Raw genomic sequence first — 225,242 nt, forward strand, 5'->3', positions numbered from 1 at the left:
CGGACACCGCCAGCGGAAGCGTGATCAGCCGGAACGCACCGATCGGCGTAAGCCCGTCCACTTCGGCTGATTCCTCCAGCTCCAGGGGCAGCGAGTCGAAGTAGCTCATCATGATGTACACGATCAGCGGGAGGGCCACGAACATGTGGCTGAGGATCAGCACCTCGAACTTCCCCACCATGCGCAGGTTGGAGAAGACGTAGTACCAAGGCACCAGGAGCGAGACGCCGGGAATGACCCGGGCCATCAGGACCACCAGCGCCGAGCGGTGCATGGTGAACCGGCTCATGGCGTAGGCAGCCGGGACACCGAGGACGATTGACAGCGCGGTGGAGACGAAGGCAACCCAGAAGCTGTTGAAGATGAACACGAAGTAGTTGTTGCGCTGCAGCACGTTGGCGTAGTTCTCTATGGTGGGCGAGAACAGGAACGCCTTGCCGGTGTCGTAGATGTCCACGTTGGTCTTCAGCGATGCCAGCAGCATCCAGAAGAGCGGCGCAAGCAGGAACAGCACCACGAGGATGAGGGCGACGACCCGGAACACCTTGTAGGCGCGCGTGGCCAGGGGCTTGCGGCGGCGCGGGGGCCGGCGGTCCGCGGCGGTGGCGGCGGAATCTGTCATGACGGTCATTTGCTTACCGCTTTCTTGCGCATGGTGAGCAGCCACATGGAGCCGATGATGATCATGAAGAACAGGATCAGCACCGCCGAGGAAAGCCCGTACTGGTTGTAGTCGAAGCTGAGTCCGTAGGCGTAGACGTTCAGCGTCTCCACTTCGTGGAACGAGCCGCCGCCCTTGCCCTTGGTGGCGTAAAGGATGTCGAAGGTCTTCAGTGCATCGATGCCGCGCAGCAGGATGGCCACGATCACGGTGGGCATCATGAGGGGCAGCGTGATGTAGAAGAACCGCTGGAAGGCGTTGGCGCCGTCCACGCGGGCGGCCTCGTCCGGTTCGTCGGACAGCGAGGTCAGCCCGGCCAGCAGGATCAGGACCACCATGGGGGTCCACTGCCACACGTCCATGAAGATGGTGGTGCCCAGGGCGGTGTCCTGGCCGGACAGCCACGGCTGGGGCGGAATGCCCACCATGCCCAGGAGCTGGTTGACGAAGCCGATGTTGGGATCGAAGATCAGCCGCCACATCATGCCGACCGCCACGGGCGTGGCCACGAGCGGCAGCAGGATGGCCACCCGGACCCACTTTTCACCCCGGAAGGGCCGCCACAGAAGCAGCGCCACGCCCATGCCCAGCACCACTTCGAAGGCCAGTGCGACGCCGGTGAAGGAAAGGGTGCGGCCCACGGCGGGCCAGAAACGCTCGGTATCGCTGAGGACCGTGATGTAGTTCTGCAGCCCGATGAACTCCGTTGCGGCCCGCACGGATCCCTGGGAGTCGGTGAGGCTGAGGTACACGGTCCAGGCCAGCGGAAAGATGATCAGGACGCCGACGAAGATCATTGCCGGTGCCGCGAAGAGCCACTTTCGGTGCCGGTTGGCCCAGGCGGAAAAGTTCCCCCCGGCACCGGCGGGGCCACCGGGCCGGCGGGTGCGGGCGCTGCGGGGAGGGTTCAATACAGACATGGTTCACCTAAGGAGTTTGGGGGTGAAGTGGGCCGCGCCGGGACGGCCATGGGCCGTCCCGGCGGGATGTTGGTGCGCGATAGGCGCCCGGTGTCCTACTTCTTTTCGCTGTCCAGGAAGGTCTGGAAAGCAGTCTGGGCGTCGTTTGCCGCTGCGGCGGCGTCCCCGCCGGTGATGGTGGCGACAATCGGGGCACCCACGATTTCGCGTGCCTTGCCTACGGTGACAACCTCGGGCCGGTCGTGGCCCACACCGTTCTTGGCGCTGGCGGAGATCGCGTCGGCGAGGTCCTTCGGGTAGGTGGAGGTTCCGTCAGGGTTGGACCAGACGGAGGTGCGCGGGCCCGGGACGCCGGCCTTCTGGGCTGCCAGGGTGCGTTCCTTGCTGGTTGCCCACTGGATGAACTTCCAGGCGTTGTCCTGGTTGCTGGAGTTCTGGTTCACGCCCAGCGCCCAAGAGGGGATGTTGTACGGCTTGGAACCGGCGGGACCTGCAGGCAGCGCAGCGAATCCAACCTTGTCCGCAACCTTGGACTTGGCGGGGTCGGTGGCGTTCTTGTAGAGCGAATCTGCCTCCGTGTAGAAGGCGGCACCGCCCTGGGTGAAGATGGCCATCGCCTCCGGCCAGCTCATGTCCGTGCTGACGTTGGCGGGACCGTAGTTGCGGATCAGGCCGCCGTAGTAGGCGTAGGCCTTCTTGGCGGCGTCGGTGTTGACGGAGGCCTTGCCGCTGGAGTCCATGAAGTCGCCGCCAAAGCTGTACAGGAAGCTGGAGAACTGGGTCACCGCGGCGGACTTGCCGGTGCGGGCCACGAAGCCTGCGGTGTCAGGGGAGGACGCCTTGATGGCCTTGGCCGCCGCTTCCAGTTCCTCCATGGTCTTGGGGACCTGGAGGCCTGCGGCCTGCAGCAGGTCCTTGCGGTAGTACAGGACTTCGCGCTCGGTGATGATCGGAACACCAACCACCTTGCCGTCAACGGTGGTGGCCTTGACCGGGCCCTCCTGGTAATCCTTCCAGTCCCAGCCCGAGTCCGATGAGACGTTCTTGGTCAGGTCCGCAAGGTAAGCGTTCTTGGCAAAAGCCTTGCCTTCCTGCAGCGGGCGGTACATCATCACGTCGATCTCGTCGCTGCCTGCGTTGAGCTTGACGTTGTACTGGTCAGAGAGCTGGTCCTCGCCGAGCTGGGTCAGCTCCACCTTGAGCCCGCTGGACTTCTCGAATTCCGGAATCGCGGCCTTGATGCCCTCGGTCCACACGTGGTTGGCCAGGGTGACACGGACGGTGCCGGACTGCTTGGCCTGGTCGCTGCCGCCTCCGCCGCCGCTGCAGGCGGTCAGCCCCAGCGACATCGCTGCGGCAATTGCCGCGTACTTCACAATTGAATGCCGCTTCATTACGACTTCCTTTGCCTTCAGGCCCGCAGCTTCGCGGGCGGGTGACAGACGCCTCGTTACGTCTGTTGTGTTCAGCGAGCATAAACAAATAAGGCAGACATATACAAGACCTTGCCATGCCCCCATATGATTTATTCATGACCATCCCAAAGGCGGCGTTGTCCCCGGACCTGCATTCATCGCTGGTCGAGAACCTGGGGCTCGCCATTGCCGAGGGAACGCTGGCCCCGAATTCGATCCTGCGCTTGGATGAGCTGGAGGCGCAGCACAAGGTGTCCCGCTCCGTGATCCGGGAGGCCACCCGTGTCCTGTCGTCGATGGGCATGCTGGAATCGCGCCGCCGACTGGGAACGGTGGTTCAGCCGGAAGCCAGCTGGAACCTCTATGACCCCCAGGTGATCCGGTGGCGGCTGGCCTCGGCCAAGCGGCTGGAGCAGTTGCGGTCCCTGAATGAACTGCGCGGCGCCATTGAGCCGCAGGCCGCCCGGCTCGCGGCCGAGCGCGCTTCACTCGACCAGGCCAGCGACCTTGTTTCCATGGCAGCCCGGCTTTGGGCCGCCGGGCAGCGGGGAGACCAGGAAGATTTCCTGCGCCTGGACATCGAATTCCATGCCGCTGTCCTCAACGCCTCCGGCAACCTGATGTTTTCGCAGCTGCATAAACTCGTGGCGGAAGTGCTGGCGGGGCGGACCCAGCACGGCCTGATGCCCCATCTTCCGGACCATGAGGCACTGCAGATGCACGTGGATGTGGCCAGCGCCATCCAGCGGGGCCAGGCAGCCGCCGCGCATGCCGCCATGAGCCGGATTGTGGAGCAGTCCACCGAGGAGATGGGTGACATCTGGTCCAGCAGCCATGCTTCCGTCAACGACGGCGCGGCCAACCCCGGGTAAGCCAGGTGCCGGCAGCACCAGCGGACGCCGGAAGGGTTACGCCCGCCGGACTGCCAGCAGCTCACCCGCCAGGAAATCCAGGGCCGCCTGCCCTTCCGGCAGGCCGGCGGTGTGGTTGAGGTGGCCGTGGACCGCGCCCTGGGCGAGGAAGCAGGACACCGGAACCCCTGCGCGTTCCAGCTCAGCAGCAAACAGCTCGGTGGAGCCGCGGGCGTCGTCGTACTCGCAGGCGAGCAGGGCCGTGGGCGGCAGTCCGGCAGGGTCCGCGTAGCCGGGCATCGCATAGGACGATGCCATGCTGACGGGGCCGCCCACGTAGTTCTCGGCCGTCCGGATGCAGTCCTCTACGGTGAACCGCAGGTGCCGGGGCAGCCCGGCCATGACCCGCTGATCCAGTCCCCCGGCCGGCGGCGGGAGTTCCGCGTGCAGGAAGGGGTAGGCCAGCAGGAGCTTGGCGGGCAGCGGCTTTCCGGCGTCAATCAGGTAGAGCGCGGCGCCCACCGCCAGGTTGCCACCGGCACCGGCACCGCCCAGGCAGAGCAGGTCCGGATCCAGCCCCAGGGATTCGGCGTTCTTCCGGGCCCAAAACCAGCCGGCCAGGGCGTCGTCGTGCGGGATGGGGAAGGACACGCCGTCGCGGGCCAGCCGGTAGTCCACGGACAGCACCGGCGTGCCCTGGTTCGCGAGCACCCGCGCCAGGTAATCCGACTCCGGGCTATCCACGCTGCCGCTGACGAATCCGCCGCCGTGCAGCCACAGGAGGGCGGGGCTGTCCGCGCCGGCCGGTTCCCCGTAGATCCGGATGGCCACCGGCCCGTGCCGGCCGTCGGCCGTCACGTCGCGGATGGGGACGTCCGGCCCGGGTGAGCGCAGGGCGTCCGGGTTTAGGAACTGCGGTCCTTCCGGGCTGGCCAGGTACTCAGCGAATCCGGCGGCGGCCTCCCCCTGTGGGCCGGCCGGGGTGGCGTCGGGGGAAGCCACGTCTGGTTTTGTGCGGGGTTTCATGGTGTTCCCAACTTCCGTGAGAAGTAGTCAACGGCTGTGGCCAGGATGGTATCCAACTGGTCCTCGGCGCCGAAGAAGCAGTGGTCGCCGCCCGTGATGGTCATGACGTCATGTTCCACGCCGGCGCCGGCGAGCGCGGCGGCCAGAAGCTGGGTCTGCGAGTGCGGGACCAGTCCATCCGAATCGCCGTGGACCAGGAGGAACGGGGCGGCATCCGCCGATACGTAGCTGACGGGGCTGGCCGCGGCCAGCAGTTTCGGGTCGTCCGACCCGCCCACCAGCATCTGCTCGGGCTGCAGCGACATTCCCGGCGGGACAGCGGCAGTCAAGGAAGGGGGAAAGAGCCCGTCCGGGGTGACTATTGGCGGGATGTCCACCAGCGAAGACACGCCGTAGAAGTCGACGACGGCGCTGACGCTGCTTGGGTGCCCCTGCGCACCGAGACCGCCCTCCAGGTCTTCGCGCTTGCCGGTGAGTCCCAGGAGCGCTACCAGGTGGCCGCCTGCTGATTCGCCCCAGGCGCCAAACCTGTCCGGGTCGATGCTGAGGTCCCCGGCGAACTCCCGGAGGTAGCGGACCGCGGCTTTGAGGTCGTGGAGCTGTGCCGGGAACGGCGCCTCCAGCGAGTGCCGGTAGTCTGCCGTGGCGCAGGCGATGCCTGCCTCGTTGAGCAGCCGGAACACGGAATCGGGGGCGAAGGTGGGCGGCAGTTCGCGGCGGTCGCCCAGCTGGAACGCTCCGCCGTGCACCCAGAGGACCATCGGCGTGGTCCCAAAGGCCTTGCGGGGCAGCCAGATGTCCATCTTCAGCGGCCGGAATCCGATGGCCCGGGCGTAGGTGACTTCACGGTGCACGGAGGATACGTCCGAGACCTGCTCCGCCGTGCCCGGGGCATCGAAGACAGGGAACGGCGGAACCTTCCTGCCTCCGGGACGGGAGGTGTCGGGACGGGATATGTCAGAACGCGACATGTCGGAAGGGGACAGGTCGAGTACCCCGGTAGCGTCATCCACTGTCATAGTGTGCTCCTCATCAGCGCAGGTTGTGCAGTGCCCGGGCCGGTGGCGGCAGGGAAAGTGTGGTGTCCCGGCCCGACGACGGCGGCCGGCGCGCCGGGGAGCCGCACCTCCGCGGTGGTGCCGGAGGGAATCGTGGCTGTGAGCGTCAGCACGCCGCCGTCCATTGCTCCTTCCGCCGCAGTCCAGGCCACCTGGATCAGGCCCCGTGGCCCCATGTGTGAGGTGGAGGCGGATGCCAGGCCGGCGCCGGGGCGGGGCTCAATGATGATGTGCTCCCAGCCTGCGCTTCCGGGCGCCTGCCGCAGGCCGGCGGTGTAGCGGTGCAGGAAGGAGACCACGGCACCCTTGCTGTAGTGGTTGAGCGACTGGTGCGGCGTGCCGTTGGCATCGATGCCGTTCCACAACTCCCACACGGTGGTGGCGCCGCGGTCCACCATGGTCAGCCAGGACGGTTCCGAGTCCTGCATCAGGAGTTCATAGGCCAGGTCCAGTTGTCCGTTGTCCGCCAGGACCGGGAGCAGGTAGGGCGTGGCCAGGAAGCCGGTGCCCAGGTGGGTGCCGGCGTTCCGGATCAGGGCGGCCAGCTGCGAGGTGACCGTGGGGCGGTGTTCGGGGCTGACAAGGTCGAAGGCCAGGGCGCGGACGCAGTTGGCCTGCGTGGCTTGGATTACGCTGCCGGAAAAATCAAGGTATTCCGTCTCCCACGCGTCCCGGATCAGGTGTGAAAGTTCCGCGAGCTCGGCGGCCTCTGTATCCAGGCCCAGGACAGCAGCGATTCGTGCCATCACGTCCGTGGTGTGCCGGTAGTAGGCCGTGGCCACGATCCCGTGGTCGGCGCTGCGGGCGGCGAACAGGTCAGGTTCGGGGCCGTCCGGTTCCATCCATTCACCAAAGTGGAAGCCGGTGTCCCACAGGTACCGCTCGTGCGGCGCGGGCGCTGCGCTTGCGGCGGCGCCCGCGGCGTGCCGCTCCGTTTCGGCGGTAGCCTGCACAAAGTGTAGCCACCGCTGCATGGCCTCCCAGTTTTCGGCGAGGATCCTGGCGTCCCCTGACGCCAGGTAGACCTCCCAGGGCACCATCACCACCGCATCGCCCCAGCCGGCGGACCCGTTGGTGAAGCCCATGAACTCCGCCGAGGTGGCCGCGGGCCCGGGGGACGGCGAGATGTTGGTGATGACGCCGTTGTCCCATTGGTCTGCACGGACGTCGCGCAGCCACTTGCGGGAGAAGCCTGTGACGTCGAAAAGGTAGGCGGCAGTGGGGACAAACAGCTGCCAGTCCCCGGTCCAGCCGGCTTTCTCGCGCTGAGGGCAGTCGGTGGGGACCTCGCAGGAGTTGCCCAGGAAGCTCCATTCCACGATGTCATGCAGTGTGTTCAGGCGCGCATCGCTGCAGCTGAAGGTGCCAGTACGTTCCAGGTCCGTCCGCACCAGGCAGCCGGTGATGTCTCCCGGCTGGAGGCCCGCGGCGAGGCCCTGGACCGAGACGTACCGGAAGCCGTGGGTGGTGTGCCGGGGTTCGAAGACTTCCCCGGGGGCACCCGAGGCGGTGACGGTGTCCACCTGGCCTGCGTCCCGGAAGGCTCCCGGCGCCCGGAAGTTGAGGGGGCGTAGATGGTCCCGGTTGACGTCGCCGTCCGCTCCGAGCGCTTCGCCGTATTCCAGGGTGACGGTTTCGCCCGGTGCGCCGAGCCTGGTGAGCCGGACCCAGCCGTGGATGTTCTGGCCGAAGTCCACCACCTGGCTGCCGTTGGCCAGCCGCGTGGTGGACGCCGGAACAAGTTCCTGCGCCACCCGGGTGGGCGGCGCAAGGGGTCCGGCCAGTGCGGTGAAACTGCCGGGACGGACGACGGCGGAACACGGCCGGGGTGCGCGGGCAACCGGGGCGCCGTTGCCCGCCTTAGGTGCGCTGCCGCCGTCGGCCTTCCTGAAATCCACGCCCTGGCCCGCCATAAGGTCGGCGCTGAGGATCTCCGTGGCGGACACCAGCCACGAGCTGTCGGTGCCGATGACCTGCCTGCCGGCCCGTGACTCCAGTTCGAGCTGCGCCAGGAAGGCCGTGTGCGTTCCGTACATGTCGGCGTCGCGCGTGTATCCGAACGTGCCGCGGTACCAGCCGTCGGTGAGGACGGCGCGCACGGTGTTGCTGCCTTCACGGATCAGGGCGGTGACGTCGTGGGCCTGGACCTGGAGCGTGGTGTTGTAGCTGGTGGAGCCTGGGGTGAGTTGCTGGTCGCCCACGCGGTGGCCGTTGATGAAGAGCTCATAGATGCCGTGCGCGGTGGCGTAGGCGCGGGCCTTCTGCGGGGCCGCCGGCAGGAAGAAGGTTTTGGTGAGGGCGTAGCCGGGCCGGTCTCCTGGCGCCGGAACTTGGGGCTCGTCTGGCCCGATCCACTGCGCCGTCCAGTCCTCGGCATGCATCAGCCCCAGCTCCACCGGCATGGGGCTGGACCAGCCGCTTGGTGTTTCGGTGCCTTTTTCGTCCCTGTCCCAGGTGCGGACGCGCCACTCGAACCGGTCCCGCGAGCGCAGCGCCGGCCCGCCGTACGGGATGCCGCTGCAGGCGGCCGACTCGACCTTCCCCGTGTCCCAGCCGTTGCTTGCGGTGATGCGGTATGCCGCCTGGCTTGTGGTTCCGCCGGGGGGCGTCCAGCTGAGCCTGGGCTCCCGGATGGTCAGGCCCATCGCTTCCAACAGGTGCTCGGCCCGAAGCCGGGTGGGGGCGGTCATGCGGCAGGGCTCCTGGGGTGCGGGTGCTGGGAGTTCCAGCTTGGTTGGCGCGCTCCTGTCCCCCACACAGCATTTTCATTGGTCGAAATAGTATTGTGGGGCAGCTCACCAATGCATCAGCGCTAGGAACCACCGCCATGACTGTCATTCCGGACCCGGACACCCCGCCTGCCCGCGGAAAGCGGCCCAAACAGGGCGAACCCGTCATCGACCGCGCGCTGAGCTTGCTCGCCGTCTTCTCCGACCGGCGGCGGGCACTGACGCTCTCGGAACTCGCCCGGTATGCGGACATGCCCGCGCCCACCGCACTGCGGCTGATCGCCCGGTTGGTGGCATGGGGTGCGCTTGAAAGACTCGACGACGGCCGGTATGTCGTGGGGGTCCGGCTGTGGGAAGTGGCGTCGCTGTCGCCCCGCGGGCACGGGGTGCGGGAAATTGCCCTTCCCTACCTGGAGGATCTGTTCGAAGTCACCCGGCACCACGTGCTGCTGGCGGTGCGGGACAACGAGCAGGCGGTGCTGATCGAGCGGCTGTCCGCGAAGGATGCCACGGAGGTGGCGTACCGCGTGGGTGGCCGGGCGCCCCTGCGGTCCACGGCGATCGGGCTGGTGCTGCTGGCGGGCGCGGACCAGCAGTTCCAGGAGACCATCCTGAAGCGGCCGCCGGAAAACGAGCCCGGAGTGCCGGAGATGCCGGAGGGCCAGCTGCGCAGGACCCTTTCGGATGTGCGGCGCACCGGGATTGCGATGATCCGCCGTACCGTCCCGTCCCGGACGGTCTCCGTGGCGTCCCCCATCTTCGACGCCCAGGGCTCCGTGGTGGCGTCACTGTCCATCGTGGTCCCGGACGGGTCCACTCCCCCGAACGTACTGGCCCCCGCTGTCCGCGCGGCCGCCCGCGCCGTCTCCAGGAACCTGGGGCACCAGGCTGCCGTCAGCGCCGGCACCCGGACGCACTCGCAGGGGTAGCGGCCCTACGCGGCCGAGGCCGGGGTGTTCCGTGCAAAGGTGTGGGCCGCGCGTGAGCCTGCTGCCGCGCTGGCCCCGATGGTGATGAGTGCGCCGAGGATCATCGCCGAGGCTTCTCCGGGCACCAGGAGATCCAGTTGGGAGCCGATGGTGGCAGCGGCAACCGGCACGCCCAGCTGGGATGCCGAGAGCATCGCGAGCGGCAGCGGGTGGCCGAGCAGGCGCAGGCTTCCGTGGACCAGCAGGGCACCCAGTCCCAGGCAGAATCCGAGGAGAACCATCGAGGGACTGCCGGCGAGGGCGCTCAGGTCAAGTGATGCGCCCAGCCAGACGAAGAACACGGGCCCCAGGAAGCCGTCGCTCACGGCGAAAAGCTGGTGTGCCAGCCGCCTCGGTTCACCCACCGCCGCCACAACCAATCCGAAGGAGAATCCGGCGAGCATGACGGATACGTGACCTGCCACGGCAAGGCCGGAGAGCGCGAAAAGCAAGGCAAGCTGGATCCGCAGTTCCAGGGCAAACTTCCGGTCCTCGGACACGTCGTGGACGCGTTTGCGGGTGCCACTATCCTCCAGCCAGCGAAGCACGAAGAACAACACCACGGAACACGCAGCGACGCCGGCCGCCCCGATTGCTGCCCTGGGAGCATTAGGCGGGTCGACGGCGAGCGGAAGCGCCACGATGCAGGCGATGTCCGCCACGGCCACCTGCGCCGTCATCGTGAGGACCTTGGGGCCCGTCAACCGCAGGGAATCGATAATTGGCAGGACCAGGGCCGCTGAGGACGATGCGAGCAGGACGATGTAGAGCGGAGCATGGCCGGTCCCAAAGGCGAACGCTGTGACGGTTCCGACGGCGGCCGCGAGCAGTGCGGCGATGGCGGCGCTCAGCGCGCCGCCGGCCAGTGCGGGGCGGAGGGCACGGTCCCGCACTGGCACATGCGTTCCGGCGACGAACATGATGAGGGCGAACCCCACGTCGGCAACGAACGTGAACGTCGGATCTGAGGAATCCACCAGCCCCAGGCCGGTGCGTCCGATGGCGATGCCGGCCAGCAGTTGCCCGAGCACCGTGGGAAGGTGCCATGTCCGGGGGAATGCCAGCAAAGGTCCGAGGAGCGCGACGGCGGCGATCAGCGAAAGCTGGAAGAACGACATCTTCCTCCTTTTGCCGGCGCGCCCGGACCGTACCCGCCCCAGGCATCGGCGGCCGGCCGATGTGGCGGACGGATAGTGCGCCCACAGTACTCACGCCCATGCACGCGGTCAACGGCACGGGCAGTGGGCCGGTACGGGCGCCGACCGCGTGTCAAACGCTGCGGCTGATTCCCGCAGGAGCCGCGCCACGGTATCCCCTGGAGGGCACACCGGGCACATCGGTCCCTGACGCGCCGCCCGTACAACTTCCCGGTGCCGTGGCGGCTTAGCGGTCAGTCCCCGCCGCGGTAGGACAGGCGGCGGACCAGGACCTCGCCGTCCACCGCGAAGACGCCAAAAGCCCTGCCGGTGAAGGCCTTGGCAGTTTCAAAGGCCCAGTGCCGTCCGTCCAGTTCCGTGAGCAGCTCCCCTTCAGCGCTGCCGCCCGGCCGTGCGCCGCGGACCAGCAGGCGGATCCTGTCGCCGCCCACGGCGCCGGCGCGGAAGTCCGACGGCGGCGGGCTGGCCACGACTGCCAGCTCAACGTCACCGGGCGGAACAGTTGCTTCCCAGGTGCGGTCAAAGCCCGCGACGACGGCACGCGCCGTGATCCTGACGGCGTCGCCGTCCTGGCGGGCCTCGATGCCGAACCAGTTGTCCTCGGCGTTCCGCACGGCGATGCCGCCCGTACCGGAGCCGATGTCCAGCAAAGCCCTGAATTCCATCCCGAGGTGGCGCTGGCGTTGGGCGACGAAACAAGGCCTGGGCGCTCCCATGGTGTTGCCTTCGCCCCTAAGCAAAAGCCCTTTGGAGGTGGGCGCCGAGAAGTCAGCGGGCGTCCGGCGGACACCGATCCATCGCGGATCGTCCAGCCCGGCACCGTTGCTGAAGTCGTACTCAAGCTGTTCCGGCGGCGTCGCACCGAGCTGGGGCATCCGGGCGTGCGGCCAGCCGTCGATCCAGTCCACGGCGGCCAGGAACGTCTCACGGCCCAGCGGTGAGAACGACTTCGCCAGCCCCACCGGACGGACTCCCAGCAGGACCATGGCTGTTCCGCCGTCGGAAAGCTCAACGAGGTCTGCGTGCCCGGTGTTCTGGACGGGCGAACCGGTTCCCGCGGCGGTAAGGAGGGGATTGTGCGGAGCGGATTCGAACGGCCCGTCCGGCCGCCGCGACCGTGCCACGGTCACAGCGTGGCCTCTGTCCGTGCCGCCCTCGGCCGCCAGCAAGTACCACCAGTCACCGCGCCGGTAAAGGTGCGGGCCTTCGGGCGAATACAGCCCGCTGCCGGACCACAGCGGCCGCGGCTTCTCGAGCGCTTCTCCGGTTGCGAGGTCCACCCGCACCTGCTGGATCGCGTCCGGGTGGCGGGCAAAGGTCACGTACGCAGTTCCGTCGTCGTCCCAGGCGAGGTCCGGGTCGATGCCGTCCACCGCCCCGATGACCGTCCCGTCGCTCCATGGCCCGGCGGGATCGGCGGCCGTGAAAACAACGCAACCGCGCCCACCGAGGAACACGGAGACGATCAGGTAGAACACGCCGTCCCGGTAGCGGAGGGTCGGCGCCCAGACGCCGCCGGGCGTGGGGACACGGGCAATCCGGACTTGCTCCTCCCGCGTGGCCACATGGCCCACCAGCTGCCAGCTTTCCAGATCCGGGCTGTGATGGACCGGCAGGCCCGGCAGGTATTCGAAGGACGATGTGACCAGGTAACAGCCGTCCGGCGCGCGGACGATGCTCGGGTCAGGGTTGAAGCCGGCAAGGATGGGGTTGGCGTGCATCCAGCCATCCTGCCCTCCGGCGGCACCTGCAGCGGGGCCGGTTTCAATGGTTGGAACGCGTTCTTCGGCGCTCCCGCCTAGTAATGGCCCTTGATCACGAAGTACGAGCCGCGGATGGTGCCCGCCAGCTTCGACTTTTGGCGGGCGAACTTGAAGCTGGACGCCAGCTCTTCCGGAACGTCCATGCCGTCCGAGAGCTTGAATCCGACCGCCCGCTTGCCCCCTTCCTCAATGCCGTACATGACGTTGATGGACAGCCCTGACTCGTAGAACACGTAGGCCATTCGCAGCCCGTCCACTTCGAAGGAGGACACCTCAAGGGGTTTGGAGGCAATCACCAGGTTGCGCTCGGCGGACAGGATGTTGTTCACATAGTCCAGCACTTCCGGCGCTTCCCCGGCAGGGACCACCGTGAAGTCGTGGTCGTATTTATTCTTGTAGTAGCGGGCCTCGTTGGCGCGGAGCCCGGCCAACGCCTCCGCTACCGGTGACGATTCCAGACCGGCGGTGGACACGTTCTTGAAATCCACGGTGTACGGCATGAGTCCTCCCTGGGAATGATCTTTTGCCACATCGTTGCAGATCAGCGCCTCCGCTGCACCTCATCGAAGGACGCGGATGCTGTTCCCGTCGATTTCCACGCCAGTGATCCTGACCCTTTCGTTGGGTGTGTCGTTCGGCCCGTGAAAGACCAGATAGTCACGCCCGCCGGATGTGCGGAGGACCATTCCATGCCCGCCATTGCTGGACCACACAGGGTCCGCCTGCTGGATCCAGGGCCCCTTGATGGTTCCGCTTTTCGACTCGGCGATGCCCATTGCATACCCGGCCTCGCCGTGGCTTGACCACAGCATCAGCAAAGACCCTTCCGGCGAACGGACAACAAACGGTCCATCGGTGAACAGGGGATCTGCGGCAAGGTTCAGGTCCTTTGGGGGTTCCACCCCCTCCGGGAACCGCAGCGGCCGGGTCCAGGCCGCCGCGGATGCCTTGAACAGGAGAGCAGGCTCACCGAGTGCCGTGCGCAGGTCCGGCGCCAGGCGGACGGCACGCATCTCGCCGTCAGTGATCCCTGGTGCATCAGCGGTTCCCTCCGTCCCCCGGCTGTAGACGAGCCAGCGGGTGGAATCCTCGTCGATATACAGCGTCCCGTCGAGGCACGGTTCGGCCGCCGGCGTCACGGCTCCGTCACTCCAGGCCTGGTACGGGCCCGTGGCCAGATCCGAGGCAAGAACCGCGACGCCCCGGGGGCGGTTGCCCGTTGACGTCGCAAAGGTGCCGAACATGAAGAACCGTCCGTCAAGGGCGTACACCTCCGGAGCCCAGAACTGCGCGTCCGCCCAAAAATCCGCTGGCGGCCGGAAGGCCGCAAAGGGGCCTTCCCAGTGTTCAAGGTCATTGCTGGTATAGCAGTCAAAGCCGGTGGCGGGGCCACTCCACACGTTCCTGTCGCTGGTTCCGAACAGGACAAACTCCCCCGGAACCGGTTCCAGGATGAAAGGGTCCCGCATCCGGATTTCATCGAGGCGCAGGAGCTGAACCGTCTCCTGTCTGCCCATCAGCGGCTTGCCTCGTAATCGGGCATGGGGGCAACGCGCCCTTCGAAAGAGTGCGTGCCGCCCTCAACGGTGCGCCGCACACCGTCCGGAAGGACGACGTCGGCCGCCACCCCGTCGGGGACGGCCGCCTCGAGGCGGAACGCACCGCCGTCGAGCGTCCATTCAACCCGGACCTCACCGTGCGGAGTCTTCAGGTAGGTCCTGGCCCAGTCGATTCCTTGGCCCGGCTGCGGGGCGATGAGGACCCGCGCGTAGCCGGGTTCCAGCGGGCGGATGCCGCCGATGGCCTTGTGCATCCAGTCGGCAACCGCGCCCAGGGCGTAGTGGTTGAAGCTGGTCATCTGTCCGGGGTTGATGGTGCCGTCCGGCAACATGGAATCCCAGCGCTCCCAGACCGTGGTGGCTCCCATCGTCACCGGGTACAGCCAGGAGGGGCAGCCCTCCTCCAGCAGCAGCCGGTAGGCCTCATCCACATGACCGGTGTCCGTCAGCGCGTGCGTGATGAACGGGGTGCCCGCGAATCCGGTGGACACGCGGTAGCCGTTGTCCCTGACCAGTTCCGCCAGGCGGGTCCCGGCGAACTCCCGCAGCTCCGGGGTGGCCAGGATGTCGAAGGCGATAGCCAGCGCGTAGACCGTGGTGCAGTCGCTGCGGATGGTGCCGTCGGCAGCGACGTAGTTCTCGGCGAAGGCGGTACGCACCCGGGCGGCGAGCGCCTCAAAGTGGGCCTCGTCGTCGTGCCTGCCCAACAGCCCGGCAGCCTGGGCGGTTAGGCGCGCGGTGCGGTACATGCAGGCGGTGGCCACCACGCCGGTGTCCGCCTTGGCCGCCCATGGCTGGTCCGGCGCGGCGTCGGGGTCCAGCCAGTCGCCGAACTGGAAGCCGGAGTCCCACAGGCCCGTGGGCGAGAGCAGCCCCTCCACCCGGCGGGTGTGCGAGGCCATCGACTCGTACTGGTTCCGCAGCACGCTGAGGTCCCCGTAGGCCTCCCAGAGTGCCCATGGCACCCACACGGCGGCTTCACTCCACAGGGCGGACGATTCCGGAGCTGGGAATTCGGGCGGCTGCGGGCAGTATTTCAGGGCATCGGGCACGGTGATGGGCACCAGACCGTTCGCCGCCTTCTGCTCGGCGGCCAGGTCCAGCAGCCAGTCCTGCAGGAACCCTTTGACGTCGTACAGGTAGGCAGCAGTGGGGGCGAAGACCGCGATGTCGCCGGTCCAGCCCAGCCGCTCGTCGCGCTGCGGGCAGTCGGTGGGCAGGTCCAGGAAGTTGCCGCGCAGCCCCCAGACGATGTTGCGGTGCAGTTGGTTGACGAGTTCGTTGGAGCACTCAAAGGTGCCGGTTCGCTCCAGGTCGGAGTGGACCACTACGGCCTCAAGGTCTCCCTCGGTGAGGGTGCCCGGCCAGCCGGTGATTTCGGCGTAGCGGAAGCCATGGAAGGTCTTGGTTGGTTCAAAGACGTCTTCCCCGCCCGAGAGGATGAACGTGTCCGTGGCCTTGGCCGACCGCAGGGGCCGGACGCCCAGTTCGCCGTCTTCCAGGACCTCGGCGTGCCGCACGGTGATGGCCTGCCCGGCCTCACCCCGCACCGTGAAGCGGAGCCAGCCCACCAGGTTCTGGCCGAAGTCCACCAGCGTCCGGCCGGTGGGTGAGGTGCGGATTTCCACGGGATGCACGACGCCGGCACGCACCACGGGCGGGCCCACCGGCTCAGCCAGCCGGCCGCCGTCGAACCCCAGCCCACGCACGCCCGTCCAGTCGGCGCCGGGTACAAAGCCGGGCTCCGCCCAGCCCTTTTGCAGGCGGCGGGCGTCGATGGTCTGGCCGTCGTAGAGGTCGTTGAAGGTGGTGGCGGAGGGGCCTGCCTGCCAGGAGGTGTCAGAGGCGACCGACTGGACGTGTCCGTCGTCGAACTCGATGTCCAGCTGGCCGAGGAACCCCAGCTCACTGCCGTACAGGTTGGACATCCCGTGCCAGGCCAGCCGTCCGCGGTACCAGCCGTTGCCCAGTTCCACCCCCAGCACGCTGGTTGGCGCCAGCAGGGAGGTGACGTCGTAGCTGCGGTAGCGCAGCCGCCATTCGTAGGAGCTCCAGCCGGGGCTGAGGACGTCCGAACCAACCGGCGAACCGTTGATGAACGCCTCGTAGACGCCGAGGGCGGTGGCCCGGAGCATCGCCTGCACCACGCCGCCGTGGCCCGCCTCGAGCGTAAATTCCTTGCGGAGCAGCGGGGCGCCGTCGAAGTCCTGCTCGGGCGAAATCATGGCAGCGAGCCAGGGCGTGGAAGTCATGGAAGGAGGGGTCCGTTCTGTGTAGCGGGTTGCAGGTGTGCAGACAGTGACAGCCTGGCGGTGGGCTAGAGGGGTATGACGTCCAGTGCATTCGGGGCGATGATCTCTCCCTCGTAGCCGACGGCTTCGGCCGCTGGAACCGCCATCGCAAGCCAGGTGGACGGCGGTTGCGCAACAGGCGTGTAGTGGCTGAAGACCAGCTTCTTGGCTCGCGCCGCATGGGCGACAGCAGGCAGGTCGAGGACGCTGGAGTGTGCCTCGAAGAGATGCTTTTTCAGCTGCTCTCCACGGGGGTGGGGAAGCCCGGCTGCGATGCGCTCAATGGCGCTGTTGTCCTGCGTTTCATGGACGAGCACATCACACCCCTTGGCGATGGCGGCAAGATTATCGTCAGGGGCGGCCGTGTCACCCGAAAAGACCACCACCTTGCCTGTGCTCTTCACCGTAAACCGGTAGGCATAGGCGTTCGCCACTTCCGGACCGTGGAACACCCGGGTGGCATCAACACGGACGTTGGCGTCCTCCATGACAGGGACGATGCTCCCGTCCAGGGGGATCTCTACGTCATGGCCATCAGGTGCCGTGAAGGCACCGAAGCCGCCGCCGGACTCGAACAGAGCGATGTCGTCCTCAAAGCCGGCGAGGAGGTTCGTTGCTTTTTGCTTGGTCCCTGGTGGGCCCCAGATATTCACGGCGGGCAGGGGTGGCCGTGCTGTCCAGCCGTGCAGCAGGAGCCCAGGCAGTCCGGACGTGTGGTCCAGGTGGTGGTGCGTGATGAACACGTCGCGAATGCCGGCGAATCCCAAACCGGCCTTGGCGAGCTGACGCGACGTATCAAGCCCGCAGTCAACAAGGTACACGGCGTCATTGACCACCAGTGCCAAAGCAGGTTTGGCTTCGTCAGGACCCACGACGGGACCGCCGTTGACTCCCAGCATGACAATCCTGTCGCTGGATCGACCCGGCCGCTGTCGTTGCGCTGTCATCAGGGCTCCACTTCTGTATTGAAGGTTGTCTTTGCAGCGAGGGGTGGCGTCCCCTTCGGTGACTGGAGGTTCAGGCGTAGTGGCAGGCCACATCTGCCGCACCCACACGCCGCAGGGCCGGCCGTTCGGTGGCGCACAGGTCAGTGGCCAGGGGGCAGCGGAGCCGGAAGGGGCAGCCGCCGGGTGCGGGGACCGCGGCCGCCCCCGTACGGACGCCCAGCGATTCGCGGGCCTCCCGGCGCGCCGCCTGCTCCGCCGGACGCGGCACCGGGGAGGCGGCCACGAGGGCCTGGGTGAAGGGGTGCTTGGGGTTCCCGGTGACGGCAGCGGCAGGTCCGCTTTCCATGACCTGCCCGCGGTAGAGCACCACCACGCGCTGGGCCAGGAACTGGACCACGGCGATGTCATGGGCGATGAACAGGTAGCTCAGGCCGCGCTCGTCGCGGAGGTCGGCCAGGAGGTTGAGCACCTGCGCCTGGGTGGAGAGGTCAAGGGCGCTGACGGCTTCGTCGCAGACCACCAGTTGGGGATCGCAGATGAGGGCACGCGCCACTGAAATGCGCTGGCGCTGGCCGCCGGAGAACTGGCTGGGGTAGCGGTCCACGGCGTCCCGCGGCAGGCCCACGCGTTCGAGCATGTCCCCGGCCTTGGCGCGTGCCTCTGCCGCTGAAACCCCTCGCAGGCGCAGCGGTTCGGCCAGGGACGTGCCGATGGTGTTCCGCGGGTTCAGCGATGAGTTGGGGTCCTGGAAGACGGCACGCAGTTCCCCGCCCAGGGCCCGGCGCTCCTTGGCGCTGGCGGAGGTGATGTCCTTGCCCTGGTAGGTGATGGTGCCGCCGGAGACCTTTTGCAGGCCCAGGATTGCCTTGCCAATGGTGGACTTTCCGGATCCGGACTCCCCCACCAGTCCCACAGTCTCCCCGGGTGCGATGCTGAAGCTGACATGGTCGACGGCGGCCGGTGCGGCGGCTGCCTTCCGGCCCCGTCCATAGCGGACCACCAGGTCCTTGATCTCAAGCATGGGGGTGGCGGCGGAGGAAGCCGCGGAATCTTGGCGCTCGGTCACTGCGGTGCTCATGCCGGGTCCTTTTCAACGATCGGGTTTTGCTTGGGGGTGACCTCCAAAACGCGGGAGGCGGGCACGTCCGTGGCCAGCCAGTCCATGCCTTCGACGGCCAGCTGGTCCGCTTTGACACACCGCACCAGCCCTTCGCCGGCGCCGGAGCGCAGCAGCTGAACGGGTTCCATGCAGGCTGAGCCGGCGAACTGGCAGCGGGCCGCGAACCGGCAGCCGGTGGGCCAGTCCTTGGGCTGCGGCACCTGTCCGCTGATGGTGGCAAGGCGCTCCGGCATGTCGTCTGCGTGGTTGGCGTGTGGGTCGGCGGCCAGGAGCGCCAGGGTGTAAGGGTGGCGGGGGTGGTCCAGGACGGCCTGGGTTGTGCCGTTCTCCACCACCTGGCCGGCGTACATGACGGCCACCTGGTCGCAGATGTCCGCCACCACACCAAGGTCGTGGGTCACCATCACCACGGACATGCCTGTGTCCTTCACCAGGGTCCGGAGCAGGGACAGGATTTCGGCCTGCACCGTGACGTCCAGGGCCGTGGTGGGCTCGTCCGCCACCAGCAGCTTCGGCTGCCCGGCCAGTGCCAGGGCAATCGCCACGCGCTGGGCCATGCCGCCGCTGATCTGGTGCGGATAGGTCTTCAGGATCCGCGCCGCGTCCACGATGCCCACCTTTTCCAGCAGGGTCTGCGCCTCCTGGCGGGCCTCGGTCCTGCCCATGCCGCGGAGCCGGCGGATGGTCGCGGTGAGCTGGTACCCCACGGTGAACATCGGGTCCAGGGCGCGCATGGGTTCCTGGCTGATCAGCGCGATCTCCCGGCCGCGCACTGCTTCCATGTCCCTCTCCGCCACCGCTGCCAGGTTTCTTCCGTTCCAGAGGATCTGGCCGCCGGTGACACTTACGCCCGAGGGAAGCAGGCCCAACAAGGACAGCGCGGTCATGGTCTTGCCACAGCCGGACTCCCCCACCAAACCCAGGACGGTGCCGGGCTGGACGTCGAACGAGACATCGGTGACCAGGCGGACGCCGGTGCCTGTACCTGCACTGTCGACGCCGACGGACAGGTTACGGACGCTGAGCGTCCCCTTATCGGCAGAGGCGCCGTCCAATGCGGCCAAGTCCTCCGATCCGGGCGCCCCCGCCGCGATGGCGGCGACGGCCTTGGCGCGCTGCCGGCGTGCCGCGGCGGAGGGCAGGTGCGGTGCGGCCGCGTTGGGGGCCTTGCCCAGGGCATTGCCGATGGCATTGGCGGAGAGGACGGTGAGCGCCAGCACGGCACCGGTGGGCACCATCATCCAGGGGGCGTCATAGACGTGCTGTGAGGCGCCCTGGATCATGCCGCCCCAGCTGGGCTGCGGGATGGGCGGGCCGAAGCCGATGAACGCGAGGCCGGCCTGGATGAGCATGCCCACAGCGAAGATGAGCGCGGACTGGACCACGATGGTGTTCGCCAGGCCGGGCAGGACGTGCCGGAGGCTGATCCGCAGTGGGCTGACGCCGTCCACCTTGGCCGCATCCACGTAGAGCTGGGACTGCAGGGACTTGGCCTGGCCCAGGATCACGCGGTAGATGCCGGCGGACATCAGGATGCCCAGGATGGCCATAACCACTGGGATGTTGGTTCCCACCGCGCCGATGACGGCCAGGATGATCACGGTTCCCGGCAGGGACATCATGATCTCGGTAACCCTGCTGATCACGGCCTCCACGCGTTCGCCGGTGCCGGCAGCAAGCATGGCCAGGATGGTGCCGAGCCCGACGCCGACAATCACCGTGAGCATGGACGTCCCCAGGGTGCCGGCTGCGGCGGCGAAGATCCGGCTGAGGATGTCGCGGCCCAGTTCGTCCGTTCCCAGCCAGTGGGCGGCGGTGGGGCCGGAGAGGACTGAGGCGAAATCCTGGTCCTCTGTCTTGAAGGGCAGCCACAGCGGCGCTGTCAGCGACGCGGTGACAAGCGCCGCAAGCCAGGCCAGGCCGGCCACGGCGCCCGGCGAAGTGAACAGCCGGTGCCGGGATACCTTGGTGATGGCCGCCCTGCCGGCGTTGCGCGCGGGGGCTGCTGCCGGCGTCGTACTTCCTGCCTGGTCCGCGTCCGCAGGGGCCGGGGTAACTGTTGGGATCATGAGGCACGCAACTTCGGGTCGAGGAACTTGGTGGCCAGCTCCAGCACCAGGTTGACAGCGACCACCACCACGGTGGCGATCACCACCACGCCCTGGACGGCGGGGGCATCATGGGTGCTGACGGAGGTCTGGACAGCCTGGCCCAGGCCCGGCATGGCGAACAGCTGCTCGGCGATGACGGAGCCGCCGAACAGGCCGATGAACTGCAGGGCGATGCCGGCCACGATGGGCAGGCTGGCGTAGCGCAGGGCATGGACGTAGAGGATCTTCCAGGTGGGGGTGGCCGTGGCGCGCAGCGTGCGGATGTGTTCCTGCTGCAGCGCCTCGAGCATGGACGCCCGGGTCTGGCGGGCTATGAAGGCAGCGCCGCCCACGGCGAGGGTGATCACCGGCAGCGCCAGGGACAGGGCCCAGTCCTGCGGTGAGGCCTCGAACGGCACGTAGCCGGTGGCCGGGAAGATGGAGGACTGGACGGCGAACAGGTACACGAAGAGGACGCCCACCCAGAACGCCGGCAGGGCGACCAGGAGTCCAACGAAGCCGCCGATCACCTGGTCCAGGAGGCCGCCGCGGACCGCTGCGGTGACGCCCAGGGCGATGCCCAGGACCGCGCTGAGGACGGTGGCGCCGGCGGCAAGCGAGGCTGTGACGGGGAGGCGGCCGGCGAGGTCGGCGCTGACGGAGCGGCCATCGATGAGCGAGACGCCCAGGTCGCCCTGGACGGCGGAACCAAGCCACGTGAAGAACTGTGTGAACAGCGGATCGTTCCAGCCCATCCTCTGGTTGACCTCGTCGATGGCTTCCTGGGAGGCGCCTGCGCCGAGGGAGACGGCTCCCGGGCTGCCGGGCATTGCGTGCACCAGCAGGAATGCCAGCACCGCAACCACCAGCACGGTGGCCAGCGCCATCAGCAGGCGCTTAGTGATGAATAGTGCCATGGTGACCTCCATCGGTCAGGCCCTGCCCGGCCGGGCCCTCCTGTTTGGGGAGGGCCCGGCGGGAAGGTGCGGGTATTAGCTGGCCGGCGTGTAGGACGAGAGGAGCGGGTAGGCGTTGGTGCCGGCGAACTTCACCTGGGCCACCTTCTTGGTGTTGTAGCCCTGGTTGGTCAGCGCCTCATACAGCGGGATCATCCAGCCTGACTCCACCAGGCGGGTGTTCAGCTTGGTGGCGGCTGCCTTGACGGCGGCGTCGTCTTTGGCCGCGGCCAGCTCGCCGGTAGCGGCGCTGAGCTTGTCATCGGTGGCCTTTTGCACGTTGGTGAAGCCGTTCAGGATGGCTCCGTACATCACGCCGACGGGGTTGTCCCAGTTCAGGGGAGCGTAGCCAAGGGGTGTGGTGGCGACGGCGGCGAACGCTTCGTCGGTGGAGGCTGCCATCTTGACTTTCATGGTGATGCCGACGGCGGCGAGGTCCTTCTGGACGGCCTGCAGGTCCGTCTGGGTCTGCGCGCTTGCGATGATGGTGAACTCGAAGCCGTTGGGGTATCCGGCCTCGGCCAGCAGGCTCTTGGCCTTGTCCGGGTTGTACGCGAATGTGGTTTCCAGGTCCTTGGTGAAGCCGGCCGAATCCTTGGGCAGGGCGTTCCATGCAGGGATGTCGCCCTTGTGCAGGGCATCCACCAGGGCCTGGCGGTTGATGGCGTACTGAATGGCCTGGCGGACCTTCTCCTGGGCGAACGCCGGTGCGGTCTTGCCGATCTTGTCGAAGGAGATCATGGTGTTCACAGTGCCGCCGATCTGGGAAACGCCAACGCCCTTGGACTTGGCGAAGTCCACCGTGGAGGACGTCAGCATGGCAACGTCGGCCTGGCCGGAGACCAGGGCGTTGGCGCGGGCCTGCGGGTCCTGGACCACGCTGAAGACCACCTTCTTGTAGGCGTACTTGGAGGCGTCTGCGCTCTTGTCGTTCTTCACCAGGACGTACTTGTTGCCCTTCACGGTGGAGGGGTCAAGGGTGTACGGTCCGGAGCCGTCAGGGGTTGCAGCGAGGCTGGACGTGTCCGTGACGCCGTTCCTGCCCACGATCATGCCGGTGGTGGAGGCCAGGTTCTTCTCGAATCCGGGCTGCGGCTTGGCGAAGGTCAGGGCCACCTGGGTGGGGCTGACCACGTCCACGGAGGTGATTTCCTGGGCGCCGCCCTTCGCGACGGCGGAGTAGGCGCTCAGCGCGGGATCGGAGCGGCGGTCCAGGTTGGCCTTGACCAGGGCGGCATCCAGTTTGGAGCCGTCGGTGAACGTGACGTCGTCCTTGAGGTTCAGCGTCAGGACGGTGTTGTCCGCGTTGTAGCTGAAGTCCTTGGCCAGGCCCGGACCTGCGGAACCATCCGGCTGAAGGGTCATCAGGCTGTCGTAGAGGCCTTCGAAGAACTGGCGCTGGGCTGCGGAGACGCGCAGCGGGTCGAACCCGAAGGAGGCTGAGTCGCTGTCGATGGCCAGGGTGAGGCTGCTGGTATCAGCCTTCGCGGCGGCTTGGCTGGACCCGCCGCCGCAGGCGGCCAGGGAACCCATCAGCAGGGCACCGGCCAGAACGGCGGAGCTCGCACGGGCGGTGGAGTTCGGAAGTTTCATGTAGTGCGCCTTTGCATTCTGATGTGATGACGGAGGAACGGTTGTGGGGGCTGGCTGCTCGCCGGCTCCCTTCAAGAATCAGCCGGGGCCACAGGCGCCAAACATGACAATGTCATTGATTGAAAAGGTATTGTGGCGGCGGTCACGCCGGGCGGAAGGATGGAAGGCAACGAAGCCTCGGACGCCTGCACGCGTCCATCACGAAAGGAACCCCATGACCAACCCGTTCCCCCGCGACTTCCTTTGGGGCGTGGCCACCGCCGGCCACCAGGTGGAAGGCAACAACGTCAACAGCGATACCTGGTTCCTGGAGCACCTTCCCGGAACGATCTTCGCGGAGCCGTCCGGGGACGCCGTGGACCACTACCACCGCTACCGCGAGGACATCGCACTGATCGCCGGCCTCGGTTTTAACAGCTACCGGTTCTCCATGGAATGGGCCCGGATCGAACCGGAGGAAGGCCAGTTCTCGGTGGCTGCGCTGGACCACTACAAGCGGGTGCTGGAAGCCTGCCACGAACATGGACTCACCCCGGTGGTCACGTTCCACCACTTCACGTCACCGCTGTGGCTCCTCCGGATCGGCGGCTGGGAGGGCAGCCGGACGCCCGAACTCTTCGCACGCTACTGCGACCGGGTCATGGCCCACCTGGGTGACCTGATCGGCGTCGCCTGCACCCTGAACGAGCCGAACCTCCCTTGGCTGCTGGAGTCATTCGGCATCGGCGGGGAAGCCCCGGAGAACCGCGGTTCGGTGCCCATCTGGGCGGCCGCCGCCCAGCGCCTGGGCGTGGATGCCAGCACTGTTGCCCCGTTCCAGTTCTGCTCCACGGAGGCGGGGTTCCAGGTCAAGGTGGCGGCGCACCGGGCCGCCACCAAGGCCATCAAAGCCCATCGCCCGGACCTCCAGGTGGGGTGGACCCTCGCAAACTCCGATATCCAGGCGCTGCCCGGTGGCGAAGGGATTGCAGACCGGGTGCGCCGGGACGTCAACGAACGCTTCCTCAAAGCCTCCCGGGGTGACGACTTCGTGGGCATCCAGACTTACGGGCGCACCGTGTACGGCCCCGATGGCCATGCGCCCGCACCGGAGGGCGTGCCCACCAACCAGATGGGCGAGGAAATCTATCCCCAGGCACTGGAGTCCACCATCCGCGAGGCCCAGCGGATCGCCGGGATCCCCGTGATCGTCACGGAGAACGGCCTGGCCACCGAGGATGACACGCAGCGGGTGGCGTACCTGCGGACGGCCGTCGACGGGGTTGCTTCCTGCCTTGCGGACGGCATCGATGTCCGCGGGTACATCGCCTGGACCGCGTTCGACAACTTCGAGTGGATCTTCGGCCACGGGCCCAAGTTTGGCCTGATCGCCGTGGACCGCTCCACCCAGGAACGGACTCCCAAGGAGAGCGCGCGCTGGCTGGGGAACCTGGCCAGGGAGCACGCCGGGGCCGGGGCACCGCAACCCGCTTAAGCGTGGTTCATAATGGCCCGGACTTCCCATGGAAGTCCGGGCCATTCCTCTGCCGCAGGCCTTTTGCCCTTGTCTACGGCCGCCGGGCGTGCAGGTGCAGCTTCGCAAAGAAGTCCGCAAGAACCAACCGGCTGTCCACACCCGTATAAATCCGGCGGGACGGCCTCGCGGACGTTTCGGTGAACACCGAGGTGACGTCATCCAGCCCGGTGACCACCAGGGGTGCACTGTCTCCAAGGCACCACACCGGCCCGAATTTCACGAAGTCCGGCACCTCAAGACTGTTGAAGTGCTCCCACAGCCACTCGCCGGCCGGGCCGGCAACCCTGAAGGCATGATCGAGTTCCGCGACGGACGCCACCATCTGCCGGTACGTTTCGGCGGGGAACTGCCAGACTGCGAGCTCCTGGTTCGCCAGCACGAAGTCCGCAGCGGCGGGGTCCGTGAAGTAGTTGTACTCGTCGTCGTTCCGGGCGGCTCCGCCGACCCAGGCAAGCGTCAGCAACCGGGCGATGCCCGGCTCCAGCAGGAGCGCGTCCGCAACATTGGTGAGCGGACCGGCGCACACCAGAATCAAGGGCAGGTCATCCGCGGTCATTGCGGTTTCAATGATCGCGCCCGCCGCAGCGGAGCTCCGTGGTTGGCCGGTAAAAGGGCTGTCCGGTCCGGGATGCACCGCCGCCGGTTCGGGGCGCTCGAGCACCCGGAGCAGTTCCCCGGCCAGGCAGGCGCCCCGCTGGGATCTGCCCTCCGGCAGCCCGAACATCGGGTTCGTCAGGGAACTTGTGACGGCTGCGATCCTGTTTGCCGGGGACAGGGCATGGTGGGCCAGTCCAAGCAGGCCGTCGGGGTCGCCGGCCCAGTCGTTGTCGACAATCACGCGGCACCGGGGTTCAATCCGAATCATGTCCATCCTGCAAGCCTTGCAGCGCAGGCAGCATCACACGACGACACTTTCCATTCACCGAAAGGTGGAAGGTCCGTCCTAATCTGCGGCAGGCTCGCGGATGACCAGTACCGGGCAGTGCGCATGGTGGATGGTCTGGTGGGATACAGAGCCGAGCAGCATGCCGGTAAATCCGCCATGGCCCCGGGAGCCGACGACAACCAGGTCGGCATCGCGGGAGGCGTCAATGAGTGCCGCTGCCGGGTTGCCTTCCACGACCCGTCCTGTGATCGTCACGCCCTGGTCCTTGATGCGTTCAAGCTCCGCCTCCAGGATCGCTTGGGCGTCCTTCTGGAAGATCTCGTAGTCCCAGGCGGTGCCCAGGGCATCGCTGACATAAGGGAAGCTCCAGGCGGTCAACGCCTGGACCTCACCTTTGCGCAGCCTGGACTCCTCGATGGCCCAGTCCATTGCCGACCGGGACTGGTCGGAACCGTCCACGCCCACCACGATCCTGAAGCTTCCGTTACCGGCCACGGCTTCCCTTTTCCTGTTGCGGTGGTGCCGGCGGGACTAGGCCTGGCCCGCTGATGCACCGTGTGCCGGAACGGCCACCGTGGAGTGCTCAGGTTTGGCGGCCTGGTGGGGATTCCCTGCTTCCTTGGCACAGTGCAGGCAGCAGTAGATGCCTGCTTGGCTTTCCACGGGGTGGCCCAGGATCCGGCAACCGCAGTGCTCACATGCGGGAGCCATCATGTGGATGGCGCATTCGAAGCTGTCGAACGTGCCTGTCTGGTTCCCCATATTGACGGTGAACATGCGGCCCTCGCTGCTGCCGCAGACATCACATGCGCCCATGGTCTCTGCCTCCTGTTGTGCTCGCCGGGTGTACTCGCCGGCTCCGGACACTCCAGTTGACTGCTTCCGGGAGTTGCCTGCCTAGGGGCAAAGGTCCCACGGCCTGCCTGGGTCAATTCCCCTTGTGGATTTTCCTGGATCATTTCCCATCCACGGTGCCGCCGGTTCCGAATCCCAACCGTAGGAGTGCAACCAAAGGCAAGGACGTGACGATGGATGCCGTGGACCAGCAGGCCCTGACCGGCGCTCTGATAAAGGAGTACCGGCTGGATCTGGCACAGCTGTGGCTGGAGTTCGTTGGGCTGGGCGGGGACGCCTCTGAACAGCTCATCCGGGACTACTGCGCAGGCGAAGCCGCCCTTTCAACGAAGGAACGCGACGCACTGGCGCAGGCTGTCAACGAACACTGCGCTTCCGAAGGCCTGCCGCTACGGGCTCCGCTCAGCGGTTCCGCCCTTTCCACCCTGCAGCCGGAACACCGTGACCCGGAACGGAAGGATCCCTACTCGTCGAAGTAGGTGAAGGTGTCCGCGGCGCCGGCGACTGACGCGACGACGGCGGCCGCAACATCCCGGAGTTTCATGTTCCGCGTGCTGGACGCGTCCCGCAGCAGCTTGAAGGCCGCAGCCTGGCTGCACCGGTTCTGCGCCATGATGGCCCCGGTTGCCAGGTCGATCACGGTACGCGTCTGCATGGCGGCGCTCATGCCGTCCCTGGTCTCTTCCAGCTTCAGCATCCGCAGGGCAAGTGTCAGCCCCTTGGAGGCCTGCCGGACAAACGCTTCCGCGGCACCGATGCCATGGCTGCCAAAGACGAGGGGCTGTGAACAGTGGAACGTAATCACGCCCTGGGAATCGCCTTCCAGCAGCGCGGGGATACTCAATACCGAGCGGAAGCCCTGCTCCTGGACAGCGTGGACGTACTCCGGCCAGCGGTCTTCGCGCCGGAGGTCGGAAACCAGCACTGTCTTTCCTGCCCGCATGGCCGTGGCGCCGGGACCATCGCCAAGCGTGGCCTCCAGCTGGCAGAGGAGTTGTGCACTGCGGTGGCTGCTGGCACATGCCGCGGGTTTTTTGGGCCGCAGCACCACGATTTCGCAGGAGCACACGTGCCCCTCCCCGCCAAGCCGGGCCGCCGCGTAGGCTGCAAGATCCTGGAGAAATGCCTCAACTTCAGGGTTCTGCAGGAAGGACTCCTGGAGATGCAGGGCAACGTCTGCAAAATCCTCGTCTTCAGGCACGCCGGCATGGAGCACGCGTCTTACCTCCCGGACATTGGTTAAAAGCCACACCTCTGTGGCCGCCCACTGCCGAACGGTGATGCCAGCCTACCTTCGCCCGTGTCGTAACCTGTCAACCATGACGCCCCTCTCCACTCCGGACGGATCCGTCCTGGGCAATTCATTTGAGACTGACGGGACCACCGTCCACCGGTTCCTTGGCATCCCCTACGCGGAGCCGCCGTCGGGAAGCAACCGATTCCGCCCGCCGGTACCGGTATCGCCATGGAGCGGGGTGCTTGATTGCACCGCACCTGGCCCCGCCGCGCCCCAGAATCCCGAGTCCCATGCCCCTCCCGGCACTACGCCGCGCACCTGGAGCGAAGAGGCTTGCCTCAACCTGAACATCTGGACGCCGGCAACGGAAGGCCCGGCCAGGCCCGTAATGGTATGGATCCATGGCGGCGCCTACCTCATGGGCGCCAACAGTGACGCAATGTACGACGGCGCCCGGCTGGCGGCTGCGGCGGGCGTGGTGCTGGTATCCATCAACTACCGCCTGGGCGCGCTGGGTTTCCTGCACCTGGCGGACCTGCTGGGGCCCGGTTACGCCGATTCGTCCAACCTCGCCCTGCTGGACCAGCTGGAGGCCCTGCGCTGGATCCGCCGCAACATCGGCGCCTTCGGCGGCGACCCGCACAACGTGACCATCTTCGGGGAGTCCGCAGGCGCCGCAGCCATCGGCACCCTGCTGGGCATGCCGGCGTCGGAAGGGCTCTTCCGCCGGGCCATCATGCAAAGCGGCACGGCCGAGCGCTGCCGCCGGCCGGAGGACTCGGCGCGGATCAGCGCCACATTCCTTGAGTTGTGTGGTCTGGATGCCTCCTCCGCCAACCAACTGCTGACCCTCCCTGTGGAGCGGCTGCTGGAAGCGCAGGCCGCCCTGGAACAGCGTGCTGCGGCGGAGTCCTTCGCGGTTCCATTGCCATTCCAGCCCACGGTGGGCACGCCGTCGCTTCCGTTGCCACCGCTGGAAAGTATCGGCAACGGGGTCAACTTCGGGGTGGACCTGCTGATCGGCACCAACCTGAACGAGGGCTCATTCGCCGTCGAGATGCGCCCGGACACGGGGTCGGACCCGGGCTACCCGGACCGTGCGGCCGCCGTGCTGTGCGGAGCGGGGGTGCCGCCGGCGCTTGCCCCCGGCTATACGGAGGCGCTCACCAGGGTGCTGGGCAGGGAACCGTCAGGCAAGGAACTCCTGGAAGCCGCCATCGCGGATTCCCTTTACCGCCAGCCCAGCAACCGGCTGCTGGACGCGAGGCAGGCGGCTGCCGCAGGCCGGTTGGCCCACGGAGCGACCGGTGAAGGAGCCGCCGGGAAGGACTTCGCCTACCTGTTCACATGGCGCAGCCCGGCCATGGGCGGGAAACTGGGTGCCTGCCACGCCCTGGACATCCCATTCGTCTTCCGGCACCTGGACGCGCCGGAGGCCGCCTTCCTCACACGGGGCAAGGCACCGGTGTCCCTCAGCGACGCCATGAGCCGGGCCTGGGCGGCCTTCGCCGGAACCGGGACACCTGGCACGGAACGCCTTCCGTGGCCGGGAGTTGGAGGGCAGCGGCGCACCATGGTGCTCGACGGCGAGTCCCGGCTTGAAGCCGACCCCCGCCATGAGATCAGGGAGTTTTTCGAAGCCGTCAGGCTGCTGCCAGCGCGTTGAGGGTGTCCCGGATGCCGTTCAGCGCCGGATCCCGCAGCGACATGAAGGCGGGCTTCAGGAGGGGCTGGATGATCTTGGCCGGTCCCTTGATGCTGAACTCGGCCGTGTACTTCACCACCGAACCGGTCCCGTTGGGGGTAACGTCGATGGAATCGAAGGAAGTCACGGTTTTGTTCTCGCCGCGCAGCTTGATGTGGTTGTCGGTCAGCTCGATGACCTCGTAGACCAGGGTCTGGCGCTTCCCCCGGAACTCGGACTCGGCATGGTACTTGTGCCCCACGGCCACCGGCCCCGGGGTGGTTTTGTCCATGACGGGCGTGTTGGGGTCCCACTTGGGGGTGTTCTCGAACTCACTCATGAAGGCAAAGGCCTTCTCCGCGGACAGGTTGGTTTCCACACTTCCGGTGACTGTGATCATCACCCCAGTCTAGGAAGGGGGATCACGTAAGCCCAGCCCCCGCGCGGCGGGGGCTGGGGCAAAACCCCTGGGGCAAAATCCGCCGCCGCCAGCCGGCGACGCCCACGGAACAGTGCTGCAGCAGGCCGTTCACCACAGTGGCCAGCACGTGACCCTGCGCCAGCTCATCAGGGGCCGTTGACAGTGGATCAACGTCGAAAACGGTGAAATCAGCGCGCTTGCCCACCGTTACCGAGCCCGATACCGTCCGCTCCCCTGCAGCTTCGGCCGCGTGCGAGGTGTAGCCTTCCAGCGCCTGGCGTGCTGTGAGCGCCTGGCCCGGCACAATCGGCTGTTCATCCGGGTGGCCCGACCGCCGCCGAAGTTGCGCGTCTGCGAGGATCGGAAGGGGCGGAAAGGGGGCGACAGGCCAATCGGAGCCAAGCGCGAGCGTTACGCCTGCGGACCGGAGGTCAGCGGACCGCCATCCACGGTCCGCCCGTTCTTTTCCCAACCGCCTTGACCAGTTGTCCGTCTGGTCCGCGCGCGAATAGTGGGTGCAGTGGCTGGGCTGCATGCTGGCGATCAGGCCGGAACCGGCGAACCTTTGGATGAGTCCGTCCGGGACCGTTTCAAGGTGCTCGATCCGGTGCGGAGCCCGGGGCAGGTCCGCCGGAAGATCCTCGAACGCTGCCAGCACTGCCGCCACGCCGGCGTCACCGATGGCATGGGTTGCGGTGGGAATGCCCTGGCTTGCGAAGAACCTGATGGCCCGGTTGTACTCCTCCGGGCTTGGCCAAAAGGGTGCGACGGACTGGCCGTGGCTGTCGGGCTCAAAAAGCCAGGCCGTGCCGTTGTCCACCGTGCCGTCCACGAACAGCTTGATTCCGGCCACTTCCCACCGGGAGCCCCGAGCAGTCCTGACCTGCTCCACCAGCCGCCGCCAGTCGGCCTCCCCGCTTCCCGGCATGCACCATGGCGAAACCCGCACGCGCACCGGCAGGCCCCTGCCGCATCCGGCCAAATCGTTCTCAAGGGCGGCAAGGAGCTCCAGGGTTCCCTCCCCGCAGTCCATGACATGGATGCCCGTCAGGCCTGCCCGGGAGAACGAATCAAAGAGCTCACCCAGCCGGCGCTTCCGTTCCTGGAAAGTCTCCTGGGGCATATGTTTCAGGACCAGGTCCAAAGCCGCGGCTTCGAGCAGGAGACCGGTGGGGTTCCCCCTGCCGTCGCAGACCACTTCGGCTGCCTGGTCGAAGTGCCGTGGCCCGGTGATGCCGGCGGTTTCCAGCGCCGCCGTGCTCGCCAGGGCGGAATGGGCATCGAACAGCCGGATCACGGCCGGGCGGCCGGCCACGACGTCGTCGATCAGCTCCCGGTGCGGCGGCGCTGACCCGAAGGCATTTGGGTCGAGTCCCCAGCCGCGGACCCATTCGCCCGCCGGCGTTGCCGCCGCCTCTGCCCGCAGCAAGGCGCGCACGGCGGCAAGGTCCGTGATGCCGGAGAGGTCGCAGCCGCGTGTCATGTCCAGGCCCATGACGGGGTGGACGTGGCAGTCGACCAACCCCGGGGTAAGGACGGCGTCACCGAAATCGATGACCTCGGCCGGACCCCAGGACTGCGCGTCGCGCCGCGTTCCAACCGCCTGGATGTGCCCGTCCCGGACCGCTACAGCCTGGGGCGCAGGTCCGTTGGGTGTCCCGTCCATGGTGTGGACTGTGCCGGCAAGGATAATGAGGTCAGGATTCATGTCATTCATGTGCTTCGAAGCTTCCAATGCGGTCAAAGGTGGCAGGACGACGGCGGCGCAGCCACCGGGCGGCCAGCAGGCCCCCGGCGAACACCACAGGCGTAACCAGGATCAGGATGGTGTTGGTCAGGGCGTCGGCCGCGGTAAGGAGTTCGATGTTCAGTGCGATGAGGATGACGACGCCGAAGAGCAGGACCGCTGATACGAGGCTGAGCGGGGCGAGGAGTTTGTTGCGGGCAGCAGCAGGGTTCCGGCGGAGGTACAGGAATGCTGCCACGGACACCAGCCCCTGGAGGCCCACGATGCCGAAGATGCCCGGGGTGTTCACCCAGATCAGGAGCTGCTGGTACGGGTCCGCGTTCAGGATGGCGCAGACAGTGATGACCACCGCTGCCAACAGGGTCTGCAGCTGCCCGGCACGGTGCGGTGACCTGAACCGGTGGTGCGTGCGGCCGAGGAACGCCGGCAGGACCCCGTCCCTGGCCAGCATGTAGACATAGCGGTTGATGGCGTTGTGGAACGCCAGTTGTGATGCGTAGACGCTGGTGACGATCAGGACGTACATGGCAGTTTCAGCCCAGGGTCCCACATACTGCCCTATGGTCTGGAAGAACATCCCGCCGGACAGTTCGCCAGCGGCTTCCACCACCTGGTCGTCGCCAAAGGCCTGGATGACGGCCCAGACGATGAAGGCATAGAACACGGACATGAAGCCCACCGCGATGTACATGGCGCGGGGAACTGACTGATCCGGGTTGCGGGCTTCGGAGCGGTACAACACCGTGGATTCAAAGCCCATGAAGGCGGCGAAGCAGATGCCCAGGATTGCCAGGACGCCAGGTCCAAAGGCCTGCCCGGGGCTGAAGGAGCCCAGGCTGATACCGTGTGCGCCACCGCTGCTGAGGATGCCCACGCCCATCACGCCGAGAATGCCTGTTTCCGCGACCAGGAGGACGCCGAGGACTTTGGCGCCCACGTCGATCCCCCGGTATCCCAGGAACCAGACGGCCGCGACGGCGATGAGGGCAATGGCGGGCCACGGAACCTCAAGCCCAAAGAGGACCTGCAGCATGTCATGCGTCTGGACGGCGAAGAGCCCGTAGACGCCGATCTGGAGGCAGTTGTAGGAGATGATCGCAAGGATGGCGGACGCCAGCCCCACGGTCTTTCCCAAAGAAATCGAGATGTAAGTGTAGAAGCCGCCGGAGGCTTTGACGTGGCGCGTCATCGCCATGAAACCGATGGCGAAGAGGGTCAGGACGATGCCCGCCAGGAGGTAACCGGCAGGGGCGCCGATGCCCGCTACTCCGATCGCCACCGGGGCCACGCCCGCCATCACTGTCAGGGGTGCCGCAGCCGAGATCACCAGGAAGGCTATGCCTCCGGTGCCCAGGGCATTGCGCTTGAGTGCGCCATCCACGGACGGCGCAATTGGTTTTGTTTTGGTCTCGGGCACAGCTCTGTCCTTTCCTTGAAGCCCACTTAAACGAAAGGCTTTCGTTTAGTATGGGACCAAGTGGTCCAGAGCACAATAGTTTTGCCGGCACGGGCGGATATGTGTCAGCCCGCTAGGCTGGAGCCGATGTCCAAGAGCTGCAGTGAGGAGAACCGATGGGCCGCCCGCCCCTCCCATTGATTTCCGTGGAGGCCCTCACGACGGCCGCACTTGAACTGGTGGACCAGAGCGGGGATTTCAGCTTTCCCAAACTCGCCAGGAAGATCGGCGTGAGTCAGTCCTCGATCTACAACCACGTCTCGGGACGGGACCAGATCCTGGAACTGCTCAGGCACCGCATCATCACCGAGGAGCCGTATCCGCCGGTGGACCATGAGGACTGGGAAGGTGCCCTGCGGATCCTGATCCGCGCCTACCGGGACGCCTTTGCCCGCCATCCGCGGCTGGCACCCCTGATGGTGCTCCAGTCCATTACCGACCCCGAGGTCATCGGGCTTTACGAGGACCTCGCGCTTGCCTTGGAGGCTGCCGGTTTCCGTGGCCGGGACGTGGTGTCGGCGATTTCCACGATTGACAGCTTTGCGTTGGGCGCGGCCCTGGATCTGGCCGCGCCGGACGTCGTCTGGGATCCGCCGGCGGAGGGCTATCCCACGCTCAAGCGCGCCGTCAGCCATGCCGGCCCTCCGGCGGAGCGCGGCAACCATGCGTTCGACTTCGGGCTCGACGTCATCATCGGAGGGCTCCGCGCGAAGCTGGACGGGTAAGCCCGCCCAGCTTCAGCGCCAGCGCTAGCAGCCCTCAAAGTCGGTGAGGACCTTGACCTTCCCGGCGGAGGCCGACGTCGGATCGAACGTGTAGCCGATCCATTCCTTCGCAAGCCGCCGTGCGAGCTCGATGCCCACCACGCGCTGGCCCATGGTGAGCACCTGGCAGTCGTTGGACAGGATGGAGCGTTCCACGGAGAAGGAGTCGTGGGCAGCGGTGGCGCGGATGCCGTCCACTTTGTTCGCAGCGATCGCCACGCCGATTCCGGTGCCGCAGAAGAGGATGGCCCGGTCAGCGGCACCGTCCCGGATCATCTCGCCGGCTGTGATGCCCACGTAGGGGTAGGGCCTGGTGAAGTCGTCCGGGGCGTCGCTTCGGTTGACGCCGATGTCGAGGACCTCGCTGACCCGGGGGTCGGTGCGCAGGTCCGCCAGGATCTTGTCCTTGTAATCGACGCCGGCCTCGTCCGCGCCGACAATGAGCCGCAGCCCCATGGTGTTTCCTTTCGTTGCCATTACTTCGCTGACGCCTGCACAGTGGCAGCGGTTGCGCGGGTGAAGTGCGGCCCCACCACGGCGAAGACCATCGCCAGGGAGGTTGCACCGGGGTCCGGCGTGCCCAGGCTCTTCTCGGCCAGCGGGCGGGCACGGCCCTTGAGCGGAAGGAGGTCCGCGGTGGCTTCCGCCGCAGCAGCGGACTCCTGCGCGGCCTCCTGCCATGCACGGCCCGTTTCCACGCCCTCGGCCACTGCGCGGCTAAAGGCGGAAGCGAAGGGCAGCAGGGCATCCACCATGGTCTTGTCGCCTGTTTCGGCCTTGCCCAACTGGATGATCCGGTCAGCGAATGCGGTCACGGCTGCCGCAAGGGCACCGGGTTCGGGCGCCGAGGAGTTGCCCAGCGTCTCGCCAAATGCACGCAGCGCCGCTCCCCACAGGACGCCGGAGGTGCCTCCGGCCTTGTCCGCCCAGGCATCACCGGCAGCGGCAAGCACATCCCCGGCGCCGGCCCCGCCGGCCAGGGCATCCGACGCTGCGGCGGCTGCCGCATCCACGCCGCGCACCATTCCACGTCCGTGGTCGCCGTCGCCGGCAATAGCATCCATGCGGCCCAGCCGCTCTTCGGCGTCGTGCAGCGACGAACGGGCGGCGTCAATGGCCGCTACGCAGGCGGCGGCGTACTCGCGGGAGGCGTCCGTGGCGACGAACGAAGCGGCGGCCGCGCCGCCGTCGGACGTTTCCTCGACGCCACGGGTCCCGGACTCCAGGGCCGCGTTGCCACGGCGGTAGGCGGGCGTCTCCGCAGGGGCAACCCACAGCCGCTCAAGTTCCTCATCCAGCCAGGTGACCGTGAGCGAGACGCCGGCCATGTCCAGGCTGGTCACCAACTCGCCCACCTCGGGCATCACCAGCGTGTAGCCGGCCGCGCGGAGCAGCGGCGCCACGGCTCCCCAGAGGACAAAGAGCTCCTCATGCTTCGTGGAGCCGAGGCCGTTGAGGATGACGGCGATGCGCTTGCCGGCGTGAGGTGGCGTTTCAGAGAGCACCCGGGACACCAGTTCCTGCCCGAGGTCCTTCGCCGAAGGCAGGTCCGTGTCGTGCAGGCCGGGCTCGCCGTGGATGCCCAGGCCCAGGCCCATCTGCCCTTCGGGCAGCGTGAACAGCGGTGAGTCGGCGCCCGGGAAGGTGCAGCCGGCAAACGCGCTGCCGATGGTCCGCGTCAGGTCGTTGGCCTTGCGGCCCAGCCGCACCACCTCCGCGAGGTCCGCGCCGTTGTCCGCCGCCGCCCCCATTACCTTGAACACGGTGAAGTCACCGGCGATGCCACGGCGCTTAGCGGATTCCGACGGCGGGGCGCTGGCGATGTCGTCCGTCACCAGGACGTTCTCCACGGGGATGCCCTCGGCGGCCAGGCGTTCGCTGGCCATGCCGAAGTTCATCACGTCGCCGGCGTAGTTGCCGTAGGTGAAGACGACGCCGGCGCCGGACTCGGCGGCCTTGGCCACCGAGTAGGCCTGCTGGGCGGAGGGCGAGGTGAAGATGTTTCCCACCACCGCGCCGTCGGCGAAGCCGGCGCCGACCAGCCCGGCGAAGGCGGGGTAGTGCCCCGAGCCGCCGCCGGCCAGGACGGCGACTTTGGGCTGCGCCGGCCGGTACCGGCGGACAGCGCCACCGGGAACCTGCCGAACCAGGTCGGAGTGGACGTCGCAGAAGCCTGCCAGGGCCTCCTCGGCAAACTCTGAGGGGTCATTGAAGATTTTGGTCATGGGGGTTCTCCGGCATCCGGGGTGGTCTGGGAGCTGTTGCTGCTAGTGGATGTGGCTGCCGCCGTTGATGTCGATGGTGGTGCCGGTGAGGTAGGCGGAGTCCTCGGAGGACAGGAAGGTGATGACGGAGGCCACTTCTTCCGTGGTGGCGTTCCGGCCCAGCGGGATGCCCGCGTTGATGGCGGCTTCCTGCTCCTCGGTGCTGCCCACGCGGATGTTGGTGTCCACGGCACCCGGGGTGATGGCGTTGACGGTGACGCCGGTGGCGCCCAGTTCGCGGGCCAGGGCCTTGGTGAATCCCAGGATGGCTGCCTTGGCGGCGGAGTAGGGGACCTTGCCAAAGACGCCGCCGCCGCGCTGGGCGGAGACGGAGGACATGTTCACGATCCGGCCCCAGCCGTTCTCGATCATTTCCGGCAGGAACGCCTTGGTCACCAGGTAGGTGCCGGTGGCGTTGACGTCCATGACCTTGTGCCACAGCTCAAGGGTGGTCTCCAGGAACGGAACCGGGGAGGTGATGCCGGCGATGTTGGCCAAGGCACCGACGGGCGGGAGGTTGCCGGCGGCCACCTCTGCGGCGACGGCGGCCTGGGCTGCGCTGACGGAGGCTTCGTTGGCGACGTCGATCTCGTGGCCGAAGGCGGGAACGTTGAATTCATTGCCGATTTCGGCTGCGACCTTGGCGGACTTCTCGCCGTCAAGGTCCAGGATGACGATGCCCCAGCCCTCACGGGCGTAGCGGCGGGCGGTGGTGATGCCGATGCCCCGGTCCGAAGTTGCTCCGGTGAGGACGGCGGTGCGCTGGATGGCGGTCATGGTGGTGCTCCTTGGGTTGTTCAGTTCAGATGAGGTCGGTGATGAAGCTTGCAGCCTTGGCGGCGGCGGCCGGGCGTTCGTCATGGGTGACGTCCCGGGTCTCCAGTTCCAGGGAGAAGTGGCCCGTGTAGCCGTCCGCGGCCAGCCGCTTCAGGCCGCCGGCGAAGTCGGCCTCGCCGTTGCCGATGCTGAGGTTGATGTTCCCCGGCACGGCGTCGCGCAGGTGGACATGGCTGATGCGGCCGGGGTGCCGGTCAAGATACGCCTGGACGTCCTCGCCGGCGGCGGTGATGTGGCTGAAGTCCATGACGATTCCGACGCCGGATCCGGCCAGCCGGTCGGCCAGCAGTCCCGCACGTTCCAGGTTCCAGCAGAACCGCAGGAAGTGCAGGGATTCGGTCCAGAGTTCGACGCCGAACTCTGCAGCGCGCCGGCCAGCAGCAGCGAGCTGCGCGGCAATGAGGTCCAGGTCTCCCTCGACGCTCCGGACCGGGTTGTGGTCCAGGGCGCCGCAGGGCAGCACCAGGGCTTTGGCCCCGATGTTGGCCGTGAGGGTGAGCAGGGCGTCCAGGTGGCGCCGCCTGGCGTCCTGCCCATCGGCGTCGAGGACTGCGTTCAGGTCCCCGATGTCGCCATTCACTGAACGGACCCGCACACCGGAGGCGACGACTTCCTGCGACACCGCCGCCACGGCGGCCCCGTCAAGTTCGTACGGCACGTGGTCGCAGACCCCGGGCAGGGCGCCCAGATCGATCTCCTCGAAACCAAGACCCTTCATGGTGCCCAGGGCAGTGCCCAGGTCCTGGTGCCGGAAGCTGATGGATGAGCACCCAAGTCTGGAATGGAACATCATTGATCCTTTGAATCGTGCCGAGCGGTAGTGATGGACACCACAGTAGTGGCGTTAACTGTCAACAGTCAACTCTGAAAGTCGACTGTTGACAGTGTAGATGATGTGCGTCACACTGGGTCGTACCAGTTTGTTAACAGTCGACAGCGGCGGACTTCTTCAGCCGCTTTTCGAAAGGGAACCACCATGAGCAAAGATGCTCTGACCATGCGCGGCCCGGTGCACGGCACCAAGGACGCCCGCCGAGTTGCCATCGGATCCGGCGTTGGGGCCGTCATCGAGACGTATGACTTCATCGGCTTCGGCACCGCTGCCGCACTGTACTTCGGCACCGCGTTCTTCCCCGGCAGCGATCCCGTCACCGGCACGCTTGCCTCCTTCGCCACCTTGGGCGTCGGCTTTGCGGCCCGTCCGCTGGGCGGCATCATCGGCGGCCACCTTGGTGACAAGGTGGGCCGCAAGCCCGTCCTGGTTGCCTCGCTGATCCTGATGGGCCTGGCCACGTTCGCCATCGGCCTGCTCCCCACCTACGCAGCGGTGGGGCTGCTTGCCCCCGCACTGCTCGTCTTCGTCCGCATCGTCCAGGGCCTGGCCTTCGGTGCGGAGTGGGGCGGCGCCATCCTGATGAGCTACGAGCACGCCCCCTGGAAATCAAAGGGCAAGTACACCGGGATCGTCCAGGCCGGCTTCCCCGTGGGCCTGCTGCTGGCCAACCTGACCTTCCTCTTCAGCGTCCAGCTCGGCAACGAACTCGCCTGGCGCATCCCGTTCCTCGCCAGCATCCTGCTGGTGATCGTGGGCCTCATCATCCGTTCCAAGGTTCCCGAGTCCCCGGTCTTCGATGAAGTCAAGGACAGCGGCACCATCGTCAAGGCCCCGATCGTCGAGGTCATCAAGACTGACTGGCGCAACATCGTCAAGGGCATCGGCCTGCGCATCGCCGAGACCGCCGGCTACGCCGTCTCCATCACCTACATGATTTCCTACATCAACAGCCAGCACCTGGCGGACAAGAGCCAGACCCTGATCGCCCTCTGCATCGCGTCGGCCATCGGCATCTTCGCCACCCAGGCCTGGGCAGCACTGACGGACCGCATCGGGCGCCGCCCCCTGTACGTCTGGTCCACCGCCTTTGCCGCACTGTTCGCCATCCCGATGTTCCTGCTGGTCAACACCGGCCTGTTCATTGCCATCATCATCACCATCGTGATCTCGTACGCTGTCTGCCAGAACTCGCTCGCCGGTGCCCAGGGCTCGTGGTTCCCCGAGCTCTTCCAGGCCCGCACCCGCGCCTCCGGCGCCAGCCTGGCCTACCAGATCTCCGCCATGGTCTCCGGCTTCACCCCGTTCATCACCACCCTGCTGTTCGTCAGCTTCGGCTGGATGGGCCCGGCACTGCTCTTCGGCGCCTACGCCCTGATCGGCCTCTGGGCCGCCATCGCCACCCGGGAAACCTGGGGCAAGCGCGAACGGGAGCTCGCCGACGAAGCCACCAAAAGCACCCCCAACACCGTCAACGCCTGAATGACCCGCACGCACCAAACGATCACGGAGCCAGTAATGCCTACAGATACAGTCCAGGACAACGCACTGCAGACCGCAGTGACCCCGGAACGTGTGGACAGGATCAGCGCCGCCGCCTACCGGATCCGGCACCACGCCCTGAACATGGGCGAGGTGCAGGGCCAGGGGTACGTGGGCCAGGCACTGGGCGCCGCGGACATGCTCGCCGCCGTCTACGGGGACCAGCTGAAATTCCGCGCGGATGACCCGCACTGGGAGGGCCGGGACCGGTTCCTGCTCTCCACCGGGCACTACGCCATCGGCCACTACGCCGCCCTGGCGGAGGCCGGCATCGTCCCGGTCGAGGAGCTGGAAACCTACGGCTCGGACGACTCGCGGCTGCCCATGTCCGGGATGTCCACCTACACCCCCGGCATGGAAATTTCCGGCGGCTCCCTGGGGCACGGCCTGACCATCGCCGTCGGCATGGCTTTGGGCCTGCGCTACCAGGGCTCAAGCGCCCGGGTGTTCAACTTCCTCTCCGATGGCGAGCTGGACGAGGGCTCCACCTGGGAAGCGGCCATGGGCGCGCACCACCACCAGCTGGGCAACCTCACCGCCATGGTGGACATCAACGCCCTGCAGGCCGACGGCAAGACCGACACCGTGCTCCGGACTGAGCCGGTCACCGAAAAGTGGGAATCGTTCGGCTGGTACACGCAGCGGGTGGACGGGAACGACGTCGGCGCGCTGCTGGCAGCGTTCGACAACGCAGCCGCCCAGGCCGCCGCCGTCGGACGTCCCTCCGTGATCCTGTGCGACACCAAGGTGGGCCGCGGCGTCCCCCTGCTCGAGGACCGCGAAAAGGCGCACTTCATGCGCATCGAAGAAAACGAATGGCAGACCTGCCGCGAGCAGCTCACCGCCGGATATGAAGGAAAGGCTTCAGCATGAGCACCACCACCGAGGCTCCCGATACCGCAGCCGCGGCCAAGCCGAAGCTGAAGACCTCGGCGATGATCGCATCCTTCGCGGACCCGGGACAGAAGACGTCCTCCGCGCCGTTCGGTCACGCCCTGGTCAAGGCCGCGCAGGAGAACGACAGGATCGTGGGCCTGACCGCGGACCTGGGCAAGTACACGGACATGCACATCTTCGCCAAGGCCTTCCCGGAGCGGTTCTTCCAGATGGGCATGGCCGAGCAGCTGCTCTTCGGCGCCGCCGCGGGCCTGGCCGAAACCGGCCTCGTCCCGTTCGCGTCCACCTACTCGGTGTTCGCCGCCCGCCGCGCCTACGACTTCCTCTGCCTGGACGCGGCCGAACCGAACCTGAACGTCAACATCGTGGGCGGCCTGCCCGGCCTGACCACCGGTTACGGCCCAAGCCACCAGGCCACGGAGGACATGGCGATCTTCCGCGGCATGCCCAACCTGACCATCGTGGACCCCTGCGACTCGATCGACATCGAACAGGCAGTGCCGCAGCTCGCCGCCTCCGAAGGACCCACCTACCTGCGCCTGCTGCGCGGCAACGTGCCCACCGTCCTGGACGAGTACGACTACACGTTCGAACTCGGCAAGGCCAAGGTGCTGCGCGGCGGCAACGACGTCGTCTTCATCTCCTCCGGCCTGATGACCATGCGTGCGCTGCAGGCAGCCAAGGCGCTGGCGGCACACAACGTGGACGTCGCCGTCGTGCACACCCCCACCATCAAGCCGTTCGACGCCGAAACCGTCCTCAAGGAGATCAACACCGACCGGCTCGCCGTCACCCTGGAAAACCACTCCGTGGTGGGCGGACTGTTCGAAACCGTCGCCTCCGCCGTCGTCACCGCGGGCCTGGGCAAGCGGGTGGTGCCCGTGGCGCTCCCCGACCAGTTCCTGGACGCCGGCGCCCTGCCCACCCTGCACGAGCGCTACGGGCTGGCCACAGACCGCATCGTCGCCAAGGTCCTGGCCGAACTCGGCTAAAGGCCAGGCACCAGATGGAAAATGCACGGCACCGGTCCTAAGCCGGTGCCGTGCATTCTGCCGTACTATCGAAACTACTACCGACTGTAAACAGTCGACTTATGACATTGAGGACAGAAGCCATGGCCGGACTGACCGCCCCCTTGCTGGGACTGGAAAAGAAGAGCCTGCGCGAGCAGGCGCTCTCGGCGCTGAGGACCGCCATCACCAGCGGAGAACTGGAACCCGGCCGCCACCTGGTGGAAACCGAGCTGTCCGAGATGCTGCAGATCAGCCGCGGCACCCTTCGCGAAGCCCTCCGCCAACTGGAGCAGGAGGGCCTGCTGTCCGCCGGCCCCCGCGGCAGGCTGTCCGTCCGGCACCTGGACGAAAAGGAAATCCGGGACATTTACTCCGTCCGCGCCGCCCTGGAGTCCCTGGCTGCCCGGACCCTGTGCGAACTGCCGGACCGGCAGCAGGTCACCGAATCACTGCACAAGGCCATTGACGCCATGGAGGCCGCGGCCAGCGGCAGCCTTGAGGCGCGGATCGAATCCGATCTCGAATTCCACCGCACGCTGTGCCGGCTCACCGGCAACGAAACACTGCTCCACTCCTGGGAATCCCTGGAGGGCTCCATCCGGATGTCCATCATGTTCGCCGGCCTGGAAAAAGGCGTCAGCAACATGAGCGTGGACCGGCACAAGGACATCGTCGCCGCCATCGACACCGGGGATGCCACCCTGGCCCGCAAGACCATCCTGGAACACATGGACACCGCGGCAGCCAACCTGGTGGCGTAGCTTTCGGCCTCTTTACCTTCCCGATTGGGAATCCCACGGCACTCCCAGCCGTTAACCTACTGCGCGGTAAATAACCGCGGCGTTAACGAGGGATGGTATGACCGCAAAGTTTGTGTCAGTTGAGGACGACGCCGGCAAGGTCACCCGGTATGCCCGCCACGACAACGGCGGCGGCCTCATTGCACCTGGAGCCATCGTGGCCGACAGCGCCAGGATCGGCTCCATGAGCTATGTGGAACACGGGGCCAGGGTGGGTGCAGGCTGCCGGATTGGACACGGCAGCTGGATCGACCGGGACGCGACGATCGGTGACCGGACGGTGATCGGCGATGGCGTGCGCATTGGCCGGGGCACGGTGATCGGCAACCGGGTCCACATTGGCAGCCACTCAAGGATTGGTTCCAGCGTCCTGATCGAACACGGCGCCCACCTGGACAGCGACAGCACGGTGCCTGACGGCAGCGAGGTCCTCGCCGGGGCGCACTCACGCCTGGCACCGGCCCGGCACCGGCAGCACCGGAGAGTCAAGGGCGGGATAGCGGCCTAACCCGGGGCTGTAGGTTCGCGGGTTACTGGGTTAATGGGTCACGGGGCGGTGCTCCCGCGCACCACCAGTTCCGCCGGATAGATGACCGGTTCCGATGCCTCTCCGGGGTTTCCGATGGCGCTGACCAGAAGCTTTCCTGCCGCAGCAGCCATCTCCACCATGGGATGGGCCACCGTTGTCAGTCCCAGGCCGTTCGCCGCCTGGATGGAATGGTTATCGAAGCCGACAACCGCCACGTCGACGGGCACACGGCGGCCCGCACTTCGAAGAGTGTCCACGACGCCAAGCGCCATGAGGTCGGACGCAGCGAAGATCCCGTCCACCTCAGGCGCCGTGGACAGCAGGTGCTCCGTAGCCTCCGCACCTCCCGCCGTCGTGAAGTCCCCGTGGATGACGGGCCCGGGCTGGAGGCCGGCTTCCCGCAATCCCTGCAGCCAACCTTCCAGGCGGTCGACGGCGGCTGTCATGTCCGTAGGGCCGGCAACAGTTCCGAGCCTGGTGCGGCCGATGCCGGCCAGGTGCCGCGCTGCCAACCGGCCGCCCTCGAAGTTGTCCAGGTCCACGTAGGGAATCCCGGATGCCGTGTCCCACGGCCTGCCGATGAAGACGGTTGGCAGCCCGGTGGCTCCCAGGGTCTCCACCCAGTCGTCCGCCCGGTGATGGGACACCACGATCGCGCCGTCAACGTGACCGCCGCGCAGGTAGCGGATGGTCCGTGCAGAATCGTCCCCTGCCCGGGACATCAGCAGGACCAGCTGCAGGTCCGTATCGCGCAGTGCCTCGTTGACTCCCGTGATCACCGCAGCAAAATAAGGGTCCATCATGACCCTGGCATCAGGTTCAGGGATCACCAGGGCCACCGAACCCGCACGCCGGGTAACCAGGCTCCGCGCAGCACGGTTGGGCGTGTAGCCCAAAGCGAGGATCGCGGCGTCGACGGCCGCTTTGGCTTCGGGACTCACCTTCAATCCGCCGTTGATGGCACGGGAGGCAGTAGAGCGGGACACGCCGGCGGCCGACGCCAGGTCCTCCAGCGTTGGACTTGGCCGCCCCGCCCCTGCCGGGGCCGGGCGGCTGGAGTTTGCGTTCATTACACCGACAATACGACACCTTGGCCTGATGCCGGCACGAGGTTGCTGGCCGCCGTCATGGCGTTGCCGGATGCCACCGCCGCGTACCACAAACCGCTCGCTTTCGGGACACGATTCTGGGTTGGATAGTCCACCCGGACCAGGCCGAAGCGCTGATGGTATCCAAAGGACCATTCAAAGTTGTCCAGCAGGGACCATGCGAGATAGCCGCGGACATCCACGCCGTCTTCGATGGCCCCGTGGACGGCCTGGAGATGGGCTGCGAAGAACCCCAGCCGGTCCTGGTCGTCCACGAACCCCGCTTCATTGGGAACATCATTGTAGGCGGCCCCGTTTTCGGTGATGTAGATGGGGATCCCGGCGGGTCCGGTGTAGTCTCCATGCAGCCGGTTGAGCAGGCGCCGCAGCCCCTCCGGCTGGACCTCCCAGCCCATGCCCGTTCTTGGCAGGCCCCTTGGAACCGACCGCGCCCCGTCGGCCGCCACGAAAGGGGAGGACACCGGGCGCGCTGTCTGCCCGGGGACCGACGTCGTCTCCTGACCCGCCTGTTCCCCGGGGTCCGCCGGGTCCTTCGTGAGGGATTCACCGTGGTAGTAGTTGACGCCCAGCAGGTCCAGCGGCGTGGAAATAAGATCCAGGTCACCGTCATGCACCAGGTCAGCCATTCCCAGGTGTGCGACGTCTGCCAGGAGATCGTCCGGATACTCGCCGCGGAACAACGGGTCAAGGAAAATCCTGTTGAACTGCCCGTCGATCCGCCTGGCAGCGTCCCGGTCGCCGGCGCTGCCGGGGTCCCTGGGATCGGCGACCGTCAGGTTCAGGGTGATGCCCAGGGACGTTGAAGCGTCTCGGCGCCGGAGTTCCCGGACCGCCAGGCCGTGGCCCAGCAAAAGGTGGTGTGCCGCAGCAAGGGCTGAACGGGGTTCCTGACGCCCCGGGGCATGGATGCCGGCAGCGTAGCCAAGGAAAGCCGAACACCACGGCTCGTTAAGGGTCGTCCAGATGCGGACCCGGTCCCCCAGCACGCTGTGCATCAGGGCCGCGTACTCGGCGAAACGGTATGCGGTGTCCCGGTTGGCCCAGCCGCCTTTCTCTTCAAGTGCCTGTGGCAGGTCCCAGTGGTAGAGGGTCAGCCATGGCGTGATCCCGGCGGCCAGCAGTTCATCCACCAGGCGGGAGTAGAAGGCGATCCCTTCCGGGTTGGGTGTGACGCCGTCGGGCACGCAGCGCGCCCAGGACGTGGAGAACCGGTACGCCTTCATGTGCAGCTTGCCCATGAGCGCCACGTCCTGCTTGTAGAGCCGGTAGTGGTCGCAGGCCACGTCACCGTTGTGGCCGTCCGCGACGGCACCGGGCAGCCGGGCGAACACATCCCAGATGGAGTCCTCTCGGCCGCCGGTGTGTGCTGCGCCTTCGATCTGATAGGCAGCTGTTGCCGCGCCCCAGAGGAAACCCTCCGGAAATTCAGGTCGGGTGGGACTCATCCTTTGACTGCTCCTTGCATAATTCCAGATACGAGTTGCCGGCCTGCAGCGATAAAGAGGAGCAGGAGCGGGATGGTGGCCAGGACTGCGCCGGCCAGGACCACGGAGTAGTCCACGAAGTGGGCCGCCTGGAGCAGCTGCAGGGCCACCGGAAGGGTGGGGTTCGAAGGGTCAAGGACAATGAACGGCCAGAAGAAGTTCGTCCAGGTGGCCACGAAAGTGAACAACGCGAGCATGGCGGCAGCAGGCCTTGCCGCCGGGAATCCGACGTGCCAGAAGGCCTGGATCATGGAAGCACCGTCCATCCTCACAGCTTCAATCAGTTCATCCGGGAGGGCGTCGCGCAGGTACTGGGTCATCCAGAAGACGCCGAATGCGGTAACAACGCCGGGGATGATGACGGCCCAGAGGGATCCGGTCCATCCCAGTTTGGACATCAGGATAAACAGCGGGACTACGCCGAGCTGGGTGGGAACGGCCATGGTTGCGATGACAAACACCAGCAGCGCCTTGCTGCCGCGGAAGCGGAGCTTGGCGAAGGCGAATCCGGCAAGGGTGGAGAACACGACGACGGATGCCGCCGTCACGCAGGAGACCATAAGGCTGTTGCCCATTGCCTTCCAGAACGGAATGCTGGCAAAGACTTTGGCGGCGTTGGCCAGGAAGTTCCCGCCAGGCAGCAGCGGGATGCCGCGGCTCAGTGCGGTGTTGTCGTGGCTGCCCACCAGGAAGGACCAATAGAGCGGAAAGAGGGACGCCAGGAGGACAGCGCCCAGGAAGCCGTAGGTGAGGAAGCCGGGCCGGCGGTCACTTCCGTGGCCCGACCTTTGTTTCCGGGTACCTGGCCCGCGCCGCGCTGCTGCCTTGGCCGCCCCTTTCCCGGCGGACTGTTCGATCATGGGAATGGAGCTCACTTGCGGCCTCCGTTGCTTGCGATGCGTTTGGTGATGAGGAAGTTGAGCAGGGCGATCAGCACGATGATCAGGAAGAGCAGCCAGGCCACGGCAGATGCCCTGCCGAAGTTGCGCTGGCCCCAGCCGAGTTCCCAGATGTACATGGTCAGCGTCTGCCACTGCCTGTCCGCTCCGCCCAGGCCGGACTGGTCGAAAACCCGCGGTTCGTCGAAAATCTGAAGGCCACCGATGGTGGATGTGATCACCACGAAGATCACCGTTGGCCGCAGCATGGGAACGGTCACGGAAAAGAACTGCCGCAGCCTGCCCGCGCCGTCGATTGTTGCCGCCTCGAACACATCCCGGGGAATGGCCTGCATTGCTGCGAGGAAGATCAGCGCGTTGTAGCCGGTCCAGCGGAAGTTCACCATGGTGGCAATAGCCAGGTGGCTCGCAAGGGACTCTGAATGCCACCGGACCGGGTCCAGCCCTGCCGCCGTCAACATCCCGTTAACCAGCCCAAACTGGTCCGCAAAGAGATTGTTGAAGATCAGGCCTACTGCCACCGGCGCCACGACGAAGGGGACCAGGACCCCCATCCGCCAGAACGTCCTCGCCCTCAGGTTCGCGTCCAGCACCGCCGCTATCACCAGGGCGATAACAACCTGGGGAACGGAGGACAGGATGAAGATGCTGAAGGTGTTGCCCACGGCGTTCCAGAAGTAGGGCTGGGCCACGATGAAGGCGTAGTTTTCCAGGCCCGTGAACTTCCCCTGGCCGCCGATGAGGTTCCAGTTGTGCAGGGAAACCCATGCCGTGTACACCAGCGGGAACAGCCCGGTGACGGCGAACAGGATAAAGAACGGCGAGATGTAGAGGTAGGGGGACAGCTTTACGTCCCACCTGGAGACCTGCTGCGAGAAGGCCAGGCGCCGGACACTCTTCGCGCCCGCCGGACGCGGGGACTGTCCCCCGGCGCTTTGGGGCTTGACCCGGTCGGTGACAGTCATGCCTAGAGGGCTTTCACCGCGGCGGCGAACTTCTCCCAGGAGGAGGCGGCGTCGTCGGATTTGTCCACATCCACCCGGGTGAGGGCCTGCTGCATGGCGTCGTTGATGGCAAAGAACTTGGTTCCCTTGAAAGGCGTCACGTCAACGGCCTTGGCGCGTTCGGCGAAGATCCGGCCGGTGGGCGCACCGTTGAAGAACCCGTTCGTCTGGTCCAACAGTTCACTGCTTTCCAAGGCCTTCTTCTGGCTGGGGAAGGTGCCCTTGGCAGTGAATGCCTTGATCTGCTGTTCGGGTGCGGTCAGCCAGCCTGCCAGCTTCTTCGCCTCGGCCTGGTGCGCGCCCTGGGTGGGGACCGTCAGGTAGGACCCGCCCCAGTTTCCGCCGCCGCCGGGGAAGACGTTGGCCACGTCCCAGCCGGCGACCCCCGCCGCGTTGCCCTCGATGACACCGAGCATCCAGCCCGGGCAAAGGGTGGTGGCGAAGGCACCGGTCTGGAAACCGGAAGCCCAGTCATCGCTCCACTGCTTGAGATGAGCTGACAGCCCGTCCTCGGTGGAGGCTTTGAGGACCTGGTTGTAGGTGTCCCTGACCTTCTGGTTCTCCGTGGCGATGACGGTGCCGTCTTCCTCCTCGTAGACCTTGTCAAGCTGGTTGCTCATGCCCTGGTAGATAGCCCCGGCGGAGTCGAACCAGGCGGACTCCGGCCTGGCGGCCTTGAATGCCTTCCCGGCTTGGAAGTAGCTGTCCCACGTGGTGCCCAGCAGTTTGGCAACTTCCTCACGCTGGGTGGGCAGGCCGGCCTTTTTGAACTGCTCAGCGTTGTAGCAGACGGCCTCAGGGCCGGAGTCGGTCCCGTAGCCAAGAAGCTTGCCGTCGGCGGTTGTGGCGGCCTCGGCCTTCCAGTCCAGCCAGCGACCTTCAACAGCGGGGTCGCTCAGGTCCGCGAAGCGGTCCGGATACTGCAGGAGTTCCGGGAGCCAATCCACCTCTACGGCCTCGATATCGGACAAGCCTGAGCCGGCAGCCAGGCGCGTCGTGAGGTTGTCCCGTGCTTCATTCGTGGTTGCCGCCTTCTTGTGCACAATGGTCACGTTCGGATTCAGGGCTTTGTATTCCTCAAAGAGCGCCTCATAGCCGAATTCGTTGAACGTGCCGACCGTGAGCGTTACGGGCTCGGATCCCGTTGCACCGTTGACTCCTGCCTTCTCGGGCGATGAGGAACCGCACGCGGTCAACGACAGGGCAAGGCACGCGGCGGCAGCCGAAAGCACGGAGAACTTGCTGGGGTTTTTCACAGGGGAAGACTCCTTCGTCAGAAATGCCCCATTGGTCCGATGGACGGTGGGGCTGGGGAGCGGTGGGGACGGGTCGGAGGCCGATCCGTGGTGGGAGCGCTCTCACCAAATGGTGTCCCATCTCACAGATGGTTGTCAAGGCGAGGTAGGAGCGCTCCCATATGCCCTTGTCGACACCCCGTTGCGGTGTTAGGCTTCCCCGACGAGAGCGCTCCCACGGCCGCGTCTTTTCGCCGCCCACATCCGTCTCGACGAATCCCACCGACGAACAGGACCAGCAATGCCGCTAGCCCACCTACCCCAACCGCCGCGCGCCGAAAGGCCCAACGGCCCCCAACCGCGGCGCATGAAAAGCCCCCTCAGACACGTCACCGGCACGGCGGTCCTCCTGGCCGGCCTGATAGGCAGCGGAGGAGGAATGGCCGTCGCGTCGCCCGCCGCACCACAGGCATGGGCCCCGACCCAGGCAGCCGCGCCCCAGGCCCCCCTGCCGGCCGCGATCCCGGCTCCTCCACAGGCGACGCAACACCCCTTCGGACCCAATGTGTACGTCTTCGACCCCAGCATGCCGGTGGCCCGGATCCAGGCAACGGTGGACTCCATCGCGGCGCAGCAGGTGGACGACGAAATGGGGACCAAACGCTATTCCCTGTTGTTCAAACCCGGCACCTATGGAACCCCGGAGCAGCCGCTGATTGTCCAGGTGGGCTACTCCACGGAGGTTGCGGGGCTGGGTGCTGCACCCACCGACGTCACCATCAACGGGCACGTGGACGTCTACAACCGCTGCCTGTCCGCGGACAACTGCATCGCGCTGAACAACTTCTGGCGTTCGCTGTCCAACCTCACCATCAACGTCACCGGACTTGAAGGCTGCCGCAGCTCGGCGAACTTCTGGGCGGCTTCGCAGGCCTCACCCATGCGGCGGATCAACATCACCGGCGGCAACCTTTCCCTCATGGACTACTGCACGGCAGGGCCGCAGTACGCCAGTGGCGGCTTCATCGCGGATTCAAAGACGGGCGCCGTCATCAACGGCTCACAGCAGCAGTACCTGGTCCGCAACAGCAGCATCGGCAGCTGGTCCAACGGAGTGTGGAACCAGGTGTTCTCGGGCGTAAACGGGGCGCCTCCGCAGTCCTTCCCGAACCCGCCGTACACCACCCTGGCCGCCACGCCGATCAGCCGCGAGAAGCCGTACCTGACGTTGGATCAGGCCGGCCAGTACAACGTGTTCCTGCCCGCCGTCCGCCAGGACTCTGCCGGGACCACGTGGGAAAACGGTCCCACAGAGGGCCGCAGCATCCCCTTGGCCGACTTCTACGTCGCGAAGCCCGGCGATTCAGTGCAGGCCATCAACTCCCAGCTGGCCAGGGGAAAGCACCTCCTCCTGACCCCGGGGGTGTACGACGTTGACCAAAGCATCGAGGTCAAGCGGGCAGGAACCGTCGTTCTCGGGCTGGGCATGGCAACCCTCACCGCCGTCAACGGAGCGGTCCCCTTGACGGTGGCGGATGTCCCTGGTGTCGACGTCGCCGCCGTCACCATAGATGCCGGAGAGGTGGAGTCACCTGCCCTGATGCGCGTCGGTAAGGCCCGCCAGGGCGCAGGGAGCGGGCCGGCCAACTCCGCCGCCCACAGTGATACGGCCAACCCCACCACGCTCCATGACGTGTTCTTCCGCATCGGCGGCCCGCATGTTGGCAAGGCTTCGGTCAGCCTGGAAGTCAACAGCGACAACGTCCTCCTGGACCACATCTGGGCCTGGCGCGCCGACCATGGGAACGGCGTCGGCTGGACCACCAACACCGGCGCGAACGGCGTGATCGTCAACGGCAACAACGTCACCGCCACGGGCCTGTTCGTGGAGCACTACCAGCAGTACAACGTCATCTGGAACGGCGAAGGCGGCAAGACCGTCTTCTTCCAGAATGAGCTCCCCTACGACGCGCCCAATCAGGCAACGTGGCAGCACGACGGCGTCCTGGGCTGGGCAGGTTACAAGGTGGCAGATTCCGTCAAAACCCACGAGCTGTGGGGCGGCGGCAGCTACGTGTACAACAATGTGGATCCAACCATCCACGCCACCCGTGGCTTTGAGGTTCCGGTAACGCCGGGCGTGAGGCTGCACAGCCTTTTGACGGTGAACCTCGGCGCGGGAACGCTGGACCACGTGGTCAATGACACCGGCGCACCGGTGTCAACCGACGCCGTCGGAGTTCCCAGCTACGTAGCCGACTTCGGCTAAAGAACCCCCTCAGGACCACCGCAGGGCGCGGTGCGGCAGTCAAGGCCGCACCGCGCCCTGCTACGTGTTTCGAAGTGCCTTCCCTCTCAGCCCGGCCCCGCCCCACACGGCCAGGAGCAGCGCCACCAGCAGCAGGCCGGCGTAGCCCAGGTCGACGGACGCCAGCCACGCGGTCAGCGGATCCTCAGGGGCAAAGGCCGCGTGGAAGAACCCGGCCAAGGTAATCACCGAGATGAACAGCGCCGAGACCGCGGAAATGCCCGTGACCAGCGCGTTGAAGCCGAGCTTCCGCCGGGGATCATCCAACGCGGAGCGGTACATCCGCATCATGGCCATGCCGTTCAGCGAGTCGCACAGGGTCATCGCGGCAGCGAAGGCAAGCGGCAGCGCAAGCAAGGCGAAGGGCGGCACCCCGGCCAGCGAGGCCGCCGTCGCCATCATCAGCAGCCCGATGGTGGTGGCAGTATCAAAGCCCAGGCCGAACAGGAAGCCGATCACATAGATGCTCCCCGGCCGGCGCACCCGGGACAGCGGACGGGCGAGCAGCCGCGCCACCAGCCCCTGCGGCGCCAGGTCCCGGTGGCCAATGGTGGCGCCATCACGGGCGCGCCGGTAGGCAGAAAGTGAGCGGGTGAACGCGGAGCCGTTGAACAGTCCCATGGCCAGCAGGAACAGGCCGGACACACCACTGCCAATCAGGCCCAGGACCAGGTTTCCGGCCGTACCGTCCTGCATCAGTCCGCCCACCACGGACGCGCCGGCGATCACCAGCACGCCTGCCAGGGTCACCACTGAGCTGTGGCCCAGGCTGAAGGCGAAGCCCACGCTCACCGGGTCCTGCCCCTGGGCAACGAACCTGCGGGTGGAGTTGTCGATCGCTGCGAGGTGGTCCCAGTCGTAGCTGTGCTTCACGCCTGCGAGGTAAGCGGTGAGCACCAGCCCCGAGGACAGCGGCCGGCTTCCTGCGCCGAAGGTCCCGGCTAGCAAAAGGACGACGGCGGCGGCATGGAGCGCGGCTACCGCACCGAAAGTGAACAGCACCCGGGTCCGGAGCGGCAGCAGGTCCCGGTCACGGTAGAGGACGCCGATGCTGGTCATCAGTGCTTCCTCAGGTTTAGCGGGGCCTGGCCGTACCAGAGTCCGCGGAGCAGGTCCGTGCAGGAACGGAGCAGCAGGTTCAGTTCGTCGGTGCTGTGGGAGAGGCTCCGCAGCACCAGTCCGGTTGTGCCTGCCACGGTGCGGGTCAGGGAGATGCCGGTCAGCGATTCCCGGCCGGCGGTGAGGCCGTGGAGTTGGTCGGCGAGCGCCTGGTCCACCCGTGCGTCCACCACCACCAGCGACCCCAGGTGGCTGTATCCCTCCATGAAGCCGAGTCCGGTGACGTCGTGGAGTGGCGGCCGGATCAGCAGGTTGTCCAGTGCCAGCAGCTGCGGGTCACCATCAGCGGCCTCAATATGGATGTCGTTGCGCAGCCGGACTTCCTGGTACCGGAAGGCGGCTCCGTCGGGCGACCAGCCGGGGGTTACTACCTCGGCCATGACCAGGCTCGACGACGGCCGCAGGGTCACGGAGGTCCGCTGCCGGTAACTGGCCTGGCGGTAGGCGATGAGCTGGTCGGGCATGAGTTCCAGCCGCGCCCCCTCCCCCAGCCGCACAGTCATCCGCTGCTCTGCAAAGGACCCGGGAGTCCGGTAAACCTTCGTGGCGGACTGGGTGGTCAGGAGAAGGTCGGCCCCATCCTGGACCTCAACATCAACAAGGAAGAGGTCAGCGCCAAGATACGCCCCGCCAGGATTCACGACGACATAACAAACCTGCCCGGAGTCATCGAGATAGTGAGGGCGGAGTACCCGAAGGGCCCCCTCATGGAACTGATGTGAGGCAAGGGACCGGCGGCCCCGCAAAGTGACGCCCAGCTCAAGCCGCCCCATAGGTGACTGTCCGTGGCTGGATCCGGCGGCTACGTCACCTTCGGGCAAGTCCACGACTGCCATGTCTAGTGCGCCAGGTCGAGCATCAGGACGTCGTGCCGGATCCAGTCGATGACCTTGTCCAGGCCCTCGTCAGTTTTCAGGTTGGTGAAGCAGAACGGTTTGTTGCCTCGGAATTCCTTGGAATCCCGCTCCATGACGGCCAGGTCAGCCCCGACGTGCGGCGCGAGGTCGGTTTTGTTGATGATGAAGAGGTCGGACTTGATCATGCCCTGGCCGGCTTTGCGCGGGATTTTTTCGCCCTGGGCCACGTCGATGATGTAGATGGAGAAGTCCACGAGTTCGGGGCTGAAGGTAGCGGAGAGGTTGTCGCCGCCGGATTCGACGAAGATGACCTGAAGGTCGGGGTGGCGGGCTTTGAGTTCCTCGATGGCGGCGGTGTTCATGGAGGTGTCTTCGCGGATGGCGGTGTGGGGGCAGCCGCCGGTTTCGACGCCGATGATCCGGTCCACGGGGAGGATGCCGTTGGCGGCGAGGATCTTGGCGTCCTCGATGGTGTAGATGTCGTTGGTGATGGCGGCCATGGAGATCCCGCCGCTCATGTGCCGGGTGAGCCGCTCCACGAGCTGGGTCTTGCCGGCTCCCACGGGGCCGCCGATGCCGATCTTGATGGGTTCAGACATATGTCCTCCTTTGACTCAAAAGCACAGTATTTACAAGCACGGTCAGCTCATGAACATCCGGGCACGTTGGCGTTCGTGCCGCATTTGCGAGATTTCCAGCCCCGGACTGACGGCGCCGAAGTCGTCCAGCGTCAGGCGGGCGATGCTGTCGATGGCGGCAGCAACGTCGTCGTGCGCTTTCCGCAGCACCCGCTGCCCGGCGTTCTGCCCCAGGGGGATGGCGCGGACGGCATTCTGCGTCAGGGAGGTGGCGGCGGCAAAGAGGTAGGCGGCGAGCGCCTCCTGGAGCGGCACGCCCAGGGAGCGGGCGACGACGGCGAACGCCAGCGGCTGGTGCCCGGCGGCCCGGCCCGTGGTCACTAGGTCCCGGTACAGTTCCAGCGCAGGCGACGGAAGCACCTCCGCCCCGATCTCCAGCAACCGAAGCCCCATTTTGATGCCCGCCTCCCGCACCTGCCGGGGCAACAGGGACGCAGAGAGCAAAGTATCCAGCTCCCCCACATCAACACCCCCGTAGAGAAAGCGGATGGCGAGCCCGTCAGAGTATGTCAGCTGCTGCCCGATGAACGCGCCGAGCCAGATACCGAAGGACTCTTCATCAGATACGAGCTCCCGCTCGATGTATGTCTCGAACCCAAGGGAGTGCGCAAACGCCCCGGTAGGCAAAGCGGAATCGACAAGCTGCTGAAGCGCCAGCTGATAGTTAGTGGCTGTGCTCAGCATGGCGGAAAGGTACAGGCATGACGCGTTCCTGGCGGGTGTAGGGGACGGCATTGTGGCGGAGGTAGTCCTCGACGGTGTGGTCGTAGGCGCACACCATGACGTCCGCCCCGTATTCGGAAGCGGCGTCGAAGAACTGGGCCTGGAGGTGGCGGTTGCCGAGGGAGTGCGCGGTGACGCCCATTTCGGAGATGGTGCGGGGTGCGATGACCAGGACGTCGGTGGGCAGCACGGACACCACGATCATGTTGGCCTCTTCCACGTGAAGGATGTCGCCGTCGCGGAGGTCCCCGGAGCCGGAGGGGAGGCGGATGCCGATTTCCTTTCCGTGGTCGGTGGTGGCGCGCTGGATGCGTTTGACCAGCTGGGAGCTGGGAAGCACCACCTTTTCCCGGTGCAGCCCGGCGTAGGTTTCGGGGTCCGGAAGGTCGTGCAGGTTGCCGAGGACTTTGTCGATGATCACGTGGGGGCTCCGGTGGGGTCTAGAACAGGAAATAACGCTGGGCCATGGGCAGGACGTCCGCGGGTTCCCAGGTGACGTCCTCGCCGTCGACGGTTACCTGGTACGTTTCCGGGTCCACCTGGATGTCGGGGGTGGCGTCGTTGTACTTGAGGTCGGCCTTGGTGAGGGTCCGGATGCCGGAGACGGCCCGGATGACCTTTTCCAGCCCCAGTTCCTGGGGTACCCCGGCGTCGATCGCGGCCTGGGACAGGAAGGTGATGGAGGACTGCTGCATGGCTTTGCCGAACGTGGCGAACATGGGCCGCATGGTGCGGGGCTGGGGAGTGGGGATGGAGGCGTTCGCGTCCCCCATCAGTGCGTAGGCGATCTGCCCGCCCTTGAGCACCAGCTCCGGTTTGACGCCGAAGAATGCGGGATCCCAGAGGACCAGGTCCGCGAACTTGCCCACCTCCAGGGACCCCACGGAGTCGGCGATGCCCTGGGCGATGGCGGGGTTGATGGTGTATTTCGCCACGTAGCGCTTGAGCCGGAAGTTGTCGCTGCCCGCGCTGCCATGGATTCCGGCGGTGGGATCTTCCAACACCCCGCGCTGCTTCTTCATCTTGTCCGCCACCTGCCACGTGCGGGTGATCACCTCGCCCACCCGGCCCATTGCCTGGGAGTCGGAGGAGGTGATGGAGAAGATGCCCAGGTCCTGCAGGACGTCCTCGGCGGCGATTGTTTCGGCCCGGATCCGGGAATCGGCGAAGGCCACGTCCTCGGGGATGTCCGGGTTGAGGTGGTGGCACACCATGAGCATGTCCAGGTGCTCTTCGATGGTGTTCCGCGTATAGGGCAGCGTGGGGTTGGTGGAGGCCGGCAGGACATTGGGCATGCCGGCAATCTTGATGATGTCCGGGGCGTGGCCGCCGCCGGCACCCTCCGTGTGGAAGGTGTGGATGACGCGGCCGTCGATGGCGCGGATGGTGTCCTCCACGAATCCGCACTCATTCAAGGTGTCGGTGTGGATGGCCACCTGGACGTCGTACTCGTCCGCCACCTTCAGGGAGGTGTCGATGGAGGAGGTGGTGGACCCCCAGTCCTCGTGGACTTTCAGCCCGATGGCACCGGCGCGGATCTGCTCGGCCAAAGGTTCGACGGCGGACGCGTGGCCTTTCCCGAACAGCCCGATGTTGATGGGCAGCCCCTCAGCCGCCTGCAGCATCCGCTGGATGTGCCACTTTCCGGGTGTGACGGTGGTGGCCTTGGTGCCTTCGGCAGGGCCGGTGCCGCCGCCGATCATGGTGGTCACCCCGCTGGCCAGGGCCGTGGGCACCTGGTCCGGGGAGATGAAGTGGATGTGGGTGTCGATTCCGCCGGCAGTGAGGATCTTCCGTTCGCCGGCGATGATTTCGGTGCCGGCCCCGATGACGATGTCCACGCCGTCGGTGATCTGCGGGTTCCCGGCTTTGCCGATGCGGAAGATATGCCCGTCCTTGAGTGCCACGTCCGCTTTGTAGATGCCGGTGTAGTCCAGGACCACCGCGTTGGTGATGACGGTGTCGGGAATGTCCTCGTCGCGGGTGGCCTGGCCGTTCTGGCCCATGCCGTCGCGGATTACCTTGCCGCCACCGAACACTACTTCCTCACCGTAGACGGTGAGGTCCTGTTCGATCTCGAGGAACAGGTCGGTGTCCGCCAGGCGGATCCTGTCACCGGCGGTGGGCCCGTACAGGTCCGCATACTGCCGTCGCGGGATCTCGAAGCTCACTGGACGTCCCCTTCCTGGCGGGTGCCGCCGTCGAGCTTTCCGTTGACCGCGTTGCTGAGCCCGAACACCTCGCGGCGCCCGGCCAGTTCGATCAGCCGCACGCTCCGGGAGTCCCCCGGCTCAAACCGTGCAGCCGTTCCCGCGGGAATGTCCAGCCGCCGGCCGTAGGCGGCGTCCCGGTCGAAGGACAAGGCAGCGTTGGCCTCGGCGAAGTGGAAGTGGGAACCCACCTGGACAGGCCGGTCGCCGGTGTTGGTCACGGCCACCTCGATCGCGTCCCTGCCCGCGTTCGCGGTCACGGGCTCCGGCCGGAGAACGTACTCGCCTGGGATCATTGCGGCTCTCCTTAGCGGATGGGGTTGTGGACGGTGACGAGCTTGGTGCCGTCGGGGAAGGTGGCCTCGATCTGCACGTCGTGGATCATTTCCGGCACGCCCTCCATGACGTCCTCGCGGCTGAGGAGGGTGGTGCCGTAGCTCATGAGATCGGCAACGGTCCTGCCGTCCCTGGCGCCCTCGATCAGTTCATAGCTGATGATGGCCACGGCCTCCGGGTAATTAAGTTTCAGGCCGCGGGACTGCCGGCGCCGGGCCAGGTCCGCGGCCACCACGATCATGAGCTTTTCCTGCTCACGCGGCATCAGATGCATGGATTTCCCTTCGACGGCCAACGGCGTGGGCTCCAGCGTAGACCCGGCACGTTTCCGCCAGGTTTCAGCAGCATCAGGCCGGTCTATCCGGAGCCTGTTTGCTGACCGGTGGGGCCTACTTGCTGAGCCCGGAAAGGATCTCCCCGCTGGACTGGACGGGCTGGCGGTAGGTGGCGGAAAGGATGCGGAGCATGTCGGCGGCGTCCTGGTCGGCTTCGGAGGCCATGGCGTCCCTGGCATACGTCACGCGGATGTTGTGCGCGAATGCATCGGCGGCGGTCTGGGCAATGCAGTTGTGGGTTGAGACGCCCGCGAGCACCACCTGGTCGGCTCCCCAGTTCCGCAGCCGGGCCAGCAGGTTGGTGCCCACGAAGGCGCTGTCGCGGGTCTTGTTCAGCTGGGGCAGGTCTTCGGTGATGAGCCCCGGCACGGACTGGGCCTGTTCACTGCCGCGGAAGATGAACCCCTGGTCGTCGTCGAGCATGCTGAGGGTCCAGGTGGATTTGTCCCGCTCGTGTTCGGTGCCCACCAGCAGCGCCTTGTGGCCGGCGGCCTTGAACCCTTCCAGCAGCCGGTTGCACTCGCTGACCACCCGTTCCCGCTGGGCTGCCAGTTCGGGGGTTTCAAAGAATGCGTTCTGCATGTCGATGACCAGGAGGGCAATCATGGCGGCACCTTTCCGTCTCTTGAACCGGTGGCATAGGCGTACCCGCTTGCGGAGCAGGCGAAACCTGCCCGCCCGAAACCAGGGCGCCGGGACCAGAGCACCGGAACTACGGCGCGGACTCGCGGATCTTTAGCTCGAACCCGGCCTCCACGTGCACGCCCGCCCCGGATGTCTCGCGCCCGGCGATCCGGTCCAGCAGCAGGCCGATGGACCGTTCCGCGATCTCGTCCATGCCCGGCGAGACGGTGGTCAGGGACGGGGACGCGAACCGGGCTTCGTCGATGTCGTCAAAGCCTGCCACGGCCACGTCCTGGGGCACCTTAACCCCGCGGATCAGGAGTTCGTGCAATGCGCCGAGTGCCAGCACGTCGTTCAGCCCGAAGACGGCGTCGAACTCCACGCCGGATGCCAGGAGGCCGGCCACGGCGGCGGCGCCGGTGTCGCGCCGCCACTCCGCAGGCACCACCAGGGCAGGGTCGAACGCGATGCCGGCTGCCTCCAGCGCCTTCCGGTATCCGTTCAGGCGCAGGCCCCCGCTGCCGGAGGTCTCCCCGGCGTTCGCCCCGATCACGGCAATGCGGCGGCGGCCGCCGGCCAGCAGGTGCGCCGTGAGCGCCGCCGCGGCTTCCCCGTTCTTCATCGTGACCAGGTCGAAGCGGGGATCCATGATGTGCTCGCCGAGCATCACCAGCGGCTTGCTGCCGGCACGCGCGGCAATGGCCTCCGCGTCAACCATCAGCGGCGTGAACAGCAGGCCGTCGGTGAGCTGCCGGAACGTCCCCTGCAGGGCGCCCAGTTCAGCGGCCGCTTCCGCGTCGGACTGCTCCACCAGCACCCGGTAACCCCGGCGGGAAGCGGCCTTCATCAGCCTGGACGCCAGCTCGGCGTAGTACGGGGCGGAGAGGTCGGACAGGACCAGCCCCAGCATGGAAGTCTTGCCGGACCGGAGGCTGCGCGCCGTGAGGTTGGCTTCGTAGCCCAGCTCCGCAATGGCATCCTGCACCCGCTGCTTGGTGGCCGGACGGATGAACTCGTAGTCATTCAGGACGTTGGAAACGGTCTTGAGGGAAACGCCCGCCGCCCGTGCGACGTCGTTCATGGTGACTGCCATTAACGTTCTTTTCCTGCTTTCGCCGCTGCTTTGGCGGCCTGCTTGCTGGCGCGCACTTTTGCCAGGGATTCCGGGTCCACGATGTCTGCCACTGACAGGTAGCTGCCGTCCTCACCATAGTGTCCCGCGGCTTCACGCCATCCCGGCGCATTCAGGCCGCGCTGCTTGCCCAGGAGGGCCAGGAAGATTTTCGCCTTCTGCTCGCCGAATCCGGGCAGGGCCTTGAGGCGGCGCAGCACCTCGGCCCCGTCCGGTGACCCTTTGGTCCAGATGGCCGCGGCGTCCCCGTCCCACTCGCTCTGGACGGCCTCGGCCAACGCCTGCACCCGGGCGGCCATGGAACCGGGGAAGCGGTGTACGGCGGGCCGTTCCTTGAACATCTCCACAAACGCCTGGGGGTCCTGCGCGGCGATGGCCTCCGGCTTAAGCGACCCGATCCGGCTGCGGATCTTCTCGGGCCCGGCAAAGGCCGATTCCATCGTCACCTGCTGGTCCAGCAGCATGCCGGTCAGCAGGGCGAAGTCGTCCTCGCTCAACAACTTGTCCGCGGCGGGATCGCCCGTGATGTGCAGTTCCATGCCGTCCATCCTCCCACCTGCGGCCCGCCGTCGTCATAAGGGCGCCCCTGCCCTCCCGCCCCCGGGGGGTCAGCTGTCCACGGACAGCCGGATCATGGACCAGGACACGGCGGGGAGTTCGGCGGTGAGCCTCCCGCCGTCCACCTTCACGGTGCCGTTTTCCGATGGCAGGACGGAGGTGGAATCGTCGGCGCTGGCCTGCCAGTACGGGTCCTTGTTGGCGTAGGTCACCGCCTCCAGCAACCGGACATCGCCCAGCCCGGCCACGGCTGCGTCAAGCGTCAGTGCCTGGCCGGCGGACCGGTTGACGGCGAACACCACGGCTTCGCCCTTGTCCGCGTCATAAGTGGCGACGGCGGACAGGGCGGCGACGTCAGTTGTCGTGCCGCCGCTGACCAGTGGGGATTCGACGGCGAGTTGCAGGACGGTGCCGGAGGCGTGCCGTGAGGTCAGGGCAAAGGGGTGGAAGGTGGTCTGCTTCCAGGCGCGGCCGCCCGGCTCGGTCATGATGGGGGCGATGACGTTCACCAGCTGCGCCAGGCTGGCGGAGTGGACGCGGTCCGTGTTGCGGAGCAGCGTGACCAGCAGGTCCCCCACGACGACGGCGTCCGCCACCGTGTAGGTGTCCTCCAGCAGGACGGGGGCCACGGGCCAGTCCTTGCCGGTGGGCACCTTGGACTCGTCGCGGCTCATGTGCCAGACGTTCCACTCGTCGAAGGAGATGTTCACCTGCTTGGAAGATTTCTTGACCGACTTCACATGGTCGATGTGGCTGACGAGGTCGCGGATGAAGGCCTCCATCTTGTGTCCCGCGGCGAGGTGTTCCTGCAGGTCGCCGAAGTCCTCGAAGTACTGGTGCGCCGAGATCAGGTCCACCAGCTCGTAGGTCTCCGTCAAAACCACGCGTTCCCACTCACCGAAAGTCGGCATGGTGGGCCCTGAACTGCCGCAGGCCACCAACTCCACGTCCGGCTGCATCATGCGCATGGCACGGGCAGTGTCGGCGGCCAGGCGGCCGTATTCCAGCGCGTTCTTGTGGCCGATCTGCCAGGGGCCATCCATTTCGTTGCCCAGGCACCACATTCTGATGCCATAGCCGTCCCGGGCACCGTTCGCCTGGCGCTGGCCGGCCAGCGCCGTGCCGGCGTCGATGTTGCAGTACTCCAGGAGGTCCAGCGCCTCCTGGACCCCGCGGGTGCCCAGGTTCACCGCCATCATGGGTTCAACGCCGGCCCTGGCGGACCACGTGGCGAACTCGTCCACGCCCACCGTGTTGGGATCGGTGGAGTGCCAGGCCAGGTCCAGGCGCACGGGCCGCTGGTCAACCGGGCCCACCCCGTCCTCCCAGCGGTAGCCGGACACAAAGTTGCCGCCGGGGTAGCGGACGGTGGATACCCCCAGTTCGCGGGTGAGCGCGAGGACGTCCCTCCGGAACCCGTCGTCGTCGGCATCCGGGTGGTCAGGTTCAAAGATGCCGGTGTAGACGCACCGGCCAAGGTGCTCAACAAAGGCACCGAACGTACGACGGCGGACCGGCCCCACGGTGAACGACGGGTCGACGGTGATTTTTGCTGCGGCGGGTTCTGGCTGGGTCACGAAGGCATCCTCGGCTTAGTTTCTACAACGTTATAGAAACTATTGTTGGGGGGCCCGCCTCGGGAGTCAAGTGCTCCGTTGACCGGGCGGCAGCGCGGCCACACCCCTGGGCCGCCAAGCGACCCGCTTCCCACCTGCGGCAACACGCCTGAGGGGTTCCGCAGGGCGCGCCCAAGTACTCCCTAATCGGAAAAACAGGTACTGGTTACGCATCCACTGGGGGCTGGACGGCCATTAGGTTTTTCACAGAGACAAGACCTGTTCTGCTTTCCGGTACTTGGCTCACTAGGGGGTGTGAGACTGGCAATGCATGCACGACAGGTAAACCCAGGCTTCCCGGTTCATAGGACCCGGGTACTAAGCGGGGCCGGCGACGAGGAGTCCTTTGAGACCAAGGGCTCTCCCCCAGCCGTCGCCGGCCCTCTTTCCCCAGCGAACACCCGCAGGACGCGCGTGCCCCATCCGGAGCCGCGCGGCCGTGAACGCGGTGCACCCCGGAACCCCGCCCTCGTGCTGGACCTGGTCAACGACGCCCAGACCCTCTCCGATTCCCTTAGGCTGCTGGTGGCCGCCTCGGCTGACCATGTGGCCGCCACCGCCGGGATTGACGTGGGCTGCGGCCTGGTGCTGCACCAGGCCAAGCGGACTCCTGCCATAACGGGCACCACCGGTGAAGTAGTGCGGATGCTGGACTGGGAACGGGAAATGGACGAGGGGCCGGTAACTGACGTCATGTCAGGCGGGTACCCCGTCGCGGTGCTCCAGCGGAACGGGGATTTCCGGTGGCAGCACTATTCGTCGCAGTTGCAGTTATCAGGGTTCGGCAGTGCCCTTGCCGTACGGCTCCGCCTGGAAGCGGACCCCGCGGAAGATGACCAAACGATCGGCAGCAGTGGCCCCGGCAGGACCGCCGCCGCACTTGCCTTCTTCGCGCACGACTCGAAGGCTTTCCCGCTGCAGGCCATCGCCGAGGCACGCACCTTTGCCGCCCTGGCAGCCAAGAGCCTGCAGATGGCCATCAACCTGCACTCCGCCCGCTCGCTGGCCACCGACCTCCGTTCGGCCCTGGACAGCCGCACCTCCATCAACGTTGCCTGCGGCGTGATCATGGCCCAGAACAGGTGCTCGTACCAGGAGGCCTTCTCCATCCTTGCCAAGGCTTCCAGCCACCGGAACATCAAGCTGCGCAAGGTGGCGGAGGAACTGCTGGAGCGGTTGCCGGAAGGTGCCCCGCACTCACACTTCGGCGGCTGACCGCGTCAGGATGACAGGGTGCCCCTGGCGATGCTCACGCTGGAGTGCGCAGGATTGCCGTCCATCGGTTCGTCGGAAACATCCACCACCGGGTACTGGGAGAGGTCCAGGCCGGTGGGCACCTGGAACGTTCCGGATGTGGAGTTCATGACGCCCAGGCTGACCAGCCGGGAAAGGTCCGGCGCAATCAGCCACACCTCCTGGTAACCCTTGGCTTCATCCTTGTCCAGGCTGATTTCCAGGTTGCGGGAACCGTCGGGCGCCGTCACCACCTTGGCCGATCCTGCGGCGGAGTGCTGCGCCAGCGGCGCCAGCTGGGCAGAGGCCAGCTGCTGGGGCTGGGGCGGACGGGTCAAGGTCAACACCGCACCAACCACCACCAGGACGGCTGCGGCTGCAGCTGCCACCCACGTACCGGGGCGCTGCCACCAGGCACCTTTGGTCCGCCGGCGGACAGGGATGACGTTCGACGGCGGCGCGTCCGCAGGTGCGGCCGCCGGACCCGCGCTGTTTCCCTTGGCGGCGTCCGCCGCCAGCGGATCCTCCCGCACGGACCCCGAAAGGCCCAGTTCCCGGTGGATTCCAGCCCATACCTGTGGCCCGGGCACGGCCAGGCGGCTGGTGTCCGGTGCGGTCTTCACCGCGTCCACCGTGCGGCGCAGGGCGGCAAAATCGGCGGCGCACTCGGGGCAGGCAGCCAGGTGCTCCCGGGCACCCGGGTCCTCCCAGCCGTCGTAAAGTGCCAGGAGGCTCAACTGTTCCGGATCAAGATGCGGCATGGTCTACCTCCAATCTGCTTCGCAGGTGCGACAGGCTCCGGCGGATGTGGCTCTTGACCGTACCAAGGGGAAGGCCCAGTTTGCGTGAAATCTGCTCGTGGGTCAGGTCCTCGTAAAAGGCGAGCTTCATGATGGACCCCTGGGGCTCGCCCAGCCTCTCCAGTTCGCCGTCCAGGAGCAGCCTGTCCGCCAGCATTTCCGCCGCCTCTGTTCCCGTTCCGGCGTCTTCTCCCATACCGGCTCCGGCCGCGGCGAAGGCCTTGCGTGCTTCCCGGGCTGCCGCCGAATGGGCATCGGTGATGGCGTTCCGGGTGATTCCCACGATCCACGCCGGCAGCCTGGCCACTTGCGGGTTGAAGGTACTCCGCGAACGCCAGGCCCGGATGAAGACCTCCTGGGTCACGTCGTCCGCCGCTGCCCTGTCCGGCAGTGAACGCAAGGCAAGGGTGTGCACCAGGGGCGCGAACTCACGGTAGGCCGCTGCCAGGGCGTGCTCATCCCCGGCCAGGAAGGAGTCGGTCAGTGCGTCATCCCATCCGCGGAAAGCGTGCCCGGGAAGCGTCACAGGCAACTCCTTCCCGGCGTCGGCGCACGAGTTACATGGCTGGCCACCGGTGATGCAGAAACCAGGTTCATGCAGGAACTGCGGTGACAATGACATTGTCGCTGTAGTCCATCCGCTCGTCCAGCCATCGGCCGCCGCAGGTGACCAGCTTGAGTTCGTGCGGGCCGGACCGGCGGAACAGGGCGCCGCCGTCGAACTTGTCCTTTGCCATCAGTTCCACTCCCACCACCCGGTAGGCGAGCGGCGCGGCCCCATCCCGCCCACGCGGATGAGGATTCCCGGCGAGAGGGACTTCAATGCCGAGAACGGTGCCCGGTCGGACGTGGTGTCGATATGGCCGGCGATGACGGCGGTTCCCTCGGCTGCTCCCGGGGCCGGACCGAATTTGTACCAGGCCGCCCGGTCGAAGGCGTCAGGGATTTCCATCGCTCCCCCGCCGGAAACTCCCCCGGGCACCACCGGCATGTCGATGGCAGTGCCCGCCACGGTCAGTGATGTTGGTGCCGGCACCACCGCCGCGGCGGTGGGGGCCGCGGGCCGGACCGGGATGGCCCCGGTGGGAGGTACAGCGGAGCCGGCAGGGGCCGGCGCCCCCGGCGAGGGCGCCGGCTCGTGAGAGCCGGTTGCCGCGGCAACCGTGGAGGGGGCCGGCTGCCCGGCAGAACCGGTGGGACCCGCAGAACCAGTGTGACCGGGGGAACCAGTGGGACCGGCAGGACCGCAGCCGGACAAAACCAACGCGGCAGCCACCATCGCTGCCGCCGCGCCGCCTGCCGGATGGCGACGGCGGTACCCGGGTGCCGGCGTCGTGCCTGCCATCATGCCTGCCGCCTCCCTTCCATGTATGCCGGCCATTGGCGGGGCCGGTGCAGGGGCCCGTCCGTTGCCGGCCGGGCCCCTGCGGTGTGGTCCTTCAGCGGGCGTCTGGCCCGGTTACAGTTCCGCCCGCCGTGCGCGGACCGCGCGGGCTGCGCCCACCGCCCCCGCGAGGAGGGCCAGCGCTGCCAAGCCAAACCCGGCGGTGGCAACGGCAGGGCCCGCTCCACCGGCATCCGCGGACCCGTCAAGGGCACCCGGCACAGAGGCCGGTGCGGAATGCAGGCCCTCGATGGTCTGGACTGCAAGCTTCAGGTTCTGGTCGGCCAGGCTGCCCCAGGCGTAGACGATGGTGTGGGTACCTTCAGCCACCGCCACGTCGGCCGGGCCGATCACCGGGGCGGTGGTGCCTGCGGCAGCCACCGCGGCCGGGACGGTGCCGGGATCCAGGGTCAGGGTCTTTTCGTTCGGGTTGGCCAGGTTGGTGACAACGGCGGTGCCGCCTGCCAGGACATCGACGGCGGGGGCTGCGGCTGCGTGCCGGACCGTCAGTTTGCCCTTCCCGGCGGGAATTTGGGACACGTCGTTGGTGAACAGGCTGGCGGTGGGTTTGCCGTCGGCGCCGAGGTGGGCTGCGGCCGTGTAGTTTCCGTTGGCGGCAAGGGTGACGCTCACCGGACCAATGGCCGGCGCGGAGGCGTTGGCGGCATCGGCTGCCGTGATGGCGATTTCGTACGTGCCGGCCGGAAGGGCCAGTGGCCCTGCAAGGGTTCCGGGGGCAAAGTCATCCAGGGTGCGGTCACCGTTGACCCAAACGTCCACGGTCAGTCCGGGAACGCCATGCAGCACGGACAGCTGGGCATCCCCGTCTGCTGCGTGGGCGGGACCGGCCAGAGCGATTGCGGCTGCAATGGCTGCTGCACCGGCACCTGCGGTGAAGATTTTGTTGCGCATGTCCATCTCCTTGAACGGCCCGGCTGACGGGCGTTTTTTGCTGACACTCCTACTACCGGCGCAGCCCCGGATTTGGATGCAGAATCATGGAGATTTTTTTTGGCGCTTGGTGCCGTCCGCCTAGGCGCGCGCTGGAGCGGCGGTGCTGGCACGCAGGACCAGCTCCGGCGGGACCACAGTGGAGCTCACCGCGGCACCCGACTCGATTTCCTTCAGCATGATGTCCATGCAGCGGCGTCCCAGCTCCTCGAAGTCCTGGCGGACGGTGGTCAGCGGCGGCGTGAAGTACCCCGCCTCCGGCTGGTCGTCGAAGCCCACCACGGAGACGTCGTCGGGCACCCTGACCCCCGCCTCGGTGAACGCGCGCAGCAGGCCCAGTGCCATCTGGTCGTTTCCAACGAAGATGGCCGTGGCCCTGAGTCCGGAGGCCAGCTTGCGGCCGATCGCGTAACCGCTGCCAGCGCTCCAGTCCCCCTCAACCAGCAGGGAATCATCCAGACCGGCATCCCGGAGGGCAGCACGCCACCCCTCCGCGCGCTCAGCGCCGTCCGTCCAGTCAGGCGGGCCGGCGATGTGCCCGATCTGCCGGTGGCCCTCACTGATGAGATGTTCGACGGCGAGCCTGGCGCCTGCACGCTGGTCCACCATCGCGCCGCTGACGGAAGCGCTGCCGGCCGAGCCCACTGCCACCACGGGCACGGGAAGATTCATCTGCTCCAGCACTGCGAGGGTGTCCGAGTGCGGCACCAGCACGGCGATCCCGTCCACGGCCTGGTCCATGAAGTGGCCCACGGCGTTGGAGATGGCATCCCGGCTGATTTCCCGCAGGGCCGCGATACTGACAAAGTAACCGGCGTTGCGGGCGGCATGTTCAACCCCCAGCAGGGTGTTGGCCGGGCCGTACTGCGAAAGCTCGCTTGCCAGCACGCCAATGGTCTGCGAGCGCCGGGTGACCAGGCTCCGGGCCGCGGTGTTGCGCCGGTACCCCAGTTCGGCAATGGCGGCCTCCACCTTTTCCCGGGTCGCCTTGCTGACGTTGGGATGGTTGTTCACCACCCGGGAGACGGTCTGGTGGGAGACCCCCGCCACCTTGGCCACGTCTTCCAGGCGCGGCATCCGGCCCTTGCTGGTATTTGCCATGAGCCTATTGTGCCTGTTGCAGCCCCCGCGGCGGCGTCCCCGGGCGCCGGCACAGCGCGCCTGAATCCTTGCGCGGCAGCGGAGCGATGGGAAGGATGAAGCTGATCGACTTGCCAACGAAGGAGCCGTGAGAATGACCAAATACCTGATCTCGTTTCCCAGCGGCGCCATGGACATCCCGGATGGTGGCCTGCAGGCCGTAGCGGACGCCGCGCATGCCGTGGTCCAGGAGGCGAAGGACGCCGGCGTCTGGGTGTTCGGCGGCGGCATCGACGAGAGCGTTCCGCCCGTGATGGTCGACGGCGACGGTACGGTGAGCGAAGGCACCTACCCCCAGACGGCGCAGATCGAAGGCGGCTACACAGTGCTGGAACTGCCCGGCTACGAAGCCGCACTGCACTGGGCCGCGAAGATCGCCGCGGCCTGCCGCTGCGCACAGGAAGTGCGCGCCTTCCAGTACGATCCCGCCAGCTGACCCATCAAGCCCCGCCAAACCATGCCTGCGGCGACCCCTGCGGACCTGGAGTATCCGTTCACCGGCCCCTGGCTGGTGCAGAATTCTCCCGCCAACCGGATCCCCAGCCACGGGACGCGGCTTTTCGCCACGAGCCACGCCATCGACTTCACCCCGCTGGACCGGAACGGGCGGTCTGCGCCGGTCACCCTGGCGTCGCTGTTCCGGCCCGAGCCGCCGGAGCAGTTCGTGGGGTTTGGCAGGGCTGTGACAGCCCCGGCCTCCGGTATTGTCCTCGCCGCCCATGACGGGGAGCCGGACCATGCCGCCTTCCGCGGCTTTCCATCCATTCGTTACGCCGCTTCGCAGGCCAGGCGGGCGCGGGAGGGATGGCCGGGCCTTGCAGGCAACCACGTGATCATCGGGAGCGGCGCGGTGTTCATCGCCCTGTGCCATCTGCAGCGCGGGAGCGTCTGCGTCCGGCCCGGCAAGCCGGTTGAGTGCGGAGAGATGGTGGGCCGCTGCGGCAACTCCGGCAACAGCACGGAACCGCATCTGCATGTGCAGGCCATGGATTCCGCCGATCCGGCCCGGGCTTCCGGCGTTCCCCTCTCGTTCCCCGGCGGACTGCCGCGCAACGGGACCATCGTGCATGCCTGAGGCGGGAGTACCAAGGGCCGGAGCAATGGATGGGACCGGTCAGGGCCCGGCGGTGTGGGATCCCTTGCCCGCACACGTGCTACACGAGCAGGATGGACGCATCGAACGGTTGGGAAAAGGCGAGGGTCATGCGCTTGGTTCAGGTCGCTCAACACGCCAGTGATCTGCAGCGGGCAGCGGAGTTTTACAGCGCCTTGCTTTCGGCAAGATACACGGCCGTGTTCGATCCGCCCGGGCTGCTGTTCTTCGACCTTGACGGCGTACGGCTGTTGCTGGAGCAGGGCGCGCCGAGTTCGCTTCTCTATCTTGGCGTTCCCGATGTGAAGCGCACTGTGGAGCAACTCAAGGCCCGGGGAGTGGAAATAGTGGCCGAACCGCGGGTGATCTTCAGCCACGACGACGGCCTGCTGGGGCCCGCCGGCACGGAGGAGTGGATGGCATTCATCCGGGACAGCGAGGGAAACACCCTGGGGCTGGTCAGCCAGATTCCCCCGGCATCGCCATCCCGGCCGTGAGGCACCCAAACGCTTGCAGGCCGGGCCCGCGGACGCCCGCGCAATAGTTGGCCACGGCACTGAAACCACCGGCAGGCCAGAGGCTGGATGCCTCTGACCTGCCTAAATGGTGGGCCCTGTGGGGCTCGAACCCACGACCCACGGATTAAAAGTCCGATGCTCTACCAACTGAGCTAAAGGCCCCTGCCGGCCAGCCAAACACGCTGTGTCTGCCCATCCGGCCCAATCCATTTCTGGACGTTAATACTCTAACCCATGGTTCCGGCGGCTTCGCACATGGCCCAGGCGCCGTCGTCGGACGCTTTCATCCTCCTTTTGACGCCTCTTCCCGCAGGTGAAGCCGGGCGCCGCAGACGCTCGATTTCCGCCGCGGCACAGGAGTAGCGTGGGGGCATGAGCGAGCAAGCAGGAACCAGTCCTTACGGCGGCAGCAACCGGCACCACAAGCCCAAGCCTTTCGCCCCGATGGATTTCGAGCCCTTCGCCGGCGGGGCCGATCCCGCCCGCGTCTCGGAGGCCGCCCACCTCGCCGCGCAGGCCCTGGTCCGCCACGGCCGGGACAGCGATGATCCGGTGGTCACCGAACGCCTCGTGAAGCTTGCCGACGAACAGGGCCTGGAGGCCATCGCCGAGATGTGGGCCGAGAGCCCGGCCCGCTCCCTTCCCGGCGCCCTATGGCGGCTTTACGCGCTGCGCGCTGCCACGGTCCAGGATCCGGAACGCATCTCCGTGTATTTCCGCGCGGGCCGGGACACCGCGCAGGTCTCCAACGTGGTGGCCGGCGCGGCTGAACCACCCGGTGCGGAGGAAATGCGCACCATGGCCGACGCCATCCTTTCCGGCGCGTTCGACGGCGATTTCGACGTCGCGCTGGAGCGGTCCGCCGCCTTCTGCCGGGTGGTGGCGCTGGGCCAGGCCACCCTTGCCGACGGCGCCGAACACGCCAACGAGGCACACGCCAGCAAGCTGACCCGCAACTCCCACCAGTTGGTCAAGACCGCCGAGGACCTGGAGCACGCCGCCAACGCGTGGCGCCTGGGCGAACTGGACTGAGTGGCCGCCGGGACCCGGTAACCGGCCGTACAGGGCTGGTTGCTTGAGCCTGCCCGGCACCCTCTGGCCCTTATTTTCGGGACGAACAAGGGCGCCGCTGTCAAGATTGACTTGGGCCGGGTGAAGTAGAAGACTGAAACCGGTGCCGAGCCGCGAAACCCCCGGGCTTCAACAATTAGCCGCCTAGAGCGGCCTACCGCCGAGAGGCGTATCCGGCTCGGCACCATTTTTCTGCCCTCTTCAGGGTGGACAATTCAGAGGTGCTCTTTCGGGCCGGTAGAGTAGGCGACAGTTGCGCGCCGGAGTCAAGTCACACGGCAGCGACCCCCGCCTTGATAAGTCCCCGGAGACCGGTAAACACGTGAAGCTGCGCCTTTTCCCCCAGGAGCCCGCAGGGCTGAACCTGCTCTCGCAGATGGCACAACAGATCGTGCTGGCCACCGCCACCCTGGCCGAAATCCTTGGCGTACCCGCGGACGAGCACGGCAACCTCGTGGAGGACATGCACAACCTCGAGGCCAAGTCCGCCGAACTGCATTTCGCCCTGCTGACCCACATGCGCACCAGCTTCGTGAACCCGCTCCCCCGCGAGGACATGTACGCCCTCTCCCGGTACCTCAACGAGGCCATGGAGAAAATGGATGCCGCCGCGGAACTGGTGGCGCTGTACAAGCTGGACCGCCTGCCCAAGCGCGCCGCGGACCAGCTGGAGATCATCAGCCGGCAGGCCGAGCTGACGGTCGACGCCATGTGCAGGCTCAACAACCTGGATGACCTTGAGGACTACTGGATCGAGATCCTGCGCCTGGCCAAGCGTGCCGAGCGGACCCACCGGGTTTGGGTGGCGGACATGATCGCGGACATGAAATGGGCGCAGTACTCGCGCAACCGGGACATCGCCAACCAGCTGGTGGAGGTCACCAAGGACATGCGGCGGGTGGCCACCCAGGTAGGCAGCATCATCGTCAAGGAATCCTGAGGTGGCGGCAGTCATCTTCGCGGCGGTGGTCCTGCTGGCGGCGGCGTTTGCCTTCCTCAACGGCTTCCGCGATGCGTCCACCTCAGTGGCCCTTGCCGTCCGGAACCGGGCCCTCACCCCCAGCGTGGGCGTGCTCCTTGCCGCGTTCTTCAACTTTGTCGGCGCCCTGGTGAGCGCCCTGCTTGCCGTCGCCGCCAGCCAGACCTGGATCCATCTTCCCGCCGGGGCCGACGGGCTCACCATCCTGGTGGCCGGCCTGGCCAGCGCCTGCGCCTGGGGGCTGCTGATGTGGCGGCGGGGCATCCCCGCGTCCTCCACCCACGCCCTTGTTGGTGGTCTTGCCGGCGCAGGCCTTGCCAGCCTTGCCATCGGCGGCCCGGGGGTTGCCGGGGTGGACCAGTCGCTGCTGTTCCAAGTGGTGCTGCCCCTGGTGCTGTCCCCGCTTGTGGCCTACAGCGGTTCCTTCCTGCTGGTGTATCCGGCCACGTGGGTGGCCCGGTACACGCAGCCCAATGTGGTGAACCAGCGCTTTCGCAGGGGCCAGGCCGTTGCCGCCGGCGCGGTGGCCTTTGGCCACGGCCTGCAGGACGGCCAGCGCGTCAGCGCGGTACTGCTGCTGGCCCTTCTGGCGGCAGGCTATTCCGACGGCGGCATCCCCATGTGGGTGGCAGGACTCTCCGCGGTAATGATGACCGCCGGGACGCTCTTCGGAGGTTGGCGGATCTCGCACACCATCGGCTACAAGCTCACCAGGATCGACCCCCTGCGCGGATCGGTGGCCCAGACCTTCAGCGCACTGATGCTCTTTGTGGGCGCCATCGGGCTCCACTGGCCGCTCTCCACCACCCATACCGTCACCGCCGGGGCCCTGGGCGCCGGGGAGAACCAGAATTTTTCGGTAACGAACCGGAAGCTGGTGATCAGGATCCTGTGGCTCTGGGCCCTGACGCCCCTGGCCACCTGCGCCCTGGCCTTCGTGCTGGCCCTGGCCCTGTCCCCCGTTTCTGCCTAGCCCACCCCTGTCGAATCCACCCCCGGTGGGCCCTGGCAGCGGAGGGTGGAGCTCCCCTGTACAGGGGCACCCCCGTGACGTAGATTCGAAAAAAGCGCCCCGGGCCAAAGGTGCGGGGACCGGCGTCCGGGCCGCGTGCAGGGCCGCGGACGGGCAACCGCTGCAGCAACACGGCGGCTTGGATGCACAAAGCGGAAAAGAGCAGGCGTCATGTCTTCCCCGTATTTCCGGCGCCCCCTGCCACAGCCACGGCAACTTCAGTGCGAGGCCTGCGGAACCGGGCACCAGCTAACCATTCATGCCATCACGTCCATCGGCGCCGCCGGCGGGGACCTTGTCACGGTTTCCTACACCTGCAACGACTGCAACCTGTTCCAGGAACACAGTGCCTTCGCTGCCGACGTGGCGGCCGCCCTGAACCAGGTCCGCTGGATGGCGAAAGTGATCCTCTTCGGGGACGAGTACATCCACTGCGGCTACCCCATGGAGGAAGCGGAACACGAGGTTGAGCGGCTCTGCTATCGCAGCAGCAACACGGGCAGCGGCCTCAACGCGGTGTCCCTGCCCACCCGGGTCCTGCGCTGCCATTGCGGATTCCAGCTGGAAGTTCCGGAATAAGCCCGCCCGGGCCCGGGCGGGCGCCGGTCAGAGCTGGATGGCGGCCGGGCCATCGGTTTCGGCCATCAGGACGGCCGCGAGCTCCTCGGCGGTCAGGTTCGCCGCGGTGCAGAGTTCGTGGTGTGCCACTCCGGCCGCGGAGGCGTTGCGGACCGCCTGGTGCAGGGACTGCAGGGCGTTGTCCAGTTCCCACTGCATGCTTTCGAGGTGGGAGCTGGTGCGCCACACCTCCGACAGGACATCGCCCTCTTCCTCAAGGCCGGCCGCAGCCGGCCCGAGGTGTGGTTGAAGCTCAGGGGCCAGGGGGCCGGCGGCAAGGGGTCCTGCCAGGCCGGCGGCTGCGGCAAAGCCCTCCACGGGCAGCACGGCATCCCGGGCCGGTGCGCCCGGCCCGGGGACGGACACCGTAAGCTGTGGGCCCAGGGCGTTGCTGGCCGTCTGCGTCATGGCGAAACTCCTTTAGCTGACTTACTACTAGATTCAAAAGTATCTAGATGAGCGTACTAAACCGGCCAGTAGATCGCCAACGCTGGAGTGCCCTATCCGAAGCGGCCGGACACGTAGTCCTCAGTAGCCTTCTGGACGGGGTTGCTGAAGATCGTGTGGGTGTCGCCGTATTCGATCAGCTTGCCCGGCTTGCCGGTGCCCGCGATGTTGAAGAACGCCGTCCGGTCGGAAACCCGCGCGGCCTGCTGCATGTTGTGGGTAACGATCACCACCGTGTACTGGTCCTTGAGCTCATTGATGAGGTCCTCAATGGCCAGCGTGGAAATGGGGTCCAGGGCGGAGCACGGCTCGTCCATAAGGATCACCTGCGGCTCCACGGCGATGGCGCGGGCAATGCAGAGCCGCTGCTGCTGGCCGCCCGAAAGGCCGGAACCGGGCTTCTCCAGCCGGTCCTTGACCTCGTTCCAGAGGTTGGCGCCCTTGAGCGAGCGCTCCACCAGGACGTCGGCCTCACCCTTGGAGATCTTCTTGTTGTTCAGCTTGACGCCGGCCAGCACATTGTCGCGGATGGACATGGTGGGGAACGGGTTGGGGCGCTGGAAGACCATGCCGATCTGGGAGCGCACGGTGACGGGGTCCACGCCGGGGCCGTAGAGGTTGTCGCCGTCCAGCAGGACCTCACCCTCGACGCGCGCGCCGGGGATGACCTCGTGCATACGGTTCAGGGTGCGGAGGAAGGTGGACTTTCCGCAGCCGGAGGGGCCAATGAACGCGGTGACGGACTTGGCCTCGATGTTGATGCTGACGTCCTCCACGGCAAGGAAATCGCCGTAGTACACGTTCAGGTCCTTGACGTCGATGCGCTTAGACATGGAGTTCCTTCACTTACTGGGTATGGATTGAAGTCTAGGATCCGCCGCGGTATGGCGGAAGGGAGGGCCTGGTTACCGGCCGGCTTTGGGGGCGAAGATCCTGGCGATCAGGCGGGCCACCAGGTTCAGGACCATCACCAGGATGATCAGCACCAGCGCCGCGCCCCAGGCCCGCTGCGAGGACGGGTCCGGGTTGGAGGGCGAGGTGGGGTTGAGGATCTGGGTGTAGATGAACGTGGGCAGCGAAGCCATCCAGCCGCCAAAGACGTTCGAGTTGATGCTGGTGGCAAAACCGGCGGTGACCAGGATGGGCGCCGTCTCGCCGATGACCCGGGCAATCGCCAGGGTGACGCCGGACGCGATGCCTGAGATCGCCGTCGGAATAACCACCTTGAGGATGGTGCGCCACTTGCGCACGCCCAGGGCGTAGGCGGCCTCGCGGAGTTCGTTGGGGACGATCTTGAGCATTTCCTCGCTGGAGCGGACCACCACGGGGATCATCAGCACCGACAGCGCGACGGCGGCCACCGCACCGGTCTTGGTGCCCGGGCCCACCACCACGAAGAAGAACGCGGCAGCGAACAGGCCCGCCACGATGGAGGGGATGCCGGTCATGACGTCCACGAAGAACGTGATGGCCCTGGCCAGGCGGCCGTCGTGGCCGTACTCCACCAGGTAGATGGCGGTGAGCAGCCCTACCGGAACGGAAATTACGGTGGCAAGCAAGGTGATCTGCACCGTGCCCAGGAGGGCGTGGTAGATGCCGCCCATCACCGGGCCGCCGCTTTCCACGGCCTTGTTGTCATAGGCGCCCGTGACGCCGTTCATGGAGGTGGTGAGGAACCCGGGGTCCATAAGACCCGGGATGCCGTTCACCAGCACCGTCCAGATCACCGAAACCAGGGGCAGGAGGGCCACCAGGAACGAGCCCACCACCAGGCAGGTGGCCAGCTTGTCCTTGGCCTTGCGGGACCCTTCCACCACTGCGCTCCAGGACACCAGGCCGATGGCGAACAGGATCGCGGAGACCAGTCCCCAGCCGAACGCATTGAAGCCGACCAGGGCCAGGATGGCGGCGCCAACAATCAGGGCCGCAGCCAGGACGGCGTAGGGGGCATACTTGGGCAGCTGGCCCTTGGTGAGCGCCGACCGCTTGCTGCGGACGGGCGTAAGCGTGGAGGTCATTTAGTTGGCTCCCGAGAATTCTTTGTGCCGGGTGATGACCCAGCGGGCGATCATGTTCACGGCCAGGGTGATGACGAACAGGACCAGGCCGGCGGCGATCAGCGTGCTGACCCTGATGCCGCTGGCTTCCGGGAAGTTCAGGGCGATCTCGGCAGCGATGGTTTGGTTGCCGGACTGGATCAGGCTGGCCGTCAAAGCGCCGGAGGACAGGACCAGGGCAACGGCCATTGTTTCGCCCAGCGCGCGGCCCAGGCCCAGCATGACGGCGCTGATGATGCCCGGCCTGCCGAAGGGCAGCACTGCCATCTTGATCATTTCCCAGCGGGTAGCGCCCAGGGCCAACGCAGCTTCTTCATGCAGCTTGGGGGTCTGCAGGAAAATCTCGCGCGACAGCGAGGTGATGATCGGCAGGACCATGACCGCCAGGACGATGCCTGCGGTGAGGATTGTCTTGCCGGTCGTGGAGGCCGGACCCTGGAAGATGGGAAGCCAGCCCAAGTTGGCCGCCAGCCAGACGTACGCCGGAGAGATTTCCTTTGCCAGGAACGCTGCACCCCAGGCACCGTAGACCACGGACGGAATGGCGGCGAGCAGGTCAACCACATAGCCCAGTCCGGAGGCAAGGCGGCGCGGTGCGAAGTGTGAGATGAACAGCGCCACGCCAATGGCGATGGGGGTGGCGATGACCAGTGCGATGACGGCCGCGATGAGAGTGCCGATCACGATGGGCCAGATGTAGGCGAAAAAGCCCTGGCCGCCCTGGATCTTGTCGGCGGGCGCGGTCAGGGCGGGAACTGCCTGGACAACCAGGAACAGTGCGACGCCGAAGAGGACGGCAAGGATCAGGCACCCGGCTGCCAGCGTGGCGCCGGAAAAGACTTTATCCCCGGCGCGTCCGGCGCCTTGGGTACTTGTCAGGGGGGTGGCGGTCATTCGACGGCCCTTCGAGTCGTTGCTGGATTGGGAATGCAGGGTGCAAAGCCAAGTTCCCCGCACTGCCTTCCGGCAGGCGGGGAACCCGGTTTCGCAGCGATGGCTAGGACTTGGCCTTGATCGAGTCGATCGCCTTGACAGCCTTGGCTGCGAGGTCCGAGGACAGCGGAGCGGACTTGGCCGAGTCTGCTGCGGCCTTCTGGCCTTCAGCGGAAACTACGTAGTGCTCGAAGGCCTTGACCAGGTCCACAGTCTCTTGCTTGTCGTACGTGGTGCACAGGACGTGGAAGGACACCAGGACGATCGGGTAAGCGCCTTCGATGGTGGTCTTGCGGTCCAGCTTGATTGACAGGTCGTTGGCGGCGCGGCCTTCAACCGGCTTGCCGGCGTCCACTGCCTTGGCGGCAGCATCGGCGGAGATCTTGGTGAAGGACTCGCCCACCTTGATCTGGGCCACGCCCAGCTTGCCGCTCACGGCGGAGTCGTCGGCGTAGGTCACGGCACCGGGGGTGTCCGTCACGGTCTTGACCACGCCGGAGGTTCCCTTGGCGTTCTCACCCTGCAGGCTGGCAGGCCAGACGCCGGCGGCCTTGTCGGTCCAGACGTCGGACGCAGCGGCGGCCAGGTAGTCGGTGAAGTTCTGGGTGGTGCCCGAGTCGTCGGAGCGGTTCACCGGGGTGACCTTGAGGTCGGGCAGGGAGACGCCGGCGTTCAGGGCGGCGATGGCGGGGTCGTTCCACTTGGTGATCTGGCCGCGGAAGATCTTGGCCACGGTGGTGGCGTCAAGCTTCAGGTCCGTGACGCCGGGAACGTTGAAGGCCACAGCGATCGGGGAGATGTAGACCGGGACGTTGATGGCGCCGTCGGGGCCGCAGACGGACTTGGAGGAGGCGTATTCGTCATCCTTCAGGTACGCGTCGGAGCCGGCGAACTGGGCCGAGCCGTCCAGGATGGCTTTGCGGCCTGCTCCGGAGCCGTCCGGGGAGTACTGCACGGTGGCGCCGGAGTTGGCGGAGGCAAAGTTGGTCTTCCAGGCGTCCATGGCGGCGCCCTGGGCGGAGGAGCCGATGCCGGTCAGCGTGCCGGTGACCTTGGTGCCGCCGGCGGACTGGCTGCCGGCAGGAGCGGTGCCCGTGGCATTGTCTGAACCGCAGGCGCTGAGCGCGAGTGCGCCGGCTGCGATGACAGCGATAGCCGCGTGGCGGCCGAAGCGGAGTGCCTTCACTTAGATGTACCCCTTCCAGGGTTATTCAGGTGCGGGACAGGGCCGGAGAACCCTGCTGCGCGATGCGTACGGTGTGTACCTTTCAGTAAGTTATGGGCTGCAGGTAACGGGATGGGCTGTCCAAAGTGAACGGAGGATTAACGACGGCGGGATATTGGCTGACAAATGCCGGGTCACCATTGCGCGGATCACAGGTCCGGCCGTAGTGGCCTGCCCGGGTGCTCCACCGCCACTGAATAGACTTGAACCCATGGCAATCGAAGCAGGACTCTCGGCAACCCAACGGTTCCTGCGCAGCCGCGTCCGGACCGGCCTGATCCGGAGCCGCAACTCGTTCGTCCCTGCCATCCAGATGACCGTCTGCGCGGTGGGCGCCTACGCCTTCGCGCAATACGTCCTGGGCCACTCCGGCCCGCTGTTTGCCGCCACCTCCTCGCTGATCGCGCTCGGGTTTTCGCGGGAACCGCGGCTGCGGCGCGTGATGGAAGTGGGCCTGGGCTGCACCATCGGGATCGCCGTTGGCGACCTGCTCCTGCACTGGCTGGGCGGGGAAATCTGGGTGGCCGCCGTCGTTCTTCTCTTCTCCATCCTGCTGGCGCGGTTCCTTGACAGCGGGAACATCTTCACCACCCAACTGGCCCTGCAGTCGCTGTTGGTGGTGCTGCTTCCGGCGCCGTCGGGCGGACCGTTCACCCGGAGCATCGATGCGGTGGTGGGCGGCCTGTGCGCCCTGCTGGTGACCATCCTCATGCCCAAGGACCCACGGCGGGAACCACGCCGCGACGTCCAGAAACTGCTGCACGAACTGGCGGAAGTGCTGCGGGAATGCGCCTCCGCGCTGGCCAACAGCGACTCTACCCAAGCGTGGCATGCGCTGATCCGCGGCAGGAACTGCCAGCCCCTGGTCGATGCCATGCGGCAGTCGCTGCGGGCCTCCGGGGAAGTTGCCACGCTGGCGCCCGCCTACCGCCGGCACCGGGATGAACTGGACCGGCTCAAGCAGTCGCTGGACTTCATCGACCTGGCCCTGCGCAACAGCCGAGTCTTTGCGCGGCGGCTCACCAGCGCCATCAACCACGCCGCCCTCTCGGACGAGGCCACGGACAGCATCGCGGAGGTGCTGCAGGAGACCGCTGCCGCGATTGATGAGCTTTCGCTGGGCCTTGCGGAATCGCACGACGGCGTCCGCCGCGCCCATCTGCGTACGGCCCGGCGCGACCTGAGCGAAATCGCCCTTCGCCTGCACCCCAAACTCCTGGAGGTGCAGCGGCTGGAGGGCGAAACGGTGGTGATGCTGTTCCGGCCACTGATGGTGGATCTGCTGGAGGCCACGGGGATGGACGCGGACGAGGCCAGGGACGTGCTGCCCGCACTGTAGGCGGGATGGGCCCGGGCCCAGCGCGGGGTGGGCCCGATGTCGGTGCCCGCCACTAGGGTTGGACGCATGGCAACAAAGACTTCCCGGGCCTCCAAGGCGCCCGCATACAAATGCGCCGAATGCGGCTGGACCACCGTGAAGTGGGTGGGCCGCTGCGGCGAGTGCCAGGCGTGGGGCACGGTTGAGGAAACAGGCACGGCGGTGGCGCGGACCACCGCGGCCACAACAGTCGTGGAGCCGGCGCGGCGGATCGCGGACGTGGACGCCACCACCGCGGCGTTCCTGCCAACAGGGGTGGATGAACTGGACAGGGTGCTGGGCGGCGGACTGGTTCCCGGCGCCGTCATCCTGCTGGCGGGTGAGCCCGGGGTCGGCAAGTCCACCCTGCTGCTGGACGTTGCCGCCAAGTTCGCGCGGACAGCCCAGGACGTCCTGTATGTCACCGGCGAAGAGTCGGCCGCCCAGGTGAAGCTGCGGGCGGAGCGGATCGACGCCGTCGCCGAATCCCTCTACCTGTCCGCGGAGACGGACCTTGGGCAGGCGCTGGGGCAGGTGGAGAAGATCGAACCTCGGCTGCTGATCGTGGACTCGGTGCAGACGCTCAGCAGCGCGGACGTGGACGGCAGTGCCGGTGGCGTGTCCCAGGTCCGGGAAGTGGCGGCTTCCATCATTGCCGCAGCCAAGCGGCGGAACATGACCACCCTGCTGGTTGGCCACGTCACGAAGGACGGTTCCATAGCCGGACCGCGGCTGCTGGAACACCTGGTGGACGTGGTGTGCCAGTTCGAAGGTGAGCGGCACTCCCGGCTGCGGCTGCTCCGTGCCGTGAAGAACCGGTACGGGCCCACGGATGACGTGGGCTGCTTCGACCTGAATGAAAACGGCATCGAGGGCCTGGCCGATCCCAGCGGGCTGTTCGTCAGCCGCACCAAGGATCCGGTTTCCGGGACCTGCATCACCGTCACCATGGAGGGACGCCGCCCCCTGCTGGCGGAGGTGCAGTCGCTGCTGGCGGAAAGCCCCAACTCTCAGCCGCGGCGGGCCACCAGCGGGCTGGACAGTTCCCGGGTGTCCATGCTCCTGGCCGTGCTGCAGCAGCGCGCAGGGACCCAGCTGCACAAGGACGATTCGTACGTTGCCACCGTGGGCGGGGTGAAGCTCAGCGAACCGGCAACGGACCTTGCGGTGGCCCTCGCCGTGGCGTCGGCCAAGGCCCGCAAGCCCCTGCCTGTCCGGCTGATCGCCTTCGGCGAGGTGGGGCTGGCAGGTGAAGTCCGGCCAGTACCAGGCATCAACCAGCGCATCCAGGAGGCGCACCGGCTGGGATTCACCCACGCCGTGGTCCCGGCCAGCCACACCGGCCCGGGCCCTGTGCCTGCAGGGTTTTCGGTCCGGGAAGTGGAACACCTCACGGAAGCGCTCAGCCTCCTGATCGGGTAGCGGCAGGAGGTTGCCGGCGCCCACGGAACGCCCTGCCTGGTTTCTGCAGGGCTTTCGGCGGGTACTGTTGGTGCAAAACCTTCTTGCAGACGGAGGCTTTTGGTTTCTGCGCTGGGGGAAGCATGGCAATCAAGGAACAGCAGGGCACCGCCGACCGTGCGGGCCGCGCACGCATGGCGCCTGTGCAGCCGGTTGTATCGGACCGGATTGACGGACTGCTCGAAGGCCTGAGCATCCGGAAGCGCGTGGCCGCAAGCCAGCTGCCGGTCACGGCCACGGTTGCACTCGTGGTGATCGCCACTGCAATCTTCAGCCCGGAGACGTTCGACGACAACCTGTTCGTGGCGGCGCTGCTCTTCCACCTGGCAATCGCCGCGGCGTGCTTTGCAACACCGTGGGGCCGGCTCCCTGCGGGTGCGTTCGCCGTCATCCCGCTGCTCGACTGCCTGGCCATCGGGTTCACCCGTGAGGCGGGAGGCCCGCCCTTCAACGTCCTCAGCATCATGCTGGTGTTCCCCGTCATCTGGCTCTCCGTCCACGACCGGCCGTACATGCCTGCATTGGCCATGGCCGGGGCAGTCCTCAGTACCGTGGTTCCGTCCGTTGTCCAGGGCTCCCCGGTGGTGGGGGGATCGATGATCAGGACCCTGATCCTTCCCCTGGTCCTGTCAGTCATAGCGGTGACCGCGCATGTGATGGCCGCAACCATCCGGCGCCAGCGGATCAAGCTCATGGAAAACGAACTGCACCTGGGCCGAACACTCGGTGAAAGTGTCCGCCGGCAGGCCCTGCTCGACGCAGTGCTCAAGGCGGTTGGCGTGGGCGTTTGGTTGGTGGACGCCAAAGGGAACACGGTGCTGGCAAACAGGGCAATGCACGCGGACCCTGCCCTTGCCGGCGTCATCGGCCCGGCAGGGGGCCAGGCACCCCTGATGTCCGCCGACCGCTCCACTCCAGTGCCGGCAAACCTGCTTCCCGCTGCCCGCGCCGCAGCGGGAGAAGCCTTCAATGACGAGCTGTACTGGGCCGGCCCGGCGGACCGCCAGCGCGCCTATTCCGTGAGCTCGCACGGGTTTCCTCCGGCGGGCGGGCAGGAAGGCGGCGCCGTCATCACGTTTGTGGACGTCACCAGCCTGATCGGTGCGCTGGCGGCCAAGGACAACTTCGTTGCCACGGTTTCGCACGAGCTGCGGACCCCCCTGACATCCATCCTCGGCTACCTGGAACTGGTCCTGGACGAACCCGGGCATGAGGACATCCGCGACGAGCTCCTGGTGGTGCGCCGGAATGCCGAACACCTGCTGGGACTCGTCAACGACCTCATTGCGGTCGCCTCGGAACGCGTGGACCTCGCGCTGGAGCAGGCGGACCTTGCCCGGCTGGTGGCCCGGGAGGTGGACGCAGCTTCGCCCAAGGCTGCCGGCAACGGACTGCAGCTGGTGCTCGATGTGGAGCAGCCGCTTCATGCCAGGATGGATCCGGCACGGATCGGCCAAGTGATCCGGAACCTGCTTTCGAACGCCATCAAGTACTCCCCCAACGGCGGCCTGATCACCGCCCGGGCCTTCCGGACCCGGGAGGGCCTGGCCTGCTCCATCACGGACACCGGCTTGGGGATGACCGGGGAGGAGCAGGAACAGGCCTTCAGCAAGTTCTTCCGTTCGGCCCGGTCGCGTGAAACCGCCATTCCCGGCGCCGGCCTGGGCCTGCCGGTGAGCAAGACCATTGTTGAGGGCCACGGCGGATCAATCAGCCTGGAGAGTGAACCCGGCCGGGGTACCAGGGCAACATTCATCCTGCCGGAATCCTGACCCGCCATCGCAGGGAGCTCCCGTGCTGCCCCTCGGGAGGAACCGCGCCGTCGGCAGGCGACGTGGGTCAGGAACCCGTGCCGGCCAGCCAGCTGGAAACGTCGCTGCGCAGCACCAGGAGGGGGCCGCCGGTGGCGCTCACGTTGCCGTTCACCACGTAGTAGCCGCGGCCCGATCCGGCTCCCCCGGCGGCACGGTCCAGGGCATCCACCAGATGCCGCGGCAGGTGGCCCTGCGGCCCAAGGCTGCGGAGTTCATCGACTTCTTCGGGCGTAAGCCGCCCCAAAACCTCGGCAATGTTGGCCATGAGTGGTCCCGTCCCTTTCGACCAGAGTGCCCGGCAGAGTGCCTGAAGGAATAACCTAAAGCAGGGCCGTGAACTCCACGTTAACGGCGGACGGCAACTTCCTTTCCTGTTCCCAGCGGCTTTCTTGGAGGATCAATGCCCATTCGAAGCGCCGGCATCCTGCTGTACCGGCAGGACCCGGCCATGCCCGCCGGCGCCCGGGAGGGCCTGCAGGTGTGGATCGCCCACATGGGCGGCCCGTTCTGGGCCCGCAAGGACGCGCATGCCTGGTCGATTCCGAAAGGCGAATACAGCGAGGGCGAAGACCCACGCGCTGCCGCGCTGCGCGAGTTCGCCGAGGAAATGGGCACCGCGGCCCCGGACGCCGAGTACCGGCTTCTGGGCGATTTCCGGCAACCGTCCGGAAAGCTCATCACGGTCTTCGCGGCCCAGGCCGACTTCGCCCCGGCCGTGATCAGCAGCAACACGTTTCCGCTGGAATGGCCCAAGGGGTCCGGCAGGATCCAGCATTACCCCGAAATCGACGACGCCCGCTGGTTCCCCGAGCAGGAGGCGCGGCTCAAGCTCGTGAAGGGCCAGCTGCCCATCCTTAGTGCCCTGATCAGCGACGCCGCGCTGGCGTGAAGCCCCGACCCATTAAGAACGCACCCCTGCCTTCACGGCCAGCATCGGCCGGTCCGCCTGCATCAGGATCTGCTGGGCGTGGCTGCCGAGGATGAACTTGCCCACCTGGGTGCGGTGGCGGAGGCCGATCACGATCAGCGAAGCATCAACTTCCCTGGCCACGTCCAGGAACTCGTCCGCCAGGTCGTGCTCGTACGGCGGCTGGATGACGGTGGCATTGACTCCGGCGTCGGCCGCCTTTTTCGCGGCCTGGGCCAGGACGTCCTCCGAGGCCACGGACTTGTCCACCAGCGCCCCCTGGCGGGCGGAGTTCACGATGTACAGGTCCTTTTGCCGGAGCCGCGCTTCGGCGATCCCGGCGGCGAGGGCTGCCTCGCCGGCAGGCGTGGGGACGAACCCAACGATGATGCTCATACCTTCTCCTTGATGTTGTTGGTGCTGTCCGTGGCGGAGGCGACTGCCGCCGTCGTGCCCTTGCGCTTGGCCAGCATGCTGCGGAGGCCCGGCAGCACGGCCACCAGCACGAAGACCACCAGCAGTGTTGCCGAGATGGGGCGGGTGAAGAAGCCGGTGGCGTCGCCGCCGAAGACCAGCAGGGAGCGGCGCAGTGAGCTTTCCAGCAGCTCGCCGAGGACGAAGGCCAGAACCAGCGGACCGGGCTCGAAGCCGAACTTCTTCATCAGGTAGCCCAGCACGCCGAAGAACACCACCAGGGTCACGTCGAACATGCTGTTGTTGATGGTGTAGGCCCCCAGCAGGGTGATCAGGGCGGTGACCGGCGCCAGGATGGCTGCCCGGACGCGGAGGATGCGGACGAAGATCCCCACCAGGGGCAGGCTCATGATCAGCAGCAGGATGTTGCCGATGTACATGGAGTTGACCACGCCCCAGAAGAGCTCCGGGTTCTGTTCCACCAGCTGCGGGCCAGGCGTCACACCCTGGATCAGCAGCGCGCCGAACATCAGCGCCATGGTGGCGTTGGCGGGGATGCCAAGGGTCAGCAGCGGGATGAACGACGACGTTGCCGCCGCGTTGTTCGCGGTTTCCGGGCCGGCCACGCCTTCCGGTGCGCCCTTGCCGAACCGCTCCGGCTGCTTGGCCCGTTTCTTCTCCATGGCATACGAGGCCATGGAAGCGATGGTGGCGCCGCCGCCGGGCAGAATGCCCAGGAAGAAGCCCAGGACCGAGCCGCGGGTAATGGCTCCCGATGCCTGCTTGAGGTCGGACCTGGAGGGCCAGACATTCGAGACCTTCGACGGCGCCTTGGCAGCCCGGTGCCGCTCCTCGAGGTTGTAGAGGATCTCGCCCAGTCCGAAGAGGCCCATGGCGATGGGCACGAAGTCGATCCCGTCCGCGAGCTGCAGGCTGCCGAAGGTGAAGCGGCTTTCGCCGGTAAAGATATCGCGGCCGACGGTAGCGAGCAGGAGGCCGACGGCGGCCGCGATGAGTGCCTTGGCCTTGGCGCCTCCGCTGATGGTTGCCACCAGCAGGATGCCCAGCAGCGCCAGCGCGGAGTACTCCGCGGGTCCGAAGTCGAGCGCGAAGCCCGCCACCACGGGAGCCAGGAAGGTCAGGCCGATAATCGAGGCGGTTCCGCCGATGAAGGACCCAATGGCCGCCAGGCCCAGGGCCGTGCCGGCCTTGCCCTGCCTGGCCATCTGGTACCCGTCGAAGACGGTGACCACGGAGGATGCCTCACCGGGAAGCCGGAGCAGGACGGACGTGATGGTGCCACCGTACTGGGCGCCGTAGAAGATGCCGGCGAGCATGATGATGGCGGTGACCGGCTCCACGCTGTAGGTCAGCGGAAGCAGGATGGCGATGGTGGCGGCCGGGCCCAGCCCGGGCAGCACGCCGATCAGCATGCCGATCACCACGCCAATCAGGCAGTAGAGAAGGTTCATTGGTTCCAGGACGACGGAAAAACCGTTGATCACAGGATTGAGGAAATCCACGGCGGTCTCCTAGAAGAGGTGGGGGATGGAAGTGCCCAGCGCCAGCACGAAGATCCCGTAGAAGGACGCGACGACGATGGCACTGATCACGAGGGTGGAACGCCAGGTCTCGCTGCCCAGGAACTTCATCCAGATGATGCACAGGATGAGGGCGGGAATCTCGAACCCGATCAACGGCATCAGCGCCACCATGGCGGCCAGCGTGGCCAGGCCAGTGAGGGGCGCGAAGGACATCCGGGTGAACTTCTCCGCGTCCCGGTTGTGCCGGCCCCACACCAGCTGGAAGATGGCCAGGGCCACCATCACGCAGCTGGTCAGGAAGGGCCACAGCCCCGGTTCGGGCTTCTCCGGAGTGCCAAGGCCCATGGAAACTGACAGCGCCAGGGCGGCGGTTCCGACGGCGAGCACCACCAGGGATGAGGCCGCGTTGGCGAGCGGGCCTGCAGCGGGAGGCTTTTCCTCCTCCCACTGCGCAGCCAGTTCTTCGGGGGTCAGGGCCTCGGGCAGGTCTTCCGGGCCGTCACTGCCCGGCGGAAGGGCGGAGCTGCCGCCCCGCCCGGCAGCCACTGCTGGAGTAGTCCCCATGGCCGTTACTTGTTCCCGTTGAGGCTGATGCCGTACTTCTCCACCAGGGACTTGTACTTCGCGGCATAGTCCTTCCACTGCGTTACCACTTCCTCGCCGGAGATCTCCTTGGGCGTCAGGAGGTTCTTCTTGTTGAACTCCTGGTAGGCGTCGGTCTTGAACGTGTCCTTGAATGCCGCGGCGAGCTTGTCCTTGACCTCCTGGGGAGTGCCCTTGGGAGCCGCGACCGCACGGTACTGTGCCACGGGAACGTCGTAGCCGGCTTCCTTGGCGGACGGAACGTCAGGCAGGAAGCTGTTGCGCCCTTCGGAGAAGACCAGCAGAGGGGTGACTTTTCCGGCCTGGATCTGCGCCATGGCTTCGCCCAGCTGGACAGTGGCCAGCTCCACCTGGTTGCCCAGGACGGCGGTCAGTGCCGGCTTACCACTCTCGAACGGCACATCGGTGCCCTGCACGTTGGCCTGCTTGAACAGGACGGTCTGGGCCAGCTGGCTGCCCGTGCCCACGCCGGTGGTCCCGAACGTGACGTTCCGGCCGGCGGCGGTGACGTCCTTGAAGCTCCTGAACCCGGAGCCCTGGCTGGCCACCAGCACGTAGTCGTCCTGCGAAAGTCCAGTGATGATGTCCAGGTCGTCGAGGTTCACTGCCTCGTCCTTGCTCACGGCAAGGGGGGTGATGGTGACCAGGGAGGCTGTGAGGAGTACCAGCTCCTGGCCGTCGGCCGTCTTGCCGGCAACTTCCTTGGTGGCGAGGGCGCCGTTGGCGCCCGGCTTGTTCACCACGGGCATCGGGGCTCCGAGGGTCTTGGCGGCGCCGTCTGCAAGCGCCCTGGCGATCAGGTCCGTGCTGCCGCCGGCGGCCTGTCCCACGGTCATTGTTACGGGCCCGGCCGGGTACTTGGACGGGTTGCCGGCTGCGGCTCCGCCGGCAACGTTGCCGCCGCAGGCTGTCAGTGCCAGCAGGGTGAAGGCCGACGCCGTTCCGAGAACGGCGCGGCGGGACGGGAAGTGCATCATTGGGACTCCTAGGTGCAAGCGCAGGTGCGGGCTGGGACGCCCGGTACATCTGTGAAGCGGGTCACCCCCGCCTCGCTGTGTTGAGTGTAGGGAGCAGTTATGATGCCTGTCTAAGCCCATATCTGCATCATTTGATACCCGGAAGGCATCATGTTTACTTTCGACCAACTGGCCGGATTCATCGCCGTAGCGGAGGAACTCCACTTCGGCAGGGCGGCAGAACGCCTGAATATGACGCAGCCGCCACTGAGCCGGCAAATCCAGAAACTCGAAAAGGCCGTGGGCGCCGAACTGCTGGAGCGGGACAACAGAAGAGTGGAGCTGACATCTGCCGGCCGGACGTTCCTGGACGAGGCCCGCCGGCTCATGGCACTCGCGGAGCGGGCACCTGTCACCGCACGCCGCATCGCTTCCGGCAAATCCGGCGTCCTGCGGATAGGCTTCACCGCGGCCAGCGGCTTCAGCATCCTGGGTCCGCTGCTGGAGGAACTCGCGGGCATCATCCCCGATGTGGACATCGAGCTGCAGGAACTGGTGACCGGAGACCAGTTGGCCGGGCTGCTGACGGGCGAACTGGACCTGGGGCTGGCACGGCCGCCGTTCGACCGGGAGACCTTTGACTCGCATCTCCTCTACCGCGAGTCCATGATGCTGGCCGTCCCCGATGGGCACCCGCTGACGAAGCTGGAACGGAGCATTGCCGCGGACGATTTCAGCGATGAGCCCCTGATCATGCACTCGGCCACCCAGGCCCGCTACTTCTATGACCTGGTGGTGCGCATGCTCCCCATCCGCCACACCAACGTGGTGCACACGGTGAGCCAGATCCTCACCATGGTGTCGCTGGTGGCGGCCAAGCGCGGGCTGGCCTTCGTGCCCCACTCGGCCACCATGCTAGGTATCCGCGGCGTTGAATTCCTCCCGCTGGAGGGTGGCGACCACGAACAGGTGGAGCTGCATGCGCTGTGGAACCGGAGGGTCACCAATCCTGCGCTGTCGCGCCTCCTTCGGGACCTTGAGTTCGCCATGGAGTAATTGGCACTCCCGAGACGGTAATGCAGCAAAGGTATCAACGCATATAAAAATGCACTTAGACAGGCATCGAGGGCGCTCCTACTGTGGGAACGGAATCATCAGCCTGCCGCCCGCGGCGCACACACCCGGAGGACCCACACCGTGGCAAAGTACACACCCCAGGAACTGGCGGACACGCTCAAGGAAGGCCTGCTGTCCTTTCCCGTGACCCCGTTCGATGCCCAGCTCCAGGTCGATGAGGAGAACTACCGCAAGCACCTGGCGTGGCAGGCGAGCTTTCCGGTGGCGGGCCTGTTCGCGGCCGGCGGCACCGGCGAAGGGTTCTCCCTGACTCCTGCCGAGTCGGAGCACGTGGTGCGGACAGCCGTCGACGAGGTGGGCAGCCGCATCCCCGTCCTTGCCTCCGCCGGTGGCTCCACGGCGCAGGCCATCGAAAATGCGAAGGCTGCCGAGGCTGCCGGCGCAGAAGGCATCCTCCTCCTGCCCCCGTACCTCACGGAGGCAGACCAGGACGGGCTCGTGGAACACGTCAGCGCGGTCTGCCGGGCCACCTCCCTGGGCGTCATCATCTACAACCGGGCCAACGCCATCTACCGGGACACCACGGTGGCAACCCTCGCCGAGCGGCACCAGAACCTGATCGGCTTCAAGGACGGTGTGGGCGACCTGGAACACGATGCCCGCGTTTACGCCAAGCTCGGCGACCGCCTCTTCTACCTGGGCGGCCTCCCGACCGCCGAGACCTTCGCCCTTCCCCTCCTGCAGCTCGGCATGAGCACGTACTCCAGCGCCATGTACAACTTCGTCCCCCAGTTCGCACTGGACTTCTACCAGGACGTCCGCAACCAGGACCGGGCCGCGGTGAACAGGAAGCTCAACGACTTCGTCATCCCCTACCTGGACATCCGCGACCGCGTGAAGGGCTACTCTGTTTCCATCGTCAAAGCCGGCCTTGATGCCGTGGGCCGTCCCGCCGGCCCGGTGCGGCCGCCGCTGCAGAACCTCAACGATCAGGACTTCGCGGACCTCAAAGCCCTGATCGCCACCGTTTCCTAGCCGTCGTTGCAGACACAGGAGCCCCACCATGACCCTCAACGGACATTCACTCATCGCCGGCCGGCCCGTTACCGGCGAAGGCAAAACCACCAGCGGGTTCAACCCGGCCACCAACCAGGCCCTGGAGCCCGCCTACTCGCTGATCACGGAAGAACAGTTGAAAGCCGCCACGGCAGCGGCCGCCGAGGCCTTCCCGTCCTTCAGCACCCTTGACCCGGAAACCCACGCGTCCTTCCTCGAAGCGATCGCGGACAACATCGACGCCCTGGGCGAGGAACTGATCATCCGCGCCGGCCAGGAAACAGGGCTCCCGGCGGCGCGGCTCACCGGTGAGCGGGCCCGCACCACCGGCCAGCTTCGCCTCTTCGCGGACGTGGTGCGGCAAGGCGACTTCCGCGGCGTCCGCATCGACCCCGCCCTCCCGGACCGGAACCCGCTCCCCCGGGCTGACATCCGGCAGCGGCAGCTCCCCCTGGGTCCCGTCGCCGTGTTCGGCGCCAGCAACTTCCCGCTGGCATTCTCGACGGCGGGCGGAGACACCGCCTCGGCCCTCGCCGCAGGCTGCCCGGTGGTCTTCAAGGCCCACAACGCCCACCCCGGCACCAGCGAACTGGTGGGCCAGGCGGTCACCCAGGCCGTCAAGGACACAGGGCTGCACCCCGGCGTGTTCTCCCTGATCTACGGTCACGGTTCCAGCATCGGCCAGGCCCTCGTGGCGGACCCCGCCATCAAGGCGGTCGGCTTCACCGGCTCCCAGGCTGCAGGCATCGCCCTGATGAAAACCGCGGCCGCCCGCCCCGAGCCGATTCCCGTGTACGCGGAGATGTCGTCACTGAACCCGGTCTTTGTCTTCGAGGGCGCCCTCGAGGGCGACGTCGACGCCCTTGCACAGCAGTACGTCACCGCCGTCACCGGAAGTTCCGGCCAGCTCTGCACCTCCCCCGGACTCCTGTTCGCCCCCGAAGGCGAGGCAGGGGACAAACTCGCTGCCGCCGTCGGACGTGCCGTGTCCGCCTGCGCCGGTCAGACCATGCTCACCGAAGGCATTGCCAAGTCCTGGAACGCCGGGACGGAAAACCTTGGCGCGGCAGCCGGCGTCGAACTCATCGGCCAGGGCACTCCCGGCCCCACCGAGAACGCCCCGGCGCCCACCATCTTCGGCACGGGCGTCACCGAATTCACCAGCAACCACGTCCTGCATGAGGAAATCTTCGGCGCCGCGTCCCTGGTGATCCGCTACAGCTCCATCCAGGACCTCCTCCAGGCAGCCGGCCGGATGGAAGGCCAGCTCACCGCGTCCCTGCAGCTCACCGAACAGGACTATCCAACAGCGGCGCCGCTTATCCCCGTCCTGGAGCAAAAAGTGGGACGTATCATTGTCAACGGCTGGCCCACCGGCGTCGAAGTCGGCCACGCCATGGTCCACGGCGGCCCCTTCCCCGCCACCTCGAACTCGCGCACCACCTCTGTTGGAACCCTGGCGATCAACCGCTTCCTGCGTCCCGTGGCCTACCAGAACCTCCCCCAGGAACTGCTCCCGGCAGCCCTGCAGGACGCCAACCCCTGGCACCTCAACCGGCGCATCGACGGCGAAGTGGTTTCCGCCGCAGAGAAAGCAGAGAGCAACGCATGAGCAACCAGCCCACCATTGCCGCCATCGAAGTTGTACCGGTAGCCGGCTACGACAGCATGCTGATGAACCTCAGCGGCGCCCACGGCCCTTTCTTCACCCGCAATGTGGTGATCATTACCGACTCGGACGGCCGCACCGGCCTCGGTGAGGTTCCCGGCGGCGAAAAAATCCGCAGCACCATCCAGGAAGCCGGCGTCCTGATCAAGGGCAAGCCCGTGGCCCGGTACCGCTCCCTGCTGCGGGAAATCGCCGCGGGATTCGCGGACCGGGACGCCGGCGGGCGCGGGCTGCAGACGTTCGACCTGCGCACCACCGTCCACGCCGTCACCGCCGTCGAGTCCGCCCTGCTGGACCTGCACGGCCAGTTCCTCGGCGTTCCCGTCGCGGAACTGCTCGGCGACGGGCAGCAGCGGACGTCCGTGCCGATGCTCGGGTACCTGTTCTTCATCGGCGACCACACGCGAACCGACCTGCCGTACCTGGTGGAGGAGTCGCCGTCGGACCGCTGGGAAAAACTCCGGCGCCAGGAGGCCATGACTCCGGAAGCCGTCGTTGCGCTGGCCGAAGCCGCCCAGGAACGCTATGGCTTCTCCGACTTCAAGCTCAAGGGCGGCGTGCTGTCCGGCGACGACGAAGTGGACGTGGTCACGGCACTCGCCAAGCGGTTCCCGGAGGCCAGGGTCACGCTCGACCCGAACGGCGGCTGGCTGCTGGAGGAGGCAATCCGGTTGGGCAAGCGGATGCAGGGCGTGGTGGCGTATGCAGAGGACCCCTGCGGCGCCGAAGGTCGGTTCTCCGGCCGCGAAGTGATGGCCGAGTTCCGCCGGGCCACCGGACTGAAGACCGCCACCAACATGATCGCGACGGACTGGCGCGAAATGTCGCATGCCATCCGCAGCAACGCCGTGGACATCCCACTGGCCGATCCGCACTTCTGGACCATGCACGGCTCGGTCCGGGTGGCCCAGCTGTGCAACGAGTTCGGCCTCACCTGGGGCTCGCACTCCAACAACCACTTCGACATCTCGCTGGCCATGTTCACCCACACCGGAGCCGCCGCCCCCGGTGGGATCACGGCACTGGACACGCACTGGATCTGGCAGGACGGACAGGGCCTCACCAAGGAGCCGCTGCAGATCAAGGGCGGCGCCATCGAAGTCCCGGCGGCTCCCGGCCTGGGGATCGAGCTGGACCGGAACGCGCTGGACAAAGCGCACCAGCTGTACCTTGAGCACGGCCTGGATGCCCGTGACGACAGCATCGGCATGCAGTACTACATCGACGGCTGGTCCTTCGACCCCAAGCGGCCGTGCCTGGTCAGGTAATGGGCCAGGCCACGACAGCCAAGTCGCGACAGCAGGTAACGAAAGCCGGCAACCGCAAGTCCGGTAAGTTTCTCCAAGGCCCCCGCCTTGCCAACACCCCTCCCAAAGGAAACATTCAATGAAGTCTGTGGACAACGCCGTCCTGGACCTGGCATCTGCCACCAGGAAATTCTTCAAGCGCGTGCTCCCGGTCATGCTGGTCATGCTGGTCTGCAACCAGCTGAACCGCTCAAACATCGGCTACGCCCAGGACCACCTCCAGGCTGACGTGGGAATCGGCGCCGCCGCTTATGGTTTCGGTGCCGGCCTGTTCTTTATCGCCTATGCCATCTTTGAGCTCCCCAGCAACGTGATGATGGAAAAATACGGCGCCAAGGTCTGGCTGACCAGGATCATGGTCAGCTGGGGCATCGTCTCCTTCCTGATGGCGTTCGTGCAGAACGAGACCATGTTCTACGTCCTGCGGTTCCTCCTGGGCGCCGCAGAGGCCGGCTTCTTCCCGGCCGTCATCTTCTACTTCGCCCGCTGGGTTCCTGCCGGCCAGCGCGGAAAGGCAACGGCGGTCTTCATCGCCGGTTCCTCGGTTGCCGCGGCGATTTCCGGCCCCATCGCCGGCATGCTGCTGAGCCTCAACGGCGCCCTGGGAATGCGCGGCTGGCAGTGGCTCTTCGGGTTCGAGGGCATTCTGTCCGTCCTGGTGGGCGTCACTGTGTTCTTCCTGCTGGACGCGAAAATCGCCGACGCCAGGTGGCTCTCCCCCGCCGAAAAGGACGCGCTGTCCCAGGCCATCGATGCGGAGGACGCCGGGCACGCCAAGGCGGAGAGCGGAAAGGTCAACCGCTGGAAGATGCTGCTGAACCCGCAGATCCTGCTCCTGTGCGGCATCTACTTCGCCATCCAGCTGTCCATCTACGCCAACACCTTCTGGCTGCCAAGCATCATCAAGCGGATCCCCGGGACCACCGACCTCTCCGCAGGTTTCCTCTCCTCCATCCCCTGGATCTGCGCCGTGTTCGCGATGTACTTCGCGGCGAAGTGGCAGGACAAGGCCAGGTCCAGGAAGCCCCTGCTGGTGGTCGCGCTCCTGGTGGCAGCCATCGGTACCTACGCGGCGGCCGTGGCCTCGCCCGGGCTGGCGCTGGTGTTCCTGGCCGTAGCAGCCATGGGGTTCAAGAGCGCCTCACCGCTGTTCTGGACCATCCCGCAGTCCGGACTGCACCCGCTGGTGCTGGCTCCGGCCATCGCCATCATCAACTCGCTGGGCAACCTGGGCGGGTTCGTGGCACCTTTCGGTTTCGGCATCATCAAGGAGCAGACCGGCAGCGTCATCCCGGGACTATTCGCCCTGGCTGCGGCTTCGGCGGCGGCAGCCGGCCTGGTCTACTTCCTGAAGGAACGCCGCAGCGGGGCTGAGGCGTCGCCCGAGACGCCGGAACTGCCCAACACGGCGCCGCTCCCCAGCAGGGCCTAACCCGCGGTAAGCACCAGCGCCACGCTGTGGCCGCCAAAACCGAAGGCATTCACCAGCCCGGCCGGGGCATAACCCGGCGGAAGCTGGTGGGTGCCTTCGGTGAGGACGTTAAGGTCCACTTCCGGGTCCAGCGCTTCCACGTTCAGCGTCCCGGGGACCTTCCCGGTCCGCAGCGCTTCGAGAACCACGACGGCGGCCAGGGAACCGGCGCCGCCCAGCAGGTGGCCGGTATGCCCCTTGGTGGAAGTGACCGGCACGTCAGCGCCGAAGACCGCGTTGATTGCCTGGCCCTCCAGCCGGTCCCCCACAGGGGTGGAGGTGGCGTGCGCGTGGACGAATCCGATATCAGCCGGCCGCATGCCCGCCGAGTCCAGCGCCTTCTGCATGACCCGCCGCTGCATGGCGGGGTCCGCGGCCACGATGTCGTTCGCGTCGGAGGTCACGGCTCCGCCTGCCACGGCCCCAAGGACGGCGGCGCCGCGGGCACGGGCGTGCTCCTCGCTCTCCAGCACCACCACGCCGGCGCCCTCTGCCAGCACAAACCCGTCGCGGCCGCCGTCGAACGGGCGCGAGGCCAGCTTGGGGTCATCCGACCGGGTGGACAGGGCACGGATCTGGGAGAAGCCGGTGATCACAAGGTCGTTGACGGAGGCGTCCACGCCGCCGGCAATCACGACGTCGGCTGCACCGGAGCGGATCATCTCGGCTGCCTGGACAATCGCCTCAGCCCCGGAGGCGCAGGCGCTGACAGGCGTCCGGGCGCCGCCACGGGCGCCAAGGTCGATGGACACCCATGCGGCCGGACCGTTGACCATGAGGCGGGTGAGGGTATGCGGCGAAACCTTCCGGGGGCCCGATTCGGCCAGCACCCGGTCCTGCTCGATGGTGGAACCGAGCCCGCCGTAAGCGGAGCCGATCACCACGGCGAACCGCTCCGGATCCACCTCGGGGGCGCCGGCCTGCGCCCATGCCTCGCGTGCCGCGATCAGCGCCAACTGGCCGCACCGGTCCATCCGCTTCATCTCGCGGGTACTGAGGTGCTCCGAAAGGTCTGTGGTGACCTGCCCTGCGATTTTGACGGGCAACTGCCCTGCCCAGTCCTGCTCCAGCGGCCCGATCCCGGACCGGCCCTCAAGCAGGGCCTCCCAGGTTTCCTTGACGCTGGAACCCAGCGGGTTGATGGTGCCGGCGCCGGTGACCAGCGCGCGTGGTTGTACTGCCGTCATGGTTGGCTACTTTGCGGGGTTATGGGTACCGATGGGCACGAGCGTCAGGTCGGGGTGGTTCTTCTCGATCCGCCGGAGCGCCCAGACGTCGTTGAACAGGGCGAGGTATTCGCCGTCGGACCGCAGCAGCACCTCCGCGCCCGGGACGTTTGCCAGCGCGGGCATGGCATCCGCAGTCGAAATCCTGGCCAGGGAGTAGGGCAGGCGTTCCAGGCGCATGGGTGCGCTGAAGTCGTGCGCCATGCGGTCCTCCACCACTTCGAACTGCATGGGCCCGACGGCGGCAAGCACCGGCGCCTGGTCACCGCGGACGTCGGAGCGGAGCACCTGGATGACGCCCTCGTGTTCCAGCTGCTCAATGCCGCGGCGGAACTGCTTGAACTTGCTGGGGTCCTTGGACCGGGCCACCTGGAAGTGCTCGGGGGCAAACAGCGGGATGGCCGGGTATTCCACCGGGTTCTCAAGGAACAGGCTGTCGCCCACGCGCAGCGAGGACGCGTTGACCAGGCCCACCACGTCACCGGGGTAGGCCTCGTCAATGACTTCGCGTTCGCGGCCGAACACCTGCTGTGCGTACTTGGTGGCGAAGGACTTGCCGGTGCGGGTCTGGGTGACCACCATGCCGCGCTCGAAGACGCCCGAGCAGACGCGGATGAAGGCCACGTGGTCGCGGTGCGCCTTGTTCATGCCGGCCTGGACCTTGAAGACGAACCCGGAGAACGGGGATTCCACGGGACGGGGGTTTCCGTCCACGTCGGGGCGGGGCGCTGCCGGCGGGGCGAAGTCCACCAGCGCGTCCAGCAGTTCCTTGACGCCGAAGTTCAGCGCAGCGGAACTGAACAGGATGGGGGTTGCCCTGCCGGCGTGGAAGGCGTCGACGTCGAACTCCAGGTTGGACTCAATCACCAGTCCGGCCTCGTCCACCGCGTCTGACCAGTTGCTGCCCTGGTCTTCCGCCGCTTCCTCGGGAGTGAAGTACTCGGTGATGGCGATCTGCGCTCCGGCGTTGTTGCGCTGGAACCGGGCGAAGCGGTCGTTGCGGAGGTCCCAGACGCCGCGGAAGTCACCGGAGATGCCCACGGCCCAGGTCAGCGGCATGGGCTGCAGCCCGGTGCGCTCGGTGATCTCGTCCATCAATGCCAGGGCGTCCAGGCCCGGGCGGTCCCACTTGTTGATGACCGTGATGATGGGCAGGTTGCGCTGCTTGCAGACCTCGAAGAGTTTCATGGTCTGGGTTTCCAGGCCCTTGGCGGCGTCCACCAGCATCACGGCGCAATCAACGGCGGCGAGCACGCGGTAGGTGTCCTCGGAGAAGTCGGCGTGGCCGGGGGTGTCCAGAAGGTTGATGACGGTGTCCCGGTAGGAGAACTGCAGGGCCGCGGAGCTGATGGAGATGCCGCGGTCCTTTTCCATCTGCATCCAGTCCGAGACTGTTTCCTTGCGGTTGGCCTTGCCACTGGAAGCGCCCGCGGTGCCGATCACCTTTGCGTGCAGCGCCAGCGCTTCGGTGAGCGTTGACTTGCCCGCGTCAGGGTGGGAGATGACAGCGAAGGTCCTGCGGCGGCCAGCCTCTTTGTGGATCCCGGAGATCCGGGCGGGGGTCAGGACATCTTGGGACACGGTGCTACTTTCGCTGCGGTTGTGGCTGCCCAGGTGTCTTTCGGGTACTGCGCTGCGACTCAAGGGCGGGGAAGGTGATTGGCAAACGGCCAAAGTACAGTTTATCGCAGGGCTGCAAACCGGACGGGTTCCGCTTAACGCGGGCGAAACCGGACGTTCAAGGCGGCGAAATGCGGGGCAGTTAGCTTTGGGCGCATGATGCATGGCGCCACTTTCACCGGCAACCTTTTTTTCGACCCCCTGGCCACCAACCTGGGCGCCAACGCGGGTGCGGTCCTTGGCACCGCCGCGGCCCAGCCGCCGGGTTCGGTCCTTCCTACCGGCCCGTCCCGGAAACGGGGAGTGCAAACAGCGGCTGAACACAAAGCACTCCGTGCCGCTTCACTGTCGAAAGTCAGCCGGGATTTGGAGCGGATGCTCAGGGACCGGAAGCGCTGACGTCCCCGCGGCGGCAAAACCTGGCAGGCATGGGGGTGCCCGGCAACGGGTACCCGGCAACGGCATGATGGGTTCATGCGCAGCATCGAGTTGGTCTTTGACGGCCCCACCGAATCCCTGGTCAGGGCTGACTGGGCACGGCTCGCGGCCGCCGGCCTCCCCAGCCTGGCAGGGCATACCTCCCCCAGCAACAGCCCGCACATCACCCTTGCGGCAGGCACGGACCTGGTTGCCGCCCGGGAAGGTCCCTGGGAGGTGCTGCCCGTGGATGTCACCTTCTCCGGAGCGGTCGTCTTTCCCGCCGGCGCAGGAAAATATGTCCTTGCCCGCGCGGTGCTGCCGACTGCTCCCCTGCTGGACCTGCACGGAATCCTGCACCAGGGCCTGTCAGGGGCGCTGCCGCTGACGTGTCCGGGGGCGTGGACACCGCACGTCACCATCTCCCGGCGTATTCCCGGCCATCAGCTCGGAACGGCGGTGGACCTGCTGGACCTGCGCCTCGAGGGCCGCTGCACGGGAGCGCGGCTCTGGGACAGCAGCACCAGAACGGTCACACCCCTGGGAGCCTCCGCCTGAGCAACCCGCTGAAAGGCAGAGCTAAGGCCGGGCAGGGTCAAAGCCGGGGCAGGGTTGAAAATGGCGGGGGCCCAAAGCGGCGAAAGTGGCCGCCCCGCAATGCCCCCAACCAGCGTTTTTGCCGCCGTTCCGGGCACCCCCTAATGGGGCACTTTGGGGCTTGCCCGTGCGGAAGTTGGGTTTCTTACCCCTATCATTGAGCTTGCGGGAATCAGTGCACTTTTTGATCCTGCCGGCAAACTGCGGACGCCGGCATTCCTGCGGGTGGCGGTCCGCACCTTTGAAGGGAAAAACCTATGGCGCGGAGCCCCGAAGAATCGCTGAGGGCCACTCTGGGCAGGGTTGCACCCGGAACGCCCCTCCGCGACGGCCTGGAACGGATCCTCCGCGGACGCACCGGCGCACTGATCGTCCTCGGCTCCGACCGCACCATCGATTCCATCTGCTCCGGCGGATTCGATATCGGCATCGAATTCTCGCCCACCCGGCTGCGCGAACTGGCCAAGATGGACGGCGCCATCATCTGCGACAAGGATGCCGGCAACATCCTGCGTGCCGCGGTCCAGCTGGTCCCGGACTCAAGCATCGAAACGCAGGAATCGGGCACCCGCCACCGCACGGCGGAACGGGTGGCCAAGCAGACCGGGGTCCCGGTCATATCCGTGAGCCAGTCCATGCAGATCATCGCCCTGTACGTCAACGGGTTGCGGCACGTCCTGGAGGGCTCGGAAAACGTCCTTGCCCGCGCCAACCAGGCCCTGGCCACCCTGGAGCGCTATGTTGCCCGCCTGGACCAGGTCACCAGTTCGCTCTCGGCCCTGGAAATCGAGGCAATGGTGACGGTGCGCGATGTGGCCGTGACCCTGCAGCGGCAGGAGATGGTGCGCCGCATCTCGGAGGAAATCTCGCAGTACGTCCTGGAACTTGGCGAAGACGGCCGGCTCCTCTCGCTCCAGCTTGACGAGCTCACCGTGGGCCGTGGACCGGGCAGCGACGTGATCATCCGCGACTACGCCAGCCCCAACGCCTCCGCGGAGGACATCGAAAAGGCCGTCAATGAACTGGTCAGCCTGGGCCCGACAGAGCTGATCGATCTCGGCAAGATCTCCGCGATCGTGGGGTTCGCGGGCGGCGAGGCAAACCTCGATGCCGTCGTCCAGCCCCGCGGATACCGGCTCCTGTCCGGCCTGAAGGCGGTTCCCAAGGCGGTAGCGGACCGGCTGGTGGACCATTTCGGTGGCCTGCAGTTCCTCATGGCGGCCACCATTGACGACCTCATGACCGTTGACGGCATCGGCGACCAGCGCGCCCGCACCGTGCGTGAGGGGCTCAGCCGGATGGCCGAAGCAAGCCTCCTGGACCGCTTCCTGTAACCCCAAGCCCCAACCCCACGGCCCGCTCCCACCATGCCGGCGGGATGCGTCAGTTCAGCTGGAAGACGGCCTTTGGACTGGCCCGCGAGCCAAGCTTGGCGGTGAAGATGTAGTAAGCGCCACCGCCGCCGGGTGCCGCCGCCACGGCCTTGCAGCCATCGGCACTGCGGGTCCGGTTCCATGGAAAGTTCGCGGTTTCGCTGGCGCCGGGCGCGATCACCTTCACCAGGTCCTCGCTGGACGCCTGGCAGTCCTTGGACGAGAAGATCCGGTCGGAACCGCTGGTCACCAGGAATTCCATTTGCGAGGTACCGATGTTGACCTCACAGGGGACGGTGCCGCCGTTGGTCACCTTCAGGGTGAGCATCGGGTTTTCCCCCGGCCCGTAGGCGGGCTTGTCAGTGGACGCCGAAACAGTCACCAGGTTCTGGTTGCAGGAGGGGGCAGCGGGGGCAGTGGGCGACGGCGTGGCGGACGGGGTTGCCGACGCGGACGCAGAGGGACTGGCGGCAGCAGACGGGGAAGCCTGGGAGGTGGCCGGATCGGCGGAAGACGGCTGCGTGGAGGACGCCTGCTGCGAGCCGCCCTTGAAGGCACCGGCCAGGGCGAAACCACTGATCACGAGCGCAATCACCAGCAGGAGCGCGCCGCCAACAACCAGGCGGCGGCGGCGGTACACGGCGGCGCTGGGCTTCCGGACGCTGCTGGAACCGGATGCCGTGCCGCGTGCTGGTGAATCGCCTTGCCTGCCCATCCTCCTAGGCTAGGGAACGCCGCCGGATCTGCACTGCCACCACGCCGCCGCAGGCCCATCGCACTGGTCACACCCCTGTTTTTCAGCCCGCCCGAACCTATCCACTACAGTGTTGGCATCGACACTGAAACCTCCACCGCCGCCCGCGCCGCGGTCGCTCCCACCGGCCCTGCAGACCTGGAGTTGCTCCATCACCGGATCAACTCCTGGTTCGCCGGAATCGCCCGGGACCTGCCCTGGCGCGAACCTGGCTGCTCGCCGTGGGGTGTGCTGGTCAGCGAGATCATGCTGCAGCAGACCCCCGTGGTCCGGGTCCTCCCGGTCTGGCACGAGTGGCTCAAGCGGTGGCCCACGCCGGCCGGCCTGGCCGGCGAACCGGCAGGTGAAGCGGTCCGTTCGTGGGGCCGGCTGGGCTACCCCCGGCGTGCCCTTCGCCTGCACGCCGCAGCCACAGCAATCGTCGAGGACCACGGCGGCCATGTCCCCGGCACCTACACGGAACTGCTGGCTTTGCCCGGAGTGGGCAGCTACACGGCCGCCGCGGTGGCCGCCTTCGCATATGGCCGCCGCGAGACTGTGGTGGACACCAACATCCGGCGGGTGCACGCCCGCCTGGTGTCCGGCGTCGCGCTCCCCGCGCCTGCACTGACCGCTGCGGAGATGCGGTTGGCCGCCGCCCTGTTGCCGGACGACGACGAAACCTCCGTGCGCTGGAACGCTGCGGTCATGGAACTGGGGGCGCTGGTGTGCACGGCCCGGGCACCCAAGTGCGCTGCCTGCCCGGTGAAAGACTCCTGTGCGTGGCTCGCCGCGGGTGAGCCCCCGCCGTCGTACGTTCCCAAAGGCCAGGCGTGGCACGGCACTGACCGCCAGGTCCGCGGTGCGGTGCTGGCCGTGCTGCGGCTGGCGGAAACTCCCGTGCCGGCCGACATGTTCCAGCGCGAGCCCGCCGACCTTGGGTTCACCGCCGAGGGCATCGGCGTGCCCCTCGCCGCGCTGCACCGGCTCAACTCCGCCCCCGAGCAGCTGGAGCGGGCGCTGGCGGGACTGCTGGCGGACGGCCTCGCCGAGATCCACGACGGCGGCTACCGGCTACCCGCCTGACCTGCTGGACCCTCAAGGGCCAGGCCGGGATGGCATACTTCTTGGTGACCGGAACCGGGGGGAGCCATGAAAACCATTCTGTACATCGTGTGGGCATTGTTCGTTGCCGCCGCGATATTTTCGCTGGTCCGTGCGGCCCGCAGGACCAGGCGCCAGGAACAGCAGATGGCGGCCTGGCCCAAGGTACAGGCGACCGTCACCGGCAGCACCACCGGCTGGACCAGCGGCGTGGGCGGCGCCAACCGGAACCTCCGCCACTACCCCACCTACCAGTTCACCGATCCGCAGGGCACCCTCTTCATGGGCAAGTCGGAGATCTCCGGGGTGGAGCAGCCTGTGCCGGGAGCCCTCATCGAGGTGGCCTACAACCCGCAGAACCCCAACGAATCCCTGCAGGTTTCCTCGGAGCCGCGCACCGCCATGGGCTGCCTGATCGCGTTTTTCTCGGTCTTTGCCATCGCGCTGTTCTGGTTCATCGGCATCTTCCCGCTGGGTTAGGCCGTGGAGGCATAACAATGCTGCCTCCAATTGACGCCGATCCGGCCCTGCGCGGGCCCGCCCGACGTAGCCTGAAAGCATGCACAAGCCCGGACTGCTCCTGGCATTGACGACCGCGCTCATCTCCGCCCTTATCTCCGCCTGCGGGCCTGCCGGCAGCGCCTGCCCCGCGATCGCGCAGGCCACCGCCGTTTCCATCACCGTCAGCGCCCGCTACTCGCCGAAGGTGGCGGCGCTGCACGTCCGCGCCTGCCAGGACGGCAACTGCAAGGAGGCCGACGTCGAACTCCGCCCGGGCAGCACTTCCGTGGACGCGGGGTGCAGCCGCGAGGGCGCCTGTTCGGCCACTGCCTCGCCCGATGGCACCAAGACCGCTGTGCTGATGCTGGATACCCTGACCGAATCGCTCATGACGGTGACCGTGTCCGGTGCAGCGCCGGAGGGAACCGCACTGCCGGTACGCACCCTGGAATTCAGGCCGCAGGTGGCCTACCCCTTCGGTGAACAATGCGGCAAGGTCCTGTCTGCGTCCGTCGTCCTGGACGACGCCGGACTGCACCAGCAGCCTGCATCCCGGTAACTGGACCGGGCGGCACCGGACTAGAACAGCACGGGCTGGGTGAAGGTTTCGCCTTCGGCGGTTCCGGCCGCCGGACCGCCACCCACGGGCTGGGCGCTCCAATCGAAGCCGAGTTCGGCGAGCAGTTCCTCCACGGAGATTTGGCCGTCCAGCACTTCGATTTCCTGGGGGTTCTCTGCAAGCGGCCGTTCCATGCCATCGAGCTTATTCGCAGGAACCCGCCATCGGGCTTAGGGCTCGCCGAAGCCGGCCTGCACCAGGCCGCCGACGTACTCCACTGCCCGTTCCGCATCCGTCCCCCACGCTTCCACGTGCAGCACGGTGCCCTTGCCGGCGCCGAGGGTCATCAACCCCGTCATGGACGCGCCATCCACCCCGTTGATGGTGACCTCGGCATCCAGCGAGGCCAGGCCCCCTGCCACTTTCGCGGCCGGCCGGGCGTGCATCCCGGCCTGGTTCACAAGTTCAAAGTCGCCGGTGGAATCCGGTGCGGCGCTGCTGACAGGTCCCTGCCCCGCTCCCTCGGCCCGTGCGGGTTCGGGCCGGCGGGCCGGACCGCCTGCCGCTTCAGCCGCCGCCCGGACCGCCTGCACATCTGCTCCGCCCTGGGCGGCAACCGCAGCGGCCACCAGCCCTTCCACCAGCGGCGCGTCGGCGAGCAGGACGCCGGCGGCATCCTCCAGGAACTCCAGCGCCGCTTCGGCCGTCATCACCGCTGATCCAAGGTCCGTCAGGATTACCGTGCCGTTCCCGCCGGGCTGCACTCCGGGCTGTTCCGCGCCGGCCTCTTGTGCATTGCGCTGTTTATCGCCGGCCTGTTCAAGGGCTGCCAGCACCTTCTCCAGGCTGGTGCCGATCCTGCCGTCGTCGGTGCCGCCGGCGGGCAGGATCACCACGTCGGGAGCCATCTGGGCGGCAAGCTCCACGGCGCCGTCGGCGATCTTTTCGCTGTGGGACACCACCACGATGCTTACGGTCACGCAGCCGCCCCAACGGCCGCACGCAGGATCAGCGCACTGGACACAGCGCCGGGGTCCCGGTGGCCGGCGCTGCGTTCGCCAAGGTAGCTGGCCCGGCCTTTCCTTGCGATGAGGGGATCGGTGGCCACTGCCCCGGCCTCGGCGGCTTCCGCGGCTGCCACCAGGACGCCAAGGACGTCCGTGCCGTCGCCGTCAGCCGCGGCCCGGGCCGCATCAACTGCCGGCGTCCACGCATCCACCATGGTCTTGTCGCCGCTCTCCGCCTTCCCGCGCGCCACGATCCCGTCCCGGGCAGCCTCCAGGGCAGAGGCCAGCCCTGCCGGATCAATCTCGGGCGCGTCGCCGAAGGCGGTGGCGGCGCGAAGGAACGCGGTGCCGTAGAGGGGACCGGCGGCTCCGCCCACCTTGGACATCAGGGTCATGGCCGTCATCTTCAACGCCGCCCCGGGCGTCTCCGGCGTGGATTCGCCCAGCTTGGCCAGGACGGCCTGGAAGCCGCGGTCCATGTTCTCGCCGTGGTCCGAGTCCCCGATTGCACGGTCCAGTTCGATCAGTTCAACGCGGTGTTCAGCCATGGCCTGCGCGCACAGGGTCAGCCATTTCACGGCCCAATTGGCGTCCAGGACCACGGTCACACGCCCCAGCGGAGGGCGGCGGTGTGCACGGGTGCATCCCACAGTTCCGTGAGCTCGTCGTCCAGCCGGAGGACCGAAATGGAGCAGCCCTGCATCTCCAGGGCCGTGATGTAGTTGCCCACCAGCGACCGTTCCACCGTGGCACCTGCTTCGGCGAGCACCTGCACGGCCCGCCGGTACACGATGTACAGCTCGCTCAGCGGTGTGCCGCCCATGCCGTTGACGAACAGCAGCACCCTGTCCCCCGAACTGATCTTCAAATCAGCCAGGACCGGCTCCAGCAGGCGGTTGGTGATGCTGTCCGCGTTTTCCATGGGGATGCGGTGCCTGCCCGGCTCGCCGTGGATGCCAATGCCGATCTCGATCTCATCCTCTGCGAGGTCGAAACTGGGCGTGCCCGCGTGGGGCACGGTGCAGGCGGACAGGGCCACGCCCATGGTCCTGACATTGGCGTTGACCCGTTCGCCGATGGCAGCGACGGCGTCCAGGTCGTCCCCGCGCTCGGCGGCGGCTCCTGCGATCTTCTCCACCAGCACTGTGCCGCCCACCCCGCGGCGGCCGGCCGTGTACAGGGAGTCCTCCACGGCGACGTCGTCATTGACCAGGACGGTGCGGACGCTCACGCCCTCCGCCTCGGCCAGTTCGGCCGCCGTCTCAAAATTCAGGACGTCGCCGGTGTAGTTCTTGACGATGTGCACGACGCCGGCACCTGAGTCGACTGCCAGGGTGGCGGGAAGGATCTGGTCCGGCGTGGGTGAGGTGAACACCGCCCCCGGCACCGCGGCGTCGAGCATTCCCTTCCCCACGTAGCCAGCATGCAGCGGCTCGTGGCCGCTTCCGCCGCCGGAAACCAGCCCCACCTTGCCGGCCACCGGCGCGTCCTTGCGCGTGATGTAGATGGGGTCTTCGCTGACCGTCACCAGTCCGGCGTAAGCCATGCCGAAGCCCTGGACAGCTTCCTGGACAACGGATTTTGGATCGTTGATGAGTTTCTTCACGGCGTTGCTCCTGGCTGTGCTCCTGAAGGGTGTGTTTTCCGACCCTACTACCGTCATCGCAGGTGGCGGTAGGTTCTTCCTGCCCGGGTTTGCCGCCCGCTTCCCGGAACCGCCGGCCCGGGACGCAGCAAAGGGACAGCCCCCAATGACTGTCCCTTTCCTGAGGCCCCCCACATACCGGCCTGCAGTAGTTTATCCATCAATTCGAGTAAAGCCAATACGGCAGTCCCCCGTGCTCCCGCGGTTGGCTTTGAAGGGTGCGGAACAGCGTCAGAGGGTGCGGATCATCCGGGTGTTGCCCAGGGTGTTGGGCTTGACCCGGGCCAGGTCCAGGAACTCCGCCACGCCTTCGTCATGGGAGCGCAGCAGCTCGGAGTACACTTCCGGGTCCACCGCCGACTGGTCCGCCATCACTTCGAAGCCGTGGCGCTTGAAGAAGTCCACTTCGAAGGTGAGGCAGAAGACCCGGGAGACACCAAGGGCACGGGCCTCCTCCAGCAGGCTTTCCACCAGGACGTGCCCCACCCCTTTGCCGCGCCATTCGCCCGAAGCCGCGAGGGTGCGGATTTCCGCAAGGTCCTCCCACATCACGTGCAGGGCGCCACAGCCGATCATTTCGCCGTCGCTGGACTCGGCAATGCGGAACTCCTGGAGGCTCTCGTAGTACGCCACCGTCTCCTTTGCCATCAGGATGCGCTCCTCTGCCAGGGGCGCCACCAGCTTCTTGATGGCAGGGACGTCGCTGGTGCGTGCTGGGCGGATGTGGAAGGAGTCGGTCACAGAGCTATCCTACGAGGCGAAGGAGGCTGGGACATTTGCGTAGCTCGCGTCAAAGCTGGGCCCACGCTGGTGAGGGTCCCCGGCCGAGCTTGCGAGGCAGGGGGCCAGCGGGGAGGAACGAGCAGCAAGCGGCAAATGCCCCAGCCTCCGAGCCGGAGTATCCAACAGCTTAGAGGCCGAGTTCTGCCGGCAGTTCGATGTCCTTGCCCAGGACGTTCCGTGCCAGGAACCACTCCACCACCTGGTACCAGACCTTGGCGTGCTGCGGCTGGAGGACCCAGTGGTTTTCGTCCGGGAAGTACAGGAACCGGTGCGGGGTCTGCCCGTCCTGGTCCGCCGCGAGCCGGGACTTGGACAGCAGCTCGTACCAAAGCCGCAGGCCCTCGCCGATGGGCACCCTGTAGTCCTTGTCCCCATGGATCACCAGCATGGGCGTGCCGATGTTCTCCGCATGCAGGTGCGGCGAGTTCTCGAGTGCCATCTCCTCGGTCATTTCCTTCAGCCAGTACTGGGAGGCGTCCGTGGTGGGCCCGAACTGGTCCAGGGCCCACAGGCTGGCATGGGTGACAACTGCCTTGAACCGGTCCGTGTTGCCTGCAACCCAGTTGGCCATGTACCCGCCAAAGGAGCCGCCCATCGCCGCGGTCCGGGACTCATCGACATCGGGCCGTTCCACCGCCGCATCGGTCACGGCCATCAGGTCGGTGAAGGGCGCCTTCCCCCATGAGCCCCAGCCCCGCTGGATGTACGACTGCCCGTATCCCGTGGACAACGCGGGATCCGGCAGCAGCACCGCATATCCCCGGGCAGCCAGAAGCCACGGGTTCCAGCGCCACGTCCAGGCGTTCCAGGATCCCAGCGGACCGCCGTGGATCCACAGGAGCAGCGGCGCCGGCTCACCTGCGGAGGCGCCCTCCGGCAGGGCCAGGTAGGCAGGCACCCGGGACCCATCGGCCGCGGTGGCCGCGATGCGTTCCAGCCGCCCCGGGAGGCTGGGACGTTCCGCAGGAGCCGGGAGGCGGGTTGTTTCCCCTGTGGCCAGGTCGATCCGGACGGCTTCGGCCGGAAATTCGTAGGAGCTGCGCAGGGCATACGCGCTCCGCCCCTCTGGAGAAATGACGACGTCGGAATATGCCGCGGCGTCCTGCGTCACCCGGGTGACGCCAACCTCAGCGGCAGCCGACGGAATGCTGACCCGGAAAACCGGCGACGCGCCGTCATCGTCCGCTGTGACCAGGAGGGCAGAGCCATCGGGGAGCCACGCTGCAGGCTTGGGCCAACGGTCCCAGTCGTGGGCCAGGGGCTGCAGGCCCGCGGCGTTCCCGGCGGCCCCGCCGGAGACGTCCAGGAGGTGCATCTTGATGTCGGGGGCCTGCTGCGGGGTGGAGTCGCTTTCGCTGACCACCACCAGGGTCCGGCCGTCAGGGCTGACCGGACCCGGGAAGTAGCTCATTCCCTCCTGGTCCAACAGCACCTTGAGCCCGCCGGATGCCACATCCACCGCCACCAGTACGGACCTGCTGTCCGCCTTGGCCAGTGGTTTGGTGTAACTGCTGTAGATGGTCTTGCCGTCAGGGCTGACCACGGTCTCCGCTTCCCGCAGCCGGGGCCCGGCGTCCGGCGTCAGGTTACGCAGGACCAGCGGGGCGGTGGCGTCAACCGTTGCCGGTTTGCCGGGCGCCTTGTCCTCCCCCGCTTCCACCGCAAAGATCCGCGGCTGGCCCGGCCCCAGATCCGCGTCCCAGTATCGGACCGGATATTCGCTGTGCAGGATGGCAGAGACTTTCCGGTCCTTGCGCGACTTGCGCCGGTCGGCGTCGTCTTCCTCGTCCATGGACCCTGCAAGGACCTCGGCCGTCACGAACGCTGCGTCCGCGCCCCTGGCCGTCAGCACTTTGCTGATGCCGCCGGGCCGGCTGAGGGCCACCCTGGCTTCCCCGCCGTCCGCCGGAAGCACCCACAGGGCGTTCACCGGCTCCTCGTCGGGGCTGTCCGGGTCGGGACGCGCGGACGTGAAGTAGACGTCGCCGTTGGCCGAGAAAGCGGCACCGGCTTCGCCCTTGGCACTGCGCGTAATTCGCCGCGCATGCTTCTGCCCGGCCGGGTCCAGCTCCCACAGTGCAGTGGCGAACTCGGTGCCTTTGCCGTTCAGGGTGCTGACGGTGGTGACCAGCCGCGAGCCGTCCGGGCTCAGGGCCAGGCCGCTTACCCGCGGGATGGACAGGTAGTGGTCGAGGTCGTGGAAAGGGGTCAGTGGTTGCTCATCCGGGATCGCCGGTTCCAAGTTAGCCATGCCCCCGATTCAACACGTTTTGTGTCCTGGAGCACAGCCGCCACGCACTGCCCGGCTGCGCGCCCGGGTGCGTTTTCCGTGGCTGGGTTCGCTCCGGCCCCGGCGCCGGACCCAGCCAGAGATGAAAGCGCCGGACCCAGCCGGCGGAGGGGTGGTTAACAAGCGGAAGCCCCGCCGCTCCTTGCGGAGTGGCGGGGCTTTGGCTGTGGAAACTAGACGCTCGGGGCGATCTCCGGGATGCGCGGCTTGGCGTTGCCGGCGAAGGTGAACTTCGCGTCGTCGCCTTCGCCTTCGACATCCACCACGACGATGTCGCCGGGGTGGATCTCGCCGAAGAGGATCTTCTCGGAGAGCTGGTCCTCGATCTCGCGCTGGATGGTGCGGCGCAGCGGCCGGGCACCCATGGCGGGATCGTAGCCGCGGGTTGCGAGGAGCACCTTTGCGGCCTTGGTGAGCTCGATGCCCATGTCCTTGTCCTTGAGGCGCTTCTCCAGGCGGGTGACGAACAGGTCCACGATCTCGATGATCTCGTCCTGGGTCAGCTGCGGGAACACCACGACGTCGTCAACACGGTTCAGGAACTCGGGACGGAAGTGCTGCTTGAGCTCCTCCGTCACACGGGCACGCATGCGGTTGTAGCCGGTCTGCGTGTCGGTGCCGGACTGGAAGCCGGTGGCAACGCTCTTGGAGATGTCCCGGGTACCCAGGTTGGTGGTCATGATGATCACGGTGTTCTTGAAGTCCACCACGCGGCCCTGGGAGTCAGTCAGGCGGCCGTCTTCCAGGATCTGCAGCAGCGAGTTGAAGAGGTCCGCGTGGGCCTTTTCCACTTCGTCGAACAGCACCACGGAGAACGGACGGCGGCGGACCTTCTCGGTCAGCTGGCCACCCTCTTCGTAGCCGACGTAGCCCGGAGGGGCACCGAAGAGCCGCGAGACGGTGTGCTTCTCGGAGTACTCGGACATGTCCAGGGTGATGAGGGCGTCCTCTTCACCGAACAGGAACTCCGCGAGTGCCTTTGCGAGCTCGGTCTTGCCGACGCCGGTGGGGCCGGCGAAGATGAACGAGCCACCGGGGCGCTTGGGGTCCTTGAGCCCTGCACGGGTACGGCGGATGGCCTGGGACAGTGCCTTGATGGCCTCGTCCTGGCCCACCACGCGCTTGTGCAGTTCGTCTTCCATCTTGAGCAGCCGCGAGGACTCTTCCTCGGTCAGCTTGAAGACGGGGATGCCGGTGGAGTTGGCCAGCACCTCGGCGATGAGATCCTCATCCACCTCGGAGATGTCGTCCATGCCGCCGGACTTCCAGTGGCGTTCCTTCTCCGCGCGCTCGGAAATCATCTTCTGTTCCTTGTCGCGGAGCGAAGCGGCGCCTTCGAAGTCCTGCGCGTCGATGGCGGATTCCTTCTCCATCTTCAGCTTGGCGATGCGCTCGTCCATGGCCTTGAGCTCCGGCGGAGCGGTCATGCGGCGGATGCGCAGCCGGGCGCCGGCTTCGTCGATCAGGTCGATCGCCTTGTCCGGCAGGAAGCGGTCCGAGATGTAGCGCTCGGCAAGGCTTGCAGCGGAGGCCAGGGCGCCGTCGGTGATGGTGACCCGGTGGTGCGCCTCGTAGCGGTCGCGCAGGCCCTTGAGGATCTCAATGGCGTGCGCCACGGAGGGTTCCTTGACCTGGATCGGCTGGAAGCGGCGCTCCAGGGCGGCATCCTTCTCGATGTGCTTGCGGTACTCATCCAGAGTGGTGGCGCCGATGGTCTGCAGCTCGCCGCGGGCCAGCATGGGCTTCAGGATCGAGGCTGCGTCGATGGCGCCTTCGGCGGCACCGGCACCCACCAGCGTGTGGATCTCATCGATGAACAGGATGATGTCGCCGCGCGTGCGGATCTCCTTGAGGACCTTCTTGAGGCGCTCTTCAAAGTCACCGCGGTAACGGGAACCTGCCACCAGGGAACCGAGGTCCAGGGTGTACAGCTGCTTGTCCCGGATGGTCTCCGGAACGTCGCCGCGGACAATCGCCTGGGCCAGGCCTTCGACGACGGCCGTCTTGCCGACGCCGGGCTCACCGATGAGGACCGGGTTGTTCTTGGTGCGGCGGGAAAGGACCTGCATGACGCGTTCCATTTCCTGCTCGCGGCCGATGACCGGGTCCAGCTTGTTCTCGCGCGCAGCCTGGGTCAGGTTGCGGCCGAACTGGTCCAGGACCACGGAACCGGCGGGTGCGCCTTCGGGCTGTCCGCCGCCGACGCCTGCGCCGGTGGTTTCCTTGCCCTGGTAGCCGGAGAGGAGCTGGATGACCTGCTGGCGGACCCGGTTGAGGTCGGCGCCGAGCTTGACCAGCACCTGGGCGGCGACGCCTTCACCCTCGCGGATCAGGCCAAGCAGGATGTGCTCCGTGCCGATGTAGTTGTGGCCCAGCTGCAGGGCTTCGCGCAGCGAGAGCTCCAGCACCTTCTTGGCGCGGGGGGTGAAGGGGATGTGGCCGGAGGGGGCCTGCTGGCCCTGCCCGATGATCTCCTGCACCTGCTCGCGCACGCCGTCGAGCGAAATGCTCAAGGACTCAAGAGCTTTGGCGGCAACGCCCTCACCCTCATGGATCAGACCCAAGAGGATGTGTTCGGTACCGATGTAATTGTGGTTCAGCATGCGTGCCTCTTCTTGGGCAAGCACAACTACGCGACGGGCACGGTCCGTAAATCGCTCAAACATTTCGCCACACTCCTAGCTACGACGTACTTTGATGCTACGTGGCCGGTCCGAAGTTGTGGAGCGTGTTCGCCACAGGGGAAACATGGGTCTTCCGGGAATATTGCCGCGCCCCCTTCCACGGACTTCGGCCGCCGGGCAGCAGCGGGCAAAGGAGCCCTCCAAGAAGCCCTTGTCCCGCACCGGGTGATGGGCCATTCTTGGCCCTAACGGCGGCCCTGGCCGCTCCAGCGGGAGCAACATGGGCAGCGTGAATCAGCGGGGAGGGCGGGAACATGTCGCAGGTGGACCTGGAACGCGTCAGGCGCCCGGCGGGGGTTGTCCTCGCGGCCGGCGCGGTTTGGCTGGCCGGCATCAGCCCGGTGCCGGGGGTCTACCTGGAGCCCGACGCTGCGCGGCGGCTGGACATGCTCCGGAAGGGGCAGCGCTGGTGGGTTGCGGGACAGCATGTGGCGGCGGCGGGGACGGCTGCCATGCCCGCGGCGTTTGCCCGGCTGGCCCTGGCCCTCCCGCCCGGAAGGAGCAGGGCACTCGCCGGCACAGCCGCCGTCGCACTTGCCGCCGGGGCGCCGTTATTTGTGTCCGAACTTGCAATGCGTGCGTCGGACCTGGAGCGTTTCGCGGCGCGCCGCTTCCCGGCGTGGCCGTTCCACGCCTATGCGTGGCTGCATGTGCTCGCGCTCGGGTCCCTGTCCGGCACCCTGGCAACCTTGCCGCACCGGAAAAAGGAGGCGGCAGCGCTGGCCCTCGCCAGTGCCGGGTGTGGAGTGGTACTGGCGAAAACAGGCGATATTCCGCCTTTCGTGTTCTATGTCGCCGAGCAGTTTGCTGCCGGCAGCCTGCTGCGCCGTGAATCGCACAGCGGTGAATCCCCGGCTGCGGCGCGGGGGTAATTACGCCCGCGCCGCTAAATACCTGCACCCAGCCAAAAAGCCCTGCCTCCCGAAGGTGGGAAGCAGGGCTTTTTAGTCAGGCCACGCGCGTACCTAGGAATTTGCCTTTTGGTAGGCTTCCTGGATTTCAGCCTGAATTCGGCCGCGGCTGTTAACGGTGTAGCCGTTATCCCGGGCCCATTGCCGGATTTGCGCCGAATCGTGGCTGCGGCCACCGGCCGGAGCCTTCGCCCGCTGGGCGGTGCGGCCTCCGGAAGCCTTGCGTGCAGCGTTGATGAACCTCTCCAGTGAAGACCGAAGTTCAGCGGCATTGGCTGCCGACAGGTCAATCTCGTAGTTGACCCCATCGAGGCCGAACTTAACATTCTCGTCTGCGGATCCCCCATCCAGATCATCAACGAGGATGATGTTTACTTTCTGTGCCATTAAAGGTCTTCCTCTTGGGTTTTCAGAAAAGCAGGATGTTTCCCAAAAAAATTATGACTCTTATCTTGGCAACGCGTCAAAGCGCCTATTGGTTCCTTGGGGATAAAACCGGAAAGAAGGGGGTTTATCTATTTGGATTCGGGGCCCGGGCGGTCCGTGGGCTGCACCGGCAGGGAATCCGCCTCAGCCTGCGCACGGGCCTCCGCCTGGCGCTCGGCCTTGTCCGCGTTGAAGATTGCCTTCATGGCGAACCAGAACAGCAGGCCCACCACCAGGGAGGGCAGGATAACCGCTACGTATTCCATGATCAGTGCCCTTCGGGCTTCAGCAGGGGGAACAGGATGGTTTCGCGGATGCCGGCGCCCGTGAAGAGCATGACCAGCCGGTCGATGCCCAGGCCGATGCCGCCCATGGGAGGGGCGCCGTATTCCAGGGCGCGCAGGAAGTCCTCGTCCAGCTGCATTGCCTCCACGTCACCGGCGGCTGCGTGCAGGGACTGCTCGGTGAGCCGTTCGCGCTGGATGACGGGGTCGATCAGCTCGGAGAAGGCGGTGCCGCGCTCCATGCCGCCGATGATCAGGTCCCAGGCCTCGATCAGGCGGCCGTCCTCGCGGTGCGGGCGGGCCAGCGGCTGGGCGGAGGGCGGGTAGTCGTAGACGAAGGTGGGGTTCAGCAGGGTGGGCTCCACGATTTCGCCGAAGAGTTCCACCGCCAGCTTTTCGGCGTCCCACTTGGGGTCCGCCTTGACGTCGTGCTTTTCCGCGATCTCCCGAAGCACCTCAACGGGCGTCTCCGGCGTGATCTCCCGCCCCACGGCGTCGGAAAGTCCGGGGTAGACGGCCAGCCAGGCCCACTCGCCGTCGAGGTTGATCTCCCCCGCCTCGGTCTGAAGGACGCGTCCGGCACCCACAGCGTCGGCGGCGTCGAGGATGATCTCCTTGATCCGCTCTGCCATCACGAACTGGTCCGCCCAGGCCTCGTAGCACTCAAGGGTGGTGAATTCGGGGCTGTGGGTGGAGTCCACGCCCTCGTTGCGGAACACGCGGCCCATGTCATACACGCGGTCGATGCCGCCAACAACGGCGCGCTTGAGGTACAGCTCGGTGGCGATGCGCAGCGTCATCTTCTGGTCGAAGGCGTTCATGTGGGTTTCGAACGGCCGGGCCAGGGCGCCGCCGTGGACCAGGTTCAGGATGGGGGTTTCCACTTCCACGTAGCGGTGCCGGAACAGTGTTTCGCGGATGGAGCGGGTGATGGCGGCACGGGTGTAGACCATTTCGCGGGCTTCGTCGCGGACCATCAGGTCCACGTAGCGCTGGCGGACGCGGGTTTCCTCGTTCAGGTCCGCGTGCAGGACCGGAAGCGGGCGCAGGGCCTTGGAGGCCATGGACCAGGAGTCCGCCATGATCGACAGCTCGCCGCGGCGGGAGGAGATGACCTCGCCCTTGATGAACACGTGGTCGCCGAGGTCAACCAGGGCCTTCCAGTCGGCGAGCGCCTCCTCACCCACGTTGGCCAGGCTCAGCATGGCCTGCAGGCGGGTGGCTTTGCCGTCGGTGCCGCCTTCCTGCAGGGTGGCGAAGCAGAGCTTGCCGGTGTTGCGGATGAAGACAACGCGGCCGGTGACGCCCACGGTGTCGCCGGTGGTGTCGTCGGCTTCGAGGTGGGCGTACTTTTCCCGGATCTCGGCGAGCGAATGCGTCCGCTCCACCCCCACGGGGTAAGCCTCCGTGCCGCGCTCAAGAAGTTTGGCGCGCTTTTCCATGCGGATCCGCATCTGCTCGCTGGCATCAACGGGCTCCGGGGCGTTCTTGGGCGAGGGGGTGTTTTGGGAAGTCACAATCATCAAGTTTACCGGGCATTGGGTGCCAGGACTTGCAGCTGGCCCGCAGGCTCACACCCTGGGATGGGCGGGTGAAAGAACGGGTACTTCCAGCGCACGACGGCGGCAGGCTGGCTTTGTACAGCTACGGCACCGAAGACGCGCCCGGGCAAAAGCGGGTGCTGCTGATCGGCGGCGCGTTCCTCACGGCCCTGATCTACCGCCAGTTCTCCATCGCCCTGGCGAAAGGCCTGGGAGAGGGCTGGGCGGAGCGGTGGCGCTGAACGCCGTGCAGGAGTTCAGCGGAACCGTAAAGGTCCCGGACAGGCTTGCGGTGTACGACGCAGCGGTGAACATCGACGGCAACATCGACACCGCGTGGCTGGACGGGTTCGAGGACGCCGTCAACGGCGGCAAGGTGGGCCACGCCCTGGCGCACATGAAGAAGGCCACCAGCCCGGGCTACAAGGAAACGGCGGAGCGGCTGCACCAGGCAGTTCCAGGCAGCACTTACCAGCTCTCCCCCAAGTGCTTCCACGGGTCCATTCCGGCGGCCGTCAAGGAGCTTGTGACCGACATCGCAGCGTATTTCACGGGCGGGCATCCGGACGGCGGAACCCGCCCGGATGCTGCCGGCACTATCCCCGCTCGCCGCGGCTGAACCCGGCCAGGGCCGCCTCCCCCAGGTCCCGCCACACGGTCCGCGGCTTCGGTTCCACGCTCCGGTCCGGCAGCCAGTCACCCCAGGCCGTGATGTCCTTCCCGCCCGCAGCGGCAACCGCATCACAGGCGAACCCGACGGCGCTGGAACCGTCCGAAAGCTCCACGGATCCCAGGAGCATGGGTTCCGGGAGGGCGGCCAGGAACGTCCCCAGGGCCGCAGGGGACAGCAGCCACCGCTCCCCCACCAGTTCCGCGCCGTCGTCGGACCGGTAGACGCCTGGCTTTGCCGGCACCGTGTCCAGCGCCACCATGCGGTAGCGTGCGGCGGTCCGGACCGGACCATCCCACGAGGCCCCGAGTTCCTCCAGCTGCGGTGCCAGCGGCTGGCCCTTGCGGTGCGCACCCACCACCACCAGCGGCACGGCCGTTGCGCCCGCCGCCAAAGGCCAGGGCGTGGACGACGACGGGTGGGCGCCGGCGCGGCCAACCTCCGCTGCTGCGCCCGGAGCGAAGAGGGCGGGAGCGTCCGGGGTTAGCTCCAGGCGGCGGGCGATATCGGCCGCCACAGCATCGTCGAAGGTCCGGCCGACCACCGTGAGGCCGAACTGCGCGCCGTCCACTTCCCCGGCAGGGACAGCCACGGCACAGAGGTCGAACAGGTTACAGAAATTGGTGTAGGTGCCCATCAGCGAATTCACGCCTACCGGGTCCGCGGCCACCTCAGCCAGCGTGGGGTGGAAGGGCGCCGTGGGAACCAGGAGGGCATCGAAGCCGGCGATCCGGGCCAGCGCCCTGGTCCGCAGTTCCTCCAGCCGGGCGGTATCGGCAACGTACCGGGAGGCGGAAACGGTACCGGCCGCCCGGATGATGCCCGCCACGGTGGGATCGATGCCCGCCTGGCCGTCAGTGCCGGCGTCGTGCTTTGCCAGGAAGGCCCCCACCGCAGCGTGGCGTTCGGCCACCAGCGCGCCCTCGTACAGCAGCCGTGCTGCCTGCAGGAAGTCGTCGAATTCGATTGCTTCGGCATCCACCCCGCTGGACCGCAGGCGGTCAACCTGCCGCTGGAATTCCGCGGCCCACTCAGGGGGCAATGCGGGCAGGCTGGCGGGATATGCCACGCGGGGACGTGCCGGCGCGGCCAGTTTGATGTCCGCGGGCCAGGACCGGGAGTTGCCGGCCATGAAGCCCATGGCCAGCTCGGCGGTGGACAGGTGCCGGGCAAAGATGGTGACGGCGTCCCAGGACCGGCAGGCGGGCACCACCCCCTCCGTGGAGACGGCGTTCAGTGTTGCCTTGATGCCCACGATGCCCTGCAGCCCGGCGGGGACCCGGCCGGAGCCCGCCGTGTCCGTGCCGATCGCGATGTCCACCAGTCCCAGTGCCACCGCCACCGCGGAGCCGGAGCTGGAACCGCCGGAAATGTACTCCGGCCGGCGCGAATCCCGGACGGCGCCGTAGGGGCTGCGCGTCCCCACCAGCCCGGTGGCGAACTGGTCCAGGTTGGTGGCGCCCAGGACCAGGGCACCGGCGGCGCGGAGGCGGGCCACCGCTTCCGCATCCTTTTCCGGCGTATAGGCAAAGCCGGGGCAGGCTGCCGTGGTGGGGATGCCCGCCACGTCAACATTGTTCTTGACGGCCAAAAGCAGCCCGGCCAACGGCAGATCCGCGCCACCTGCCACGGCGGCGTCGATCGCTGCAGCCTCCGCCAGGAGGTCCTCGCCGCTGCGGACCGTGATCCAGATTTCAGGCCGGTTTACTGATTCCAGCGCCGCGAGTGCCGCCTTGGCGCGACTGGTGGCACTGCTGTTGGTTGCCGGGCTCATACTGCTGCCTCTTCCAGTTCCTGGGCGTCGTCTGCCGGTTCAAGGCCCAAGTCGGCGCCGAGGACCACTACCGCCTCGCCGGCCACCACCTGGGAGCCGGCGGCCGGCAGGACGCGGAGCACCACGCCCTCGCACGGCGCTTCGAGGACCGTTTCCATCTTCATTGCTTCCAGCGAGACCAGCGGCTGGCCCTTGGTGACACGGTCGCCGGGAGCCACGTCCACCTTCCAGACGCTGGCGGCGAACGGTGCGGAGATGAGCGATCCGCCGTCGGGAACCACCACATCGTCAACAGCGGGGGCCACGACGGCGGCGAGCGCGTCCGCCCGGTCGAACTCGCCGGCGTCGGCCCAGGCCTGCCGTTCCACCGCGAACGCTGCGCCCTGCTTCTCCCGGAACGCGTCGATGGACTGGCTGTTGTCGGCAAGGAACTGTTCGTGCTCGGCGAGGGAGAACGTGCCCTCCTCGATCTCCACGCCGCGGCCGCGTCCTGCTGCCATGTCCGCGCGCAGGTCCAGGAGTTCCTCGGGGCTGACGGGGTACCAGGAGATGCGGTCGAAGAACCGGAGCAGCCAGGGCGAACCGGGTTCGAACGGGGCCGAACCGGCGTACCGCGACCACACCTGGGTGGTGCGGCCGACGAACTGGTAGCCGCCGGGGCCCTCCATGCCGTAGATGCACATGTAGGCGCCGCCGATGCCCACCGCGTTCTCGGGCGTCCAGGTCCGGGCGGGGTTGTACTTGGTGGTGACCAGGCGGTGGCGGGGGTCCAGCGGGGTGGCCACGGGGGCGCCGAGGTAGACGTCGCCCAGGCCCAGGACCAGGTACTCTGCGTTGAAGACGGTGTCGAAGACGTCGCTGACGGAGTCCAGGCCGTTGATCCGCCGAATGAATTCGATGTTCCACGGGCACCAAGGGGCGTCGTCGCGGACGCCTGCCATGTAGCGTTCGATCGCTTCGCGGGTGGCCGGATCGTCCCAGGACAGCGGCAGCCGGACGGTGCGGCTGGGGACCACCAGTTCTGAGCTGGCGGGCAGGGCGGCCTCGATTTCCTGGACCAGGTCCAGCAGCCGCCCGGTGGGGAGGACGGACGGGTCCACCTTGATCTGCAGCGACCGGATACCCGGGGTGAGGTCCACGATGCCGGGTACCCGGAGCGCTTCGATGTGCTGGTGCAGGGCGTGGACCCGGGCGCGCAGGCCCAGGTCCAGCACCATCTCGCCGTATTCCACCAGCAGGTTGTCGTCTCCGGAGCGGCGGTACGTGACCGCGGGCCGGCCGGAACCTTCCGGCACCCGGCCCAGCACGCCGTCGTCGCCGTCGCCGCGTACCGTGCGTGCGGGACGGCCGGCTGCGGGGCTCACCGCCGGGAGGTGCGCTGAAAGATTGCCGGACCAGCCGACGTCGCCCGGGAGCACCAGCTGGCGGCCGGGTCCCAGGTCCCTGGCCGACGGCGCCTGGCTGGCTTTGATGGGCACGAAGCGGACTTTGTCCCCCGGGCGCAGCTGGCCGAGCTTCCAGCGTTCCGCCGTCACCACGGTGACGGGGCAGACGAAACCGCCCAGGCTGGGGCCGTCCCGGCCGAGCAGGATGGGGGTGTCGCCGGTGAAGTCCAGGGCACCCACCGAGTAGGCGGTGTCGTGGATGTTGGAGGGGTGCAGGCCTGCTTCGCCGCCGTCGGTGCGTGCCCAGCGGGGCTTGGGGCCGGTGAGGCGCACGCCGGTGCGGGCGGAGTTGAAGTGGACCTCGTACTCCGCGCCGTACAGTTCCTCGATGTCCTCACGCTGGAAGAATTCCGGGGCGCCGTGCGGGCCCTCGGCCACGGCCAGTTCCCAGGTGGAGGTGAGGGCGGGACGGCTGTCGAGGGGCACCGCTGCCGCGGCGGCTTCCTCGGGTGCGCCGGCGGCAGGCTTGACCGTCCGCAGCACATCGCCCGCGCGCAGGACCCGTCCGGCGTGGCCACCGAACTGGCCAAGGGTGAAGGTGGAGGCGCTGCCCAGGTACTCGGGAATGTCCAGGCCGCCCTGGAACAGGATGTAGCCGCGCAGGCCCTTGCCGGCTGCGGTGCCGGCGTCGAGCGTTCCGCCTGCCGGGACCGTCACGGGCGTCCAGGCGGGCACCTCCGTTCCGTCAACTGTCACAGCCACTTCGGCGCCGGTAACGCAGACGGTGGTGGCGTGGGTGAAGGTCAGGCTGGGGCCGGTCATGGTGAACTCGAGGCCCGGGGCGCCTTCGGGGTTGCCCAGCGCGGTGTTGCCAAGCCGGAATGAGAGATCGTCCATGGGGCCGCTGGGCGGAACGCCGATCTGCCAGAGGCCGGTGCGGCCGGGCCAGTCCTGCACGCTGGTCTGCAGGCCGGGCCGGCCCACGGTGATGCGCGGCTCCGGGTCCCCCACGTTGTCCAGGGTGCTGGTGGAGTGCTGAACGCTGCGAACCACCTCCAGGCCGGTGGCGGCGCGGAGCAGCCCTAAGTTGGTCTCGATGCCGTCAATCCGGGTGTTGCCCAGCGCTGCGGCGAGGAGGTCGAAAGCTTCGGTGCGGTCAGTGCCGGAGGTGATGATCTTGCCCAGGAGGGGGTCGTAGTTGGTGGAAACGTCGGTGCCGGTTTCCACCCAGGCGTCCACGCGTGCTTCTGCCGCCGTGGGGTAGGCGGCGTTGGTGACGGTTCCGGCGCTGGGCTGGAAGCCCCGGGCCGGATCCTCGGCGTAAACGCGGGCCTCCACGGCGTGGCCGGTCACGGGCAGGCTGTCCGGCACGTCCGCAAGGACTGCCTGGGCCTGGCTGCCGCCCTGGGCCAGGCGGAGCATCCATGCCACCAGGTCCACCCCGGTGACGGCTTCGGTGACGGGGTGCTCCACCTGGAGCCGGGCGTTGACTTCCAGGAAGGAGGCTTCCTTGCGGGCGGAGTCGTAGACGAACTCGACGGTGCCGGCGGAGCGGTAGTTGAGGGAGGCGCAGAGGGCCCGGGAGCTGCGGTGGAGTTCTTCGCGCAGTTCGTCCGGCAGGTCGGGTGCGGGGGCCTCTTCGAGGACTTTCTGGTGGCGGCGCTGCAGGGAGCAGTCGCGGTCCCCCAGGCTGACCACGCGGCCTTCGCCATCGCCAAAGATCTGCACCTCGACGTGCCGGGCGTTCTCCACGTACCGCTCGGCGAAAACCCCTGCGGTGCCGAAGCTGGCGCCTGCCAGGCGGGCCACGCGGGGGAAGCTGTCCACAAGCTCGGCCTCGTTGCGGCAGACCGTCATGCCGATCCCGCCGCCACCGCCGGTGGCCTTGAGCATCAGCGGGAAGCCAATCGCGGTGCTGGCCGCAACGGCGTCGTCCACGTCACCAAGCAGCCCTGAACCGGCGATCATCGGCACCCCGGCTGCCCGGGCGGCGTCGCGCGCTGTGTGCTTGGTGCCGAAGATGCGCAGTTGCTCGGCGGTGGGGCCCACGAAGACCAGTCCCGCCGCTTCCACGGCCTCGGCGAAGGCCGCATCCTCGGAGAGGAAGCCGTAGCCGGGGTGGATGGCGCCGGCGCCGGTTTCCTTTGCCGCCGCCAGGATTGCGTCCACCCGGAGGTAGGATTCCTTGGCCGGCGCGGGCCCCAGCAGTACAGCCTCGTCGGCGAGCCGGACGTGCTTGGCGCCGCGGTCCGCCTCGGAGAAGACGGCAACGGTGCGCAGGCCCAGCCTGCGGGCGGACTCAATGATGCGGCACGCGATCTCGCCGCGGTTGGCGATCAACAGTGTGTCGAAGGTGTTCGGCGTGTCAAAGGGGTTCACAGCGCAGCCTCCGGCCGGGTGACGATCATGCGGACGGGGGTGGGGTTGAAGCCGTTGCACGGGTTGTTGATCTGCGGGCAGTTGGAGACCAGGACCAGGGTGTCCACCTCCGCCTTCAGTGCCACGCGCTTTCCGGGGGCGGACAGGCCGTCAACGATGCCCAAGGCGCCGTCCGGGTCCACCGGGACGTTCATGAACCAGTTGATGTTGGACACCAGGTCCCGTTTGCCCAGGCCCCAGCGCGAGCCCTCGATCAGGAAGTTCTCCACGCAGGCGTGCTGTTCGCGGGTGTGCTGGCCGTAGCGGAGGGTATTGGATTCCTGTGAGCAGGCGCCCCCGATGGTGTCGTGCACGCCCACTTCGTCTGCAACGACGGTCATCAGGGCAGCGCCGGTGTCGGCGCGCAGGACCGAACCGGTGGTAAGGACGATGGACTGCTGTGCGGCGATGGTGGCTGCCGCCGAGTAGCGCACCGTGGTGTCGGCCGCGGCGTACAGCAGGCAGTCAACCGCCTGGTTGCCTTCCAGGTCCACGATGGTCAGCACGTCGCCTGCTGCCACCACGGCAGACCAGGGGCCGCGGGCTTCGACGAACTCATCAAGTACAACGGCGCCAGGGGCCAGCGCGATGGCGGCGGCGTCCGGGATGGGCGTGGTGTCAACGGCAGTGTTCATCGGGCGTTCCTTGCGGCGAGATCGTGTTCGGTGTTGCGGAGGGCCTGCAGGTGTTCCGGGGCCAATGGTCCGGCCAGGTGGCCGGCCTCCAGTGCCGCCAGGTCCTGCGGCGCGTGCCAGGCGACGATGTCGACGGCGGTCCCCGCAAAGTCAGCGCGCGGGTCCAGGGGGTGGGCGGTGTTGGCCAGTACCAGCACGGTGTCCAGCTGGAGCAGGAGTTCGACGGCGGCACCGGGCCCGGCGCTTCCGGTAAAGGTGATGCTGCCGGCAGGGTCGACCGTGATGCCTTTGAAGAAGGAGATGGACGGCGCCACGTCGCGGGCGCCCAGGCCGTTCTTGAGGGCGCCCAGGGTGAGCAGTTCGCGTGCTGCCGGGGAGGGGCTGTGGGCGGTTCCGGCGCCGTACTTGGCGGTGTTGCAGGCGAGGGTGGTGGCGCCGGTGAGTGCGTCATGCCGTGACGAGGTGTCCGCCACGATCGTTGCCATCAGGCGGCCGGCGTCGGACAGCAGCGGGTGCCCGGCGGCGGGGTAGGCCTGCCACGGGACCTTGACGGTGTCGGCGACGTTCAGTCGTTCGTGGGTGGCCCCGGCGCGGTACAGGAGTGCGTGCACGCAGGCGTCGCCTGCCGTGTCGGTGAGCCGGACCCGGGTGCCGCGCGCCAGGGACATGGTGGTGTAGCGGCCAAAGGCGACGGATTCCGCCCATGTGGGGGACGCGGCGTCGGCCCCGTCCACTCCGGGCAGTCCGGCCAGAAGGTGCGCGGGCGCGGACGCTGCCGGTACGTGGCGCATGGTTTCAGCGGTCCTGCCGTGCTGTTCCCGGGCATGGGCGCGGGCACCGGCCGTGGTGGCCGTCCCGGCGGCTGGCGTTTCGATGGTCTGTGTCATGTCAGTCCTGTAGGTCTTGGAAGCGTGGCTTGCGGAAGCGTGGTTTTTGGGTGCGGGGCCGCGGGTCAGGCCTTGGCGGCCAGGTTCCTGCTCCGGACCCAGATGCCCAGGAGCAGCACCGCGGTGACCATCAGCGGCGCTGACCAGAGAAGGATGCCGTTCTCGCCTGTGGGGTCGTACACCTCGGGCCGGGGCCATGCCAGGTTGACCACCATGACGCCGCCGTAGAGGACGGCGAGGATGTTGACTGGAAGGCCCCAGCGGCCCAGGGAGAAGAGGCCTGCCGGCATGGTCTGTCCCACCCGGTTCCAGTCGCCGCGGAGGCGGTTGACCAGCTGCGGGACGGTGACCAGGAGGTAGGCGAGGTAGACCATCACGATGCAGACGCTGCACAGGGTGGTGAACAGGGCGGCGTTGCCGACGTTGATGGCCAGCACGGCGACTGCAAGGGCGCCGATCACGATGGAGGGCCACATGGGGGTGCCGCGGGTGGGGTGCACGGAGGAGAGCAGGGCCGACGCCGGGAGCTTGCCGTCGCGGGCCATGGAGAAGACCAGGCGGGAACCGGCGGTCTGGATCGCCAGGGTGCAGACGAAGATGGCGATGGCGACATCCACCAGCAGGACCTTGCCCCAGAAGGTGCCCAGGACCGCGGTGAGGACGTAGGGCAGGCCTTCGGTGGCGAGGCGGCCGTCGTCGAGGCTGGGCGCTGCCATGAGGGCGGTGATGATCATCAGCGCGCCGCCGATGCCGGAGATGAGGAGGGCGGAAAGGATGGTCCGGGGTGCGGTGCGGCGCGGGTCCTTGGTTTCCTCGGACAGTTCACCGGCGGAGTTGAAGCCCACCATGACGTAGGCGGCCATCAGCCCCGAGACCAGGAAGGCTCCCACGGCGCCCAGGTCCGATCCCTGCAGCACGGTGGTGTCCGCAACCACGTTGGGTCCGCGCTGGGCGGCACTGACGAGGGCCAGGATGACGGCAGCGACGCCCACGATCTCGCAGGTGACACCCACGGAGTTGACGTGGGCCATCAGCTTCACGCCCAGGGAGTTGATGATGGTGGTGGCGACCAGGAGGACGGCGCCGAGGACCACGGCGTTGGAAGCGCCGGTCACCGTGTTGAGCGCGGAGTCGCCGCCCACCACCTGGAAACCGTCCCAGAGCTGGGGCAGGACCACCTGCAGGGCGATTGCGGCAGCAGCTGCGGTGACCACCTGTGCGATCGCCATGAACCAGCCGGCGAACCAGCCTACGCCTTCCCCGCCCACGCGCCGCGCCCACTGGTAGACGGCACCGGACAAGGGGTAGCGGGCCGCAAGTTCGGCGAAGTTCAGGGCCACGAGCAGCTGGCCCACCAGCACTACGGGCCAGGTCCAGAAGAAGGCCGGCCCGGCGAAGGAGTAGCCGAACGCGAAGAGCTGGAAGATGGTGGTGAGGATGGAAACGAAGGAGAAGCCTGCGGCAAACGAAGCGTAGCGGCCGAGCTTCCGGTGGAGGGTGGGCTGGTAGCCAAGGGACGTCAGGTCTGCATCGTCCTGGTGGACGGTAGGGAGAACGGTTGATGTCATCGGGAATCTCCGGGGCTGGAAAGGGATCTTGGGGGCGAAGCCTCCCGGCACTGCAGCGCTCGGCCGAAGGCTGCGGATTACCGGTCACTTGATAGTTTTCCAGCGGGATGTCCCCAAACAGTTTCGCCTCTGTAAAAGGCGGATAGACATCCTGTTTCCGGCAGATTTCCGTCCCCTCACAACGTCCGGGCGTCATTTCCGCCGCGCCTGGCAATGCAAGAATGGGGCCGTGACTTCAGCCGGACCGGGACGCCCCCGCCACCAGCAGCCCTCGCGGCCAGGTGCCACCGCCCGCGATGAAATCCTGGACGCCGCGGCGGAGCTTTTCACCACCCAGGGCTTTGCCAGCACCTCCACCCGGTCCATCGCGGACGCGGTGGGCATCCGGCAGTCGTCCCTGTACCACCACTTCAAAACCAAGGACGACATCCTCGAGGACCTCCTCGAGGGGACGGTGTCCGGTGGGCTGACGTTCGCACGCTCGGTGGCCGCGCTTCCTGCCGACGCACCTGGAACCGAAAGTCCGGCTGGAAGCCGGCTGCACGCCGTCGCGCTTTATGACGGCACCCAACTGTGCAGCGCCCGGTGGAACCTTGGCGTGCTGTACCACCTGCCCGAGGTCCGGAGCACCCGCTTTGCCCGGTTCCTCAACAACCGCCAGGAACTCAGGCGGCTCTACGGGGAACTGGGCGCCGGGTTGTCAGCCTCCCCGCACGGACCCGACGGCGGCGACTTCACCTTCCGCCTGGTCGAATCCCTGATCTACCTCCGCGCGGACGGCGCGGCCAACGCCGAATCGGCACTGCAGGCCGCCGACGCCGGGCTGATCCTGTGCGGGCTTGGGGACCGGCTGCCGGCCATCCGCGCCGCGAGCCAGGCCATCATCGACCGCCTTGCCTGACCTCCGGGCCGCCGGTGGCCGGGATGCCCCGCCCGGCTTGCTCGGCTAGGCTCGGAACATGACGCGAGAGAACATCAGGACCCCCGACGGCGGCACTGTGGAGCTCTTCTCCACCGGCGCTGAGCTTGCTTCTGCCGGTTCGGGCGTGGTGGTTGTGCCGCCTTCCATGGTGACCGCCGCGGATTACACCAAGTTCGCCCAGAAACTGAGCGCCTCCCTGGGCCGCCCCGTACACACCTTCAACCGGCGCGGCCGCGGATCCTCGTCACCGCAGCCCGAGGACTACACGCTGGACGTGGACATCCGGGACCTGGACACGGTGATGAAGCACACCTCCAGCACGGACGTCTTTGGGCACAGTTTCGGCGGCGCCGTCGCACTGCACGCGGCCCGGACCCTTCCGGTGGAACGGCTGGCCGTCTACGACCCCGCGGTCTCGGTGAACGGCAGCGTCACGGCCGACTGGATCGTGGAGTACGAGCGTGCCATCGCCGCAGGAGACCATGACCGCGCCCTCGCCGTGATCCAGCGCGGGCTGGAAGCCGGCGGCTCCTTCTCATCGCGCATGCCGCTGTCCATGCTGACCCTGGCCAACAAACTGACCGCCGGCACCACCGAGGGCAAGCAGCAGCGCGAGCTGATGCGCACCGGAGTCCGCGAGATCAAAGCCATCATTGCCGCCGACATGCCGGCCGAACCGTTCCAGGCGCTCCCCCTGGAGACGCTGATCGTGGTGGGCGAAAAGAGCCCCGCCTACTTCGGCATCGCCTGCGGCCAGATCCACGACGTGCTTTCCGGCTCCAGCTACACCATCCTGCCCGGGCTGGGCCACGACGGCGCCATCAAGGCCCCGGACAGGCTGATCAAGGAACTGAGCGACTTCTTCGCCGGCTAGCGCGGCCTGGGCTAATGTCCTGCGCCGTGGCCCGCGCCGGCGCCTTCGGTCTTGCGCATCATCGCTGAAAGCACGACGGCGGCAAGGGCTATGACGGTTGCCGTCAGGAAGGCGGCGCTCATCCCGGCGACGAGTCCCGACGTCGCGCTCACAACCGCGAAGATTGACACCAGCAGCGCCGTTCCAGCGGCACCGGCCACCTGCTGGGTGGTGCTCATGATAGCGGAGCCGTGCGAGTAAAGGTGCGGCGGGAGCGGGTTGAGCCCGGTGGTGAAGGCGGGGGTAAACAGCAGCGCGAGGCCGAAACTCAGCCCAACGTGCAAGGTGACGATCCACCACACCGCTGTTCCGGCGTCGAGCATTGAAAACTGCCAGAGGGTCACCACCATCAGGACGGACCCGGTAATGGTGAGCGGCAGCGGACCCACCTTGTCGAACGCCCGGCCGATGACCGGGCCCAGCAGGCCCATGGCCAGGCCGCCGGGGAGCAATGCCAGGCCGGTTTCCAGCGACCCCAGGCCCCGGACCTGCTGGAGGTAGAGCGGCAGCAGGATGACGCCGCCGAACAGGGCCATCATGGCCACCACCATCAGCAGCACGGAGACGGTGAACATCCGGAACTTGAAGGCGCGCAGGTCCAGCAGCGGCGCGGCTGCTTTCTGGAGGCGCACCTGGCGGAGGACGAAAACCGTCAGGGCGGCCACCCCGATGACCAGGGCTGCGATGGCGCCGGCACTGGGGCCGGCCTGGCCGCCATGGCCGCCGCCGATCTGGCTGAGCCCGTAGACCAGGCCGCCAAAGGCCGGGACGGTAAGGATGACGGACAGCACATCCAGCCTGGCCTTTTCAGGCTTCCCCACATTGGTGAGGTATTTGGCGCCGATGGCCAGCGCCGCCAGGGCAACCGGCAGCACGAAGACGAACATGAAGCGCCAGGTGAAATGCTCCAGGATCAGGCCGGACACTGTGGGACCCATTGCGGGTGCCACAGAGATGGCAATGCTCACGTTGCCCATGACGGCGCCGCGCTTGGCCAGCGGGACCAGGGTGAGGATGGTGGTCATCAGCAGCGGCAGCATGATGGCGGTGCCGCCGGCCTGGACAATGCGCGCCAGGAGCAGGACCTCGAACCCGGGAGCCACCGCCGCAAGCGCCGTTCCACCCGCGAACAGGCCCATGGCCAGCATGAAGACGGCGCGCGTGGACAGGCTCTGGAGGATGAAGCCGGTAGTGGGGATCACCACCGCCATGGTTAGCATGAACCCCGTGGATAGCCACTGGACCGTGGGAGCGTCCACGCGAAGGTCCACCATGAGCCGCTGCAGGGCGACGTTCATGATGGTCTCGTTGAGGATCACCACGAATGTCGCCACCAGCAGCGTGCTGATGATGGTTACCGATTCACGGGACATCTTCTCCGGCGCTGCGGACTGGGTTCCTTCGCGGGTTTCAGCGCGTATTCCTTCGCCCTGAACGGGCTTGCCGCTGGCGTTCGGAGAGACTTCGGTAGACATGGGTGTTCCCTCAGGGGTTTTTGGAAGTGATGCACGGCCGGCGCCGCTGCAGATGCAAACACTCTACCCGCTGGAGTAATTCCTCCATACGGGTTTTTCAACCCTGAGGGAACATTGGGGGTCAGGCGGTCTGGCCCGCGTGCTGGCCTTCGGAGATCTCTTCCACCAGCTTGTTGTTGAAGGCCGGGAGGTCGTCCGGGTTCCGGCTGGTCACCAGGCCCTGGTCCACCACCACTTCCTGGTCCGTCCAGTTGGCGCCGGCGTTCTTCAGGTCGGTTTCAAGCGTGAAGTAGGACGTGACGTTCCGGCCCCTGATGACTCCCGCCTCGATCAGCAGCCAGGGTCCGTGGCAGATGGATGCCACGGGCTTGTGCTGTTCAAAGAAGCTGCGCGTGAAGCTCTGGGCATCCTTGTCCACCCGCAGGTGGTCCGCGTTGACGACGCCCCCGGGAAGCACCAGGGCGTCAAAGTCCGTGGCATTCGCCTCTGCCACGGTGAGGTCGACGTCGAAGGTGTCGCCCTTCTCGGTGCCGTTGTAGCCCTGCAGCTTGCCGCTCTTGGGTGCCACCAGGGTGGGCTCGCCGCCGGCATCCTTCACTGCCTGCCAGGGGCTGGTGAGCTCCACCTGCTCCACGCCGTCAGTGAGCAGGAATGCCACCTTCTTGCCTGCGATGCTGTGCTCTGACATTGATCCTCCTCATGCTTGCGGTTGCACGCTTTTGGCGCACAGGTCCCGCTTCGAGAGTTGTTTGCCTGACGCTTTCCAGCCTAGGAAAGTTGAAAGTCATAAGCAAGCTGACTATTTACTTTCCGGGGTACGTGCTTTGTTCGGTACGGCGGCTGCGGGCCGGCAAGGACGACGGCGGCACGGGGCTGCACGCTGACGGGTTGTCTGCGGGCCTTTCGGGTTCCTTCTGCGCACGGCAAAGGGAGCTGCGAGTCCTGCGGATTGTGCCTCGGCGCCCTTTTCGCTGCGGATATCTTTTGGCGCTGCGCATCTTCCCTTTCGCGCGGCATATTTGGGGTGCGAAAAGGAATGCGCGTGTCGACAAGGCGTACGACGGCGGCACGGGGCTGGCACGCTCGCGGCACCTTGGCTGCGGCTGACGTTGGGGTACGGGCAGGAGCCTGGGGGCAGGGCTGGTCGGCAGGTCTGATTGTCAGTGCCTCGCTGGATGATGTTTCCATGGGAATCGGCACGGGTGTTGGGGTGGTTTTGGAGGGTGTTTCTGCCTCTGTTGCTGCCCTCGGTGCGCTGGACCGTGAGGATCATTTCCTTGCCGCCGGGTCCGGTGTTGGCGCTGATGTCGATGAGCTGCAGCGGCGGTATGAGCTCCGGCTGGAACGGCTGGAGGCAGTCTCCCGGGTCGAGGCTCAGCTCGCGGCGGTGAAGGCCCGTGACGCGGCAGAAGCGGTCGAGATCCAGCAGGCACTGCTTGCCCCCGACGCCCCGGTGGATGAGCGCATGTTTTCGGAGATGTCAACGGTGGAGGAGATCGCCGGTGTCCTGACCGTCAGTTCCGCGGCCGCGGGTGCTTTGGTGGAACAGTCCCGCCGGGTGTGTTCCCTGCCGCCGATGATGGCTGCCCTGTCAGCCGGTGACCTGTCGTGGCAGCATGCCAGGATTGTCGCCGATGAAACCGAGGGGCTCACCCCTGACGGGGCTGCTGCCTTGGTGGCGCACTTCTTCGACCCCGACGCCCCCAACCCCGCCCGCGGCGCCGCGCCCGGTGAACTTGTCCCTGCCCGGTTCCGCGCCAAGGTCCGCGCCTGGCGGGAACGCCACCACCCCGAAACCCTCGAAAAACGCCACGCCAAAGGCGTCACGGACCGGCGGATGGAATACACCCCCGACCGCGACGGCATGGCCTGGCTCTCGCTCTACCTCCCCGGCGACACCGCCTGCGCCATCTGGAACCGCACCACCGCCACCGCCCGCGGCCTGCAGGGCCCTGACGAGCCCCGCACCCTCACCCAACTCCGCCCCGACATCGCAGCATCACTCCTCCTCGGCGCAGGAACCACCACGGCCACGGGTGAGGCTGCTGTGGGTGGGGCTGCACGGGCTACAGGTGATACGGCGGGAACGGGCGCAGGCAGCGTTTCCGGCACAGGGAGCACTGGTGATGTTGGCAAGGTCCCCACCCCGCGGGCCGATGTCCTGGTCACCGTCCCGGTCTTCGCCCTGCTCGGCCTCACCGATGAGCCGGCGGTGCTGGACGGCCTTGGCCCGATCCCGGCGTCGATGGCGCGGAGGCTTGTCGCGGACGGGGCGGAGTCGTTCTACCGCGTCCTGGTCGACCCCCGCGACGGGGCACCCCTGGAGATCGGACGCACCCGCTACCGGCTCCCCGAAACCATCAAACAATGGATCCGCATGCGGGACGGAAAATGCACCTTCCCCGGCTGCAGCAACCACACCCCCGACAACCACACCGACCACCTCACCGCCTGGGAACACGGCGGCAGAACAGCCGTCCGGAACCTGGCCCAGCTATGCCCAAAACATCACCGTTTGAAGCACGCCCGCACCTGGACCCCCGACCCCGCCACCAACAACGGACCGCCCGGCTGGACCTCACCCACAGGCCGCCACTACAACCCCGAACACCAAGACCCCCAACCAACCCACTGGCCACAATGGCCCATGCCCGCTGCTGCAACCCCGGGTGGAGATCCCGGCCCGGAGCACCCACAGTGGGAACCAGACGACGACACCTTCATAGACCTCAACGATCTGTCACCGGAAGACCCCCTCTGGGCAGACTTCTACACCACGCCATTCGCGCCCTTTCCGGACCGCGTTGGCGCCGGGCAGTAGTAACTGTGGCGCCGGAGCAATGCATCGCGTCGTACCTTATGCCTCGCCTCGGACGCCTATCTGGCGTCGGGCGCTATGCCCGGTGGTGCTCGATGAGCCAGCGCGCCATCTGTTGGGCGCGCTGGGCGGCCTGGAGGTCACCCTCGGTGGCTGAAGTTATGGAGCCCTTCATCAGGATGTGCCAGGAACGCGAAAATTCCTCCGGTCGGGCCAAACCGGCTTCCTCCGCCAGCCCCCGGACGTGCCCGCGGACCTTCGCCAGGTAGTCGATGCTCGCCTGGCCCAGGGGGTGGGAGGGCCCCATCTCCAGCAGGACATTGATAAAGGCACTGCCTTCGAAATCGTCCTGCTGGAACCAGTCGCCCAGGACGTCGAAGATCGCCAATAGTTGCTCAACGGGAGTGCTTCCCTTGCCGCGGGCCTTGGAAATGATGCTGTCCTCCGTCCACTGCTTATCCCGCCGTTCCAGGAAGGCCAGGACCAGCGAATCCTTGGATGGGAAATGCCGGTAGAAAGTCGCCTTCGCTACACCCGAACGCTCGATGAGCTCGTTGACGCCCACAGCCCGGATCCCCCGGCGCGAGAAGAGCTCGTACGCCACGGACAGGATCCGTTCCTCCGGGCTCGACTGGCCGCTCGGCGAAGCCGGCGCCGCTGGGAGTGGCACTGGCGATTCCGGCCCTGACGATGCTGGGGACGATGAATTTTCGGGCTCCGGATTCGTCACGTCCATGGGGTAATTCTGTCATGAGACAGACTTGTCTTCCCCGTTGTAATGTTTGTCCTACGTGCAGTGCATTCGAACGTCGCGGTGGTTCCCCGGCCACTGCAGCTTGATGCAAGGAGGCCACTATGACCGTAGAGCGGTCGGTCCAAGGCGTGCCATCGGCTCCCGAGCCGTGGATCCCCAGTGATACTCCTGTGGAGATCCGCCAGTTCGCCATCGAATCCCTGCGCTGGCAGGCGCAGGAGATTATCGACGAACAGCTTTCCAGCACGGATCCGGCCGAAGAACTCTCCAGGGCACGGCTTCGACAGTTCGTTGCACGCAACCCCGGCCGTCCGGAAAAAGCACTCCTGGAACAGCTGATGGCCAGCGAGGACGGGCTTGCCCCTTAACCCGCCATCCTCGTTCCCGGCGCTTCAGCCCGGCTGGAGGCCAGTGAAACAAGAAGTCAGGAACTGAGCGGCATATTGTCGATCAGCCGCACCGGGCCAACCTTGGCGGCGATGAGCGCCAGGGCCTCACCCCGGAAGGGAGTCTCGCGGCAGTTCTCGGCCAACGGTTCAAGGGTTCCCGGATCCACTACCTCGAAGTAGTCCAGTTCCACCAGTGGCTGGGACCTCACAAGCGCCAGCGCGGAGTCCAGGTCCAGCGGCTCATGCGCGTTTGCCCGCTCCTCCAGCAGCCGCAGGGCCCTGGACAGAACAAGCGCGGCATCCCGCTCGGCGTCGGACAGGAAGCGGTTGCGGCTGGACAACGCCAAGCCGTCCTCCGCCCTGACCGTGGGCACGCCGACGATCTCGACCGGAAAGTTCAGGTCGGCAGCCATCCGCCGGACCAGGGCCAGCTGTTGTGCGTCCTTCTGCCCAAAGTAGGCCCGGTACGCCGGCAGGCCGCCTGCTTGTGAAGCCCCGTCAGTGGAACCGGAAGGAAGGCCCGCTGCCGGCATTCCGTAGTGCAGCAGTTTTGCCACAACGGTCAGGGCGCCGTCGAAGTGTCCGGGCCGGGAAGCGCCCTCCCACTTCTCCCCCAGGCGGCCGGAGGTAATCCGGACCAACGGCTCCCCACCGGGGTAAACCTCCTCCACGGACGGCGCGAACACCAGGTCAACACCCTGTTCCTCCAGCAGCGCAAGGTCGGCGTCCAGCGTCCTGGGATAGCGGTCCAGGTCCACAGCGTCGCCGAACTGCAGGGGGTTGACGAAGATGCTGGCCACCACAACGTCATTGTGCTCGACGGCGGTGCGCGCCAGAGCGGCATGGCCTTCGTGGAGTGCGCCCATGGTGGGCACCAGGCCCTGCGAGGTCCCGCGCCTGGCGCCAAGGAGCCTGGCGCTTTCCGCGTGCAGTTCGTGAACGGTTTTGACGAGTTGAATGGACATTCAGTCCTCCTTTGGATCGAGGGCCTCGTGCAGCCCCTTCAGCTGGTCAGGTTTCAGCAGTCCACGTCCTTCTGCCCTGAGGGCAGTGGCCCGCGCCATCGCAAGGTAGGCCTCAAGCACATCACCGTGCCCGCCGCCATCGAACTCCCGCAAAGCCTCCGCATGGGCACGGACCGTCCCCACGTCCCCGCGGGCCACCGGGCCGGTCAGCGCAGACTCCCCTGAGGCCAGCGCGTTTTCCAGCGTGGCCCTCAGCAGCGGACCAAGCATGCGTTCGGGCGCCTCCACGCCAACCTCCCGCAGGAGCTGCGACGCCTGCGCCACCAGGGTCACCAAATGGTTGGAGCCGTGCGCCAGGGCAGCGTGGTAAAGCGTCCGGTCCGCCTCGGCGATTGCAACCGGTTCCGCCCCCATCTCCACTACCAGCGCCTGGGCGATGGGCAGCATGGCGGCATCGGCCGTCACCCCGAAGGTGCAGTCCAGCAGCCGGGTGAGGTCCAGGCTCATTCCGGTGAAAGTCATGGCCGGGTGCAGCGCCAATGGAATGGCACCGGCGGCGCGGACGGGATGCAGCACGCCGACGCCGAACCGACCGGAAGTGTGTGCCACAAGCTGGCCGGGCTGCCATGCCCCAAGCTTCGCCAGGCCCTCCACCAGGCCCGGGAGGGCGTCATCCGGCACTGCCAGCAACACCAGTTCCGCGCGCTCAACGATGTCCTGCACTTCCAGGATGGGCACGCCGGGCAGCAGCGCTTCAGCCCGTTCCCGGCTTGCGTCGGACACCGCCGACACCCCGACGACGGCGTGCTCGGCTGCGCGCAAAGCCGCGCCAAGCACGGCTCCCACCTTGCCGGCACCGATGATTCCGACGCCGAGGCGTCCGGGCTTAGCCATGCTGCTGGCCTTCCTGTTGGTGGTGGGTGCGGGTTTCGCCGGCCGCCGCCTGGGACATCGGCGCGGCAGGGGTCGGCCCGGCAGGCAATTGCACGCCCAATTGCATGCCACCCGGCAGCGTGGGCGCAACTGCCGGAACAACCTGCAGCAACCATTGTTCGGTGGTTTGCCGCTTCCGGGCCAGCCGTGCGCGTGCTGACTGGTCGTCGAAGAGTTGCCTGGCTTCGTCCAGCCCGGCCTGCCTCAGGCGCGGCACAACCGGCCCGGCGGTTGTATGCAGGACCAGGTCCGCCACCCGGAACCGGCGTGCCAGGGGCCCCTGGTGCAGGGCCAGCGACTGGGTCCGCTGATGGGGAACCAGCACCAGCTCACGCCACCACCGCCCGGAACGGATCAGGAGGGCCGTGTCCGTTGACTTGAACCCGTTCCGGCGCCACGCGAGGGGCGCCAGCAGCCGGGCCCGGCGCGGCGTGGTGACGAATCCGCCGTCGGAATCCCTGCCTGCAAGCCCGGCGGTGAACACCAGCTCCGGCCGGTCCGTCGCGAGGTCCGGCAGGACCAGCGACAGCATTGCCATGACGTCGGCAAGCTTGCCGACGGGCAGGAGGATGGTCCTGGTGTTGCCCTCGACGGCGTTGCCGGAAACCCCGTAGCCGGCCGCATTCACCTGCATCCGATACCAGCCGAACGGCCGCCACAGCGGAGGCTGGGCGATTTTCACCGCCTGGATCCGGCCGGGCGGAAGCGTCTGCGCCTGGGTGTCCAGCAGCCCGTACCGCAGCCGGATGCCGTCGGGCGAAACCGCTGCGGTGAAGTTGAATCCCTTGTTGAAATAGTTCCAGTAGCCGGCGGCAAGGCCCAGGGCCGCGGGCACCAGGTAGAAGTAGAACGCGCGGTTGTCCGTCAGTGCCGACAGAACCACCGACGCAATGCCGCCCACCACAATGAAGACGCTTTGCTCGCTGAGGATCAGCGATCCGAGAAGGCGCGACGGCGGCACGGCGAGGACAGTGATTTCCGGCGCCTCGGGTGCGGGTTGGGGAAAGCGTCCCGGCCCCGCAGAATCCCCGGAAAAACCATCCGGGGCGGAACCAGCGCCGGCACCGGTATGGGAACCGGCGCTGGAGACTGCTCCGGAAGCCTGCGCCAGGATGGTGGCACGAAGCTGGCGGGCGTCATCGATCTTCAGGTAGGCCAGGCGCACCGCTGATTCGCCGGCGTCGGCCACCTCGAATTTGAGTTCGGCCAGTCCGAAGATCCGGGCCAGCAGGGGCTGCACGATGTCAATGGCCTGCACCCGGTCCAGCCGTGCCTGCCGGTGCTGGCGGAAGATGAGCCCGCTGTTGACCCGGACGTAGCCGCCGGATACCTGGTACTTGGTGAAGTACCAGGTGAGCACGAATCCCAGCACCGCCACGGCCAGCACCACGGCCCCGCCGCCCAGCAGCCATGGTGCGCGCCTGGCGAACCCCTCCTCGAACACGGGCTGGCCCTGCAGTGTCCGCTCGAAGAGGTCCCGGCCGAAGAAGAACGTGATGGCTGCCAGGGCAACCCAGCCGCGGACGAACGGCGAGGCGGGATGTACGCGCAGCCATTCGCCGTCGGGCGTTCCGTTGGTTTGCGGCCCGGCTGCAGCAGGCGGAACCGCTGCCTGCCCGGGCAGCTGGCCGTCAGTGGTCACAGCCCTGCCAGCCTGGCTTCGCCGCGGGCGGCCAGCTGTTCCCGGAGCCGTGCGCCCTCCGCTGCCGGCAGGCCGGGGATGCGTGCGTTCGTTCCGGGTGACGCGGTGTGCAGCTTCACGGTGCACAGGCCCAGCGCGCGTTCCACGGGTCCGACGCCGATGTCCACGTACTGCATGCGGCCGTAGGGGACGGCCATGGTGCGCTGGAAGAAGATCCCGCCCCGGATCAGCAGGTCCTCGTCGCGCTCGGCGTAGCCGATGGCCCTGACCTGCCGCGGAATGAGCACCAGCCGCCACAGGGCAGCCAGGAGCGTGGCAGACGGAACAGTGATGGCGAGCCACAGCGGCGGCCACCGCCACCAGCCCAGGAGGACAAACAGCAGCGGAGCGGCCAGGACCACTACGGTGACAAGGTTGGCCACAGCCCATTCCACCAGGCGGACTGTGATGTATTTCGGTGAAACCCGCTGCCAGGCGATACCCGGCGGGTCAATCGCCTCGGTATGCATATTCGCCTTCCCCGGCGGCTTCCCCGCGGGCAGGGCGGCCCTTCTTCCCGTCGAGGCTGTTGGCGTCGCCGTCCTCCGGGGGGATCTTGCAGAAGCGCTCCACGAGGAGCCCCACCACGATCATCACCAGGCCGCCGCCGGCCATGGCCAGGGCCAGCCAGGTGATGCCCTGGTCGCTGCGCAGGCTCCAGATCCGCAGCTGGTCCAGGAAGATGCCCACGTGCCAGCCCAGGAGCACCGTTCCAGCGTAGGCGCAGGCCTGTGCCAGAATCAGCGTCCGCGCGGCCAGAAGGGGGTCCAGCTGAGTCTTCCTGGCCGTGCTGTTGGGCTTGAGGCTGTTACGCCACCGCAGCACCCGGATACCCAGAATCAGCGTGATGGCAACAATGACGCCCATGGTGGCCAGTGCTGTGGCGGGCAGGACAGGCGTGGCCATGCTGTACCGGCTGGTGACTACCGTGGCTGACCAGCCCGCCACGGCGAGGATCACGCAGATCAGCAGGAGGCGCAGCGGGTTGATCGGCTTCATCGCTCCTCCACCGCTCCCGCCGTGGGCATGCCGTCAAAGTCGCCGAACCCGTCGAACGGCGACAGGTCCTTGAAATCCTCTGCCCGGGCTGCCAGGGCGCTGATCCGTTCGCCGTCCAGCGTGGCGGCTGGTTCGATAAGCGACCAGGGGTAGAGGACGAAAGCCCGCGACGCGGCGCGCGGGTGCGGCAGGGTCAGCGCAGGATCATCGCTGCGGAGGTCACCGTAGGTGATGATGTCGACGTCGAGCGTCCGCGGCCCCCAGTGGACCTCGCGGACGCGGTGGTGCTTGTTCTCCACCGCCTGGCAGTGTTCCAGCAGTTCCTGCGGGCTCAGGCTGGTTTCCACCGTGATGACCATGTTCAGGAAGTCCGGCTGCCCGGCCGGGCCGCCTACGGCTTTGGTCTGGACTATGGGTGAAACGGCAAGGAGCCGGACCTCCGGCGGATCCACCAGGTCCCCCACGGCCTCGGTCAAGGTCTCGTTCCGTTCACCAAGGTTGCTGCCCAGGGCCAGCACGGCCTTGGTATAGGTCCCGTTCACGTCTGCACCCCGGAGCCGTCCTGGCCAGCGGGGACCAGTGCCCGGTGGACGGTGACAGCCACGTCCCCGAAAGGAACCGCGATGGGAGCCTGTGGCTTGTGCACGGTGATGTCCACGGCCTGGAGCTTGAATTCGGACAGGAGGCTGTCGGCGATCCGCACCGCGAGTGCCTCGATGAGGTTGAGGGGCTCACCGGAGATCCAGTCGGTGATACGCTGCGCCACCTCGCCGTAGTGCGCGGTGTCCCGGACATCGTCGGACTTTGCCGCTTCGGTGAAGTCCAGGTGGAGCACTGCGTCCACCACGAAAGGCTGGCCCTCCCGGCGTTCGAAATCAAAGACGCCGTGATGGCCGACGGCGGTCACTCCGGTCAGCGTAATCCTGTCCATGGGTCCCCCGGCCCTATTGGTTTTTGGGTACGGCTTGTGCCGTGGATGCTGCGGCCATGCGTGCAGCCACCTTGACGGCGTCAAGGCTGGACCCCACCTCGTGCACGCGGACGGCCCAGGCCCCGCGGTAGGCGCTGATGGCTGTGATCGCCGCTGTGGCCCCGTCCCGTTCCTCCGGGGCGGCGGACTTGCCGGCCACCGTGAGCAGGGTGCCGAGGAAGCGCTTGCGGGAAGCGCCCACCAGGACCTTGTGGCCCAGGCTGTCCAGCTGGTCCAGGTTCTGCAGCAGTTCCCAGTTCTGGGCGTCATTCTTGGCGAACCCCAGGCCGGGGTCGATGATGATCTGTTCCTGGCTGACACCGGCGGCGTAGAGCTTGTCGCGGACTCCTGCCAGCTCGGCCACCACTTCACCGGCAACGTCCGTGTACTCGGCGAGGGAGTTCATGGTACGGGCGTCCCCACGGCGGTGGGTGAGGACGTACGGCACCTTGGAGGCCGCCACGAACTCGGCCATTTCGGGCTCGATGCTCAGGCCGGAGATGTCGTTGATGATAGCTGCGCCGGCTTTTACCGCCGCTGCCGCCGTCGAGGCATGCGTTGTGTCGATGCTGACCAGTGCGCCGGCCTTCACCAGGGCCTCGATCACCGGCAGGACGCGGCGCTGTTCTTCTTCCGGGCTGACGTCGTCAGCGCCGGGCCGGGTGGATTCGCCGCCGACGTCGATGATGTCCGCACCCGCGTAAAACATCCGCAGGCCGGCGGCGATGGCGGTGTCCGCCGTGGCGTGCTTCCCGCCGTCGCTGAAGGAATCGGGGGTGACGTTGAGGATTCCCATGACCAGGGTGCGGTCGGTGGGCAGGCCTTCGAAGCGCGCGGCCGGGCGGGGCTTGCGCAGGATGGGCAGCGGGGAGGTTGCGGGCCCCGTTCCAGGGGCTGCAGCGAGTGAATCCATGGTCTGTAGTTACCTTCCGAGGATGAGGCTCATGGCTTCGGCACGGGTGGCCGGGTCATGAAGCTGCCCGCGGACCGCACTGGTGACGGTCTTCGCTCCGGGCTTGCGGATACCGCGCATCGACATGCACATGTGTTCGCATTCAACGACCACGATGGCGCCACGGGGCTTGAGGTAGCGGACCATCGCTTCGACGATTTCAGTGGTGAGGCGCTCCTGCACCTGCGGGCGGCGGGCGTAGATGTCCACCAGGCGGGCCAGCTTGCTCAGCCCGGTGACCTTGCCGTCGTGGGACGGAATGTACCCCACGTGGGCCACCCCGTGGAACGGCACCAGGTGGTGCTCGCAGGTGGAGTAGAACGGGATGTCCTTGACCAGGACCAGTTCCTCATGGTCCAGGTCGAAGGTGGTGGACAGCACGTCAGCAGGATCGTGGTGCAGTCCCGCGAAGACCTCGGCGTACGCCTTCGCAACCCGCTTCGGGGTGTCGCGCAGGCCGCCGCGGTCCGGGTCCTCGCCAATGGCAAGGAGGATCTCGCGGACGGCCGCCTCGATCCTCGGCCGGTCCACCTTTTCGCGTTTCGAATGGTGGGATCCGTCCTCCGCCAGGTGTACGGCGGAGGCGGGAACGTCGTCGTCGTCGAAAGAAGTCACAGGGAAAGCTTAGCCGCGAAGGGTGTCAGGCCCCGAGTCGGAGGTGCCTCCGTGAAACGGAGCGTCCTCCGGAACGCCCTGCGAGTGCGGCGGCTGGGCGTCCAAAGGCTCGTCCAGCCGGGCCTTCTTTGCCTCTTCCTGCGCCTCGCGTTCCGCCCTTTCCTGGCGGGACTCCACGGGGCCTGACATCTGGACAGGACGGGTTTCCTTGGACAGCCACACTTCGCGGAAGTCGCGCTTGCGCACGTCGCGGAAGATGTCGGCAATCTCGGACTGGTTGAGGGTTTCGCGCTCCAGCAGCTCAAGGGCCAGGATGTCCAGGATGTCGCGGTTCTCGGTAAGGATCTCGTAAGCCTCGTCGTGGGCCTGCTCGATCAGCCGGCGCACTTCCTCGTCCACCACGTAGGCGATCTGGTCCGAGTAGTTGCGCTCGTGGCCGGCGTCGCGGCCCAGGAAGGGTTCGCCGCCGCCCTGGCCCAGGCGGACAGCGCCGACGCGTTCGCTCATGCCGTACTCGGTGACCATCTTGCGGGCAGTGCCGGTGGCCTTCTCGATGTCGTTGGAGGCGCCGGTGGAAGGGTCGTGGAACACGATCTCCTCGGCAACGCGCCCGCCCATGGCGTAGGCCATCTGGTCGAGGAGTTCGTTGCGGGTGATGGAGTATTTGTCGTTTTCGGGGACCACCATGGTGTAGCCCAGGGCCCGGCCGCGCGGAAGGATGGTGATCTTGGTGACCGGAGCCGAGTTCCGCAGGGCTGCCGCCACCAGGGCGTGGCCGCCTTCGTGGTAGGCGGTGATCTTGCGCTCGTGTTCCTTCATGACGCGGCTGCGCTTCTGCGGGCCGGCCATGACGCGGTCAATGGCCTCGTCCAGGGCGCGGTCGTCAATCAGGTTGGCGTTGGAGCGCGCGGTGAGCAGTGCGGCCTCGTTGAGGACGTTGGCAAGGTCTGCGCCGGTGTAGCCGGGCGTCTTCTTCGCCACACCCTTCAGGTCGACGCCGGGCGCCATCGGTTTGCCCTTGGCGTGCACCTGCAGGATCTGGTCGCGGCCAATGAGGTCCGGCGCCTCCACCGAAACCTGGCGGTCGAAACGGCCGGGGCGCAGCAGTGCCGGGTCCAGGACGTCGGGCCGGTTGGTGGCGGCGATGAGGATCACGTTGGTTTTGACGTCGAAGCCGTCCATCTCCACCAGCAACTGGTTGAGGGTCTGCTCGCGTTCGTCGTTGCCGCCGCCGATGCCTGCACCGCGGTGGCGGCCAACGGCGTCGATCTCGTCCACGAAGATGATGGCGGGCGAGTTGGCCTTGGCCTGTTCAAAGAGGTCGCGGACGCGGGATGCGCCGACGCCGACGAACATTTCCACGAAGTCCGAGCCCGAGATGGAGAAGAAGGGGACGCCGGCCTCACCGGCCACTGCGCGGGCCAGCAGCGTCTTGCCGGTGCCGGGCGGGCCGTACAGCAGCACGCCCTTGGGGATCTTGGCGCCAACGGCCTGGAACTTGGCAGGCTCCTGCAGGAATTCCTTGATCTCCTGCAGTTCCTCGACGGCCTCGTCCGCGCCTGCGACGTCGGCGAAGGTCACCTGCGGCATGTCCTTGCTGACCATCTTGGCCTTGGACTTGCCGAACTGCATGATCTTGGAGCCGCCGCCCTGCATCCGGGTCATCAGGAACCAGAAGAGGGCACCCAGCAGGATGACGGGGATCAGGAGGGAGAGCAGGCCGGAGAACCAGTTGCTTTCAATCGGCTGGTCGGTGAAGCCCTGGGCCGGCTTGGCGTCGGTGACAGCCTTCACCACGTCCTGTGCGCGGGCGTCAACGAAGAAGAACTGGACGCTCTTGCCTTTGTCCTGCCCGTCCACCTGCAGGTTGTCCTTCAGCGTGAGGTCAACGCGGTTCTCGCCGTCGAAGATCTTGGCCTGCTCCACCTTGTTGGCGGAGAGCAGTTCCAGGCCCTTGTCCGTATCGATGCGGGCGGCACCGCCGGGGGCGAGCGTTGCAAAGGCCACCAGGAGCAGACCGACCACAACGACGATCCAGATGCCCGGGCCTTTGAAGAAGTTCTTAGCTTTCATCTGTTCGGGGGCTGGCCCCGTCCCTTCCGGTAGTGCTTCACGGCGAGTAGTCTGCGCGCGTGATGGTGCTGCGTCAGCTTCTAGCTATACACCGTCCGGAGTACATCACGCATAGCGAAAAGCAAAAGTTCCCTGTGGGCGTAGCAGTGCCGGGACAGCCCAGGAGTTGCCCACATGGCGCGGTTTTACCGGAGTACGGCGGCGGAGTGTGCGGCCGCCGCTTACTCGTAGACGTGCGGGGCCAGGGTGCCCACGAAGTCAAGGTTGCGGTACTTTTCGGCGTAGTCCAGGCCGTAACCCACCACGAACTCGTTGGGGATGTCATAACCGACGTACTTGACGTCGATTTCCACCTTGGCGGCTGTGGGTTTGCGGAACGCCGTGCAGATCTCCACGGACGCGGTGCCGCGGGACTCCAGATTGGTCTTGAGCCAGGACAGGGTGAGGCCGGAGTCGATGATGTCCTCGACGATCAGCACGTCCTTGCCCATCAGGTCGGTGTCCAGATCCTTCAGGATGCGTACCACGCCCGAGGACTGGGTGCCCGAACCGTAGGAGGACACTGCCATCCAGTCCATGGAGATGTGGCTGTGGAGTGCGCGGGCAAGGTCAGCCATGACCATGACGGCGCCCTTGAGCACGCCCACCAGGAGGATCTCGCGCCCTTCGTAGTCCTTGTCGATCTGCGCAGCGAGCTCCGTGATCCGCTGCTGGATCTGCTCCTTGGTGTAGAGAACGTGCTTGAGATCTGCCTGGACGTCGTTTGAATCCACCAATGGCTCCTGTTTAGATGCGGGGTGCGACTATTTTGCGGGCGGTTTTTGGGACCGGAATACTAGCTTCCCACAGCGCGCCCGTTCGCGGGGAACAGAACCGGGGCCGCCCTGGGCACCCGGCACGCCGGCGTCCTTTGATCCCTCCAGCTGTGCCAGCGACAGCCGGTACACGCTGACGCCGCCGGGAAGCTCCACCGGACCCGCCGAACCCTGGCGCCGCAGCAGCGCTTCCGCCGCCAAAAGGCGCTGGTAGCTGGGCTGCTGGCCGCCGACGTCGGCCGCTGCCTTGGCGATCACGCGGAACCTGATGGCCGGGGCCAGGGCACGCAACGCCTCCTCGGGCAGCGCCAGTGCGCCGCCGTCCCGCTCCACCAGGGAGGCGAAGGTGCTTTCCGCCACAGCCTCCAGGTAGTCGGCGTCAAGCTGCAGGATGGCGGCGGTCCGGGCCAGGGATTCGGCAACCCCGGGGCCCAGGTTCTCCTCGAGGTGCGGAAGGACCTCCACGCGGGTCCGGGAGCGTGCAAAGGCGGGATCGGCGTTGGTGGGATCGTGCCAGGGATCCAGGTCCTCCACCGCGCAGATCTCCTCGGTGTCCGCCCTGCGCAGGCCGAGGAACGGGCGCAGCAGGACACTGTTTCCGGCGCCTGCCCGGGACGGCCGCATGCCCGCGAGCGAGCGGGAGCCGGAGCCCCGGGCCAGGCCCAGCAGTACCTGCTCCGCCTGGTCGTCGAGCGTGTGGCCCAGCAGGATGGCGCCGGCGCCCTGTCCCGCCGCGGCGGCTTCGAGCGCGGCGTGCCGGGCTTCGCGTGCGGCGGCCTCTGGGCCCATACCGGCACCAGCCACCGTGACCGTGCGGATCTCAACCGGTGAAAGGCCCAGCTCCTCCAGGGTCTTGGCGGTGCGCGCGGCAATGTCGCCGGACCCCTCCTGCAGCTGGTGGTCCACCACCACGGCTCCCACGGTCATTGGGCGTCCGTCCACATGCCCGCGCCGGGCAAAATACGCAGCGACGGCGGCCAGCGCCAGGGAATCGGGGCCTCCGCTGCACGCCACGACGACGTGGCCGGGATATCCGGCATCGGCGAGCGCGTTTTGCAGCATCCTGCGCGCAGTCCCGACGACGGGCGCGAGCCTTCCGGGCCGGCGCCGTCCGCTGCGTGGCCCGGCGGTGCCGGCAGGCCACTCAGTCCCGGGTACAGGTGTGTCCGTCAATCAGTGACCCATCCGCTCAAGCCACAGCTTGGCGTCGTGGATTTCGGGCTCGGTAGGCAGGTGGTCCACGGACTCCCAGACTTTGTTGAAGCCGTCCATTCCGGCCACGTCCACCACGGCCCGGACGAAGCGGGCGCCGTCGGAGTACTGGCGCATCTTGGCGTCCAGGCCCAGGAGGCTGCGGATGAACTTCTCGATCACGCCCCGGTCCTTGCCGCGGTCGTTGAACCGCTGCCGGATGGTCTTCACGGACGGGACGATGCTGGCGTCGACGGCGTCCATCACCACGTTGGCGTGCCCTTCGAGGAGGCTCATGACGGCGGTGAGGTGCGAGATGGCGGCCTTTTCCTCCGGATCCTGCAGCAGGTCCAGGATTGCGCCGCGGCCGGGAGTGTTTCCGGTGGCGGAGCGGTCCTTCAGGGAGCGGGCAGCAGCGGTGGCGCGCTCCATCAGGGTGTCGACGTTGCCCAGCAGGTGGCCGCTGAGTTCGTCGATTTGTTCCAGCATGTGGTGCCGCAGCCAGGGGGCGGCCGCAAACTGGACACGGTGGGTTTGCTCGTGCAGGCAGACCCAGAGCCGGAAGTCCTCGGGCGTGACGTTGAGTTCCCGTTCCACCGACACGATGTTGGGGGCCACCAGCAGGAGCCGGCCGGCCGCGGGAGCCGTGGAGTTTTCTGCCAGCGCCGCGAAGGGATCGTACTGGCCCAGGACCTTGCTGGACAGGAAGGCAAGCACGGCGCCCAACTGACCGCCGGTGATGGCGCCGCTGACCTGGGCGGCAGCGGGGCTGAGGCTTCCGCGGCGGCTGTCCAGCATCTTCTGCATTGCGGGTTTGAGCATCACCGCGAAACTCTGCGTGTTGGCTTTGGCCCAGGACGCTCGGTCCACCACCAGCACCGAGGAATCGCGAAGGTCGCGCGCCGCCTCCAGGCCGGTGATGTCGTGCACGTGCGGAACGGAAGCGTCCGCCAGCCGTCGAAGGCTGTCCACCGCTTCCCCGATGGCCTTTTCATCGAGCTCCGGCCCGGCGGGAGCCAGCCGCGCTGCGGCAGACGCAGCGAGGTCCCAGTTGATCAGGGACTGGGCTGTTGGGGACAACGTCGATGCGGATTCGCGCGCAGTGGACTCCATGGTTCCCATCAGAACACAGCAGGATGGGGATCGTCCTTAAGTTCGCTGACCGGCGAACTTGCACAGCCCCGGCACAGGAGGCCAGAAGCGCCGTCCCAGTCCAGGCCGGCACGTTGGAAGTGCAGGAAGAATCCCCCCTCATGGAGTACCAATGGCAGCCGTGCTAGCGGCAGCCGCAGCCTGCCAGCGCCGTGGCGGCCCGGTCCAGGGCTTCCTTGTTGCCGGCCGCGCCCGGGGTCAGGCCGTTGCCGATGAAGGAGAAGACCAGGAGCCGCCCGTCGGAGTCCACCACATATCCGCTCAGCGCCAGAACGGTGTTCAGTGTCCCGGTCTTGGCGCGAACCAGGCCGGCACCGCCGGACGTGGTGGCATCCCCGTAGCGGGTGTCCAGGGTTCCTGACAGGCCACCAACCGGAAAGCCGTCCAGGGCGGCCCGCAGCCTGGTGTCGGCGCCGGTGGTGATGGCCCGCACCACGTCAGTGAACTGGCGGGCCGCAACCTGGTTGCCCATGGCCAGCCCGCACACATCCACCAGCTTCACGGCGTCAGAGGGGATGCCCGCTGCCGCGAGTTCGGCCGCGACCACGGCCGTGGCACCGTCATTGCTTCCGGGCCGGCCGGTGGCCAACGCGGCCATCCGGCCCATGGTTTCGGCAAGGTAATTGTCAGATACCTGCAGCATCAGGTTCACCTGCTCAGCCACGGTGGCCGATTGGACGGCCGCCAGGGCTGGGGCGGCGGCTTGGGACGCGCCGGGTGAGCGTTCGACGCCGGCCGCCACGGTGAGGCCGGCCCCGGCACCTGCCGCACGGAGCCGGGCCGCGAACTCCTCCGCGGCGGTTATGGCGGAATCCTGGGGCCGGGGGCCGGTGGTGACGGCGGGGTCGAAGCGTGCAGAGTTGAGGGCCAGGGGGTACAGCGGCGCTATTTCGCCCGCCTCCACGTCGCCGCTCTGCCAGGCCGGATTCAACGCCGCGCCGGTGAAGAGGGAGTCATCCACCACTACCTTGATGTCTCCCGTGGTTCCGGCGGCCTGCAGGGCCTGCACCGTAAGGGCGGCAAGGGTGGCAAGGCCGGCGTGGCCCATAACCTGGTCCGGCTTCGACTCCCCGGCGGCCAGGAGGACGTCGCCGCCGCCCACCAGCACCACCTGCCCGGCGGCGGGGCCCGGCACCACCTTGGTGGCGAAGCGGTGGCCCGGCCCCAGGGTGCGCAGTGCGGCCACCGCCGTCAGCAGTTTAAGGTTCGACGCCGGCACCCGGCTTTCCGCGCCGCCCCGGTCAAAGAGGACCTGGCCCGTGAGCGCGTCCTGCACCATGCCGGTGAAGGTACCGCCGCCGTCGGCCTTCAATGCCGGGTCCACCTGGGCTGCCACCGCTGACGGAAGGGGCACTGGGGCGGACTGCTGAAGCGGGGCGAGCGCCTGCGGGGCGTACAGGGTGGCGGGGGCCTGCTGCCAGGCTGGAGGCGCCGGGGCGGGCTGGGGAGCCGCACCAAAGAACCCTGGGCCCAGGAATCCGGGGGCCACCAGCAGGGCTCCCGGGAGGGCGAGGACAAGCAGGATCAAGGCCGCCAGGGCCAGCGGCCAGGGCTTGCGCGGCCCTACCGCGGGGGTCCGGCCAGGGCTGCCGGGGCGCCCGGACCGGTGCGCGCGCAACGGTTCCTGGCCGGTTGTTTTGGTCATGCTGGTGCTGGTCCTCAAGTCCTGAAATTTCCCCACAAGTTCCTGATTCCAGGGCCTCTCGCTATATCCTCAATAGTAGTCGGCGGCACCGACACTCTTTTTTGTGGGCCCGTCAAGTGTGCCGCGCACCCCCTGCAATTGCCGAGGAGCATTCCATGAAGCACGACGTGACCATCGAGATCCCCAAGGGATCGCGCGTCAAGTACGAAGTTGACCACGAGACCGGCCGTGTCCGCCTGGACCGCGTCCTCTTCACCTCAATGCAGTACCCCACGCACTACGGGTACTTCGAAAACACCCTCGGCGAGGACGGCGACCCGCTGGACGCGCTGGTGCTCCTGCAGGACTTCGACCTGCACCCCGGCGTCATCGTCGAGTCCCGCCCCATCGGTGTCTTCAACATGACGGACGACGGCGGCGGGGACGCCAAGATCCTCTGCGTCCCCGTGGATGCCCGCTTTGACCACATCCAGGAAGTCAGCGACGTCAACGAATTCCTGATCAAGGAGATCGAGCACTTCTTCACCCGCTACAAGGACCTGGAGCCCGGCAAGTGGGTCAAGGCCGAGGGCTGGGGCGACCGCGCCGCGGCCGAAGCCGAGCTGGAAGCCTCCATCAAGCGTTACGTGCCCGCGTCGCACTAGTTCCACGTCGCACTGGTTCCACCGGCGCACTGGTTCCACCGGCCCCCGCCTTAGGGCGGCCAGGCCCTGAATCCCCGTCTGCCGGACAAGTCCCCGCTTCATGCAAGGGGGATAGGTCCGGGAGGCGGGGATTTGTCGTTGTCCCCACAAAGGTAAATCTGTGGAATCGTGGGGCTGTGAGTTCTGAGCCAGCACTGACTTCCCAGCTCTTGTTCCATCCGCCCTGCGGCCCTGTCGCCGGCTGGCGGGACGGCGAGGTTATCCGCGCCACAGGGATCCCGTACGCCGAGGCCGCCCGGTTCCAGCCGCCCGTGCAGGTCCCGGACTGGACCTCCGAGCTGTCCGCCACGTCCCTCTCCCCTGCCTGCCCCCAGGCGCCCGTGCCGTTCCTCGACGACGTCCTGGGCACCAGATACGGGGAGCTTCCGGGGAGCGAGGACTGCCAGAACCTTTCCATCACCATGCCCGGCGACGTCAGGCCGGACGAAAAACTGCCCGTCATGGTCTGGATCCACGGCGGCTCCTACACCACCGGCTCCGGGGACCTGGCCATCTTCGACCCCGCCCGGCTGGTGGCCGAGAACCGCGTCATCGTGGTCTCCGTGACCTACCGGCTGGGGCTGTTCGGGTTCCTGGCCACACCCGCGGGACGTCCCGGCAACCTGGGGCTCCTGGACCAATTGGAGGCATTCCGGTGGGTGCAGCGGAATATCCAGGCCTTTGGCGGCGACCCCCGCCGGGTCACCGCATTCGGCCAGTCCGCCGGTGGTGACGCGATCGCCCACCTGATGGCCACACCCGAGGCGCCCACCCTCTTCCAGCGCGCCATCATCCAAAGTGCACCGCTGGGCATCACCCGCGGGCGGGCCAAAATGAACCACGCCATGGGCATCGCCGCCGAATCGGTCACCGAACAGACACCGGCCATGGACGTGGTGGCGGTCGAGGAACAGGTCACCCAGGTGGCCAAAAAGTTCGGCATGCTGGCCGCCATGCCCTTTGGCACACAGTACGGGCACGATCCACTCCCGGAGGAAGCCGGGATCGAAGCGGCGTGGGACCGGACGGCGCCCGGCATCGAGGTGCTGATCGGCCATACCTCGGAGGAGGCCCGCCTGTTCCTTCCCCGCAGCCCTCGACTGATGCGGCTGGCCGGTATCCCCTTGGTGGGTCAGCACGCCGTGCGTGCCATCGACTGGGTGGTCACCGAAACCGTGTACGGCCGGGCAACGCGCCGGTTCGCCCGGCGCCACGCCAAAGCGGGCGGAAAAGCCCACCGGTACCTCCTGACCTGGCATGCCCCCGGCAACATCTTTGGCGCGGCCCACACCGTGGACCTGCCCCTGCTGCTCGGCACCAGGGAAACATGGGACGGGGTGGGACTGATCGCCGGCGCCCGCTGGGAGGACGTGGAGGCGGCTGGCCGGAAGGTGCGGGCCCTGTGGGCCGGTTTCGCCCGCGGCGCCGACCTTGGGAAGTCCGGCGGCATCACCGGAGTCCTGCAGTATCAGGCAGCCTGAGAGCGTGAAAACGCTGGGCGTGGACCTGGCGGCGGCCACCAGGAAGACCGCCGTCGCGGTGATCGAGTGGGAGCCAGATGCGGCCCGGCTCACCCACCTGGCCCTGGACGTGGACGACCAGGACATCGTGGAGCTGTTCGGCTCCTGCGACATGACCGGCGTCGACTGTCCGGTGGGCTGGCCCGACGCGCTGATCCCGTTCCTTACCGGCCACCTGAACTTCGACGCCGATCCCGTCCTCGAGTACGACGGAATTGCCGGCCGGAGGCTGCTCGCCTACCGGGACACCGACCGCTTCGTCACGCGCGAAACCGGGCTGATTCCGCTCAGCGTCTCCGCCGACCGGCTGGCCCATCCTGCCATGCGCTGCGCCGTGATCCAGGCAAAGATCGCCGCCCTGCACGGCCCACAGGCGCGTGACGGCTCAGGACGCCTGGCCGAGGTCTACCCGGCAGCATCCCTGAAGATCTGGGGCCTGAACGGGCGCGGTTACAAGGGCCGGGGCGTCCCGGAAGCCGAACGCCTCGGCCTCCTGCTGGCGGCCCTCGAAGAGCAGGCGCCATGGCTGGACCTGGGCAGGCACCGGGGCACGCTGGCCGGCTCGGACGATTTCTTCGACGCCGTCATCGCTTCCCTGACCGCCCGGGCCGCCGCCCGTCGTCGTACGCTCTTGCCGGACGGTTCCCATGCGCAGGCAGCGCGCAGCGAGGGCTGGATCCACCTGCCCTCCTGCACGCTGGACGAACTCCGCAACTAGGTGGGGGTCAGCCGCCCAGCTTCCAGTTCCGGATCTCCTCCGGGTCCTCGCCGTGGGTGCGGGTGTGCTCGCGCGCCCGGTTGCGGCGGTCCTGCAGGTCCTGGCGCAGGAGCGAGTGCTTCTCAGCCAGGCCGGGTACCCGGTCGATCGCGTCGATAGCCAGGGTGAACCGGTCGATTCCGTTGAGCATGGCCATGTCGAACGGTGTGGTGGTGGTCCCCTCTTCTTTATAGCCGTGCACGTGGAGGCCCTGCTGGTTGGTCCGCCGGTAGGCCAGCCGGTGGATCAGCGCCGGGTAGCCGTGGTACGCGAAGATGACCGGCTTGTCGGCGGTGAAAATCCCGTCGAAGTCATGGCCGGGGAGGCCGTGCGGGTGCTCGCTGTCGTCCTGCAGCCGCATCAGGTCCACCACGTTCACCACCCGCACCTTGAGTCCGGGCGCGCCCTTCCGGAGCAGTTCGGCGCCCGCCACGGTCTCCACGGTGGGGACGTCACCGGCGCAGGCCAGGACGACGTCGGGCTCCTCGCCGGGCACTTCGGAACCGGCAAACGTCCAGATCCCCAGGCCGCGGCGGCAATGGTTGGCGGCATCGGCCGGACCGAGCCAGGTGGGTGAGGGCTGCTTCCCACTCACCACGATGTTCACGTAGTCCGTGGAGGCCAGGCAGTGCTCCATGACGGAGAGCAGGGTGTTGGTGTCCGGCGGCAGGTAGACCCGGATGACCTCGGCCTTCTTGTTCACGGCGTGGTCGATGAAGCCGGGGTCCTGGTGCGAGAAGCCGTTGTGGTCCTGCTGCCACACGTGCGACGACAGCAGGTAGTTCAGGGAGGGCACCGGCTGCCGCCAGTGCAGCTTCCGGGAGACCTTCAGCCATTTGGCGTGCTGGTTGAACATGGAGTCGACAATGTGGACGAAGGCCTCGTAGCAGTTGAAGACGCCGTGCCGGCCCGTGAGGAGGTACCCCTCCAGCCAGCCCTGGCACAGGTGCTCGCTCAGCACCTCCAGGACCCGGCCGGAGCGCGCAAGGTGCTCGTCGACGTCGTCGATCCTGTACTGCCACACCTTGTCGGTGACCTCATAGACGTTCTGCAGCCGGTTGGAGGCCGTCTCGTCCGGGCCGAACAGCCGGAAGTTATCCATGTTCTGCGCAATCACGTCCCGCATCCAGGATCCGAGCGTAACCATGGGGCTGACCCGCTCGGTGCCCGGGCTGGGAACCTCCACGGCGTGGTCGCGGTAGGCGGGCAGCTTCAGCGCGCGCCTCAACAATCCGCCGTTGGCATGCGGTGTGGCACTCATGCGGAAGTCGCCCGTGGGCGCACCTTCGGCGACGTCGGGCCGGAGCCGGCCGTCGCCGTCGAACAGTTCCGCCGGCCGATAGGACTGCAGCCACTCCTCCAGCTGCTTCAGGTGCTCGCCGTTGGTGCGGACCTCGGACAGCGGCACTTGGTGGGCCCGCCAGGTGCCTTCCACCTGCAGCCCGTCAACCATGCGGGGTCCGGTCCAGCCCTTGGGCGAGCGCAGCACGATCAGGGGCCAGCGGTGTCCGCCCTCCCCCGCCTCTTCACCGGAAGCGTCCTGCCGGTGGGCATCCTGGATGGCCTTGATATCCGCCAGGCACCGGTCCAGGACGCCGGCGAAATCGCGGTGCGCCTTTTCGGTGTCGTCCGGGTCCGCCACCGTGACGAAGTACGGTTGGTGCCCGTATCCGCGCAGCAGCTGCTCCAGCTGGTCCTGGGGCATCCGGGCCAGGATGGTGGGGTTGGCAATCTTGTAGCCGTTCAGGTGCAGGATGGGCAGGACGGCACCATCCACGGCGGGATCAAGGAAGTTGTGGGAGTGCCAGCTGGCGGCCAGTGGACCGGTTTCCGCCTCGCCGTCGCCAATCACCACGGCGGTCACCAGCTGCGGGTTGTCGAACACCGATCCGTACGCGTGGGCCAGGGAGTACCCCAGCTCCCCGCCTTCGCTGATGGAGCCGGGGGTTTCCGGGGCCGCGTGGCTGGGGATTCCGCCGGGGTAGGAGAACTGCCGGAAGAGTTCGGCCAGGCCTGCCTCGTCATTGCCCACGTGGGCATAGATTTCGGAGTAGGTCCCCTCCATCCAGGCATTGGCGACGACGGCGGGACCGCCATGGCCGGGACCGGCGACGAAGAGCATCTCCAGGGAGTCGCGGCGGATCACGCGGTTCAGGTGGGCGTAGACGAAGTTGAGTCCGGGGGTGGTGCCCCAGTGCCCCAGCAGGCGGGACTTGGTGTCCTCTGCCTGCAGCGGTTCCCGCAGCAGGGGGTTGGACCGGAGGTAGATCTGTCCCACCGAAAGATAGTTGGCGGCCCGCCACCATTTGTCGACGAGGCCCAGGTCTTCCTGCCCCGGCCCCTCCTGCCGTGCGCCGCCCTGCTGCACGTCGTCCTGCTGCATCTCATCCTGCCCAGTGCTGCCGGCCATAACCATCCTCACGTCGGGTGTGCCGCTGCAGGCGGCCGTTCCCCCATGGCAACAGATGGAGGGGCAGGCAGGCAAGCCCCGCCGTCGGGCTTTCCGCTCTTGCCACCCAGCGCCAGCCGGCATGGGCTCGCCCGGGCCGGGAAAATCTCCTGCCCAACCGGCAACCGGGCCCTGCAATCGGCCGTTCCGTAGTTCCTACTTCCGGGTAGTGTGGATCCAGAAATGTTCACGTTGACCATCAATCAGACGGACAGCCGGCGCGACGGCGACCAGGTGCCGCAGCTGCTCAAGGCGCTGCGGCACATCCCTGCGCGCCTGGACTTCGACCGGTCGGTGGAGGACGAAGTCCAGGGAATCGTCGACTGCCCGCACCAGGCCGTGGATGCCGCACTGATCGCACTTCGCAGCGGGCACTGGTACGTGGGGATCGGCGCGGGGCCGGTAAATGAGCCGCTGCCCAACCAGATCAAGGACGCCTCCGGCCACGGTCTGGTGTACGCGCGCCGGGCCGTGGACAGGCTCCGCAGCAGCAAGGAGCGGATCCCGGTGGCGGTGGAAGGACCGCTGGCCGATGTCGCCCACGACGCCGAGGCCATCCTCAGGCTGCTGGGCCATATCGTGCGTGACCGTTCCGATGCTGAATGGCGGGTGCTGGACCTGCTGACCCCCGGGGTCCGGGGGCAGCAAAAAGCCGTGGCGCAGGAACTGGGCATCACCACCCAGGCCGTCAGTAAAGCGGTGGCCCGGGCGCAGTGGAGTGAGGAGCACGGCGCCCGGCCCGCAGCTGCCAGGTTGCTGGCACTGATCCTCGAAGCCCGGTAGCCAGCTGACTGTCCTGCCAGCTCTCTTTAGTTACTTTCAGGGCCGGCCAGCCTAGTTGCCGGCGGCTGCCATCACGGGCTCGCCGTTGAAGTACTCCAGTTTCCAGCCGTCCACCGCGTGGTGGTGCGCCAGATTCAGCACCGCGTTGTCCACGCTCGCCAGGGTCTGGCCAATGGCCCGGCTGAGGCTCACGCGCAGCAGGGTGCCGTGGGTGACCACCAGCAGCCGCTGGCCGCGGAACTCCTCCGCCAGCGCCTCCAGTGCGGCAAGGCCGCGGCCGGCGGCCTCGTCTTCACTTTCCGCGCCCTTGAAGCCGCCCGGAATGCGCAGCGCGTCCAGCTCGGGTCCGGCCTGCATCCCTTCGGCCGGGCCGAAACTGCGCTCGGTGAGTTCCGGAACGCGCCGGGAAACCGCCAGCCCGAGCCCTTCGGCAATCAGGTCTGCGGTTTCCGCGGCACGGCTGAGGGGCGACGAAACGATTGCGTCCCATTCGTACGGGGCAAGGACGGCGACGGCGTCCCTCGCCTGGCCGCGTCCGACGTCGTTCAAGGGGATGTCGGTGGCTCCCTGCAACCGGCGCTCGGCATTCCAGTCGGTCTGGCCATGGCGGACGAGGGCGAACGTCGTAAGGGTCATGCTTCTATTCTGCCTTGACCCAGGACGCGGTCCGGAATCGGGACGGACGGAAGTACCCCGGCCTAGAGGAGGCTGCGCAGCACGTGGGCGGCGCCGTCGTCGTGCACTGAATGGGTGACCTCATCAGCGGCGGCCACCACCTCCGCCGGAGCCTGGCCCATGGCTACACCCCGGCCGGCCCAGGTGAGCATCTCGATGTCGTTCCGGCCGTCACCGACGGCGACGGTGAGGTGCTCTTCAAAACCAAGGCGGACCCGAAGGTTTTCCAGGGCGCTGGCCTTGGTCACCCCTGCGGCAGCGATATCCAGCCACGCAGTCCATCCCACCGAATAGGTCACTCCCGCCAGGCCCACGTGGTTGATGGCCTCGTTGAACTCCTCCGGCGTGTTTTCGGTGCTGAAGACCACCACGCGGACGGCGGTGGCTTCCAGCATGGTGTGGAAGTCCACGCCCACGGCCTCCACCCCGAAGCTGGCGTCCTGGAACCGCTCGGTGGAGAGGAAATTGCCGTCGGCATCCTCGAGTGCGTACTTGGCGGACGGGAGGCGCTCCCGGAGCGCACGCAGGGCCGGAGCGGGATCGAACGTGGCCTTGTGGATCACTTCGTAGCCGTTTTCGAGTTCCGGGTGGAGCCGGAGCGTTACGCCGCCGTTGCAGCAGACGGCGTATCCGCGCTCGATTCCGATCTTCTCGATGATGGGAAGGGTGGCGTTCAGGGAGCGGCCGGTGGCGATCATCACCTGGTGCCCCGCTGCAACCACGGCCTGGGCGGCTTCCCGCACACCTGGGGACATGTGGCCGTCGTGGTTCACCAGGGTGCCGTCCACGTCCAGGGCGACCATGAACTTCTGGTCCACAGCGGCGAAGCCGAGGGTGTTGGTGTTGGTGTTGTTGTTCGGATTGTTGTCTCGCCGGTCATCGTTGCCGGCGACTGAGGTTTCAGTCAGCGTTGTCATCCACATAGTGAACCAGACGTAACTGACACGCGCTAGGACGCAGGACACAGGTTTATTGAACTGTTGGTAAACACGGCGGATTCCCACATCCCGGCGGTCCCTCGCGCAGCAGATCCCCCTGGGCGGACGAGTCCCCGTCTTCCCTGGACCAACAGTCCTCACCTCGTTCGCACATCCGTGCCTTCACGGTTCTGATTAGCGAACCAGCTTCTGATTCGCGGGCGAGGACGTGCCGCAGCCCGGGCGGAGTCCGGCTGCCAGGAGCTTGCACCGCAGCCGGCTGGGGTCCGTGAGGTCAGCGCATCGCCAGCGAACAAAGCCGTGGCCCAGCGCCCGGATCCGGTCCTCGCGGAGCTTCTCCCGATATACGGCCTCGTCGGCCGTCATCCCGTCACGCAGGGCGGCCTGGACGTACTTCCCCTTGCCGTCGAACTCACCCACCACCCTCTGGGAAGGCCACCAGAAATCGCTCCTGCCGATGAAGCCGTTGCCGTCCTTAAAGACCTGTTGAAGTACGGGCTGTTCGAAACCAAGGAACTCAAAGATGGCCCGGCTGTACGACTCCCCAACGGACTCCGGCTGGGGGCTCGCCAGGGCAGCGACCCGCTCCGCGCGGCGCCGGGCAGCCGCAGACGGAAGAGCCGCTATGCCGGCGGCAATGCCCGGCACGGACAGAAGGCTGGCACCACGATCCACAACGCCGTCGGCCAGGAGTTTGCGGGCGGCCCCGTCTGCGAGTACCAGTGCCTGGCTCAGGTTCGTGGAGGAAATGACATCCACGGTGGTCTCCATGAGTCCTGTGCAGAGGAACTCCCCATGGCGGACAGGTTCCAGCACGCTCTTGAGCCGGTACCTAAGCGGATAGGAACGCGTGCGGCGCACGTCTTGGGCCGTTCCGTCCCCGCCCAGGACCAACAGCGGCGATTTCCTGATGCCGCTTCGGCCGGGCAAGGCAGTCGCCAACTCCACGCACGGTGGCGTTCCCAGCGTCGGCAGACCGCTCGCCACCGCTGCCGTTTGCCCGCACAAAACGGCACCTTTGACCGATCTGGCGAGTGACGTCGTCGTCCATGCGAAGCGCTGGGACGGCAGCGCGTTGAGCCAGTCCTCGGTGGAGACGTAGAAGCCGCGCCGAATCCGCACCAATTGCCCTGCTTTGAAGGCGCGGTGCACGCCGTCGGTGCCGGCGCCCGTGCGGAGAATGGCGGCAGTATCAATCAGTCCGGGTGGCATGTCCATTCCAACAGGATGTTGGACCATGGAAGCGCGGTCACCGGTCCGCTGCCTGTATGTGGACAAGCGACCGTCAGGCCTAAGCATGTTCGCGGATCAGAACCATGAAGGTCCTGATCCGCGAACAAGCTTATGAAAGCTCCCTTAGAGGACCGGCAGGACCTCGAGGCCGCCCAGGTACTTCTGCAGCGCCTTGGGCACGTTGACGGAGCCGTCCGGGTTCTGGTGGTGCTCCAGCAGCGCCACGATCCAGCGGGTGGTGGCCAGGGTGCCGTTCAGGGTGGCCACTGCCCGGGTGCCCTTGGCGACGCCCTCGGAGTTCACCACGCGCTCACGGATATTCAGGCGGCGCGCCTGGAAGGTGGTGCAGTTGGAGGTGGAGGTCAGCTCGCGGTAGGCGCCCTGCGTGGGAACCCAGGCTTCGCAGTCGTACTTGCGTGCGGCGGAGGTGCCGAGGTCACCGGCAGCGGTGTCAATCACGCGGTACGGCAGTTCGCACTTGGCCAGCATTTCCTCTTCCCATGCCAGGAGGCGCTGGTGCTCGGCGGCGGCCTCTTCAACAGTGGTGTAGATGAACATCTCCACCTTGTTGAACTGGTGGACGCGGATAATGCCGCGGGTGTCCTTGCCGTGCGAGCCGGCCTCGCGGCGGTAGCAGGAGCTCTGGCCGGCGTAACGGATGGGGCCCTTGGAGAAGTCCAGGATCTCGTCTGCGTGGTACCCGGCCAGGGCAACCTCGGAGGTGCCCACCAGGTAAAGGTCGTCTTCGGCGAGTCGGTAGATCTCGGCGTCGTGCTTCACATCGAAGCCGGTCCCCTGCATGGTCTCGGGACGCACCAGCGTGGGGGTGATCATCGGGACGAACCCTGCCTCGATGGCCTGGTCCATGGCCATCTGCAGCAGGGCCATCTCCAGCCGCGCACCCACGCCGCGCAGGAAGTAGAACCGGGCACCGGAGACCTTGGCACCGCGTTCCATATCTATGGCACCGATCAGCTCGCCGATCTCCAAGTGGTCGCGCGGCTCGAAGTCGGGGAATTCACGGGGGGTGCCGACGGTTTTGACCACCACGTAGTCGTCCTCGCCGCCCTCGGGCACGCCGTCCTCAATAAGGTTGGGGATGGTGCGCAGGAGTTCTTCCTGCTTGGTCTGCGCGGCATCGGCCTCGGCAGACGCAGCCTTAACCGAGTTGGCGAGCTCCTTGACCTCTGCCAGCAACGCCTGCTTCTCTTCACCCTTGGCCTGCGCCACCTTCTTGCCGAACACGTTCTGCTCGGCGCGGAGGTTTTCAAAGCGGATCAGGGCAGCGCGGCGGGCGGAATCCGCGGAGATGATCGCGTCCACCACTGATTCGTCCGCGCCACGGGCACGCTGGCTGGCACGGTATTTCTCCGGGTTTTCGCTGAGGTCTTTTACGTCGATCACCACACAAGGGTATCCAATACCGCGCACGACGGCGGGCGGCAGGGTGCGTGCCCCCACGCGCCGCCCGCACGGCTACTGTTGAAGCACCATGAGCGACTGGATTCTCTACCTGCTGATTGCGGTGGCGCTTGCCTTCGCCACGTCCAGCTGGTGGGGGGTGCGCCGCCTCAAAGCACTGCATATGCGCAGCACCGTGGCGGGGGAAGTTTACGACTCCGGGCTGGCGCAGCAGCGGGTGGCCGTGGTCCTGAATCCAATCAAGGCGCGGGCCGGGGAAGCGAGGGAAATCATCCAGCGCGCCTGCCTGGCAGCCGGGTGGGAGGAGCCTGTCTTCTTCGAGACGACCGCGGAGGACCCCGGCTTTTCCCAGATGCAGGCCGTCCTGGCCGGCAAGCCCGACGTCGTCCTTGCGGGCGGCGGCGACGGTACCGTCCGGGTGGTGGCCGAGGCCCTGGCGCACACGGACATTGCCATGGGTTTGATTCCACTGGGTACCGGCAACCTGCTGGCGCGGAACGTGGACCTGGATGTGAACGACCTCCACGGCAACGTCCAGACAGCACTGTTCGGCCGCCAGCGCTACATCGACACCGCACGGATGGCCATCGAGAACTCCCGGACCGGCCACTACTCCGAGCACATCTTCCTGGTGATCGCCGGGATAGGCATGGATGCCGAGGTCCTGGCCGACACCAATGACGGGTTGAAGAAGGCGGTGGGCTGGCTCGCGTACACGGAGGCGGGTGTGCGCCACCTGCCGGGCCGGCGAAAGAAGGTTTCCATTGCGCTGGACGGCAACCCGGAGCAGGTAAGGAATATCCGCAGTGTGCTTTTCGCCAACTGCGGCCTGGTCCCCGGCGGCATCGACCTGATCCCGCAGGCCATGATCGACGACGGCATGCTCGACGTTGTGGTGATGAGCCCCCGCAGCGCGCTGGGGTGGCTGCTGATGTACGTGAAAATCATGTTCAAGCACAGCGGCAAGCTGCCCATCATGACCGTTTACCGGTCAGGCAGGGTGGTGATCAAGTGCCCCGAACCCATGCCCACACAGCTCGACGGCGACACCTCGGGTGAAGCCACGCAGCTCACCGTCCAGGTTCTGCCGCGGTCACTCCTGGTCCGGGTCAAGCGGGACGTCCATGGCAGCAGTGCCACGGCGGTGCGTTAGCAAAGGTGCGTTGACAAAAGAGCGCTGACAGCGCTGTTACGTGACAAAAGCAAGAGTGCTGCGCGGCTCAGGCGCTGGCCTGCTTCTTTGCATCGGCGGCCGCCTTGGCGGCAGCGTGGGCTTCAGACTGCTCGCGGATCATGGCCTGCTCTTCCTCGAAGCGCAGGCGGTCGGCGCGGTCAGCGTCATCCCCGTCCCAGTCCTGGTTGTCAGCGGTCGGCTTGGGGTTGACGATCATCCCCTGGCCGTCGTTCTCAGTGCTGCTGGTCATGACCCTCTCCCTTCGTCAGGGGCCATACCCCGTGTGGATCAAGCAAGCATACGCATTGTCCGCAGCCCGCGGAAGTAGTTCCCAAGCCATTTGCCTACGCTCTGGGCGAAGCTGCGGAACCGGTTTCACCTGCGAAGGATTCTGCATCGAGTATGGATTCCACCCATGATTGGGCCGCAGAGAACGCCGCGTCGGAGACATAGGCCGGGACCGGCGTCTGCTGCTTGTCTGCCCTGGCGTACGAGCCAAGGAAACGCGTCCCCGGGCTGATGCGGTGCAGCCCCGCCAGCGCGTCGGCCACCCTCGCCTCGCCTGCGTGGCCGTCGGCATCAATGCTGAAGAAATAGTGTCCCAGGTACTGTCCCGTGGGCCGGGACTCGATCCGGCTGAGGTTGACGCCGCGGCTGGCGAACTGGTCCAGGATCTCCATCAGGGCTCCGGGACGGTCCTCCGGAAGCGGCACCACCACCGTGGTTTTGTCCGCACCGGTCCGGGCCGGCAGGGCCCCTGGCAGGCTCACCAGGATGAAGCGGGTGACCGCACCCGGGTTGTCACCGATATCCTCCGCCAGCACGGACAGTCCGGCATGTTCGCTGGCCACCAGCGGCGCGCAGATGGCCGCGTCGTAGTGGCAGTCGGCCGCCAGCAACCCCACGGCCGCGGCGGCGGTCGAGGAGCCGGGAACGTATTCCGCATCGGGTATGTTCTTGTCCATCCACAGCCTGCACTGGGCCCAGGCGTGGCCGTGCGTGGAAACGCGCCGGACATCTTCCAACCGCGCCCCGGGACGGGTTACCAGGACAAAGCTGATGGGAATCAGGACCTCGCGGATGATCCGCAGTTCCTGGCCGGTGGCGATGGCGTCCAGCGTGGCCGTGACACCGCCCTCCACGGAGTTCTCGATGGGGACCATGGCGGCGTCGGCCGCACCTTCACGGACCTTCCCAAGGGCGGAGTTGACGTTCGACGCCGGGATCCTCACCGCCTCAAGGGCATCGGGTACCTGGAGGAGGGCAGCCTCGGTGAAGGTGCCTTCCGGACCCAGGAACGTGTAGGTGCGGGAAGTACCGGCCACTAAAGCACCAACGGCTTGAGTCCGTTGTCCGAAACCAATGGTTTGCCGGCCTCCAGCCACTGGTCCATCCCGCCCGAGACGTTGATGGCGGAATATCCCTGCCCCGTGAGCCATTGGGCAACGCGGAAGGAGCGGCCGCCCGTACGGCAGATGACATAGAGGTCCTCGTCCGGATCGAGCTCACCCAGCCGGGCCGGGATCTGGTCCACGGGGATGTGGAGTGCGCCGTCAGCGTGGCCGGCGACCCATTCGTAGTCCTCCCGGACGTCCAGGATCACCGCGTCAGCGGGAATGTCATGCACGGGGACGGTATCGAAGTCACTCATCGGAGTCCTGTCTTGGCGGATCAGAGTCAGGTTTAAGCCTAGCTCTTCCGCCCCCTTCCACCGTGAACAGGTATGCAAAAAGCCCCGGGTTAGGCTGGTGAAGCCCAAGGAGGTTTTCATGTCCCAACAGCCCGCCGCCCTCCCCGCACCCCCGGCTCCGGCCGCCCGCACGGAACGGCCTGCCGGTGCGCAAACGGAGTCCCGGTTCCGTGACTGAACTCCATGAGCTTTCGGCACTGGCCCTGCGGGACCTCCTGCGGAGTGGAGCAGTGTCCGCCGCGGAGGCCGCCGCCCATTTCCTGGCCCGGACCGGGCAGCGGAACGCCCTTCTCGGCGCCTTCATCACCGTGACCGCGGAACAGGCCATGGACCAGGCCAAGGCGGCCGATGCCCTGCATGCCCGCGCCGACGCCGATGACCTGCCTGTGCTGCACGGCATGCCCCTTGCATTCAAGGACCTGACGGACGTGGCCGGGGTGGTGACCACGCACGGCAGTGCCGCCCTTGACCACAAACCCGCCCCCGCCGACGCTCCGCTGGTGTCCCTCTTCAAGGATGCCGGCGTGGTTTCGCTGGGCAAGACACAGGTACCTGAATTCGGACTGACGGCCTACAGCGAAAACCGCATCGCACCGCCGTCGCGCAATCCCCATGCACCCAGCAGGAGTTCGGGAGGTTCGTCCGGCGGCAGTGCAGCGGCCGTGGCAGCGGGGCTGCTGCCTTTCGCTCCGGGGACCGACGGCGGCGGGTCAGTCCGCATCCCCGCGGCAGCATGCGGCCTGGTGGGCCTGAAGCCGGGCCGGGGGCTGGTGGCAGCCGGGGAAAGTGCCGGCGATCCCGCGCGGCTGGTGGTGCCCGGTCCCCTTGCCCAGAGCACGGAGGACGCGGCGCTGATGATGGACGTCATGGTCCCGGGAAACCACTACCTCCGGGCAGTGCAACAAGACGAGCCGCCGCGGCTGCGGATCGGCGTCACCCTGGACAGCCCGTGGTCCGGCACGTTTCCCTTCACGCCCGAACAGGACGCCCTGGACGCGCTCCGTGCCGGTGAGGCCCTCCTGGAACACGCCGGCCACAGCCTGGGTGATGCATCCGTCCGCTACGACAACCGTTACCCGGATGCCTTCACGACGGCGTGGACCGCCGGGGTGGGCGCAGCCAGGATCAGTCCGACGCGTGAAGCTCTACTGGCCCCCTTGACGCGGACCTTCCGCCGTCGGGCACAGCAGCGCAGCCCCGCCAAGCTCGCGGAGGCACTGGCATTCCTGCGGCAGTTCCAGCATGACACGGTGGCGCAGTACGGGCAGTGGGACCTGATGCTGATGCCGGCCCTGGCGCAGACGCCGCGGCCGGTGGGATGGTTCACCGGCACGGCGCATGGCGGGGAGCGCTGGCCGTCGGCGCAGTGGCCCGGGGACGCCGACGGCGACTACCGGAAGCAGTGCGAATACGCCCCGTGGTCCTCCATGGTGAATGTGTGCGGCCTGCCGGCCATCACCGTTCCCGTGCACTGGACCGCGGGTAGCGCCGGCAGTGGACTTCCCATGGGAATCCAACTTGTTGGCCCCATGGGCTCCGAAGCCCTCCTCCTGCAGGTGGCCCACCAGCTGGGCTACTAGGGAAACTTCGGGAAGCTCCGCCGGAGGGCAGATGTTGACCTGCTCCTAACACCGGCTTAATCCGCTGGTAACCCTGGCGGCGCACACTTGAAGGAGCACCTTTCAGCACCCTCCATTCGCCCTCCGCCCGATGAGGAGTTGCCCCACCATGAACGTTGAACACCCTGCCCCAGGCACCGAAGCCACCATAACGGCAGACGACGGACGTCCAGACATGAGCAACTCGAACGTCAGGGAAGACCTGGCGATGACCGGCCGGTGCGCGCTGGTCCACCTGCCCACGGGACGGACCTGCCTCCTTCCCCTCCGGCATCAGGGGCCCTGCGAGTTCCACCGCCCGCAGGAGGCACAGGACGTGGTTGACGGCGCCTGACAATCCCGGACATTACTCCTGCCGCAGCGGAGGCCTCTGGTGCATTCGTTGCCCCTGGACTGCGTTGGCATATCGACTCCCCCGCCAATCAGGAGGACGATTAAAGGGCAGTCACCATGAGGAGGTCTGTGATGTGCTACGCATCGAACAAGGACTTCGGGTGGGGCGCCAGGAAAGAAACCAAGCGCCGGCCTGAAGCCGAAACGGAAGCCCCTGCGGAAACTCCGGAGGAGCCGGTCAAGGCACCGGACTTCACGTTCTGGGCCTTCCCCAACTGGCGCAGGATGCCTGCGCCCCGCACCCCCTCCGCCGAACGGAGCAAGGAGAGGGTCTGACCCGGGCGGTGAGACCCGGGGCCGGGCTGACCGGACCGGACCGAAAATGGTCCGGCCAGACTGCCGGAAGGAGGGGTTCTCACGTGAGGGCCCCTCCTGGCCGACAGCTCCCCCGCACCCTTTTCCTGCGCAGGTCATTGCGCCGGTCATGACGCAATTCCTAACGCAGGACGCGGTACCGGTCGTTGTGCCGCGTCAACCGGGGCGTCTATGGTTAGACAATAAGCATGCTTAGCATTTTGGAAAAGGGGACGGACATGAGCGCAGGACAGTACACGCCAGGGCCGGAAGGCCGGCAGGAACCGGATGCCACCACGCCGTCGAACGCAGCGCAGCCATCGGGAGACCGGGCCGCAACCTACGGCGGCGCGCCGTCCTACGCACCGGACGCAGGGGGAACAGTCGGAACAACGGGGACACCGGCCACCGGGACAGCGGCGACGGGCCGTGGAGTCCCTGAACGCAAGGTCACCCGCGCCGGAGTCATCTGGGCAGGTGTCGTGGCATCCTTGGTGCTCCTGATCCTGCTGATCGTCTTCATCCTGCAGAACCAGGACCAGGCCCTGGTCCGGTTCCTTGGTTTTGAGGGGTCCGTCCCGCTGGGGATGGCACTGTTCATCGCTGCCGTATCAGGCGGCGTCTTGGTGGCCGTGGCAGGCGGAGCGCGCATCCTGCAGCTGCGCAGGAACGCCCACCGGACCAGACTCCAGTCCAGGAGGTAGTCCCTTGGCAGCGGGTGCCGCCCGCCGCCGCGGGCGCTTCCCGCCACGGAAAGGCTGACCGCAGTGGGCAAGGTCGTGGTGATGAACCATGTGACGCTCGATGGCGTCATGCAGGGACCGGGGCGCCCGGACGAAGATCCCCGGGGAGGATTCACCGGCGGCGGCTGGGCCGTTCCGCGTGCCGACCAGGCGACAGTCCAGAAGATGGGCGGGCGCATGGGCGCCGGCCACGCCTTCCTCTTTGGACGGCGCACCTACGTGCAGCTCCTGTCGTCATGGAACGCCCAGGGCGGTCCATTCAAGGACGCCCTGAACAACACGCCCAAGTACGTCGCTTCCGGTGACCCCGCCTTGAAGCTTGAGTGGCCAAACTCAACGCTCCTTCGCGGGGACGTTCCGGCGGCTGTGAAGGAGCTCCGGGAAACCTTCCCCGGGAACCTCGTGATCATGGGCAGCGGAGTGCTGATCCGCAGCCTTATGGCGGCAGATCAAATCGACGAGTACCTGCTCATGATCCATCCCCTGGTGCTGGGCAACGGTCACCAGCTTTTCACCGGGGCAACAAAAACGCCGCTGCGGCTCCTCGAAGCCGAACACACCGCCACGGGCGTCATTATGGCCCTCTACGTGCCGGACCAGCCGTAGGAAGCGCCGGAACCGATACTCCGGCGCCTCCCGGGCCTGCCCCCCACGGCCAAGTGGCAACCGTCAGCTGCCGCCGAGGGATGCGAACTTCCGCGCCCGGGCAGCCACGAGTTCCGGCACGGGAACGCCGGCCACCGAGCCCAGCTCAAACTCAATCGCCCGGGCCATCCGGGTGCAGAATTCGCGCGGCTCCAGAGAAGCATCGTCCCGCTCATCCACAATGTGGTCCACCAGGCCGTTCGCGTACAGCGCGGCCACGTTCACTCCCTGCGCCTGGGCCATGGCCGGGGCGAACGCGGTGGTCCGGTGCACGATGGCGCTGGCACCTTCCGGAGGAAGCGGTGAAAGCCAGCTGTGCTGGGCCGCGATGGTCCTGTCCGCGGGCAGCAGTGCCAGCGCACCTCCCCCGGCGCCCTGGCCAAGCAGCACGGACACCGACGGCGATTCCAGACCGATCAGTTCGTGCAGCGAGCGCGCAATTTCGCCGGCAAGTCCGCCCTCCTCCGCCTCCTGCGACAAAGCAGCGCCGGCGGTGTCGATCACGGTGAGCAGCGGCAGCCGCAGTTCCTCCGCCAGCTTCATGCCGCGGCGCGCCTCCCGCAAGGAACCCGGTCCCATCCCGGCGGCGTCCTTCCGAAGCGGGCGGGCGTGGCCCAGGACGATGCAGGACTGGGTGCCAAAACGCGCCAGTGCCAGCAGCAACCCGGGGTCCTTCTCCCCCTGTCCGGTTCCGTTCAGGGGGAGAGCGTCGGTGGCGCCGACCCTCAGCAGCTGGCGCAGGTCCGGCCGCCGGGGATGCCGGGAGATCCCGATGGACGTCCAGGCGTCAACTGTTGAAGGCCGGACGTTGAGGGTCTCGGGAGGGGCAGGGCGCGCAGCCACCGGGCCCCCGGGAGAGAGGATGTCCAGTGCCCGGCCCACCAGGTCTGCAAGATCGCCGGGTTCCACCACGCCGTCGATCAGTCCCTTGTGGAAGAGGTTCTCCGCCACCTGCACGTTCTCCGGGAACGCCTCGCCGTACAGCGCCTCGTACACCCGGGGACCCAGGAAGCCCAGCAGGGACCCAGGTTCCGCCACATTGATGTGGCCCAAGGAACCCCACGATGCCATGACGCCACCGGTGGTGGGGTGCCGCAGGTAGACCAGGTACGGCAGCCCGGCCTGGCGGTGCGCCCGGACGGCGCCGGTGATCTTCACCATGGACAAAAACGCGAGCGTCCCTTCCTGCATCCGGGTTCCCCCGGACGCAGGCCCGGCCAGCAGCGGCAGCCCCTCCGCGGTGGCGCGTTCAACGGCGGCAACGATCCGTTGCGCCGCCGCATGGCCGATGGAGCCGGCCAGGAAGGAGAATTCGCTGACGATCAGCGCAACGCGGCGGCCGCGGATGAGGCCGGCGCCGGTGACCACCGACTCATCGGCGCCGCTGCGTTCGCGCGCTTTTGCCAGGTCGCGGGCGTACTCGTCAGAGACGTCCGGCTGTTCCGGTTCGGTGTCCCAGGAGACGAACGAGCCCTGGTCCACCACGGCGTCCAGCAGTTCGGTTGCGTTCAGGTGCCGCACCTTTTCCCTCGTCGGCATGCTATTTGGCCCCCGCCGTTGCAGAAGCCAGGCCCAGCCACTCGCGGATTGCCGGCCCGTCCTCGTCCAGCAGCGGCGGTGCATCGTGCTGGGTGGGGGTGGTTTCGGCCGCATCCCCGGGAGCGAAGAACCGCAGCGGCGGGCCGGGCAGGCTCACTTTTCCGAGCAGCGGGTGGTCCACATCCACCACCAGCCCCTGGGATGCCACCTGCTCCCAGGCGTACACCTCGTCCAGCGAGCGGACCTTCCCTGCCGGGATCCCGGCGTCGTTCAGTTTCGCCAGCAGTTCCGCCGCACCGTAGCCGGCAAAGGCGCGTTCGACGGCGGCAATCACCCCCGCACGGTTCCGCACCCTTTCGACATTGCTGGCAAAGCCGGGGGCACCCGGCTCCAGGCCAAAGGCCGCAGCAAAGGACGCCCACAGCTTCTCGCTGCCGACGCTGATCTGTACGCTGCCGTCCTTGCAGTTGAACAGGCCGTAGGGGGCGATGGACGGGTGGTGGTTGCCCTGGGCCTGGGGAACTTCGCCTGCAACGGTGGTCCTGGTGCCCTGGAAGGCATGGACGCCGATCAGCGATGCCAGCAGCGACGTGCGTACCACCTTGCCCTGGCCGGTCCGGGTCCGCTCCACCAGCGCCGCGAGCACGCCGAAGGCGCCGTTCATCCCGGAAAGCAGGTCGGCAATTGGAACGCCGACGCGCTGGGGGTCGTCCGGCCCTGACCCGGTGAGGGACATGAGTCCGGCCTCGCCCTGCAGGATCTGGTCGTAGCCGCTGCGCTGGGACTCGGGCCCGTCGTGGCCAAAGCCGGTTATGGACAAGATCACCAGCCGCGGGTTGATCTCATGCATCGCCGCGGTGGAGAAGCCCAGCCGGTCCATGACCCCGGGCCGGAAGTTTTCGATCACCACGTCCGCCCGCTCCAGCAGGCCGCGGAGCACCGCCTGCCCGTCGCCGCTCTTCAGGTCCAGGCTGATGGACTCCTTGTTGCGGTTGCAGGACATGAAGTAGGTGGACTGGAGGTCGTCTTCGGGGCCGACGAAGGGCGGCCCCCAGCCGCGGGTGTCGTCACCGGTTCCGGGGTTCTCCACCTTGATGACGCGGGCGCCGAGGTCCGCCAGCATCATGCCTGCGTGGGGCCCGGCCAGTGCGCGGCTGAGGTCGACGACGGTGTGCCCGGCCAGGGGGCCTTGGCGGTTCTCGGTGCTCATGGTTTGGGTTTCCTTTCTGGAACGGGTGGCGGACGGCCGCCGGTGTGGGGCAGCGGCGGCTAGAGCCAGCCGGGCACCACCAGCGCCAGCCATGCCAGGACGGGGCCGGCCACGATCACGATGCCGCTGTAGCCGAGGATCCGCTTGTAGAACTGGTCCTTGTCCACGCCTTCCGGGGCATTGGCCAGCACCAGCGCGCCATTGGTGGAGAACGGTGAGACGTCCACGATGGTGGCGGACACTGCGAGGGCGCAGATGACGCCGACGGCGCCGATCTCGCCGGTGGAGAGGAACGGAACCGCGAGCGGGATGAGCGCTGCAAGGATGGCGGTGGAGGAGGCAAAGGCGGATACCACGGCACCGATGAAGCAGATGATGAGGGCGGCCAGGAGCGGCATTCCCATTCCGGCAACGCCGCTGGAAACGAACTTGATGGTTCCAGCTTCCTCCAGCACTCCGACGAACGTCAGCATGCCGCAGATCAGCAGCACGGTGGACCAGCTGATCTTGTTGATGGCCCCCTTCTGGGCTGCGGGTGACACCAGGGCCAGCACAATGGCGATGGTGATGGAGACGAAGCCGACGTCCATCTTGAAGCCAAGGGCCACGACGGCCAGCACGATCAGGCCTGCAATGGTGACCAGCTGCGGAATCCGCTCTTTGCGCTCCTTGGTGGCCGCGACGCCGTCGCCTGCGGGGTCCCTGGGACCGTACATGCCGGAGCCGAAGCCCTTGAAGGGGACGTCGGCGCCGGCTTTGGCGCCGACGCTGACGGCCATCCGTGCCTCAGCTGCCTGCTCCACGAACTGTCCCACCTTGGAGGACATGAGGTTCCTGCCGCCGAGGACCACGAAGAGCACCAGTGCGATGACCAGGTTGAAGATGAAGCTGGACAGGAACAGCGCGGTGGGGCTGAAGGCAAGGTCCGTCTTGGCCAGGATGCCGTTGACGGTGACACCGTAGACGGCGATGGGCGAGAAGCCGCCCGCCTGCGCGCCGTGGATCACCATCATGCCCATGAGCAGCGGGCTGATCTTGTACTTGCCGGCGAAGCTCAGGGCGATGGGGGCAATGATGGCGACGGCGGCGGGAGACAGGGCGCCCACGGCGGTGATGACGGCGGTGATGGCGAACATGACCCACGGGATGAGGGCAACGCGGCTGCCCACCAGGCGGACTGCGCCGCGGACCAACAGGTCGATGGTCCCGTTGTTCTGCGCTATGGCGAACAGGTAGGTGACGCCGACGATGGTGAGGAAGAGGCCGCCGGGAAAGTTGGCCAGGATCTCGTTGGTGGACATGCCCAGCACCAGGGCGCCGAGCAGGAACGCGCCGACGAAGGCGAGCGCGCCCATGTTGAGGGGCAGGACGGTGGCGAGCAGGAACATCGCCGCGAGGATGATGATCGATAAGACAGGAGCGGACATCGTTGGTCCTCCGTTGGGGGAAAGAAAGAATGTGACGTGAGTTACTGGCTCACTGGACTAGCCTCTTAGACAGTGAGTCTATCTGTCAATAGACGAAGGAGGTATTCTGGTCCCTACGACCCCGAGGGAGGGCTTTGTGGAGAAGACAGCACGGCTGGGCCTGGAACGCGTCACGCGGCCCCGGCTGTACGAGCAGCTGGTGGAGCAGATCCTCGCCTACATCGAGTCCGCCCAGCTCCGGCCGGGCGATCTCCTGCCGGCGGAGCGCGACCTTGCCGAACGGCTTGGGGTTTCCCGCGCCACGCTGGCGCAGGCGCTGGTGGCCCTGGAAGTGCTTGGCGTCATCGACGTGCAGCACGGCACCGGCGCAGTCCTGGCCCGGCGGCCCAGCGTAGCCTCGGTCATCAAGGGCCTGCGCGAGCACCAAAGCCGGCTGCCCGAAATCGTGGAGGCGCGCAGCACCCTGGAAGTGAAGCTTGCCGCCCTCGCCGCCGAACGCCGGACCGACCAGGACCTTGCCGCCATCGACGATGCCCTGGACGTCATGGCCAGGGAAATCAACGACGGCGACCGCGGCACCCACGGCGACGAACTGTTCCACCAGGCCATCACCGCGGCAGCACACTCGTCCGTCCTGGCACAGCTGATGGCCTTCATCGCCGAGATGATCCTGGAAACGCGGATGGAGTCGCTGGGGCAGCCCGGCCGGCCCGAACAGTCCCTGGCGTCGCATCGGAAAATCGCGGATGCCGTCCGGGCCCAGGATGCGGAGGCGGCCGCGGACGCCATGCTGGCGCACATCGAGCTTGTCTCGGACGTGGAGCTGCTCCGCTAGCCAGGCCGCGCGACACGCGGAGGCGTCTGGTTTCCCGGACAGCAGGACCCGGTTGCGGGTGTTGGCCGGCCGCCAAACCCGGTGTGATGGACCCTACGTTTCCATCACTGAGGAGTTAGGCCATGGCCGGAGGCAGTACCGCCGTTGAGGCACGATCGATCGACATGATCCCACCGGGCGAGCGGCACGGCCACCCGCGCGGCCAGTTCACCCTGTGGTTTGGTGCCAATGCCCAGATCACCGCCATCGTGGACGGCGCCCTGGCCGTGGTGTTCGGCGCGGACGCCTTCTGGGCAATAGTGGGCCTGCTGGTGGGAAATGTGCTGGGCGGCGCGGTCATGGCCCTCCACTCAGCCCAGGGTCCCAAGCTGGGCTTGCCGCAGATGATCTCCAGCCGAGCCCAGTTCGGCGTCTACGGGGCCGTGATTCCGCTGGTGCTGGTCATCCTCATGTACGTCGGGTTCGCCTCAACAGGCACCGTCCTCTCGGGGCAGGCGATCAACCTCATGCTGGGAGTGGACGCGCCCGCCGTCGGAATCCTGGTCTTCGGTGCCGCAACGGCCCTGCTGGCCATCCTGGGGTACAAGTACATCCACGCGCTGGGCCGCATCGCCACCGTACTGGGTCTGGCAGGCTTCCTGTACCTGACCCTGGCGGTTGCCACCAAGTTCGACATCACCCAGGTGATGATGGTCAAGGGCTTTGAATGGCCCACGTTCCTCACCGCCGTTGCCATGGGTGCCGGCTGGCAGCTCACCTTCGGCCCATACGTAGCCGACTACTCCCGCTACCTTCCCGCGGACACCTCGGAACGGAAGACCTTTTGGTACACCTTCGCCGGCTCGGTGGGCGGGGCGCAGTGGGCCATGACCCTCGGCGCCCTGGCCGGCGGACTCTCCGCCGCCAAGCTGGGCGGGGACTTCCTGAAGAACCAGGTGGGCTACATGGGCGATCTCGCCGGCGGCGGGCAGATCGCCGTCTTCATTTACCTGATGATCGTCACCGGCAAGCTGACGGTTAACTGCCTGAATGCCTACGGCGCCTTCATGTGCGGCGTGACCATCAGCACCGCCGTTAACCGGAGGGATACCGTCTCCAAAGCCGTGCGGATTGCCTTCATCGTGGCGGTAATCGGCGCCAGCGTGCTCATCGCACTGTTCGCCAGCAAGGATTTCCTGAACCTGTTCAAGAACTTCGTCCTCCTGCTGCTCATGGTCTTCACGCCCTGGTCCGTGATCAACCTGGTGGACTACTACAAGGTCTCCCGGGACCGGCTGGACATCCCCGCCCTCTACAACCCGGACGGCCGCTACGGCCGCTGGAACGTGGCCGCCCTGGTTTCCTATGGAATCGGCGTCGTCATCCAGGTCCCGTTCCTGGCGCAGGCGCTGTACACGGGCCCCGTCACCAAGCTGCTGGGCGGCGCGGACATTTCCTGGCTGGTGGGAATCGTTGCCACCCTGGCCGTCTACTACCCCTGGGCCAAGGCCACCAACCGCGCGCCGGCGGAGACCATTTACCCCGGGTATCCGGTAGAGGTGCCCGCCACCGCAGCAGTCAAGGGGTAAGGCACGACGGCGGCAGAAGGGACGACGGCGGCACGGGCGCAGGTGCCCGGCCGCCGTCGCCGCTGCTTTCCCAGCCGGCCAGGGCTAGAAGGTGCCTGTATTGGAGCCGGCGGTGCCGGCGATGGCCAGGCCGATGATGAGCAGCAGCCAAAGGGCGCCGTAGCCCAGGAGGCACAGGTAGCCCAGCACCAGGCCGGTGATGGACATCCCCCTGCCGGAGGGTTCGCGCCGGAGGGCCAGGTGGCCGGTGATGATTGCGGCAAACTGCGGAAGCAACAGCCAACCCGTGATGACCGAGGCGATGCCGCAGACCATGCTTGCGATGCTCAGGGTCTTCGCTTCCACCGGCCGGCCATAGTAGGACGGCTGGCCGAGATACTGCGGCTGGCCGTACTGGCCCTGGTTGTAGGAGCCCGGGTTGTACTGGGGCTGGCCGTACTGTCCCTGCCCGTACTGTCCCCGTCCGTACTCGGCCGGCGGCCGGTAGCTGGGCCACGGCGAACCGTCACGCTGGTAGTCAGGCCCCTGGGATTGCTGGTTACTCATGGTTTCTCCCCTGCGGATCTCGGCTCCAGCCTACTTCAGTGCAGGACCAGGCGGATGGCCAGGGCCAGCATCAGCACACCGATGGCAGCATCAATCCAGCGCCACGTTCGCGGGCTGCCGAGCACTCCAGCCAGCGCGCGTGCCCCATACCCCAGGGCGGAGAACCACAGCACGCTTCCGGTGACTGCGCCTGCGGCAAAGACCCAGCGCAGATCGGCTCCCTGCTGGTTGGCGAGGCTGCCCAGCAGCACCACGGTGTCCAGGTAGACGTGCGGGTTCAGGAAGGTCAGGGCGGCCGTGGTGGCGATCACCGAGTTCTTCGACTTGGGCGCCTGCTCCGCCAGGGTGGAGGGTTTAACCGCCGCCATGAAGGACCGCGCGGCGAACCACAGCAGGTACGCGGCGCCGGCCCAGCGCAGGACTTCCAGCGCCTCGGGGAACCGGGTGACCAACGCCCCGATGCCGGCCGTGCCACCGACGATGAGCAAGGCGTCGCCGGCCATGCAGACGGCCACTACCGCCCCGATGTGCTCGCGCCGGATGCCCTGGCGCAGCACGAAGGCGTTCTGGGCGCCGATCGCCACGATCAGCGCGATCCCGGTGAGCATTCCCGTTATTCCAGCAGTCCACATACCTACTGACGGTAGGATCCGCATAACATATAGGCAAATTAATGATTCTTGGTATTCATTAGGATGTCTTCATGAATCTTGAGCACCTGAAGGCCCTGGTGGCTGTCATCGACGAAGGAACGTTCGAGGCAGCGGCCGATCTGCTCCGGATCACGCCATCCGCCGTGAGCCAGCGGATCAAGGCACTGGAAGCGTCGGTAGGCCAGGTCCTGGTCCGCCGAAGGCTGCCCTGCACGGCCACCGACGCCGGCGCGCTGCTGCTGCGGATGGCCCGCCAGGTGCAGGTGCTGGAAGCGGAGACGGCGGCGGCACTGGGCGCAGGGTCGCCGGCCCGGGCCCAGCTGCCGGTGGCCGTCAACGCGGACTCACTGGCCACGTGGTTCGTCCCCGTCCTGCATCAGGCCGCCGCGTGGGAGGACTCAGCCCTCGATCTCCACGTTGAGGACCAGGGCTACAGCAGCCAGCTGCTCCGCGAAGGCGAGGTCATGGGAGCGGTGACGTCGGACCCTGCCCCGGTGAGCGGGTGCAGGGTGGAACTGCTGGGCTCCATGCGGTACGTTCCGGTGGCCACCCCCGGGCTGCGCCGGCGGTTTTCCGTGTCCGGCGGCGTGGATTGGGCGGCAATGCCGGTGCTGAAATTCAACACGAAAGACAACCTGCAGGAGCAGCTGCTCACGGCCAGGAGCCTGCGGCAGCTTCCTCCAACGCACACCGTCCCTTCGTCCCAGGGATTCCTCGCGGCAGTCAAAGCCGGTTTGGGCTGGGGGATGATTCCGGAGCTCCAGCTCACGGACGAGCTGGAGTCCGGCGCCCTGGTGCGGCTCGAGGACGGCCCCCACCAGGACGTGGCCCTGTACTGGCAGGCCTGGACCCTGGACTCGGAACGGCTCAACCGGATGACCGGAGCAGTCCGCGCGGCCGCCAAAGACCGGCTGCTGCCAGGAGATGCGCCGGAGGCTAGCGGCCCAAGTAGGGCAGGATATAGACGGCAAAAATGACGAAGGCCGCCAGCAGGGCAAGCTTCCCTCCACTGGTGCCGCCATGCTGCTGCGCTTTGCCGTTCCTGCCGCGGCGCGCCGATCCCGCCGACGCCCCGGTCCGCGTTCCGGCCGGCGCTCCCGCCCTGTGCCCTGTGGGTGGTCCTGCCTTCGTTCCGCGCGGGGGGAGGGCCCGCCCTGCGGGGTGCCGGGATGCACTTTGGCTGCGGCCCGTTTCGTCCGGGGAGCCGGGCTTCCCGCGGGGAGTTGCTGCGGGGCCGGCCGGGGGCAATGCTCCCGCCGGGCGCACCACGGTTCCCGGCCGCACGCTGCGAAAAGCGGTGATGCCTGGTTCCTGTTCATGGGTGAGCTGCTGGCCCAGGTGCGCGTACAGCCCCACCACTGTTTGCTGGTCGAGCACGGCCGGCAGCGCTTCGATGGCTCCCACCACCCGCTGGGAACCGGCCACGGCAACGTCGGATTCAGTCACCCCGAAAAGGTCGGGCTGCGCGGACATGCAGATGAGTGGACGCACCAGGCGGCGGTGCGGCGGAGTCAGCACCGAGGCCACGGCAGCACACTGGGCCAGGGCCCCTTCCACTGCCTGGGTCCGCGCAAAGCGGCCCTGCCACAGCACCCCGGAAGCCACCCGCACCTCACCGGTCCAGTTCTTCGAGTCGATCACCACCACGCCGCCGGGGCCCACCAGGACGTGGTCAAGGTTCGCTTTGGGCCGGCCGGGCCAGTGGACATCGTGGAGGACGTACCAGCCGCGCGGGACCAGTTCGCTGAGCTTGTCGGCCACCACCCGCTCCCCTGCGGCGCCGGCGTCCCACGCCTTCGTGGAACGTTCGGCCTGGTCGAGTTGGCGCTTCAGCCTCGCAACGCGCTCGGCAGCCAGCCTGGACTGCTCCGCTGCCCCGTCTCCTGCCCCCATTGGACGTCCCCGTTTCCTAGCCGGACAGGACTCCGGCGGCGGCCCGCCGTCGTCCGTTCCTTTCCCTTGTTTCCTGGAATTTTTTGAAAGGTAGCAGGGCGTCAAAGGGCCGGTATATAGGTACTTTCCGGGCCGGGTACTCAGGTGGACTACTTGGTTTGATGAGCACATTGCGCGTCACAGGGTCCGGATTATGGGCGGGTCGCTTGGACTCCTGCCAGGTTCTGGCATGCTGGAGCCATGGCTAGCCGCGCGGGTACAGTTGCCCAACCCCAGGACCTTGTTGACATCACTGCGCTTCTTGACGCGTATTACGACGTTGCGCCGGACCTGGGTGATCCCGGCCAGCGCGTCGTCTTTGGCACCTCCGGGCACCGGGGCTCCAGCCTCAAGGCCTCGTTCAATGAACAGCACATCGTTGCCATCACGCAGGCAATCGTGGAATACCGGGCTGCGCAGGGCGTCACCGGCCCGCTGTTCCTGGCCAAGGACACCCACGCACTGAGCGAGCCCGCGCAGAACTCCGCGCTGGAGGTGCTCGCCGCGAACGGCGTCCAGGTCCTCGTCGACGCCAGGCACGGCTACACCCCCACCCCGGCGCTGAGCCACGCCATCTTGACCTACAACCGGAAAGCCGCACCGGGCGCCCCGCAGGCCGACGGCATCGTGGTGACCCCCAGCCACAACCCGCCCGGCGACGGCGGCTTCAAGTACAACCCCCCGCACGGCGGCCCGGCGGACTCGGATGCCACCGGCTGGATCGCCAACCGCGCCAACGAGCTGCTGGAGAACGGGCTGCGCGGCGTGAAGCGGATCCCGCTGGCGGACGCCCAGGCCGCAGACACCACCGGCAAGTTCGACTTCCTGAGCAGCTACGTGGACGACCTTCCGTCCGTCCTGAACCTGGACGCCATCCGCAATGCCGGGGTCCGGATCGGTGCCGATCCCATGGGCGGCGCGTCCGTGGACTACTGGGGCGAGATCGGCGAGCGCCACCACCTGGACCTGACCGTGGTGAACCCCACGGTGGACCCGCAGTGGGCCTTCATGACCCTGGACTGGGACGAGAAGATCCGCATGGACTGCTCCTCCCCGTCGGCCATGGCGTCGCTGATCCAGCGGATGTCCGACGCCGCCGCCTCCGGCCAGCCTGCATTCGACGTGGCCACGGGCAACGACGCCGACGCCGACCGCCATGGCATCGTCACCCCGGACGGCGGGCTGATGAACCCCAACCACTACCTGGCCGTCGCCATCGACTACCTCTACCGCAACCGCAGCGGCTGGAACCCCGCCTCGGTGATCGGCAAGACGCTGGTGTCCTCCTCCATCATCGACCGCGTGGCCGAGAGCCTGGGCCGCAAGCTCGTTGAGGTGCCCGTTGGCTTCAAGTGGTTCGTTCCCGGCCTGCTCTCGGGTGAAGGGGCGTTCGGTGGCGAGGAATCCGCCGGTGCCTCCTTCAACAAGCTGGACGGCAGCGTCTGGACCACGGACAAGGACGGCATCCTGCTGGCACTGCTGGCCTCGGAGATCACCGCGGTCACCGGCAGCTCCCCGTCCCAGCTGTACAAGGGGCTGACGGACCAGTTCGGCGCCCCCGTCTACGCCCGGATCGACGCCGCCGCCACCCGCGAGCAGAAGGCTGCACTCGGCAAGCTGTCGCCGTCGGACGTTACCGCCACGGAACTGGCGGGCGAGACGATCACCGCCAAGCTCACCGAGGCGCCAGGGAACGGCGCGCCCATCGGCGGCCTGAAGGTGGTCACCGAAAACGCCTGGTTCGCGGCCCGCCCGTCCGGCACGGAGGACGTGTACAAGATCTACGCCGAGTCCTTCAAGGGCGAGGAACACCTGAAGCAGGTGCAGGCGGAGGCCAAGGCGCTGGTGGACAGCGTCATCGCCTAGTACTGCGAAGGTTCCTGGCTCCACAACCGGAGGATGCGCCTGATGGCGTGGTCGCCGCCGGGCGCCATGTCCACCAAAGCCACGCGGTCAAGCACGACGGCGTCGCCCCGGTGGAGGCGCTTGGCGTCCGGGCCTGGGATGGCCTGGTGGGAGACGTGCGGCCGGTAGCCGGACAACGTGTGGCGCGGCGTGAGGATCCTGCCGCCCGCGTCCACCACCACCTGCACCAGCCGCTCATGCAGCTCCTGCAGGGCGGGGTGCGGTTCCACCAGGTTGACGGGCACGGACCCGTTGCGGCCAAAGGCGGCGTCCTCCCCCACGGTCAGCTCCGCGCCAAGCGCTGCGTTGGCCGGCCCATCTGCAAGCGCGGCGATGCTTTGGGCGACGTCGGCACCGTCCGTGGCCGCGGCGTCGAACCTCACCAGGGTGACGTGCAGCGGCCACTCCGTCCGCAGAAAAACCTGGCCGTCCGCCACCGGTTCCACGAAGGCCACAAAGATGAGGTTCCGCATCGGCATATGCCCAGTCTCCCACCGGCCCACCTCCACGCCTCTAAACGCCCCATCACATCCCGCCCAAAAAACCCAAACGCCCCATCACCAGGTGATGGGGCGTTTGGAGAAAAGACGCAGGAAGTGATGGGGCGTCAGACGGTGCGGACAGCCTCGTCGTAGGAGAATTTGGGCTTTGCCTCGCCCCAGGCGTCCTCGCCCGGCTGGCCGATGTTGACCACCAGGAAGCTCTTCTGGTCGCCGGCCGGGAAGAAGGCGGCGTCGATGGCGTTGAAGTCAGCGCCGGTCATGGGGCCGGCGGCGAAACCGAGCGAACGGACGGCCAGGATGAAGTAGCCGGCCTGCAGGTGGGCATTGTTGTTGCCCGTGGCTGCTGCGAGCTGCGGGTCGGCGTCGTACATGGCCTTGGGGGCGTTGTAGCCGGGGAGGAAGTCGGCCCACTTGCCGGCCCAGTCGGTGTCGTAGCTGAGGATGGCCACCAGCGGGGCGGAAGCCGTCTTGGCCTGGTTGCCGCGGGACAGGGCATCCACCAGGGTGGCGCGGGCCTCGGGCGAGCGGACATAGGTGACGCGCAGCGGCTGGGAGTTGAACGCGGTGGGGCCGAACTTGGTGAGCTCGTAGATGGCCTGGGCCTGCTCCTCGGTCACCTCGCCGGTGAAGGAGTTGGCGGTGCGGGCCTGGGCAAAGATGGCGTCCACGGCTGCCGAATCGATAACCGCTTCTTCGTGGGCAATGGTCATTGGCTTACCTTTCGCTGCGCCGCCCGCCTGCCGGGGTGGCCTCTGATGCTTTCCATAGTTGCAACTTCAACTGCTTTCCTCCTCTTCCCGTGACGCCGGGTGACCTTGGCCACAGCGGGCCCGCACAAACACTTGGCGGTATTCTGGAGCGAGTTGATCTTCGCCCCCTCGCGGCACCCCCTGAAAGGCATTCCTTCCCATGAGCATGCTCGGAATCAAATGGAAGCTGCACGGCACCGGCAAAACCATCAAGCCCGGCCAGGTGGTGGCCCCGGATGAGCGGCTGGCGTGGCCCCTGACCATCGGCGTGGGCATGCAGCACGTGGTGGCCATGTTCGGCGCCACCTTCCTGGTTCCCATCATCACCGGGATGCCGCCCGCCACCACGCTGTTCTTTTCGGGGATCGGCACGCTGCTGTTCCTGGTGGTCACCAAGGGCCGGGTGCCCAGCTACCTGGGTTCAAGCTTTGCCTTCATTGCACCCATCACCGCCTCGCAGGCGCAGTTCGGCATCCCCGGCGCCCTGGGCGGCGTGGTGCTTGCCGGCGCCACCCTGGCCCTGGTGGGGGCCGTGGTGCAGAAGTTCGGCGCCGGCTGGATCAACCGGTTGATGCCGCCCATCGTCACGGGTGCCATCGTGGCACTGATCGGCCTGAACCTTGCCCCCGCCGCCAAGCAGAACTTCGACGCCGCCCCGATTACGGCCCTCATCACACTGGTCACCATCATCCTGGTCAGCGTCCTGTTCCGCGGAATCCTGGGCCGGCTCAGCATCCTGGTTGGCGTTGTGGTGGGCTACCTGGTGGCCATGCTCCGCGGCGAGGTGAAGTACGACAAGATGGACGCCGCAGCCTGGGTTGGGCTGCCGCATTTCCAGACCCCCGAGTTCCACATCGGCGTCCTGGGCCTGTTCGTCCCGGTGGTCCTGGTGCTGGTGGCAGAGAACATCGGCCACGTGAAGTCCGTTGCCGCCATGACAGGACAGAACCTCGACGGCGTCTCCGGACGCGCGCTGATGGCAGACGGTGCTGCCACCGTGCTGGCCGGCCTGGGCGGCGGATCGGGCACCACCACGTACGCGGAGAACATCGGCGTCATGGCGGCCACCAAGGTGTATTCGACGGCGGCCTACTGGGTGGCGGGCATGTTCGCCATCCTGCTCAGCTTCTCGCCGAAGTTCGGCGAACTGATCGCCACCGTCCCGGCAGGCGTGCTGGGCGGCGCCGCCACGATGCTGTACGGCATGATCGGCATCCTGGGCGTGAAGATCTGGGTCCAGAACAAGGTGAACTTCTCCAACCCGGTCAACCTGACCACTGCCGCAGTGGCCCTGATCATCGGCATCGCGGACTACACCTGGACCATTGGCGACCTGAAGTTCACCGGCATCGCCCTGGGTTCTGCTGCCGCCCTGGTGATCTACCACGGCATGAAGGCCGTCGCGAAGGCGCGCGGAACGGTGGCCGAACCCGAAACCGAGCAGGGCGTACTGCCTCCGGCAGCGAAGGCCGCGATGAAGGCCGCGGCCAAGCGCTCCCCCAGGAAGCGCTAAGCCACCCTGCCGGTTTCCACCCCGGGGTCCACTCCAGGCTGTCCGTCATAACCCGGTCCGGAGGTCCTGGCCGCGGGATGTCCGGACGGGAAGGGACCGGGACGGCCAAGGCCGAACACCGGGACAGGCTGCGGCCGCTTGGCCGCCAACCCGCTGACCTGGTGGGGCCGCATCCGCTTCAGCACCCACGGCACAAAGTACTGCTTGGCCCAGACCAGGTCTTCGGCCCGGGCCTGCGTCCAGCCGTGCGCGGGAAGCGGCCGCGGCTGCAGCGGCCTGAGCGTATGCGGTACGCCCAGGGCGTTGAGGGTGGCCACCGCTACGGAATGGTGGCCCAGCGGGGACAGGTGCAGCCGGTCCGGGTCCCACATCAGAGCATGCTGCAGCTCCGGCAGGCACCAAAGGTCAACCATGATGGCGTGGTGCCGGGCCCCGATCCTGTGGAGGTGTTCGTTGTAGACCGCCACGCGGCCGCGGATCTTGCCGAAGACCGGCGTGTTCCCCCAATCGGGACCTGCATACAGCAGGATGGTGGCGCCCGTGTCAGCCAGGATGCCCACGGCCTCGTCGATCTTTTCCGCCAGCTTGTCCGGGTCGCCGTGGCGGAACACGATGTCGTTGCCACCGCCGGACATGGCAATCAGGTCGGGTTTCAGCGCCAGGGCCGGTGCCAGCTGCCCGTCGAGGATTTGCCGCAGCAGCATGCCGCGGATGGCCAGGTTGGCATAGGCGAAGTCCGGCTGGCTGTCCGCCAGTTCCTCCGCCACGCGGTCAGCCCAGCCCCGGAGGCCGCCCAGGCTGTGCGGCTCGGGATCGCCGATCCCTTCGGTGTAAGAGTCCCCCAGGGCGACGAACCGGTGCCAGGGGTGCCTGCCCGGTCCTTCCGTGATGGAGCGCAGTTCCTGTTTCCCGATGGTCATGCTGTCCTCCCTTCCGCAGCAGGCGGGGGTTCCGTCCCCGCCGCAGCGTCCTTGCGGGCCGACCTTCCGGTTGGAAAGTCCCGCCCCGCCGGCGACGGCCGCGGGAGCTCCGCCACGCCGTCGTACGTTTCCTGCCGCAGCCCCGACGGCTGCCCAACCCCGAGGTCCATCCCTGCGGGGGCCACAACGTTCAATGCCACGTCCCGGAGATCCAGCTCGTGGTGCAGCGCCTGCGTCTGCAGGAACCGCAGCGCACCCTCCCGGGTGAGTCCGTATTCGTTCATCAGGCTGCGCACGGCGAGGTCCACCAGGACCAGGGAGCTTTGGACGACGGCGAGACCCGCCGTCGTTTCCGCGCGTTCGGCCACCCGGACCACAACATGCATGGCCCGCGCCACCTCACGGGCATAGCTTTGGCTGCGCACCAGGTCATCGCTGGTGAAGGCGTGCGGGAAAGGCGCGTAAAGATTGATGGCGGCACTGGTCCCGCCTTCGGTGAGGATGGGGACGGAGAGCAGGGACTGCACCCCATGGGCCGCGGCAGCGCTGGAATACCCCGGCCAGCGGCGGTCCCGGCTCAGGTCCGACACCAGGACGAATTCTGCGGTGCGCATGGCTTCCATGACCGGTCCGTCAGCGAACGAGCATTGCTCCCGGTCCGCTTCGCGTGCCTGCTCCGTACTGGCTGCGATGGTCCGCGCCGTGCCCAGGCGGAAGAGGGTGGCCGCCCAGCTGATGCTGCGGCGCTCACCTTTGATACCCGCCATGAAGTCGCGGGTGACGTCCCGGAGGTAGTCTTCGACGTCCTTGCTGTCGAAAACCGGCTCCGGGGTAACTGGAAGCGGTCCCCAGCCAACCTGCCCCGTGGGTTCAGCGGCCATGCTCCAGCCCTGCTATCAGCGCACCGGGCCCACTGCAAAACCTTGCTCTAAGAATACGACCGCTGGCCGCCATAGTGGGCAAAGTTGGCGAAACAAGGGGGAAAGGGGGATTCGCAGAATGGGGCAGGCGTGGGTAGGCTTCAGGCGCACCCCAGCATCGGTCTGCCGGAGAGGAGCCGCTTTGGACACCCGGAAACTGAAGTACTTCCTGGCGGTGGTAGACCACGGTGGATTCAACCGCGCGGCAGAGCACCTGCTGATCGCCCAGCCGTCCCTGTCGCAGACCATCGCCGGACTGGAGAAGGAGCTGGGCGTGCCCCTGTTCCACAGGATCGGCCGCCGGGCTGTCCTCAGCGACGCCGGCAGGGAGTTGGTGGGTCCAGCGCGTCTGGTAATGCGGGACCTGGCCGCGGCACAGTCCGCGGTGCAGGCTCTTCGCGGCATCCGAAGCGGGCAGCTGGACATCATCACCATGCCCTCACCGGGAATTGAACCACTTACCTCAATGATTGCCGCCTTCACCCAGACCTACCCGTCGGTCCGGCTGAACGTTGGGGCCGCGTTCACGCCGGAGGAAGTGGTGGAATCCGTGCGCAGCGGCAGCACGGAAATAGGACTGGCCGGTTCCCCCACCGCCATCCGCGTTCCCGGCGTCGAAGTATTGGCGCTGGAGCGGCAGCCCCTGATCCTCATCGTTAACCCGCAGGCGGACACTTTTGGTTCCGGTGACTCGATTGTGCGGGAGGACCTTGGCGGCCAGCGCATCATCGCCAGCCAGCGCGGTTCCCTGATGCGCTGGCTCGTGGACGATGCGCTGGCCCAGGGCATCGAAGCCGAGATTGTGGTGGAGGTGGCCCACCGCACATCCATCCTCCCCCTCGTTCTCGCCGGCGTGGGGCATGCGGTGATGCCTTCCTCGTGGGCACCCACCGCGCACAAGGCCGGCCTGCGGACGCTCCTGATCGAACCGGTCTCGCACCTGGAAGTAGCCATCCTGAGCCGCAAGGACGACCTCACCCCTGCGGCGTCCGCCTTTCTGGAAGTCGCCAGGCAGCACGCGGAGTAGCCGCGGCACAACCCATCGGCGGCTCCGGCAGCGCAGTTTAGGGCTCAAAAGGGCGTTATCGGAGCATTGATCACTGGATCGATAGGCGGTTCCTATCAGCTGGATCGAATCTTGGTCTTGGACGCTGATGGAGCGGGCCGCGTCTACTTGAGGAGGAAGAAAAGCAGCGTGATCCCGGCAACAGGACACACTGCCCACACTCAACGAGGAGGTAGCCACATGGGCGCCAACCAGACATTCAACATCGCTTCGATCCCCGCGGACGGCGTAGGCAAGGAAGTGGTCGCCGCTGGCCGCCGCGTCCTGGATGCGCTGGCCGAAAACTCCAACGGCAGGTTCGCTTTCGATTGGACCGAGTTTCCCTGGGGCTCGGAGTACTACGCCAGGACCGGACAGATGATGGACCCCAAGGGCCTGGAAGCCCTGAAGGACTTTGACGCCATCTACTTCGGCGCCGTCGGCTGGGAAAACGTCCCGGACCACATCAGCCTCTGGGGGCTGCGCCTGAACATCACCCAGAACTTCGACCAGTGGGCCAACATCCGCCCCGTTAAGTTCCTCCCCGGCGTGCAGTCCCCGCTGCGCAAGGCAGACAACACCGAACTCGACTGGGTTGTGGTACGCGAAAACAGCGAGGGTGAATATGCCGGCCTGGGCGGCCGTAACCTCAGCGGCCGCGGCCCCGGCAACGAGGTGGCGCTGCAAACCGCACTGTTCACCGAAAAGGGCTGCGAGCGCATCGTGCGCTTCGCGTTCGACCTGGCCCGGACCCGCACCGTGAAGAAGGTTTCCTCCGTCACCAAGTCCAACGCCCAGCAGTACGGCATGGTCCTGTGGGACGAGGTCTTCAACCGCGTGGCCCTTGACTACCCGGACGTCCAGACCGAAAGCGTCCTGGTGGACGCCATGAGCGCCAAGTTCATCCTCAAGCCCGAGGACCTGTCCGTGGTGGTGGCCTCCAACCTGAACGCCGACATCCTCTCCGACCTCGGCTCCGCACTGGCGGGCAGCCTGGGCCTGGCAGCCAGCGCCAACCTGAACCCGGAGCGCCGCTTCCCGTCCATGTTCGAACCCGTCCACGGCTCCGCTCCGGACATCGCCGGCCAGGGCATCAGCAACCCGATCGGCGCCATCGCCAGCGCCGCCCTGATGCTGGACCACTTCGGCCTGCACGGGGAAGCACGCCGCGTTGAAGCCGCCATCGAAGCGGCCACCGGCGCGGGCCACCTGACGCGCGACGTGGGCGGCACTGCAAACACCGAGGACGTCACCGAAGCCATCATCAAGGCCCTGACGCTCACTCCGGCAGCTGTCTAGGCAAGCAGTAACCTCCGGCGCCGCCATTCGGTCGCCGGTGCCACGCCCGGGGCGGGCGGTGAAGCAGCGCTGCCGCCCGCCCCGCAGCAATCTCTTCCCCAGAACATCCTCCAGCGACATTCCAACAATGAGGTAGGAATCATGGACCACAACAGCACCGCCGCAGCTGCAACAGCGGCCCCGAAAACCCGGTGGTACCGGCAACTGTACTTTTGGGTACTGACAGCGATCGTCATCGGCATCCTGGTGGGCTGGCTTGCCCCGGCAACCGGTATTGCCATGGAACCGATCGGCATCACGTTCGTCAACGCAATGAAGATGCTGATCGGACCCATCGTCTTCCTCACGATCGTGGGCGGCATCGCCAGCGTCGCCGACCTGAAGAAGGTGGGCATGACCGGGCTGAAGGCGCTCACGTATTTCCAGGTCGGCACCATCTGCGCCCTGGCATTCGGACTGGTGGCCATCAATATCTTCCGGCTCGGCGAAGGCGTGAACGCCGACCCCGGCGCCATCAAGACTTCCGACTCGGCCGCCAAGCTGATCGACGCCGGCGCGCACCAGGAATGGTGGCAGTTCATTACCAACATCATCCCCACCAGCGTCGTCCAGCCCTTCGTCGTGGGCGACATTCTGCAGATCATCTTCATTGCGGTTGTCTTCGGGATCGCCCTGAACGCCATGGGCAAGGTGGGCGCCCCGGTCCTTGACGGCGTCCAGCGCCTCACCGCTGTGATGTTCAAGATCCTCAGCTTCATCATGAAAGCGGCGCCACTTGGCGCATTCGGTGCCATGGCCTTCGCGGTGGGTAAGTACGGCGTCTCATCCCTGACCAGCATGGGCGGCCTGATCGCGCTCTTCTACGCCACTTCCATCCTCTTCGTGGTGGTGGTCCTCGGCTCGGTCATGGCCTTCCTGAAACTGAACATCTTCAGCATGATCCGGCACCTCAAGGAGGAATACCTGCTCATCCTAGGCACCTCCACTGCCGAGCCTGCCCTGCCGGGGCTGATGCGCAAGCTCGAGCACGCCGGCGTCAAGAAGGAAACGGTGGGCCTCGTAGTCCCCACGGGCTACAGCTTCAACCTGGACGGCGCCGCCATCTACCTGTCCCTCGCGGCCCTCTATATCGCCCAGGCCACCAACACCAGCCTGACCATCGGACAGCAGCTGGGCCTGCTCGCCGTCATGCTGCTGACCTCCAAGGGCGCAGCCGGCGTGGCGGGCGGCGGCTTCATTGCCCTGACCGCCACACTGGCCACCATCGGTACCATCCCGGCGGCCGGCATCATGCTCATCTTCGGCATCGACAAGTTCATGTCGGAGTGCCGTGCCCTGGTCAACTTCACCGGCAACGCGGTGGCCACCCTGTTCATCGCCTGGTGGGACCGCACGCTCGACGCCGACCGTGTCCGCCGCGTCTTTGCGGGCGAAACCGTGGAACCTGTGCCCGCGCAGACTCAGGCTCAGGCTCAGGCTCAGGAACTGCATGCCGGGGCCGGCCCCAACGACGACGACCTCCACCAGGTGCCTGCCCCAGGGAAGGATTCGGCCGGCGTCGGGCATCCCCTCCCTGCCGACCGCCGCCCCGCCTACTCCGAGACCGTCTGACATGTCCACTTCCACCCCCTCCCTCCGCGCCCTCATCGCGCCCGACAAATTCAAGGGCAGCCTGACCGCCCATGAGGTGGCACACGCCCTGGCGGCCGGACTCCGGTCCGTCGCCGGGGCCCACCGAACCATCCAGTGCGACCTGCTCCCCCTGGCCGACGGTGGAGACGGCAGCGTGGACGCCGCCGTCTCGGCAGGGTTCGCGCGGCACACCTGCCAGGTCACCGGGCCGACGGGGCAGCAGGTGCAGGCATCCATCGCCTTCGACGGAGTCACCGCCGTCGTGGAAGTGGCCAACACCTGCGGGATCTCGCTCCTGCCCCACGGCACCCTTGACCCGCTCAACTCCTCCAGCCGCGGATTCGGCGAAGCCATCCGCTTCGCCCTCAGCCTTGCCCCGGCACGAATCGTGCTGGCGCTGGGCGGCAGTGCCAGCACAGACGGGGGCACGGGGATGCTGTCCGCCCTGGGCTACACCTTCACCGACACCGATGGCCACCGCCTTGAAGGGACAGGGCGCAGCCTCTTCCGGATCCGCTCCGTCCAAGGCTCCCCCCTTCCAGGCCTGGTGGCGGCTGAACTGATCGTTGCCAGCGATGTCTCCAATCCGCTATGCGGTCCTGCCGGCGCTGCTGCCGTCTTCGGGCCCCAAAAGGGGGCGGTGCCGGCCGATGTGGCCAGCCTGGACGCCGGGCTGGTGCACTTCGTGGCAAGGATGGAAGGCGCGGGATTTGCTTCCGCCCGCGAACTGGCCGGACACGAGGGAGCGGGCAGCGCCGGCGGATTGGGCTTCGCCTGCCTGCTGCTGGGCGCGCGGCAGGTATCGGGAGCGGACTTCTTCCTGGACCTGCTGGACTTCGATGGCCGCAGGGACAACTGCGACCTGGTCATCACGGGCGAAGGCAGCATCGACTTGCAGACCCTCGCCGGGAAGCTCCCGGCTGCCGTGGCCCGCCGGTCCGGCACCCGGCCCATCATCGCCGTCGCCGGCCGTTCCCTGCTTCCCCGCGAACGCTGGGCGGACCTGTCCCTGGCACGGGTGTACGCCCTGGCCGACTACACCAGCCGGGACTCCGCCAAAGACCCAGGGTTGTCCACCGCCCTCCTCCAGCAGATTGGCCGGGACATCGGACAAAGCATCCACTAGCCCAGGCACGTTTGTCCCCTCCACCGGCTCCGCTGAGCAGTAGCATCGGGAGAGGGAACGCCGAATACTCCCTGTTGCCCTGGGTACGTTTCCTTGGGCAAGGGGTCTTGGAGCATCCATGCCAGCACGGAAACGAGCAATGGAAAGAGGAGCTTATGCCTGAGCCGGGCACCAGCGGGAACACTTCGGAAGCGGATGCAGCCGCCCCCATAGGGGAAGTGGAAGCGGGCGCTGCGGAGCCGTCAACGGAACTGGACGTCAATTTCGACGAGCAGTTCTTCGCGGCCAGGCCAAAGGCGCTGCGGCCCATCGCGCGCCGGCGCCAGTTCGTCGGCAGCAGGCCGTCCTTTGAATTCGACGGGCGGAACGCGGCGTACGTGGACTGGCTCCGCAACCAGGCGATGCTCGGGGATGCGAACACGCTGGCCCGGCAGCTGTCCGGCCAGGCCAGCATGTGGCAGAACTCGTACGCCCATCCCAACCCGCGGGCCGCCGTCGAACGCGCCTCCGTGTGGTTCACCGCCTACCCGCTGTCCTTCATCACCCCGTCCGGCCAGTCATTCCTTTCGGCCCTGGGCGATCCGGCCATGTGGAAGGCCTTTAGGGAAATCGGTATCCGCGGAATCCACACCGGGCCCGTGAAGCTCGCCGGCGGCATCAGCGGCTGGTCCCACACGCCCAGCGTGGACGGGCACTTCGACCGCATCAGCATGGCGATCGACCCTGTTTTCGGCACCGAGGATGAGTTCCGGCGGATGTGCGAGGTGGCCGCCGAGCACGACGGCACCGTCATCGACGACATCGTCCCGGGCCACACCGGCAAGGGCGCGGACTTCCGCCTGGCCGAAATGAACTTCCGGGACTACCCCGGCATCTACCACATGATCGATATTCCGGAGGAGGACTGGAACCTGCTCCCGGACGTCCCGGAGGGGGCGGACTCGGTCAACCTATGCCCCGACTCCGAGCAGGCGCTGCAGAAGGCCGGCTACATCATCGGCAGGCTGCAGCGGGTCATCTTCTACGAACCCGGGGTGAAGGAAACCAACTGGAGCGCCACGCGGCCCATCGTGGATACCACCGGCAAGACCCGCCGCTGGGTCTACCTGCACTACTTCAAGGCCGGCCAGCCCTCCATCAACTGGCTGGACCCCACCTTCGCCGGAATGCGCCTGGTGGTGGGCGATGCCCTGCATTCGCTGGTGGACCTGGGCACGGGGGCGCTGCGCCTGGATGCCAACGGCTTCCTGGGCGTGGAGAAGAGCGCCGAAGAACAACCCGGCTGGTCCGAGGGGCACCCACTGTCCGAGGCAGCCAACCAGCTCATCGGCTCCATGATCCGCAAGGTGGGCGGGTTCTCCTTCCAGGAACTGAACCTGACCATCGACGACATCAAGGCAACCTCCGATGCCGGCCCCGACCTGTCCTACGACTTCATCACCCGGCCTGCGTACCACTACTCCCTGGTCACGGCCGATACCGAGTTCCTGCGGCTGACCCTCCGGCTGTCGCTGGAAATCGGCGTGGACCAGGCGTCGCTGGTGCATGCCCTGCAGAACCATGACGAACTCACTTACGAGCTCCTGCACTTCGCCGCCGGGCACCGGGACGAGATGTTCGAGCTCAACGGCGAGGAACTCACCGGGGCGCAGCTGGCCGAACAGGTCCAGCAGACCCTGCGGGAACGGCTCACCGGCGAAAACGGGCCCTACAACGCCGTCTTCACCACCAACGGCATTGCCTGCACCTCGGTGAGCTTCATCATGGCGGCCCTGGGCATCAAGGACCCGTCCACCACCACCCCGGAGCAGGAAGCCCAGATCCGGGACGTCCACCTGCTCCTGGCCATGTACAACGCCCTGCAGCCGGGCGTCTTTGCCCTTTCCGGCTGGGACCTCACGGGCATCCTGGCCCTGGACCGGAGCAGCGTCCGCGAGCTCACCTCGCAGGGCGATACCCGCTGGATCAACCGCGGCGCCCACGACCTCATGGGAACCAGTCCGGACGCCACCACCTCGTCCGCCGGGATGCCCCGGGCCCGCAGCCTGTACGGGCCGCTGCCCGAACAGCTCAAGGACCCCGACTCGTTCGCGCGCCGGCTGCAGCGGATCCTCGCCGTGCGGGAAGAGAACGGGATCGCCACCGGCACCCTCCTCGACGTCCCGGACGTTTCCAACCGCAGCGCACTGGTGCTGGTCAACCGGCTGAAGGACGGCAGCCTGCAGGTCACGGCGCTCAACTTCTCCGGGCAGGACATCGCCGGCAGCATCCAGTCCAACGAGCTGCCGTCCGGCGCCAACGTCAAGGATCTGTTCAGCGGCGAGACGGTGGGGCAGGTGGATGACCTGCACAGCTTCTTCCTCGAACTTCCCGCCTACGGCGGGACGGCACTGATCCTGACCGAAGCGCCCGAGCCGGAGGCGGAGGCGTAGGGCCCACGCCGGGTAGGCCGGGGATTCCCGGCTTTACCCGGCGATGGCGCCTGCCAGCGTGGCTTCGATGACGGCCGGCGAGAGGACGTACTGGGTGACCAGTTTGCTTGCGCCAAGGACCGCCGCCTGGCTCCCGGCGCGGGAGCCGTTGATGCGCAGGTGCGAGGTGGCCAGCGGCGGGGAGCGCCGGTACACCACCTCACGGATGCCGGCCACCAGGTGCTCGCCCGTCTCGCCAACGCTGCCGCCCACCACAATCACGGACGGATTGAGCAGGTTCACCACGGTGGCCAGCACCTCGCCGATGTCCCGGCCGGCCTGGCGCAGCGCCTGGATGGCCTGCAGGTTGCCGTCGGCGGCGAGCCGGAGCACGTCCGAGCCCTTTGCCACGTCCAGTCCCTGGTCCCGGAGAGAGCGCACGACGGCGGGACCGGACGCCAGCGCCTCCAGGCACCCATAGTTTCCACAGGCACACAGGACATCCGCGCCGCGGGCCACCTGGACGTGGCCCAGGTCGCCTGCCGTGCCGTTGGCGCCACGCTGCAGTTCCCCGTTGCTGATGATGCCGGAGCCGATGCCGGTTGCCACCTTCACGAAGAAGAAGTTGTTGTGTTCGGGCCAGTGCGCGGACTGCTCCCCCAGCGCCATGATGTTCACGTCGTTGTCCACCAGCACGTGGACGGGCAGGGACCGCTGGACGTAGCTGACCACGTCGAACCCGTCCCAGCCCGGCATGATGGGCGGCTTGACGGGCTTGCCTGTGTCATGTTCCACGGGCCCGGGCAGCCCGATGCCGATCCCGGCCAGTTCCGCAACGGTCCGTCCGGTGGACGCCAGCAGTTCCTTGCCCTGCGCCACCACCTGGTCCAGCACGGCTTCCGGCCCGTCGGCCACCTGCTGCGCCAGCCGGTGTTCGGCCAGGATGTTTCCGCCGAGATCCGTCACCGCAACGATGACGTGCGTGGCGCCCACGTCCACGGCCAGCACCAGGCGGGCTGACGGGTTGAAGGCAAAGCGCGACGGCGGCCTGCCGCCGCTGGAGAGCGCCTCACCCGCGGGACCCACCAGGCCGGACAGCATCAGCGCATCGATCCGCGAGGCGACGGTTGAGCGGGCCAGACCCGTGCTCAGCGCAAGCTCGGCGCGGGTGCGGGCCCGGCCGTCACGAAGCAGTTGGAAGAGGTCCCCGGCGCGCGACAGGCTGCCGACATCGGACTCTTTTCCGGCCTGCTTACCTGTCACTGAAGTCATGTCTAAGTCATAACACTCTTACTTTCTGCTGTCACCAATCAGAAGAATGACGCGCAACAAACAACTTTTGCTTGACGTGCGTCAAAAGTAGTTCTACGTTGTGACTCAAGGCACATTCGCGGATCCGATGGTGAACATCAGCCGCACTGATTCCGGCACCGTAATCCGCTTACACCCCCAGAGTCCGCTTACAAAGAGGTAACTGACCTTGTCCCAGCAAGCAGCGTCCCAGCACGCAGCGCCGGCAGACCGGCCGCTCCTCGGCGTCGGCATCCTCGGCGCGGGGCCCGTCACGCAGGCCATCCACCTCCCGGCACTGGCCCGCCTCCAGGACATCCTGGAAGTACGGCACATCATGGATGTGGATGCCGCCGTGGCCTCGTCGGTGGCGGCCCGCGTTGGCGCCACGGCCGGCACCAGCATGGCTGCCCTGCTGGACGATCCCGCCGTGGACGTCGTGGCAATCTGCAGCCCCCACCAGTTCCACGCCGACCAGGTCATCGCCGCCTGCAGGGCCGGCAAGAAGGCCGTCCTCTGCGAAAAGCCTTTCGCCATGAACGCCGAGGAAGCCGCCCGCATCTCGGCCGTCAGCTCCGAAACCGGGGTGCCAATCGTCGTCGGGGCCATGCACACCTTCGACCCCGGCTGGCTCGCGGCCGAACAGAACTGGGGCGACCTTCCCGGGCAGGTCCACACCATCCGTTCCTCCATCGTCCTGCCGCCCAATGCCCGGTTCGAGGACTTCGCCACCGAGATCGTCACGCGGCCGGCCGCAGGCCGGCCCGACTACTCGGACCCGGACGTCATCAAGAGCGCACTCCGGGGCGGGATCATGGGCCTGGCCATCCACGACCTGCCGCTGGTCCGCCGGTTCACCCCGGAATTCACGGACCTCGAAGTCCTCCAGGTGTTCCACGTCCGCCCGTTCGGCTATGCCGTTTCGCTGCGCACCCCAACCCGCGTCATCGAACTGCGTGCCGTTATGAACGGCACCTGGAAGCCCGAGTGGACCTTCGAGGCCATCGGGGACGATGCGGCCCTTCACATCGACTTCACACCGTCGTATGTCCAGGCCGGCTCCGCAGTGGCCACCCTCACCCGCGGCAACGGCAGCGATACCCGCACGTTCGGCCCGTACGGCCACAACGGTTATGAGGGCGAATGGCGTGAACTTGCCGGGCTTGCCCGGGGAACCCGCCAGGCACCCGCCGCACAAACCCTGATCGACGACCTCACCTTTGCCCTCGCCATCGCCGACGCCACGGCAGCAAGCGCCGGGGCGGGGCATGCCGGTGCCGCGGAAAAAGCAGGAGTTACGCCATGAGCGGCCAGTACACGGTCTCGGCATCACCTGCCGCGCGGGAAGAGGGCGCGGTTACCCAAACGGTGGCCTCACTGCCTGCAACCTTCGGCCCGGCTCCGGAGAGCCGGCAGGGCACGGCCGACGTCCTGGTGGTCGCAGGCGGACCCGGCTGGACCACCGAAGCCCTTCACGCCGTTGCCGCCGGCGCCCGCGGCGTTGTGGTGGCCAACCCGGCACCCGAGGACACCACGGAACTGGCCGCCGCGGTTGACGCCGCAGGAACCGCCGTCGTCCTGGACCTCCGCTGGGCCTCCAACCCCGCCCTGGTGGCGGAAGGCAGCGCCCCGGACGCCCGCGACGCAGTGCGCAGTGCCCTGGGCGGCGCGTCCCTGCTGGACAGCGTTGCGACGGCGGCCCCCGGCACCGACCCGCAGCGGCTCCTGGGCGAACACCTCGCCGCGCTGCTGGCCGTCAACGGACCGCTCGACGGCGTAAGCCTCCTCCGCAGCGACGCCACGGGATACACGGTGGCCGGCAGGCTGGCCAACGGCGCGCCCTTCACCGCCCAGGGCGTGCTGACCGCTGCCCGCCCGGCCGCCGTCGACATCCGCCTCTACACCGCCGACGGCGGGGTGTCCGTCCAGGTCCCGGATCCGGACGCCGCCTGGCCGGCCGAAGTCCGGGTCACCGGAGCCCATGGCGAACTTTTGCTTCCCACGCTTTACGAATCCGCCCACCGGTCAGCGTGGCGGCGCCTGAAGGACCACCTTGGCGCCGGCACCCGGCCGGACGATCTGGCCGGGTTCGCCCGGCTGACCGACCTCTACGCAACCCTCGCTGCCACGTAACCAGACCCACCGATACGCAACCTGAACAGCAGTCCAGTCCCACCTCCACTCTCGACGATGAGCAGGACCGCACCAACGGCGCACTGCGCCGGCCGGTCCCGAAAGGACACATCATGAACGCAACTTCCGAACAGCGCCGCCCCTTCTCCCGGCGCGGTTTCCTGGGCCTGACGGCTGCCGCCGCCGCAGCACCCCTCCTCGCCGCCTGCGGCGGCGGCTCGGCATCGCAGGGCGGCGGAGGCGGCGCGGGCGGAACGGTCAAGTTCTGGGACATGCCGTGGGCAACGCCCGCCTACAACGACGCCGCCAAGGGCATCGCGGAAGGTTTCTCCGGAGCCAACGGCGCCAAGGCCTCGTACCAGATCATCCAGTGGAACAACTTCTACCAGACCTTCTCCTCCGCGATCGCCTCGAAGACGGGCCCGGCTGTCTCCACCGGCGGGGGCTTCCAAGCCTTCCAGTTCGAGCAGCAGGGCCAGATCGCGTACGCGGACAAGGTGATCGAGAAGCTGAAGGCCAATGGCCAGTTCAACGACTTCCTGCCCGGCGTGCTGGACCCCTTCAAGTCGGACAAGGGCTACGTGGCGGTCCCGTGGCAGCTGGACATGCGCGTCTTCTGGTACCGCAAGTCGCTGTTCGAGAAGGCAAACGTTGCCCTCCCCACGGACTGGCCGTCCCTGCTGGAAGCAGGCAAGGCCCTGAAGAAGGTGGGCGCATTCGGCTTCACCACCGGCGCAGGCGCGGGCAACAACTACGCCAACCACTCCATGATCATGATGATGGTCAACAACGGCGGCGGTGTCTGGAACAAGGACGGCGAGCTGGACCTGATGAACGACCGCAACGTGGAGGCCATGGAGTTCGTCCTGGAACTCGTGTCCAACGGCATCGTCGACCCCGCCGCTGTCAGCTACACCACGGACAACATGTCCGCGCAGTGGAAGGACGGCAAGGCAGGCTACGGCCTGTTCCAGGTCAACGTTCCGCAGCGTGTGGGCGATACCTCGGGCGACCTGCTGGTGGCTGACCCCATCAAGGGTCCGCACGGCGACAAGGCAACGATCGTCTTCCCGAACAACATCATGATGTACACCAACACCCCGTCCCAGGAGGCGTCGGAGGAGTTCCTGGTGTACTACCTGGGCCAGCTCAAGCAGCTGTGGCAGAAGAAGCTGATGTCCGCCCTTCCGGTCTTCAAGTCGATCACGGAGATTCCCGAGTTCGCCAACGATCCCAACAACGTCAAGATCGTCAAGGACTGGCAGCCCATCGCCAAGACCTTCGCCGCCCAGGGCAGCAGGCTCAACGCCAACCTCGCCGCACTCGACGGCGGCCAGGCACTGAACCAGTTCAGCCAGACCATCATCACCGGAAAGGCCGACGCCAAGACTGCCCTGCAGACCTTCCAGTCCGGCCTCGAATCAGTCCTGAAGAAGTAGGACGGACCGCCCATGTCCAGCACCACCACCCAGTCCGGCCTGGCCCGGGCCCGCCGCGGGATTGCCCCCGGCGGGTCCGGGACCGCCCCCGGCAAGCGCAAGAGCAAGCTCTCCGCCCAGGCGACCAGGACCTTCTTTTGGCTCCTGCTTCCCTCTGTGGTCCTCCTTGTCCTGATCCACGGCTACCCGCTGATCTATGCGGCCATCCAGGCCACGCATGACGGGGACCTGCTCCAGACCGGCAACTTCGTGGGCGCGCAGAACTTCGCCACCGTCCTGACGTCGCCGGCCTTCTGGAAGGCAGCACAGTTCACGCTGTGGTTCACCATTGTGGGCGTCTTCGGGTCATGGCTCGTGGGCCTGGGCCTTGCCCTGCTCCTGCGGACCAGGATTCCGGCCGGCGGCACCTTCAAGGTCCTGCTGCTCCTGCCGTGGGTGGTGCCCATCGTGGTCTCCTCCACCGCATGGAACTGGCTGGTGGCCACCCCGGACAGCCTGATCCCGTCGCTGTTCCGGAACCTGGGCATGGGCACCCCGCTCTTCCTGGCCGACCCCTCCCTTGCTTCCATCACGGTGATGGTGTTCAAGGTCTGGGTCAGCTTCCCGTTCATGATGATGATGATCTCGGCCGCGCTGGCCTCCGTGGACACCACCGTTTACGAGGCAGCCAGCATGGACGGCGCCAGCCGCTGGCAGCAGTTCACGCAGATCACCCTGCCGCTGATTGCCCGCTCCACGTACATCAGCTGGATCCTGATGACCATCTTCTGCGTCAACGACTTCCCCACCATCTACCTGCTCACCGGCGGCGGCCCGGTCAACGCCACCACCTCCCTGGTGGTCCTGGCGTACCGGACCGTGTTCCAGGACTTCGCCACCGGCCCAGGCGTGGCCATCGCCTTCCTCATGACCATGACCCTGGTGGTCATCTCGGTTATCCTGTACCGCCAGATCCGAAAGTCGAGCGTCGAATAATGAGCGCAGTACTCCACGCCCATCCCGAATCCGGCCCCACGCTCGGCGTCGATGCCGGCAAACGCCGCAGGGTCCTCTCCGAGGCGGGACAGCGCGGCCGCTGGTGGCGGTTCGCCGCGATCCTCATCATCACGGGGATCGTGCTGGTGCCCATCATGGTCACCATCCTCCTGGCCTTCACGCCCGGGCCGAACAGCACGGCCACCGGCCTGACCTTTGAAAACCTCGGCAACGTCTTCTCCAAGACCCTGGCCGCCACCTGGCTGAAGAACAGCCTGATCACCACCCTTTCCACGGTGGTGGTGTCCGTGGCCGTGGCCGCACCTGCCGGCTACGTCCTCTCCCGGGGCCGCAGCAAGGCGGTTTCCGGATATTCGCTGCTCCTGTTCGTGATGCAGTCGCTGCCCATCATCACCTCCGTGGTGCCGCTGTTCATCCTGTTCGCCGGCATGGGCCTGGTGGACAACCTCCTGGGCCTGACCATCATCTACGTCGGCTCCACCATGACGGTTGCCACCTGGATGATGGCCGCCTACTTCGATTCCATCCCGATCAGCCTGGAGGAGGCGTCCTGGATCGACGGGTGCTCCGTTTTCGGCTCCTTCACCAAGGTGGTCCTGCGGAACTCCCTGCCCGGCGTCCTTTCCACCGCGATCTTCGCCTTCCTCCTGGCCTGGAACGACTACCTGGTGGCCATCGTGTTCCTGCGCTCGAATGAAATCTTCACCCTTCCCATGGGCGTGCAGTCCTTCTTCCAGCAGAATGCAACGGACTGGACCTCGGTCATGGCCCTGGCCGTGGTCATGATGCTCCCGCCCGTCATCGTCTTCGCCACCTTGAACAAGTACTTCAGCGTGGGCGGCATCGGCGGCTCGCTCGCCGGCCGCTGACCCCAACCCCAACGACCTCTACAGAACCGCTAAGGAAACCCATGTCCTACTCACTGCAGCTTTACACGCTCCGCAACGCCATTTCCGAGGATCTTCCGGGGACCATCAGGAAGGTGGCGGAGATCGGCTTCACCCAGGTTGAGCCGTACAACTTCGTGGCCACCGCCAAGGAACTCGGCGCCGCCCTGAAGGAGAACGGCCTCACCGCGCCGTCCGGCCACGCGCCCCTGATGAGCCAGGACCAGGACGAAATCTTCGCGGCGGCCAAGGAACTGGGCATCACCACCGTCATTGATCCTTTCCTTCCCGCCGAGCACTGGCAAAAGGCCGAAGACATCCAGGCCACCGCCGAAAAGCTCAACGCGGCCGCCAAAAAGGGTGCTGAATACGGCATCCGCGTGGGCTACCACAACCACGCCTGGGAACTGGAGTCCACCATCGAGGGCCGCACGGCCCTGGAGTACTTCACATCCCTGCTGGACCCGGAACTGGTCCTGGAGGTGGACACCTACTGGGCAGCCGTGGGCGGCCAGGACCCCGTGGAACTCCTGGCCAGGCTGGGCGACCGGGTGAAGTTCATCCACATCAAGGACGGCCCCCTGAACAAGGACAATAAGGCCCAGCAGCCCGCAGGCCAGGGCAAAGTGCCCGTCATGGAGGTCATCGCCGCAGCAAAGTCGCTGGAGGTGGGCGTGGTGGAGTTCGATGACTACGCCGGCGACATTTTCGATGGCATCGCCCAGAGCCTTGCCTTCCTGAACAGCGACACCGACAGCAACACCGCAGCCGAAGGAGCCAACGCGTGAGCACCCCCGCAAGCAAGCCGGCCCGCACCGGGCCGGTGGGCGTTGGCGTCATCGGCGCCGGCGTGATCAGCAAGCAGTACCTGGACAACCTGACCGCGTTCCCGGACCTCAAGGTCCACGTGATCGCCGACCTCTTCGAGGAAGCCGCCGAGGCCCGGGCCAAGGAGTACGGCGTCCCAGAGTGGGGCGGCGTGGACAAGGCCCTGAACCACCCCGACGTCGAGATCATCGTCAACCTCACCATTCCCGCCGCCCACGTGGAGGTGGCCACCGCCGCCGTCAACGCCGGCAAGCACGTCTGGACGGAAAAGCCGTTCTCCCTGGACCGCGAATCCGGGCTGGGCCTGCTCAAGACCGCCGACGCCGCCGGGATCCGCCTTGGCTGCGCCCCGGACACCTTCCTCGGGGCCGGCATCCAGACGGCCCTGCGCCTGATCCAGCGCGGCGACATCGGAACGCCGCTGACGGCGATGACCACGTTCCAGACCCCCGGCCCGGAATCATGGCACCCCAACCCCGCGTTCCTCTTCCAGCACGGCGCCGGCCCGCTGTTCGACATGGGCCCGTACTACCTCACCACCCTGGTCCAGGCCTTCGGCTCCATCCGCAAGGTGGCCGCCGTCGGGTCCAAGGCCAAGGATGTGCGCGTGATCGGTTCCGGGCCCAAAGCCGGCGAGGAGTTCACCGTCGAGGTGCCCACCCACGTCTCCGCGATGGCGCAGTTCGAATCCGGCGCCTCCTCGCACAGCGTCTTCTCCTTCGAGTCCCCCCGGACCCGGATGGGATTCGTGGAAATCACCGGGACCGAAGCCACCATCTCGCTGCCGGATCCCAACTACTTCACGGGCGACATCAAGCTCTGGCGCGCCGGCGACGAGGACTGGACCACCGTTCCGGCCACCGGGCCCGCCAACGGCCGCGGCATGGGCGTGCTGGACATGGCACGCTCGCTGCGGGCAGGAACAGCCCACAGGGCCACCGGCGAACTGGCGTACCACGTCCTGGACACCATGGTCTCGATCTCCGAGTCCATCGATGCGGGCACATTCGTGAACGTCGAAAGCTCGGCCCCGGTATCCCCCGCCCTCCCCGAGGACTGGGCACCGGAAACCGCCACCCTCTAAATCCAGCACGTAGTCCAGCCAGCAGGAAGCACGCAGGAACGCATCATGACCACACCCGCACACCCGTCCGAACCTTCGGCCTCCCAACCGGCTTCCCGCCCGCTGGGTGTAGCCGCGATCGGTTACGCCTTCATGGGCAAGGCCCACTCCAACGCGTGGCGGAACGTGGCCAGCTTCTTCGACGTCCCGGCCTTCGAGCAGAAGGTCCTCGTGGGCCGGGACGCCGGCGCCGTCGCCGAGGCGGCGGCCAAGTACGGCTGGGCAGAATCAGCCACCGACTGGCGCACGGTGATCACCCGCGACGACATCGACATCGTGGACATCTGCGCCCCGGGATGGATGCACGCCGAGATCGCCATCGCCGCCCTGGAAGCAGGCAAGCATGTCCTGGTCGAAAAACCCCTGGCGAACACCCTCGCGGAAGCCGAGCTCATGACCGCCGCCGCGGCCAAGGCCCGGGCCAAGGGCGTGCAGTCGATGATCGGCTTCAACTACCGGCGCGTCCCGGCACTGGCCCTGGCGAAGGAGCTCATCGCCGAAGGCCGCCTGGGCACGGTCCGGCATGTCCGCGCCGCGTACCTGCAGGACTGGCTCGCGGACGCGCAGGCCCCCATGACCTGGCGGCTGCGGAAGGAAACCGCCGGGTCCGGCGCGCTGGGGGACATCGCCAGCCACGCCATCGACCAGGTCCTGTTCCTCCTGGGCGACCAGGTCACCGAGGTCAGCGGCCGGCTGAACACCTTCGTGGGCCGCCGCCCCGGCACGGACGGCATCGAGGACGTCACGGTCGACGACGCCGCCTGGGCCACGCTGTCCCTCACCTCCGGGGCGGTCGCCTCAGTCGAGGTCTCCCGGGTGGCCACCGGGAGGAAGAACTCGCTGCAGATCGAGGTGTACGGGGACAAGGGCAGCCTCCTGTTCGACCTGGAAAACCTCAACGAACTCGGCTTCCTGGATGCCACCGTCCCGGTCCGCGAACAGGGCTTCCGCCGGATCCTGGTCAACGAGCCGGAGCACCCGTACCTGGACGCGTGGTGGCCGCAGGGCCATATCATCGGCTGGGAACACACCTTCACGCACCAGGTCCGCGACTTCCTGCTGGCCATCCGGGACGGAAACCAGCCCTCGCCGTCGTTCGAAGAAGGACTGAACGTCCAGTACGTCCTGGACGCTGTGGAGGAATCCGCCGCCAACAAGAGCACCCTCACCGTCGTCCGCCACTAGCACCCCCGTCTTCCAAGGAGCCCTGCATGCCCCGCCCGTTCACCCTGTTCACCGGCCAGTGGGCCGACCTGCCCTTCGAAGAAGTCGCCCGCCTGGCCTCCGGCTGGGGCTACGACGGCCTCGAAATCGCCGTCTCCGGCGACCACCTGGACGCCTGGCGCTGGGACGAACCCGGCTACGTCGAGTCCAAACTGGAGATCCTGGGCAAGTACAACCTCAAGGTCTGGGCCATCTCCAACCACCTGAAGGGCCAGGCCGTCTGCGATGACCCCATCGACTTCCGCCACCAGGCCATCGTCGGCTCCAAAGTCTGGGGCGACGGCGACCCCGAAGGCGTCCGCCAACGCGCCGCCGAGGAAATGAAACACACCGCCCGGCTGGCCAAAGCCCTCGGCGTGGACACGGTCGTCGGGTTCACCGGCTCCTCCATCTGGCAATACGTGGCCATGTTCCCGCCCGTCCCGGAAAAAGTCATCGACGCCGGCTACCAGGACTTCGCCGACCGCTGGAACCCCATCCTGGACGTCTTCGACGAATGCGGCGTCCGCTTCGCCCACGAAGTCCACCCCTCCGAGATCGCCTACGACTACTGGACCACCGTCCGCACCCTCGAGGCCATCGGCCACCGCGAAGCGTTCGGCCTGAACTGGGACCCCTCGCACATGATGTGGCAGGGCATCGACCCCGTCTCCTTGATCTGGGACTTCAAGGACCGGATCTACCACGTGGACTGCAAGGACACCAAGATCCGCCAGACCGGCCGCAACACCGTCCTGGGCTCCCACCTGCCCTGGGGCGACCCCCGCCGCGGCTGGGACTTCGTCTCCGCCGGACGCGGCGACGTCCCCTGGGAAGCCTCCTTCCGCGCCCTCGCCGCCATCGGCTACAACGGGCCCATCAGCATCGAATGGGAAGACGCCGGCATGGACCGCCTCCACGGCGCCCCCGAAGCACTCGCGGCCCTGAAAAAATACGACTTCCCCGCCTCCCAAACCAGCTTCGACGCCGCCTTCAGCAGCAAGGACTAGGACGAACTGACGTGGTCCGCACCCTTCAACCAGGCCAGCGCTGCGAGGTGTGGACCGCGTCGGTCACCGGCGAATCCTCGCTGGTCTTCCGCACCGGGGACATGCTGCTCGAGGCGCCCAACTGGACCCTCGACGGCCGGGCGCTGATCCTTAACGGAAACGCGGAACTGTGGCGGCTCAACCTGGCGGCCGGTTCGCTGGAGCCCCTCCCGCTGACCGGCGCCCCGGACCTCAACAATGACCACGTCCTGGACCCTGACGGCAGCAGCATCTTCCTCTCGGGCGAGGACGGCCACATCTACCGCGCACCACTGGCAGGCGGGCGGGCCACCAGGATCACGGACGACGACGGATCCTTCCACTTCCTCCACGGCGTCAGTCCGGATGGGCGCAGGCTGGCGTACGTGGACATTGCGGCGGGAGACTTCACGCGGCCCGGCCGGCTGCGCACCATCCCCGCTGGCGGAGGCCCGCCCTGGGACGTGGAGGTGGGCGGGGGACACTGCGACGGGCCCGAGTATTCACCCGATGGCGACTGGCTGTACCTCAACACGGAGTCGTTCACCACGGCACCCGGCCATGCCCAGCTTGCCCGGGTCCGCCCGGACGGCAGCCAGTTCGAGCGGCTTGTCAGCAGTGCCACCGTCGACTGGTTCCCGCACCTGTCCCCCGACGGGCGCCTGGCCAGCTATGTGCGCTTTCCCGCTGGAACCCGGGGCCACCCCGCAGACCTGCCGGTCGACGTCGTCCTTGTCTCCACCGGCGACTGGACCGCGCCGCTGCACACCTGGCCGCTGTTCGGCGGCCAGGGCACGCTCAACGTCAACAGCTGGGCGCCGGATTCGAAGCGGTTCGCGTATGTGGCCTACCCGCTGGACGCCGCGCAGGGCCACTAGGGCCTGGTCACACAGCGTCCTCGTTCAGGACCACGTCGTACGCCTCTACCCGCCGGTCCGTCACGGTCGTGGGCGATTCAAGGTGGACCGCGCCGGACGGCAGGATCCCGGCCCCGCCGTACCGTTCCATCACCTGCCACTGCGCCACCACGTCCTCCCCGGCGTGGTCTGCAGGGAGCGTGCTCCAGAAACGGAACCCGCCGGCGTCGTCCAGCGCCTCCCTGCGGTAGAGCACACAGCCGCCCAGCCAGGCCACGTGGTAGGGCACCCACTCGCCGGGCTGCAGCGACAGTTCCGCGCAGACGTGGCTGAGGTTGGCGGCGCTGTGCAGCGGCCAGCGTTCAAAACCCGGGGCACCCGGACGGATGCGCTCCGGAGCCACCGGTCCGTCCCAGGCTTGGAAGGAGGCCGTCTGTTCCGGCCTGCGGTCGTCCAGGAAGGACAGGCCCTGCGGTGCCATCCCGACGAAACCGCACTGGAGCTGGTCCAGTGCCTTGCTCAGCCGTTCCACGGCACCGGGCTCCAGCCAGACGTCGTCGTCCAGGAAGAGGCACTGATCCGCGGTGGACTGGTCCAGCAGGAACTGGCGGTGTTCGGCCAGTCCGCGCCGCGGAAGGTGCCGCAGCAGCGTGACGGGCCGGCCCTGCGCCTGCAGCACCCGCACCATGGCGGCGGCAGCGGGATGGTCCCAGGCCGGCTGTCCGGCTGACTGGTCGCTGATGACGACGGCGAACGCGGGCTCGGACTGCGCGGCCAGTCCCGCGAGGGTGACGGCGAGTTCGGCAGGCCGGTTGCAGGTGGGCACCAGGACGTCCACCGCCACCTTGTCCGGCCGGTCCTGCGGCCGCGCCCACTGTTCCGCAGATCTCCTGCCCACAGTCCACCTTCCTGGCGTTGACGTTGGTGCCGGCGGCAGCGCAGGCTGCTTGCTGCTGCCTGCCGGCGGGATGGGGTTCCGCGTGTTCCGTACCCCGGGGGACGGGATGTATTCGCCTTGGCGGAACCGCAAAGGCCCCCGTTTCCACTGCCCTGGGGCAGCGGAAACGGGGGCCCTTTGGATCAGGAGGCTTTATCCGGCGTCGAAGCTCTCGTCGTCGTCATTGGGCGACTCTTCCTTCGGAAGGTCGTTTCCGCTGCCGTCGGGAAGGCCCGTCGCTTCCTGGCCCGACTCCGAGGACACCGGCGCCGACCCCTGGGAATCGTCATTGGACTCGTCGATCTCGGCCGCGCTGGACGGAAGATCCATGTCGTGCGGGACGGGAGCCTGGCCCGTGCCCGACTGCGGTTCGTTCGTGTCCGCGCCGGCCGTGGACGCGCCGCCGCCGGACTGCTGGCCACCCTGCGTGCCTGCCGCCTCCTGCTCGGCCGTGGGGGTACCGTAGCCGCCCGGAGCCGTCTCGGGTTCAGCCTGCTGGTTTTCCTGCGTCATGCTTCCTCCTGTTGTTCGTTGCCGATATTGCTGGTCTGGTGATGCCGGCCTGGATGCCCCAGCGGGTGGGACCCCCATTAAAGCCCCTTGCCGCCCGTGACCGGGAGGACTGCACCGGAAATGTAGGACCCGTCCTCGGATGCGAGCAGCACGTACGCCGCGGCAAGCTCGGCCGGCTGCCCCGCGCGCCCCAGCGGCGTGTCCTGCCCGAAGGAGGGGAGCTTGTCCGGCCATTCGGTGGCCGGGATCAGCGGTGTCCAGATGGGGCCCGGGGCCACGGCATTGACGCGGATCCCCTTGGGACCCAGTTCCTGGGCCAGGGCCTTGGTGAACGCCACCTGCGCCGCTTTGGTCATGGCGTAGTCGATGAGCCCGGGTGACGGGTTGAAGGCCTGGATGGAGGCCGTGGTGATGATCGAGGCACCCGCCTTCAGGTGCGGCACGGCCGCCCGCGCGGACCACAGCAGCGAGTAGAGGTTGGTGCGGAAGACCCTGTCGAACTCCTCGGTGGGGAGCGTCTCGAGGCTCTCGCGGTTCTTCTGGTACGCGGCGTTCAGGACCAGGATGTCGAGGCGGCCGAATCCGGAGACCGTCTCCTCCACGATGCGGGTGCTGAACTCCTCCTCACGTCCGTCACCGGGAAGCAGGAGCGCGCGGCGGCCGGTTTTCCGGATCCATTCCGCCGTGTCCTGCGCGTCGTCTTCCTCCTCAGGCAGGTACGAGATCGCGACGTCGGCCCCTTCCCGGGCGAAGGCGATGGCGGCAGCCTTGCCGATGCCTGAGTCCCCGCCCGTGATGAGGGCTGCCTTGCCGTCGAGCTTGCCGTGCCCCTCGTAGCTGCGCTCCCCGTGGTCGGGTTTGGGGTCCATGGGGCCGGTCAGCCCGGGCTGCTTCTGTTCCTGCTCGGGAAACGGGTCCGAGTGGTAGCCGCCGCGCGGATCCTTCGGCTGGTCTGTTTGCTTGTCGGTCTCGCTCATAGTCCGCCTGCCTGTGTCGGTTGACCTGTGTCGGTGCGAAGGGCCCGCCGTGCTCCGGCCCTTCGAAGCTATCCCGGGCGGAGGACCAAGTCCACCGCCCAAGACTAATAATCAGTAAACTTATCAAATGTAGGAGCACGCGCAACGGCCTGCCTTGTTTCTGGGTACGGGAGGAGTAGAAAGAAAGCCTGGGCCGCGGCCGGAGAGGAAGGAGGGCCGATGTCTGAGGTTGAGGACTACACGGGCCGGACGGGACGCAATGAAACCCGCGAGGAGCAGCTTGACCGCAACTGGGCGGAACTCCTGCAGGAGCTCCGCGTACTTCAGACCGGGGTGCAGATCCTGGCCGGCTTCCTGCTGACGCTGCCGTTCCAGCAGCGGTTCGAAAAGCTGGACGGCTGGGAGGTTGGCCTGTATCTCGTCAACGTCGTCATCGCCGCGCTCACCACGGCCTTCATCCTCCTCCCGGTCAGTGTGCACCGCCGGCTTTTCCGCAAGCGGCTCAAGGAAACACTGGTCTCCAGCGCCGACAGCATCACCAAGATCGCACTGGGCGGCATCGCCCTGCTGAGCGCCGGAACAGCCGCCCTGGTGTTCGATGTTGCCGCCGGGCGGTCTGCCGGCGTCACGGCCGGGGGTGCACTGCTGGGCGTCATGGTGGTCATGCTGGTTTTCGTTCCGCTCCGCCTGAACAAGCGGGCTACAGGCAGGATCCTCCCGCCACCATCGGACAAGGAGTAAGACATGCGCAAATGGGCAAGGGAACATGGCCTGCTGCTGGCCAACCTGGGCTGCTTCCTGGCGTTCTTCGTGGGCATGATCCTCTCCGGAGCCGCTTCCTACAGTGAAGACCAGCAGGCCCACGGGGAGCCCGCCGTCTCGGTCCTGGAGTTCCTGGGCACGGGCGCCTTCGTCGAGGCCACCTTCGAGAACTGGGAATCGGAGTTCCTGCAGATGGCCATGTACGTGGTCCTCACCGTGTTCCTGTTCCAGAAAGGCTCATCCGAATCCAAGCCAATGGGCAAGGAGGCGCCGCAGGATGAAGATCCCCGCCAGGCGGCCCTGCGGAAGGCCACGCCCTGGCCGGTGCGGCGGGGCGGAGTGGTGCTCAAGGTGTACGAGCATTCACTGTCGATCCTGCTGTTCTCCCTGTTCCTTGGCTCGTTCTTCCTGCACGCCGCCGGCGGTGTGGACGAGTACAACCAGGACCAGCAAAGCCATGGCCAGCCCGCCATCACGTACCTGCAGTACCTGGGCACCAGCCGCTTCTGGTTTGAGTCCTTCCAAAACTGGCAAAGCGAGTTCCTGGCCGTCGCGGTCCTGGTGGGCGCGTCGGTCTACCTCCGGGAGAAGGGGTCCCCGGAATCGAAGCCCGTTGCCGAACCCCACTACGAGACCGGGACCTGAAGGCCCGGCCCACCTGGCCGATCCAACACCCGGCCCAATCCAGCCGGCAATCCAACCAGCCCCACCCAAGTGGCCGTGGGCTAGGCCCCTTCGAGTACCTGGCTTGTTGCCCAGGCCAGGTACTTGCCGGCGTTCGCCACAGCGTCCTGTGGGCTGGATGCGACGTCCAGCAGCTGCGCCGCGGAAACCACGCCGTGCCCGGCAAGGTCCTCAAGGGTCACCAGGATCCTGCCGGCCACCACGATGACGGGAATTCCACGTTCCCGGGCTGCGTCCGCGAGCGCGATCGGCGCCTTGCCGGTGAGTGACTGGGAATCCATGGATCCCTCACCGGTGATCACCAGGTCTGCCTGGTCCAGCTGCGCGGCCAGGCCGGTCAGTCCGGCCACCAGTGCGAAGCCGCCTTCCAGCGTGGCGTCGGTGAAGGCAAGGAACGACGCCGGGAAGCCGCCGGCGGCGCCGGCGCCTGGGACGTTCACGTCCCGGCCCGTTGCTTCCCGCAGCACTGACGCCCAGTTGCGCAGCCCGGCGTCGAGCATTTCCACGCTGTCCTGGTCCGCGCCCTTTTGGGGGCCGAAAACGTGCGCGGCACCGGATGGCCCGTACAGCGGGTTGCGGACGTCGACGGCGATGCGGAACGTGGTTGCAGACAGCCGCGGGTCCAGCCCGGTGGTGTCCAGGGCGACGATGTCCGCCAGGGAACCGCCGCCCAGGGGCACCACGTTCCCCGCGCCGTCCAGGGGCTTCAGGCCGAGGGCGCGCAGGGCGCCGCTGCCGCCGTCGGTCATGGCCGAGCCGCCCAGGCCCAGGACGATCTCGGTGGCGCCCGCATCCAGTGCGGCAGCAATGAGCTGGCCGCAGCCATAGCTGTGGGCACGCAGGGCGTTGGCGGCCGTTGGTTCCATGTCCGCCAAACCGGAGGCCTGGGCCGTTTCGATCACTGCCGTAACCTTGCCGTCCCCGGCCTTGTGGATGGCCCAGGCAGCGCCCAGCGGGGCAAGGATGGGCCCCACCACGGCGTTCAGCCGCTCTTCGTAGCCTGCGGCCACGGCCGCCTCAAGGGTGCCCTCGCCACCGTCGGCAATGGGGAACTGCGTGACGACGGCGTCCGGGTACACCCGCAAGGCGCCTTCCGCGATGGCAGCGGCAGCCTCGGCCGCCGTCAGGGACCCCTTGAACTTGTCCGGAGCGATAAGAATGCGCATGCGCTCCATCATGCCAGCAAGCCGCCGGAAAGCGCTTGCCAGATCCGAGATATGGACTCTGTGACTGCCCCACGGTCAGGAGAACAGCCAGCGACAGGCACAAGGGGCCTACGCTTCGCGCCAGTCGTTGCTGGTGATGTGCGATCCCGCCTGCGGACCCATCTGGAGCATCCCGCCGTCGACCACCCACGCCGCACCGGTCACGTAGCTGGAGGCAGGCGAGGCGAGGAAGGCGATGACGTCGGCGATCTCCCGGGCATGCCCGGGCCGGCCCAGCGGCACCCCGGGGCGCTTCGTCGTCGTCGGGTCCTGGTCCTCCTGCCCCGTCATTGGCGTGGCAATCTCCCCCGGCGCCACCGTGTTGGCGGTGATGCCGTACTGGCCCAGCTCCAGGGCGAGCGTCTTCATCAGGCCGCCCAGGCCGTGCTTGGACGCATCATAGGCAGACGATCCGACGCGCGGCTGGAACTCGTGCACGCTGGACACCGCCACCAGCCGGCCGCCCTTCCCGGCCTTGACCATGCGCCTTGCTGCCGCCTGCAGGCAGACGAACGCGCCGTTGAGGTTCGTGTCCAGGATCCTCATCCAGTCATCGATCCCCATGTCCAGGAACTTTGTGCTCGCACCCGTCCCGGCATTGTTCACGAAGACATCCAGGCCGCCCAGCTCCCCGGCGAGTTCATCGATCACGCCGGCAGCGGCGTGGAGCTCGGTGGTATCCAGCTGCCGGACCACGGCCTTGCGCCCCAGGCCGCGGATTTCTTCGGCGGTACCCTCGGCGCCTGCCTTATCCGAATGCCAGGTGACACCCACGTCCATGCCGGCGCGGGCGAGCGCCACGGCGGTGGCCTTGCCGATTCCTGAGTCTGAAGCGGTGACGATGGCGGTGGTGGGCGTGAAGTTGCTGGTATCCGGCATGGCGGGGCCTTTCGTCAGGTCTGGCGGGTCTTGTCAGGGCGGCTCTGGTTCGGGCAGGGCGGCTCTGGTTCGGGCAGGCCGGCTCTGTTCAGGCGGGGCGGCGGAGATCGGGCTGGTAGGACTCGTCGGCGGCGGTGGCCGGGCTGCCGCCGGCTTCCCGGGGCTCCGGCCGTGGTTCGGGCACGGCCATCAACGGAACCGCGAAGGTCACCACGGGCCGGGCACCGCCGTCGTCCGCCGACCTGATGGTCAGGCTCCTGGTGCCGGGCGGCACCGACGGGGTAAACACCTGCAGGTTGCGGGAACCGACGGTGGCCGATTCCTGCAGGGTGTATTCCGTGCCGAAGTGGTCCTCCACGATGAGGTGCGGTTCAGCCGCGTCATCCGAGGGAAGGTGGATGTTGACCACCAGGCCGGATGCCCAAACCTCCACTGAGAGGATGGTGAACTCCGTGGCGGAGGTGACGTGCCGCCCATAGGTGGGCGGAAGGAGCATCCGGCGCAGGGCGCCGGATGGAATGAAGTTGCTCATGATGGTTCCTGTAGGTCTTGCGCCGGCGGTCGGGGTGGCGGCGCCGGAGGGTGATCCGGTGGCGGCCGAACGGGGTGGCGCGGGTGCGGCTTAGGCGTCTTCGCGGTCCGCAGCATCCGCATCGCGGATCCGGTTGCCTTTATCTCCTGCCATGGCAGTCTTCCCTCCATCCCCAGCTAACTAGTAAGTCTACTTACCATGGAGCCTCCGGATCCCGCCCCTGTCAAGGGGATGGAAGGCAGCCTGCGGCCGGACTGCGGGGATATGCGTGAAGTCTGCGGAACAGTTCGAACACCCCGTTGCCAGGGCTACCGGCGGGGGCGGACCACCGCGTAATACCCGGGCACCCTGTCCTGGCCCGGCACGCCGGTTACCGGGTTGGTTTCGATGGCCACATGGCCATCCTCAAGGAGTTCCCAGTCCGACGCCGGGAACGCACGTTCGCGCTCTTCCGGCCCGAAGTGCCCCGGCATGGGAAGCCCGCGGATGGCCAGCTCCAACGGCGCCGGAATGCCATGCGTGCTTGCCCCAAGATGGGTGACGTACTCCAGCGGGTTTCCCTGGAAGTTGGTTTCCGCCATGAAGACCGTCCCGCGGCCGCCCACCAGGATCCGCAGGTTGTCGACCATCGCCGTTTGGTGGGCCGGATCGAGGACATGCAGCACGCCGCGGATAAAGACGTTGGCGCCGTCAGGGCCCAACTGGAAGGACTCCGCCAGTTGCCCGGCAGCACCCTCCGCCGTCATGTCCCTGGCTTCAAAGGCGGCGTTTCCGATTCCTGCGGACTCCGCCCGCGCCCGGGCAACAGCATGGGGTGAGACGTCCACGCCGATGACCCGTGGAAAGATCCCGGCGAGCGCGCGGGTGAAGCTGCCGTGCCCACAGCCGGTGTCCACAACGGGAAGCGCAGGGTCCAGGTTACGAAGGAGGCTGTCCTGGTAGCCCTGGAACTCATGGTTGCTCCCCGAGTCCCAGAGGACCTCGCCGCCCGGACCGGTGGAAGTAATGCCGGCCCAGTACCGGTCCCACGCCTTATGCCGGTCCTTGGGGGCGCTGCGTGAGAGCCTGATGAGCTTGGGGATCATCAGGTACTTCTGCCAGGTGGACCGTGGCGACTTTGTTGGAGACACGGCTCAAATATATGGTCCTGCCCGTCCCGGTGGCGGACCTTCGGCAACATTACGGCGTGCCACAACTCCCTGGCAGCGCGGAAAGCGGGGGTAAGGGTGCGCACGCCGTGGACCCGCTTCGCCCGCATCCCCCTAGAATGTAGTCAACTGGGAGGGAAGGGAGCACTGTGACGGCTGTCCCGAGTGACGCGCGCCTGCCCCGCACGGCCGTCGTGGCCGATCCCGACGCAGGCCGGAGGGCCCGTAACGCCCAGGCGCTGCGCGACGCCGGATACACCGTCCTCGAAGCCACCGACGCCGGCAGCCTCGCCGCGGTGCTGGACGGCGGTGAACCGTCAGTCGTCGTCGCCGATGCCTTCCTCTCCGGCGTCCTGTCCACCACCACGTCCGCCGCCCCGGTCCTGGTGATGGTGGACCTGGACAGCCCCGCGGAGATCGCAGCTGCCAACCCGCCAGGTGTCCACGACTGCATCACCAAGCCGCCTGCACCCCAGGAGCTGGTGCACCGCGCGTCCGTCCTCATCGACCAGGTATCCCGCCGCCGCGCCTCCAGGCAGGAAGCCGAAGCGCTCCGGGAGCAGTTGCGTGAAGTCTCTGCAGCGGTGCGCGCCACCAACGACCCCCAGGAAATCGCAAACCACGTCGTCGCGGGATTCGGCCGCACCTTCAGGGCCGACCACGTTGTCCTGGCAACCTTCGAGGATCACCGCGTCCCCGTCATCACGGCCAGGTGGCACAGGCGGGGCCTCGCGGAGCTGCCCGCTGACGCCCTTCCACGCGAGGAAGAGGCCCGTGCCACGGCGGACATGCTCTGGGCCGGGACCGAGACGCTCTCCGCCGACGGAAACGAACCGGCCGCCCGCAGCGAGGCGAGGCCCGGCCCCGGTCCCGCCATCGCTGGAGCCGCCTCAACCCTGGCGGTGCCCATCGGCGAAGGAAATTCCTCCCTGGGCATCATCTGGATCGCCATGATGGACCGGCCCCGGACCTGGTCCAGCGCTGAACTGGGGCTGATCCAGCACGTGGCCGGCAACGCCGCCTACGGCCTCATCCAAAGCCACCTGATCAGCAGCCAGCAGCAGGTGGTCAAGCAGCTGAGGGAACTCGACAAGGCCAAGACTGACTTCCTGGCAACGGTGAACCACGAGCTGCGGACGCCGCTGACCTCGATCATGGCGTACCTGGACATGATCCAGGAAAGCACCGAGCATCCGGTGTCCCGGGAGGTCCACCAGATGCTGGACATCGTGGTCCGCAACACCGAACGCCTCCGCACGCTCATCGAGGACATGCTCAGCGTCTCCCGCGGCGGGCTGGACAACGCCGCGATGCAGCTGGCACCCGTGCGGCTGGGTCAGACCCTGGATCTGGTGGCCGCGGCGCTCCGTCCGCTGGCCACGCTGCAGAACGTCACCATCGACGTGGACCCCGTTCCGGAGGATCCGGAGATACTCGCGGACGAAGTGCAGCTGCAACAGGTCTTCACCAACCTGGTGTCCAATGCCATCAAGTTCACGCCCAGCGGTGGACGGATCGAGGTGGGCAGCGAGTCCCATGCCGCCGCGGACGGCTCCAAATGGGCCACCGTGCGCATCGCCGACACCGGCATCGGCATCTCGAGCGATGAAATCAACCACGTATTCACCAGGTTCTACCGCGCCTCCAACGCGATGAACGGCGCCATCCCGGGAACAGGCCTGGGCCTTGCCATCTCCAAGGACATCGTGGACCGCCACGGCGGCCGGATCGACGTCGCCTCCACCCTGGGCTCCGGGACCACTGTCACCGTCAGCCTTCCCCTCGGCACCGACAACGTCCAGGCCAACTAGGCGCCGAAGGAGGACCTGCCATGTTTGCCGACGACGATCCCCGGCTTTCGCAGCTGCTGGAAGGCATTGTCCGGCTGGCTTCCGGGGACCTCAGCTCCCGGATCGAGGTCTCACCCGCCCGGGATGAACTGGACGCGATCATCATGGGCACCAATCTCCTGGCCGAGGACCTGCAGATCATCTACGAGGAGCTCGAGCAGCGGGTGCAGGTCCGGACCCAGCTGCTGCACGAGGCGCACCTTGAAATGCAGAAGATGGCAATGCAGGACCCGCTGACCGGCCTGGCCAACCGGTCCGCACTGATCGAAGCACTGCGCACCGCCCTGGAAGCCCGCACCGCGGCCGGCGGCGAGCCGGCGGATGAAGGCCCCGCCATCTTGCTGATGGACCTGGACGCGTTCAAATCCATCAATGACAGCCTGGGACACACGGCCGGCGACCAGGTCCTGGTGACTGTGGGCGAAAGGCTCCGGACCGCGGTCCGCGCGGCGGACGTCGTCGCCAGGCTGGGTGGTGACGAGTTCGCGATCGTCATGCCGTCGGCGTCGGCAGACCAGGCCGCCATCGTGGCGCACCGCATCCTGGCCGCGCTCACCGAACCCATCGAACTGCCCGGCCGCAGCGTGCGTTGCGGTGCCAGCATCGGGCTCAGCGTGGGCAGTGAAGGCCACAGCCCGGAGGACATGCTGATGGAGGCCGACGTCGCCATGTATGCCTCCAAGGCCGAAGGGCAGAACAGGCTGCACCGGTTCGAGCCGGCCCTGCTGCTGATGCGGCGGCTCCGCAGCCAGCTGGTGGACGACCTGCGGGCCGCCATCAAGGATGACGCGCTGACGCTTTACTACCAGCCCGTGGTGGAGCTCGCCACGGGACGGATCGAGGGCGTGGAGGCACTGGTCCGCTGGAACCACCCCACCCGCGGCTTCATCATGCCGGACGAGTTCATTCCCCTCGCCGAGGAGGCGGGACTGATCTCGGAACTGGGCCTGTGGGTGCTCAGGACGGCTGTGAGGCAGCTCCGGGCCTGGATCGACGCATGCCTGCTGGACAGTACGTTTTCCGTGCGCGTCAATATCTCCGCCACGGACCTGCAGAGCCTGCAGTTCATCGAGGACGTGCGGAACGTGCTCCAGGAGACCGGGGTCAGGCCCGACCAGGTGGTCCTCGAATTGACCGAAGTGGCCATCGTCAAGGGCAATGAACTGGACCGGTACTCGCTGGGCGGGCTGCGCGGCCTGGGCGTGGGCATCGAAATTGACGATTTTGGCACCGGCTACTCCTCCATCAGCTACCTCCGCCGGCTGCCCGTGGACCGGGTCAAAGTGGACAGAACGCTGATTACCGGGCTGGAGACCGATCCCAGCCAGCCTGCCCTGGTGGCCGCCGTGCTGCAGCTGGTACGGGCGTGCGGGCTGGAAGCCGTATGGGAAGGCGTGGAAACCGCTGAGCAGGCGGAAATCCTGCGCGGGCTTGGCTGCCGCAGCGCGCAGGGCTACTACTTCAGCCGTCCGGTTCCGCCGGACCAGATACCCCAACTGCTGGCTGACCAGCAGGAAAGCGCTAACCAGTAACGCAAAACTACTGCGCTTTTGTGGCCGCCGTTATACGATCAGCGTGCGGTGTCTGGTTTTTCGCCGCCGCGAAATTCAGGTCTGGCAACACCGTACTTTTATAAGGCGTTTGGAAATTTGAACATTATTGGGCCATCGGGTCATTACTTCGTCAACTGGGGGCGTTGCTAATGTCGGTTCGGGTACAGGCATGGGGAATTATCGCTGCCGTGCTGGCGGATACGGATCCTGCGGGAGCCGCTGTCCGGCAACGGCTGAGCAAGAGCCTCGACGAGAATCCAGGCGTGCCGGAACGCGCTTTGCTGGAGTATCTCCTGGAGACCCGGCGCAGCGATGCCAACACCGTGGAAACACTGGAAGCGGCCAGGGACATGCGCCTCACAGCGCCCACCCTGCCGCCGCAGTTCGCTGAGCAGCTGGACGCCATCCGCAGCATCTCACGGATCAGCGCCCTGCTCGAGAACCAAATGCTGATGACCGCATTCCAGCCCATTTACGGCCTGGAAGGAAAAACCGTGGTCGGCGCGGAAGCCCTCTCGCGCTTCGTCAGCGATGACGGTGCCGCTGCGGAACTGTGGTTCGCCGAGGCCGCGGCCGTGGGCCTGGGCGCAAACCTGGAGTTCTCGGCTTTGGGATCCGCCGCGGTGGCAGCCCGCGACCTGCCGGACAACCTTTATGTGTCCCTCAATATTTCGCCCACCTCCTGCATGGACCCGCGGCTGCCGGAACTGTTCGACCATATTGAACTCCCCATCGACCGCATAGTGCTCGAATTGACCGAGGACATTCCGGAAGAGGAATATCTGCAGTTCATTTCCGCGATCAATCCACTGCGGGAAAAAGGCCTGCGGATTGCCGTCGATGACACCCACACCGGGGCCGGCGCCCTCAGCCGCATGATCCACCTGCGTCCAGACTTCCTCAAGGTGGGACGCAACGTGATTGGCGACGTCGACAAGGACGGCCTCCAGCGGGCACTGTCGGCCTGCCTGGTGGACTTCACCGACCAGATCGGCACCATCCTGGTGGCTGAGGGGATCGAAACGGTGGGCGAACTCAAGGTCCTCACCGAACTTGGCATCAGCGCCGGCCAGGGTTACCTGCTGGGGCGGCCGTCAGTGCGGCCCCAGGACTGGGCTAACTGGAACACGCGGCTGGACGTGGACGGCCTGGAGCGCCATTTGGCGGGACCAGGGGAGTCGCGGGGCCGCCATGGCAAAGAGACTTCCTGACACACACCACGCTCACACCTAAGGCGAGCAGCGCGGCGCATGGCATGACGCCAGGCGCCGCGCCTGCCATTTAACTGCTATTCGGAGTGGCCTTGGTCCCGGCTCATCTGGTCCTCTGCCGGCGGCGTCTCTCCCGGGGGCACTCCCCCGCCCGGTTCCAGCCCGGTGACATTGCCCTCCGCCGGGTCGGGGTTTGGCGAACCGGCCGCCTCCCTGCTGCGCTGCTCCGCCAGGTGCGGCTGGGCGGCGCCAACGTCTTCCTTCCCCGGGCGGTCGGGGTTCGCGGGGTCATTCTCCGGATGGTAAGTGCTCATGCTGGTCTTCCTTCCTCTCCGGCTGCGGTCCGATTCCCCAGCACTGGACTAATTGTAAGCATGCTGATAATTCTGGAGGAGTAGGGCCGGTATGCCGCTGGGCGCCGGCACGCAATGTCGGAAGGAGCAGTCAGATGGGAATCGGCGACAGCATCGGCAAGGCAGCAGAAAACGCCATGGAGGACCTGGCCGGAACATCCAAGCCGACGGAGAAGATGGATGTGCCCGACCCCACGAACCCCAATGACGACGTGGAAGTCCACTCGTCCCTGAGTGAAGGTTCAAATGCCATGGAGGCGGAGAAGCAGAAGGCGCCCGGCCTCAAGACAGGGGCTGCCCCGGCACCGGTCTCCAACCGTCCCCTGGACGGTGACACCGACGAAACTGACCCTGGCCAGGGGGACCGCGACGGCCTTACCGGCGACGCCACCGCGCCGTCCGGAGGCTAGGAACCCGGCGCAGGCGGGTGGCCCTGCGGCCACTCCCCGCGCTCCATGAGCACTTCGCGAAGCAGGTCCGCGCGGTCCGTGACGATGCCGTCCGCGCCCAGGTCGAGGAGGCGGTGCATTTCCGTGGCATCGTTGATGGTCCAGACGTGCACCGCCAGGCCAAGGGCGTGGGCGCGGCGGATGAACCCGGCGGTGACCACAGGGATCCGTCCATAGCGGACGGGGACCTGCAGCGCATGGACGTCCCTGAGCACCCGGCGCATGAGCCGGTGGAACACCGGGCGTGGAAGCACGGGGCCCAGCAGGGTGAAAAGGGCATTGGAGGACACGCCGGCGGAGGAGGCAACCGGCCGGCTGAGCAGTTTCCGCACCGCCCGCCGTCGACGGTCCGAAAAACTGGTGACCAGCACCCGCTGGTGCACTTGGTGCCGCTCGATGGCGGCGGCCGTGCTGTGGACGGAGCCCCAGTCCTTGACGTCCAGGTTCAGCCGGGCGTGTGGCAGCTGGGTCACCAATTCATCGAACGTGGGGATGGGCTCGCGGCCGTTAATCCTGGCCTTGGCGACGTCCGCGGCCGGCAGGTCCGCCACGCGGCCGCTGCCGTCGGTCAGGCGGTCCAGGGCTTCATCGTGGAAGAGCAGCAGCACGCCGTCGGCCGTGGTGTGCACGTCCGTTTCCAGGTACCGGAAGCCCAGTTCGACGCCGGAGCGGAACGCGGCCATCGAGTTTTCCAGCCCCTCAGCCGAGAACCCGCGGTGGGCCATGGCGATGGGTAGCTGCCGCCCGGCGTCGTCCTTGTGCTCGAAAAAGGGCAGGGTCACAATGTGAGCGTACCCGAGCCGCGCGGGGTTGGGGCCGGCGGGTCAGTCAGCGCAGTCGGTTTCCCCGCATGGCACAATGTCCACCCCGTCGCCGCAGTGCAGGAGCGTCCGGCCGCGGCCGCCGTCCAGGTGGACCCAGACTGCCGTGTGGTCGGCGGTGATGGTGTCCACCACGCCGCCTGCCTCAAAACCGGGCGAAAGCAGGACGCGGACCCGGTCGCCCTGGCGCAGCTGCTTCCAGTGCGGAGCCGGGGTTGCTGGCCGGTGCGGCCCGTCGGCCATGTGCTGTTTGACGTTCCTTGCCATGGTTGCCCCCTATGAGCCGGCGTAAGTAGTGCCTGCTTTCCATGGTTCACGCTAGGGGGCGAAGGTAAACGCCAGGTGAGCGGCAGCTGTGAATACGGGGGGCTGCTGCGGTCAGGAAAACTGGACGCCCAGGGAGGCGAGCCGCGCCTCCAAAACCTGGGCCACGCCGTCGTCGTCAAAATGCGGTGCCCGCTGCCCCGCCGCGCGGATGGCCTCCGGATGGCCGCTGGCCATGGCATAGCCGTGACCCGCCCACCGGAGCATCTCGATGTCATTGGGCATGTCGCCGAAGGCCACCACATCCGCGGCGTCAATGCCCAGCCCCGAAGCGTACTCGGCCAGGGTAACGGCCTTGTTGACCCCCGGCAGGGAGAGTTCCAGCATGGCAACGCCGGGCGAGGAGTGGGTCGTCGCGGCCAGGTGCTCGACGGCGGGTGCCACCTCGGCGAGGAAATCATCGGGTGTGCCGTCGCGGACGATGGCAAGGAATTTGACCACCGAATCGTCACTGGTGAGCGTGTCCTTCAGCGGGGCCGGGGTGAATTCGGCCAGCAGCTCGCTGGATTCGTTTTCGATGAAGCCCGGTTCCAGATGGAATCCGGTGAGCGTTTCCGCTGCGAACAGGGCCGCGGGGCGGAGCGCCTTGATGATGCCGCGGACCTCCAGGACGGTGTGGATCGCCAGGGTGCGGGCGGAGACCAGGCGGTCCGTCTCCAGGTCCCAGACCACGGCACCGTTGGAGCAGATCACCCGTCCCGTGTGGCCCAGCTGCTCCTCGAGGGGGTGCAGCCAGCGCGGCGGACGGCCCGTGACAAACACGAGCTCGACGCCGGCATCGCGGCAGGCGTGGAAGGCGCGGATGGTGCGGGGGCTGATTTTTCCGTCGTGCCCAAGGATCGTTCCGTCAATATCGCTTGCTACCAGCCGCATGATGCCAGTCTACGTGGGGGTTTGCGCACCGTCGCCGCCGGGGCGGCCGCTTCGGGTCCGCGGGCTGTCCAGGGACGGCCGGGGTGGTGCCGTTGTCAGCCTCCGGGTCTACACTGAAACTATCGAACATATATTCGAATAAGGGTGTGTTGTGGGCGTTATTATCGGTCCCCGCGTGATAGATGCGGGCGCCTCGTTGTTCTCGGTGCTGATCTCCCCCGTGGCGGTGGCGGCAGGGTTTCCGTCTCCTGCGCAGGACTACTTTGACGGGCGGATCGACTTGAACGCGCACCTCATCAAGGACATCACCAGCACCTTCGTGGTCCGGGTCACCGGGGACTCCATGGAGGGCGCCGGCATCAGCGACGGTGACGAACTGATCGTGAACCGGGCACTGGAGCCGAAGGACGGGTGCGTGGTGATTGCGGTGCTGGACGGGGAGCTGACGGTTAAGCGCCTCCGCATCACCGGCACCGGCGTGGTGCTGCAGGCGGAGAACCCCAAATATCCGGATATCCACGTCCCCGCCCTGTCCGAGCTGACCATCTGGGGTGTCGCCACCAGGTGCCTGCACCATGTCTGAGGTATTCCATGTTTGAGGAGCAGCATGCCTAAGCCGGTGCTCATGCGGCGGATGCCGCAGATCGCCCACGTGGATGTCAACTGCTTCTACGCCTCCGCGGAGCGCGCCTTCGACCCCTCCCTGGAGGGCCGCCCGCTGGTGGTGCTGTCCAACAATGACGGCTGCGCGGTGACCCGCTCCCCCGAGGCGAAGGCCCTGGGCATCGCCACCGGCGAGCCCTGGTTCAAGCTCGCGCCGCGGGCCAAGGAGTGGGGCCTGGTGGCGAAGTCCAGCAACTATGAGCTCTACGGGGACATCAGCTCCCGGGTGATGGAGCTGCTGGGCAGGTACTCGGCGTGGCTGGAGGTGTACAGCATCGACGAAGCGTTCCTGGGCGTGAAGGGAAAACCCGACGAGCTGCTGGCCCTGGGCCGCAGGATGAAAGAGGCCGTGCGGCGGCACGTGGGGGTGCCGGTCTGCGTGGGCATCGCCCCCACCAAGACCCTGGCAAAGCTCTGCAACAAGTGGGCCAAGAACAACGCCGCTTTTGGCGGGGTCTGCCTCTGGGAGTCGGTCCCGGCCGACGTTCGCGAGGCCCTCATGGGCCGGTTGCCGGTGGACGAGGTGTGGGGCATTGCCGGGCGGCTGATGAAGCGGCTCAACGTGTTGGGCATCTTCACCGTGCTGGACCTGGTCCGGGCGGATCCGGTGGCGATCAGGGACAAGTTTTCGGTGGTGCTGATGCGCACCGTCCTGGAACTGCGCGGCACCCCGTGCATTCCCATGGAGGAGGAGCGCGTCGGCCGCGACCAGCTGATATTTTCCCGTTCCTTCGCCACTCCCGTGACCACCGCCGCCGGCCTGCGCGAGGTTCTGAGCATCTACGGGCAGCAGGCGAGCGCCAGGCTGTCCAAGCACGGACTGCAGGCGAAAGTGCTGACGGCCTTCGCTGCCACGTCCCCCTTCAGGGATTACGAACAGGCCTACCCTTCGGTCTGCGTCTCCTTGCCCATGCCCACCGCGGACCCACTCCTGCTCACCAAAGCCGCCCACGCGCTGCTGCCCAATATCCGGGATGGACTGAAATATGCCAAAGCAGGCCTGATGCTCACCGACCTGCGGCCCACGGGAAACCAGCCCCCGCTCGAACTGTTCGAGAACCGGCACGAGGAACGCGGCATCGGGCCGTTGCTTGAGGATGTGAGCCGCCGGTTTGGACGGGGGTCCATCGGGCTGGGGCATGCGGGCATCAAGTCGGGCCTGGACTGGACCATGAAGCGGGACATGCGTTCGCCCCGTTACACCACGCACTGGGACGAGCTCCCCCTGGTGAAGGCCGCGTAGGGGCACCAGGAGGGCCGAATCAAGACGCTCCGCGACGATTTTTGACGCCCTGCTACGCCGCATTGAGGCTTCGCGTCTCCGCGTGAACCACTGCGACACGAATGATTGTGGGGCCGCCGGGCGCTCCGTAATCTCGTCTCAGCATCAGCCCCAGCAAAGGATTTCCCCATGGCAAACCCGCAGGACAAGAGTCCGCGAAACCAGCAAGCATCCACCCGCATCGTCGCCGGCGGGTCAGCCAAGCCCCAGCGCCCGCTTGGCCTGAAAATCGGCATCGCGGCAGCCGCGCTGGCCCTGATCGGCGGGGGTGCCGCCGTCGCCTCCGCCGTCAACAACGGCACCGCTGCACCGGCAGCCGACGTGGCGCCCGCCGGCAACCCGGCGGCCGAGCTGAAGCTTGGCTACTTCGGCAACGTCACCCACGCCCCCGCCCTGGTGGGGGTCAGCAAGGGCTTCATCGCCGATGAACTGGGCAGCACCAAGCTCAGCACTCAGGTGTTCAACGCCGGCCCCGCCGCCATCGAGGCGCTGAACGCCGGCGCCATCGACGCCACCTACATCGGCCCGAACCCGGCCATCAACTCCTTCGTGAAGAGCCAGGGCGAATCCGTCAACATCATCGCCGGTGCCGCGGCGGGCGGCGCACAGCTGGTGGTCAAGCCGGAAATCGGCTCCGCTGCAGACCTGAAGGGCAGGACGCTCGCGTCGCCGCAGCTCGGCGGCACGCAGGACGTCGCCCTCCGGGCCTGGCTTGCCACCCAGGGCTACAAGACCAACGTGGACGGCAGCGGGGACGTGGCCATCAATCCCACCGAGAACGCCCAGACCCTAAAGCTGTTCCAGGACGGCAAGCTCGACGGCGCGTGGTTGCCTGAACCGTGGGCGTCACGGCTGGTGCTGACGGCCGGAGCGAAGGTCCTGGTCGATGAAAAGGACCTGTGGGATGGCACACTGTCCGGCAAGCCGGGCGAGTTCCCCACCACCATCCTGATCGTGAACCGGAAGTTCGCCGCCGACCACCCGGACACCGTCAGGGCACTCCTGAAGGGGCATGTGAAGTCGGTCGAGTGGCTGAACGCGGCACCGGCCAACGAAAAGGCAACTGCCATCAACGCCGCGCTCAAGGAAGCCGCCGGGGCCGAGCTGAAGGCCGACGTCATCGACCGTTCACTGAAGAACATCGTCTTCACCGTGGACCCGCTCGCCGGAACCTACCAGAAGCTCCTGGCCGACGGCGTGACTGCCGGCACCACCAAGCAGGCGGACATCAACGGCATCTTCGACCTGCGGGCCCTCAACAGCGTCTCGGACGGGAAGACCTCGGCAGCGGGGCTTGGCAAGGAGTAGGCCCTCCCTCCATCGGTTGCTCCGCAGGTGTCCTTTTGAGTCCTCAGAGCGGCACCTGCGGAGCAGCCGATTCGACTCCTAACCCTCTTCGGCCGTTCCCAGCCGGTCCATCTCAGCCCGCGTCGGCGGGTTGGCGCCGGGCCGAGAGACCGTGACGGCAGCGGCCTTGGCGGCATGGGCCAACAGTTCGGCCAGCCCTTCGGCGGGCAGGTCGCGCAGCGCCCCGCGGTTCTGCGCGCCGTCCAGGTCCCGGTCCACCAGGCCAGACAGCAGCGCCGCCATGAAGGAATCCCCCGCCCCCACGGTGTCCGCCACGTCAACTTTCGGTGCGGGAACGGACGCTTCGCCGGCGCGGCACACTCCCCACGGCCCATCCGCGCCCCGGGTCACCACCACAAGCGCCGGCCCCTCCGAGCCTCCCAGGGCCAGCCACTTCCGCGCCGAGTCCAGGACGTCCTGCCCCGGATAAAGCCATTCCAGGTCCTCGTCCGAGGCCTTGACCACGTCCGCCAGGGTGACGAACTTCTCCGCCTGCCGCCGCGCGAAGTCCACGTCGGTGATGATGCTGGGCCGGCAGTTGGGATCGAAGCTGATGGTGGCCGAGGGGTGGGCGTACTCGACGGCGGCCAGGACTTCGGTGGCACCAGGCATCAGCATCGTGGCGATCGAACCCGTGTGCAGCAGCGTGGTGCCCTGCAGCATGAAGCCGAGCCGGTCCGCGAGGCCAGGGAGCTCCCAGGTGAGGTCGAACGTGTAGGTGGCGGCGCCGTCGTCGTCAATCAACGCGGTGGCCACGCTGGTGGGCAACTCATCCGGCGGTACCGGCAGCATGACGGAACTGGCGCGCAGGTGGGCAGCCACCGAATCGCCGTACGCGTCCCGGCCGTAGCGGCCGATGAACTGCACCGGATGGTCCAGCCGGGCCAGGCCCACGGCAACGTTCAGCGGGCTGCCGCCCACATGGGCCTCAATTCCGGAGGCGCGCTGGACAACGTCAACAAGGCCTTCGCCGATCACTGTGAGCATGGTCATACTCTGCCAGAAAGCGGACCGGTCAGCAGTTCGTGTCAGCGGAGCAGCCGGCCCACCAGTTCCCGGCACGTGAGATACGCCTCCGCCGTGACGTCGATCAGGGCGAAGTGGTCCCCCGGCACCCTGACCAGCTGTGCCGGCACGGGTCCGGCCTGGCTGGCCTCAACATAGGTGGTGGACATGCTGAGGGGGACGTCGTCGTCCCCCAGCGCGTGGACGGCATAGACGGGAACGTCCAGCGGCAGCGCGGCCATGGGGTCGGCCATGCGGTGGCGTCCGGGAAATTCCGACGACGGCCCGGCCAGCAGGTTTGCCACCGCACCATCGCTGAGGCTGAGCCGCTCGGCCCCGCCCAGGTTGAGGACCCCCGACTGGCTCACCACCCCGGTGAGGCGGACGCCGTCGGTGCTGTTTTCCACCTGGCTGCCCTCTGCGGGTCCGAGCCCGTCCAGCCTGTTCCTGCCTGCCGCCCACACCGCCAGGTGCCCGCCGGCGGAATGGCCCAGCGCCACTACTCTGCCCAGGTCCAGCGCGTGCGGTGCTGCCAGGTCGGCCAGCTTGTCGATGCCGGCCAGGATGTCCTGGAAGGTGCCCGGCCAGCCGCCGCCGTTGCCGGCACGCCGGTACTCGAGGTTCCAGGCCGCCATGCCGTGTTCCGCCAGGTCCTTGGCCAGCGGCTCCCCCAGTTCGGCCCCGTAAGTGGAGCGCCAGTACCCGCCGTGGATGACCACCACCACGCCCCGGTGCCTCCCGCCAACCGGAAGATCGGGAAGGAAGAGTTCGCCCCACTGGCTGGGGTCGTCGCCGTAGTCATGGCGGTAGCGTCGCGTCACACTGGCCCACTTTAGCGGCCCGGATCGCCGGAAGAGCCCCGTGTTTCCGCGGCCAGGCCCATCAAAACTGGGCCAGAAGCGCGCGGTGCCGCCGTGCCCTGCCGTTTAGCCCCTCACTTTTCTGGGCACGGTCCCTGGCATGGAGGAACCTGCAGTGACCACCCAAGGGTCAACGGTGGAAGATTGGACGCGCGCGCTGGCGGAATCCACGGGCTCACCCGGCGGAGGGGCGGGGACAGGGCTGATGCTCGCCGTCGCCGCCTCGCTGACGTCCATGGTGGCCGGCTACAGCGGGGACGACGGCGGGGAGCCGGCCCGGATACGCGCCCGGGCGCACGCACTGCGCCAGGAAGCCCTGCGGCTGGCAGATGACGACGCGTCCGCTTCCAAGGCGTTCGGCGCCGCCTTCCGGCTGGAGCCGGGCCAGGAGCGGGAGGAGGCGATCCGTTCCGCGTCGCTGGAAGCCGCGGCGTCCTCCGCCCTCCTGGGCGAACGGGCCATCGGGGCCATCGACGACCTGGGCTGGCTGGCAACAAACGGCAACCGGTCGCTCGTGGCCGATGTCGTCGTCGCGTTCGGCGCCCTTCGGGCTGCCGTTGCCGGGGCACGCACCAACGTCAGTTTTGACCTCGGGTCACTGCGGTCCGCCGGTGCAACCCTGGATCAGGTCCGGGAACAGCATCCGGACCTGTGGGCCGCCGTCGAGAAACTCAACGGAGCCATGGAGCGCATCGACGAACTGACGGCTGCGATTGACCACCGCGCGGCCCCCACCGACGCCGTCTGACGCCGGGATACTGGTACAACACCGGGAACAAGGGAGGGCCGCGCATGGCACGCGTTTTCATCACCGGATCCACCGACGGGCTTGGCCTGGCCGCGGCGGAGACGCTGCTGCAGGACGGCCACGACGTGATCGTGCATGCGCGGTCCTCCCGGCGCGTCCCCGCGGTGCAGCACCTGCTGGACCGCGGGGCGCACTGCGTCACCGGTGACCTCGCGGTTGCACAGGAAGTCCGGCAGATCGCGGACCAGGCCAACGCGATCGGCGGCATCGACGCGGTCATCCACAACGCGGGCGTACTCAACGGTGCGGCCCTGCTCCCGGTGAACGTGGTGGCCCCTTACCTGCTCACCGCCCTCATTCCCGGCCCGCGCCGGCTCATCTACCTCAGCAGCGGCATGCACCGCGGCGGCAGCATCGGCCTGGACGGCCTGGACTGGGCAGGACGGACGACGACGGCCTCCTACTCCACAACGAAGCTGCACGTCACTGCGTTGTCGGCAGCGCTGGCCCGCCTTGTCCCGCATGTCGCCAGCAACGCCGTCGACCCCGGCTGGGTGCCCACGCGGATGGGTGGCCGGTCAGCTCCGGATGACCTGGAACTGGGGCACAGGACCCAGGAGTGGCTGGCCACCAGTGATGATCCCGGGGCCCTGGCCAGCGGGGGCTACTGGTACCACCAGCACCGGCAAACGCCGCATCCGGCGGCCACCGACCCCCGGTTCCAGGACGCCCTCCTGGCTCGCCTTGCGGACCACACCGGGGTCACCCTCGACGCGCTGGCCTAGCCCTTCACGCGGGGGCCGCCAGTTCCCGGATGGTGATGCCGGAAAAGATGGCCGGGCCGCCGTCGGTATACAGCGAGATGCCGGTATCGCCGTCCGCAAAGTGCACCTGCTGCGACAGCACAGTGTGGCCGGCGTTAACGAACACTTCCACGCTCTGGGTATCCACCAGGACGCGCAGGTGGACGGACCTGGCGTTGGGGTCGATGGGCGCCGCCGCCCGTGTGTAGGGCACCAGCGAGTAGCCGGGGAGGTCCGAGGGCGCCCGGTCAACGTACAGTTCGGCCCCATACTTGCCGATGTTCGTGTGGCGGGTCCCGTCCGCCGAGCGGCCAACGGAGACCCCCACATTCGTGGCCGCCTCCCATGAGATGTCGAGCTCCAGCTCGTAAGCGCGGCCGTTCCAGGGCAAGACGGCACTCCCCTCCACGGTCCGGTCCGGGAGCCCGGTGGTGGCCGTGGCATACCCGGCGAGCGCGCTGACGGGGCTGCTCAGCAGGCTGTACCAGCCCCCTGCCTGGCGCTCCAGGCGCAGTTCGCGCACCACCGAGTTCTGTCCGTTGTACCCGTCCGTGGCATCGGTGGGGACATCCCGGGCGGCGTACTTCCAGTTGTTCATCCAGGCAACGGCGTAGCGGCGCGTCTCCGGTGCTTCGGCCGCAGGCCAGGTCACCGCCGCGTACCAGTCCCAGCCCCAGTCCAGCCATTGCGGGTTGTTGAGGTCGTCCGCGAGGAACTGTTCACCGTCCCAGGTTCCCGTCCAGTAGGCGTAGGTCATGGGCAGCCCGATGCTGTACGCATCCATGCTGGCGCCAAGCACCCAATGCCAGGTCCCGTCGTCGGCCTTCATCTGGAACAGGTCCGGGCACTCGATGCCGCCCAGCGCGTGGTTGGGGTAGTCGAAGTTGCGCTTCAGCTGCCAGTCCCGCAGGTTCACCGACGTGTAGAAGGCAGCGTAGCGCGCCCGGCCGATCACGCACACCCACTCCCCGCGGGCTGCGTCCCAGTGGATCTTCGGGTCGCGGAACCATTCCGCATTTTCAATTTCCGCCTGGGTAACGGCCGTACGCCCGTCGGTGTTGGCAATGACCGGTTCGGGCAGGGAGGTGAAGGTGTAGCCGCCGTCCGTTGACCAGTAGAGGTACTGCTCCTGGTACTTGCGGATGCCGCCCGTGGGCTGCGTTGCCAGCACAACGACGGCACCGGTTCCGAAGCCTGCGGTATTGCCCGTGTCCACCACCGCGGAGCCGGACCAGCCAGGAAAGTCCGGCTGCAGTGGAAGGGCAACCCCGTGGTGCGTGAAGGCCACACCGTCCGCGGTGGTGGCGTGGTCCCAGCCGCCGGGGCCGTTGTTCTGCGCGGAATGCAGGTAGTAGAGGTGGTAGGTGCCGTCCAGGTGAACCGGACGCTGCGGGTCGCAGAGCCAGCCCGACGGCGGAGTCATGTGGTAGGCGGCCCGCAGTGAGGTTTGGGCGCGCGCGGGGACGGTCAGTCCGTTGCCCAGGAACAGTGCGAGCGCGCCTGCTCCTGAACCTTGCAGGACGTGGCGGCGGGACAGGGCGTGGGTCATCGTTGACTTCCTCTCATGGCCGGCGTCATCGCCGGGGCGCTCGACGGCGCCGGGACCCTCGTCAGCCCAGGACTCACCGCCGTGCTTAAGCGCTTTAGCAGGAGAGGGTAATGTCCATCCACTCGACTGGTCAAGCGTTTCAGCAAAATGGCGCCCGTCACAATGCGGCCTAAAACGACCAGGGAAAGTATTTTTGCTAAAACGCTTGATCAAGTGGCGCATTCCACGCTACCTTCGTGGTGATCAAACGCTTTAGCAGAAATGGACATCACCGCCGATGAGCTATCCCGTCTTCTTCCAGCCCGCCGATGCCTGGGTTGGAGACCTTATCCCCTTCCAGAAGGACGGCGAGTTCTGGCTGTTCTACCTTCACGAAGTCCGGGCCGAACCCAAGCCGGGCACCGCCTGGAACCTGGTGACCACCAAGGACCTCACCCAGTTCCAGGACCACGGGGTGGCCCTCCCCCACGGAACGACGGAGGAGCCGGACTTCAACTGCTACACCGGCAGCATCGTGGCCGACGGGTCCGGGGTGCACCACCTGTTCTACACCGGCCAGAACCCCGCCAACCTCGGCACCGACGGGCTGCCCCTGCAGCTGGTCATGCACGCCACCAGCACGGACGGCATGGACACCTGGACCAAGCACCCCGGGCTCACCTTCGGGGCACCCACCGGGTATGAATCCGCTGACTGGCGCGACCCCTTCGTCTTCCGCGACGAAGCCGCCGGCCTGTGGCGGATGCTGCTCGCCGCCCGCCACTCCGACGGGCCCGAGCGGCGCCGCGGCGTCATCGCCCAGTGCGTCTCCACCGACCTGATGACCTGGACGCACACGGACCCGTTCTGGGACCCCCGCCGCTACATCACCCACGAGTGCCCCGACGTCTTTGAATGGAACGGCTGGTGGTACATGGTCTACTCGGAATTCTCCGAAACCTTCACCACCAGGTACCGCATGGCCAAGAGCCCCACCGGCCCGTGGACCGTCCCCGCCCTGGACAGCGTGGACGGCCGCGCCTTCTACGCCTCCAAGACGGCAGAGCGGGACGGCCGGCGGTTCTTCTTCGGCTGGATTGCCAGCAAGGAAGGGAATTCCGACGACGGCGCCTGGCAGTGGGCGGGCACCATGGCGGTCTTGGAGGCGCGGCAGAACCCGGACGGGACTTTGGCGTTCGGGTTCGCCGACGAGCTGGTGGACAGCTTCTGGGACGACGTGCCGCTGGAGCTTGAATCCGGGCTGCCCCTCCGGCTGGACGTGCCGGACGGCTACGGCGCCGCCGTCGCCACCAGCAACCTGCCCGCCCAGTTCCACGCCAGGGCGGTGTTCGATATCCAGGCCGGCACCACCGAATGCGGAATGCTGCTCCGCTCCAGCCCGGACGGTGACCGCTCCTACGTCCTCCGCCTCGAACCGAAGCGCGGGCGCCTGGTGTTCGACCGCTGGCCCCGGACCATCACCGGCGACGCCCAGTGGCACGTGTCCGGCGATGTTCCCTTCGCCATCGAACTCGAACGCCCCTGCAACCTTCCACCCGGCCGGCACACGCTGGAAGTGGTGGTGGACGGGGACCTCTGCGTCGCCGTCGTGGACCGCCAGGTGGCGCTCAGCACCCGGATCTACGACCTTCCCGCCGGCGCAATCGGCGTGTTCGCCGGCGAAGGATGCGTTACCGTCACCGACCTCGAAGTACGCAAGCGCACCGACAACTGAATACCAATCCTCCGTTCCACCCGACCCGTTCCACATGATCCACTCCAATCAAGGGAGATTGCCGCAATGAAGAACCTGTTCCGCGCTGCCGCCGTCGCAGCAGTCACCGCCCTGGCCCTGACCGGCTGCGGGGGCGGAAGCTCCACCAGTTCCACCAACGTCGCCCCCACCGGCGAGATCAAGCCCCGCGAAATTTCGTGGCTGCTGTCCCGCCCGGCTGACGGCGCGGTCATCAACATCATGAAGAAGCTGGCCGACGACTACGGCAAGGACCACCCGGGCTTCAAGCTGAACCTGATCACCACCCCTGACCGCCCCTCCTACATCCAGAAACTCGAAACCCTGGCGGCGGCCAACAAGCTGCCCGAACTGTTCGACACCGACGCCACTCCGTTCGCGCAGCAGCTGGCAAAGCAGGGCAAGATGCTGGACGCCGAGAAGCTGCTGAAGACACTGGACATCTACGACAAATACCGCCCCGGGGCCCTGGACTACCAGCGGTTCGACGACGGATCCCTGTACATGATCCCGTTCCAGTACGAGCTGGAATACATCTGGTACAACAAGGCGCTGCTGGCAAAGGCCGGGGTGGCCGTGCCCAAGTCCCTGAACGACATTCCCGCCATGTGCACCGCCCTCCGCGGCGCCGGCATCACGCCGATTGCCATCGACGGCCAGGACCAGTGGCCGCTGGAACGGTACGCCGCCTACCAGCCCTTCCGGGCAGCCGGACCGGAGTTCGTCCAGAAACTGAAGAAGGGCGAGGCCAAGTTCACCGACCCCGCAGGACAGAAGACCGTCAACTGGCTGGCGGAACTGGGCAAGGCCAAGTGCTTCCAGGACGGGTTCTCCGCGCAGGGCTATTCAGACGCGCAGAACCAGTTCACCTCCGGCCAGGCCGCCATGTACAACATCGGCACCTGGGAACTGCCCAGCCTGGCCACAGACAAGCTCAACCCTGCCGTGCGCGACGACATCGACTTCTTCACCCTGCCCACCACAGCCGGCTCGGTGACGGCGGCCAACGAGTTCGTGTCCCCGTCGGGCATCGGCATGGCGGTCAACGCCAAGACCTACGATCCGCTGGTGAGCGACTTCCTTAAGTTCGCCCTGCAGAAGTACCCCGCTGAATACGCCGCCACCGGGGCACTCTCCCCCACCACCGACGTCGAAACCGCCATTCCTGCCAACGCCACGCCGCTGTACCGGAAGGCGCTGGACCAGGCCAAGGACCTGGGCGCCAAGCAGGCCATGCCCTGGGACACCCAGCTGGACCCCACCACCAACGGGCGGCTGCAGCAGGAGCTCGTCCTGCTGGTCCAGGGCGAAATCACGCCCCAGCAGTTCACGGAGACCATGGACAGCACCATCGCCCAGAACGCCCCCAAGTTCTTCAAGTAAAGGCCAGCCATGCTCCCCAACAGGATGCTTCCCAACAGATCGAGGACCTCAGTCCTGGTCTTCCTGCTCCCGCCGCTGCTGCTGTACGGCGCGGCCGTCCTCTTCCCCATCCTCCAGTCCCTGTTCCTGAGCTTCTTCTCCTGGAACGGCATCAGCGACATGGAATTCGTGGGACTGGAGAACTACCTCCGCATGTTCACCGCGGACGACATCTTCTGGCGGGCGTTCCTGAACGCCCTCCTCTACCTGGCCATCTGCCTGGTCCTGCAGCTGGGAGGTGCCCTGGTGGTGGCCAGCCTCCTTACCTCCCTCCGCCGCGGACGGGAGCTCATCAAGACCCTGTACCTGCTGCCTGCCGTGATCTCCACCGTGGCCATCGCCTTCCTCTTCGTGCGGATCTACTCGCTGGAGCCGGTAGGCCTGCTCAACCAGCTCCTGCACTGGATTGGGCTGGGCAGCCTGGAACGGCCCTGGCTCTCGGACGTCAATACCGTCCTGGCGGCCGTGTCCGCGCCGGAAGGCTGGCGCTTCACCGGGCTGTACATGCTCATCATCTACGCGGCGCTGCTGGCGGTGCCCAAGGAGCTGGAGGAAGCCGCGGTCCTTGACGGCGCCTCCCGGTGGACCCTGTTCACCAGGATCCGTTTCCCGTACATCCGCCCGGTGTGGATCACCACCACGATCATGGCCACCACCTACGGGCTGCGGGGCTTCGACATCCCCTACCTGATGACCAACGGCGGTCCGGGCCAGTCCTCGGAACTGCTCACCACCTACATGTACAAGACCGCGTTCACCAGCACGGACTTCGGCTACGCCAGCACCATCTCGGTGTTCATCGTGGTGGAGTGCCTCGTGGCCGTCGGCCTCATCCTGTTCCTGCTCAAGCGGAAGGCAGACGCATGATCACCCAGGCAGCCCCGCCCACCCGGCCCGCCGCCGTCGTCCCGCCCACGCCGGCCGCACCACGCCGCAGGCGCCGGCCGGACCTGTTCCGGACCCTGTCCCGCGTGCTGATCATGCTGATCGTGATCGTGCAGGTCTACCCGCTCGCGTGGCTGTTCCTCACCAGCCTCCGCACCGAACACGACTTCGCCACCGGCGACCCCTTCGCCCTGCCCGGCGCCCTGACGTGGGACAACTACGCCAGGGCATTCGAAACAGGCGACCTGGGCCGGAACATCCTCAACAGCTTCGTGGTGACCATGGGCGCCAACATCCTCATCGTCCTGCTGGGCATGATGGCCGCCTACGCCATCCAGGTCCTGGGCTTCCGGCTCAGCAAACTGGTCCGCGGGCTGTTCCTGATCGGCATCATCGTGCCGGTCCAGATCGCCCTGGTCCCCCTGTTCATCGACTACTCCACGGTGAACCTGCTGGACACGTACCAGTCCATGATCATCCCGCTGGCCGGGTTTTCCCTGCCCATGTCCGTGTACCTGTTCTGCTCGTTCTACGAGTACATCCCCAAGGAAACCTATGAGGCAGCCTCCCTGGACGGCGCAGGGCCCTACCGGATCTTCGGGCTGATCACCCTGCCGCTGTCCCTGAACACCGTGGTCACGGTGGTCTTGGTCAACAGCATCTTCATCTGGAACGACTTCATCTTCGCCAACACGTTCGTCCTGTCCGAGGAGCTGAAGACCATTCCGCTGGGCCTGCAGAACTACATCGGCGCCATGGGCAAGGTGGACTGGACGGCAACCTTCGCCGCCGTGTGCGTCACCGTCACGCCGCTGCTGCTGGTGTTCCTGGTGCTCAACAAGGCCATGATCCAGGGCCTCGAAAGCGGGGCGACCAAGGGATGACGGCCACGGCAGGCAGATATACTCCAGACGGAGGCCAGAAGATGTCAACGGAGAACAAGCCAGGCGGGCCGGCGCCCACCGCCCAACCGCCGCGGATGCCAGAACGCGCCCATCCGGTGACCCTCCGCGAAGTGGCCGAAGCCGCCGGAGTCTCCACGGCCACCGTCTCCCTGGTGGTCAACAAGAAGAAGAGCGCCAGGATCGCCGAGGAGACCCGGCAACGCGTCAAGGACGCCATCCGCACCCTCGGGTACCGGCCCAACGCCATGGCCAAGACGCTGGTCAGCGGGACTTCGAAGTTCATCGGGCTCGTGGCCGACGGCGTGGCCACCACCCCCTTCGCGGGCCAGATCATCCACGGCGCCCAGGACGAGGCATGGAAGCACGGGTACGCCCTGCTCATCGCCAACACCGAGGGCAACGGCGAACTGGAACAGGACGCCATCAAGATGATGCTCGAGTACAAGGTGCGCGGCATCCTGTACTCCACCTGGTTCCACCGGCAGACCGAGATCCCGGAGCCGCTGCGCGAAGCCGAGTTCGTCCTGGTCAACTGCTTCTCCGACGAGCCCGGCACCCGCGCCGTGGTTCCGGACGAGGTCCAGGGCGGCCGCTCCGCCACCGAAATCCTGCTCCGGAGCGGCCACCGCCGCATCGCCTTCATCAACGCCACCATTCCCGCTCCGGCCAAGGACGGACGCCTGGCCGGCTACCGCGAAGCCCTCGAGGATGCCGGGGTGGCGTTCGATCCCGGGCTGGTGATGGAGGCCTATCCGGACCAGGAGGGCGGCTACGCGGCAACCGCGGAACTCCTCAAGCGCGACGTGACGGCGGTGTACTGCTACAACGACCGGATGGCCATGGGCCTGTACGACGGCCTGCGGGAGCGGGGCCTGTCCATCCCGGACGACATGGCGGTGGTGGGCTTCGACAACCAGGAGGTCATCGCCGCCCACCTTCGCCCGCCGCTGTCCACCGTGTCCCTGCCGCACTATGAGCTGGGCGCGGCCGGTGTGCGGACCCTCCTGGGCATCGACGCCGCCACAGACGGGGCCGCCAAGATCCACTGCCCGCCAGTGGAGCGGGCCTCGGTCCGGGCCCAGGCAAGGGCCTAGCCTCACCGGCTGGCCCCGCCGGCGGCGTCAGGACGCGCGGAGGCGGCGTTCGACGTCGGCCGTGTCCGGGTACGCTGCCTGGGTCCCTTTGCGGGTGGTTGCCAGGGCCGCGGCAACGGAGGCGAAGGCGGCGGCATCGGCGAGCGCATCCCCCGCCGCAAGCCGCACGGCAACTGCTCCCGTGAACGCGTCCCCGGCACCGGTGGTGTCCACCGCGTGCACCTGGGTGGGTTGAACGGACGTCACGCGGGAGCCGGGAGACGCCAGCGAGTCCAGCACCACGGAGCCCTGCGAACCGAGCGTCACCAGTACCTGCTGGATGCCCCGGGCGGCAAACCGCTCCCGCGCCGCTTCCCACTCGTCGGCGGGCGCCCCGGCACCCGGCACGGAAACACCAAGGAACAGCGCGGCCTCGTGGGCGTTGACGAGCAATACGTCAGCCAATCCGGCCAGGGCTGACGGAATCTCCGCGTAAGGCGAGAGGTTCAGCAGGACCGTTGCGCCGGCGTCGTGCCCTGCCCGGGCTGCGGCCAGCACCGTGTCCATGCCGACCTCAAGGCAGAGGCTCACCACGGCGGCCTCCTCCAGCACGTCCCCGGCGTCCGCGACGTCGGCCGGGGACAGAGTGCCGTTGGCCCCGGCGGAGATGATGATGTTGTTCTCGCCACGGGCGTCCACGGCGATGACCGCTACGCCGGTGGGCTCAGTGGAGGTCCGCACGTGCCCCACATCCACGCCGGCCCCTGCCACCGAGGCCTCGAGCATGGCTCCGTTGGCGTCCTTTCCCACGGCACCCACCAGGCTGACGTGGCCGCCCAGTCGGCCGGCGGCCACCGCCTGGTTGGCGCTCTTGCCGCCCGGGTTCACGGCAAATCCGTTGCCCTGGACGGTTTCGCCCGGCTGCGGCAGGCGTTCGCAGTAGATGGTGAGGTCGGCGTTGAGGGAGCCGACGACGACGATCCGGCCCGTGCTGCCGGCCGCGGTACTCATTCAGTCACCTCAGCCTCAACCGGCTTGGGGATCAGCAGGGACGCGGCGAAGGCGGCGACGGTCAGTGCCAAGCCGACGACCACGACGGTGAGGTAGGAGGCCGTCGCGTCGCCAAGTACCGACGTCGCCACCAGCACGGCCGGCAGGATCAGGAAGCTGAGGCCTGCGCCCAGGTTGAACGCGCCGGCGTTCATGCCGGGCAGGAAGCCGGGGTTTCCGGCGGGCGAGAGGACAACACCGAGTCCGTTGAGCATGATGTTGACCGTACCGGCGTACATGATGCCCAGCAAGACCGTGCCGGCGATCATCAGGGGCAGGCTGTCCAGGCCCAGGAAGGCAATCAGCGCCAGGGCCGCGATGCTGCCCAGGAGGCCGATCCGGAG

The 225,242-nt window shown here is 67.1% G+C and carries 216 protein-coding genes, 1 tRNA gene and 1 pseudogene (2 of these 218 cut by a window edge); 87 read left to right on the top strand and 131 right to left on the bottom strand.

All coding sequences use genetic code 11. The annotated features are described in order from the left end of the window. The 3 genes from ACV095_RS18995 to ACV095_RS19005 all read right to left on the bottom strand — a co-directional run. Nucleotides 1-631: the 5' portion of a carbohydrate ABC transporter permease gene (locus tag ACV095_RS18995; protein WP_018770860.1), read on the bottom strand. It extends 248 nt beyond the left edge of the window; 631 of the gene's 879 nt are visible here — the first part of the coding sequence; the start codon lies at nt 629-631; the stop codon falls past the left edge of the window. Next, nucleotides 628-1,581, bottom strand: a complete 954-nt coding sequence (locus tag ACV095_RS19000) for a carbohydrate ABC transporter permease (protein WP_186447807.1) — start codon at nt 1,579-1,581, stop codon at nt 628-630. The genes ACV095_RS18995 and ACV095_RS19000 overlap by 4 nt, the downstream gene beginning before the upstream one ends. Before the next feature lie 95 nt (nt 1,582-1,676). After that, nucleotides 1,677-2,975, bottom strand: a complete 1,299-nt coding sequence (locus ACV095_RS19005; RefSeq protein ID WP_134165247.1) for an ABC transporter substrate-binding protein — start codon at nt 2,973-2,975, stop codon at nt 1,677-1,679. A 137-nt stretch (nt 2,976-3,112) separates the two neighbouring features. Here ACV095_RS19005 and ACV095_RS19010 point away from each other — a divergent pair, with 137 nt between their 5' ends. Further along, entirely contained in the window at nt 3,113-3,868 is a 756-nt protein-coding gene (locus ACV095_RS19010) for a FadR/GntR family transcriptional regulator (protein WP_018770863.1), read from the top strand. A gap of 36 nt (nt 3,869-3,904) precedes the next feature. Here ACV095_RS19010 and ACV095_RS19015 read toward each other — a convergent pair whose 3' ends face one another. The 3 genes from ACV095_RS19015 to ACV095_RS19025 are packed head-to-tail and all read right to left on the bottom strand — an operon-like array spanning nt 3,905 to nt 8,621. After that, nucleotides 3,905-4,849 (bottom strand): alpha/beta hydrolase, encoded by a 945-nt coding sequence (locus ACV095_RS19015; RefSeq protein ID WP_478222491.1) that lies wholly within the window; start codon nt 4,847-4,849, stop codon nt 3,905-3,907. A gap of 20 nt (nt 4,850-4,869) precedes the next feature. After that, the gene (locus tag ACV095_RS19020) at nt 4,870-5,892 is read right to left on the bottom strand and encodes an alpha/beta hydrolase fold domain-containing protein (RefSeq protein WP_478222492.1); all 1,023 of its coding nucleotides are present in this window, start codon (nt 5,890-5,892) and stop codon (nt 4,870-4,872) included. Beyond that, nucleotides 5,889-8,621, bottom strand: a complete 2,733-nt coding sequence (locus ACV095_RS19025; RefSeq protein WP_478222493.1) for an alpha-L-rhamnosidase — start codon at nt 8,619-8,621, stop codon at nt 5,889-5,891. The genes ACV095_RS19020 and ACV095_RS19025 overlap by 4 nt, the downstream gene beginning before the upstream one ends. A 137-nt stretch (nt 8,622-8,758) precedes the next feature. Between ACV095_RS19025 and ACV095_RS19030 the strand changes: the two genes are divergently transcribed. Beyond that, a complete protein-coding gene (locus ACV095_RS19030) occupies nt 8,759-9,589 on the top strand; it encodes an IclR family transcriptional regulator (protein ID WP_134165251.1) in 831 nt (276 codons plus the stop codon). 5 nt (nt 9,590-9,594) lie between these two features. Here the strand turns inward: ACV095_RS19030 and ACV095_RS19035 are convergent, their stop codons facing one another. From ACV095_RS19035 to ACV095_RS19080, 10 genes are all read right to left on the bottom strand, one after another. Then, nucleotides 9,595-10,746: a cation:proton antiporter gene (locus ACV095_RS19035; RefSeq protein WP_478222494.1), complete on the bottom strand. Its 1,152-nt coding sequence runs from the start codon at nt 10,744-10,746 to the stop codon at nt 9,595-9,597. A 272-nt stretch (nt 10,747-11,018) separates the two neighbouring features. Then, a complete protein-coding gene (locus tag ACV095_RS19040) occupies nt 11,019-12,506 on the bottom strand; it encodes a glycoside hydrolase family 43 protein (protein WP_478222495.1) in 1,488 nt (495 codons plus the stop codon). A gap of 77 nt (nt 12,507-12,583) precedes the next feature. Further along, nucleotides 12,584-13,048 (bottom strand): phage tail protein, encoded by a 465-nt coding sequence (locus ACV095_RS19045; protein ID WP_478222496.1) that lies wholly within the window; start codon nt 13,046-13,048, stop codon nt 12,584-12,586. Between the two features lie 60 nt (nt 13,049-13,108). Continuing rightward, entirely contained in the window at nt 13,109-14,065 is a 957-nt protein-coding gene (locus ACV095_RS19050; protein ID WP_478222497.1) for a glycoside hydrolase family 43 protein, read from the bottom strand. Then, complete coding sequence (locus ACV095_RS19055; protein WP_478222498.1) at nt 14,065-16,359, bottom strand: alpha-L-rhamnosidase; 2,295 nt, start codon at nt 16,357-16,359, stop codon at nt 14,065-14,067. Before ACV095_RS19055 ends, ACV095_RS19050 begins: the two co-directional genes overlap by 1 nt. A 65-nt stretch (nt 16,360-16,424) precedes the next feature. Further along, nucleotides 16,425-17,345, bottom strand: a complete 921-nt coding sequence (locus tag ACV095_RS19060; protein WP_478222499.1) for an MBL fold metallo-hydrolase — start codon at nt 17,343-17,345, stop codon at nt 16,425-16,427. Nucleotides 17,346-17,415: 70 nt separating this feature from the next. Then, nucleotides 17,416-18,423, bottom strand: a complete 1,008-nt coding sequence (locus tag ACV095_RS19065; protein WP_478222500.1) for an oligopeptide/dipeptide ABC transporter ATP-binding protein — start codon at nt 18,421-18,423, stop codon at nt 17,416-17,418. Further along, the gene (locus ACV095_RS19070; protein WP_056388288.1) at nt 18,420-20,534 is read right to left on the bottom strand and encodes a dipeptide/oligopeptide/nickel ABC transporter permease/ATP-binding protein; all 2,115 of its coding nucleotides are present in this window, start codon (nt 20,532-20,534) and stop codon (nt 18,420-18,422) included. The genes ACV095_RS19065 and ACV095_RS19070 overlap by 4 nt, the downstream gene beginning before the upstream one ends. Further along, the gene (locus tag ACV095_RS19075) at nt 20,531-21,484 is read right to left on the bottom strand and encodes an ABC transporter permease (protein ID WP_018770873.1); all 954 of its coding nucleotides are present in this window, start codon (nt 21,482-21,484) and stop codon (nt 20,531-20,533) included. The genes ACV095_RS19070 and ACV095_RS19075 overlap by 4 nt, the downstream gene beginning before the upstream one ends. A 63-nt stretch (nt 21,485-21,547) precedes the next feature. Further along, complete coding sequence (locus ACV095_RS19080) at nt 21,548-23,104, bottom strand: ABC transporter substrate-binding protein (RefSeq protein WP_018770874.1); 1,557 nt, start codon at nt 23,102-23,104, stop codon at nt 21,548-21,550. A 214-nt stretch (nt 23,105-23,318) separates the two neighbouring features. Here ACV095_RS19080 and ACV095_RS19085 point away from each other — a divergent pair, with 214 nt between their 5' ends. Beyond that, nucleotides 23,319-24,578 (top strand): glycoside hydrolase family 1 protein, encoded by a 1,260-nt coding sequence (locus ACV095_RS19085; protein WP_478222501.1) that lies wholly within the window; start codon nt 23,319-23,321, stop codon nt 24,576-24,578. Nucleotides 24,579-24,651: 73 nt separating this feature from the next. Here ACV095_RS19085 and ACV095_RS19090 read toward each other — a convergent pair whose 3' ends face one another. The 3 genes from ACV095_RS19090 to ACV095_RS19100 form a co-directional block, all read right to left on the bottom strand. Continuing rightward, nucleotides 24,652-25,485, bottom strand: a complete 834-nt coding sequence (locus tag ACV095_RS19090; RefSeq protein ID WP_268002461.1) for a nucleoside hydrolase — start codon at nt 25,483-25,485, stop codon at nt 24,652-24,654. 78 nt (nt 25,486-25,563) lie between these two features. Continuing rightward, nucleotides 25,564-26,001, bottom strand: coding sequence for a universal stress protein (locus ACV095_RS19095; RefSeq protein ID WP_018770877.1), 438 nt, complete (start codon nt 25,999-26,001; stop codon nt 25,564-25,566). A gap of 36 nt (nt 26,002-26,037) precedes the next feature. Then, nucleotides 26,038-26,322 (bottom strand): hypothetical protein, encoded by a 285-nt coding sequence (locus ACV095_RS19100; RefSeq protein ID WP_144600947.1) that lies wholly within the window; start codon nt 26,320-26,322, stop codon nt 26,038-26,040. A 212-nt stretch (nt 26,323-26,534) separates the two neighbouring features. Between ACV095_RS19100 and ACV095_RS19105 the strand changes: the two genes are divergently transcribed. Then, entirely contained in the window at nt 26,535-26,840 is a 306-nt protein-coding gene (locus ACV095_RS19105; RefSeq protein ID WP_018770879.1) for a hypothetical protein, read from the top strand. Here the strand turns inward: ACV095_RS19105 and ACV095_RS19110 are convergent. Next, nucleotides 26,825-27,562 carry a GAF and ANTAR domain-containing protein gene (locus ACV095_RS19110; RefSeq protein ID WP_223993445.1) on the bottom strand — a complete coding sequence of 246 codons (738 nt, stop codon included), beginning with the start codon at nt 27,560-27,562 and terminating at the stop codon, nt 26,825-26,827. The two genes, ACV095_RS19105 and ACV095_RS19110, sit on opposite strands and share 16 nt — an antisense overlap. Before the next feature lie 118 nt (nt 27,563-27,680). Between ACV095_RS19110 and ACV095_RS19115 the strand changes: the two genes are divergently transcribed. Then, nucleotides 27,681-29,264 carry a carboxylesterase/lipase family protein gene (locus ACV095_RS19115; RefSeq protein ID WP_478222502.1) on the top strand — a complete coding sequence of 528 codons (1,584 nt, stop codon included), beginning with the start codon at nt 27,681-27,683 and terminating at the stop codon, nt 29,262-29,264. Here ACV095_RS19115 and ACV095_RS19120 read toward each other — a convergent pair. The 3 genes from ACV095_RS19120 to ACV095_RS19130 are packed head-to-tail and all read right to left on the bottom strand — an operon-like array spanning nt 29,242 to nt 32,867. After that, nucleotides 29,242-29,682 carry an SRPBCC family protein gene (locus ACV095_RS19120; protein ID WP_018770882.1) on the bottom strand — a complete coding sequence of 147 codons (441 nt, stop codon included), beginning with the start codon at nt 29,680-29,682 and terminating at the stop codon, nt 29,242-29,244. The genes ACV095_RS19115 and ACV095_RS19120 overlap by 23 nt on opposite strands. Nucleotides 29,683-29,704: 22 nt before the next feature. Beyond that, on the bottom strand, nt 29,705-31,411 hold the full coding sequence (locus ACV095_RS19125) for an amidohydrolase (protein WP_478223481.1): 1,707 nt from the start codon (nt 31,409-31,411) through the stop codon (nt 29,705-29,707). Between the two features lies 1 nt (nt 31,412). Continuing rightward, on the bottom strand, nt 31,413-32,867 hold the full coding sequence (locus tag ACV095_RS19130; protein ID WP_144600951.1) for an APC family permease: 1,455 nt from the start codon (nt 32,865-32,867) through the stop codon (nt 31,413-31,415). A 155-nt stretch (nt 32,868-33,022) separates the two neighbouring features. On the opposite strand from ACV095_RS19130, the gene ACV095_RS19135 reads away from it, so the two are divergent. Then, nucleotides 33,023-33,631 (top strand): TetR/AcrR family transcriptional regulator, encoded by a 609-nt coding sequence (locus ACV095_RS19135; RefSeq protein WP_018770885.1) that lies wholly within the window; start codon nt 33,023-33,025, stop codon nt 33,629-33,631. A 24-nt stretch (nt 33,632-33,655) separates the two neighbouring features. Here ACV095_RS19135 and ACV095_RS19140 read toward each other — a convergent pair whose 3' ends face one another. Genes ACV095_RS19140 through ACV095_RS19155 form a run of 4 tightly spaced genes read right to left on the bottom strand, consistent with a single transcriptional unit; the run spans nt 33,656 to nt 37,561 of the window. Beyond that, nucleotides 33,656-34,147, bottom strand: coding sequence for an RpiB/LacA/LacB family sugar-phosphate isomerase (locus ACV095_RS19140; RefSeq protein ID WP_026266011.1), 492 nt, complete (start codon nt 34,145-34,147; stop codon nt 33,656-33,658). After that, a complete protein-coding gene (locus ACV095_RS19145; RefSeq protein ID WP_268002455.1) occupies nt 34,147-35,895 on the bottom strand; it encodes a dihydroxyacetone kinase family protein in 1,749 nt (582 codons plus the stop codon). The genes ACV095_RS19140 and ACV095_RS19145 overlap by 1 nt, the downstream gene beginning before the upstream one ends. A 42-nt stretch (nt 35,896-35,937) precedes the next feature. Further along, the gene (locus ACV095_RS19150) at nt 35,938-36,711 is read right to left on the bottom strand and encodes an SDR family NAD(P)-dependent oxidoreductase (protein ID WP_018770888.1); all 774 of its coding nucleotides are present in this window, start codon (nt 36,709-36,711) and stop codon (nt 35,938-35,940) included. A 25-nt stretch (nt 36,712-36,736) separates the two neighbouring features. After that, nucleotides 36,737-37,561: a sugar phosphate isomerase/epimerase family protein gene (locus ACV095_RS19155; protein ID WP_056388308.1), complete on the bottom strand. Its 825-nt coding sequence runs from the start codon at nt 37,559-37,561 to the stop codon at nt 36,737-36,739. A 186-nt stretch (nt 37,562-37,747) separates the two neighbouring features. Between ACV095_RS19155 and ACV095_RS19160 the strand changes: the two genes are divergently transcribed. The 5 genes from ACV095_RS19160 to ACV095_RS19180 all read left to right on the top strand — a co-directional run bounded on the left by ACV095_RS19160 (nt 37,748) and on the right by ACV095_RS19180 (nt 42,363). Beyond that, nucleotides 37,748-39,085 carry an MFS transporter gene (locus tag ACV095_RS19160; RefSeq protein ID WP_018770890.1) on the top strand — a complete coding sequence of 446 codons (1,338 nt, stop codon included), beginning with the start codon at nt 37,748-37,750 and terminating at the stop codon, nt 39,083-39,085. A gap of 36 nt (nt 39,086-39,121) precedes the next feature. After that, the gene (locus ACV095_RS19165; RefSeq protein WP_134165267.1) at nt 39,122-40,018 is read left to right on the top strand and encodes a transketolase; all 897 of its coding nucleotides are present in this window, start codon (nt 39,122-39,124) and stop codon (nt 40,016-40,018) included. After that, nucleotides 40,015-41,034, top strand: a complete 1,020-nt coding sequence (locus tag ACV095_RS19170) for a transketolase family protein (RefSeq protein WP_018770892.1) — start codon at nt 40,015-40,017, stop codon at nt 41,032-41,034. The genes ACV095_RS19165 and ACV095_RS19170 overlap by 4 nt, the downstream gene beginning before the upstream one ends. Before the next feature lie 122 nt (nt 41,035-41,156). Beyond that, nucleotides 41,157-41,816, top strand: a complete 660-nt coding sequence (locus ACV095_RS19175) for a GntR family transcriptional regulator (protein ID WP_018770893.1) — start codon at nt 41,157-41,159, stop codon at nt 41,814-41,816. A gap of 97 nt (nt 41,817-41,913) precedes the next feature. Next, entirely contained in the window at nt 41,914-42,363 is a 450-nt protein-coding gene (locus ACV095_RS19180) for a DapH/DapD/GlmU-related protein (RefSeq protein WP_018770894.1), read from the top strand. Between the two features lie 38 nt (nt 42,364-42,401). Here ACV095_RS19180 and ACV095_RS19185 read toward each other — a convergent pair whose 3' ends face one another. From ACV095_RS19185 to ACV095_RS19205, 5 genes are read right to left on the bottom strand one after another with little or no spacing between them, the layout of a single operon-like run. Next, nucleotides 42,402-43,454, bottom strand: coding sequence for a LacI family DNA-binding transcriptional regulator (locus ACV095_RS19185; RefSeq protein ID WP_478222503.1), 1,053 nt, complete (start codon nt 43,452-43,454; stop codon nt 42,402-42,404). Continuing rightward, nucleotides 43,454-44,938, bottom strand: a complete 1,485-nt coding sequence (locus ACV095_RS19190; RefSeq protein ID WP_478222504.1) for a glycoside hydrolase family 1 protein — start codon at nt 44,936-44,938, stop codon at nt 43,454-43,456. The genes ACV095_RS19185 and ACV095_RS19190 overlap by 1 nt, the downstream gene beginning before the upstream one ends. Further along, nucleotides 44,935-45,852 (bottom strand): carbohydrate ABC transporter permease, encoded by a 918-nt coding sequence (locus ACV095_RS19195; protein ID WP_018770897.1) that lies wholly within the window; start codon nt 45,850-45,852, stop codon nt 44,935-44,937. The genes ACV095_RS19190 and ACV095_RS19195 overlap by 4 nt, the downstream gene beginning before the upstream one ends. Further along, entirely contained in the window at nt 45,849-46,841 is a 993-nt protein-coding gene (locus tag ACV095_RS19200; RefSeq protein WP_478222505.1) for a carbohydrate ABC transporter permease, read from the bottom strand. The genes ACV095_RS19195 and ACV095_RS19200 overlap by 4 nt, the downstream gene beginning before the upstream one ends. Before the next feature lie 2 nt (nt 46,842-46,843). Beyond that, on the bottom strand, nt 46,844-48,136 hold the full coding sequence (locus tag ACV095_RS19205) for an ABC transporter substrate-binding protein (RefSeq protein WP_018770899.1): 1,293 nt from the start codon (nt 48,134-48,136) through the stop codon (nt 46,844-46,846). 346 nt (nt 48,137-48,482) lie between these two features. On the opposite strand from ACV095_RS19205, the gene ACV095_RS19210 reads away from it, so the two are divergent. Beyond that, nucleotides 48,483-50,384 carry an adenylyl cyclase gene (locus ACV095_RS19210; protein WP_478222506.1) on the top strand — a complete coding sequence of 634 codons (1,902 nt, stop codon included), beginning with the start codon at nt 48,483-48,485 and terminating at the stop codon, nt 50,382-50,384. A gap of 60 nt (nt 50,385-50,444) precedes the next feature. Here ACV095_RS19210 and ACV095_RS19215 read toward each other — a convergent pair whose 3' ends face one another. The 12 genes from ACV095_RS19215 to arfA form a co-directional block, all read right to left on the bottom strand. Further along, nucleotides 50,445-51,482, bottom strand: a complete 1,038-nt coding sequence (locus ACV095_RS19215; protein WP_478222507.1) for a HoxN/HupN/NixA family nickel/cobalt transporter — start codon at nt 51,480-51,482, stop codon at nt 50,445-50,447. After that, nucleotides 51,482-52,183, bottom strand: coding sequence for an urease accessory protein UreD (locus ACV095_RS19220; RefSeq protein ID WP_442781148.1), 702 nt, complete (start codon nt 52,181-52,183; stop codon nt 51,482-51,484). The genes ACV095_RS19215 and ACV095_RS19220 overlap by 1 nt, the downstream gene beginning before the upstream one ends. 197 nt (nt 52,184-52,380) lie before the next feature. Then, on the bottom strand, nt 52,381-52,998 hold the full coding sequence (gene ureG, locus ACV095_RS19225; protein ID WP_223993434.1) for an urease accessory protein UreG: 618 nt from the start codon (nt 52,996-52,998) through the stop codon (nt 52,381-52,383). 42 nt (nt 52,999-53,040) lie between these two features. Next, nucleotides 53,041-53,721 (bottom strand): urease accessory protein UreF, encoded by a 681-nt coding sequence (locus ACV095_RS19230; protein ID WP_144600963.1) that lies wholly within the window; start codon nt 53,719-53,721, stop codon nt 53,041-53,043. Further along, entirely contained in the window at nt 53,702-54,181 is a 480-nt protein-coding gene (ureE, locus tag ACV095_RS19235; RefSeq protein ID WP_018770905.1) for an urease accessory protein UreE, read from the bottom strand. The genes ACV095_RS19230 and ureE overlap by 20 nt, the downstream gene beginning before the upstream one ends. Nucleotides 54,182-54,200: 19 nt before the next feature. Then, nucleotides 54,201-55,931: an urease subunit alpha gene (gene ureC, locus ACV095_RS19240; RefSeq protein WP_478222508.1), complete on the bottom strand. Its 1,731-nt coding sequence runs from the start codon at nt 55,929-55,931 to the stop codon at nt 54,201-54,203. After that, nucleotides 55,928-56,266 (bottom strand): urease subunit beta, encoded by a 339-nt coding sequence (locus tag ACV095_RS19245; protein ID WP_018770907.1) that lies wholly within the window; start codon nt 56,264-56,266, stop codon nt 55,928-55,930. The genes ureC and ACV095_RS19245 overlap by 4 nt, the downstream gene beginning before the upstream one ends. A gap of 11 nt (nt 56,267-56,277) precedes the next feature. Beyond that, nucleotides 56,278-56,580, bottom strand: coding sequence for an urease subunit gamma (locus ACV095_RS19250; RefSeq protein WP_026266013.1), 303 nt, complete (start codon nt 56,578-56,580; stop codon nt 56,278-56,280). 115 nt (nt 56,581-56,695) lie between these two features. Next, nucleotides 56,696-57,247, bottom strand: a complete 552-nt coding sequence (locus tag ACV095_RS19255; protein WP_018770909.1) for a cysteine hydrolase family protein — start codon at nt 57,245-57,247, stop codon at nt 56,696-56,698. Between the two features lie 106 nt (nt 57,248-57,353). Continuing rightward, nucleotides 57,354-58,358: a LacI family DNA-binding transcriptional regulator gene (locus ACV095_RS19260; RefSeq protein WP_478222509.1), complete on the bottom strand. Its 1,005-nt coding sequence runs from the start codon at nt 58,356-58,358 to the stop codon at nt 57,354-57,356. After that, nucleotides 58,358-58,945 (bottom strand): HhH-GPD-type base excision DNA repair protein, encoded by a 588-nt coding sequence (locus ACV095_RS19265; protein ID WP_018770911.1) that lies wholly within the window; start codon nt 58,943-58,945, stop codon nt 58,358-58,360. Before ACV095_RS19265 ends, ACV095_RS19260 begins: the two co-directional genes overlap by 1 nt. Before the next feature lie 60 nt (nt 58,946-59,005). Further along, complete coding sequence (gene arfA, locus ACV095_RS19270) at nt 59,006-60,532, bottom strand: arabinosylfuranosidase ArfA (RefSeq protein ID WP_478222510.1); 1,527 nt, start codon at nt 60,530-60,532, stop codon at nt 59,006-59,008. Between the two features lie 453 nt (nt 60,533-60,985). On the opposite strand from arfA, the gene ACV095_RS19275 reads away from it, so the two are divergent. Beyond that, the gene (locus ACV095_RS19275; protein ID WP_478222511.1) at nt 60,986-61,786 is read left to right on the top strand and encodes an ANTAR domain-containing protein; all 801 of its coding nucleotides are present in this window, start codon (nt 60,986-60,988) and stop codon (nt 61,784-61,786) included. A 5-nt stretch (nt 61,787-61,791) separates the two neighbouring features. On the opposite strand, the gene ACV095_RS19280 is transcribed toward ACV095_RS19275, so the two are convergent. The 6 genes from ACV095_RS19280 to ACV095_RS19305 form a co-directional block, all read right to left on the bottom strand. Then, complete coding sequence (locus tag ACV095_RS19280) at nt 61,792-62,565, bottom strand: anti-sigma factor (protein WP_056388337.1); 774 nt, start codon at nt 62,563-62,565, stop codon at nt 61,792-61,794. Further along, on the bottom strand, nt 62,552-63,130 hold the full coding sequence (locus tag ACV095_RS19285; protein WP_018770915.1) for an RNA polymerase sigma factor: 579 nt from the start codon (nt 63,128-63,130) through the stop codon (nt 62,552-62,554). Before ACV095_RS19285 ends, ACV095_RS19280 begins: the two co-directional genes overlap by 14 nt. 67 nt (nt 63,131-63,197) lie before the next feature. After that, nucleotides 63,198-63,341 carry a class F sortase gene (locus tag ACV095_RS19290; RefSeq protein WP_478222512.1) on the bottom strand — a complete coding sequence of 48 codons (144 nt, stop codon included), beginning with the start codon at nt 63,339-63,341 and terminating at the stop codon, nt 63,198-63,200. Beyond that, nucleotides 63,341-63,952 carry a class F sortase gene (locus ACV095_RS19295; RefSeq protein ID WP_478222513.1) on the bottom strand — a complete coding sequence of 204 codons (612 nt, stop codon included), beginning with the start codon at nt 63,950-63,952 and terminating at the stop codon, nt 63,341-63,343. Before ACV095_RS19295 ends, ACV095_RS19290 begins: the two co-directional genes overlap by 1 nt. Before the next feature lie 111 nt (nt 63,953-64,063). Beyond that, a complete protein-coding gene (locus ACV095_RS19300) occupies nt 64,064-64,900 on the bottom strand; it encodes a DUF4397 domain-containing protein (RefSeq protein ID WP_377204398.1) in 837 nt (278 codons plus the stop codon). A 120-nt stretch (nt 64,901-65,020) separates the two neighbouring features. After that, on the bottom strand, nt 65,021-66,040 hold the full coding sequence (locus ACV095_RS19305) for a LacI family DNA-binding transcriptional regulator (protein WP_018770918.1): 1,020 nt from the start codon (nt 66,038-66,040) through the stop codon (nt 65,021-65,023). 133 nt (nt 66,041-66,173) lie between these two features. On the opposite strand from ACV095_RS19305, the gene ACV095_RS19310 reads away from it, so the two are divergent. The 3 genes from ACV095_RS19310 (at nt 66,174) to ACV095_RS19320 (ending at nt 67,669) form a co-directional block, all read left to right on the top strand. Beyond that, nucleotides 66,174-66,515, top strand: a complete 342-nt coding sequence (locus tag ACV095_RS19310) for a YciI family protein (RefSeq protein ID WP_056388341.1) — start codon at nt 66,174-66,176, stop codon at nt 66,513-66,515. A gap of 21 nt (nt 66,516-66,536) precedes the next feature. Then, entirely contained in the window at nt 66,537-67,154 is a 618-nt protein-coding gene (locus ACV095_RS19315; RefSeq protein ID WP_268002442.1) for a M23 family metallopeptidase, read from the top strand. A 128-nt stretch (nt 67,155-67,282) separates the two neighbouring features. Beyond that, complete coding sequence (locus ACV095_RS19320) at nt 67,283-67,669, top strand: VOC family protein (protein WP_377204394.1); 387 nt, start codon at nt 67,283-67,285, stop codon at nt 67,667-67,669. A gap of 107 nt (nt 67,670-67,776) precedes the next feature. Here the strand turns inward: ACV095_RS19320 and ACV095_RS19325 are convergent. Beyond that, nucleotides 67,777-67,852 (bottom strand) — tRNA-Lys (locus ACV095_RS19325). A 210-nt stretch (nt 67,853-68,062) separates the two neighbouring features. On the opposite strand from ACV095_RS19325, the gene ACV095_RS19330 reads away from it, so the two are divergent. The 4 genes from ACV095_RS19330 to ACV095_RS19345 all read left to right on the top strand — a co-directional run bounded on the left by ACV095_RS19330 (nt 68,063) and on the right by ACV095_RS19345 (nt 71,331). Continuing rightward, nucleotides 68,063-68,722 (top strand): hypothetical protein, encoded by a 660-nt coding sequence (locus tag ACV095_RS19330; RefSeq protein WP_018770922.1) that lies wholly within the window; start codon nt 68,063-68,065, stop codon nt 68,720-68,722. A gap of 361 nt (nt 68,723-69,083) precedes the next feature. Then, entirely contained in the window at nt 69,084-69,701 is a 618-nt protein-coding gene (locus ACV095_RS19335; protein ID WP_018770923.1) for a DUF47 domain-containing protein, read from the top strand. 1 nt (nt 69,702) lies between these two features. Continuing rightward, the gene (locus tag ACV095_RS19340; RefSeq protein WP_142069482.1) at nt 69,703-70,713 is read left to right on the top strand and encodes an inorganic phosphate transporter; all 1,011 of its coding nucleotides are present in this window, start codon (nt 69,703-69,705) and stop codon (nt 70,711-70,713) included. Between the two features lie 210 nt (nt 70,714-70,923). After that, a complete protein-coding gene (locus tag ACV095_RS19345) occupies nt 70,924-71,331 on the top strand; it encodes a hypothetical protein (protein WP_018770925.1) in 408 nt (135 codons plus the stop codon). 27 nt (nt 71,332-71,358) lie between these two features. Here ACV095_RS19345 and ACV095_RS19350 read toward each other — a convergent pair whose 3' ends face one another. The 5 genes from ACV095_RS19350 to pstS form a co-directional block, all read right to left on the bottom strand. Continuing rightward, entirely contained in the window at nt 71,359-71,778 is a 420-nt protein-coding gene (locus tag ACV095_RS19350; RefSeq protein ID WP_478222514.1) for a hypothetical protein, read from the bottom strand. Between the two features lie 92 nt (nt 71,779-71,870). Beyond that, complete coding sequence (gene pstB / locus ACV095_RS19355; protein ID WP_018770927.1) at nt 71,871-72,650, bottom strand: phosphate ABC transporter ATP-binding protein PstB; 780 nt, start codon at nt 72,648-72,650, stop codon at nt 71,871-71,873. 72 nt (nt 72,651-72,722) lie between these two features. Beyond that, nucleotides 72,723-73,835: a phosphate ABC transporter permease PstA gene (gene pstA / locus ACV095_RS19360; RefSeq protein ID WP_056388348.1), complete on the bottom strand. Its 1,113-nt coding sequence runs from the start codon at nt 73,833-73,835 to the stop codon at nt 72,723-72,725. Next, nucleotides 73,836-74,768 carry a phosphate ABC transporter permease subunit PstC gene (pstC, locus tag ACV095_RS19365; RefSeq protein ID WP_478222515.1) on the bottom strand — a complete coding sequence of 311 codons (933 nt, stop codon included), beginning with the start codon at nt 74,766-74,768 and terminating at the stop codon, nt 73,836-73,838. Between the two features lie 103 nt (nt 74,769-74,871). Next, entirely contained in the window at nt 74,872-75,993 is a 1,122-nt protein-coding gene (gene pstS / locus ACV095_RS19370) for a phosphate ABC transporter substrate-binding protein PstS (RefSeq protein WP_018770930.1), read from the bottom strand. 250 nt (nt 75,994-76,243) lie between these two features. On the opposite strand from pstS, the gene ACV095_RS19375 reads away from it, so the two are divergent. From ACV095_RS19375 to ACV095_RS19385, 3 genes are all read left to right on the top strand, one after another. Beyond that, a complete protein-coding gene (locus ACV095_RS19375; RefSeq protein WP_134165285.1) occupies nt 76,244-77,371 on the top strand; it encodes an FUSC family protein in 1,128 nt (375 codons plus the stop codon). A 66-nt stretch (nt 77,372-77,437) separates the two neighbouring features. Further along, complete coding sequence (gene radA / locus ACV095_RS19380) at nt 77,438-78,811, top strand: DNA repair protein RadA (RefSeq protein WP_377204391.1); 1,374 nt, start codon at nt 77,438-77,440, stop codon at nt 78,809-78,811. A 122-nt stretch (nt 78,812-78,933) separates the two neighbouring features. After that, the gene (locus ACV095_RS19385; protein WP_478222516.1) at nt 78,934-80,622 is read left to right on the top strand and encodes a sensor histidine kinase; all 1,689 of its coding nucleotides are present in this window, start codon (nt 78,934-78,936) and stop codon (nt 80,620-80,622) included. 67 nt (nt 80,623-80,689) lie between these two features. Here the strand turns inward: ACV095_RS19385 and ACV095_RS19390 are convergent, their stop codons facing one another. Then, a complete protein-coding gene (locus ACV095_RS19390) occupies nt 80,690-80,929 on the bottom strand; it encodes a hypothetical protein (protein ID WP_018770934.1) in 240 nt (79 codons plus the stop codon). Between the two features lie 135 nt (nt 80,930-81,064). Here ACV095_RS19390 and ACV095_RS19395 point away from each other — a divergent pair, with 135 nt between their 5' ends. Continuing rightward, nucleotides 81,065-81,553, top strand: coding sequence for an NUDIX hydrolase (locus ACV095_RS19395; RefSeq protein ID WP_478222517.1), 489 nt, complete (start codon nt 81,065-81,067; stop codon nt 81,551-81,553). A gap of 12 nt (nt 81,554-81,565) precedes the next feature. Here ACV095_RS19395 and ACV095_RS19400 read toward each other — a convergent pair whose 3' ends face one another. The 4 genes from ACV095_RS19400 to ACV095_RS19415 are packed head-to-tail and all read right to left on the bottom strand — an operon-like array spanning nt 81,566 to nt 85,109. Then, on the bottom strand, nt 81,566-81,967 hold the full coding sequence (locus tag ACV095_RS19400; protein ID WP_478222518.1) for a universal stress protein: 402 nt from the start codon (nt 81,965-81,967) through the stop codon (nt 81,566-81,568). Continuing rightward, nucleotides 81,964-83,508: a tripartite tricarboxylate transporter permease gene (locus ACV095_RS19405; protein WP_478222519.1), complete on the bottom strand. Its 1,545-nt coding sequence runs from the start codon at nt 83,506-83,508 to the stop codon at nt 81,964-81,966. Before ACV095_RS19405 ends, ACV095_RS19400 begins: the two co-directional genes overlap by 4 nt. Nucleotides 83,509-83,517: 9 nt before the next feature. Continuing rightward, the gene (locus ACV095_RS19410; protein WP_051081421.1) at nt 83,518-84,093 is read right to left on the bottom strand and encodes a tripartite tricarboxylate transporter TctB family protein; all 576 of its coding nucleotides are present in this window, start codon (nt 84,091-84,093) and stop codon (nt 83,518-83,520) included. 5 nt (nt 84,094-84,098) lie between these two features. After that, complete coding sequence (locus ACV095_RS19415) at nt 84,099-85,109, bottom strand: tripartite tricarboxylate transporter substrate binding protein (protein WP_478222520.1); 1,011 nt, start codon at nt 85,107-85,109, stop codon at nt 84,099-84,101. 150 nt (nt 85,110-85,259) lie between these two features. On the opposite strand from ACV095_RS19415, the gene ACV095_RS19420 reads away from it, so the two are divergent. From ACV095_RS19420 to ACV095_RS19440, 5 genes are all read left to right on the top strand, one after another. After that, nucleotides 85,260-86,144, top strand: a complete 885-nt coding sequence (locus ACV095_RS19420; RefSeq protein ID WP_377204386.1) for a LysR family transcriptional regulator — start codon at nt 85,260-85,262, stop codon at nt 86,142-86,144. A gap of 141 nt (nt 86,145-86,285) precedes the next feature. Further along, nucleotides 86,286-87,200 carry a 5-dehydro-4-deoxyglucarate dehydratase gene (gene kdgD / locus ACV095_RS19425; protein ID WP_377204385.1) on the top strand — a complete coding sequence of 305 codons (915 nt, stop codon included), beginning with the start codon at nt 86,286-86,288 and terminating at the stop codon, nt 87,198-87,200. A gap of 28 nt (nt 87,201-87,228) precedes the next feature. Next, nucleotides 87,229-88,833 carry an aldehyde dehydrogenase (NADP(+)) gene (locus ACV095_RS19430; protein ID WP_478222521.1) on the top strand — a complete coding sequence of 535 codons (1,605 nt, stop codon included), beginning with the start codon at nt 87,229-87,231 and terminating at the stop codon, nt 88,831-88,833. Then, nucleotides 88,830-90,158, top strand: a complete 1,329-nt coding sequence (locus ACV095_RS19435) for an enolase C-terminal domain-like protein (protein ID WP_478222522.1) — start codon at nt 88,830-88,832, stop codon at nt 90,156-90,158. The genes ACV095_RS19430 and ACV095_RS19435 overlap by 4 nt, the downstream gene beginning before the upstream one ends. A gap of 118 nt (nt 90,159-90,276) precedes the next feature. Beyond that, a complete protein-coding gene (locus ACV095_RS19440; RefSeq protein WP_134165293.1) occupies nt 90,277-91,629 on the top strand; it encodes an MFS transporter in 1,353 nt (450 codons plus the stop codon). Here ACV095_RS19440 and ACV095_RS19445 read toward each other — a convergent pair. Together ACV095_RS19445 and ACV095_RS19450 are read right to left on the bottom strand one after the other, a co-directional pair. After that, complete coding sequence (locus ACV095_RS19445) at nt 91,626-92,855, bottom strand: beta-ketoacyl-[acyl-carrier-protein] synthase family protein (protein ID WP_478222523.1); 1,230 nt, start codon at nt 92,853-92,855, stop codon at nt 91,626-91,628. The two genes, ACV095_RS19440 and ACV095_RS19445, sit on opposite strands and share 4 nt — an antisense overlap. Before the next feature lie 6 nt (nt 92,856-92,861). After that, nucleotides 92,862-94,475, bottom strand: coding sequence for a peptide chain release factor 3 (locus ACV095_RS19450; protein ID WP_144600974.1), 1,614 nt, complete (start codon nt 94,473-94,475; stop codon nt 92,862-92,864). 195 nt (nt 94,476-94,670) lie between these two features. Here ACV095_RS19450 and ACV095_RS19455 point away from each other — a divergent pair, with 195 nt between their 5' ends. The 3 genes from ACV095_RS19455 to disA all read left to right on the top strand — a co-directional run bounded on the left by ACV095_RS19455 (nt 94,671) and on the right by disA (nt 96,862). Further along, complete coding sequence (locus ACV095_RS19455; protein WP_018770947.1) at nt 94,671-94,913, top strand: hypothetical protein; 243 nt, start codon at nt 94,671-94,673, stop codon at nt 94,911-94,913. 75 nt (nt 94,914-94,988) lie between these two features. Then, entirely contained in the window at nt 94,989-95,489 is a 501-nt protein-coding gene (locus ACV095_RS19460; protein ID WP_018770948.1) for a 2'-5' RNA ligase family protein, read from the top strand. A 296-nt stretch (nt 95,490-95,785) separates the two neighbouring features. Then, nucleotides 95,786-96,862 (top strand): DNA integrity scanning diadenylate cyclase DisA, encoded by a 1,077-nt coding sequence (gene disA / locus ACV095_RS19465; protein WP_018770949.1) that lies wholly within the window; start codon nt 95,786-95,788, stop codon nt 96,860-96,862. A gap of 49 nt (nt 96,863-96,911) precedes the next feature. Here the strand turns inward: disA and ACV095_RS19470 are convergent, their stop codons facing one another. Continuing rightward, nucleotides 96,912-97,616: a hypothetical protein gene (locus tag ACV095_RS19470; RefSeq protein WP_478222524.1), complete on the bottom strand. Its 705-nt coding sequence runs from the start codon at nt 97,614-97,616 to the stop codon at nt 96,912-96,914. A 177-nt stretch (nt 97,617-97,793) separates the two neighbouring features. Between ACV095_RS19470 and ACV095_RS19475 the strand changes: the two genes are divergently transcribed. From ACV095_RS19475 to ACV095_RS19485, 3 genes are all read left to right on the top strand, one after another. Beyond that, on the top strand, nt 97,794-98,720 hold the full coding sequence (locus ACV095_RS19475; protein WP_043425267.1) for an HhH-GPD family protein: 927 nt from the start codon (nt 97,794-97,796) through the stop codon (nt 98,718-98,720). A 66-nt stretch (nt 98,721-98,786) separates the two neighbouring features. Beyond that, entirely contained in the window at nt 98,787-99,218 is a 432-nt protein-coding gene (locus tag ACV095_RS19480; RefSeq protein WP_478222525.1) for a DUF3592 domain-containing protein, read from the top strand. A 79-nt stretch (nt 99,219-99,297) separates the two neighbouring features. Next, the gene (locus ACV095_RS19485) at nt 99,298-99,798 is read left to right on the top strand and encodes a hypothetical protein (RefSeq protein ID WP_478222526.1); all 501 of its coding nucleotides are present in this window, start codon (nt 99,298-99,300) and stop codon (nt 99,796-99,798) included. Nucleotides 99,799-99,818: 20 nt separating this feature from the next. On the opposite strand, the gene ACV095_RS19490 is transcribed toward ACV095_RS19485, so the two are convergent. The 7 genes from ACV095_RS19490 to ACV095_RS19520 form a co-directional block, all read right to left on the bottom strand. Then, nucleotides 99,819-99,992, bottom strand: a complete 174-nt coding sequence (locus tag ACV095_RS19490) for a hypothetical protein (RefSeq protein ID WP_018770954.1) — start codon at nt 99,990-99,992, stop codon at nt 99,819-99,821. 36 nt (nt 99,993-100,028) lie between these two features. Further along, nucleotides 100,029-100,778, bottom strand: coding sequence for an HPr family phosphocarrier protein (locus ACV095_RS19495; protein WP_478222527.1), 750 nt, complete (start codon nt 100,776-100,778; stop codon nt 100,029-100,031). After that, nucleotides 100,775-101,407 carry a dihydroxyacetone kinase subunit DhaL gene (gene dhaL, locus ACV095_RS19500; RefSeq protein ID WP_026266016.1) on the bottom strand — a complete coding sequence of 211 codons (633 nt, stop codon included), beginning with the start codon at nt 101,405-101,407 and terminating at the stop codon, nt 100,775-100,777. The genes ACV095_RS19495 and dhaL overlap by 4 nt, the downstream gene beginning before the upstream one ends. Before the next feature lie 2 nt (nt 101,408-101,409). Next, complete coding sequence (dhaK, locus tag ACV095_RS19505) at nt 101,410-102,411, bottom strand: dihydroxyacetone kinase subunit DhaK (protein ID WP_223993402.1); 1,002 nt, start codon at nt 102,409-102,411, stop codon at nt 101,410-101,412. Between the two features lie 270 nt (nt 102,412-102,681). Further along, nucleotides 102,682-103,191 carry an amino-acid N-acetyltransferase gene (locus tag ACV095_RS19510; protein ID WP_018770958.1) on the bottom strand — a complete coding sequence of 170 codons (510 nt, stop codon included), beginning with the start codon at nt 103,189-103,191 and terminating at the stop codon, nt 102,682-102,684. A gap of 169 nt (nt 103,192-103,360) precedes the next feature. After that, on the bottom strand, nt 103,361-105,484 hold the full coding sequence (locus tag ACV095_RS19515) for a S9 family peptidase (protein WP_478222528.1): 2,124 nt from the start codon (nt 105,482-105,484) through the stop codon (nt 103,361-103,363). Nucleotides 105,485-105,696: 212 nt separating this feature from the next. After that, nucleotides 105,697-108,189 (bottom strand): ATP-dependent Clp protease ATP-binding subunit, encoded by a 2,493-nt coding sequence (locus tag ACV095_RS19520; protein ID WP_026266017.1) that lies wholly within the window; start codon nt 108,187-108,189, stop codon nt 105,697-105,699. A gap of 272 nt (nt 108,190-108,461) precedes the next feature. Between ACV095_RS19520 and ACV095_RS19525 the strand changes: the two genes are divergently transcribed. Then, complete coding sequence (locus ACV095_RS19525) at nt 108,462-109,079, top strand: hypothetical protein (protein ID WP_478222529.1); 618 nt, start codon at nt 108,462-108,464, stop codon at nt 109,077-109,079. 93 nt (nt 109,080-109,172) lie between these two features. On the opposite strand, the gene ACV095_RS19530 is transcribed toward ACV095_RS19525, so the two are convergent. The 3 genes from ACV095_RS19530 to lysS form a co-directional block, all read right to left on the bottom strand. After that, the gene (locus ACV095_RS19530; protein ID WP_018770962.1) at nt 109,173-109,505 is read right to left on the bottom strand and encodes a histone-like nucleoid-structuring protein Lsr2; all 333 of its coding nucleotides are present in this window, start codon (nt 109,503-109,505) and stop codon (nt 109,173-109,175) included. 128 nt (nt 109,506-109,633) lie between these two features. Further along, nucleotides 109,634-109,810, bottom strand: a complete 177-nt coding sequence (locus tag ACV095_RS19535) for a hypothetical protein (RefSeq protein WP_018770963.1) — start codon at nt 109,808-109,810, stop codon at nt 109,634-109,636. Nucleotides 109,811-109,812: 2 nt separating this feature from the next. After that, the gene (lysS, locus tag ACV095_RS19540; RefSeq protein ID WP_478223482.1) at nt 109,813-111,351 is read right to left on the bottom strand and encodes a lysine--tRNA ligase; all 1,539 of its coding nucleotides are present in this window, start codon (nt 111,349-111,351) and stop codon (nt 109,813-109,815) included. Between the two features lie 68 nt (nt 111,352-111,419). Here lysS and ACV095_RS19545 point away from each other — a divergent pair. Next, nucleotides 111,420-111,988: pseudogene (locus ACV095_RS19545) on the top strand (hypothetical protein). Here ACV095_RS19545 and atzF read toward each other — a convergent pair. The 5 genes from atzF to ACV095_RS19570 form a co-directional block, all read right to left on the bottom strand. Further along, the gene (atzF, locus tag ACV095_RS19550; protein ID WP_478222530.1) at nt 111,966-113,813 is read right to left on the bottom strand and encodes an allophanate hydrolase; all 1,848 of its coding nucleotides are present in this window, start codon (nt 113,811-113,813) and stop codon (nt 111,966-111,968) included. The pseudogene ACV095_RS19545 and the gene atzF sit on opposite strands and share 23 nt — an antisense overlap. After that, the gene (gene uca, locus ACV095_RS19555) at nt 113,810-117,577 is read right to left on the bottom strand and encodes an urea carboxylase (protein ID WP_478222531.1); all 3,768 of its coding nucleotides are present in this window, start codon (nt 117,575-117,577) and stop codon (nt 113,810-113,812) included. The genes atzF and uca overlap by 4 nt, the downstream gene beginning before the upstream one ends. Then, the gene (locus tag ACV095_RS19560) at nt 117,574-118,251 is read right to left on the bottom strand and encodes an urea amidolyase associated protein UAAP2 (RefSeq protein ID WP_134165304.1); all 678 of its coding nucleotides are present in this window, start codon (nt 118,249-118,251) and stop codon (nt 117,574-117,576) included. The genes uca and ACV095_RS19560 overlap by 4 nt, the downstream gene beginning before the upstream one ends. Further along, the gene (locus tag ACV095_RS19565; protein ID WP_478222532.1) at nt 118,248-119,138 is read right to left on the bottom strand and encodes an urea amidolyase associated protein UAAP1; all 891 of its coding nucleotides are present in this window, start codon (nt 119,136-119,138) and stop codon (nt 118,248-118,250) included. Before ACV095_RS19565 ends, ACV095_RS19560 begins: the two co-directional genes overlap by 4 nt. A 65-nt stretch (nt 119,139-119,203) precedes the next feature. Next, the gene (locus ACV095_RS19570) at nt 119,204-120,706 is read right to left on the bottom strand and encodes an amino acid permease (protein WP_018770969.1); all 1,503 of its coding nucleotides are present in this window, start codon (nt 120,704-120,706) and stop codon (nt 119,204-119,206) included. A 229-nt stretch (nt 120,707-120,935) separates the two neighbouring features. Between ACV095_RS19570 and ACV095_RS19575 the strand changes: the two genes are divergently transcribed. Further along, nucleotides 120,936-121,607 carry a TetR/AcrR family transcriptional regulator gene (locus ACV095_RS19575; protein WP_018770970.1) on the top strand — a complete coding sequence of 224 codons (672 nt, stop codon included), beginning with the start codon at nt 120,936-120,938 and terminating at the stop codon, nt 121,605-121,607. A gap of 58 nt (nt 121,608-121,665) precedes the next feature. Next, complete coding sequence (locus ACV095_RS19580; protein WP_018770971.1) at nt 121,666-122,502, top strand: alpha/beta fold hydrolase; 837 nt, start codon at nt 121,666-121,668, stop codon at nt 122,500-122,502. Nucleotides 122,503-122,513: 11 nt separating this feature from the next. Here the strand turns inward: ACV095_RS19580 and ACV095_RS19585 are convergent, their stop codons facing one another. Continuing rightward, nucleotides 122,514-124,016, bottom strand: a complete 1,503-nt coding sequence (locus ACV095_RS19585) for an MDR family MFS transporter (RefSeq protein ID WP_056388398.1) — start codon at nt 124,014-124,016, stop codon at nt 122,514-122,516. A 121-nt stretch (nt 124,017-124,137) separates the two neighbouring features. Beyond that, complete coding sequence (locus ACV095_RS19590) at nt 124,138-124,704, bottom strand: type 1 glutamine amidotransferase domain-containing protein (protein ID WP_134165307.1); 567 nt, start codon at nt 124,702-124,704, stop codon at nt 124,138-124,140. Between the two features lie 498 nt (nt 124,705-125,202). Between ACV095_RS19590 and ACV095_RS19595 the strand changes: the two genes are divergently transcribed. Beyond that, nucleotides 125,203-126,837 carry an HNH endonuclease signature motif containing protein gene (locus ACV095_RS19595; protein WP_478223483.1) on the top strand — a complete coding sequence of 545 codons (1,635 nt, stop codon included), beginning with the start codon at nt 125,203-125,205 and terminating at the stop codon, nt 126,835-126,837. A gap of 73 nt (nt 126,838-126,910) precedes the next feature. Here ACV095_RS19595 and ACV095_RS19600 read toward each other — a convergent pair whose 3' ends face one another. After that, the gene (locus ACV095_RS19600; protein WP_134165346.1) at nt 126,911-127,438 is read right to left on the bottom strand and encodes a TetR/AcrR family transcriptional regulator; all 528 of its coding nucleotides are present in this window, start codon (nt 127,436-127,438) and stop codon (nt 126,911-126,913) included. Nucleotides 127,439-127,689: 251 nt separating this feature from the next. On the opposite strand from ACV095_RS19600, the gene ACV095_RS19605 reads away from it, so the two are divergent. Continuing rightward, nucleotides 127,690-127,956, top strand: coding sequence for a hypothetical protein (locus tag ACV095_RS19605; protein ID WP_018770249.1), 267 nt, complete (start codon nt 127,690-127,692; stop codon nt 127,954-127,956). Between the two features lie 56 nt (nt 127,957-128,012). Here ACV095_RS19605 and ACV095_RS19610 read toward each other — a convergent pair whose 3' ends face one another. The 14 genes from ACV095_RS19610 to dacB all read right to left on the bottom strand — a co-directional run bounded on the left by ACV095_RS19610 (nt 128,013) and on the right by dacB (nt 141,968). Then, complete coding sequence (locus ACV095_RS19610) at nt 128,013-128,942, bottom strand: 4-phosphopantoate--beta-alanine ligase (RefSeq protein WP_134165309.1); 930 nt, start codon at nt 128,940-128,942, stop codon at nt 128,013-128,015. After that, complete coding sequence (locus ACV095_RS19615; RefSeq protein WP_018770251.1) at nt 128,943-129,836, bottom strand: Rossmann-like and DUF2520 domain-containing protein; 894 nt, start codon at nt 129,834-129,836, stop codon at nt 128,943-128,945. It lies immediately after the preceding gene. Further along, complete coding sequence (locus tag ACV095_RS19620; protein WP_478222533.1) at nt 129,829-131,517, bottom strand: PH domain-containing protein; 1,689 nt, start codon at nt 131,515-131,517, stop codon at nt 129,829-129,831. The genes ACV095_RS19615 and ACV095_RS19620 overlap by 8 nt, the downstream gene beginning before the upstream one ends. Further along, nucleotides 131,514-132,026 (bottom strand): PH domain-containing protein, encoded by a 513-nt coding sequence (locus ACV095_RS19625; protein ID WP_018770253.1) that lies wholly within the window; start codon nt 132,024-132,026, stop codon nt 131,514-131,516. Before ACV095_RS19625 ends, ACV095_RS19620 begins: the two co-directional genes overlap by 4 nt. Then, a complete protein-coding gene (locus tag ACV095_RS19630) occupies nt 132,007-132,555 on the bottom strand; it encodes a DUF3180 domain-containing protein (RefSeq protein WP_018770254.1) in 549 nt (182 codons plus the stop codon). The genes ACV095_RS19625 and ACV095_RS19630 overlap by 20 nt, the downstream gene beginning before the upstream one ends. Continuing rightward, entirely contained in the window at nt 132,552-133,097 is a 546-nt protein-coding gene (gene folK / locus ACV095_RS19635) for a 2-amino-4-hydroxy-6-hydroxymethyldihydropteridine diphosphokinase (RefSeq protein WP_018770255.1), read from the bottom strand. Before folK ends, ACV095_RS19630 begins: the two co-directional genes overlap by 4 nt. Beyond that, nucleotides 133,094-133,486, bottom strand: coding sequence for a dihydroneopterin aldolase (folB, locus tag ACV095_RS19640; protein WP_043425107.1), 393 nt, complete (start codon nt 133,484-133,486; stop codon nt 133,094-133,096). Before folB ends, folK begins: the two co-directional genes overlap by 4 nt. A 13-nt stretch (nt 133,487-133,499) precedes the next feature. Next, the gene (gene folP, locus ACV095_RS19645) at nt 133,500-134,438 is read right to left on the bottom strand and encodes a dihydropteroate synthase (RefSeq protein WP_018770257.1); all 939 of its coding nucleotides are present in this window, start codon (nt 134,436-134,438) and stop codon (nt 133,500-133,502) included. A 9-nt stretch (nt 134,439-134,447) separates the two neighbouring features. Beyond that, the gene (gene folE, locus ACV095_RS19650) at nt 134,448-135,092 is read right to left on the bottom strand and encodes a GTP cyclohydrolase I FolE (RefSeq protein ID WP_018770258.1); all 645 of its coding nucleotides are present in this window, start codon (nt 135,090-135,092) and stop codon (nt 134,448-134,450) included. Nucleotides 135,093-135,101: 9 nt separating this feature from the next. Continuing rightward, the gene (ftsH, locus tag ACV095_RS19655; protein ID WP_478222534.1) at nt 135,102-137,165 is read right to left on the bottom strand and encodes an ATP-dependent zinc metalloprotease FtsH; all 2,064 of its coding nucleotides are present in this window, start codon (nt 137,163-137,165) and stop codon (nt 135,102-135,104) included. A 221-nt stretch (nt 137,166-137,386) separates the two neighbouring features. Then, nucleotides 137,387-137,938: a hypoxanthine phosphoribosyltransferase gene (gene hpt, locus ACV095_RS19660; protein ID WP_018770260.1), complete on the bottom strand. Its 552-nt coding sequence runs from the start codon at nt 137,936-137,938 to the stop codon at nt 137,387-137,389. Nucleotides 137,939-137,968: 30 nt separating this feature from the next. Then, nucleotides 137,969-139,042 carry a tRNA lysidine(34) synthetase TilS gene (tilS, locus tag ACV095_RS19665; protein ID WP_478223484.1) on the bottom strand — a complete coding sequence of 358 codons (1,074 nt, stop codon included), beginning with the start codon at nt 139,040-139,042 and terminating at the stop codon, nt 137,969-137,971. A 111-nt stretch (nt 139,043-139,153) separates the two neighbouring features. Then, entirely contained in the window at nt 139,154-140,284 is a 1,131-nt protein-coding gene (locus ACV095_RS19670) for a zinc-dependent metalloprotease (protein ID WP_224084497.1), read from the bottom strand. 163 nt (nt 140,285-140,447) lie between these two features. Next, nucleotides 140,448-141,968, bottom strand: coding sequence for a D-alanyl-D-alanine carboxypeptidase/D-alanyl-D-alanine endopeptidase (gene dacB, locus ACV095_RS19675; RefSeq protein WP_478222535.1), 1,521 nt, complete (start codon nt 141,966-141,968; stop codon nt 140,448-140,450). 155 nt (nt 141,969-142,123) lie between these two features. On the opposite strand from dacB, the gene ACV095_RS19680 reads away from it, so the two are divergent. The 3 genes from ACV095_RS19680 (at nt 142,124) to ACV095_RS19690 (ending at nt 144,889) form a co-directional block, all read left to right on the top strand. Then, nucleotides 142,124-142,612 (top strand): inorganic diphosphatase, encoded by a 489-nt coding sequence (locus tag ACV095_RS19680; RefSeq protein ID WP_018770264.1) that lies wholly within the window; start codon nt 142,124-142,126, stop codon nt 142,610-142,612. Between the two features lie 176 nt (nt 142,613-142,788). Then, nucleotides 142,789-144,132: a carboxylesterase family protein gene (locus ACV095_RS19685; protein ID WP_478222536.1), complete on the top strand. Its 1,344-nt coding sequence runs from the start codon at nt 142,789-142,791 to the stop codon at nt 144,130-144,132. A 4-nt stretch (nt 144,133-144,136) separates the two neighbouring features. After that, a complete protein-coding gene (locus ACV095_RS19690) occupies nt 144,137-144,889 on the top strand; it encodes a DUF429 domain-containing protein (RefSeq protein WP_478222537.1) in 753 nt (250 codons plus the stop codon). Between the two features lie 7 nt (nt 144,890-144,896). On the opposite strand, the gene ACV095_RS19695 is transcribed toward ACV095_RS19690, so the two are convergent. Then, complete coding sequence (locus ACV095_RS19695) at nt 144,897-147,338, bottom strand: phosphoketolase family protein (RefSeq protein WP_478222538.1); 2,442 nt, start codon at nt 147,336-147,338, stop codon at nt 144,897-144,899. 222 nt (nt 147,339-147,560) lie between these two features. Between ACV095_RS19695 and ACV095_RS19700 the strand changes: the two genes are divergently transcribed. Next, nucleotides 147,561-148,160 carry a hypothetical protein gene (locus tag ACV095_RS19700; protein WP_018770268.1) on the top strand — a complete coding sequence of 200 codons (600 nt, stop codon included), beginning with the start codon at nt 147,561-147,563 and terminating at the stop codon, nt 148,158-148,160. A gap of 51 nt (nt 148,161-148,211) precedes the next feature. Here the strand turns inward: ACV095_RS19700 and ACV095_RS19705 are convergent, their stop codons facing one another. The 4 genes from ACV095_RS19705 to serS form a co-directional block, all read right to left on the bottom strand. Then, a complete protein-coding gene (locus ACV095_RS19705; RefSeq protein WP_018770269.1) occupies nt 148,212-148,796 on the bottom strand; it encodes a histidine phosphatase family protein in 585 nt (194 codons plus the stop codon). A gap of 62 nt (nt 148,797-148,858) precedes the next feature. Beyond that, nucleotides 148,859-149,752 carry an HAD family hydrolase gene (locus ACV095_RS19710; protein WP_056388605.1) on the bottom strand — a complete coding sequence of 298 codons (894 nt, stop codon included), beginning with the start codon at nt 149,750-149,752 and terminating at the stop codon, nt 148,859-148,861. Nucleotides 149,753-149,947: 195 nt separating this feature from the next. Further along, nucleotides 149,948-150,991, bottom strand: coding sequence for a hypothetical protein (locus tag ACV095_RS19715; RefSeq protein WP_478222539.1), 1,044 nt, complete (start codon nt 150,989-150,991; stop codon nt 149,948-149,950). A gap of 138 nt (nt 150,992-151,129) precedes the next feature. After that, nucleotides 151,130-152,410 carry a serine--tRNA ligase gene (serS, locus tag ACV095_RS19720; protein WP_026265933.1) on the bottom strand — a complete coding sequence of 427 codons (1,281 nt, stop codon included), beginning with the start codon at nt 152,408-152,410 and terminating at the stop codon, nt 151,130-151,132. Between the two features lie 88 nt (nt 152,411-152,498). On the opposite strand from serS, the gene ACV095_RS19725 reads away from it, so the two are divergent. Beyond that, nucleotides 152,499-153,581: a diacylglycerol/lipid kinase family protein gene (locus ACV095_RS19725; protein WP_018770273.1), complete on the top strand. Its 1,083-nt coding sequence runs from the start codon at nt 152,499-152,501 to the stop codon at nt 153,579-153,581. Between the two features lie 67 nt (nt 153,582-153,648). On the opposite strand, the gene ACV095_RS19730 is transcribed toward ACV095_RS19725, so the two are convergent. From ACV095_RS19730 to ACV095_RS19740, 3 genes are all read right to left on the bottom strand, one after another. Next, nucleotides 153,649-153,852 carry a hypothetical protein gene (locus tag ACV095_RS19730; RefSeq protein WP_056388420.1) on the bottom strand — a complete coding sequence of 68 codons (204 nt, stop codon included), beginning with the start codon at nt 153,850-153,852 and terminating at the stop codon, nt 153,649-153,651. Nucleotides 153,853-153,946: 94 nt separating this feature from the next. Further along, nucleotides 153,947-154,927 (bottom strand): prephenate dehydratase, encoded by a 981-nt coding sequence (pheA, locus tag ACV095_RS19735; protein ID WP_018770275.1) that lies wholly within the window; start codon nt 154,925-154,927, stop codon nt 153,947-153,949. Beyond that, entirely contained in the window at nt 154,927-155,253 is a 327-nt protein-coding gene (locus tag ACV095_RS19740) for a rhodanese-like domain-containing protein (RefSeq protein WP_478222540.1), read from the bottom strand. The genes pheA and ACV095_RS19740 overlap by 1 nt, the downstream gene beginning before the upstream one ends. Before the next feature lie 209 nt (nt 155,254-155,462). Between ACV095_RS19740 and ACV095_RS19745 the strand changes: the two genes are divergently transcribed. From ACV095_RS19745 to ACV095_RS19765, 5 genes are all read left to right on the top strand, one after another. Further along, on the top strand, nt 155,463-156,872 hold the full coding sequence (locus tag ACV095_RS19745) for an amidase (RefSeq protein ID WP_478222541.1): 1,410 nt from the start codon (nt 155,463-155,465) through the stop codon (nt 156,870-156,872). Between the two features lie 148 nt (nt 156,873-157,020). Then, nucleotides 157,021-157,245: a hypothetical protein gene (locus ACV095_RS19750; RefSeq protein WP_018770278.1), complete on the top strand. Its 225-nt coding sequence runs from the start codon at nt 157,021-157,023 to the stop codon at nt 157,243-157,245. A 131-nt stretch (nt 157,246-157,376) separates the two neighbouring features. Then, on the top strand, nt 157,377-157,580 hold the full coding sequence (locus ACV095_RS19755) for a hypothetical protein (protein ID WP_018770279.1): 204 nt from the start codon (nt 157,377-157,379) through the stop codon (nt 157,578-157,580). Between the two features lie 227 nt (nt 157,581-157,807). Further along, entirely contained in the window at nt 157,808-158,302 is a 495-nt protein-coding gene (locus ACV095_RS19760; RefSeq protein ID WP_478222542.1) for a LapA family protein, read from the top strand. Nucleotides 158,303-158,365: 63 nt separating this feature from the next. Further along, nucleotides 158,366-158,947, top strand: a complete 582-nt coding sequence (locus ACV095_RS19765) for a dihydrofolate reductase family protein (protein ID WP_134165321.1) — start codon at nt 158,366-158,368, stop codon at nt 158,945-158,947. A gap of 63 nt (nt 158,948-159,010) precedes the next feature. Here ACV095_RS19765 and ACV095_RS19770 read toward each other — a convergent pair whose 3' ends face one another. The 3 genes from ACV095_RS19770 to ACV095_RS19780 are packed head-to-tail and all read right to left on the bottom strand — an operon-like array spanning nt 159,011 to nt 163,162. Beyond that, nucleotides 159,011-160,525: a carboxyl transferase domain-containing protein gene (locus ACV095_RS19770; protein WP_478222543.1), complete on the bottom strand. Its 1,515-nt coding sequence runs from the start codon at nt 160,523-160,525 to the stop codon at nt 159,011-159,013. Between the two features lies 1 nt (nt 160,526). Beyond that, the gene (locus ACV095_RS19775) at nt 160,527-161,735 is read right to left on the bottom strand and encodes a CaiB/BaiF CoA transferase family protein (protein ID WP_478222544.1); all 1,209 of its coding nucleotides are present in this window, start codon (nt 161,733-161,735) and stop codon (nt 160,527-160,529) included. A 59-nt stretch (nt 161,736-161,794) separates the two neighbouring features. Further along, nucleotides 161,795-163,162 (bottom strand): SLC13 family permease, encoded by a 1,368-nt coding sequence (locus ACV095_RS19780; protein WP_018770284.1) that lies wholly within the window; start codon nt 163,160-163,162, stop codon nt 161,795-161,797. Between the two features lie 136 nt (nt 163,163-163,298). Here ACV095_RS19780 and ACV095_RS19785 point away from each other — a divergent pair, with 136 nt between their 5' ends. Together ACV095_RS19785 and ACV095_RS19790 are read left to right on the top strand one after the other, a co-directional pair. Then, nucleotides 163,299-163,997 (top strand): FadR/GntR family transcriptional regulator, encoded by a 699-nt coding sequence (locus ACV095_RS19785; RefSeq protein WP_144601001.1) that lies wholly within the window; start codon nt 163,299-163,301, stop codon nt 163,995-163,997. A gap of 122 nt (nt 163,998-164,119) precedes the next feature. Next, complete coding sequence (locus tag ACV095_RS19790; protein ID WP_478222545.1) at nt 164,120-165,565, top strand: purine-cytosine permease family protein; 1,446 nt, start codon at nt 164,120-164,122, stop codon at nt 165,563-165,565. A gap of 84 nt (nt 165,566-165,649) precedes the next feature. On the opposite strand, the gene ACV095_RS19795 is transcribed toward ACV095_RS19790, so the two are convergent. Then, the gene (locus ACV095_RS19795; RefSeq protein ID WP_478222546.1) at nt 165,650-166,111 is read right to left on the bottom strand and encodes a DUF4190 domain-containing protein; all 462 of its coding nucleotides are present in this window, start codon (nt 166,109-166,111) and stop codon (nt 165,650-165,652) included. Nucleotides 166,112-166,146: 35 nt separating this feature from the next. Next, the gene (locus ACV095_RS19800) at nt 166,147-166,719 is read right to left on the bottom strand and encodes a LysE/ArgO family amino acid transporter (protein WP_478222547.1); all 573 of its coding nucleotides are present in this window, start codon (nt 166,717-166,719) and stop codon (nt 166,147-166,149) included. Between the two features lie 95 nt (nt 166,720-166,814). Between ACV095_RS19800 and ACV095_RS19805 the strand changes: the two genes are divergently transcribed. Next, entirely contained in the window at nt 166,815-167,741 is a 927-nt protein-coding gene (locus ACV095_RS19805; RefSeq protein WP_478222548.1) for a LysR family transcriptional regulator ArgP, read from the top strand. Here ACV095_RS19805 and ACV095_RS19810 read toward each other — a convergent pair. Further along, on the bottom strand, nt 167,701-168,657 hold the full coding sequence (locus ACV095_RS19810; RefSeq protein ID WP_478222549.1) for a nuclease-related domain-containing protein: 957 nt from the start codon (nt 168,655-168,657) through the stop codon (nt 167,701-167,703). The two genes, ACV095_RS19805 and ACV095_RS19810, sit on opposite strands and share 41 nt — an antisense overlap. Before the next feature lie 240 nt (nt 168,658-168,897). Here ACV095_RS19810 and pgm point away from each other — a divergent pair, with 240 nt between their 5' ends. Then, entirely contained in the window at nt 168,898-170,562 is a 1,665-nt protein-coding gene (pgm, locus tag ACV095_RS19815; protein ID WP_018770291.1) for a phosphoglucomutase (alpha-D-glucose-1,6-bisphosphate-dependent), read from the top strand. Here pgm and ACV095_RS19820 read toward each other — a convergent pair. Beyond that, nucleotides 170,559-171,074: a 2'-5' RNA ligase family protein gene (locus ACV095_RS19820; protein ID WP_478223485.1), complete on the bottom strand. Its 516-nt coding sequence runs from the start codon at nt 171,072-171,074 to the stop codon at nt 170,559-170,561. The genes pgm and ACV095_RS19820 overlap by 4 nt on opposite strands. 134 nt (nt 171,075-171,208) lie before the next feature. Further along, entirely contained in the window at nt 171,209-171,814 is a 606-nt protein-coding gene (locus ACV095_RS19825; RefSeq protein ID WP_478222550.1) for a malonic semialdehyde reductase, read from the bottom strand. A gap of 199 nt (nt 171,815-172,013) precedes the next feature. On the opposite strand from ACV095_RS19825, the gene ACV095_RS19830 reads away from it, so the two are divergent. Next, nucleotides 172,014-173,366 carry a uracil-xanthine permease family protein gene (locus tag ACV095_RS19830; RefSeq protein ID WP_018770294.1) on the top strand — a complete coding sequence of 451 codons (1,353 nt, stop codon included), beginning with the start codon at nt 172,014-172,016 and terminating at the stop codon, nt 173,364-173,366. Here ACV095_RS19830 and ACV095_RS19835 read toward each other — a convergent pair. Then, entirely contained in the window at nt 173,363-174,286 is a 924-nt protein-coding gene (locus tag ACV095_RS19835) for an SGNH/GDSL hydrolase family protein (RefSeq protein ID WP_478222551.1), read from the bottom strand. The genes ACV095_RS19830 and ACV095_RS19835 overlap by 4 nt on opposite strands. Then, nucleotides 174,283-175,167 carry a GAF domain-containing protein gene (locus ACV095_RS19840; RefSeq protein WP_018770296.1) on the bottom strand — a complete coding sequence of 295 codons (885 nt, stop codon included), beginning with the start codon at nt 175,165-175,167 and terminating at the stop codon, nt 174,283-174,285. Before ACV095_RS19840 ends, ACV095_RS19835 begins: the two co-directional genes overlap by 4 nt. 181 nt (nt 175,168-175,348) lie before the next feature. On the opposite strand from ACV095_RS19840, the gene ACV095_RS19845 reads away from it, so the two are divergent. The 5 genes from ACV095_RS19845 (at nt 175,349) to treS (ending at nt 182,740) form a co-directional block, all read left to right on the top strand. After that, nucleotides 175,349-176,233, top strand: coding sequence for a LysR family transcriptional regulator (locus ACV095_RS19845; RefSeq protein ID WP_224084198.1), 885 nt, complete (start codon nt 175,349-175,351; stop codon nt 176,231-176,233). Between the two features lie 219 nt (nt 176,234-176,452). Continuing rightward, nucleotides 176,453-177,550: a tartrate dehydrogenase gene (locus tag ACV095_RS19850; protein WP_224084197.1), complete on the top strand. Its 1,098-nt coding sequence runs from the start codon at nt 176,453-176,455 to the stop codon at nt 177,548-177,550. Nucleotides 177,551-177,691: 141 nt separating this feature from the next. Further along, nucleotides 177,692-179,161, top strand: a complete 1,470-nt coding sequence (dctA, locus tag ACV095_RS19855; protein WP_224084196.1) for a C4-dicarboxylate transporter DctA — start codon at nt 177,692-177,694, stop codon at nt 179,159-179,161. A gap of 1 nt (nt 179,162) precedes the next feature. Next, nucleotides 179,163-180,308 (top strand): glycerate kinase, encoded by a 1,146-nt coding sequence (locus ACV095_RS19860; RefSeq protein ID WP_224084195.1) that lies wholly within the window; start codon nt 179,163-179,165, stop codon nt 180,306-180,308. Nucleotides 180,309-180,463: 155 nt separating this feature from the next. Then, the gene (treS, locus tag ACV095_RS19865) at nt 180,464-182,740 is read left to right on the top strand and encodes a maltose alpha-D-glucosyltransferase (RefSeq protein WP_478222552.1); all 2,277 of its coding nucleotides are present in this window, start codon (nt 180,464-180,466) and stop codon (nt 182,738-182,740) included. A 33-nt stretch (nt 182,741-182,773) separates the two neighbouring features. Here treS and ACV095_RS19870 read toward each other — a convergent pair whose 3' ends face one another. After that, the gene (locus tag ACV095_RS19870; protein ID WP_018770298.1) at nt 182,774-183,991 is read right to left on the bottom strand and encodes an ROK family transcriptional regulator; all 1,218 of its coding nucleotides are present in this window, start codon (nt 183,989-183,991) and stop codon (nt 182,774-182,776) included. A gap of 208 nt (nt 183,992-184,199) precedes the next feature. Here ACV095_RS19870 and ACV095_RS19875 point away from each other — a divergent pair, with 208 nt between their 5' ends. From ACV095_RS19875 to ACV095_RS19920, 10 genes are all read left to right on the top strand, one after another. Then, nucleotides 184,200-185,315: a Gfo/Idh/MocA family protein gene (locus ACV095_RS19875; protein WP_478222553.1), complete on the top strand. Its 1,116-nt coding sequence runs from the start codon at nt 184,200-184,202 to the stop codon at nt 185,313-185,315. After that, nucleotides 185,312-186,142 (top strand): hypothetical protein, encoded by an 831-nt coding sequence (locus tag ACV095_RS19880; RefSeq protein WP_478222554.1) that lies wholly within the window; start codon nt 185,312-185,314, stop codon nt 186,140-186,142. The genes ACV095_RS19875 and ACV095_RS19880 overlap by 4 nt, the downstream gene beginning before the upstream one ends. 113 nt (nt 186,143-186,255) lie before the next feature. Further along, entirely contained in the window at nt 186,256-187,581 is a 1,326-nt protein-coding gene (locus ACV095_RS19885; RefSeq protein WP_018770301.1) for an ABC transporter substrate-binding protein, read from the top strand. A 12-nt stretch (nt 187,582-187,593) separates the two neighbouring features. Further along, on the top strand, nt 187,594-188,556 hold the full coding sequence (locus ACV095_RS19890; protein WP_018770302.1) for a carbohydrate ABC transporter permease: 963 nt from the start codon (nt 187,594-187,596) through the stop codon (nt 188,554-188,556). Further along, entirely contained in the window at nt 188,556-189,446 is an 891-nt protein-coding gene (locus ACV095_RS19895; RefSeq protein WP_018770303.1) for a carbohydrate ABC transporter permease, read from the top strand. Before ACV095_RS19890 ends, ACV095_RS19895 begins: the two co-directional genes overlap by 1 nt. Before the next feature lie 41 nt (nt 189,447-189,487). Beyond that, on the top strand, nt 189,488-190,252 hold the full coding sequence (locus ACV095_RS19900) for a sugar phosphate isomerase/epimerase family protein (RefSeq protein WP_478222555.1): 765 nt from the start codon (nt 189,488-189,490) through the stop codon (nt 190,250-190,252). Continuing rightward, the gene (locus ACV095_RS19905) at nt 190,249-191,376 is read left to right on the top strand and encodes a Gfo/Idh/MocA family protein (RefSeq protein WP_018770305.1); all 1,128 of its coding nucleotides are present in this window, start codon (nt 190,249-190,251) and stop codon (nt 191,374-191,376) included. Before ACV095_RS19900 ends, ACV095_RS19905 begins: the two co-directional genes overlap by 4 nt. Nucleotides 191,377-191,421: 45 nt before the next feature. After that, nucleotides 191,422-192,600 carry a Gfo/Idh/MocA family protein gene (locus ACV095_RS19910; RefSeq protein ID WP_056388464.1) on the top strand — a complete coding sequence of 393 codons (1,179 nt, stop codon included), beginning with the start codon at nt 191,422-191,424 and terminating at the stop codon, nt 192,598-192,600. Nucleotides 192,601-192,626: 26 nt separating this feature from the next. Continuing rightward, the gene (locus ACV095_RS19915) at nt 192,627-193,628 is read left to right on the top strand and encodes a sugar phosphate isomerase/epimerase family protein (protein WP_478222556.1); all 1,002 of its coding nucleotides are present in this window, start codon (nt 192,627-192,629) and stop codon (nt 193,626-193,628) included. Nucleotides 193,629-193,639: 11 nt separating this feature from the next. Further along, complete coding sequence (locus ACV095_RS19920) at nt 193,640-194,524, top strand: TolB family protein (RefSeq protein ID WP_478222557.1); 885 nt, start codon at nt 193,640-193,642, stop codon at nt 194,522-194,524. A gap of 7 nt (nt 194,525-194,531) precedes the next feature. Here ACV095_RS19920 and ACV095_RS19925 read toward each other — a convergent pair whose 3' ends face one another. The 3 genes from ACV095_RS19925 to ACV095_RS19935 all read right to left on the bottom strand — a co-directional run bounded on the left by ACV095_RS19925 (nt 194,532) and on the right by ACV095_RS19935 (nt 196,930). Further along, on the bottom strand, nt 194,532-195,401 hold the full coding sequence (locus tag ACV095_RS19925) for a glycosyltransferase family 2 protein (RefSeq protein ID WP_478222558.1): 870 nt from the start codon (nt 195,399-195,401) through the stop codon (nt 194,532-194,534). Between the two features lie 192 nt (nt 195,402-195,593). Continuing rightward, nucleotides 195,594-195,953 carry a hypothetical protein gene (locus ACV095_RS19930; protein ID WP_478222559.1) on the bottom strand — a complete coding sequence of 120 codons (360 nt, stop codon included), beginning with the start codon at nt 195,951-195,953 and terminating at the stop codon, nt 195,594-195,596. A gap of 77 nt (nt 195,954-196,030) precedes the next feature. After that, entirely contained in the window at nt 196,031-196,930 is a 900-nt protein-coding gene (locus tag ACV095_RS19935) for an SDR family oxidoreductase (RefSeq protein ID WP_056388474.1), read from the bottom strand. A gap of 219 nt (nt 196,931-197,149) precedes the next feature. On the opposite strand from ACV095_RS19935, the gene ACV095_RS19940 reads away from it, so the two are divergent. Both ACV095_RS19940 and ACV095_RS19945 read left to right on the top strand, forming a co-directional pair. Continuing rightward, entirely contained in the window at nt 197,150-197,671 is a 522-nt protein-coding gene (locus ACV095_RS19940) for a DUF6328 family protein (protein ID WP_056388476.1), read from the top strand. 3 nt (nt 197,672-197,674) lie between these two features. After that, nucleotides 197,675-198,337 carry a DUF6766 family protein gene (locus tag ACV095_RS19945; protein ID WP_134165340.1) on the top strand — a complete coding sequence of 221 codons (663 nt, stop codon included), beginning with the start codon at nt 197,675-197,677 and terminating at the stop codon, nt 198,335-198,337. Between the two features lie 80 nt (nt 198,338-198,417). Here ACV095_RS19945 and ACV095_RS19950 read toward each other — a convergent pair whose 3' ends face one another. The 4 genes from ACV095_RS19950 to ACV095_RS19965 form a co-directional block, all read right to left on the bottom strand. Continuing rightward, nucleotides 198,418-199,542 (bottom strand): glycerate kinase family protein, encoded by a 1,125-nt coding sequence (locus tag ACV095_RS19950; RefSeq protein WP_134164777.1) that lies wholly within the window; start codon nt 199,540-199,542, stop codon nt 198,418-198,420. A 108-nt stretch (nt 199,543-199,650) separates the two neighbouring features. Further along, a complete protein-coding gene (locus tag ACV095_RS19955; RefSeq protein ID WP_018770315.1) occupies nt 199,651-200,460 on the bottom strand; it encodes an SDR family oxidoreductase in 810 nt (269 codons plus the stop codon). A gap of 88 nt (nt 200,461-200,548) precedes the next feature. Beyond that, nucleotides 200,549-200,992, bottom strand: a complete 444-nt coding sequence (locus tag ACV095_RS19960; RefSeq protein WP_134164778.1) for a hypothetical protein — start codon at nt 200,990-200,992, stop codon at nt 200,549-200,551. 308 nt (nt 200,993-201,300) lie between these two features. Further along, nucleotides 201,301-202,077, bottom strand: coding sequence for a class I SAM-dependent methyltransferase (locus ACV095_RS19965; RefSeq protein WP_134164939.1), 777 nt, complete (start codon nt 202,075-202,077; stop codon nt 201,301-201,303). 212 nt (nt 202,078-202,289) lie between these two features. Here ACV095_RS19965 and ACV095_RS19970 point away from each other — a divergent pair, with 212 nt between their 5' ends. The 3 genes from ACV095_RS19970 (at nt 202,290) to ACV095_RS19980 (ending at nt 206,754) form a co-directional block, all read left to right on the top strand. Continuing rightward, entirely contained in the window at nt 202,290-203,951 is a 1,662-nt protein-coding gene (locus tag ACV095_RS19970; protein WP_478222560.1) for an ATP-binding protein, read from the top strand. Between the two features lie 20 nt (nt 203,952-203,971). Then, nucleotides 203,972-205,522 (top strand): putative bifunctional diguanylate cyclase/phosphodiesterase, encoded by a 1,551-nt coding sequence (locus ACV095_RS19975; protein ID WP_056388484.1) that lies wholly within the window; start codon nt 203,972-203,974, stop codon nt 205,520-205,522. 170 nt (nt 205,523-205,692) lie between these two features. Next, nucleotides 205,693-206,754, top strand: a complete 1,062-nt coding sequence (locus tag ACV095_RS19980) for an EAL domain-containing protein (protein ID WP_478222561.1) — start codon at nt 205,693-205,695, stop codon at nt 206,752-206,754. 77 nt (nt 206,755-206,831) lie between these two features. On the opposite strand, the gene ACV095_RS19985 is transcribed toward ACV095_RS19980, so the two are convergent. Next, nucleotides 206,832-207,068, bottom strand: coding sequence for a DUF6480 family protein (locus ACV095_RS19985; RefSeq protein WP_018770321.1), 237 nt, complete (start codon nt 207,066-207,068; stop codon nt 206,832-206,834). Between the two features lie 134 nt (nt 207,069-207,202). Between ACV095_RS19985 and ACV095_RS19990 the strand changes: the two genes are divergently transcribed. Beyond that, nucleotides 207,203-207,517 (top strand): hypothetical protein, encoded by a 315-nt coding sequence (locus tag ACV095_RS19990; protein ID WP_478222562.1) that lies wholly within the window; start codon nt 207,203-207,205, stop codon nt 207,515-207,517. On the opposite strand, the gene ACV095_RS19995 is transcribed toward ACV095_RS19990, so the two are convergent. The 3 genes from ACV095_RS19995 to ACV095_RS20005 all read right to left on the bottom strand — a co-directional run bounded on the left by ACV095_RS19995 (nt 207,514) and on the right by ACV095_RS20005 (nt 209,574). Next, the gene (locus ACV095_RS19995; RefSeq protein ID WP_478222563.1) at nt 207,514-208,338 is read right to left on the bottom strand and encodes a glycerophosphodiester phosphodiesterase family protein; all 825 of its coding nucleotides are present in this window, start codon (nt 208,336-208,338) and stop codon (nt 207,514-207,516) included. The two genes, ACV095_RS19990 and ACV095_RS19995, sit on opposite strands and share 4 nt — an antisense overlap. Before the next feature lie 42 nt (nt 208,339-208,380). Further along, on the bottom strand, nt 208,381-208,644 hold the full coding sequence (locus ACV095_RS20000) for a hypothetical protein (protein ID WP_018770324.1): 264 nt from the start codon (nt 208,642-208,644) through the stop codon (nt 208,381-208,383). 111 nt (nt 208,645-208,755) lie between these two features. Beyond that, nucleotides 208,756-209,574, bottom strand: coding sequence for an HAD family hydrolase (locus tag ACV095_RS20005; RefSeq protein ID WP_268002396.1), 819 nt, complete (start codon nt 209,572-209,574; stop codon nt 208,756-208,758). A gap of 151 nt (nt 209,575-209,725) precedes the next feature. Between ACV095_RS20005 and ACV095_RS20010 the strand changes: the two genes are divergently transcribed. The 3 genes from ACV095_RS20010 (at nt 209,726) to ACV095_RS20020 (ending at nt 212,827) form a co-directional block, all read left to right on the top strand. Next, entirely contained in the window at nt 209,726-210,157 is a 432-nt protein-coding gene (locus tag ACV095_RS20010; protein ID WP_018770326.1) for a LexA family protein, read from the top strand. A 24-nt stretch (nt 210,158-210,181) separates the two neighbouring features. Next, a complete protein-coding gene (locus ACV095_RS20015; RefSeq protein ID WP_186447809.1) occupies nt 210,182-211,480 on the top strand; it encodes a Y-family DNA polymerase in 1,299 nt (432 codons plus the stop codon). A 168-nt stretch (nt 211,481-211,648) separates the two neighbouring features. Then, nucleotides 211,649-212,827, top strand: coding sequence for an ABC transporter substrate-binding protein (locus ACV095_RS20020; RefSeq protein WP_478222564.1), 1,179 nt, complete (start codon nt 211,649-211,651; stop codon nt 212,825-212,827). 78 nt (nt 212,828-212,905) lie between these two features. Here ACV095_RS20020 and ACV095_RS20025 read toward each other — a convergent pair whose 3' ends face one another. Then, entirely contained in the window at nt 212,906-213,853 is a 948-nt protein-coding gene (locus tag ACV095_RS20025; RefSeq protein ID WP_478222565.1) for a carbohydrate kinase family protein, read from the bottom strand. Between the two features lie 41 nt (nt 213,854-213,894). Beyond that, nucleotides 213,895-214,692: an alpha/beta hydrolase gene (locus ACV095_RS20030; RefSeq protein ID WP_224084192.1), complete on the bottom strand. Its 798-nt coding sequence runs from the start codon at nt 214,690-214,692 to the stop codon at nt 213,895-213,897. Between the two features lie 154 nt (nt 214,693-214,846). Between ACV095_RS20030 and ACV095_RS20035 the strand changes: the two genes are divergently transcribed. Both ACV095_RS20035 and ACV095_RS20040 read left to right on the top strand, forming a co-directional pair. Beyond that, nucleotides 214,847-215,479: a cyclodeaminase/cyclohydrolase family protein gene (locus ACV095_RS20035; RefSeq protein WP_478222566.1), complete on the top strand. Its 633-nt coding sequence runs from the start codon at nt 214,847-214,849 to the stop codon at nt 215,477-215,479. A 44-nt stretch (nt 215,480-215,523) separates the two neighbouring features. Next, nucleotides 215,524-216,264, top strand: a complete 741-nt coding sequence (locus ACV095_RS20040; RefSeq protein WP_478222567.1) for an SDR family NAD(P)-dependent oxidoreductase — start codon at nt 215,524-215,526, stop codon at nt 216,262-216,264. Between the two features lie 4 nt (nt 216,265-216,268). Here the strand turns inward: ACV095_RS20040 and ACV095_RS20045 are convergent, their stop codons facing one another. Then, entirely contained in the window at nt 216,269-217,831 is a 1,563-nt protein-coding gene (locus ACV095_RS20045; protein ID WP_478222568.1) for a glycoside hydrolase family 32 protein, read from the bottom strand. A gap of 277 nt (nt 217,832-218,108) precedes the next feature. Here ACV095_RS20045 and ACV095_RS20050 point away from each other — a divergent pair, with 277 nt between their 5' ends. The 5 genes from ACV095_RS20050 (at nt 218,109) to ACV095_RS20070 (ending at nt 223,869) form a co-directional block, all read left to right on the top strand. Next, nucleotides 218,109-219,545 carry a glycoside hydrolase family 32 protein gene (locus ACV095_RS20050; protein ID WP_268002395.1) on the top strand — a complete coding sequence of 479 codons (1,437 nt, stop codon included), beginning with the start codon at nt 218,109-218,111 and terminating at the stop codon, nt 219,543-219,545. A gap of 66 nt (nt 219,546-219,611) precedes the next feature. Beyond that, complete coding sequence (locus ACV095_RS20055) at nt 219,612-220,946, top strand: ABC transporter substrate-binding protein (RefSeq protein ID WP_478222569.1); 1,335 nt, start codon at nt 219,612-219,614, stop codon at nt 220,944-220,946. Nucleotides 220,947-220,970: 24 nt separating this feature from the next. Then, nucleotides 220,971-221,852, top strand: a complete 882-nt coding sequence (locus ACV095_RS20060; RefSeq protein WP_056388621.1) for a carbohydrate ABC transporter permease — start codon at nt 220,971-220,973, stop codon at nt 221,850-221,852. Next, nucleotides 221,849-222,754 (top strand): carbohydrate ABC transporter permease, encoded by a 906-nt coding sequence (locus ACV095_RS20065; RefSeq protein WP_478222570.1) that lies wholly within the window; start codon nt 221,849-221,851, stop codon nt 222,752-222,754. Before ACV095_RS20060 ends, ACV095_RS20065 begins: the two co-directional genes overlap by 4 nt. Before the next feature lie 41 nt (nt 222,755-222,795). Next, nucleotides 222,796-223,869: a LacI family DNA-binding transcriptional regulator gene (locus ACV095_RS20070; protein WP_478222571.1), complete on the top strand. Its 1,074-nt coding sequence runs from the start codon at nt 222,796-222,798 to the stop codon at nt 223,867-223,869. A 27-nt stretch (nt 223,870-223,896) separates the two neighbouring features. Here ACV095_RS20070 and ACV095_RS20075 read toward each other — a convergent pair whose 3' ends face one another. Both ACV095_RS20075 and uriT read right to left on the bottom strand, forming a co-directional pair. Next, nucleotides 223,897-224,859: a ribokinase gene (locus tag ACV095_RS20075; RefSeq protein WP_018770339.1), complete on the bottom strand. Its 963-nt coding sequence runs from the start codon at nt 224,857-224,859 to the stop codon at nt 223,897-223,899. Continuing rightward, nucleotides 224,856-225,242 carry the 3' end of a uridine transporter UriT gene (uriT, locus tag ACV095_RS20080; RefSeq protein WP_478222572.1) on the bottom strand. 1,041 nt of this gene lie beyond the right edge of the window, so 387 of the gene's 1,428 nt are visible here — the last part of the coding sequence; the start codon falls outside the window, past its right edge; it ends in the stop codon at nt 224,856-224,858. Before uriT ends, ACV095_RS20075 begins: the two co-directional genes overlap by 4 nt.

It is taken from the genome of Arthrobacter sp. JDC6 (genome assembly GCF_056484025.1).

Coding starts and splice junctions, on each gene's coding strand:
- ACV095_RS19000 (WP_186447807.1), bottom strand. CDS start 1,581: ATGTCTGTATTGAACCCTCCCCGCAGCGCCCGCACCCGCCGGCCCGGT.
- ACV095_RS19005 (WP_134165247.1), bottom strand. CDS start 2,975: ATGAAGCGGCATTCAATTGTGAAGTACGCGGCAATTGCCGCAGCGATG.
- ACV095_RS19010 (WP_018770863.1), top strand. CDS start 3,113: ATGACCATCCCAAAGGCGGCGTTGTCCCCGGACCTGCATTCATCGCTG.
- ACV095_RS19020 (WP_478222492.1), bottom strand. CDS start 5,892: ATGACAGTGGATGACGCTACCGGGGTACTCGACCTGTCCCCTTCCGAC.
- ACV095_RS19025 (WP_478222493.1), bottom strand. CDS start 8,621: ATGACCGCCCCCACCCGGCTTCGGGCCGAGCACCTGTTGGAAGCGATG.
- ACV095_RS19030 (WP_134165251.1), top strand. CDS start 8,759: ATGACTGTCATTCCGGACCCGGACACCCCGCCTGCCCGCGGAAAGCGG.
- ACV095_RS19035 (WP_478222494.1), bottom strand. CDS start 10,746: ATGTCGTTCTTCCAGCTTTCGCTGATCGCCGCCGTCGCGCTCCTCGGA.
- ACV095_RS19040 (WP_478222495.1), bottom strand. CDS start 12,506: ATGCACGCCAACCCCATCCTTGCCGGCTTCAACCCTGACCCGAGCATC.
- ACV095_RS19045 (WP_478222496.1), bottom strand. CDS start 13,048: ATGCCGTACACCGTGGATTTCAAGAACGTGTCCACCGCCGGTCTGGAA.
- ACV095_RS19050 (WP_478222497.1), bottom strand. CDS start 14,065: ATGGGCAGACAGGAGACGGTTCAGCTCCTGCGCCTCGATGAAATCCGG.
- ACV095_RS19055 (WP_478222498.1), bottom strand. CDS start 16,359: ATGACTTCCACGCCCTGGCTCGCTGCCATGATTTCGCCCGAGCAGGAC.
- ACV095_RS19060 (WP_478222499.1), bottom strand. CDS start 17,345: ATGACAGCGCAACGACAGCGGCCGGGTCGATCCAGCGACAGGATTGTC.
- ACV095_RS19065 (WP_478222500.1), bottom strand. CDS start 18,423: ATGAGCACCGCAGTGACCGAGCGCCAAGATTCCGCGGCTTCCTCCGCC.
- ACV095_RS19070 (WP_056388288.1), bottom strand. CDS start 20,534: ATGATCCCAACAGTTACCCCGGCCCCTGCGGACGCGGACCAGGCAGGA.
- ACV095_RS19075 (WP_018770873.1), bottom strand. CDS start 21,484: ATGGAGGTCACCATGGCACTATTCATCACTAAGCGCCTGCTGATGGCG.
- ACV095_RS19080 (WP_018770874.1), bottom strand. CDS start 23,104: ATGAAACTTCCGAACTCCACCGCCCGTGCGAGCTCCGCCGTTCTGGCC.
- ACV095_RS19085 (WP_478222501.1), top strand. CDS start 23,319: ATGACCAACCCGTTCCCCCGCGACTTCCTTTGGGGCGTGGCCACCGCC.
- ACV095_RS19090 (WP_268002461.1), bottom strand. CDS start 25,485: ATGATTCGGATTGAACCCCGGTGCCGCGTGATTGTCGACAACGACTGG.
- ACV095_RS19100 (WP_144600947.1), bottom strand. CDS start 26,322: ATGGGCGCATGTGATGTCTGCGGCAGCAGCGAGGGCCGCATGTTCACC.
- ACV095_RS19105 (WP_018770879.1), top strand. CDS start 26,535: ATGGATGCCGTGGACCAGCAGGCCCTGACCGGCGCTCTGATAAAGGAG.
- ACV095_RS19115 (WP_478222502.1), top strand. CDS start 27,681: ATGACGCCCCTCTCCACTCCGGACGGATCCGTCCTGGGCAATTCATTT.
- ACV095_RS19120 (WP_018770882.1), bottom strand. CDS start 29,682: ATGATCACAGTCACCGGAAGTGTGGAAACCAACCTGTCCGCGGAGAAG.
- ACV095_RS19125 (WP_478223481.1), bottom strand. CDS start 31,411: ATGAATCCTGACCTCATTATCCTTGCCGGCACAGTCCACACCATGGAC.
- ACV095_RS19135 (WP_018770885.1), top strand. CDS start 33,023: ATGGGCCGCCCGCCCCTCCCATTGATTTCCGTGGAGGCCCTCACGACG.
- ACV095_RS19140 (WP_026266011.1), bottom strand. CDS start 34,147: ATGGCAACGAAAGGAAACACCATGGGGCTGCGGCTCATTGTCGGCGCG.
- ACV095_RS19145 (WP_268002455.1), bottom strand. CDS start 35,895: ATGACCAAAATCTTCAATGACCCCTCAGAGTTTGCCGAGGAGGCCCTG.
- ACV095_RS19150 (WP_018770888.1), bottom strand. CDS start 36,711: ATGACCGCCATCCAGCGCACCGCCGTCCTCACCGGAGCAACTTCGGAC.
- ACV095_RS19155 (WP_056388308.1), bottom strand. CDS start 37,561: ATGTTCCATTCCAGACTTGGGTGCTCATCCATCAGCTTCCGGCACCAG.
- ACV095_RS19160 (WP_018770890.1), top strand. CDS start 37,748: ATGAGCAAAGATGCTCTGACCATGCGCGGCCCGGTGCACGGCACCAAG.
- ACV095_RS19165 (WP_134165267.1), top strand. CDS start 39,122: ATGCCTACAGATACAGTCCAGGACAACGCACTGCAGACCGCAGTGACC.
- ACV095_RS19170 (WP_018770892.1), top strand. CDS start 40,015: ATGAGCACCACCACCGAGGCTCCCGATACCGCAGCCGCGGCCAAGCCG.
- ACV095_RS19175 (WP_018770893.1), top strand. CDS start 41,157: ATGGCCGGACTGACCGCCCCCTTGCTGGGACTGGAAAAGAAGAGCCTG.
- ACV095_RS19180 (WP_018770894.1), top strand. CDS start 41,914: ATGACCGCAAAGTTTGTGTCAGTTGAGGACGACGCCGGCAAGGTCACC.
- ACV095_RS19185 (WP_478222503.1), bottom strand. CDS start 43,454: ATGAACGCAAACTCCAGCCGCCCGGCCCCGGCAGGGGCGGGGCGGCCA.
- ACV095_RS19190 (WP_478222504.1), bottom strand. CDS start 44,938: ATGAGTCCCACCCGACCTGAATTTCCGGAGGGTTTCCTCTGGGGCGCG.
- ACV095_RS19200 (WP_478222505.1), bottom strand. CDS start 46,841: ATGACTGTCACCGACCGGGTCAAGCCCCAAAGCGCCGGGGGACAGTCC.
- ACV095_RS19210 (WP_478222506.1), top strand. CDS start 48,483: ATGAAAAGCCCCCTCAGACACGTCACCGGCACGGCGGTCCTCCTGGCC.
- ACV095_RS19215 (WP_478222507.1), bottom strand. CDS start 51,482: ATGACCAGCATCGGCGTCCTCTACCGTGACCGGGACCTGCTGCCGCTC.
- ureG (WP_223993434.1), bottom strand. CDS start 52,998: ATGTCTGAACCCATCAAGATCGGCATCGGCGGCCCCGTGGGAGCCGGC.
- ACV095_RS19230 (WP_144600963.1), bottom strand. CDS start 53,721: ATGCTGAGCACAGCCACTAACTATCAGCTGGCGCTTCAGCAGCTTGTC.
- ACV095_RS19245 (WP_018770907.1), bottom strand. CDS start 56,266: ATGATCCCAGGCGAGTACGTTCTCCGGCCGGAGCCCGTGACCGCGAAC.
- ACV095_RS19250 (WP_026266013.1), bottom strand. CDS start 56,580: ATGCATCTGATGCCGCGTGAGCAGGAAAAGCTCATGATCGTGGTGGCC.
- ACV095_RS19255 (WP_018770909.1), bottom strand. CDS start 57,247: ATGATTGCCCTCCTGGTCATCGACATGCAGAACGCATTCTTTGAAACC.
- ACV095_RS19260 (WP_478222509.1), bottom strand. CDS start 58,358: ATGGCAGTCACCATGAACGACGTCGCACGGGCGGCGGGCGTTTCCCTC.
- ACV095_RS19265 (WP_018770911.1), bottom strand. CDS start 58,945: ATGGACGGCATGGAACTGCACATCACGGGCGATCCCGCCGCGGACAAG.
- ACV095_RS19280 (WP_056388337.1), bottom strand. CDS start 62,565: ATGCCGCATCTTGATCCGGAACAGTTGAGCCTCCTGGCACTTTACGAC.
- ACV095_RS19290 (WP_478222512.1), bottom strand. CDS start 63,341: ATGGCAAAGGACAAGTTCGACGGCGGCGCCCTGTTCCGCCGGTCCGGC.
- ACV095_RS19295 (WP_478222513.1), bottom strand. CDS start 63,952: ATGATGGCAGGCACGACGCCGGCACCCGGGTACCGCCGTCGCCATCCG.
- ACV095_RS19300 (WP_377204398.1), bottom strand. CDS start 64,900: ATGCGCAACAAAATCTTCACCGCAGGTGCCGGTGCAGCAGCCATTGCA.
- ACV095_RS19305 (WP_018770918.1), bottom strand. CDS start 66,040: ATGGCAAATACCAGCAAGGGCCGGATGCCGCGCCTGGAAGACGTGGCC.
- ACV095_RS19310 (WP_056388341.1), top strand. CDS start 66,174: ATGACCAAATACCTGATCTCGTTTCCCAGCGGCGCCATGGACATCCCG.
- ACV095_RS19315 (WP_268002442.1), top strand. CDS start 66,537: ATGCCTGCGGCGACCCCTGCGGACCTGGAGTATCCGTTCACCGGCCCC.
- ACV095_RS19320 (WP_377204394.1), top strand. CDS start 67,283: ATGCGCTTGGTTCAGGTCGCTCAACACGCCAGTGATCTGCAGCGGGCA.
- ACV095_RS19330 (WP_018770922.1), top strand. CDS start 68,063: ATGAGCGAGCAAGCAGGAACCAGTCCTTACGGCGGCAGCAACCGGCAC.
- ACV095_RS19345 (WP_018770925.1), top strand. CDS start 70,924: ATGTCTTCCCCGTATTTCCGGCGCCCCCTGCCACAGCCACGGCAACTT.
- ACV095_RS19350 (WP_478222514.1), bottom strand. CDS start 71,778: ATGACGCAGACGGCCAGCAACGCCCTGGGCCCACAGCTTACGGTGTCC.
- pstB (WP_018770927.1), bottom strand. CDS start 72,650: ATGTCTAAGCGCATCGACGTCAAGGACCTGAACGTGTACTACGGCGAT.
- pstA (WP_056388348.1), bottom strand. CDS start 73,835: ATGACCTCCACGCTTACGCCCGTCCGCAGCAAGCGGTCGGCGCTCACC.
- pstC (WP_478222515.1), bottom strand. CDS start 74,768: ATGACCGCCACCCCCCTGACAAGTACCCAAGGCGCCGGACGCGCCGGG.
- ACV095_RS19375 (WP_134165285.1), top strand. CDS start 76,244: ATGGCAATCGAAGCAGGACTCTCGGCAACCCAACGGTTCCTGCGCAGC.
- radA (WP_377204391.1), top strand. CDS start 77,438: ATGGCAACAAAGACTTCCCGGGCCTCCAAGGCGCCCGCATACAAATGC.
- ACV095_RS19385 (WP_478222516.1), top strand. CDS start 78,934: ATGGCAATCAAGGAACAGCAGGGCACCGCCGACCGTGCGGGCCGCGCA.
- ACV095_RS19390 (WP_018770934.1), bottom strand. CDS start 80,929: ATGGCCAACATTGCCGAGGTTTTGGGGCGGCTTACGCCCGAAGAAGTC.
- ACV095_RS19395 (WP_478222517.1), top strand. CDS start 81,065: ATGCCCATTCGAAGCGCCGGCATCCTGCTGTACCGGCAGGACCCGGCC.
- ACV095_RS19400 (WP_478222518.1), bottom strand. CDS start 81,967: ATGAGCATCATCGTTGGGTTCGTCCCCACGCCTGCCGGCGAGGCAGCC.
- ACV095_RS19410 (WP_051081421.1), bottom strand. CDS start 84,093: ATGGGGACTACTCCAGCAGTGGCTGCCGGGCGGGGCGGCAGCTCCGCC.
- ACV095_RS19415 (WP_478222520.1), bottom strand. CDS start 85,109: ATGATGCACTTCCCGTCCCGCCGCGCCGTTCTCGGAACGGCGTCGGCC.
- ACV095_RS19420 (WP_377204386.1), top strand. CDS start 85,260: ATGTTTACTTTCGACCAACTGGCCGGATTCATCGCCGTAGCGGAGGAA.
- ACV095_RS19430 (WP_478222521.1), top strand. CDS start 87,229: ATGACCCTCAACGGACATTCACTCATCGCCGGCCGGCCCGTTACCGGC.
- ACV095_RS19435 (WP_478222522.1), top strand. CDS start 88,830: ATGAGCAACCAGCCCACCATTGCCGCCATCGAAGTTGTACCGGTAGCC.
- ACV095_RS19440 (WP_134165293.1), top strand. CDS start 90,277: ATGAAGTCTGTGGACAACGCCGTCCTGGACCTGGCATCTGCCACCAGG.
- ACV095_RS19445 (WP_478222523.1), bottom strand. CDS start 92,855: ATGACGGCAGTACAACCACGCGCGCTGGTCACCGGCGCCGGCACCATC.
- ACV095_RS19455 (WP_018770947.1), top strand. CDS start 94,671: ATGATGCATGGCGCCACTTTCACCGGCAACCTTTTTTTCGACCCCCTG.
- ACV095_RS19460 (WP_018770948.1), top strand. CDS start 94,989: ATGCGCAGCATCGAGTTGGTCTTTGACGGCCCCACCGAATCCCTGGTC.
- disA (WP_018770949.1), top strand. CDS start 95,786: ATGGCGCGGAGCCCCGAAGAATCGCTGAGGGCCACTCTGGGCAGGGTT.
- ACV095_RS19470 (WP_478222524.1), bottom strand. CDS start 97,616: ATGGGCAGGCAAGGCGATTCACCAGCACGCGGCACGGCATCCGGTTCC.
- ACV095_RS19480 (WP_478222525.1), top strand. CDS start 98,787: ATGAAAACCATTCTGTACATCGTGTGGGCATTGTTCGTTGCCGCCGCG.
- ACV095_RS19485 (WP_478222526.1), top strand. CDS start 99,298: ATGCACAAGCCCGGACTGCTCCTGGCATTGACGACCGCGCTCATCTCC.
- ACV095_RS19490 (WP_018770954.1), bottom strand. CDS start 99,992: ATGGAACGGCCGCTTGCAGAGAACCCCCAGGAAATCGAAGTGCTGGAC.
- ACV095_RS19515 (WP_478222528.1), bottom strand. CDS start 105,484: ATGGCTAACTTGGAACCGGCGATCCCGGATGAGCAACCACTGACCCCT.
- ACV095_RS19520 (WP_026266017.1), bottom strand. CDS start 108,189: ATGTTTGAGCGATTTACGGACCGTGCCCGTCGCGTAGTTGTGCTTGCC.
- ACV095_RS19525 (WP_478222529.1), top strand. CDS start 108,462: ATGTCGCAGGTGGACCTGGAACGCGTCAGGCGCCCGGCGGGGGTTGTC.
- ACV095_RS19530 (WP_018770962.1), bottom strand. CDS start 109,505: ATGGCACAGAAAGTAAACATCATCCTCGTTGATGATCTGGATGGGGGA.
- ACV095_RS19535 (WP_018770963.1), bottom strand. CDS start 109,810: ATGGAATACGTAGCGGTTATCCTGCCCTCCCTGGTGGTGGGCCTGCTG.
- lysS (WP_478223482.1), bottom strand. CDS start 111,351: ATGATTGTGACTTCCCAAAACACCCCCTCGCCCAAGAACGCCCCGGAG.
- atzF (WP_478222530.1), bottom strand. CDS start 113,813: ATGAGCCCGGCAACCAACAGCAGTGCCACCAGTCGCGCCAAGGCGGCA.
- ACV095_RS19560 (WP_134165304.1), bottom strand. CDS start 118,251: ATGAACACTGCCGTTGACACCACGCCCATCCCGGACGCCGCCGCCATC.
- ACV095_RS19565 (WP_478222532.1), bottom strand. CDS start 119,138: ATGACACAGACCATCGAAACGCCAGCCGCCGGGACGGCCACCACGGCC.
- ACV095_RS19570 (WP_018770969.1), bottom strand. CDS start 120,706: ATGACATCAACCGTTCTCCCTACCGTCCACCAGGACGATGCAGACCTG.
- ACV095_RS19580 (WP_018770971.1), top strand. CDS start 121,666: ATGACGCGAGAGAACATCAGGACCCCCGACGGCGGCACTGTGGAGCTC.
- ACV095_RS19585 (WP_056388398.1), bottom strand. CDS start 124,016: ATGTCTACCGAAGTCTCTCCGAACGCCAGCGGCAAGCCCGTTCAGGGC.
- ACV095_RS19590 (WP_134165307.1), bottom strand. CDS start 124,704: ATGTCAGAGCACAGCATCGCAGGCAAGAAGGTGGCATTCCTGCTCACT.
- ACV095_RS19595 (WP_478223483.1), top strand. CDS start 125,203: ATGGGAATCGGCACGGGTGTTGGGGTGGTTTTGGAGGGTGTTTCTGCC.
- ACV095_RS19605 (WP_018770249.1), top strand. CDS start 127,690: ATGACCGTAGAGCGGTCGGTCCAAGGCGTGCCATCGGCTCCCGAGCCG.
- ACV095_RS19610 (WP_134165309.1), bottom strand. CDS start 128,942: ATGTCCATTCAACTCGTCAAAACCGTTCACGAACTGCACGCGGAAAGC.
- ACV095_RS19615 (WP_018770251.1), bottom strand. CDS start 129,836: ATGGCTAAGCCCGGACGCCTCGGCGTCGGAATCATCGGTGCCGGCAAG.
- ACV095_RS19625 (WP_018770253.1), bottom strand. CDS start 132,026: ATGCATACCGAGGCGATTGACCCGCCGGGTATCGCCTGGCAGCGGGTT.
- ACV095_RS19630 (WP_018770254.1), bottom strand. CDS start 132,555: ATGAAGCCGATCAACCCGCTGCGCCTCCTGCTGATCTGCGTGATCCTC.
- folB (WP_043425107.1), bottom strand. CDS start 133,486: ATGGACAGGATTACGCTGACCGGAGTGACCGCCGTCGGCCATCACGGC.
- folP (WP_018770257.1), bottom strand. CDS start 134,438: ATGGATTCACTCGCTGCAGCCCCTGGAACGGGGCCCGCAACCTCCCCG.
- ftsH (WP_478222534.1), bottom strand. CDS start 137,165: ATGAAAGCTAAGAACTTCTTCAAAGGCCCGGGCATCTGGATCGTCGTT.
- tilS (WP_478223484.1), bottom strand. CDS start 139,042: ATGCTGCAAAACGCGCTCGCCGATGCCGGATATCCCGGCCACGTCGTC.
- ACV095_RS19670 (WP_224084497.1), bottom strand. CDS start 140,284: ATGGAGTCCACTGCGCGCGAATCCGCATCGACGTTGTCCCCAACAGCC.
- dacB (WP_478222535.1), bottom strand. CDS start 141,968: ATGACCAAAACAACCGGCCAGGAACCGTTGCGCGCGCACCGGTCCGGG.
- ACV095_RS19680 (WP_018770264.1), top strand. CDS start 142,124: ATGAAGCACGACGTGACCATCGAGATCCCCAAGGGATCGCGCGTCAAG.
- ACV095_RS19695 (WP_478222538.1), bottom strand. CDS start 147,338: ATGGCCGGCAGCACTGGGCAGGATGAGATGCAGCAGGACGACGTGCAG.
- ACV095_RS19700 (WP_018770268.1), top strand. CDS start 147,561: ATGTTCACGTTGACCATCAATCAGACGGACAGCCGGCGCGACGGCGAC.
- ACV095_RS19705 (WP_018770269.1), bottom strand. CDS start 148,796: ATGACCCTTACGACGTTCGCCCTCGTCCGCCATGGCCAGACCGACTGG.
- ACV095_RS19710 (WP_056388605.1), bottom strand. CDS start 149,752: ATGACAACGCTGACTGAAACCTCAGTCGCCGGCAACGATGACCGGCGA.
- ACV095_RS19715 (WP_478222539.1), bottom strand. CDS start 150,991: ATGGACATGCCACCCGGACTGATTGATACTGCCGCCATTCTCCGCACG.
- ACV095_RS19725 (WP_018770273.1), top strand. CDS start 152,499: ATGAGCGACTGGATTCTCTACCTGCTGATTGCGGTGGCGCTTGCCTTC.
- ACV095_RS19730 (WP_056388420.1), bottom strand. CDS start 153,852: ATGACCAGCAGCACTGAGAACGACGGCCAGGGGATGATCGTCAACCCC.
- ACV095_RS19740 (WP_478222540.1), bottom strand. CDS start 155,253: ATGAGTGACTTCGATACCGTCCCCGTGCATGACATTCCCGCTGACGCG.
- ACV095_RS19750 (WP_018770278.1), top strand. CDS start 157,021: ATGAACGTTGAACACCCTGCCCCAGGCACCGAAGCCACCATAACGGCA.
- ACV095_RS19755 (WP_018770279.1), top strand. CDS start 157,377: ATGTGCTACGCATCGAACAAGGACTTCGGGTGGGGCGCCAGGAAAGAA.
- ACV095_RS19760 (WP_478222542.1), top strand. CDS start 157,808: ATGCTTAGCATTTTGGAAAAGGGGACGGACATGAGCGCAGGACAGTAC.
- ACV095_RS19770 (WP_478222543.1), bottom strand. CDS start 160,525: ATGCCGACGAGGGAAAAGGTGCGGCACCTGAACGCAACCGAACTGCTG.
- ACV095_RS19775 (WP_478222544.1), bottom strand. CDS start 161,735: ATGAGCACCGAGAACCGCCAAGGCCCCCTGGCCGGGCACACCGTCGTC.
- ACV095_RS19780 (WP_018770284.1), bottom strand. CDS start 163,162: ATGTCCGCTCCTGTCTTATCGATCATCATCCTCGCGGCGATGTTCCTG.
- ACV095_RS19790 (WP_478222545.1), top strand. CDS start 164,120: ATGGCCGGAGGCAGTACCGCCGTTGAGGCACGATCGATCGACATGATC.
- ACV095_RS19795 (WP_478222546.1), bottom strand. CDS start 166,111: ATGAGTAACCAGCAATCCCAGGGGCCTGACTACCAGCGTGACGGTTCG.
- ACV095_RS19800 (WP_478222547.1), bottom strand. CDS start 166,719: ATGCTCACCGGGATCGCGCTGATCGTGGCGATCGGCGCCCAGAACGCC.
- ACV095_RS19805 (WP_478222548.1), top strand. CDS start 166,815: ATGAATCTTGAGCACCTGAAGGCCCTGGTGGCTGTCATCGACGAAGGA.
- ACV095_RS19810 (WP_478222549.1), bottom strand. CDS start 168,657: ATGGGGGCAGGAGACGGGGCAGCGGAGCAGTCCAGGCTGGCTGCCGAG.
- pgm (WP_018770291.1), top strand. CDS start 168,898: ATGGCTAGCCGCGCGGGTACAGTTGCCCAACCCCAGGACCTTGTTGAC.
- ACV095_RS19820 (WP_478223485.1), bottom strand. CDS start 171,074: ATGCGGAACCTCATCTTTGTGGCCTTCGTGGAACCGGTGGCGGACGGC.
- ACV095_RS19825 (WP_478222550.1), bottom strand. CDS start 171,814: ATGACCATTGCCCACGAAGAAGCGGTTATCGATTCGGCAGCCGTGGAC.
- ACV095_RS19830 (WP_018770294.1), top strand. CDS start 172,014: ATGAGCATGCTCGGAATCAAATGGAAGCTGCACGGCACCGGCAAAACC.
- ACV095_RS19835 (WP_478222551.1), bottom strand. CDS start 174,286: ATGACCATCGGGAAACAGGAACTGCGCTCCATCACGGAAGGACCGGGC.
- ACV095_RS19840 (WP_018770296.1), bottom strand. CDS start 175,167: ATGGCCGCTGAACCCACGGGGCAGGTTGGCTGGGGACCGCTTCCAGTT.
- ACV095_RS19850 (WP_224084197.1), top strand. CDS start 176,453: ATGGGCGCCAACCAGACATTCAACATCGCTTCGATCCCCGCGGACGGC.
- dctA (WP_224084196.1), top strand. CDS start 177,692: ATGGACCACAACAGCACCGCCGCAGCTGCAACAGCGGCCCCGAAAACC.
- ACV095_RS19860 (WP_224084195.1), top strand. CDS start 179,163: ATGTCCACTTCCACCCCCTCCCTCCGCGCCCTCATCGCGCCCGACAAA.
- treS (WP_478222552.1), top strand. CDS start 180,464: ATGCCTGAGCCGGGCACCAGCGGGAACACTTCGGAAGCGGATGCAGCC.
- ACV095_RS19870 (WP_018770298.1), bottom strand. CDS start 183,991: ATGACTTCAGTGACAGGTAAGCAGGCCGGAAAAGAGTCCGATGTCGGC.
- ACV095_RS19880 (WP_478222554.1), top strand. CDS start 185,312: ATGAGCGGCCAGTACACGGTCTCGGCATCACCTGCCGCGCGGGAAGAG.
- ACV095_RS19885 (WP_018770301.1), top strand. CDS start 186,256: ATGAACGCAACTTCCGAACAGCGCCGCCCCTTCTCCCGGCGCGGTTTC.
- ACV095_RS19890 (WP_018770302.1), top strand. CDS start 187,594: ATGTCCAGCACCACCACCCAGTCCGGCCTGGCCCGGGCCCGCCGCGGG.
- ACV095_RS19895 (WP_018770303.1), top strand. CDS start 188,556: ATGAGCGCAGTACTCCACGCCCATCCCGAATCCGGCCCCACGCTCGGC.
- ACV095_RS19900 (WP_478222555.1), top strand. CDS start 189,488: ATGTCCTACTCACTGCAGCTTTACACGCTCCGCAACGCCATTTCCGAG.
- ACV095_RS19910 (WP_056388464.1), top strand. CDS start 191,422: ATGACCACACCCGCACACCCGTCCGAACCTTCGGCCTCCCAACCGGCT.
- ACV095_RS19915 (WP_478222556.1), top strand. CDS start 192,627: ATGCCCCGCCCGTTCACCCTGTTCACCGGCCAGTGGGCCGACCTGCCC.
- ACV095_RS19930 (WP_478222559.1), bottom strand. CDS start 195,953: ATGACGCAGGAAAACCAGCAGGCTGAACCCGAGACGGCTCCGGGCGGC.
- ACV095_RS19935 (WP_056388474.1), bottom strand. CDS start 196,930: ATGAGCGAGACCGACAAGCAAACAGACCAGCCGAAGGATCCGCGCGGC.
- ACV095_RS19940 (WP_056388476.1), top strand. CDS start 197,150: ATGTCTGAGGTTGAGGACTACACGGGCCGGACGGGACGCAATGAAACC.
- ACV095_RS19945 (WP_134165340.1), top strand. CDS start 197,675: ATGCGCAAATGGGCAAGGGAACATGGCCTGCTGCTGGCCAACCTGGGC.
- ACV095_RS19950 (WP_134164777.1), bottom strand. CDS start 199,542: ATGCGCATTCTTATCGCTCCGGACAAGTTCAAGGGGTCCCTGACGGCG.
- ACV095_RS19955 (WP_018770315.1), bottom strand. CDS start 200,460: ATGCCGGATACCAGCAACTTCACGCCCACCACCGCCATCGTCACCGCT.
- ACV095_RS19960 (WP_134164778.1), bottom strand. CDS start 200,992: ATGAGCAACTTCATTCCATCCGGCGCCCTGCGCCGGATGCTCCTTCCG.
- ACV095_RS19965 (WP_134164939.1), bottom strand. CDS start 202,077: ATGATCCCCAAGCTCATCAGGCTCTCACGCAGCGCCCCCAAGGACCGG.
- ACV095_RS19975 (WP_056388484.1), top strand. CDS start 203,972: ATGTTTGCCGACGACGATCCCCGGCTTTCGCAGCTGCTGGAAGGCATT.
- ACV095_RS19980 (WP_478222561.1), top strand. CDS start 205,693: ATGTCGGTTCGGGTACAGGCATGGGGAATTATCGCTGCCGTGCTGGCG.
- ACV095_RS19985 (WP_018770321.1), bottom strand. CDS start 207,068: ATGAGCACTTACCATCCGGAGAATGACCCCGCGAACCCCGACCGCCCG.
- ACV095_RS19990 (WP_478222562.1), top strand. CDS start 207,203: ATGGGAATCGGCGACAGCATCGGCAAGGCAGCAGAAAACGCCATGGAG.
- ACV095_RS20000 (WP_018770324.1), bottom strand. CDS start 208,644: ATGGCAAGGAACGTCAAACAGCACATGGCCGACGGGCCGCACCGGCCA.
- ACV095_RS20005 (WP_268002396.1), bottom strand. CDS start 209,574: ATGCGGCTGGTAGCAAGCGATATTGACGGAACGATCCTTGGGCACGAC.
- ACV095_RS20015 (WP_186447809.1), top strand. CDS start 210,182: ATGCCTAAGCCGGTGCTCATGCGGCGGATGCCGCAGATCGCCCACGTG.
- ACV095_RS20020 (WP_478222564.1), top strand. CDS start 211,649: ATGGCAAACCCGCAGGACAAGAGTCCGCGAAACCAGCAAGCATCCACC.
- ACV095_RS20025 (WP_478222565.1), bottom strand. CDS start 213,853: ATGCTCACAGTGATCGGCGAAGGCCTTGTTGACGTTGTCCAGCGCGCC.
- ACV095_RS20040 (WP_478222567.1), top strand. CDS start 215,524: ATGGCACGCGTTTTCATCACCGGATCCACCGACGGGCTTGGCCTGGCC.
- ACV095_RS20045 (WP_478222568.1), bottom strand. CDS start 217,831: ATGACCCACGCCCTGTCCCGCCGCCACGTCCTGCAAGGTTCAGGAGCA.
- ACV095_RS20050 (WP_268002395.1), top strand. CDS start 218,109: ATGAGCTATCCCGTCTTCTTCCAGCCCGCCGATGCCTGGGTTGGAGAC.
- ACV095_RS20055 (WP_478222569.1), top strand. CDS start 219,612: ATGAAGAACCTGTTCCGCGCTGCCGCCGTCGCAGCAGTCACCGCCCTG.
- ACV095_RS20060 (WP_056388621.1), top strand. CDS start 220,971: ATGCTTCCCAACAGATCGAGGACCTCAGTCCTGGTCTTCCTGCTCCCG.
- ACV095_RS20065 (WP_478222570.1), top strand. CDS start 221,849: ATGATCACCCAGGCAGCCCCGCCCACCCGGCCCGCCGCCGTCGTCCCG.
- ACV095_RS20070 (WP_478222571.1), top strand. CDS start 222,796: ATGTCAACGGAGAACAAGCCAGGCGGGCCGGCGCCCACCGCCCAACCG.
- ACV095_RS20075 (WP_018770339.1), bottom strand. CDS start 224,859: ATGAGTACCGCGGCCGGCAGCACGGGCCGGATCGTCGTCGTCGGCTCC.